At 56.6% G+C, this 224392-nt stretch carries 217 protein-coding genes, 3 tRNA genes, 1 other RNA gene, 2 pseudogenes and 1 riboswitch; of the genes and pseudogenes, 128 read left to right on the top strand and 95 right to left on the bottom strand.

The window, feature by feature from the left end:
• Window positions 1-151: 151 nt before the first annotated feature.
• Window positions 152-1912: a 30S ribosomal protein S12 methylthiotransferase accessory factor YcaO gene (gene ycaO / locus ACHH0Z_RS04070; protein ID WP_023292885.1), complete on the bottom strand. Its 1761-nt coding sequence runs from the start codon at window positions 1910-1912 to the stop codon at window positions 152-154.
• Between the two features lie 127 nt (window positions 1913-2039).
• Between ycaO and ACHH0Z_RS04065 the strand changes: the two genes are divergently transcribed.
• The 13 genes from ACHH0Z_RS04065 to ACHH0Z_RS04005 all read left to right on the top strand — a co-directional run bounded on the left by ACHH0Z_RS04065 (window position 2040) and on the right by ACHH0Z_RS04005 (window position 16966).
• Complete coding sequence (locus tag ACHH0Z_RS04065; RefSeq protein WP_023343682.1) at window positions 2040-2732, top strand: DUF421 domain-containing protein; 693 nt, start codon at window positions 2040-2042, stop codon at window positions 2730-2732.
• A gap of 162 nt (window positions 2733-2894) precedes the next feature.
• Window positions 2895-3983, top strand: coding sequence for a 3-phosphoserine/phosphohydroxythreonine transaminase (serC, locus tag ACHH0Z_RS04060; protein WP_021240877.1), 1089 nt, complete (start codon window positions 2895-2897; stop codon window positions 3981-3983).
• Between the two features lie 69 nt (window positions 3984-4052).
• Complete coding sequence (gene aroA, locus ACHH0Z_RS04055) at window positions 4053-5336, top strand: 3-phosphoshikimate 1-carboxyvinyltransferase (protein ID WP_045406773.1); 1284 nt, start codon at window positions 4053-4055, stop codon at window positions 5334-5336.
• A gap of 184 nt (window positions 5337-5520) precedes the next feature.
• Entirely contained in the window at window positions 5521-6204 is a 684-nt protein-coding gene (gene cmk / locus ACHH0Z_RS04050; RefSeq protein WP_008499967.1) for a (d)CMP kinase, read from the top strand.
• Between the two features lie 111 nt (window positions 6205-6315).
• Window positions 6316-7989: a 30S ribosomal protein S1 gene (gene rpsA / locus ACHH0Z_RS04045; protein WP_008499966.1), complete on the top strand. Its 1674-nt coding sequence runs from the start codon at window positions 6316-6318 to the stop codon at window positions 7987-7989.
• A 170-nt stretch (window positions 7990-8159) separates the two neighbouring features.
• Window positions 8160-8447, top strand: a complete 288-nt coding sequence (ihfB, locus tag ACHH0Z_RS04040) for an integration host factor subunit beta (protein ID WP_008499965.1) — start codon at window positions 8160-8162, stop codon at window positions 8445-8447.
• Window positions 8448-8661: 214 nt separating this feature from the next.
• Entirely contained in the window at window positions 8662-10926 is a 2265-nt protein-coding gene (locus ACHH0Z_RS04035; RefSeq protein ID WP_045406771.1) for a ComEC family protein, read from the top strand.
• Window positions 10927-10961: 35 nt separating this feature from the next.
• Window positions 10962-12710, top strand: coding sequence for a lipid A ABC transporter ATP-binding protein/permease MsbA (gene msbA / locus ACHH0Z_RS04030; RefSeq protein WP_008499963.1), 1749 nt, complete (start codon window positions 10962-10964; stop codon window positions 12708-12710).
• A complete protein-coding gene (gene lpxK, locus ACHH0Z_RS04025) occupies window positions 12707-13684 on the top strand; it encodes a tetraacyldisaccharide 4'-kinase (protein ID WP_045406770.1) in 978 nt (325 codons plus the stop codon). Before msbA ends, lpxK begins: the two co-directional genes overlap by 4 nt.
• Window positions 13685-13728: 44 nt before the next feature.
• Window positions 13729-14958, top strand: a complete 1230-nt coding sequence (locus tag ACHH0Z_RS04020) for a winged helix-turn-helix domain-containing protein (protein WP_045406768.1) — start codon at window positions 13729-13731, stop codon at window positions 14956-14958.
• Window positions 14959-15003: 45 nt separating this feature from the next.
• A complete protein-coding gene (ycaR, locus tag ACHH0Z_RS04015; RefSeq protein WP_006174474.1) occupies window positions 15004-15186 on the top strand; it encodes a protein YcaR in 183 nt (60 codons plus the stop codon).
• Window positions 15183-15929, top strand: a complete 747-nt coding sequence (gene kdsB, locus ACHH0Z_RS04010; RefSeq protein ID WP_032656439.1) for a 3-deoxy-manno-octulosonate cytidylyltransferase — start codon at window positions 15183-15185, stop codon at window positions 15927-15929. Before ycaR ends, kdsB begins: the two co-directional genes overlap by 4 nt.
• Window positions 15930-16072: 143 nt before the next feature.
• Window positions 16073-16966, top strand: a complete 894-nt coding sequence (locus tag ACHH0Z_RS04005) for a YcbJ family phosphotransferase (protein WP_025912940.1) — start codon at window positions 16073-16075, stop codon at window positions 16964-16966.
• Here ACHH0Z_RS04005 and elyC read toward each other — a convergent pair.
• Window positions 16943-17722 carry an envelope biogenesis factor ElyC gene (elyC, locus tag ACHH0Z_RS04000; protein ID WP_045406766.1) on the bottom strand — a complete coding sequence of 260 codons (780 nt, stop codon included), beginning with the start codon at window positions 17720-17722 and terminating at the stop codon, window positions 16943-16945. The genes ACHH0Z_RS04005 and elyC overlap by 24 nt on opposite strands.
• A gap of 124 nt (window positions 17723-17846) precedes the next feature.
• On the opposite strand from elyC, the gene cmoM reads away from it, so the two are divergent.
• From cmoM to ACHH0Z_RS03965, 7 genes are all read left to right on the top strand, one after another.
• Complete coding sequence (gene cmoM / locus ACHH0Z_RS03995; RefSeq protein WP_008499956.1) at window positions 17847-18626, top strand: tRNA uridine 5-oxyacetic acid(34) methyltransferase CmoM; 780 nt, start codon at window positions 17847-17849, stop codon at window positions 18624-18626.
• Window positions 18627-18629: 3 nt separating this feature from the next.
• Window positions 18630-19952: a chromosome partition protein MukF gene (mukF, locus tag ACHH0Z_RS03990; RefSeq protein WP_008499955.1), complete on the top strand. Its 1323-nt coding sequence runs from the start codon at window positions 18630-18632 to the stop codon at window positions 19950-19952.
• Window positions 19933-20637, top strand: coding sequence for a chromosome partition protein MukE (gene mukE, locus ACHH0Z_RS03985; RefSeq protein ID WP_008499954.1), 705 nt, complete (start codon window positions 19933-19935; stop codon window positions 20635-20637). Before mukF ends, mukE begins: the two co-directional genes overlap by 20 nt.
• Window positions 20637-25088: a chromosome partition protein MukB gene (gene mukB / locus ACHH0Z_RS03980; RefSeq protein ID WP_045406764.1), complete on the top strand. Its 4452-nt coding sequence runs from the start codon at window positions 20637-20639 to the stop codon at window positions 25086-25088. The genes mukE and mukB overlap by 1 nt, the downstream gene beginning before the upstream one ends.
• Window positions 25089-25266: 178 nt before the next feature.
• Window positions 25267-27090, top strand: coding sequence for a L,D-transpeptidase (ldtD, locus tag ACHH0Z_RS03975; RefSeq protein WP_045406761.1), 1824 nt, complete (start codon window positions 25267-25269; stop codon window positions 27088-27090).
• A 174-nt stretch (window positions 27091-27264) separates the two neighbouring features.
• On the top strand, window positions 27265-27816 hold the full coding sequence (locus tag ACHH0Z_RS03970; protein WP_008499951.1) for a YcbK family protein: 552 nt from the start codon (window positions 27265-27267) through the stop codon (window positions 27814-27816).
• Window positions 27817-27836: 20 nt separating this feature from the next.
• Window positions 27837-28484 (top strand): MBL fold metallo-hydrolase, encoded by a 648-nt coding sequence (locus ACHH0Z_RS03965; protein ID WP_008499950.1) that lies wholly within the window; start codon window positions 27837-27839, stop codon window positions 28482-28484.
• A gap of 48 nt (window positions 28485-28532) precedes the next feature.
• On the opposite strand, the gene aspC is transcribed toward ACHH0Z_RS03965, so the two are convergent.
• From aspC to pncB, 4 genes and pseudogenes are all read right to left on the bottom strand, one after another.
• On the bottom strand, window positions 28533-29723 hold the full coding sequence (gene aspC / locus ACHH0Z_RS03960; protein WP_008499949.1) for an aspartate transaminase: 1191 nt from the start codon (window positions 29721-29723) through the stop codon (window positions 28533-28535).
• Between the two features lie 184 nt (window positions 29724-29907).
• Window positions 29908-30966, bottom strand: a pseudogene (gene ompF / locus ACHH0Z_RS03955) (porin OmpF).
• Between the two features lie 606 nt (window positions 30967-31572).
• Window positions 31573-32973, bottom strand: a complete 1401-nt coding sequence (asnS, locus tag ACHH0Z_RS03950) for an asparagine--tRNA ligase (protein ID WP_045406759.1) — start codon at window positions 32971-32973, stop codon at window positions 31573-31575.
• A gap of 166 nt (window positions 32974-33139) precedes the next feature.
• Entirely contained in the window at window positions 33140-34342 is a 1203-nt protein-coding gene (gene pncB / locus ACHH0Z_RS03945) for a nicotinate phosphoribosyltransferase (protein WP_021240866.1), read from the bottom strand.
• 254 nt (window positions 34343-34596) lie between these two features.
• On the opposite strand from pncB, the gene pepN reads away from it, so the two are divergent.
• Window positions 34597-37209 (top strand): aminopeptidase N, encoded by a 2613-nt coding sequence (gene pepN, locus ACHH0Z_RS03940; protein ID WP_045406757.1) that lies wholly within the window; start codon window positions 34597-34599, stop codon window positions 37207-37209.
• A 50-nt stretch (window positions 37210-37259) separates the two neighbouring features.
• On the opposite strand, the gene ssuB is transcribed toward pepN, so the two are convergent.
• From ssuB to ssuE, 5 genes are read right to left on the bottom strand one after another with little or no spacing between them, the layout of a single operon-like run.
• Complete coding sequence (gene ssuB / locus ACHH0Z_RS03935; protein ID WP_045406755.1) at window positions 37260-38030, bottom strand: aliphatic sulfonates ABC transporter ATP-binding protein; 771 nt, start codon at window positions 38028-38030, stop codon at window positions 37260-37262.
• Window positions 38027-38818 carry an aliphatic sulfonate ABC transporter permease SsuC gene (gene ssuC / locus ACHH0Z_RS03930; RefSeq protein WP_025912947.1) on the bottom strand — a complete coding sequence of 264 codons (792 nt, stop codon included), beginning with the start codon at window positions 38816-38818 and terminating at the stop codon, window positions 38027-38029. Before ssuC ends, ssuB begins: the two co-directional genes overlap by 4 nt.
• A 9-nt stretch (window positions 38819-38827) precedes the next feature.
• A complete protein-coding gene (gene ssuD, locus ACHH0Z_RS03925) occupies window positions 38828-39973 on the bottom strand; it encodes an FMNH2-dependent alkanesulfonate monooxygenase (RefSeq protein ID WP_045334777.1) in 1146 nt (381 codons plus the stop codon).
• A complete protein-coding gene (locus tag ACHH0Z_RS03920; protein WP_021240863.1) occupies window positions 39970-40932 on the bottom strand; it encodes a sulfonate ABC transporter substrate-binding protein in 963 nt (320 codons plus the stop codon). Before ACHH0Z_RS03920 ends, ssuD begins: the two co-directional genes overlap by 4 nt.
• Window positions 40925-41500 (bottom strand): NADPH-dependent FMN reductase, encoded by a 576-nt coding sequence (ssuE, locus tag ACHH0Z_RS03915; RefSeq protein WP_045406753.1) that lies wholly within the window; start codon window positions 41498-41500, stop codon window positions 40925-40927. Before ssuE ends, ACHH0Z_RS03920 begins: the two co-directional genes overlap by 8 nt.
• A 249-nt stretch (window positions 41501-41749) precedes the next feature.
• Between ssuE and pyrD the strand changes: the two genes are divergently transcribed.
• Both pyrD and zapC read left to right on the top strand, forming a co-directional pair.
• Window positions 41750-42760, top strand: a complete 1011-nt coding sequence (gene pyrD / locus ACHH0Z_RS03910) for a quinone-dependent dihydroorotate dehydrogenase (RefSeq protein ID WP_008499939.1) — start codon at window positions 41750-41752, stop codon at window positions 42758-42760.
• A gap of 166 nt (window positions 42761-42926) precedes the next feature.
• Complete coding sequence (zapC, locus tag ACHH0Z_RS03905) at window positions 42927-43469, top strand: cell division protein ZapC (RefSeq protein ID WP_021240861.1); 543 nt, start codon at window positions 42927-42929, stop codon at window positions 43467-43469.
• Here the strand turns inward: zapC and ACHH0Z_RS03900 are convergent.
• Window positions 43466-44575: a YcbX family protein gene (locus ACHH0Z_RS03900; RefSeq protein WP_045406751.1), complete on the bottom strand. Its 1110-nt coding sequence runs from the start codon at window positions 44573-44575 to the stop codon at window positions 43466-43468. The two genes, zapC and ACHH0Z_RS03900, sit on opposite strands and share 4 nt — an antisense overlap.
• A gap of 98 nt (window positions 44576-44673) precedes the next feature.
• Here ACHH0Z_RS03900 and rlmKL point away from each other — a divergent pair, with 98 nt between their 5' ends.
• The 6 genes from rlmKL to rmf all read left to right on the top strand — a co-directional run bounded on the left by rlmKL (window position 44674) and on the right by rmf (window position 52600).
• The gene (gene rlmKL / locus ACHH0Z_RS03895; protein WP_021240859.1) at window positions 44674-46782 is read left to right on the top strand and encodes a bifunctional 23S rRNA (guanine(2069)-N(7))-methyltransferase RlmK/23S rRNA (guanine(2445)-N(2))-methyltransferase RlmL; all 2109 of its coding nucleotides are present in this window, start codon (window positions 44674-44676) and stop codon (window positions 46780-46782) included.
• Window positions 46783-46794: 12 nt separating this feature from the next.
• The gene (locus ACHH0Z_RS03890) at window positions 46795-48702 is read left to right on the top strand and encodes an ABC transporter ATP-binding protein (protein ID WP_008499935.1); all 1908 of its coding nucleotides are present in this window, start codon (window positions 46795-46797) and stop codon (window positions 48700-48702) included.
• 13 nt (window positions 48703-48715) lie between these two features.
• On the top strand, window positions 48716-49969 hold the full coding sequence (pqiA, locus tag ACHH0Z_RS03885) for a membrane integrity-associated transporter subunit PqiA (RefSeq protein WP_008499934.1): 1254 nt from the start codon (window positions 48716-48718) through the stop codon (window positions 49967-49969).
• 4 nt (window positions 49970-49973) lie between these two features.
• The gene (gene pqiB, locus ACHH0Z_RS03880; protein ID WP_008499933.1) at window positions 49974-51614 is read left to right on the top strand and encodes an intermembrane transport protein PqiB; all 1641 of its coding nucleotides are present in this window, start codon (window positions 49974-49976) and stop codon (window positions 51612-51614) included.
• Window positions 51611-52177: a membrane integrity-associated transporter subunit PqiC gene (gene pqiC, locus ACHH0Z_RS03875; protein ID WP_008499932.1), complete on the top strand. Its 567-nt coding sequence runs from the start codon at window positions 51611-51613 to the stop codon at window positions 52175-52177. Before pqiB ends, pqiC begins: the two co-directional genes overlap by 4 nt.
• A gap of 255 nt (window positions 52178-52432) precedes the next feature.
• A complete protein-coding gene (gene rmf, locus ACHH0Z_RS03870; RefSeq protein ID WP_013097261.1) occupies window positions 52433-52600 on the top strand; it encodes a ribosome modulation factor in 168 nt (55 codons plus the stop codon).
• Between the two features lie 70 nt (window positions 52601-52670).
• Here the strand turns inward: rmf and fabA are convergent, their stop codons facing one another.
• Together fabA and ACHH0Z_RS03860 are read right to left on the bottom strand one after the other, a co-directional pair.
• Complete coding sequence (gene fabA, locus ACHH0Z_RS03865; RefSeq protein WP_008499931.1) at window positions 52671-53189, bottom strand: 3-hydroxyacyl-[acyl-carrier-protein] dehydratase FabA; 519 nt, start codon at window positions 53187-53189, stop codon at window positions 52671-52673.
• Window positions 53190-53257: 68 nt separating this feature from the next.
• The gene (locus ACHH0Z_RS03860; RefSeq protein WP_045406748.1) at window positions 53258-55018 is read right to left on the bottom strand and encodes a Lon protease family protein; all 1761 of its coding nucleotides are present in this window, start codon (window positions 55016-55018) and stop codon (window positions 53258-53260) included.
• Between the two features lie 186 nt (window positions 55019-55204).
• Between ACHH0Z_RS03860 and matP the strand changes: the two genes are divergently transcribed.
• On the top strand, window positions 55205-55657 hold the full coding sequence (gene matP / locus ACHH0Z_RS03855; RefSeq protein WP_045406745.1) for a macrodomain Ter protein MatP: 453 nt from the start codon (window positions 55205-55207) through the stop codon (window positions 55655-55657).
• A 64-nt stretch (window positions 55658-55721) separates the two neighbouring features.
• On the opposite strand, the gene ompA is transcribed toward matP, so the two are convergent.
• Both ompA and sulA read right to left on the bottom strand, forming a co-directional pair.
• Window positions 55722-56777 carry a porin OmpA gene (ompA, locus tag ACHH0Z_RS03850; RefSeq protein ID WP_008499928.1) on the bottom strand — a complete coding sequence of 352 codons (1056 nt, stop codon included), beginning with the start codon at window positions 56775-56777 and terminating at the stop codon, window positions 55722-55724.
• 354 nt (window positions 56778-57131) lie between these two features.
• Complete coding sequence (gene sulA / locus ACHH0Z_RS03845; protein WP_021240857.1) at window positions 57132-57641, bottom strand: SOS-induced cell division inhibitor SulA; 510 nt, start codon at window positions 57639-57641, stop codon at window positions 57132-57134.
• A 217-nt stretch (window positions 57642-57858) separates the two neighbouring features.
• Here sulA and ACHH0Z_RS03840 point away from each other — a divergent pair, with 217 nt between their 5' ends.
• Window positions 57859-58485, top strand: coding sequence for a TfoX/Sxy family DNA transformation protein (locus ACHH0Z_RS03840; protein ID WP_045406743.1), 627 nt, complete (start codon window positions 57859-57861; stop codon window positions 58483-58485).
• Here ACHH0Z_RS03840 and yccS read toward each other — a convergent pair.
• Both yccS and ACHH0Z_RS03830 read right to left on the bottom strand, forming a co-directional pair.
• Window positions 58442-60604 carry a YccS family putative transporter gene (gene yccS / locus ACHH0Z_RS03835; protein WP_032651202.1) on the bottom strand — a complete coding sequence of 721 codons (2163 nt, stop codon included), beginning with the start codon at window positions 60602-60604 and terminating at the stop codon, window positions 58442-58444. The two genes, ACHH0Z_RS03840 and yccS, sit on opposite strands and share 44 nt — an antisense overlap.
• A gap of 19 nt (window positions 60605-60623) precedes the next feature.
• Entirely contained in the window at window positions 60624-61070 is a 447-nt protein-coding gene (locus tag ACHH0Z_RS03830) for a YccF domain-containing protein (protein ID WP_008499924.1), read from the bottom strand.
• Window positions 61071-61193: 123 nt separating this feature from the next.
• On the opposite strand from ACHH0Z_RS03830, the gene helD reads away from it, so the two are divergent.
• Complete coding sequence (gene helD, locus ACHH0Z_RS03825) at window positions 61194-63248, top strand: DNA helicase IV (RefSeq protein WP_045406741.1); 2055 nt, start codon at window positions 61194-61196, stop codon at window positions 63246-63248.
• Window positions 63249-63307: 59 nt separating this feature from the next.
• Here helD and mgsA read toward each other — a convergent pair whose 3' ends face one another.
• Together mgsA and ACHH0Z_RS03815 are read right to left on the bottom strand one after the other, a co-directional pair.
• Window positions 63308-63766 carry a methylglyoxal synthase gene (mgsA, locus tag ACHH0Z_RS03820; RefSeq protein ID WP_008499922.1) on the bottom strand — a complete coding sequence of 153 codons (459 nt, stop codon included), beginning with the start codon at window positions 63764-63766 and terminating at the stop codon, window positions 63308-63310.
• An 80-nt stretch (window positions 63767-63846) separates the two neighbouring features.
• Window positions 63847-64509: a DUF2057 family protein gene (locus ACHH0Z_RS03815; RefSeq protein WP_008499921.1), complete on the bottom strand. Its 663-nt coding sequence runs from the start codon at window positions 64507-64509 to the stop codon at window positions 63847-63849.
• 173 nt (window positions 64510-64682) lie between these two features.
• Here ACHH0Z_RS03815 and ACHH0Z_RS03810 point away from each other — a divergent pair, with 173 nt between their 5' ends.
• Window positions 64683-65096 carry a CoA-binding protein gene (locus ACHH0Z_RS03810; protein WP_008499920.1) on the top strand — a complete coding sequence of 138 codons (414 nt, stop codon included), beginning with the start codon at window positions 64683-64685 and terminating at the stop codon, window positions 65094-65096.
• Window positions 65097-65133: 37 nt separating this feature from the next.
• Here ACHH0Z_RS03810 and hspQ read toward each other — a convergent pair whose 3' ends face one another.
• Both hspQ and rlmI read right to left on the bottom strand, forming a co-directional pair.
• The gene (gene hspQ / locus ACHH0Z_RS03805; RefSeq protein ID WP_008499919.1) at window positions 65134-65451 is read right to left on the bottom strand and encodes a heat shock protein HspQ; all 318 of its coding nucleotides are present in this window, start codon (window positions 65449-65451) and stop codon (window positions 65134-65136) included.
• A gap of 60 nt (window positions 65452-65511) precedes the next feature.
• On the bottom strand, window positions 65512-66702 hold the full coding sequence (gene rlmI / locus ACHH0Z_RS03800) for a 23S rRNA (cytosine(1962)-C(5))-methyltransferase RlmI (RefSeq protein ID WP_045406738.1): 1191 nt from the start codon (window positions 66700-66702) through the stop codon (window positions 65512-65514).
• A 174-nt stretch (window positions 66703-66876) separates the two neighbouring features.
• Here rlmI and ACHH0Z_RS03795 point away from each other — a divergent pair, with 174 nt between their 5' ends.
• From ACHH0Z_RS03795 to yccX, 3 genes are read left to right on the top strand one after another with little or no spacing between them, the layout of a single operon-like run.
• On the top strand, window positions 66877-67434 hold the full coding sequence (locus tag ACHH0Z_RS03795) for a kinase inhibitor (protein WP_045406735.1): 558 nt from the start codon (window positions 66877-66879) through the stop codon (window positions 67432-67434).
• 10 nt (window positions 67435-67444) lie between these two features.
• Window positions 67445-68233, top strand: a complete 789-nt coding sequence (locus tag ACHH0Z_RS03790; protein WP_008499915.1) for an AraC family transcriptional regulator — start codon at window positions 67445-67447, stop codon at window positions 68231-68233.
• An 11-nt stretch (window positions 68234-68244) separates the two neighbouring features.
• Entirely contained in the window at window positions 68245-68526 is a 282-nt protein-coding gene (yccX, locus tag ACHH0Z_RS03785; RefSeq protein ID WP_008499914.1) for an acylphosphatase, read from the top strand.
• Here yccX and tusE read toward each other — a convergent pair.
• The 6 genes from tusE to ACHH0Z_RS03755 all read right to left on the bottom strand — a co-directional run bounded on the left by tusE (window position 68523) and on the right by ACHH0Z_RS03755 (window position 74757).
• Window positions 68523-68852: a sulfurtransferase TusE gene (gene tusE / locus ACHH0Z_RS03780; protein WP_008499913.1), complete on the bottom strand. Its 330-nt coding sequence runs from the start codon at window positions 68850-68852 to the stop codon at window positions 68523-68525. The two genes, yccX and tusE, sit on opposite strands and share 4 nt — an antisense overlap.
• Before the next feature lie 68 nt (window positions 68853-68920).
• Window positions 68921-69472, bottom strand: a complete 552-nt coding sequence (locus ACHH0Z_RS03775; RefSeq protein ID WP_008499912.1) for a LuxR C-terminal-related transcriptional regulator — start codon at window positions 69470-69472, stop codon at window positions 68921-68923.
• Window positions 69473-69482: 10 nt separating this feature from the next.
• Window positions 69483-70640: a CfaE/CblD family pilus tip adhesin gene (locus tag ACHH0Z_RS03770; protein WP_052672904.1), complete on the bottom strand. Its 1158-nt coding sequence runs from the start codon at window positions 70638-70640 to the stop codon at window positions 69483-69485.
• Between the two features lies 1 nt (window position 70641).
• The gene (locus ACHH0Z_RS03765) at window positions 70642-73359 is read right to left on the bottom strand and encodes a TcfC E-set like domain-containing protein (protein ID WP_045406732.1); all 2718 of its coding nucleotides are present in this window, start codon (window positions 73357-73359) and stop codon (window positions 70642-70644) included.
• A gap of 72 nt (window positions 73360-73431) precedes the next feature.
• On the bottom strand, window positions 73432-73938 hold the full coding sequence (locus tag ACHH0Z_RS03760; protein WP_021240847.1) for a CS1 type fimbrial major subunit: 507 nt from the start codon (window positions 73936-73938) through the stop codon (window positions 73432-73434).
• Window positions 73939-74013: 75 nt separating this feature from the next.
• On the bottom strand, window positions 74014-74757 hold the full coding sequence (locus ACHH0Z_RS03755) for a fimbrial protein (protein ID WP_045334753.1): 744 nt from the start codon (window positions 74755-74757) through the stop codon (window positions 74014-74016).
• Between the two features lie 308 nt (window positions 74758-75065).
• Between ACHH0Z_RS03755 and ACHH0Z_RS03750 the strand changes: the two genes are divergently transcribed.
• Both ACHH0Z_RS03750 and ACHH0Z_RS03745 read left to right on the top strand, forming a co-directional pair.
• Window positions 75066-75818 carry a winged helix-turn-helix domain-containing protein gene (locus ACHH0Z_RS03750; RefSeq protein ID WP_045406730.1) on the top strand — a complete coding sequence of 251 codons (753 nt, stop codon included), beginning with the start codon at window positions 75066-75068 and terminating at the stop codon, window positions 75816-75818.
• A complete protein-coding gene (locus tag ACHH0Z_RS03745; protein WP_008499906.1) occupies window positions 75815-76291 on the top strand; it encodes a hypothetical protein in 477 nt (158 codons plus the stop codon). Before ACHH0Z_RS03750 ends, ACHH0Z_RS03745 begins: the two co-directional genes overlap by 4 nt.
• Window positions 76292-76347: 56 nt before the next feature.
• On the opposite strand, the gene yccA is transcribed toward ACHH0Z_RS03745, so the two are convergent.
• A complete protein-coding gene (gene yccA, locus ACHH0Z_RS03740; protein ID WP_021240844.1) occupies window positions 76348-77007 on the bottom strand; it encodes an FtsH protease modulator YccA in 660 nt (219 codons plus the stop codon).
• A gap of 270 nt (window positions 77008-77277) precedes the next feature.
• Here yccA and ACHH0Z_RS03735 point away from each other — a divergent pair, with 270 nt between their 5' ends.
• From ACHH0Z_RS03735 to ACHH0Z_RS03725, 3 genes are all read left to right on the top strand, one after another.
• Window positions 77278-78906 carry an ABC transporter substrate-binding protein gene (locus ACHH0Z_RS03735; protein WP_045406728.1) on the top strand — a complete coding sequence of 543 codons (1629 nt, stop codon included), beginning with the start codon at window positions 77278-77280 and terminating at the stop codon, window positions 78904-78906.
• Window positions 78907-79036: 130 nt separating this feature from the next.
• Window positions 79037-79124: transfer RNA gene (locus ACHH0Z_RS03730), tRNA-Ser, on the top strand.
• A gap of 290 nt (window positions 79125-79414) precedes the next feature.
• Window positions 79415-79672 (top strand): YjhX family toxin, encoded by a 258-nt coding sequence (locus ACHH0Z_RS03725; RefSeq protein ID WP_008499869.1) that lies wholly within the window; start codon window positions 79415-79417, stop codon window positions 79670-79672.
• A 101-nt stretch (window positions 79673-79773) separates the two neighbouring features.
• On the opposite strand, the gene ACHH0Z_RS03720 is transcribed toward ACHH0Z_RS03725, so the two are convergent.
• The 5 genes from ACHH0Z_RS03720 to ACHH0Z_RS03700 all read right to left on the bottom strand — a co-directional run bounded on the left by ACHH0Z_RS03720 (window position 79774) and on the right by ACHH0Z_RS03700 (window position 84815).
• The gene (locus tag ACHH0Z_RS03720) at window positions 79774-80610 is read right to left on the bottom strand and encodes an alpha/beta fold hydrolase (RefSeq protein WP_045406726.1); all 837 of its coding nucleotides are present in this window, start codon (window positions 80608-80610) and stop codon (window positions 79774-79776) included.
• Between the two features lie 155 nt (window positions 80611-80765).
• Window positions 80766-80984 (bottom strand): acyl carrier protein, encoded by a 219-nt coding sequence (locus ACHH0Z_RS03715; protein WP_021240839.1) that lies wholly within the window; start codon window positions 80982-80984, stop codon window positions 80766-80768.
• Window positions 80985-81001: 17 nt separating this feature from the next.
• Complete coding sequence (locus tag ACHH0Z_RS03710) at window positions 81002-82435, bottom strand: AMP-binding protein (protein WP_045406719.1); 1434 nt, start codon at window positions 82433-82435, stop codon at window positions 81002-81004.
• Window positions 82432-83550, bottom strand: a complete 1119-nt coding sequence (locus tag ACHH0Z_RS03705; protein WP_045406717.1) for an MBOAT family O-acyltransferase — start codon at window positions 83548-83550, stop codon at window positions 82432-82434. The genes ACHH0Z_RS03710 and ACHH0Z_RS03705 overlap by 4 nt, the downstream gene beginning before the upstream one ends.
• Window positions 83551-83678: 128 nt before the next feature.
• A complete protein-coding gene (locus ACHH0Z_RS03700) occupies window positions 83679-84815 on the bottom strand; it encodes a D-alanyl-lipoteichoic acid biosynthesis protein DltD (protein ID WP_045406825.1) in 1137 nt (378 codons plus the stop codon).
• A gap of 278 nt (window positions 84816-85093) precedes the next feature.
• Here ACHH0Z_RS03700 and ACHH0Z_RS03695 point away from each other — a divergent pair.
• Window positions 85094-85181: transfer RNA gene (locus ACHH0Z_RS03695), tRNA-Ser, on the top strand.
• A gap of 44 nt (window positions 85182-85225) precedes the next feature.
• Here the strand turns inward: ACHH0Z_RS03695 and ACHH0Z_RS03690 are convergent.
• The 3 genes from ACHH0Z_RS03690 to hpxO are packed head-to-tail and all read right to left on the bottom strand — an operon-like array spanning window position 85226 to window position 88379.
• A complete protein-coding gene (locus ACHH0Z_RS03690; protein WP_084832227.1) occupies window positions 85226-86161 on the bottom strand; it encodes a PDR/VanB family oxidoreductase in 936 nt (311 codons plus the stop codon).
• Between the two features lie 11 nt (window positions 86162-86172).
• Window positions 86173-87207 (bottom strand): molybdenum cofactor-independent xanthine hydroxylase subunit HpxD, encoded by a 1035-nt coding sequence (gene hpxD / locus ACHH0Z_RS03685; RefSeq protein WP_045406711.1) that lies wholly within the window; start codon window positions 87205-87207, stop codon window positions 86173-86175.
• Window positions 87208-87224: 17 nt separating this feature from the next.
• Entirely contained in the window at window positions 87225-88379 is a 1155-nt protein-coding gene (gene hpxO, locus ACHH0Z_RS03680) for an FAD-dependent urate hydroxylase HpxO (RefSeq protein WP_045406709.1), read from the bottom strand.
• A gap of 239 nt (window positions 88380-88618) precedes the next feature.
• Between hpxO and uraD the strand changes: the two genes are divergently transcribed.
• Window positions 88619-89119 carry a 2-oxo-4-hydroxy-4-carboxy-5-ureidoimidazoline decarboxylase gene (uraD, locus tag ACHH0Z_RS03675; protein ID WP_045406706.1) on the top strand — a complete coding sequence of 167 codons (501 nt, stop codon included), beginning with the start codon at window positions 88619-88621 and terminating at the stop codon, window positions 89117-89119.
• Complete coding sequence (gene uraH / locus ACHH0Z_RS03670) at window positions 89116-89439, top strand: hydroxyisourate hydrolase (protein ID WP_008499857.1); 324 nt, start codon at window positions 89116-89118, stop codon at window positions 89437-89439. The genes uraD and uraH overlap by 4 nt, the downstream gene beginning before the upstream one ends.
• Here the strand turns inward: uraH and guaD are convergent.
• Together guaD and ACHH0Z_RS03660 are read right to left on the bottom strand one after the other, a co-directional pair.
• A complete protein-coding gene (gene guaD, locus ACHH0Z_RS03665) occupies window positions 89419-90735 on the bottom strand; it encodes a guanine deaminase (protein ID WP_045406703.1) in 1317 nt (438 codons plus the stop codon). The genes uraH and guaD overlap by 21 nt on opposite strands.
• A gap of 102 nt (window positions 90736-90837) precedes the next feature.
• Window positions 90838-92334, bottom strand: a complete 1497-nt coding sequence (locus ACHH0Z_RS03660) for an NCS1 family nucleobase:cation symporter-1 (protein ID WP_008499855.1) — start codon at window positions 92332-92334, stop codon at window positions 90838-90840.
• Window positions 92335-92478: 144 nt separating this feature from the next.
• Between ACHH0Z_RS03660 and ACHH0Z_RS03655 the strand changes: the two genes are divergently transcribed.
• The 3 genes and pseudogenes from ACHH0Z_RS03655 (at window position 92479) to puuE (ending at window position 94885) form a co-directional block, all read left to right on the top strand.
• On the top strand, window positions 92479-93195 hold the full coding sequence (locus tag ACHH0Z_RS03655; protein WP_045406700.1) for a GntR family transcriptional regulator: 717 nt from the start codon (window positions 92479-92481) through the stop codon (window positions 93193-93195).
• Window positions 93195-94068, top strand: a pseudogene (hpxA, locus tag ACHH0Z_RS03650) (allantoin racemase). Before ACHH0Z_RS03655 ends, hpxA begins: the two are co-directional and overlap by 1 nt.
• A complete protein-coding gene (puuE, locus tag ACHH0Z_RS03645; RefSeq protein WP_239519670.1) occupies window positions 93986-94885 on the top strand; it encodes an allantoinase PuuE in 900 nt (299 codons plus the stop codon). Before hpxA ends, puuE begins: the two are co-directional and overlap by 83 nt.
• A gap of 106 nt (window positions 94886-94991) precedes the next feature.
• Here puuE and hpxZ read toward each other — a convergent pair whose 3' ends face one another.
• The 4 genes from hpxZ to hpxW are packed head-to-tail and all read right to left on the bottom strand — an operon-like array spanning window position 94992 to window position 98551.
• Window positions 94992-95378 carry an oxalurate catabolism protein HpxZ gene (hpxZ, locus tag ACHH0Z_RS03640; protein WP_045406694.1) on the bottom strand — a complete coding sequence of 129 codons (387 nt, stop codon included), beginning with the start codon at window positions 95376-95378 and terminating at the stop codon, window positions 94992-94994.
• Window positions 95375-96772: an AtzE family amidohydrolase gene (locus ACHH0Z_RS03635; RefSeq protein ID WP_045406692.1), complete on the bottom strand. Its 1398-nt coding sequence runs from the start codon at window positions 96770-96772 to the stop codon at window positions 95375-95377. Before ACHH0Z_RS03635 ends, hpxZ begins: the two co-directional genes overlap by 4 nt.
• On the bottom strand, window positions 96769-96957 hold the full coding sequence (gene hpxX / locus ACHH0Z_RS03630; protein WP_008499849.1) for an oxalurate catabolism protein HpxX: 189 nt from the start codon (window positions 96955-96957) through the stop codon (window positions 96769-96771). The genes ACHH0Z_RS03635 and hpxX overlap by 4 nt, the downstream gene beginning before the upstream one ends.
• Before the next feature lie 10 nt (window positions 96958-96967).
• Window positions 96968-98551: an oxamate amidohydrolase gene (hpxW, locus tag ACHH0Z_RS03625; RefSeq protein ID WP_045406690.1), complete on the bottom strand. Its 1584-nt coding sequence runs from the start codon at window positions 98549-98551 to the stop codon at window positions 96968-96970.
• Window positions 98552-98693: 142 nt separating this feature from the next.
• Here hpxW and hpxU point away from each other — a divergent pair, with 142 nt between their 5' ends.
• The 7 genes from hpxU (at window position 98694) to hpxK (ending at window position 105032) form a co-directional block, all read left to right on the top strand.
• Window positions 98694-99533: a MurR/RpiR family transcriptional regulator HpxU gene (hpxU, locus tag ACHH0Z_RS03620; RefSeq protein WP_032674501.1), complete on the top strand. Its 840-nt coding sequence runs from the start codon at window positions 98694-98696 to the stop codon at window positions 99531-99533.
• 191 nt (window positions 99534-99724) lie between these two features.
• The gene (locus ACHH0Z_RS03615; RefSeq protein ID WP_045406689.1) at window positions 99725-100507 is read left to right on the top strand and encodes a transporter substrate-binding domain-containing protein; all 783 of its coding nucleotides are present in this window, start codon (window positions 99725-99727) and stop codon (window positions 100505-100507) included.
• A gap of 4 nt (window positions 100508-100511) precedes the next feature.
• Complete coding sequence (locus ACHH0Z_RS03610; RefSeq protein WP_023292835.1) at window positions 100512-101177, top strand: amino acid ABC transporter permease; 666 nt, start codon at window positions 100512-100514, stop codon at window positions 101175-101177.
• The gene (locus ACHH0Z_RS03605; RefSeq protein ID WP_071882588.1) at window positions 101177-101833 is read left to right on the top strand and encodes an amino acid ABC transporter permease; all 657 of its coding nucleotides are present in this window, start codon (window positions 101177-101179) and stop codon (window positions 101831-101833) included. The genes ACHH0Z_RS03610 and ACHH0Z_RS03605 overlap by 1 nt, the downstream gene beginning before the upstream one ends.
• Window positions 101814-102551 (top strand): amino acid ABC transporter ATP-binding protein, encoded by a 738-nt coding sequence (locus tag ACHH0Z_RS03600; RefSeq protein WP_023327069.1) that lies wholly within the window; start codon window positions 101814-101816, stop codon window positions 102549-102551. The genes ACHH0Z_RS03605 and ACHH0Z_RS03600 overlap by 20 nt, the downstream gene beginning before the upstream one ends.
• A 13-nt stretch (window positions 102552-102564) precedes the next feature.
• Window positions 102565-103806, top strand: a complete 1242-nt coding sequence (locus ACHH0Z_RS03595) for an alanine--glyoxylate aminotransferase family protein (protein WP_032651243.1) — start codon at window positions 102565-102567, stop codon at window positions 103804-103806.
• Window positions 103803-105032, top strand: a complete 1230-nt coding sequence (gene hpxK, locus ACHH0Z_RS03590; protein ID WP_045406688.1) for an allantoate amidohydrolase — start codon at window positions 103803-103805, stop codon at window positions 105030-105032. The genes ACHH0Z_RS03595 and hpxK overlap by 4 nt, the downstream gene beginning before the upstream one ends.
• A gap of 85 nt (window positions 105033-105117) precedes the next feature.
• Here hpxK and ACHH0Z_RS03585 read toward each other — a convergent pair whose 3' ends face one another.
• Window positions 105118-106119: a magnesium transporter gene (locus ACHH0Z_RS03585; protein WP_021240818.1), complete on the bottom strand. Its 1002-nt coding sequence runs from the start codon at window positions 106117-106119 to the stop codon at window positions 105118-105120.
• A gap of 60 nt (window positions 106120-106179) precedes the next feature.
• A riboswitch (M-box (ykoK) riboswitch) is annotated at window positions 106180-106349 on the bottom strand.
• 159 nt (window positions 106350-106508) lie between these two features.
• Here ACHH0Z_RS03585 and ACHH0Z_RS03580 point away from each other — a divergent pair.
• Window positions 106509-107012 carry a DedA family protein gene (locus ACHH0Z_RS03580; protein ID WP_045406677.1) on the top strand — a complete coding sequence of 168 codons (504 nt, stop codon included), beginning with the start codon at window positions 106509-106511 and terminating at the stop codon, window positions 107010-107012.
• 1 nt (window position 107013) lies between these two features.
• Here ACHH0Z_RS03580 and ACHH0Z_RS03575 read toward each other — a convergent pair whose 3' ends face one another.
• Window positions 107014-107763: an SDR family oxidoreductase gene (locus ACHH0Z_RS03575; protein WP_008499837.1), complete on the bottom strand. Its 750-nt coding sequence runs from the start codon at window positions 107761-107763 to the stop codon at window positions 107014-107016.
• 100 nt (window positions 107764-107863) lie between these two features.
• Between ACHH0Z_RS03575 and ACHH0Z_RS03570 the strand changes: the two genes are divergently transcribed.
• Window positions 107864-108223, top strand: coding sequence for a helix-turn-helix domain-containing protein (locus ACHH0Z_RS03570; RefSeq protein ID WP_008499836.1), 360 nt, complete (start codon window positions 107864-107866; stop codon window positions 108221-108223).
• A 1-nt stretch (window position 108224) separates the two neighbouring features.
• Here the strand turns inward: ACHH0Z_RS03570 and ACHH0Z_RS03565 are convergent, their stop codons facing one another.
• Window positions 108225-109019 (bottom strand): SDR family NAD(P)-dependent oxidoreductase, encoded by a 795-nt coding sequence (locus ACHH0Z_RS03565; RefSeq protein ID WP_395149495.1) that lies wholly within the window; start codon window positions 109017-109019, stop codon window positions 108225-108227.
• Window positions 109020-109144: 125 nt separating this feature from the next.
• Window positions 109145-109588 (bottom strand): helix-turn-helix domain-containing protein, encoded by a 444-nt coding sequence (locus ACHH0Z_RS03560; RefSeq protein WP_008499834.1) that lies wholly within the window; start codon window positions 109586-109588, stop codon window positions 109145-109147.
• Window positions 109589-109740: 152 nt separating this feature from the next.
• Here ACHH0Z_RS03560 and agp point away from each other — a divergent pair, with 152 nt between their 5' ends.
• Entirely contained in the window at window positions 109741-110982 is a 1242-nt protein-coding gene (gene agp / locus ACHH0Z_RS03555; protein WP_008499833.1) for a bifunctional glucose-1-phosphatase/inositol phosphatase, read from the top strand.
• Between the two features lie 35 nt (window positions 110983-111017).
• Here agp and ACHH0Z_RS03550 read toward each other — a convergent pair whose 3' ends face one another.
• Together ACHH0Z_RS03550 and wrbA are read right to left on the bottom strand one after the other, a co-directional pair.
• Window positions 111018-111245 (bottom strand): YccJ family protein, encoded by a 228-nt coding sequence (locus tag ACHH0Z_RS03550; protein ID WP_008499832.1) that lies wholly within the window; start codon window positions 111243-111245, stop codon window positions 111018-111020.
• A gap of 18 nt (window positions 111246-111263) precedes the next feature.
• Window positions 111264-111860, bottom strand: a complete 597-nt coding sequence (wrbA, locus tag ACHH0Z_RS03545; protein ID WP_008499831.1) for an NAD(P)H:quinone oxidoreductase — start codon at window positions 111858-111860, stop codon at window positions 111264-111266.
• 391 nt (window positions 111861-112251) lie between these two features.
• Between wrbA and ACHH0Z_RS03540 the strand changes: the two genes are divergently transcribed.
• The 4 genes from ACHH0Z_RS03540 to ACHH0Z_RS03525 all read left to right on the top strand — a co-directional run bounded on the left by ACHH0Z_RS03540 (window position 112252) and on the right by ACHH0Z_RS03525 (window position 114317).
• Window positions 112252-112422: a general stress protein gene (locus ACHH0Z_RS03540; protein WP_013097201.1), complete on the top strand. Its 171-nt coding sequence runs from the start codon at window positions 112252-112254 to the stop codon at window positions 112420-112422.
• A 118-nt stretch (window positions 112423-112540) separates the two neighbouring features.
• Window positions 112541-113458, top strand: coding sequence for a DMT family transporter (locus ACHH0Z_RS03535; protein WP_045406675.1), 918 nt, complete (start codon window positions 112541-112543; stop codon window positions 113456-113458).
• Between the two features lie 61 nt (window positions 113459-113519).
• On the top strand, window positions 113520-113789 hold the full coding sequence (locus ACHH0Z_RS03530; RefSeq protein WP_008499829.1) for a DUF1778 domain-containing protein: 270 nt from the start codon (window positions 113520-113522) through the stop codon (window positions 113787-113789).
• Between the two features lie 6 nt (window positions 113790-113795).
• Complete coding sequence (locus tag ACHH0Z_RS03525) at window positions 113796-114317, top strand: GNAT family N-acetyltransferase (protein ID WP_045406674.1); 522 nt, start codon at window positions 113796-113798, stop codon at window positions 114315-114317.
• Between the two features lie 73 nt (window positions 114318-114390).
• On the opposite strand, the gene rutG is transcribed toward ACHH0Z_RS03525, so the two are convergent.
• Genes rutG through rutA form a run of 7 tightly spaced genes read right to left on the bottom strand, consistent with a single transcriptional unit; the run spans window position 114391 to window position 119825 of the window.
• Window positions 114391-115713 carry a pyrimidine utilization transport protein G gene (rutG, locus tag ACHH0Z_RS03520; protein WP_045352935.1) on the bottom strand — a complete coding sequence of 441 codons (1323 nt, stop codon included), beginning with the start codon at window positions 115711-115713 and terminating at the stop codon, window positions 114391-114393.
• Between the two features lie 21 nt (window positions 115714-115734).
• The gene (gene rutF, locus ACHH0Z_RS03515; RefSeq protein ID WP_023292823.1) at window positions 115735-116229 is read right to left on the bottom strand and encodes an NADH-dependent FMN reductase RutF; all 495 of its coding nucleotides are present in this window, start codon (window positions 116227-116229) and stop codon (window positions 115735-115737) included.
• A 9-nt stretch (window positions 116230-116238) separates the two neighbouring features.
• Window positions 116239-116829, bottom strand: coding sequence for a malonic semialdehyde reductase (locus ACHH0Z_RS03510; protein ID WP_023343734.1), 591 nt, complete (start codon window positions 116827-116829; stop codon window positions 116239-116241).
• A 9-nt stretch (window positions 116830-116838) separates the two neighbouring features.
• Window positions 116839-117639 (bottom strand): pyrimidine utilization protein D, encoded by an 801-nt coding sequence (rutD, locus tag ACHH0Z_RS03505; RefSeq protein ID WP_021240807.1) that lies wholly within the window; start codon window positions 117637-117639, stop codon window positions 116839-116841.
• A 7-nt stretch (window positions 117640-117646) separates the two neighbouring features.
• Window positions 117647-118033: a pyrimidine utilization protein C gene (rutC, locus tag ACHH0Z_RS03500; protein WP_008499822.1), complete on the bottom strand. Its 387-nt coding sequence runs from the start codon at window positions 118031-118033 to the stop codon at window positions 117647-117649.
• A gap of 11 nt (window positions 118034-118044) precedes the next feature.
• Complete coding sequence (gene rutB / locus ACHH0Z_RS03495) at window positions 118045-118734, bottom strand: pyrimidine utilization protein B (RefSeq protein ID WP_045406672.1); 690 nt, start codon at window positions 118732-118734, stop codon at window positions 118045-118047.
• Window positions 118734-119825, bottom strand: a complete 1092-nt coding sequence (gene rutA, locus ACHH0Z_RS03490; protein ID WP_045406670.1) for a pyrimidine utilization protein A — start codon at window positions 119823-119825, stop codon at window positions 118734-118736. The genes rutB and rutA overlap by 1 nt, the downstream gene beginning before the upstream one ends.
• Window positions 119826-120070: 245 nt before the next feature.
• Between rutA and rutR the strand changes: the two genes are divergently transcribed.
• Window positions 120071-120709: an HTH-type transcriptional regulator RutR gene (gene rutR, locus ACHH0Z_RS03485; protein ID WP_008499819.1), complete on the top strand. Its 639-nt coding sequence runs from the start codon at window positions 120071-120073 to the stop codon at window positions 120707-120709.
• A gap of 54 nt (window positions 120710-120763) precedes the next feature.
• Here the strand turns inward: rutR and ACHH0Z_RS03480 are convergent, their stop codons facing one another.
• Together ACHH0Z_RS03480 and putA are read right to left on the bottom strand one after the other, a co-directional pair.
• Window positions 120764-121156 (bottom strand): lysozyme inhibitor LprI family protein, encoded by a 393-nt coding sequence (locus ACHH0Z_RS03480; RefSeq protein WP_045406667.1) that lies wholly within the window; start codon window positions 121154-121156, stop codon window positions 120764-120766.
• A 101-nt stretch (window positions 121157-121257) separates the two neighbouring features.
• A complete protein-coding gene (putA, locus tag ACHH0Z_RS03475) occupies window positions 121258-125220 on the bottom strand; it encodes a trifunctional transcriptional regulator/proline dehydrogenase/L-glutamate gamma-semialdehyde dehydrogenase (RefSeq protein ID WP_045406665.1) in 3963 nt (1320 codons plus the stop codon).
• Between the two features lie 423 nt (window positions 125221-125643).
• On the opposite strand from putA, the gene putP reads away from it, so the two are divergent.
• Window positions 125644-127152 (top strand): sodium/proline symporter PutP, encoded by a 1509-nt coding sequence (gene putP / locus ACHH0Z_RS03470; protein ID WP_008499815.1) that lies wholly within the window; start codon window positions 125644-125646, stop codon window positions 127150-127152.
• Between the two features lie 116 nt (window positions 127153-127268).
• A complete protein-coding gene (locus ACHH0Z_RS03465) occupies window positions 127269-127688 on the top strand; it encodes a DUF3574 domain-containing protein (RefSeq protein WP_032651277.1) in 420 nt (139 codons plus the stop codon).
• A 70-nt stretch (window positions 127689-127758) separates the two neighbouring features.
• Here ACHH0Z_RS03465 and ACHH0Z_RS03460 read toward each other — a convergent pair whose 3' ends face one another.
• A complete protein-coding gene (locus ACHH0Z_RS03460; protein ID WP_021240801.1) occupies window positions 127759-128943 on the bottom strand; it encodes a NupC/NupG family nucleoside CNT transporter in 1185 nt (394 codons plus the stop codon).
• A 251-nt stretch (window positions 128944-129194) separates the two neighbouring features.
• Here ACHH0Z_RS03460 and efeU point away from each other — a divergent pair, with 251 nt between their 5' ends.
• From efeU to phoH, 4 genes are all read left to right on the top strand, one after another.
• Window positions 129195-130028: an iron uptake transporter permease EfeU gene (gene efeU, locus ACHH0Z_RS03455; protein WP_008503506.1), complete on the top strand. Its 834-nt coding sequence runs from the start codon at window positions 129195-129197 to the stop codon at window positions 130026-130028.
• A 40-nt stretch (window positions 130029-130068) separates the two neighbouring features.
• Window positions 130069-131196, top strand: a complete 1128-nt coding sequence (gene efeO, locus ACHH0Z_RS03450) for an iron uptake system protein EfeO (RefSeq protein WP_021240800.1) — start codon at window positions 130069-130071, stop codon at window positions 131194-131196.
• A 5-nt stretch (window positions 131197-131201) separates the two neighbouring features.
• Window positions 131202-132485 (top strand): iron uptake transporter deferrochelatase/peroxidase subunit, encoded by a 1284-nt coding sequence (efeB, locus tag ACHH0Z_RS03445; RefSeq protein WP_045406662.1) that lies wholly within the window; start codon window positions 131202-131204, stop codon window positions 132483-132485.
• Window positions 132486-132985: 500 nt separating this feature from the next.
• Window positions 132986-133774, top strand: a complete 789-nt coding sequence (phoH, locus tag ACHH0Z_RS03440) for a phosphate starvation-inducible protein PhoH (RefSeq protein WP_008503509.1) — start codon at window positions 132986-132988, stop codon at window positions 133772-133774.
• 149 nt (window positions 133775-133923) lie between these two features.
• Here the strand turns inward: phoH and ACHH0Z_RS03435 are convergent.
• From ACHH0Z_RS03435 to ACHH0Z_RS03425, 3 genes are all read right to left on the bottom strand, one after another.
• Window positions 133924-134011: transfer RNA gene (locus ACHH0Z_RS03435), tRNA-Ser, on the bottom strand.
• Between the two features lie 147 nt (window positions 134012-134158).
• Window positions 134159-134836 (bottom strand): isochorismatase family protein, encoded by a 678-nt coding sequence (locus ACHH0Z_RS03430; RefSeq protein WP_045406659.1) that lies wholly within the window; start codon window positions 134834-134836, stop codon window positions 134159-134161.
• A 20-nt stretch (window positions 134837-134856) separates the two neighbouring features.
• Window positions 134857-135717 carry a pirin family protein gene (locus ACHH0Z_RS03425; RefSeq protein WP_045406657.1) on the bottom strand — a complete coding sequence of 287 codons (861 nt, stop codon included), beginning with the start codon at window positions 135715-135717 and terminating at the stop codon, window positions 134857-134859.
• 109 nt (window positions 135718-135826) lie between these two features.
• On the opposite strand from ACHH0Z_RS03425, the gene ACHH0Z_RS03420 reads away from it, so the two are divergent.
• Complete coding sequence (locus tag ACHH0Z_RS03420) at window positions 135827-136732, top strand: LysR family transcriptional regulator (RefSeq protein ID WP_045406655.1); 906 nt, start codon at window positions 135827-135829, stop codon at window positions 136730-136732.
• 133 nt (window positions 136733-136865) lie between these two features.
• On the opposite strand, the gene ACHH0Z_RS03415 is transcribed toward ACHH0Z_RS03420, so the two are convergent.
• Window positions 136866-137002, bottom strand: a non-coding RNA gene (locus ACHH0Z_RS03415) — RtT sRNA.
• A 366-nt stretch (window positions 137003-137368) separates the two neighbouring features.
• Between ACHH0Z_RS03415 and ghrA the strand changes: the two genes are divergently transcribed.
• The 4 genes from ghrA to ACHH0Z_RS03395 all read left to right on the top strand — a co-directional run bounded on the left by ghrA (window position 137369) and on the right by ACHH0Z_RS03395 (window position 140284).
• Entirely contained in the window at window positions 137369-138307 is a 939-nt protein-coding gene (gene ghrA, locus ACHH0Z_RS03410; protein ID WP_045406653.1) for a glyoxylate/hydroxypyruvate reductase GhrA, read from the top strand.
• An 84-nt stretch (window positions 138308-138391) separates the two neighbouring features.
• Window positions 138392-139129, top strand: coding sequence for a phosphatase (locus tag ACHH0Z_RS03405; protein ID WP_008500850.1), 738 nt, complete (start codon window positions 138392-138394; stop codon window positions 139127-139129).
• A 21-nt stretch (window positions 139130-139150) separates the two neighbouring features.
• Window positions 139151-139705, top strand: coding sequence for a molecular chaperone (locus ACHH0Z_RS03400; RefSeq protein ID WP_021240794.1), 555 nt, complete (start codon window positions 139151-139153; stop codon window positions 139703-139705).
• Window positions 139706-139801: 96 nt separating this feature from the next.
• Window positions 139802-140284, top strand: coding sequence for a DUF1097 domain-containing protein (locus tag ACHH0Z_RS03395; RefSeq protein WP_074168345.1), 483 nt, complete (start codon window positions 139802-139804; stop codon window positions 140282-140284).
• Between the two features lie 43 nt (window positions 140285-140327).
• On the opposite strand, the gene csgG is transcribed toward ACHH0Z_RS03395, so the two are convergent.
• The 4 genes from csgG to csgD are packed head-to-tail and all read right to left on the bottom strand — an operon-like array spanning window position 140328 to window position 142669.
• Window positions 140328-141161, bottom strand: a complete 834-nt coding sequence (gene csgG, locus ACHH0Z_RS03390; RefSeq protein WP_008500847.1) for a curli production assembly/transport protein CsgG — start codon at window positions 141159-141161, stop codon at window positions 140328-140330.
• Between the two features lie 26 nt (window positions 141162-141187).
• Window positions 141188-141601, bottom strand: coding sequence for a curli production assembly/transport protein CsgF (gene csgF, locus ACHH0Z_RS03385; RefSeq protein WP_008500846.1), 414 nt, complete (start codon window positions 141599-141601; stop codon window positions 141188-141190).
• Between the two features lie 23 nt (window positions 141602-141624).
• Complete coding sequence (gene csgE, locus ACHH0Z_RS03380; RefSeq protein WP_021240791.1) at window positions 141625-142014, bottom strand: curli production assembly/transport protein CsgE; 390 nt, start codon at window positions 142012-142014, stop codon at window positions 141625-141627.
• 4 nt (window positions 142015-142018) lie between these two features.
• Complete coding sequence (csgD, locus tag ACHH0Z_RS03375; RefSeq protein WP_021240790.1) at window positions 142019-142669, bottom strand: biofilm master transcriptional regulator CsgD; 651 nt, start codon at window positions 142667-142669, stop codon at window positions 142019-142021.
• A gap of 763 nt (window positions 142670-143432) precedes the next feature.
• Between csgD and csgB the strand changes: the two genes are divergently transcribed.
• The 5 genes from csgB (at window position 143433) to ymdB (ending at window position 145905) form a co-directional block, all read left to right on the top strand.
• Window positions 143433-143888 carry a curli minor subunit CsgB gene (csgB, locus tag ACHH0Z_RS03370; protein WP_008500843.1) on the top strand — a complete coding sequence of 152 codons (456 nt, stop codon included), beginning with the start codon at window positions 143433-143435 and terminating at the stop codon, window positions 143886-143888.
• Between the two features lie 41 nt (window positions 143889-143929).
• A complete protein-coding gene (gene csgA, locus ACHH0Z_RS03365) occupies window positions 143930-144382 on the top strand; it encodes a curli major subunit CsgA (protein ID WP_008500842.1) in 453 nt (150 codons plus the stop codon).
• Between the two features lie 61 nt (window positions 144383-144443).
• Window positions 144444-144776 carry a curli assembly chaperone CsgC gene (gene csgC, locus ACHH0Z_RS03360; protein WP_023343744.1) on the top strand — a complete coding sequence of 111 codons (333 nt, stop codon included), beginning with the start codon at window positions 144444-144446 and terminating at the stop codon, window positions 144774-144776.
• Between the two features lie 160 nt (window positions 144777-144936).
• On the top strand, window positions 144937-145257 hold the full coding sequence (locus tag ACHH0Z_RS03355; protein ID WP_045406648.1) for a type 1 fimbrial protein: 321 nt from the start codon (window positions 144937-144939) through the stop codon (window positions 145255-145257).
• Between the two features lie 105 nt (window positions 145258-145362).
• Window positions 145363-145905, top strand: coding sequence for an O-acetyl-ADP-ribose deacetylase (gene ymdB, locus ACHH0Z_RS03350; RefSeq protein ID WP_008500839.1), 543 nt, complete (start codon window positions 145363-145365; stop codon window positions 145903-145905).
• A gap of 35 nt (window positions 145906-145940) precedes the next feature.
• Here ymdB and mdoC read toward each other — a convergent pair whose 3' ends face one another.
• Window positions 145941-147080 carry a glucans biosynthesis protein MdoC gene (gene mdoC / locus ACHH0Z_RS03345; protein WP_008500838.1) on the bottom strand — a complete coding sequence of 380 codons (1140 nt, stop codon included), beginning with the start codon at window positions 147078-147080 and terminating at the stop codon, window positions 145941-145943.
• Window positions 147081-147334: 254 nt separating this feature from the next.
• Here mdoC and mdoG point away from each other — a divergent pair, with 254 nt between their 5' ends.
• From mdoG to ACHH0Z_RS03330, 3 genes are all read left to right on the top strand, one after another.
• Window positions 147335-148888 (top strand): glucans biosynthesis protein MdoG, encoded by a 1554-nt coding sequence (gene mdoG, locus ACHH0Z_RS03340; RefSeq protein ID WP_021240787.1) that lies wholly within the window; start codon window positions 147335-147337, stop codon window positions 148886-148888.
• A complete protein-coding gene (gene mdoH, locus ACHH0Z_RS03335; protein ID WP_021240786.1) occupies window positions 148881-151409 on the top strand; it encodes a glucans biosynthesis glucosyltransferase MdoH in 2529 nt (842 codons plus the stop codon). The genes mdoG and mdoH overlap by 8 nt, the downstream gene beginning before the upstream one ends.
• Window positions 151410-151493: 84 nt before the next feature.
• On the top strand, window positions 151494-151721 hold the full coding sequence (locus tag ACHH0Z_RS03330; protein ID WP_008500835.1) for a YceK/YidQ family lipoprotein: 228 nt from the start codon (window positions 151494-151496) through the stop codon (window positions 151719-151721).
• 6 nt (window positions 151722-151727) lie between these two features.
• Here the strand turns inward: ACHH0Z_RS03330 and ACHH0Z_RS03325 are convergent, their stop codons facing one another.
• From ACHH0Z_RS03325 to ACHH0Z_RS03315, 3 genes are all read right to left on the bottom strand, one after another.
• Entirely contained in the window at window positions 151728-152102 is a 375-nt protein-coding gene (locus ACHH0Z_RS03325) for a MysB family protein (RefSeq protein WP_008500834.1), read from the bottom strand.
• A gap of 96 nt (window positions 152103-152198) precedes the next feature.
• Window positions 152199-153416, bottom strand: a complete 1218-nt coding sequence (gene mdtG / locus ACHH0Z_RS03320; protein WP_021240779.1) for a multidrug efflux MFS transporter MdtG — start codon at window positions 153414-153416, stop codon at window positions 152199-152201.
• 143 nt (window positions 153417-153559) lie between these two features.
• Entirely contained in the window at window positions 153560-154486 is a 927-nt protein-coding gene (locus ACHH0Z_RS03315) for a Kdo(2)-lipid IV(A) acyltransferase (RefSeq protein ID WP_008500832.1), read from the bottom strand.
• Window positions 154487-154707: 221 nt separating this feature from the next.
• Between ACHH0Z_RS03315 and ACHH0Z_RS03310 the strand changes: the two genes are divergently transcribed.
• Window positions 154708-155757, top strand: coding sequence for a rhodanese-related sulfurtransferase (locus ACHH0Z_RS03310; RefSeq protein ID WP_008500831.1), 1050 nt, complete (start codon window positions 154708-154710; stop codon window positions 155755-155757).
• Between the two features lie 41 nt (window positions 155758-155798).
• Here the strand turns inward: ACHH0Z_RS03310 and ACHH0Z_RS03305 are convergent, their stop codons facing one another.
• From ACHH0Z_RS03305 to mdtH, 9 genes are all read right to left on the bottom strand, one after another.
• Window positions 155799-156377: a YceI family protein gene (locus ACHH0Z_RS03305; protein ID WP_008500830.1), complete on the bottom strand. Its 579-nt coding sequence runs from the start codon at window positions 156375-156377 to the stop codon at window positions 155799-155801.
• A 1-nt stretch (window position 156378) separates the two neighbouring features.
• Window positions 156379-156945: a cytochrome b gene (locus ACHH0Z_RS03300; protein WP_045406647.1), complete on the bottom strand. Its 567-nt coding sequence runs from the start codon at window positions 156943-156945 to the stop codon at window positions 156379-156381.
• A gap of 208 nt (window positions 156946-157153) precedes the next feature.
• Window positions 157154-157267, bottom strand: coding sequence for a DUF2770 family protein (locus ACHH0Z_RS03295; protein WP_021240776.1), 114 nt, complete (start codon window positions 157265-157267; stop codon window positions 157154-157156).
• 59 nt (window positions 157268-157326) lie between these two features.
• On the bottom strand, window positions 157327-158445 hold the full coding sequence (solA, locus tag ACHH0Z_RS03290) for an N-methyl-L-tryptophan oxidase (protein WP_008500828.1): 1119 nt from the start codon (window positions 158443-158445) through the stop codon (window positions 157327-157329).
• Window positions 158446-158561: 116 nt separating this feature from the next.
• Window positions 158562-158816 carry a biofilm formation regulator BssS gene (bssS, locus tag ACHH0Z_RS03285; protein ID WP_008500827.1) on the bottom strand — a complete coding sequence of 85 codons (255 nt, stop codon included), beginning with the start codon at window positions 158814-158816 and terminating at the stop codon, window positions 158562-158564.
• 274 nt (window positions 158817-159090) lie between these two features.
• Window positions 159091-159336, bottom strand: coding sequence for a DNA damage-inducible protein I (gene dinI / locus ACHH0Z_RS03280; protein ID WP_045406646.1), 246 nt, complete (start codon window positions 159334-159336; stop codon window positions 159091-159093).
• Window positions 159337-159410: 74 nt separating this feature from the next.
• Entirely contained in the window at window positions 159411-160457 is a 1047-nt protein-coding gene (pyrC, locus tag ACHH0Z_RS03275; RefSeq protein ID WP_045406645.1) for a dihydroorotase, read from the bottom strand.
• A gap of 126 nt (window positions 160458-160583) precedes the next feature.
• Window positions 160584-161144 (bottom strand): lipoprotein, encoded by a 561-nt coding sequence (locus ACHH0Z_RS03270; protein ID WP_045406644.1) that lies wholly within the window; start codon window positions 161142-161144, stop codon window positions 160584-160586.
• A 123-nt stretch (window positions 161145-161267) separates the two neighbouring features.
• Window positions 161268-162476 (bottom strand): multidrug efflux MFS transporter MdtH, encoded by a 1209-nt coding sequence (gene mdtH / locus ACHH0Z_RS03265; RefSeq protein ID WP_045406643.1) that lies wholly within the window; start codon window positions 162474-162476, stop codon window positions 161268-161270.
• Window positions 162477-162712: 236 nt separating this feature from the next.
• On the opposite strand from mdtH, the gene rimJ reads away from it, so the two are divergent.
• The 4 genes from rimJ (at window position 162713) to murJ (ending at window position 166548) form a co-directional block, all read left to right on the top strand.
• A complete protein-coding gene (gene rimJ, locus ACHH0Z_RS03260) occupies window positions 162713-163297 on the top strand; it encodes a ribosomal protein S5-alanine N-acetyltransferase (RefSeq protein ID WP_045406641.1) in 585 nt (194 codons plus the stop codon).
• Window positions 163298-163306: 9 nt separating this feature from the next.
• A complete protein-coding gene (locus tag ACHH0Z_RS03255; RefSeq protein ID WP_021240772.1) occupies window positions 163307-163957 on the top strand; it encodes a YceH family protein in 651 nt (216 codons plus the stop codon).
• Window positions 163958-163959: 2 nt separating this feature from the next.
• Window positions 163960-164883, top strand: coding sequence for a Gfo/Idh/MocA family protein (locus tag ACHH0Z_RS03250; RefSeq protein WP_045406639.1), 924 nt, complete (start codon window positions 163960-163962; stop codon window positions 164881-164883).
• Window positions 164884-165012: 129 nt separating this feature from the next.
• Window positions 165013-166548, top strand: coding sequence for a murein biosynthesis integral membrane protein MurJ (gene murJ / locus ACHH0Z_RS03245; protein ID WP_021240770.1), 1536 nt, complete (start codon window positions 165013-165015; stop codon window positions 166546-166548).
• Between the two features lie 59 nt (window positions 166549-166607).
• On the opposite strand, the gene flgN is transcribed toward murJ, so the two are convergent.
• From flgN to flgA, 3 genes are all read right to left on the bottom strand, one after another.
• The gene (flgN, locus tag ACHH0Z_RS03240) at window positions 166608-167033 is read right to left on the bottom strand and encodes a flagella biosynthesis chaperone FlgN (RefSeq protein WP_008500818.1); all 426 of its coding nucleotides are present in this window, start codon (window positions 167031-167033) and stop codon (window positions 166608-166610) included.
• Between the two features lie 4 nt (window positions 167034-167037).
• Complete coding sequence (flgM, locus tag ACHH0Z_RS03235) at window positions 167038-167331, bottom strand: flagellar biosynthesis anti-sigma factor FlgM (RefSeq protein ID WP_008500817.1); 294 nt, start codon at window positions 167329-167331, stop codon at window positions 167038-167040.
• A gap of 93 nt (window positions 167332-167424) precedes the next feature.
• Window positions 167425-168084 carry a flagellar basal body P-ring formation chaperone FlgA gene (gene flgA, locus ACHH0Z_RS03230; protein ID WP_045406637.1) on the bottom strand — a complete coding sequence of 220 codons (660 nt, stop codon included), beginning with the start codon at window positions 168082-168084 and terminating at the stop codon, window positions 167425-167427.
• A gap of 157 nt (window positions 168085-168241) precedes the next feature.
• Here flgA and flgB point away from each other — a divergent pair, with 157 nt between their 5' ends.
• From flgB to flgL, 11 genes are all read left to right on the top strand, one after another.
• Window positions 168242-168658 carry a flagellar basal body rod protein FlgB gene (flgB, locus tag ACHH0Z_RS03225; protein WP_045406635.1) on the top strand — a complete coding sequence of 139 codons (417 nt, stop codon included), beginning with the start codon at window positions 168242-168244 and terminating at the stop codon, window positions 168656-168658.
• 3 nt (window positions 168659-168661) lie between these two features.
• Window positions 168662-169066 carry a flagellar basal body rod protein FlgC gene (gene flgC / locus ACHH0Z_RS03220; RefSeq protein ID WP_013097138.1) on the top strand — a complete coding sequence of 135 codons (405 nt, stop codon included), beginning with the start codon at window positions 168662-168664 and terminating at the stop codon, window positions 169064-169066.
• 11 nt (window positions 169067-169077) lie between these two features.
• Entirely contained in the window at window positions 169078-169788 is a 711-nt protein-coding gene (flgD, locus tag ACHH0Z_RS03215; protein WP_045406631.1) for a flagellar hook assembly protein FlgD, read from the top strand.
• Between the two features lie 26 nt (window positions 169789-169814).
• The gene (gene flgE / locus ACHH0Z_RS03210; RefSeq protein WP_008500812.1) at window positions 169815-171023 is read left to right on the top strand and encodes a flagellar hook protein FlgE; all 1209 of its coding nucleotides are present in this window, start codon (window positions 169815-169817) and stop codon (window positions 171021-171023) included.
• Window positions 171024-171043: 20 nt separating this feature from the next.
• Window positions 171044-171799 carry a flagellar basal body rod protein FlgF gene (locus ACHH0Z_RS03205; RefSeq protein ID WP_008500811.1) on the top strand — a complete coding sequence of 252 codons (756 nt, stop codon included), beginning with the start codon at window positions 171044-171046 and terminating at the stop codon, window positions 171797-171799.
• 11 nt (window positions 171800-171810) lie between these two features.
• Window positions 171811-172593 (top strand): flagellar basal-body rod protein FlgG, encoded by a 783-nt coding sequence (flgG, locus tag ACHH0Z_RS03200; RefSeq protein WP_395149493.1) that lies wholly within the window; start codon window positions 171811-171813, stop codon window positions 172591-172593.
• Window positions 172594-172650: 57 nt separating this feature from the next.
• Window positions 172651-173349 (top strand): flagellar basal body L-ring protein FlgH, encoded by a 699-nt coding sequence (gene flgH / locus ACHH0Z_RS03195; RefSeq protein WP_003857987.1) that lies wholly within the window; start codon window positions 172651-172653, stop codon window positions 173347-173349.
• Window positions 173350-173361: 12 nt separating this feature from the next.
• On the top strand, window positions 173362-174453 hold the full coding sequence (locus ACHH0Z_RS03190; RefSeq protein ID WP_045406630.1) for a flagellar basal body P-ring protein FlgI: 1092 nt from the start codon (window positions 173362-173364) through the stop codon (window positions 174451-174453).
• Complete coding sequence (gene flgJ, locus ACHH0Z_RS03185; RefSeq protein WP_045406628.1) at window positions 174453-175406, top strand: flagellar assembly peptidoglycan hydrolase FlgJ; 954 nt, start codon at window positions 174453-174455, stop codon at window positions 175404-175406. The genes ACHH0Z_RS03190 and flgJ overlap by 1 nt, the downstream gene beginning before the upstream one ends.
• A 75-nt stretch (window positions 175407-175481) precedes the next feature.
• On the top strand, window positions 175482-177122 hold the full coding sequence (gene flgK, locus ACHH0Z_RS03180) for a flagellar hook-associated protein FlgK (RefSeq protein WP_008500806.1): 1641 nt from the start codon (window positions 175482-175484) through the stop codon (window positions 177120-177122).
• 14 nt (window positions 177123-177136) lie between these two features.
• A complete protein-coding gene (gene flgL, locus ACHH0Z_RS03175; protein WP_008500805.1) occupies window positions 177137-178090 on the top strand; it encodes a flagellar hook-associated protein FlgL in 954 nt (317 codons plus the stop codon).
• A 75-nt stretch (window positions 178091-178165) separates the two neighbouring features.
• On the opposite strand, the gene ACHH0Z_RS03170 is transcribed toward flgL, so the two are convergent.
• Complete coding sequence (locus ACHH0Z_RS03170) at window positions 178166-179380, bottom strand: MFS transporter (protein ID WP_021240764.1); 1215 nt, start codon at window positions 179378-179380, stop codon at window positions 178166-178168.
• A gap of 145 nt (window positions 179381-179525) precedes the next feature.
• Between ACHH0Z_RS03170 and ACHH0Z_RS03165 the strand changes: the two genes are divergently transcribed.
• On the top strand, window positions 179526-180428 hold the full coding sequence (locus ACHH0Z_RS03165) for a LysR family transcriptional regulator (protein ID WP_391524571.1): 903 nt from the start codon (window positions 179526-179528) through the stop codon (window positions 180426-180428).
• A gap of 46 nt (window positions 180429-180474) precedes the next feature.
• Here ACHH0Z_RS03165 and rne read toward each other — a convergent pair whose 3' ends face one another.
• Window positions 180475-183594, bottom strand: coding sequence for a ribonuclease E (rne, locus tag ACHH0Z_RS03160; protein WP_045406623.1), 3120 nt, complete (start codon window positions 183592-183594; stop codon window positions 180475-180477).
• 572 nt (window positions 183595-184166) lie between these two features.
• On the opposite strand from rne, the gene rluC reads away from it, so the two are divergent.
• On the top strand, window positions 184167-185114 hold the full coding sequence (gene rluC / locus ACHH0Z_RS03155; RefSeq protein ID WP_021240761.1) for a 23S rRNA pseudouridine(955/2504/2580) synthase RluC: 948 nt from the start codon (window positions 184167-184169) through the stop codon (window positions 185112-185114).
• 76 nt (window positions 185115-185190) lie between these two features.
• On the opposite strand, the gene ACHH0Z_RS03150 is transcribed toward rluC, so the two are convergent.
• Window positions 185191-185775 (bottom strand): nucleoside triphosphate pyrophosphatase, encoded by a 585-nt coding sequence (locus ACHH0Z_RS03150; protein ID WP_045406621.1) that lies wholly within the window; start codon window positions 185773-185775, stop codon window positions 185191-185193.
• Between the two features lie 140 nt (window positions 185776-185915).
• Between ACHH0Z_RS03150 and yceD the strand changes: the two genes are divergently transcribed.
• The 22 genes from yceD (at window position 185916) to ACHH0Z_RS03040 (ending at window position 204576) form a co-directional block, all read left to right on the top strand.
• Window positions 185916-186437, top strand: a complete 522-nt coding sequence (gene yceD / locus ACHH0Z_RS03145) for a 23S rRNA accumulation protein YceD (RefSeq protein ID WP_021240759.1) — start codon at window positions 185916-185918, stop codon at window positions 186435-186437.
• 16 nt (window positions 186438-186453) lie between these two features.
• Window positions 186454-186627, top strand: coding sequence for a 50S ribosomal protein L32 (rpmF, locus tag ACHH0Z_RS03140; RefSeq protein WP_003857964.1), 174 nt, complete (start codon window positions 186454-186456; stop codon window positions 186625-186627).
• An 80-nt stretch (window positions 186628-186707) separates the two neighbouring features.
• Window positions 186708-187742 carry a phosphate acyltransferase PlsX gene (gene plsX / locus ACHH0Z_RS03135; protein ID WP_021240758.1) on the top strand — a complete coding sequence of 345 codons (1035 nt, stop codon included), beginning with the start codon at window positions 186708-186710 and terminating at the stop codon, window positions 187740-187742.
• 6 nt (window positions 187743-187748) lie between these two features.
• Entirely contained in the window at window positions 187749-188702 is a 954-nt protein-coding gene (locus tag ACHH0Z_RS03130) for a beta-ketoacyl-ACP synthase III (RefSeq protein WP_008500797.1), read from the top strand.
• A gap of 15 nt (window positions 188703-188717) precedes the next feature.
• Complete coding sequence (gene fabD, locus ACHH0Z_RS03125; RefSeq protein ID WP_008500796.1) at window positions 188718-189647, top strand: ACP S-malonyltransferase; 930 nt, start codon at window positions 188718-188720, stop codon at window positions 189645-189647.
• Between the two features lie 12 nt (window positions 189648-189659).
• A complete protein-coding gene (gene fabG / locus ACHH0Z_RS03120) occupies window positions 189660-190394 on the top strand; it encodes a 3-oxoacyl-ACP reductase FabG (RefSeq protein WP_008500795.1) in 735 nt (244 codons plus the stop codon).
• A 154-nt stretch (window positions 190395-190548) separates the two neighbouring features.
• Entirely contained in the window at window positions 190549-190785 is a 237-nt protein-coding gene (gene acpP / locus ACHH0Z_RS03115; RefSeq protein ID WP_003857954.1) for an acyl carrier protein, read from the top strand.
• Window positions 190786-190876: 91 nt separating this feature from the next.
• Window positions 190877-192118 (top strand): beta-ketoacyl-ACP synthase II, encoded by a 1242-nt coding sequence (gene fabF / locus ACHH0Z_RS03110; protein ID WP_008500794.1) that lies wholly within the window; start codon window positions 190877-190879, stop codon window positions 192116-192118.
• Between the two features lie 121 nt (window positions 192119-192239).
• A complete protein-coding gene (gene pabC, locus ACHH0Z_RS03105; protein WP_045406619.1) occupies window positions 192240-193049 on the top strand; it encodes an aminodeoxychorismate lyase in 810 nt (269 codons plus the stop codon).
• Window positions 193050-193051: 2 nt separating this feature from the next.
• Complete coding sequence (gene yceG, locus ACHH0Z_RS03100; protein ID WP_045406617.1) at window positions 193052-194074, top strand: cell division protein YceG; 1023 nt, start codon at window positions 193052-193054, stop codon at window positions 194072-194074.
• The gene (gene tmk / locus ACHH0Z_RS03095) at window positions 194064-194705 is read left to right on the top strand and encodes a dTMP kinase (protein ID WP_008500791.1); all 642 of its coding nucleotides are present in this window, start codon (window positions 194064-194066) and stop codon (window positions 194703-194705) included. The genes yceG and tmk overlap by 11 nt, the downstream gene beginning before the upstream one ends.
• Window positions 194702-195706 carry a DNA polymerase III subunit delta' gene (gene holB, locus ACHH0Z_RS03090; protein ID WP_008500790.1) on the top strand — a complete coding sequence of 335 codons (1005 nt, stop codon included), beginning with the start codon at window positions 194702-194704 and terminating at the stop codon, window positions 195704-195706. Before tmk ends, holB begins: the two co-directional genes overlap by 4 nt.
• Window positions 195707-195716: 10 nt before the next feature.
• A complete protein-coding gene (locus ACHH0Z_RS03085) occupies window positions 195717-196511 on the top strand; it encodes a metal-dependent hydrolase (RefSeq protein WP_008500789.1) in 795 nt (264 codons plus the stop codon).
• Window positions 196512-196808: 297 nt separating this feature from the next.
• Entirely contained in the window at window positions 196809-198242 is a 1434-nt protein-coding gene (gene ptsG / locus ACHH0Z_RS03080; RefSeq protein WP_008500788.1) for a PTS glucose transporter subunit IIBC, read from the top strand.
• A gap of 246 nt (window positions 198243-198488) precedes the next feature.
• Complete coding sequence (gene hinT / locus ACHH0Z_RS03075) at window positions 198489-198848, top strand: purine nucleoside phosphoramidase (protein ID WP_008500786.1); 360 nt, start codon at window positions 198489-198491, stop codon at window positions 198846-198848.
• Between the two features lies 1 nt (window position 198849).
• Complete coding sequence (locus tag ACHH0Z_RS03070; protein WP_008500785.1) at window positions 198850-199224, top strand: YcfL family protein; 375 nt, start codon at window positions 198850-198852, stop codon at window positions 199222-199224.
• Window positions 199225-199234: 10 nt separating this feature from the next.
• On the top strand, window positions 199235-199882 hold the full coding sequence (lpoB, locus tag ACHH0Z_RS03065; protein ID WP_045326975.1) for a penicillin-binding protein activator LpoB: 648 nt from the start codon (window positions 199235-199237) through the stop codon (window positions 199880-199882).
• The gene (gene thiK, locus ACHH0Z_RS03060) at window positions 199863-200675 is read left to right on the top strand and encodes a thiamine kinase (protein ID WP_045406615.1); all 813 of its coding nucleotides are present in this window, start codon (window positions 199863-199865) and stop codon (window positions 200673-200675) included. The genes lpoB and thiK overlap by 20 nt, the downstream gene beginning before the upstream one ends.
• Window positions 200676-200698: 23 nt before the next feature.
• Window positions 200699-201724, top strand: coding sequence for a beta-N-acetylhexosaminidase (gene nagZ, locus ACHH0Z_RS03055; protein ID WP_032655375.1), 1026 nt, complete (start codon window positions 200699-200701; stop codon window positions 201722-201724).
• A 34-nt stretch (window positions 201725-201758) separates the two neighbouring features.
• Entirely contained in the window at window positions 201759-202301 is a 543-nt protein-coding gene (gene ycfP, locus ACHH0Z_RS03050) for an alpha/beta hydrolase YcfP (protein WP_008500781.1), read from the top strand.
• 237 nt (window positions 202302-202538) lie between these two features.
• Window positions 202539-203843 carry an NAD(P)/FAD-dependent oxidoreductase gene (locus tag ACHH0Z_RS03045; RefSeq protein ID WP_008500780.1) on the top strand — a complete coding sequence of 435 codons (1305 nt, stop codon included), beginning with the start codon at window positions 202539-202541 and terminating at the stop codon, window positions 203841-203843.
• Between the two features lie 193 nt (window positions 203844-204036).
• Window positions 204037-204576, top strand: a complete 540-nt coding sequence (locus tag ACHH0Z_RS03040; protein ID WP_008500779.1) for a glycine zipper 2TM domain-containing protein — start codon at window positions 204037-204039, stop codon at window positions 204574-204576.
• Between the two features lie 60 nt (window positions 204577-204636).
• Here the strand turns inward: ACHH0Z_RS03040 and ACHH0Z_RS03035 are convergent, their stop codons facing one another.
• Window positions 204637-205272: a TetR/AcrR family transcriptional regulator gene (locus ACHH0Z_RS03035; protein ID WP_395149492.1), complete on the bottom strand. Its 636-nt coding sequence runs from the start codon at window positions 205270-205272 to the stop codon at window positions 204637-204639.
• A 244-nt stretch (window positions 205273-205516) separates the two neighbouring features.
• Here ACHH0Z_RS03035 and bhsA point away from each other — a divergent pair, with 244 nt between their 5' ends.
• Entirely contained in the window at window positions 205517-205774 is a 258-nt protein-coding gene (bhsA, locus tag ACHH0Z_RS03030; protein ID WP_045406614.1) for a multiple stress resistance protein BhsA, read from the top strand.
• 75 nt (window positions 205775-205849) lie between these two features.
• Here bhsA and ACHH0Z_RS03025 read toward each other — a convergent pair whose 3' ends face one another.
• The 3 genes from ACHH0Z_RS03025 to ACHH0Z_RS03015 form a co-directional block, all read right to left on the bottom strand.
• Complete coding sequence (locus ACHH0Z_RS03025) at window positions 205850-206815, bottom strand: L,D-transpeptidase family protein (protein WP_045406822.1); 966 nt, start codon at window positions 206813-206815, stop codon at window positions 205850-205852.
• A gap of 144 nt (window positions 206816-206959) precedes the next feature.
• Window positions 206960-210406, bottom strand: a complete 3447-nt coding sequence (gene mfd / locus ACHH0Z_RS03020; protein ID WP_045406612.1) for a transcription-repair coupling factor — start codon at window positions 210404-210406, stop codon at window positions 206960-206962.
• Between the two features lie 148 nt (window positions 210407-210554).
• The gene (locus ACHH0Z_RS03015; protein WP_045406606.1) at window positions 210555-211628 is read right to left on the bottom strand and encodes an acyltransferase family protein; all 1074 of its coding nucleotides are present in this window, start codon (window positions 211626-211628) and stop codon (window positions 210555-210557) included.
• A gap of 256 nt (window positions 211629-211884) precedes the next feature.
• On the opposite strand from ACHH0Z_RS03015, the gene lolC reads away from it, so the two are divergent.
• Genes lolC through cobB form a run of 5 tightly spaced genes read left to right on the top strand, consistent with a single transcriptional unit; the run spans window position 211885 to window position 216823 of the window.
• The gene (gene lolC / locus ACHH0Z_RS03010; RefSeq protein ID WP_025911790.1) at window positions 211885-213084 is read left to right on the top strand and encodes a lipoprotein-releasing ABC transporter permease subunit LolC; all 1200 of its coding nucleotides are present in this window, start codon (window positions 211885-211887) and stop codon (window positions 213082-213084) included.
• Window positions 213077-213778: a lipoprotein-releasing ABC transporter ATP-binding protein LolD gene (gene lolD / locus ACHH0Z_RS03005; RefSeq protein WP_008500772.1), complete on the top strand. Its 702-nt coding sequence runs from the start codon at window positions 213077-213079 to the stop codon at window positions 213776-213778. Before lolC ends, lolD begins: the two co-directional genes overlap by 8 nt.
• Complete coding sequence (lolE, locus tag ACHH0Z_RS03000) at window positions 213778-215022, top strand: lipoprotein-releasing ABC transporter permease subunit LolE (RefSeq protein ID WP_045352893.1); 1245 nt, start codon at window positions 213778-213780, stop codon at window positions 215020-215022. The genes lolD and lolE overlap by 1 nt, the downstream gene beginning before the upstream one ends.
• 53 nt (window positions 215023-215075) lie before the next feature.
• On the top strand, window positions 215076-215987 hold the full coding sequence (gene nagK, locus ACHH0Z_RS02995) for an N-acetylglucosamine kinase (RefSeq protein ID WP_021240740.1): 912 nt from the start codon (window positions 215076-215078) through the stop codon (window positions 215985-215987).
• Between the two features lie 14 nt (window positions 215988-216001).
• Window positions 216002-216823 carry a Sir2 family NAD+-dependent deacetylase gene (cobB, locus tag ACHH0Z_RS02990; protein WP_021240739.1) on the top strand — a complete coding sequence of 274 codons (822 nt, stop codon included), beginning with the start codon at window positions 216002-216004 and terminating at the stop codon, window positions 216821-216823.
• A 45-nt stretch (window positions 216824-216868) separates the two neighbouring features.
• On the opposite strand, the gene ACHH0Z_RS02985 is transcribed toward cobB, so the two are convergent.
• A complete protein-coding gene (locus ACHH0Z_RS02985; protein ID WP_039266142.1) occupies window positions 216869-218800 on the bottom strand; it encodes a methyl-accepting chemotaxis protein in 1932 nt (643 codons plus the stop codon).
• Window positions 218801-219036: 236 nt separating this feature from the next.
• Between ACHH0Z_RS02985 and ACHH0Z_RS02980 the strand changes: the two genes are divergently transcribed.
• Entirely contained in the window at window positions 219037-220266 is a 1230-nt protein-coding gene (locus ACHH0Z_RS02980) for an EAL and HDOD domain-containing protein (protein WP_039024702.1), read from the top strand.
• Window positions 220267-220313: 47 nt separating this feature from the next.
• On the opposite strand, the gene potD is transcribed toward ACHH0Z_RS02980, so the two are convergent.
• From potD to potA, 4 genes are read right to left on the bottom strand one after another with little or no spacing between them, the layout of a single operon-like run.
• The gene (gene potD / locus ACHH0Z_RS02975; protein ID WP_008500766.1) at window positions 220314-221348 is read right to left on the bottom strand and encodes a spermidine/putrescine ABC transporter substrate-binding protein PotD; all 1035 of its coding nucleotides are present in this window, start codon (window positions 221346-221348) and stop codon (window positions 220314-220316) included.
• Window positions 221345-222136 (bottom strand): spermidine/putrescine ABC transporter permease PotC, encoded by a 792-nt coding sequence (potC, locus tag ACHH0Z_RS02970; RefSeq protein ID WP_045406604.1) that lies wholly within the window; start codon window positions 222134-222136, stop codon window positions 221345-221347. The genes potD and potC overlap by 4 nt, the downstream gene beginning before the upstream one ends.
• Window positions 222133-222990: a spermidine/putrescine ABC transporter permease PotB gene (potB, locus tag ACHH0Z_RS02965; protein WP_023343772.1), complete on the bottom strand. Its 858-nt coding sequence runs from the start codon at window positions 222988-222990 to the stop codon at window positions 222133-222135. The genes potC and potB overlap by 4 nt, the downstream gene beginning before the upstream one ends.
• On the bottom strand, window positions 222974-224122 hold the full coding sequence (gene potA, locus ACHH0Z_RS02960; protein WP_186436501.1) for a spermidine/putrescine ABC transporter ATP-binding protein PotA: 1149 nt from the start codon (window positions 224120-224122) through the stop codon (window positions 222974-222976). Before potA ends, potB begins: the two co-directional genes overlap by 17 nt.
• Window positions 224123-224392: the final 270 nt, after the last annotated feature.

Below are 224392 nucleotides of genomic sequence, written 5' to 3'. Positions count from 1 at the left end.
CCAGATCAATATTATTATATTTACCCGTGTTTAACTTTATTATTACAATCAACAATCATTGCCGAAGGAAATAAAAAAAGGGGCAATGAAATTGCCCCGTAATATAGCCCAGACGATTGAATACGCCTACTGCTGGTAATGTTATGTGCGCTTATTTTGACCAGTAAGCGGCTTTTGCTTTCTGCAGCTTTTCGTAGGCCTTCAGCAGCGACTGATGCGCCGGGAAGGCTTTCAGATCGCTATCAACAGCCTGCAGGCCATAGAACGGCGCTTCGCCGCTCAGGGCTGCGCTGGCTGCTTCAACGGCCTCAGCGCCGTACATACGCACGAAAGCATTCAGATATTGCAGCGGTTCGCGATCCTCTTCCTGTGCAAGCAGCAGCAGGGTTTGCAGGCAGCGGTAATAGTTGGTGCGCTCGGCAGAGAAGACCGACTGGTTGAACTCCATGGTCCACTCGGTCCAGGCCAGGGCCTGATCCAGATCGCCGCCCGCCAGGGCCAGCATCGCTTTCAACTCACCGATGCGCAGGGTGTACCAGCCGTTGTCTTTACCGGTCGCCAGGCCCAGGAGTTCGCGTACGCGGGTGAAATCATCGTGGCCTTCTTCGTCCAGCTGGGCGATCAGGTTCAGATAATCCTCTTTCTCCCATTCGCTGCCCGGCAGAGCCAGCAGCGTTTCACGCAGATGCGCGCCCATGCTGTTGTTCGCCAGCCACAGATCTTCCGCCGGATAGATATCAGACATGCCAGGCACGATGATGCGGCACGCGTAAACGCCCAGGTGCTCGTAATCGGCAATGTACACTTCCTGGTCTTCCGCGTTGAAGATCGCCATCAGCGTCGCGAACTCTTCTTCCGTGGTACCGGCAAAGCTCCAGTCCACGAACGGATAGTCCGCGTCCTGCTTGAACATATCCCAGGAAATTAAGCCGCTGGAATCGATGAAGTGGGTTTCGAGGTTGGTATGCTCGGCCACTTCTTCATCGTCAAACGTTGGCGGCGTAAACACGTCGAGATCTTTCAGGCTACGGCCCTGAAGCAGCTCGGTAACGGTACGCTCCAGCGCCACGCCGAAGTCCGGGTGCGCGCCGAAGGAGGCGAAGCAGGTGCCGTTGGTCGGGTTAAACAGCACGACGCAGATCACTGGATACTTGCCGCCCAGCGAGCCGTCATACGCAAAGATTGGGAAACCTTCTGCTTCCAGCTTGGCGATGGATTCCACCACGCCCGGGTAGCGTGCCAGCACCTCTGCCGGAATTTCAGGCAGGCTGATGGATTCGGCAATAATGCGGTTTTTGATATGACGCTCGAAGACTTCAGACAGCCCCTGCACGCGCGCTTCATTGCGGGTGTTACCGGCGGACATGCCGTTAGACACATACAGGTTGCCGACGATGTTCATCGGAATATAGACGGTCTGCTCGTCAGACTGACGGGTAAACGGCAGGGCGCAAATACCGCGATCGTCGTTGCCAGACTGCAGATCGATCAGCATGCTGGCGGTCAGTTCGTTTTCCGGATCGTAGAAGGCACGCAGGCGCGCGTCGAGAATTCCTTCTGGCAGTTCATCGTCTTCGGTCAGCGGGAACCATTTTTCGTTCGGATAGTGAACGAACGGGCCGTTGGCGATGGTTTCGCCCAGCCAGAAGTCAGCAAAGAAATAGTTGGTGGACAGACGCTCAAAATACTCACCCAGCGCGGAGGCCAGTGCCGCTTTTTTTGTCGCGCCTTTACCGTTGGTAAAGCACAGGGCACAGTCTTTATCGCGAATATGCACAGACCAGACATGAGGCACCGGATTGAGCCAGGAGGCTTCTTCGATGTTAAAACCCAGGTCGGTCAGTTTCTGCTGGAAGCGAGCGATGGAATCTTCCAGAGCGGCGTCTTTGCCGGGGATAAACGTTTGAGTCATGGCGTTCACTTTTATCGTACGTAAAGCGCGCAATGATACGGGTTTTGCGTGACGGGTGCTATCTCCGGCGAAAATAAAAGACTGGGCTATGCTTACTGTCAGTAACTCACTGTTAAGGCATAGAAAAATGAAAGCATTCGATCTCCAGCGGATGGCGTTTGATAAAGTCCCTCCTGAATTTTTAGGCGAAGTGGCGCTGCGTAGTCTGTATACCTTCGTTCTGGTCTTCCTGTTTCTTAAAATCACCGGTCGTCGCGGTGTGCGGCAGATGTCGCTTTTTGAAGTATTGATCATCCTGACGCTGGGTTCCGCGGCGGGGGATGTCGCCTTCTATGATGATGTGCCGATGGTGCCGGTCTTCATTGTTTTTGTCACCCTGGCGCTGCTTTACCGCCTTGTCATGTGGCTGATGTCGAAAAGTGAAAAGCTGGAAGATCTGCTTGAAGGGAAGCCGGTCGTTATCGTCGAGGACGGTCAGCTGGCCTGGGAAAACGTTCAGAGCGCCAATATGACCGAGTTTGAGTTCTTTATGGAGCTACGCCTCAACAGCGTGGAACAGCTCGGGCAGGTGCGTCTGGCGATCATGGAGACCAACGGGCAGATCAGCGTCTATTACTATTCTGACGATGAGGTGAGGCCGGGACTGTGCATCCTGCCGGATATGCTGGTCGAGCGTTTCAGAACCGTACCTGAGTCAGGCGAGTATGCCTGCGTGAGATGTAGCCATGTCGTCGCGATGCAGCCGGGGGATCGTCAATTATGCCCCCGCTGTGCAAATCCGGAATGGACGAAGGTTAGCCGGGCTAAACGCATCACCTGACAGCCATTTTGTCGGTTTTGTCCTGGCGAGGCGGCAGATTGTTTTGTGTGACGTGGGGCACATTTCACGGGTCATAAGTTTTAGACATTGCGGCGCGTGTCACTGAATGATAAAACCGATATCCACAGTTATAACTTATGGCTTTTAGCGTGGTGAGGGGAAATGGCTCAAGTCTTTAATTTCAGTTCAGGTCCGGCAATGTTACCGGCAGACGTGCTTAAACAGGCTCAACAGGAACTTTGTGACTGGAACGGTCTGGGAACGTCGGTGATGGAAATCAGCCACCGGGGTAAAGAGTTTATTCAGGTGGCGGAAGAGGCAGAAAAGGATTTTCGCGATCTGCTGAATATTCCCTCGAACTACAAAGTATTGTTCTGTCACGGCGGCGGGCGCGGCCAGTTTGCAGGCGTACCGCTAAACATCCTGGGCGATAAAACGACGGCAGACTACGTTGACGCAGGCTACTGGGCGGCCAGTGCGGTGAAAGAAGCGCACAAATACTGCACGCCGAATGTGATTGACGCCAAAGTGACCGTTGACGGCCTGCGCGCGGTGAAGCCAATGAGCGAATGGCAGCTTTCTGATAACGCAGCGTATCTGCACTACTGCCCGAATGAAACCATTGACGGGATTGCCATCGACGAGACGCCGAACTTTGGTAAAGACGTCGTGGTTGCCGCTGACTTCTCCTCCACCATTCTTTCTGCACCAATTGACGTCAGCCGTTATGGCGTAATCTACGCGGGCGCGCAGAAAAATATCGGCCCTGCAGGCCTGACGATTGTTATCGTGCGTGAAGACCTGCTGGGTAAAGCGCATACATCGTGCCCGTCCATTCTTGATTACACCGTGCTGAACGACAACGATTCTATGTTCAACACCCCACCGACGTTTGCCTGGTACCTCTCCGGCCTGGTCTTCAAATGGCTGAAGCAAAACGGCGGCGTGGCGCAGATGGACAAAGTGAATCAACAGAAAGCCGAACTGCTGTATGGCGTGATCGACAAGAGCGATTTCTACCGCAACGACGTGGCGAAAGCTAACCGTTCCCGCATGAACGTGCCGTTCCAGCTGGCGGACAGCAACCTGGATAAAGTGTTCCTGGAAGAGTCCTTCGCGGCCGGCCTGCACGCGCTGAAAGGTCACCGTGTCGTGGGCGGCATGCGTGCCTCCATCTATAACGCGATGCCGCTGGAAGGCGTTAAAGCGCTGACCGATTTCATGATCGACTTCGAACGTCGCCACGGTTAATCGCGCTGTTTTCACCCCCGTAGCCCTGCTGCGGGGTTTTTATTATGTTGAGTTGAGAGTTAAGTTTTCATGGAATCCCTGACGTTACAACCTATCGCGCGGGTAGATGGCACCATTAATCTGCCTGGTTCAAAAAGTGTCTCGAACCGCGCTCTGCTGCTGGCAGCACTGGCAAACGGCACCACCGTCCTTACAAACCTGCTGGACAGCGATGACGTGCGCCATATGCTCAATGCGCTGAAAGCGTTGGGCGTTCATTACACTCTCTCCGACGATCGTACCCGCTGCGAAGTGACCGGCAACGGCGGCGCGCTGCAGACGGGGGAAGAGCTTGAGCTGTTTCTGGGCAACGCGGGTACCGCGATGCGTCCGCTGGCGGCGGCCCTGTGTCTGGGGCGCAACAACATTGTGCTGACCGGCGAGCCGCGCATGAAAGAGCGTCCGATTGGCCATCTGGTGGATGCCCTGCGTCAGGGCGGTGCGCAGATCGAGTATCTGGAGCAGGAAAATTATCCGCCACTGCGTCTGCGCGGGGGCTTTACCGGCGGTCACGTCGAGGTGGACGGCAGCGTCTCCAGCCAGTTCCTGACCGCACTGCTGATGACCGCGCCGCTGGCGCCGCAGGATACGGTTATCACGATTAAAGGTGAGCTGGTCTCCAAACCGTATATTGATATCACGCTGCACCTGATAAAAACCTTCGGCGTTGAGGTGGAAAACCAGTCTTATCAGCGTTTTGTCGTGCGTGGGGCGCAGCAGTACCAGTCTCCGGGCAGCTATCTTGTTGAAGGCGACGCCTCGTCGGCATCTTACTTCCTGGCTGCAGGCGCGATCAAAGGCGGTACCGTGAAGGTGACCGGTATTGGTCGCAACAGCGTGCAGGGTGACATTCGTTTTGCGGACGTGCTGGAAAAAATGGGCGCGATTGTGACCTGGGGTGATGACTTCATTTCCTGTACCCACGGCGAGCTGAAGGCCATCGACATGGACATGAACCATATTCCGGATGCGGCGATGACCATTGCCACGGCGGCGCTGTTTGCAAAAGGCACCACCACGCTGCGTAACATCTACAACTGGCGCGTAAAAGAGACTGACCGTCTGTTTGCGATGGCGACTGAGCTGCGTAAGGTCGGTGCTGAGGTGGAAGAGGGCGAAGACTACATTCGCGTCACGCCTCCTGCAAAACTGCAGGTTGCCGAGATCGGCACCTACAACGATCACCGTATGGCGATGTGCTTCTCGCTGGTGGCACTGTCCGACACGCCTGTGACCATTCTCGATCCGAAATGTACGGCGAAAACGTTCCCGGACTACTTTGAACAGCTGGCACGCATTAGCACGCTGGCCTGATGACTTTTGCCGCATCACCTGATGCGGCATTTCCTTACGCTTCCTGACGAACACTTCCGTTCATTTCTTCTACACTCTGCTTCAATCAATCCGTAATTTGCACGCAAAGGTAACAGTTGCGCACGTTGACGCGTATAATGCGCGGCGTTCATGTAAACGGTATGCCTTATTTAAGGAGAAAAAGATGACGGCAATTGCCCCGGTAATCACCATTGACGGGCCGAGTGGCGCAGGGAAAGGGACTCTGTGCAAAGCGATGGCGGAAGCATTGCAATGGCATCTTTTAGATTCGGGAGCAATCTATCGCGTGCTGGCCCTGGCTGCGCTGCATCATCATGTGGACGTGGCGTCAGAAGAAGCGCTGGTTCCGCTGGCTGCGCATCTTGATGTGCGTTTCGTGTCGACCAATGGCAACCTGGAAGTCATCCTTGAAGGGGAAGACGTGAGCGGGGAAATCCGTACTCAGGAAGTGGCAAATGCGGCCTCTCAGGTAGCGGCCTTCCCGCGCGTTCGTGAGGCGCTGTTACGTCGTCAGCGCGCGTTCCGTGAAGCACCGGGTTTGATCGCGGACGGACGCGATATGGGAACCGTGGTATTCCCTGATGCACCTGTGAAAATTTTCCTTGACGCCTCTTCGGAAGAACGCGCTCAACGCCGCATGCTTCAGTTGCAGGAAAAGGGGTTTAGTGTTAACTTTGATCGCCTTTTATCCGAGATAAAAGAGCGCGATGATCGCGATCGTAACCGCGCCGTCGCCCCACTTGTTCCAGCAGAAGATGCATTAGTTCTGGATTCAACCAGTTTAACTATTGAGCAAGTGATTGAAAAAGCGCTACAATATGCGCGCCAAAAACTGGCACTCGCGTAATCGCGACCGATTTAGCAGTACCCCCGCTGCAATGGATTGACGGCGGGTATGTGAAACAACCCCATCCGGCATGGAGCCAGGTGGACGTTAATATTAACCTGAAGATTAAACATGACTGAATCTTTTGCTCAACTGTTTGAAGAATCCTTAAAAGAAATCGAAACCCGCCCGGGTTCCATTGTTCGCGGTGTTGTTGTTGCTATCGACAAAGACGTAGTACTGGTTGACGCCGGTCTGAAATCTGAGTCCGCCATTCCGGCAGAGCAGTTCAAAAACGCCCAGGGCGAGCTGGAAATCCAGGTTGGCGACGAAGTTGACGTTGCTCTGGACGCAGTAGAAGACGGCTTCGGTGAAACCCTGCTTTCTCGTGAGAAAGCGAAACGTCACGAAGCATGGATCACGCTGGAAAAAGCTTACGAAGAAGCTGAAACTGTGGTCGGTGTTATCAACGGCAAAGTTAAAGGTGGCTTCACTGTTGAGCTGAATGGTATTCGTGCGTTCCTGCCAGGTTCTCTGGTAGACGTTCGTCCAGTTCGTGACACCCTGCACCTGGAAGGCAAAGAGCTTGAGTTCAAAGTAATCAAGCTGGACCAGAAGCGTAACAACGTTGTTGTTTCCCGTCGTGCCGTTATCGAATCCGAAAACAGCGCAGAACGCGATCAGCTGCTGGAAAACCTGCAGGAAGGCATGGAAGTCAAAGGTATCGTTAAGAACCTCACTGACTACGGCGCATTCGTTGACCTGGGCGGCGTTGATGGCCTGCTGCACATCACCGACATGGCGTGGAAACGCGTTAAGCACCCAAGCGAAATCGTGAACGTGGGCGACGAAATCACTGTTAAAGTGCTGAAGTTCGACCGCGAGCGTACTCGTGTATCCCTCGGCCTGAAACAGCTGGGCGAAGATCCATGGGTAGCTATCGCTAAGCGTTACCCAGAAGGGACTAAACTGACTGGTCGCGTAACCAACCTGACTGACTACGGCTGCTTCGTTGAAATCGAAGAAGGCGTTGAAGGTCTGGTGCACGTTTCCGAAATGGACTGGACCAACAAAAACATCCACCCATCCAAAGTTGTTAACGTTGGTGATGTAGTGGAAGTGATGGTTCTGGATATCGACGAAGAACGTCGTCGTATCTCCCTGGGCCTGAAGCAGTGCAAAAACAACCCATGGCAGCAGTTCGCGGAAACCCACAACAAGGGCGACCGTGTTGAAGGTAAAATCAAGTCTATCACTGACTTCGGTATCTTCATCGGCCTGGACGGCGGCATCGATGGCCTGGTTCACCTGTCTGACATCTCCTGGAACGTTGCAGGCGAAGAAGCAGTTCGTGAATACAAAAAAGGCGACGAAATCGCTGCAGTTGTTCTGCAGGTTGACGCAGAGCGTGAGCGTATCTCCCTGGGCGTTAAACAGCTCGCAGAAGATCCGTTCAACAACTGGGTTGCACTGAACAAGAAAGGCGCAATCGTAAACGGTAAAGTCACTGCAGTTGACGCGAAAGGCGCAACCGTAGAACTGGCTGACGGCGTTGAAGGTTACCTGCGCGCTTCTGAAGCTTCCCGTGACCGCGTTGAAGATGCCACTCTGGTTCTGAACGTAGGCGACGACGTTGAAGCTAAGTTCACCGGTGTTGACCGTAAGAACCGTGCAATCAGCCTGTCTGTTCGTGCTAAAGACGAAGCTGATGAGAAAGATGCAATCGCAACTGTTAACAAACAGGAAGATGCAAACTTCTCTAACAACGCAATGGCTGAAGCTTTCAAAGCAGCTAAAGGCGAGTAATATCAGGTTCTCAGCATCATTTGCGCTGTAACGCATTTACAGCGCGAAGGATGAGGAGCAAACTTGACAGATTACAGGATTCGTCCTGTAATCAATAACAAAGGGCGGCTACGGCCGCCCTTGTTTAATGAGCTGTTCAGCTAATTGGTTTGAAAGGAACCGGAGGAATCATGACCAAGTCAGAATTGATTGAAAGACTTGCCAGTCAGCAACCGCATATCCCTGCCAAGGCAGTGGAAGATGCCGTAAAAGAGATGCTGGAGCATATGGCCTCCACTCTTGCCCAGGGCGAGCGCATTGAAATCCGCGGTTTCGGCAGTTTTTCTCTGCACTATCGTGCTCCACGTACCGGGCGTAACCCGAAAACTGGTGATAAAGTTGAGCTGGAAGGTAAGTACGTTCCACACTTTAAGCCGGGTAAAGAACTGCGCGATCGCGCCAATATTTACGGCAACTGAGTTTAGCCAGCCGGTTAAACTGGGTTCGAAAGAAAGCACCTGCGGGTGCTTTTTTTGTACCCGTCGCTTTCTTTCTGAAGGTGCCCCGCATTTTCCGTTTCGTTTTCTGCAACCCGTTAAATACCTTGCTGCGCTTGCCGTAAATCGTATTCTTCACGCCTGACGACACGCTCAACCTGCCTGCATACTGCCAACCTGAAACAGGGAGGTGGCAATGGGAATTTCTGCGCTTAGCATCTGCGCCATTCTGGCGATAATTCCGTTACTCTGGTTACCTGAATTGCCGTCACCTTACGCCGTGTGGGTCATGGTGGCTGGCGGGCTAGCGCTTGCTGCATGGCAAAACAGTCGACTGAAGTATGCGGGTATGACGCTGTTATTGTGTGCCTGGGGCATTTTGGCCGCGCAGGAGAGCGTCTGGCCGATGCAGCATTTAACAACGGGGGCCGTGCAGGCTGAGGTAGAGCTCACCGCGACCGACGGCGCCACTCAGCATCAGGGAAGCATTCTAAGCGTCAATGGCAAGCGCTGGTGGGCCTCTACCGGCGTAACGCTGTATGGCAATTATCTGCCGCAGAACGCGTGTGCCGGTCAGCGCTGGACCATGACGCTCAGGCTCAGGCCTGCACACGGCGAACTCAACGACGGCGGTTATGATGCTCAGCGCAGCGCTTTTGCCCGACATCAAACGCTGAGCGGGCGCTTCACCCGTGCGGAGATCGTCGACGGGCGCTGCAGCCTGCGAGCGCAATATCTGATGTCGCTGCAAAACCGACTGTCGGCTTACCGATGGGGAGCGGTTATCCTGGGGCTTGGGATGGGAGAACGCCTGGAAGTACCCCGTGAAATAAAAGACCTGATGCGGGAAACCGGCACGCTGCATCTGATGGCGATTTCGGGTCTGCATATCGCGCTGGCAGCCTCTCTCGTCTGGTTACTTGCACGTGGATTCCAGTTTTTATTACCCAGCCACCGCGTCCACTGGCAAATGCCTCTCCTTGCCGGGTTGTTCTTTGCTGCTTTCTACGCCTGGCTTACCGGTTTGCAACCGCCTGCGCTGAGGACGATCATCGCCCTTGCGGTGCTTGCTCTGTTGCGGATTACTGGCCGTCAATGGTCTCCCTGGCAGGTTTGGAGCTGCTGCATCGCGGCGATACTGATTAACGATCCCCTGGCCGTACTTTCGCAGAGTCTGGCTCTGTCAGCCTTTGCCGTCGCCGCGCTGATTTTCTGGTTTCAGTGGCTGCCTCTTCCCGACTGGAATTGGACACGACGTATGCGGCCGCTACTGAACCTGATTTATCTGCAGGTCGGGATGTTGCTGCTGCTCATGCCGTTACAGGTTCTGATTTTCCATGGCTTCAGCTTCTCCTCCCTGGTCGCGAATCTCTTTGCCGTTCCCCTGGTAACGTTTGTCTCCGTCCCGCTGATCCTGCTCGGTATGCTACTCCATCTGCTGCCGCTGGCTGCGGTAGAAAATGCCATCTGGTTTGCCGCCGATAAGTCGCTTGCGGGACTCTTCTGGCTACTGATGCGCCTGCCAGATGGCTGGCAGAATGTCGATCAGCGCTGGCAAGCCCTGGCATTACTGCCGTGGTTGAGTATTATTGCCTGGCGTTTTCGTGCCTGGAAAACCGTTCCTGCCGTTTGTCTTGCAGGCAGTGTCCTGCTGACATTTCCCCTCTGGCGAGTGGAAAAAAGCGAGAGCTGGACGCTGCATATGCTGGACGTGGGGCAGGGGCTGTCCATGGTGATTGAAAGGCAGGGAAAAGCCATTCTTTATGATACCGGGCTCGCCTGGCCGGACGGAGACAGCGCGCAGCGGTTAATTATTCCCTGGCTTCGCTGGCATCACCTGCGGCCAGACGGGGTGATTCTCAGTCATGAACACCTCGACCATGCAGGAGGCCTCGCGTCGTTGCAAAAAGCATGGCCGGATATATGGGTAAGAAGCCCGTTACGCAGGACGGGACACCGCCCTTGTTTTCGTGGGCAGAAATGGGAATGGCAGGGATTAACCTTCACCGTCCACTGGCCTCCTGAAAATTACCCGGCCCAGGGGAATAACCATTCCTGTGTGGTAAAGGTGGACGATGGGGAGCAAAGCGTTCTGCTAACAGGGGACATTGAAGTGCAGGCGGAACAGGCTATGCTTAGCCATTACTGGCGTCATCTGAGGGCCACGCTCATACAGGTCCCCCATCATGGCAGCAATACCTCGTCTTCATTGCCGCTGGTACAGCGGGTGGAAGGACAAATCGCCCTGGATTCTGCGGCCCGCTATAACGCATGGCATTTCCCGTCGGCAAAAGTCGTTCGACGTTATCGAAAAGAGGGGTATATCTGGCACGATACCCCTCATTCAGGACAAATATCGGTGACATTCTCGCAACATCACTGGCAAATCCGGCGCTTGCGAGAGCAAATTTTACCACGTTGGTATCATCAGTGGTTTGGCGCGCCCGTCGATAACGGGTAGAATATGCGGCTATTTCAACAATGCTGGTTTTTTGAATGCATAACGACAAAGATCTCTCCACGTGGCAAACGTTCCGCCGACTCTGGCCGATGATTGCCCCTTTTAAAGCAGGCTTGATCGTGGCGGGTGTAGCGTTAATCCTCAACGCAGCCAGCGATACCTTTATGCTATCGCTTCTCAAACCGTTACTGGACGACGGTTTTGGTAAAACGGATCGCTCAGTGTTGCTATGGATGCCTCTGGTGGTTATCGGACTGATGATCTTACGCGGTATCACCAGCTATATCTCCAGCTACTGCATTTCCTGGGTATCCGGGAAAGTGGTGATGACCATGCGCCGTCGCCTGTTCAGTCACATGATGGGCATGCCGGTTGCGTTCTTTGACAAGCAGTCAACCGGGACGCTGCTGTCGCGGATCACCTACGACTCCGAGCAGGTTGCCTCTTCCTCTTCCAGCGCGCTGATTACCGTTGTGCGCGAGGGCGCGTCGATTATCGGCCTGTTCGTGATGATGTTCTACTACAGCTGGCAGCTGTCGCTCATCCTTATCGTTCTGGCACCGGTGGTTTCTATTGCTATCCGCGTCGTCTCAAAACGCTTCCGTAATATCAGCAAGAATATGCAGAATACGATGGGGCAGGTGACTACCAGCGCAGAGCAGATGCTGAAAGGGCATAAAGAAGTGCTGATTTTTGGTGGTCAGGACGTTGAAACCAAACGCTTTGATAAAGTGAGCAACAAAATGCGTCTGCAGGGGATGAAAATGGTCTCGGCCTCTTCTATCTCCGACCCGATTATTCAGCTGATTGCCTCACTGGCGCTGGCGTTCGTTCTGTATGCGGCAAGCTTCCCGAGCGTCATGGAGACGCTGACGGCGGGTACCATCACCGTGGTCTTCTCCTCAATGATCGCCCTGATGCGTCCGCTGAAATCACTGACAAACGTCAACGCCCAGTTCCAGCGTGGGATGGCGGCCTGTCAGACCCTGTTCAGCATTCTGGATTCCGAGCAGGAAAAAGATGAAGGCAAACGCGTCATTGAGCGCGCGAACGGCGACGTTGAGTTCCGCAATGTGACCTTTACCTATCCTGGCCGCGAAACACCGGCTCTGCGCAATATCAACCTGACCATTCCGGCGGGGAAAACCGTTGCGCTGGTAGGCCGTTCCGGCTCGGGTAAATCGACCATTGCCAGCCTGATCACCCGTTTCTACGACATTGACGAAGGTGAAATTCTGTTAGACGGTCACGATCTGCGGGAGTATACCCTGCAGTCGCTCCGTAACCAGGTGGCGCTGGTCTCCCAGAACGTGCACCTGTTCAACGATACCGTGGCAAACAATATTGCTTATGCACGCACTGAAGAGTACAGCCGCGAGCAGATTGAGAACGCCGCACGTATGGCCTACGCGATGGACTTTATCAACAAGATGGATAACGGTCTGGATACCATCATCGGCGAGAACGGTGTACTGCTCTCCGGTGGGCAGCGTCAGCGTATCGCCATTGCCCGAGCGCTGCTGCGCGACAGCCCGATACTGATCCTGGACGAAGCAACCTCTGCGCTGGATACGGAATCTGAACGCGCGATTCAGTCGGCGCTGGATGAGCTGCAAAAGAACCGCACCTCGCTGGTGATTGCGCACCGTCTGTCGACTATCGAGCAGGCTGATGAAATCGTCGTGGTTGAGGATGGGGTCATTGTTGAACGCGGAAGCCACGCTGATCTGCTGGAACACCGCGGCGTTTACGCTCAGCTTCATAAGATGCAGTTCGGCGAATGATTGCACGCATCTGGTCCGGTGAATCCCCGCTGTGGCTGCTGCTTTTGCCGCTCTCCTGGCTCTACGGCCTGGTGAGCGGCATTATCCGTCTGCTTTATCGTCTTGGGGTGAAGCGGGCCTGGCGCGCGCCGGTGCCCGTTGTGGTTGTCGGTAATCTTACGGCGGGCGGCAACGGCAAAACGCCGGTGGTGATCTGGCTGGTGGAGCAGTTGCAAAAGCGCGGTATACGCCCGGGCGTGGTATCGCGGGGATATGGTGGTAAAGCGGCGCATTACCCGCTGGTGCTGACGGCGGAAACCACGACGGCTGAAGCGGGTGATGAACCGGTATTGATTTTCCAGCGTACTGGCGTACCGGTCGCGGTCTCCCCGGTGCGCAGCGATGCCGTTCAGGCACTGCTTGCCGAACATGCGGTACAGATCATTATCACTGACGATGGTCTGCAGCATTATGCCCTGGCGCGAGATAAAGAGATTGTGGTCATCGACGGGGTTCGCCGTTTTGGGAACGGCTGGTGGTTACCTGCCGGACCCATGCGCGAACGCGCTTCGCGTCTGACGTCCGTGGATGCGGTGATCCTGAACGGTGGTGAGGCGAAAACGGGTGAAATCCCGATGCACCTGCAGCCGGGTCTGGCAATCAACCTGGTGACGGGTGAACGCCGGTCGGTTTCAGAGTTGCCTTCACTGGTAGCGATGGCGGGCATTGGTCATCCGCCGCGCTTCTTCGCGACGCTGGAACAGTGTGGTGCCCGGCTGGAAAAACGCGTTCCGCTGGCCGACCACCAGGCGCTGGTGGAAGGGCAGGTCGCTGCCCTGACCGTACCCGGGCAGTCGCTGATCATGACCGAAAAAGATGCGGTGAAATGCCGCGCCTTTGCGAAAGATAACTGGTGGTATCTGCCGGTTGACGCCGAACTCAGCGGTGAGCAGCCGGAACATTTGCTCAAGGAACTGATTGCGTTGGTGCACTAAAGGCTTACGCGGTTCTGGTGGCGCTTTGACTGACAGGAAAACGCATGTCTTTACCGCAACTCTCGCTCTCAGCCGCACGTAATCTCCACCTTGCCGCGCAGGGGCTGCTCAAAAAGCCCCGCCGTCGCGCGCAGCCTGCCGATATTCTCTCTACCGTACAGCGCATGTCGCTACTCCAGATCGACACCATTAATATTGTGGCACGTAGCCCTTACGTGGTGCTGTTCAGCCGCCTGGGGAGCTATCCTTCCCAGTGGCTGGATGAGGCGCTCAGCAAGGGGGAGTTGATGGAGTACTGGGCGCACGAAGCCTGCTTCCTTCCCCGCAGCGATTTTGCCCTTGTGCGTCACCGTATGCTTGCGCCGGAAAAGATGGGCTGGAAATACCGACAGGCGTGGATGCAGGAACATGCGGCTGAAATAGAGCAGCTCATCGCGCATATTCAGGAAAACGGCCCTGTACGCTCCGCCGATTTTGAACACCCGCGCAAAGGTACAAGCGGCTGGTGGGAGTGGAAGCCGCACAAGCGTCATCTCGAAGGGTTGTTCACGTCAGGCAAAGTCATGGTGATTGAGCGGCGTAATTTTCAACGCGTCTACGACCTCACGCATCGCGTGATGCCCCACTGGGACGACGAGCGCGACCTGCTTACTCAGGAGGCGGCCGAGGCCATTATGTTAGAAAACAGCGCCCGCAGCCTGGGGATTTTTCGCTCGCAATGGCTGGCAGATTATTATCGCCTGCGCCAGCCCGCGCTGAAACCGCTGCTGGACATGTGGCAACGCGAACAGCGCGTCATTCCCGTTACCGTGGAAACGCTGGGCGAAATGTGGCTACATGCGGATCTCCTCCCGCTATTGCCTCAGGCCCTGGAGGGGAAACTGCAGGCGACCCACAGCGCGGTATTGTCGCCTTTCGACCCGGTCGTCTGGGACAGAAAACGCGCCGAGCAGCTCTTTGATTTCAGCTACCGGCTGGAATGTTATACCCCGGCCCCAAAGCGCCAGTATGGCTACTTTGTTTTACCGCTCCTGCATAAGGGGCAGCTGGTCGGGCGCATGGATGCCAAAATGCACCGCAAGACCGGCACGCTTGAAATCATTGCGCTTTATTTGCAAGAGGGCGTCAGGGTGACGGCGAGCCTGGAAAAAGGGTTAACGTCCGCCATTAGCGAATTCGCGCGCTGGCAGGGGGCCGACGACGTGACGCTGGGCCGGGTACCTGATGGATTATTTACATCCTGTCGAAGTGGCTGGGAAACAGGCACGCCCTGAAAAAGGAATGTGTTAAGCTTTAGCGATTACCCATACGGAGGAACTATGGATCACCGTTTACTTGAAATTATTGCCTGCCCGGTATGCAACGGCAAACTCTACTACAGCCAGGACAAACAAGAGCTCATTTGCAAGCTGGACAGCCTGGCTTTCCCGCTGCGCGACGGTATTCCTGTATTGCTGGAAAACGAAGCCCGTTCCCTGGTGGCAGAAGAGAGCAAACCATGAGTTTTGTTGTCATTATTCCTGCGCGTTATGCCTCAACGCGTCTGCCGGGTAAGCCGCTGGTGGATATCAACGGCAAGCCGATGATTGTGCATGTCCTTGAGCGTGCGCGTGAATCCGGTGCTGACCGCGTGATTGTTGCCACCGATCATCCGGATGTCGCTCGTGCGGTTGAGGCGGCAGGCGGTGAGGTATGCATGACCCGCGCCGATCACCAGTCCGGCACCGAGCGTCTGGCAGAAGTGGTTGAGAAATGCGGTTTCAGTGATGATACGGTTATCGTAAACGTGCAGGGTGACGAGCCGATGATCCCCGCTGTCATTATCCGTCAGGTGGCCGAAAACCTGGCGCAGCGTCAGGTCGGAATGGCCACGCTGGCGGTACCCATTCATCATGCAGAAGAAGCTTTCAACCCGAATGCGGTGAAGGTCGTCATGGATGCGGAAGGCTATGCGCTCTATTTCTCCCGTGCCACGATCCCGTGGGATCGCGATCGCTTTACGCTTTCTAAAGAGACCATCGGTGATACCTTCCTGCGTCATATTGGGATCTACGGCTATCGCGCCGGCTTTATTCGCCGTTATGTGGCCTGGGCCCCGAGTCCGCTGGAGCATATCGAAATGCTGGAGCAGCTCCGCGTGCTCTGGTACGGCGAGAAAATTCACGTTGCCGTTGCTGAGGAAGTCCCCGGCACGGGCGTAGACACCCCTGAAGATCTTGAGCGCGTTCGCGCCGAATTGCGTTAATCTTACCGGCATCTCTTCGCAGGGAGAGATGCACTCTCCGGTTTATTTTTTTACTTTCTTTTTCCTGATTGATCTCTTCCGGGTGACATCTTCATTAAGGACGCTCATTATAAAAGCAGTAGTCTTAATGGGGGTAATCTCATATGGAACAGCTGCGTGCCGAACTTAGCCATCTGCTGGGTGAAAAGTTAAGCCGGGTCGAATGCGTGAGTGAAAAAATCGATACCGCGCTCTGGTCGTTGTACGACAGTGAGGGTAACCCAATGCCGCTGATGGCACGGAGTTTCACGTCACCCGGCGTTGCCAGGCAGCTTGCATGGAAAATGTCGATGCTGGCGCGGGAGGGAACCGTGCGTATGCCAACGGTGTACGGCGTGATGACCCATGAGGAACACCCCGGCCCGGACGTACTGCTGATTGAACGTTTACGTGGTGTACCCGTTGAAGCGCCCGCGCGAACGCCGGAACGCTGGGAACAGCTAAAAGACCAGATTGTCGAGGCGCTGCTGGCGTGGCACCGTCAGGATAGCCGCGGACTTGTTGGGCCGGTCGACAGCACTCAGGAAAATCTCTGGCCGCTGTGGTATCGCCAGCGGGTTGAAGTGCTGTGGGGAACGCTTAACCAGTTCAACAATACCGGTTTAACCATGCAGGACAAACGTATTCTCTTTCGCACCCGGGAGTGTTTACCGGCGCTGTTCGAAGGTTTTAACGATAACTGCGTGCTGATCCACGGTAACTTCACCCTGCGGAGTATGCTGAAAGACCCCCGCAGCGATCAGCTCCTGGCGATGGTGGGGCCGGGGATCATGCTCTGGGCTCCGCGCGAATATGAGCTGTTCAGGCTCAGCGACAGCGGGGCGGCGGAAGGTTTGCTGTGGCATTACCTTCAACGCGCCCCCGTTGCGGAAGCGTTTCTCTGGCGGCGCTGGCTCTACCTGCTCTGGGACGAAGTTGCGCAGCTGGTTAACACCGGACGCTTTAATCGCGCAAACTTCGATCTGGCGACTAAATCACTCTTGCCCTGGCTCGCCTGAGGAACCTTTCAGCCACTGCCAGAGGCGTCCGAGCGTCTCATAACCGACGCGATCGCTATGCATCAGCCACATAGGGGAGGGGATTACCCGCTCCCACGGATTAAGCGGCGCGTCGATGGCCATCTGGTTCGCCGGTGCGGGAAGCGGGTGCAGGCCCTGTTTTTCAAAGAAAATCATCGCGCGTGGCAGGTGCGAGGCGGAGGTCACCAGTAAGAACGGGGCTTCACCAATCGCCTGCTTGACTGCGGCGGCCTCTTCCTCGGTATCTTTCGGACTGTTCAGAGTGATAATGGAGGAGCGCGGTACGCCGAGTGATTCCGCGACCCGGGCGCCCGCTTCCGCCGTACTCACCGGGTTCGTTTTGGCCGCCGCGCCGGTAAAGATCATTTTTGATCCCGGATTCGCCAGCCAGAGGCGAATGCCTTCGTTTAGCCGCGGCAGGCTGTTGTTGATCAGGTTTGAGCTGGGGGCCCAGTCAGGATCCCAGGTATATCCGCCGCCCAGCACCACGATGTACGCCGCTTTCTGATTTCCCTGCCATGTCGGGTACCTGTTTTCGATGGGGCGTAACAGACCATCAGCCACCGGCTGCAGGCTCAGCAGCAGCAGGACCAACCAGCCGAACGTGATCAGCGTTTTGCCACTCTTCTGAAAGCGACTGAACCACACCAGCGCCAGCCCCAGCGCGATGATGATGAGCAGCAGCGGAAGGGGAAGCATCATCCCTCCAATGTATTTCTTAAGGGTAAAAAGCATCCTTTTTGGTTCCTTTTTTGACCATATAGCAGGTGATTGACGGTGATATTACACCAGAGAGGTTCATTCTCCGCGCGGGTGTGACAAAATAGCGGTTTTGCAGTTAGCGAGTGGAACTCTCCCAATGCGGGATCGCAATTTTGATGACATCGCGGAAAAGTTTTCGCGCAACATTTATGGCACCACGAAAGGGCAGCTCCGTCAGACGATCCTCTGGCAGGATCTGGACACCATTCTGGCTACCTTTGGTGGTCAAACGTTGCGCGTGCTGGATGCCGGGGGCGGTGAAGGGCAGACGGCCATAAAAATGGCGGAACGCGGTCATCACGTCACGCTTTGCGATCTTTCTGCTGAAATGGTCGCCCGCGCGACGCGTGCGGCAGAAGAGAAAGGTGTGAGCGACAACATGCATTTTATACAATGCGCCGCTCAGGACATCGCACAGCATTTGGAAACCCAGGTTGATCTGATATTGTTTCATGCGGTGCTGGAGTGGGTTGCCGATCCGCTAAGCGTGTTACAAACCCTGTGGTCGATGTTGCGCCCGGGCGGCACGCTGTCGTTGATGTTCTACAATGCTAACGGCTTCCTGATGCACAACATGGTTGCGGGAAACTTCGACTATGTTCAGGTCGGGATGCCCAAAAAGAAAAAACGCACGCTTTCCCCGGACTATCCGCGCGATCCACAGCAGGTCTATGGCTGGCTGGAAGCGATTGGCTGGCAGATTGTCGGGAAGACGGGCGTCAGGGTGTTTCATGATTATCTGCGTGAAAAACACAAACAGCGTGACTGTTTTGACACCTTAACAGAATTGGAAACGCGGTATTGCCGCCAGGAGCCTTTTGTCAGCCTTGGCCGCTATATTCACGTCACCGCGCACAAGCCGCAGATGCAAGGATAACCTATGAGTGAATTTTCCCAGACAGTCCCCGAACTGGTTGCCTGGGCCAGGAAAAACGATTTCTCCATCTCGCTGCCGGTAGACAGACTCTCTTTCCTGCTGGCGGTTGCCACGCTGAACGGCGAGCGGCTGGATGGGGAAATGAGCGAGGGTGAACTGGTGGACGCGTTCCGCCATGTCAGTGATGCGTTTGAGCAAACCAGCGAAACCATTAGCGTGCGTGCCAACAACGCAATTAACGATATGGTGCGTCAACGTCTGCTGAACCGCTTTACCAGCGAGCAGGCGGAAGGAAACGCCATCTATCGCCTGACGCCGCTGGGCATCGGCATCACCGATTACTACATTCGTCAGCGCGAATTTTCCACGCTGCGTCTGTCCATGCAGCTGTCGATCGTGGCCGGTGAGCTTAAGCGCGCCGCCGATGCGGCAGATGAAGACGGTGACGAATTCCACTGGCACCGAAACGTCTATGCACCGCTGAAATACTCGGTGGCGGAAATCTTCGACAGTATCGATCTGACCCAGCGTCTGATGGACGAACAGCAGCAGCAGGTCAAAGACGATATCGCACAGCTGCTGAATAAAGACTGGCGTGCAGCCATCTCAAGCTGTGAACTTCTGCTGTCAGAAACCTCCGGTACGCTGCGTGAGCTGCAGGATACGCTGGAAGCCGCAGGGGACAAGCTGCAGGCGAACCTGCTGCGCATCCAGGACGCGACGCTGGCACACGACGATCTGCACTTTATCGACCGTCTGGTGTTCGACCTGCAGAGTAAACTGGACCGCATCATCAGCTGGGGCCAGCAGTCGATCGACCTGTGGATCGGCTACGACCGACACGTGCATAAATTTATCCGTACCGCGATCGATATGGATAAAAACCGCGTCTTTGCCCAGCGTCTGCGCCAGTCGGTGCAGACCTATTTCGATGCGCCGTGGGCGCTGACCTACGCCAATGCCGATCGTCTGCTGGATATGCGCGACGAAGAGATGGCATTGCGTGATGAAGAGGTAACCGGTGAACTGCCGCCGGATCTGGAATACGAAGAATTTAACGAAATTCGCGAGCAGCTTGCGGCGATGATCGAAGAACAGCTTGCTGTCTACAAAACCAGACAAGCTCCGCTGGATCTGGGGCTCGTGGTGCGCGACTATCTGGCGCAATATCCTCGCGCGCGCCACTTCGACGTTGCCCGCATTGTGGTAGACCAGGCGGTTCGCCTGGGTATCGCGCAAGCCGATTTCACCGGACTGCCGCCGAAGTGGCAGCCAATTAACGATTACGGAGCCAAGGTACAGGCGCATGTCATTGACAAATATTGAACAAGTGATGCCGGTTAAGCTGGCACAGGCGCTGGCGAATCCGTTATTTCCGGCGCTGGACAGCCAGCTGCGTGCCGGTCGTCACATTGGCTTAGACGAGCTGGATAATCACGCCTTTTTGATGGACTTCCAGGAGTACCTGGAAGAGTTTTACGCCCGCTACAACGTGGAGCTTATCCGCGCGCCGGAAGGGTTTTTCTACCTGCGCCCGCGCTCCACGACGCTGATTCCGCGTTCCGTGCTCTCCGAGCTGGATATGATGGTCGGCAAAATTCTCTGCTACCTCTACCTCAGCCCGGAACGTCTGGCGAATGAAGGGATCTTCACCCAGCAGGAACTTTACGACGAGCTGTTGACGCTGGCAGATGAGAGCAAGCTGCTCAAGCTGGTGAACAACCGCTCCACGGGGTCGGATCTCGACCGTCAGAAACTACAGGAAAAAGTCCGCTCTTCCCTGAACCGTCTGCGTCGTCTGGGGATGGTCTGGTTTATGGGTCACGACAGCAGCAAATTCCGCATTACGGAATCTGTCTTCCGCTTCGGCGCCGACGTGCGTGCGGGCGATGACGCGCGTGAAGCGCAGCTTCGCATGATCCGCGACGGTGAAGCGATGCCGGTGGAAAACCATTTGCAGCTCAATGATGAGCATGAAGAGAATCTGCCGGATAGCGGGGAGGAAGAGTAATGATTGAACGCGGTAAATTTCGCTCACTGACGCTGATTAACTGGAACGGCTTCTTTGCCCGAACGTTCGATCTGGATGAGCTGGTGACGACGCTCTCCGGCGGTAACGGGGCGGGTAAATCCACCACCATGGCGGCCTTTGTCACGGCGCTGATCCCTGACCTGACGCTGCTTCACTTCCGTAACACCACCGAAGCGGGGGCCACAAGCGGTTCCCGTGATAAAGGCCTGCACGGGAAGCTGAAGGCCGGCGTCTGTTATTCGGTTCTGGACGTCATTAACTCCCGCCATCAGCGCGTGGTGGTGGGCGTGCGCCTGCAGCAGGTTGCCGGTCGCGACCGTAAAGTCGACATTAAACCGTTCGCCATCCAGGGGCTGCCAACGTCTGTGCAGCCGACGGCGCTGCTGACGGAAACCCTGAACGAGCGCCAGGCGCGCGTGCTGACGCTGCAGGAGCTGAAAGATAAGCTCGAAGCGATCGAAGGCGTGCAGTTCAAACAGTTCAACTCGATTACCGACTACCACTCGCTGATGTTCGATCTCGGCGTGGTGGCGCGTCGTCTGCGCACCGCATCAGACCGTAGCAAATACTACCGCCTGATCGAAGCGTCCCTGTACGGCGGTATCTCCAGCGCCATTACCCGCTCCCTGCGCGACTATCTGCTGCCGGAAAACAGCGGGGTGCGTAAGGCCTTCCAGGACATGGAGGCGGCGCTGCGTGAAAACCGCATGACGCTGGAAGCGATTCGCGTGACCCAGTCTGACCGCGATCTGTTTAAACACCTGATCAGCGAAGCCACTAACTACGTGGCGGCGGACTACATGCGCCACGCCAACGAGCGCCGCGTCCACCTCGATCAGGCATTAGAATACCGCCGCGAGCTGTTTACCTCCCGCAAACAGCTGGTGGCCGAGCAGTACAAGCACGTCGAAATGGCGCGCGAGCTCGGCGAGCACAACGGTGCCGAGGGCGACCTGGAAGCCGACTATCAGGCCGCCAGCGATCACCTGAACCTGGTGCAAACTGCGCTCCGTCAGCAGGAAAAAATCGAGCGCTATGAAGCGGACCTCGACGAGCTGCAGATCCGTCTCGAAGAGCAAAATGAAGTGGTGGCCGAAGCCGCCGAGATGCAGGAAGAGAACGAAGCCCGCGCCGAAGCGGCCGAGCTGGAAGTGGATGAGCTGAAAAGCCAGCTTGCCGATTACCAGCAGGCGCTGGACGTGCAGCAGACGCGCGCGATCCAGTACACCCAGGCACTGCAGGCATTACAGCGCGCGAAAGAGCTGTGCCATCTGCCTGACCTGACGCCGGAAAGCGCCGACGAGTGGCTGGATACCTTCCAGGCCAAAGAGCAGGAAGCCACTGAGAAACTGCTATCCCTCGAACAGAAAATGAGCGTTGCGCAAACGGCACACAGCCAGTTTGAGCAGGCCTATCAGCTGGTTGTGGCGATTAACGGCCCGCTGGCGCGTAACGAAGCCTGGGACGTTGCCCGTGAACTGCTGCGCGACGGTGTTAACCAGCGCCATCTGGCCGAGCAGGTTCAGCCGCTGCGTATGCGTCTGAACGAGCTGGAACAGCGCCTGCGCGAGCAGCAGGAAGCCGAGCGTCTGCTGGCGGAATTCTGCAAACGTCAGGGCAAAAATTACGATTTTGACGAGCTTGAGGCCCTGCATCAGGAACTCGAGGCGCGTATCGCTGCGCTTTCAGACACGGTCTCCAGCGCCAGCGAACAGCGTATGACCCTGCGTCAGGAGCTGGAACAGCTTCAGTCCCGTTCGCAAGCGCTTCTGCAGCGTGCCCCGGTCTGGCTGGCGGCCCAGAGCAGCCTTAACCAGCTCAGTGAGCAGTGCGGCGAGCAGTTCGAATCCAGCCAGGAAGTCACTGAATACCTGCAGCAGCTGCTGGAGCTCGAGCGCGAGGCGATTGTTGAGCGTGATGAAGTGGGCGCGCGCAAGCGTGACGTCGACGAAGAAATTGAGCGCTTAAGCCAGCCGGGTGGTGCGGAAGACCCGCGCCTCAATGCCCTGGCAGAGCGTTTTGGCGGCGTGCTGCTGTCTGAGATTTACGACGATGTCGGCCTGGACGATGCGCCTTACTTCTCGGCACTGTATGGCCCGTCGCGTAACGCGATCGTGGTGCCGGATCTGTCGCTGATTTCGGAGCAGCTTGCCGGTCTGGAAGATTGCCCGGAAGATCTCTACCTGATCGAAGGGGATCCGCAGTCGTTCGATGACAGCGTATTCAGCGTCGACGAGCTGGAAAAAGCGGTGGTGGTCAAAATCGCCGACCGTCAGTGGCGCTACTCCCGCTTCCCGGAACTGCCGCTGTTTGGCCGCGCCGCGCGCGAAAGCCGCATCGAAAGCCTGCACGCCGAGCGTGAGACGCTGTCTGAACGCTTTGCGACGCTGTCGTTTGACGTGCAGAAAACCCAGCGTCTGCATCAGGCGTTTAGCCGCTTTATCGGCAGCCATCTGGCCGTGGCCTTCGAAGCCGACCCGGAAGCGGAAATTCGCAAACTCAATACCCGCCGTGGCGAGCTGGAACGGGCGATTGCCAGTCATGAAAGCGACAACCAGCAGAGTCGCGTCCAGTTCGAGCAGGCGAAAGAGGGCGTTGCGGCCCTTAACCGTATTCTGCCGCGCCTGAATCTGCTGGCAGACGACACGCTGGCCGACCGCGTGGATGAGATCCAGGAGCGTCTGGATGAAGCGCAGGAAGCCGCGCGCTTCGTGCAGCAGCACGGCAATCAGCTGGCGAAGCTGGAGCCGGTTGTCTCTGTCCTGCAGAGCGACCCGGAACAGTTCGAGCAGTTAAAAGAAGATTATGCCTGGTCACAGCAGGTGCAGCGCGAAGCGCGTCAGCAGGCGTTTGCCCTGACGGAAGTGGTGCAGCGTCGCGCCCATTTCGGCTACTCCGATTCGGCGGAAATGCTGAGCGGTAACAGCGATCTGAATGAAAAGCTGCGTCAGCGCCTTGAGCAGGCGGAAGCGGAGCGTACCCGCGCCCGCGAAGCAATGCGCAGCCACTCCGCTCAGTTGAACCAGTACAACCAGGTGCTGGCCTCGCTGAAAAGCTCCTTCGATACCAAGAAAGAGCTGTTAAACGACCTGCAGAAAGAGCTTCAGGACATCGGCGTCCGTGCCGACAGCGGGGCGGAAGAGCGCGCGCGCATTCGTCGTGACGAGCTGCATGCTCAGCTCAGCAACAACCGCGCGCGTCGCAATCAGCTGGAAAAAGCGCTCACCTTCTGCGAAGCAGAAATGGATAACCTGACCCGTCGCCTGCGCAAGCTGGAGCGCGACTACCATGAAATGCGCGAGCAGGTCGTGACCGCCAAGGCGGGCTGGTGCGCGGTAATGCGCATGGTGAAAGACAATAACGTTGAGCGTCGTCTGCACCGTCGCGAGCTGGCGTATCTCTCTGCCGATGAGCTGCGTTCCATGTCGGATAAGGCGCTGGGTGCGCTGCGTCTGGCGGTGGCGGATAACGAACACCTGCGCGATGTCCTGCGTATGTCAGAAGATCCGAAACGCCCTGAACGTAAAATCCAGTTCTTCGTGGCGGTTTACCAGCACCTGCGCGAGCGTATTCGTCAGGACATTATCCGTACTGACGATCCGGTCGAGGCTATCGAGCAGATGGAAATCGAGCTGGGGCGCCTGACGGAAGAGCTGACCTCTCGCGAGCAGAAGCTGGCGATCAGCTCCCGCAGCGTGGCGAATATCATCCGCAAAACCATTCAGCGCGAGCAGAACCGCATTCGCCAGCTGAACCAGGGTCTGCAGAGCGTGTCGTTTGGCCAGGTGAACAGCGTGCGCCTCAACGTCAACGTGCGTGAAGCCCACGCGACGCTGCTGGAAGTGCTGTCTGAGCAGCACGAGCAGCACCAGGATCTGTTCAACAGCAACCGTCTGACCTTCTCCGAAGCGCTGGCGAAGCTGTATCAGCGCCTGAACCCGCAGATTGATATGGGACAGCGTACGCCGCAAACCATCGGGGAAGAGCTGCTGGATTACCGTAACTACCTGGAAATGGAGGTAGAGGTAAACCGTGGCTCCGACGGCTGGCTGCGTGCGGAATCCGGGGCGCTCTCTACCGGTGAAGCGATCGGTACCGGGATGTCAATTCTGGTGATGGTGGTACAGAGCTGGGAAGACGAAGCGCGCCGCCTGCGCGGCAAAGACATCTCCCCATGCCGACTGCTGTTCCTGGATGAGGCGGCGCGTCTTGATGCGCGCTCCATTGCCACGCTGTTTGAGCTTTGCGAACGTCTCGATATGCAGCTCATCATTGCGGCACCGGAGAACATCAGCCCTGAAAAAGGGACAACCTACAAGCTGGTGCGTAAAGTGTTCCAGAACAGCGAGCACGTTCACGTTGTCGGGCTGCGCGGCTTTGCGCCGCAGCCGCCGGAGTCACTGCCGGAAACCACGGCGGACGCTTCCTGAAGTGTCTTCTGACCCGAAGCGGCGCTCTGGCGCCGCTTTTTTTTTAAACTTAACTTGTGCTTAGGGCTGCGTTATCTTTAAACTTCTTTACATAAGGTAAGGCAACAGCTTAGCCGTCTACCTATAATGAAAGAAAGCCCCAACGTGATGGGCATGTCGTGAAAACAGGGGGCAAGGGATGTTGCTTAAGAAAGAATGTGGTCGTCAGCTGTCGGCGCTTAGTCTATGCCTGGCAGTGATGTTTGCTCCACTGTTAACCGCCCAGGCCGACGAGCCTGAAATTGTGCCGACTGACAGCTCGGCAACGACGGGCGCGCAGCCTACGTCGTTGTCCCAGCCGCTGGAGCAATCTCCGGCGACGGCGATCATGGCCGGTATTAAGCCGCTGCCGGAAGGCATCGACGCCGAATCGCTCAGCCAGCAGCTGCAGTCGGGGCTGCCGTCAGGCTACACGCCTGTCTATCTCAATCAGCTCACGCTGCTTTATGCCGCCCGCGATATGAAACCGATGTGGGAAAACCGCGATGCCGTGCGCGCCTTCCAGCAGCAGCTGGCGGAGGTCGCAATTGCAGGGTTTCAGCCGCAGTTTACAAAGTGGGTTGAGCTGTTAACCGATCCTGCCGTAACAGGGCAGGCGAGAGATGTGGTGCTTTCCGATGCCATGATGGGTTACCTGCAGTTCGTGGCGGGTATTCCGGTCAATGGCAACCGCTGGCTATACAGCGATAAGCCGTACAAGCTCGCGACGCCAGCGCTGTCGGTGATTAACCAGTGGCAGTTAGCCCTCGATAATGGCGAACTGCCGCGCTTTATTGCCAGTCTCGCACCGGCGCATCCACAATACGCCACGCTTCACCAGTCTCTCCTCGCGCTGGTGGGCGACTCGCGCCCATGGCCGCAGATGCGCGGCACCGCGACGCTGCGTCCGGGGCAGTGGAGCAGCGATGTGCCTGCTCTGCGCGAGATCCTGACGCGCTCGGGTCTTCTTGAAGGCGGGCCACATATCGCCCTGCCAGGCGACGATCCGCAAAACGCGGCGGTCAGCCCGTCAGCGCCCGTGAAAGAGAAAAAAGCGATTGCCGTCAGCAATAAACCCGCAGCATACGATCGCGAGCTGGTTGCGGCAGTGAAGCAATTCCAGGCCGCTCAGGGACTGGGAGCCGATGGCGTCATTGGCCAGACGACGCGAGACTGGCTTAACGTATCGCCTGCGCAGCGGGCAGGGGTGCTGGCGCTCAATATCCAGCGTTTGCGCCTGCTGCCGGGAACCCTTTCTACCGGCATTATGGTTAACATTCCGGCGTATTCCCTGGTCTATTACCAGGACGGTAGCGAAAAACTGGCGTCGCGCGTGATTGTCGGGCGTCCGGATCGCAAAACACCGATGATGAGCAGCGCGCTCAATAACGTAGTCGTTAACCCGCCGTGGAACGTGCCACCGACGCTGGCGCGGAAAGACATTCTGCCGAAGGTCTGGAACGATCCGGGTTATCTGGAACGTCATGGCTATACGGTGATGCGTGGATGGAACAGTAAAGAGGCTATCGATCCTTATATGGTCGACTGGTCGACAATCACGGCGTCAAACCTGCCGTTCCGTTTCCAGCAGGCACCGGGGGCGCATAACTCTTTAGGGCGTTACAAATTCAATATGCCGAGTTCTGACGCTATCTATCTGCACGATACGCCGAACCACAATCTGTTCCAGAAAGATACGCGCGCGTTGAGTTCTGGCTGCGTGCGTGTGAACAAAGCCTCGGAGCTGGCCAATATGCTGCTGCAGGATGCGGGCTGGAACGATACGCGCATTTCGGATGCCCTGAAACAAGGGGATACGCGTTACGTTAATATTCGGCACAATATTCCGGTCAATCTTTACTATCTGACGGCGTTTGTGGGCGAAGACGGGCGGACTCAGTACCGTACAGATATTTACAATTATGATCTCACCGCGCGATCCGGCGCACAAATTTTGCCAAAAGCGGAACAATTAATCAGGTAAATGAAGCAGTTCGGGAAAAATGATTGTCCTAAGTTAGGGTGAATAAGGGGCTATATCGCTGCAAGCCGCGTATTCACTGGGGTTGGGCGCCTTGACGTACCCGGTTTTGCCAGTTAAGGTGCCCTTCGTGCGCTATGCATATTACGATTTCTTTTACCTGTAGACCTGATTATCATGGACAAATTTGACGCTAATCGCCGCAAACTGCTGGCGTTAGGTGGTGTTGCGCTTGGCGCAGCGGCCATCTTGCCGACGCCAGCATTTGCCACCCTCTCGACACCTCGTCCGCGAGTTTTAACGCTCAACAATCTCCATACCGGTGAGTCGCTAAAAGCGGAGTTCTTCGATGGCAGAGGCTATATTCAGGATGAATTAGCAAGACTTAACCATTTTTTCCGTGATTTCCGCGCGAATAAAATTAAAGCCATCGACCCAGGACTGTTTGATCAGCTTTACCGCCTTCAGGGCCTGCTGGGCACCAGCAAGCCGGTGCAGCTTATTTCTGGTTATCGCTCAGTTGATACCAATAATGAACTGCGCGCCCACAGTCGCGGGGTAGCGAAAAAAAGCTATCACACGAAGGGACAGGCAATGGATTTCCATATTGAGGGCGTTTCGTTAGCCAATATTCGCAAAGCTGCGTTATCTATGCGCGCAGGTGGTGTAGGATATTACCCCAGCAGCAACTTTGTGCATATTGATACCGGTCCGGTTCGGCACTGGTAATAACGAAACACAGGAGCAGTATGAACTATCGTATTATTCCGGTTACCGCGTTCTCCCAGAATTGCTCACTCATCTGGTGCGAACAGACTAAACTGGCCGCGCTTGTCGATCCCGGCGGTGACGCTGAGAAGATCAAGCAGGAAGTCGCCGACAGCGGCGTGACGCTTATGCAGATTTTACTGACGCATGGTCACCTCGACCATGTGGGCGCAGCGGCTGAACTGGCTGAACACTACGGCGTGCCGATTGTCGGTCCGGAAAAAGAAGATGAGTTCTGGCTACAGGGGTTACCCGCCCAAAGCCGCATGTTTGGCCTGGATGAGTGTCAGCCCCTGACGCCCGATCGCTGGCTGAACGAAGGAGAGCGCGTTAGCATAGGGAATGTGACTTTACAGGTGTTGCATTGTCCTGGGCATACGCCAGGCCATATCGTCTTCTTTGATGACCAGTCCCGTCTGCTGATCTCCGGCGATGTGATTTTCAAAGGTGGCGTAGGACGCAGCGATTTTCCGCGCGGCGATCACGGACAGCTGATTCAGTCGATTAAACAGAAGTTATTGCCGCTGGGTGATGATGTGACGTTTATCCCTGGGCACGGTCCGATGTCGACGCTGGGCTATGAACGGCTCCATAATCCGTTCCTTCAGGATGAAATGCCTGTCTGGTAACCCGAATAAAAAAAGCCTGCATGATGCAGGCTTTTTTATGGGCGCAAATTACAGTACGGCGACAATCGCTTCGCACAGCGGCGCCATGTTGTCAGGCGTCATGCCTGCAACGTTCACGCGGCCAGACGCTACGGCGTACACGCCGAACTCTTCACGCAGGCGCAGAACCTGCTCTTTGGTCAGGCCGCTGAACGAGAACATGCCGTTCTGTTTGATGATAAAGCTGAAGTCGCGATCCGCGCCTTTCTCCGCCAGGGTGTTCACAAACAGCAGGCGCATGCGCTGAATACGCTGACGCATATCGTTCAGCTCTTGTTCCCAGATGGCGCGCAGCGCATCGTTGCTCAGGATAGTCGCAACAACAGAGGCACCGTGTGCCGGCGGGTTAGAGTAGTTAGCGCGGATAACGGATTTCATCTGGCTGAACGCGCGATCGACGGTCTCATCGTTAGCCGCAACCAGCGTACAGGCACCTACACGCTCATTGTACAGACCAAAGTTCTTGGAGTAGGAGCTTGCAACGATCAGCTCCTGATGCACTGCGGCGAACGCGCGCAGGCCTTCGGCATCTTCTTCCAGACCACGGGCGAAGCCCTGGTAGGCAAAGTCAAACAGCGGCAGCCAGCCTTTTTCTACGGACAGCTTCGCCAGATGTTCCCACTGCTCAAGCGTTGGATCGATACCGGTTGGGTTGTGGCAGCAGCCGTGGAACAGCACCACGTCACCCGCCTGCGCCTCACTCAGGCTCGCCAGCAGGCCGTCAAAGTCCAGAGAGTGGTTTGCTGCGTCGTAGTAGGCGTATTCACGCACTTCCAGACCCGCAGAGTTAAATACGCTCTTGTGGTTCGGCCAGCTTGGATTGCTTACCCAGACACGCTTCACAGAGGTGTTTTTCGCAAGGAAATCCGCCGCCACGCGCAGCGCGCCGGTACCGCCCGGGGTCTGTGCCGTACGGGCACGTTTGTCACTCACAATTGCACTGCCTTTACCGAACAGCAGCTCCTGGGTGCAGCGACCAAATTCAGGGATACCATCAATACCGAGGTAGTTTTTGGTGGTTTCGTTTTCCAGCAGATACTGCTCAGCTTTCTTAACGCTGGTCAGTACCGGAGTTTTGCCGGTTTCATCTTTATATACACCAATACCCAGGTTGATTTTGCCAGGGCGGTCGTCGGCACGAAACAGATCGGCCAGGCCCAGAATCGGGTCGGCAGGAGCGGCGGTAATGTTCTCAAACATGACGAAGTTCCATTGTGATTACAGAAGTGAAATCCGCTATCAGGTTAACGGTAGATTTACAAAATGCCAACCGTTTGCGACGAAAAGCGTGCGGCTTTTCAAAAGTCGCCATTATTTTCTGTCAGGCATAAAAAAACAGGGCCGAAGCCCTGTTCATTAAGCATATAACAAAGTGGTGTACTGATTAGAACTGGTAGACGAGACCCAGTGCTACAGTGTCATCGTTGTTGATGCCCAGTTTGTTGTCATCTTTCAGCTGGTTGATCTGGTAGTCAACATAGGTGGACATGTTTTTGTTGAAGTAGTAAGTCGCGCCAACTTCGATGTAGTTGATGAAATCTTCATCACCAATGCCTTCAACATCTTTCGCTTTAGATTTGTAGTAAGCGATGGATGGACGCAGACCGAAGTCGAACTGATACTGAGCGACAACAGAGAAGTCCTGAGATTTGTTAGCGAAACCGCTGCTGCTCAAACGCGCGGCGTTGTGCATTTCGCCGTACAGCGCTGCCAGGTAGATGTTGTTTGCGTCATACTTCAGGCCAGTTGCCCACTGCTCAGCTTTATCGCCTTTACCCCAGACCAGCTTTTGCTGGCTGTTGGTACGGTCAGCTGCGCCGTATGCACCCACAACGCCAAAGCCTTCGAAATCATAGCTAACTGAGGTTGCCCAGCCGTCACCGTTAGAACGTACTGCATCATCACGGTCATTTTTGCCCAGATACTGAACGCCAAAGTTCAGACCGTCAACCAGGCCGAAGAAGCCGCTGTTACGGTAAGTCGCCAGACCACCATTACGGCTGGAGAAGAAGTTATCGCTCTTGCCAGTGTCGCCACCCCATTCTGGCAGCATATCGGTGATGCCGATTGCATCATACACCAGGCCATAGTTACGACCGTAGTCGAAGGAGCCTGCATCACCGAATTTCAGACCTGCGAACGCCAGACGGGTTTTGTTACCGCTCTGAGCATCGGCGCCTTCGGAGTTGTTACCCTAGAAGTTGTATTCCCACTGGCCATAACCGGTCAGCTGGTCATTGATTTTCGTTTCGCCTTTGAAGCCCAGACGAGCGTAAGTCTGGTCGCCGTCGTTGCCAGCATAGTCAGAGAAGTAATGCAGACCAACCGCTTTCCCGTAAAGATCCAGTTTATTAGAGTCTTTGTTATAGATTTCTGCAGCGTTGGCTGCACCGGCTACCAGCAGGGCAGGGATTACCACTGCCAGAATATTGCGCTTCATCATTATTTATTACCCTCATTGGTTTTTTTATGACACTCGCCACTGCCGTCAATAAATTCTGTCAATAAATATTTCCGGAACTATTGATGAGAGTTTGGTGTCTTTATGTATCTGACAGGCATCTTTCCATTCGCCGAAGCGTTTCGCTAGCCTGAAAGTGCTACAATTCTCAAGATTGAGTAACCAAAAGAAAATATATGTAACTAAATGTGTATTTTTGGGAACTTTGTGAACCACCTCAAACTTCAGAACGCCCTGGTGAATTAAGCGACAGTATCTATCCTATATATATGAATTCCTTATGATTAATTTGGATAAAGGCAATTCATATAAACAGACGATAAACGACTCGTTTTTTCTTATGACGCCGAAAAGCCTTCTGGATGGCTGTAAAATTGGTTGAAATTTGTGCTATTGCTTGAGGATGTAATAAGCGCAATAAGAATGGGGTTTATTTTTTGTGGCTGGATATTTCGCGGAAACAAAACGTAACAGGTAGTGGTTGTGACGGGGTGAAGGCATGAAGATGCTGACTTCACGCTGACGAAAACTGACAATACAGGATAAAATAATGGCCAGCACAGGCTGGCCATTTTAGTCTTTTACCGATTAGAAGCTGGCGTTACGTGGCGTACGTGGGAACGGAATCACGTCACGAACGTTCTGCACACCGGTCACGTAGGCAATCAGACGCTCAAAGCCCAGACCAAAACCGGCGTGCGGTACGGTACCGTAACGACGCAGATCGCGGTACCAGCTGTAGTCCGCAGGGTTAAGACCCATCTCTTCCATACGCGCGTCCAGCACGTCCAGACGCTCTTCACGCTGAGAGCCACCGATGATTTCACCGATGCCCGGCGCCAGGACGTCCATCGCTGCCACGGTTTTACCGTCTTCGTTAAGGCGCATATAGAAGGCCTTGATGTCTTTCGGGTAGTTTTTAACGACAACCGGCGCTTTGAAATGCTTCTCGGCCAGATAGCGCTCGTGCTCAGACGCCAGGTCTACGCCCCAGTAAACCGGGTTCTCGAACTTCTCACCGCATTTCTCGAGGATCGCCACCGCGTCGGTGTAGTCCACCTGCGCAAAATCGGCAGAGACGAAGCGCTCCAGACGGGCTACCGCGTCGCTGTCTACGCGCTCGGCGAAGAATTTCATGTCGTCCGGACGCTCTTCCAGCACCGCTTTGAAGACATACTTCAGCATCGCTTCCGCCAGACCCGCGACATCGTCCAGGTTGGCGAACGCCACTTCAGGCTCCAGCATCCAGAATTCCGCCAGGTGACGGCTGGTGTTGGAGTTTTCGGCACGGAAGGTAGGGCCAAAGGTGTAGATTTTAGACAGCGCGCAGGCGTACGTTTCGCCGTTGAGCTGACCGGATACGGTCAGGAAGGCCTCTTTACCAAAGAAGTCTTTGTCATAGTCCACTTTACCTTCCGGGGTGCGCGGCAGGTTTTCGAGATCCAGCGTTGAGACGCGGAACATCTCACCGGCGCCTTCCGTATCGGACGCGGTGATCAGCGGGGTAGACACCCAGAAATAACCCTGCTCATCGAAGAAACGATGCAGCGCTTGCGCCAGCGTATGACGTACGCGAGCAACCGCACCAATCAGGTTGGTACGCGGACGCAGGTGAGCTACCTCACGCAGATACTCAATGCTGTGACGTTTTGCCGCCATCGGATAGGTATCCGGATCTTCAACCCAGCCGGTGACTTCAATCGCAGAAGCCTGAATTTCGAAACTCTGACCCTGGCCCGGGGATGCCACGACCACGCCGGTGACAATTACGGAACAGCCCGTCGTCAGGTGCAGAACGTCATCATTGTAATTGGGCAGAGAATTATTAATGACGGCCTGTACAGGATCAAAGCAGGAACCGTCATAGACGGCAAGGAAGGAGATGCCAGCTTTAGAATCTCGGCGGGTACGCACCCATCCGCGCACGGTGACTTTTGAGTCAACGGCGACACGGCCCTGGAGTACGTCGGCTACAGGCACAACGCTCATAATATTCTCTCTGTTAATAGTCGGAAAAAATAAACACTTGTCCACCCTTATGGGGGGATATCTATGTTACCTGCCATCCGCTATCAGACAAGTAAATTTCGCGGTCAAAAGGGAAGAATTGAGAAATAAATAAGAAGAGGGGAGCCATGAAGGCTCCCTTAAGCGCTTAACTGGCTTTTTTGATCTGGGGAAGATCGAAGGCTTTGCGCAACGCGCGGACAAACGCCTTGTCATGGCAGATGGTTTTGCCCGGGCTGTCGGAGAGTTTCGCCACCGGTTTGCCGTTACATTCCACCAGCTTTATCACGATATTCAGAGGTTTTACCTGAGGAATGTCGCAGGTTAACCGGGTACCGATCCCGAAGCTCAGGTTCACTCTGGCGTTGAAATGGCGATAGAGTTCGACGGCTTTCGCCAGATCGAGATTATCGGAGAAGACCAGCACCTTGCTCATCGGGTCAATGCCCAGTTTCTCGTAATGGGCAATCGCCTTCTCACCCCACTCAACCGGATCTCCGGAATCGTGGCGCAACCCCTGATAACGCTCCGCAAATTCAGGTCCAAAGTCGCGCAGGAAGGCATCCATCGTAATACAGTCCGTGAGGGCAATTCCGAGTTGATTCGGGTACTCCGCAAGCCATGCGGCCAGCGCTGCCCGCTGGCTGTTAGCCAGGTCAGGGCTAATTTGCTGATGCGCCTGGAACCACTCGTGCGCCTGGGTACCCATGGGCGTCAGATTGAGGCGACGGGCCAGATCGTAGTTACTGGTGCCCACGAACCACGGCTCCTGCTGCAGACGTTTAACGATGGCCTCCTGTACGTCGCGCGAAAAACGGCGGCGGGTGCCAAAGTCCATCAGGCGGAAGCGGGACATGTCCAGCCCTGCGGTCAGCGTGGAGAAGTCAGCGAGTTTCTTTTCCAGCGAGGCCACCGCCTGCGCTACGCCCGTTTCCGGGGAACGGTAGCGGTGAGCCAGTTCACTGATTACCGCCAGAAGCGGCACTTCCCACATGATCACTTCCCGCCACGGACCTGCAAGGCGAATATCCAGCTTGCCGTTATCGTTAACCACGGTGACCTGCTCCGGCTTATAGCGGAAGTCGCGCAGCCAGTTCAGGTAGTCGGCTTTGAAGAAAGGCAGGCCAGAAAGCCACTGATATTCCTCGTCCTGCAGCGTCAGATGCTGCATAGCATTGACCTGTTCACGAATGGCGTCTGCGTAGATACCGAGCAAGTCGTCGCCACGGCAGCGGAATTCCGCCGCGACATGAACGTCATAGTAATGGTGGAAAACGGCTTGCTGCATATGCAGTTTATACGCGTCGGTATCCAGCAACGTATGCAGAACTGGAGAAGCGAATTGAGTCATAGGTGCGCAGTAGCATCCTCTCACAGGAGCGTTTAGTACAATAAACAACTCCGGAGTATACCTTGTTTAGTGATTTATTGAACCCCGATCACAACATAAGCGCGTTTTATGGTCGAGGGCATTTTGTGCCCCGTGTTATACAAATGTAGCAAAAAAAGGTATTGACCCTGAAAAGATGAACATTCTGCATAGCGCGTTTTGCGCAACAGGAATATATTGAAACGTTACTCGACAAACGATGCATAAGGTTTTCTATGACACAACAGCCACAAGCCAAATACCGCCACGACTACCGTGCGCCGGATTATCTGATTAGCGAAATCGATCTGACTTTTGACCTGGATGCCACTAAAACCGTTGTCACGGCGGTGAGTCAGGTGACGCGCCACAGCGCAACTGCTGTGCCGCTGCGTCTGGATGGCGAAGACCTGACGCTGGTCTCCCTGCATATTAATGATGAAGCCTGGTCAGACTATAAAGAAGAAAACAACCAGCTGGTCATCGACAACCTGCCGGAACAGTTTACGCTGCGCATCGTGAATGAAATCAGCCCGGCCGCCAACACCGCGCTGGAAGGGCTTTACCAGTCAGGCGTGGCGCTGTGTACCCAGTGTGAAGCGGAAGGGTTCCGCCACATTACCTGGTATCTCGACCGCCCGGACGTCCTCGCGCGCTTCACCACCAAAATCATCGCCGATAAAACCCTGTATCCCTTCCTGCTCTCCAACGGCAACCGCGTAGGCGAAGGCGAGCTGGAGAATGGCCGTCACTGGGTTCAGTGGCAGGATCCGTTCCCGAAACCGTGCTACCTGTTTGCGCTGGTGGCAGGGGACTTCGACGTGCTGCGCGACACCTTCAAAACGCGCTCAGGCCGCGAAGTGGCGCTGGAGCTGTTTGTTGACCGTGGTAACCTGGACCGCGCGCCGTGGGCGATGACCTCGCTCATCAACTCCATGAAGTGGGACGAAGAGCGCTTTGGCCTCGAATATGACCTCGACATCTATATGATCGTTGCCGTTGATTTCTTCAACATGGGCGCAATGGAGAACAAAGGCCTGAACGTCTTTAACTCCAAATACGTGCTGGCGCGCACCGATACCGCCACCGATAAAGATTATCTCGATATCGAACGCGTCATCGGCCACGAATATTTCCACAACTGGACCGGTAACCGCGTCACCTGCCGCGACTGGTTCCAGCTGAGCCTGAAAGAGGGCCTGACCGTCTTCCGTGACCAGGAGTTCAGCTCCGATCTGGGTTCACGCGCGGTGAACCGCATCAATAACGTGCGTACCATGCGCGGCCTGCAGTTTGCGGAAGATGCCAGCCCAATGGCGCACCCGATCCGTCCGGATAAAGTCATCGAAATGAACAACTTCTACACCCTGACGGTGTATGAGAAAGGCGCTGAAATTATCCGCATGATCCATACTCTGCTGGGTGAAGAGAATTTCCAGAAAGGGATGCAGCTCTACTTCGAGCGTCATGACGGCAGCGCGGCCACCTGCGACGATTTTGTGCAGGCAATGGAAGATGCTTCTAATGTCGATCTTTCCCACTTCCGCCGCTGGTACAGCCAGGCCGGTACGCCAGTTGTTACCGTCAAAGACGACTACAATCCGGAAACCGAGCAGTACACGCTGACCATCAGCCAGCGCACGCCGCCGACGGCAGAGCAGGAAGAGAAATACCCGCTGCATATTCCGTTCAGCATTGAGCTGTACGATAACGAGGGCAAAGTCATTCCACTGCAGAAGGGCGGCCACCCGGTACACCACGTGCTGAACGTGACCCAGGCCGAGCAGACCTTTATCTTCGATAACGTCTACTTCCAGCCGGTGCCTGCGCTGCTGTGTGAATTCTCCGCGCCGGTGAAGCTGGAGTACAAGTGGAGCGATCAGCAGCTGACGTTCCTGATGCGTCACGCCCGCAACGACTTCTCCCGCTGGGATGCGGCGCAAAGCCTGCTGGCGACCTACATCAAGATCAACGTAAACCGTCACCAGCAGGGTCAGCCGCTGTCGCTGCCTGTTCACGTGGCTGACGCGTTCCGCGCGATCCTGCTGGATGAGAAGATTGACCCGGCGCTGGCCGCTGAAATTCTGACCCTGCCGTCAGCAACGGAAATCGCGGAGTTGTTCGAGATTATCGATCCGATCGCGATCGTGGCGGTGCGTGAAGCGCTGACCCGTACGCTGGCTGCTGAACTGGCGGACGAGTTCCTCGCCATTTATAACGCCAACAAGCTTGACGCTTATCGCGTTGAGCATGCGGACATTGGTAAACGTTCTCTGCGTAACACCTGCCTGCGCTATCTGGCGTTTGGTGAAACCGAGCTGGCGAACACCCTGGTGAGCAAGCAGTATCACGAGGCGGATAACATGACCGACGTGCTGGCCGCGCTGGGCGCAAGCGTTGCCGCCGAACTGCCGTGCCGCGATGCGCTGATGCAGGAGTATGACGACAAGTGGCATCAGGATGGTCTGGTAATGGATAAGTGGTTCATCCTGCAGGCGACCAGCCCGGCGGCCGATGCGCTCAGCAAGGTGCGCAGCCTGCTGAAGCATCGTTCCTTTACCCTGAGCAATCCAAACCGTGTGCGCTCGCTGATTGGCGCGTTTGCCAGCAGCAACCCGGCCGCATTCCACGCCGAAGACGGCAGCGGTTATCAGTTCATGGTGGAAATGCTGACCGAGCTGAACAGCCGTAACCCGCAGGTGGCGTCGCGTCTGATAGAGCCGCTGATCCGTCTGAAACGCTACGATGAGAAGCGTCAGGCGAAGATGCGTGCCGCGCTTGAGCAGCTGAAAGGGCTGGAAAACCTGTCTGGCGATCTGTACGAGAAGATTGCTAAAGCGTTAGCGTAATAAAAGTTTACCCTCCCTCTCCCTGTGGGAGAGGGCCGGGGGTGAGGGCATCAGGCATTAGCCTTAGCTCGCTGTAACTCCGTGCTCCCGCGTTTCATCACCCGATCCAGCACTTCTGCCTCCAGCTCCGCCAGGCTTGCCGAGCCCACGCGACGAGGCCGGGGAAGATCCACCGTCAAATCCAGACCGATTTTTCCTTCCTCTATTAACAGCACCCGGTCGGCCATTGCGACGGCTTCGCTCACGTCATGCGTCACCAGCAGTACCGTAAAGCCGTGCGTCTGCCAGAGGGAACCAGTCAAATCCTGCATTTCGATTCGCGTCAGGGCGTCGAGCGCGCCCAGTGGTTCATCGAGCAAGAGCAGGCCCGGACGGTGAATCAACGCCCGCGCCAGCGCCACGCGCTGCTTCTGCCCACCCGAAAGGGCAGCAGGCCATTCATCGGCGCGATTTTCCAGCCCAACGGCGGCCAGCGCCTGGCGGGCTTCATCCCGCCAGTTACCCTTAAGACCGAGCCCGACATTGTCGATAACCGATTTCCACGGCAGCAGGCGTGCATCCTGGAACATCATGCGGGTATCGCCCTGAATATTCGAAAGCGGCGTCGTTCCTGCCAGAATGTCGCCGCCGTTGGGGGCTTCCAGTCCGGCCAGCAGCCGTAGCAGCGTACTCTTGCCGCCGCCGCTGCGCCCGACTACGGCCACAAACTGTCCGGCGGGAATATGCAGATCCAGCCCGTTAAGAATGGTGTTATCGCCGTAGCGTTTGGTGACACCGTTCAGCAGTAACGGGGTCCCCTGATTCAGTCGTGCAGTATTCATGCTTTCGCCTCCTGAAGGGTATAGGCCGGATTCCAGCGCAGCCAGCTGCGCTCCAGCCACTGGGCGCTGACGTCGGCGAGTTTGCCGAGCAGGGCGTAAAGGATAATGGCTACTACCACCACGTCCGTTTGCAGGAATTCGCGGGCGTTCATCGCCAGATAACCAATCCCGGAGTTAGCTGAGATGGTTTCCGCCACAATCAGCGTCAGCCACATCAGGCCGAGCGCGAAACGCACCCCGACCATAATGGAGGGCAGGGCGCCCGGCAGAATCACGTGAACAAAGAGGGAAAAACCCGATAAGCCGTAGCTGCGCGCCATCTCCACCAGACCACGATCGATATTGCGGATGCCGTGCCAGGTGTTGATGTAAATCGGGAACAGCGTGCCCAGCGCCACGAGGAAGATCTTGGCGCTCTCATCAATCCCAAACCACAGAATGACCAGCGGGATCAGCGCCAGATGCGGCACGTTGCGCAGCATCTGGATGGAGGTATCCAGCAGCCGCTCGCCCCAGCGTGAAAGGCCGCTCACCAGACCCAGAACCAGCCCGATACTGCCGCCGATGGAAAACCCGATCGCGGCGCGCCAGGAGCTGATCGCCAGATGCTGCCACAGCTCTCCGCTGACGCTCAGCGACCAGAACGCTTCTACAACGCCCTCCGGAGATGGCAGAATGCGGCTCGACAGCCAGCCGGTGGACGATGCGAGCTGCCAGAACGCCACAATGCCGACGGGTAAAAACCACGGCGCGGCGCGCAGCAGCCATTTTTGTGAGGTGGCAGACATGGTCCCTCCTTAGCTCTGTGCGGCTTTGCGTGGAATAAATTCGTTTGCCACGGCTTCGCCCTGCAGCTGGAGCGGCTGCGGCTGCGGAACCTCCGGAATGGCGACATCAAGATGCGGGAACAACAGCTCGCCGACCTTGTACGCCTCTTCCAGGTGCGGATAACCGGAGAGAATAAAGCTGTCGATACCCAGTTCGGCGTATTCATTGATGCGCGCGGCCACGGTCGGGCCGTCGCCGACCAGCGCCGTACCCGCACCGCCGCGCACCAGACCGACGCCCGCCCACAGGTTCGGGCTGATCTCCAGATTCTCGCGCTTGCCGTTGTGCAGGGAGGCCATCCGGTGCTGCCCGACAGAGTCGGTTTTGGCAAACGCGGCCTGCGCCTTTGCGATGGTCTCGTCGTCCAGATGGGAAATCAGGCGGTCAGCGGCCTGCCAGGCTTCATTATTGGTTTCACGCACAATCACGTGCAGGCGGATACCGAAGCGCACCTTGCGGCCATGGGCGGCCGCTTTCGCGCGGACCTGAGCGATTTTTTCTTTCACCAGCTCAGGCGGTTCGCCCCAGGTCAGATAGAGGTCGACCTGCTCCGCCGCCAGATCCTGGGCTACATCCGACGACCCGCCAAAATAGAGCGGCGGGCGCGGCTGCTGCACCGGCGGGAAGTAGAGCTTCGCGTCGCGAACGTGAATATGCTTGCCTTCAAAGGTGACGGTTTCCCCTTCCAGCAGGCGTCGCCAGACGCGGGTGAATTCGGCGGAGGCCTCATAGCGTTCGGTATGGTCGAGGAACACGCCGTCGCCCGCCAGCTCCTGTGGATCGCTGCCCGTCACCAGGTTAAACAGGGCGCGGCCGTTGGACAGCCTGTCCAGCGTGGCCGCCTGACGTGCCGCCACGGTAGGGGAGACGACGCTCGGGCGTAACGCGACAAGGAACTTCAGGCGCTGGGTGACCGGGATCATCGACGCGGCGACCAGCCAGGCATCTTCACATGATCGTCCGGTCGGGATCAGCACCCCGGTGAAACCGATTCGGTCCGCCGCCTGTGCAATCTGCTGCAGGTAGCCATGGTCAACCGGGCGTGAACCCTCTTCTGTACCAAGATAGTGTCCATCACCGTGGGTGGGTAAAAACCAGAAAAGATTCAGACTCATGATTTAGCTCCTTCTTTGCCTGCGGGTTGCCAGATGCGTTCGCGAATAGTGACCTGTTTTGGAACCAGGCGGTTTTGATAGAAGAGGTCAGCCGTTTGTTGCTGAAGTGCGGCGACGTGTGCGTCCACCGGCGTAATGGTGGTCGGCGGACGGTGGTTGAGATAGCTCGCGATCACCGGCTCAGGTAAGCCCATGGTTTTCGCCAGCAGGGCAATGCTCTCCTGACGCTGGCTCTGAGTCAGGGCATCGGCCTGGGTAAAGGTATCCAGCACGCCCTGAATAAATGCGCCGTTCTTTTCCGCATAAGGGCGCGCGGCCAGATAGAACGAGCCGGTCTGCTTCAGCGTGGTACCGTCTTTCAGCACGCGAACGCCACCCTGCAGCAATGCGGCGGAGTAGTACGGGTCCCAGATGGCCCAGGCATCAACGTTCTTCTGCTGGAACGCGGCGCGCGCGTCGGCAGGTGTCAGGTAAACGGGCTGAATGTCGGTGAACTTAAGCCCGGCCTCTTGCAGAGCGCGTAGCAAAAGGTTGTGTGAGCTGGATCCCTTCTGGAAAGCGACCTTATGGCCTTTAAGATCGGCGACGCTTTTAATGTCGCTGTTTTCAGGCACCAGAATGACTTCGGCCTTAGGCTTTGGCGGCTCAACGCCAACGTAGAGGAGGTCCGCTCCCGCGGCCTGGGCGAATATAGGTGGGATATCGCCCGTGCTGCCGAGATCGATACTGCCCACGTTCAGGGCCTCCAGCATCTGCGGGCCGGCAGGGAACTCCACCCAGGAGAATTTGGTATCCGGGAAGCGTTTTTCCAGGAGCTGGTGGCTTTTTGCCAGCACCATACTGACGCTGCCTTTCTGATACCCGATGCGTAAACTTTCCGGAGCCGTTTCTGCGGCATGGGCCAGCGAGGTAAGCGCCATCAAACCGGCCAGTCCGATGCGGGTTAACGTTTTAAACATGTGCGACTCCTTGAGGCCGACTAAACGCCGGGGCCTGGATATCCCGGCGATGCAGGGCATGCCAGAACGTTTCCAGAGCGTTATCGAGGCGGGTTTGCAGGTTAGGCGTAAAGTGGGGTTTGTGCTGATAGTCGATGACCTGCGAGTCATCGGCGAAAACGCCGTGGAGGATCTCCTGCGCTTTCAACGCGTTCAGCACCGGCTTCAGGGCATAATCCACGGCCAGTAAATGGGCAACCGTACCGCCCGTTGCCAGCGGCAGCACCACCTTGCCGTCCAGCGCACGTTCCGGAAGCAGATCGAGCAGGGTTTTCAGCGCCCCGGAAAAGGAGGCCTTATAGATGGGCGTTGCGACGATCAGGCCGTCCGCGCCGTTAAGTTGCTCAATGAGGGTTTTCAGCGCAGGGCTGTCGAAACGGGCGTAGAGCAAATCTTCAGGTTCGAAGTTATGCAGGTTCCAGTGGCACACTTCCACATCCAGAGCATTCAGTTTTTCACGGGCATATTCCAGCAGGGCGCTGGAGCGCGAAGGGAATCGTGGACTTCCGGCCAGGGTAATGACGCGCATACTTCCTCCTTATAACTAATTGTTTGCTTTTATCTAACATTCATAACAATTTTAAGGAGTGTGACACCGCGCGTTTATTCCACTAAATGATTTATCTGCAATTAAAATGCAAAAAAGTGCATAACAAATGGACGGGGAGGTAAACGATTGCGTTTTACGCGGTTTTTTTTGCCGCAGGTCAATTCCCTTTCGCGATGGGATCGCCCATAATCCCCTCCCGGTTTGCACACCGGGAATCCAGGAGAGTTCATGTACTACCCCTTCGTTCGTAAAGCCCTTTTCCAGCTCGACCCTGAGCGCGCTCATGAATTTACATTCCAGCAATTACGTCGTATTACCGGCACGCCTCTGGCCGCGCTGGTGCGTCAGCATGTGCCGGTAAAACCTGTGCAGTGCATGGGGCTGACTTTTAAAAATCCGCTGGGTCTGGCGGCCGGTCTGGACAAAAATGGCGAGTGCATTGATGCCCTGGGCGCGATGGGCTTTGGCTCCATTGAAATCGGTACCGTCACCCCGCGCCCGCAGCCGGGAAATGACAAACCGCGCCTGTTCCGACTGGTGGAAGCCGAAGGGCTGATCAACCGCATGGGCTTCAACAACCACGGTGTTGATCACCTGGTCGAGAACGTAAAAAAAGCCCACTTTGACGGAATACTGGGCATCAATATCGGCAAAAATAAAGACACGCCGGTCGAGCAGGGTAAAGATGACTATCTGATTTGTATGGAAAAAGTCTACGCCTATGCCGGTTATATTGCGGTGAATATTTCCTCACCCAATACCCCGGGCCTGCGATCCTTACAATATGGTGAAGCGCTGGACGATCTTCTGAGTGCCATTAAAAATAAGCAAAATGAACTCCAGGCGATCCACCACAAATATGTTCCGGTCGCGGTTAAGATCGCCCCGGATCTTTCTGCCGAAGAATTGATCCAGGTTGCCGACAGTTTGGTTCGCCATAATATTGATGGTGTAATTGCGACCAATACCACGCTCGATCGTTCCCTCGTGCAGGGAATGAAAAACTGTGACGAAGCGGGTGGGTTAAGTGGCCGTCCGGTGCAATTAAAAAGCACCGAAATTATTCGCGCCCTGTCTGCGGAATTAAATGGCCGCCTGCCGATTATTGGCGTCGGCGGCATTGACTCCGTGATTGCTGCGCGTGAGAAGATGGCGGCGGGTGCGTCACTGGTGCAAATCTATTCCGGCTTTATTTTTAAAGGACCGCCGCTGATTAAAGAAATCGTTACGCATATCTAATCTTTTCTCGTAATCAGACAACCGGGGCTTTATTTCCAGCCCTGGTTGTTTTATATTCCGTCACTGTTGCTTATTTAGACATTATAGTCTTTTATTAATGGTGTTATAAACGAAGCGGCAAACAGGACATTTTTAGTACAGGACGTTTCGGGGACGGGAGAGAAGCATGCGAATTAAACCTGACGATAACTGGCGCTGGTATTTTTGCGACGAGCATGACCGAATGATGCTCGACTTAGCCAATGGCATGTTGTTTCGCTCTCGTTTTGCCCGCCGAATGTTAACCCCGGACGCTTTTTCCCCGTCAGGCTTTTGCGTTGACGACGCTGCGCTTTATTTCTCCTTTGAGGAAAAATGTCGCGATCTGATGCTCTCGAAAGAGCAGCGAGCCGAGCTGGTATTAAATGCGCTGGTGGCTATCCGTTTCCTGAAGCCGCAAATGCCAAAGAGCTGGCATTTCCTGCCGCACGGCATGAACTGGACCCCGGCAACGGGCGATGCGGCCAGCGTCAACCTGAGCGATACCGCAGAAGAGGTGAGCCTGCTGGTGGTGGAGCCAGGCGAAAATGCCGCGCTCTGCCTGCTGGCCCAGCCTGGCGTGACGATTGCCGGGCGGACGATGCAGCTCGGGGATGCCATTAAGGTCATGAACGACAGGCTGAAGCCCCAGCTTCGCGTGGATGCCTTCAGCCTCGAGCAGGCGGTTTAAGCTTCCAGCTGTACGGACGTTTTCGGTACGCAGCTACAGCACAGAATTGTGCCGTCATTTCCAATTGCCGACTTTTTCAACGCACTCACTTCGCCATCCACCAGTCTGATACGACAGCATCCGCAAATGCCCGCGCGGCAGGAATAGGGTATGCGGATCCCCGCTTGTTCCAGCTGCTCAAGCAGTACCTGCTGGTTGTTACCCCGGATGACGTTGCCCTGCCAGTGAATATCTACCGCAGAGGCGACGTTCGTCTCAACGTCGACAAGCTCCTCCTCCTGACCCGAGCCGTACACTCTTGCTGGTCCACGGGTAAGAATTTCGACCTCATCGCCGACGCGGATCGCGCCGCTGGAGCGTGGGATCAGGTTCTGGCCGAAATCGACATCGCCATTATCCTGCGCGGTGCGGAATGATTGCAGGGTTTTCAACGGTTCGCCGGAAGGATGCTTCTGGCCTTTCTCCGGGCTTACCGTGGTGAAAATGCAGCGGCTGCAGGGCTTCACCACGTCAAAAATGACGCTGCCAATGCGGATCACTTTCCAGGTATCTTCGTCCCAGGCCTCGGCACCCGTCACCACCAGGTTCGGACGGAACTGTTCCATCTGAACGCTGGCTTTGCAGCGGCCTTGTAAATCGCGCAGCGAGGCTTCGTTCGTCAGCAGGAACGGGAAGCCATCGGCGAAGGAGAGGGGAACGGCGTCGTGTCGCTTCACGCGACGCGTCAGTTCAGGTCCAACCCACCGCAGCTGCACGTCGCGGGAGAAGAAGCCGCTTAACCAGCGGTTAATTTCATCCGGGGCGATGCGCGCGGTAAAGTGGTTCCCCCACACTTCCGTTGGCGCATCGACGGGCGCAAAATCAGCAAAGCGAATCACCGCGCTGGAACCGTCCGGCGCGGTAAGATGCAAACCGTCGTGAAGCGGGGAAGGGGTAAAGCGAACCATCTGAGGGAACTGGCGTGCGGTAATAAACGTACCGTCAGGCTCGGTGACCATAAAAATGCGATCGAAGGCGAATCCGCTCATGTCGGCCAGCGCGTGAGAGACGCCGATGCCGCGCATGGATTTCACCGGATGAATAAAAAGCCTGGATAACGTCGCCACTGCACACTCCCTCGAATGAAAATAAGCCTTCAACTTTATGACATACACGCCATATTAGCTATAATGCGCGACAATTTTCTAAGAGTAAAAGTGACGATATGAATTCTCTGTTTGCCAGTACGGCCCGTGGGCTGGAAGAGCTGTTAAAAACTGAACTGGAAAGCCTGGGTGCACAAGAGTGTCAGGTGGTTCAGGGTGGTGTCCATTTTGAGGGCGACACGCGGCTTATTTACCAGAGCCTGATGTGGAGCCGCCTGGCGTCGCGCATCATGCTGCCGATGAAGGAGTGCAAGGTTTATAGCGACCTTGACCTCTACACCGGCGTACAGATGATCGACTGGACAGAGATCTTCACCCCGAATGCCACCTTTGCGGTCCATTTCAACGGCGTGAACGACGAGATCCGCAACAGCCAGTACGGTGCCCTGCGCGTAAAAGACGCCATTGTGGACTGCTTTACGCGTAAAAATAAGGAACGTCCGAACGTCGATCGTGAAAACCCGGATCTGCGTATTAACGTCTGGCTGAACGGCGACACGGCGAGTATCTCTCTCGATCTAAGCGGCGCGGGCCTGCACCTGCGCGGCTACCGCGATCGTACCGGCATGGCACCCATCAAAGAGACCCTGGCGGCCGCCATTGTGATGCGCTCCGGCTGGCAGCCGGGCACGCCGCTGCTCGACCCGATGTGCGGTTCCGGTACCCTGCTGATTGAAGCGGCCATGCTGGCCACCGACCGCGCCCCGGGACTCCATCGCGGCCAGTGGGGCTTCAAAGGCTGGGCGCAGCACGATGAAGCGCTCTGGAAAGAGGTCAAAGACGACGCGCAGACCCGCGCACGTAAGGGGCTGGCGGAATATACCTCTCATTTCTACGGCTCCGATAGCGACCCTCGCGTCATTGAGCGCGCGCGCAGCAACGCCCGCCGTGCCGGTATTGGCGAGCTGGTCACCTTCGAAGTAAAAGACGTGGCGAACCTGACCAACCCGCTGCCAAAAGGCCCGTACGGTACCGTGATCAGCAACCCGCCATACGGCGAACGTCTCGACAGCGAACCGGCGCTGATTGCCCTGCACAGCCTGCTGGGCCGCAACATGAAGGACCACTTCGGCGGCTGGAACCTGTCTCTGTTCAGCGCCTCGCCGGAACTGCTGAGCTGCCTGCAGCTGCGCGCCGACCGCCAGTTTAAGGCGAAAAACGGCCCGCTGGACTGCGTGCAGAAAAACTACCATCTGGCGGAGAAGGCGGCCGACAGCAAGCCGTCCGGCGTGGCGGAAGATTACGCTAACCGTCTGCGCAAGAACCTGAAGAAATTTGAGAAGTGGGCGAAGCAGGAGGGCATTGAATGCTACCGCCTGTATGATGCCGACCTGCCGGAGTACAACGTGGCGGTTGACCGCTACGCGGATTGGGTGGTGATTCAGGAATATGCGCCGCCGAAAACCATTGATGCGCAAAAAGCGCGTCAGCGCATGCTGGACGTTATTGCCGCCACCATCGCCGTGCTGGGTATTGCGCCAAACAAGCTGGTGCTGAAAACCCGCGAGCGTCAGAAAGGGAAAAATCAGTACCAGAAGATGGGCGAGAAGGGCGACTTTATCGAAGTGGGCGAATATAACGCCCGCCTGTGGGTCAACCTGACCGACTATCTGGATACCGGCCTGTTCCTCGACCACCGTATCGCCCGCCGCATGCTGGGCCAGATGAGCAAGGGCAAGGACTTCCTGAATCTCTTCTCCTATACCGGCAGCGCCAGCGTGCATGCGGGTCTGGGCGGCGCGCGCAGCACCACCACGGTGGACATGTCCCGTACCTATCTGGAGTGGGCGGAGCGCAACCTGCGTCTTAACGGCTTAACCGGACGTCAGCATCGTCTGATGCAGGCTGACGTGCTGGGCTGGCTGCGCGACACCGACGAGCAGTTTGACCTGATCTTTATCGATCCGCCGACCTTCTCCAACTCCAAGCGTATGGAAGATAGCTTTGACGTTCAACGCGATCACCTGCGCCTGATGACCGACCTGAAGCGCCTGCTGCGTAAAGGCGGCACCATTATGTTCTCGAACAACAAACGCGGCTTCCGTATGGATCATGACGGCTTAGCAGCCCTGGGACTGAAAGCACAAGAAATCAGCCAAAAAACGCTGTCTCAGGACTTTGCCCGTAACCGTCAAATCCATAACTGCTGGTTGATTACCGCGGTCTGAAAGGAAAAATAAATGTCTTTAATTAGTATGCACGGCGCGTGGCTCTCCTTCAGCGACTCACCGCTTCTCGACAATGCAGAGCTGCACATCGAAGATAACGAGCGCGTCTGTCTGGTGGGCCGTAACGGCGCGGGTAAATCCACGCTGATGAAAATCCTTAACCGCGAACAGGGCCTGGATGACGGGCGCATTGTTTACGAACAGGATCTGATTGTCTCCCGCCTGCAGCAGGATCCACCGCGTCACGTGACCGGCAGCGTGTACGATTTCGTGGCGGAAGGGATCTCCGAGCAGGCTGAATACCTGAAGCGCTATCACGAGATTTCGCATCTGGTGATGACCGATCCGAGCGACAAAAACCTCAACGAACTGGCAAAAGTGCAGGAGATGCTCGATCACCACGGTCTGTGGCAGCTTGAAAACCGCATTAATGAAGTGCTGGCGCAGCTCGGGCTGGAACCCGACATGGAGCTGTCGGCGCTCTCCGGCGGCTGGCTGCGTAAAGCGGCCCTGGGTCGTGCGCTGGTCAGCGGGCCGAAGGTGCTGCTGCTGGACGAACCGACGAACCACCTTGATATCGAGGCGATCGACTGGCTGGAAGGCTTCCTGAAAACCTTCAGCGGCACCATCATCTTTATCTCGCACGACCGTTCGTTTATTCGCAATATGGCGACGCGTATTGTCGATCTCGACCGCGGCAAGCTGGTGACCTATCCTGGCGATTACGACACCTATCTGCTGGAGAAAGAAGAAAATCTGCGCGTGGAAGAGCTGCAGAATGCGGAGTTTGACCGCAAGCTGGCGCAGGAAGAAGTCTGGATCCGCCAGGGCATCAAAGCCCGCCGTACCCGTAACGAAGGCCGCGTGCGCGCCCTGAAGGCGATGCGTCGCGAGCGCAGCGAACGCCGTGAAGTGATGGGCAGCGCCAAAATGCAGGTTGAAGAGGCGTCCCGTTCCGGCAAGATTGTCTTTGAAATGGAAAACGTTAACTATCAGGTTGACGGTAAAGTGCTGGTGAAAGACTTCTCGGCACAGGTTCAGCGCGGCGACAAAATCGCCCTGATTGGCCCGAACGGCTGCGGTAAAACCACGCTGCTGAAACTGATGCTCGGCCAGCTGCAGGCCGACAGCGGCCGCATTCACTGCGGGACCAAGCTGGAGGTCGCCTACTTCGACCAGCACCGCGCGGAGCTGGATCCGGACCGTACGGTGATGGACAACCTCGCCGAAGGCAAGCAGGAAGTGATGGTGAACGGCAAGCCGCGCCACGTGCTGGGCTACCTGCAGGACTTTCTGTTCCATCCGAAGCGCGCCATGACGCCGGTGCGCGCGCTGTCAGGCGGTGAGCGCAACCGTCTTCTGCTGGCGCGCCTGTTCCTGAAGCCAAGCAACCTGCTGATCCTCGATGAACCGACCAACGATCTGGATGTCGAAACGCTGGAACTGCTGGAAGAGCTGATTGACGGTTATCAGGGCACCGTGATGCTGGTCAGCCACGATCGTCAGTTCGTTGACAACACCGTGACCGAGTGCTGGATCTTCGAAGGTGAAGGGCGAATTGGTCAATATGTCGGCGGTTATCACGATGCAAAAGGGCAGCAGGCACAGTCGCTGGCGACGAAGCAGTCAAAGTCCAAAATAAGTTCTGAACCTGCTGTAACAAAAGCAGAAACTGTCAAGAAAACCTCGGCTAAACTAAGCTATAACCTGCAGCGCGAACTGGAGGGGCTACCGCAGCGTCTTGAAGAGCTGGAGGCTGCGCTTGAGGATCTGCAAAAACAGGTTGCTGATGCGTCATTCTTTACCCAATCGCATGACTATACTCAGAAAGTATTGGCTGAAATGTCCGCGGCTGAAAAAGCCCTGGAAGACGCCTTTGAGCGCTGGGAGTACCTTGAGTCTCTGAAAAACGGCGCATAAACAGGGATAACATATGTGTGACCAGCACCATGCCGACAGGCATATTTTATGCTCGCAATGCGATATGCTCGTGGCGTTGCCAGAGCTTGGTCACGGACATAAAGCCCTGTGTCCACGCTGTGGCGCGACGTTGACAACCGAGTGGGACGCGCCGCGGCAGCGTCCTACTGCTTACGCGCTGGCAGCACTGTTCATGCTGCTGCTCTCTAATCTCTTCCCCTTCATCTATATGAAGGTGGGGGGGATCACCAGTCAGGTGGATCTGCTTGAAATCCCGGGCGTGATGTTCTCGGAAGATTACGCCAGCCTGGGGACCTTCTTTCTCCTGTTTGTCCAGATAGTCCCGGCTTTTTGCCTGGTCGTCATCCTTTTGCTGGTGAACCGCGTCAGGATGCCGGCACCGCTGAAAATCCGACTTGCGCGTATTCTGTTTCAGCTCAAAAGCTGGGGGATGGCGGAGATCTTTCTGGCGGGGATCCTGGTCAGTTTCGTGAAGCTGATGGCGTACGGCGACGTGGGGATTGGCAGCAGCTTTATTCCCTGGTGTCTGTACTGCGTTCTGCAGCTGCGCGCTTTCCAGTGCGTGGACAGACGCTGGGCGTGGGATGATATCGCCCCGGCACCGACGCTTGCGCAGACGGTGAAGGTCGGCGTGCCCGGCATTCGTCAGGGGCTTCGCTCGTGCCCGTGCTGTACCGCCGTGCTGCCCGCCGATCTCGACGTTTGTCCGCGCTGCGAAACGAAAGGGCACGTGCGCCGTAAAAATAGCCTGCAGTGGACGATGGCGCTGCTGGTCACGTCCGTCATGCTGTATCTGCCAGCCAATATTCTGCCAATCATGATCACCGATTTGCTCGGCGACAAAATGCCCTCGACGATCCTGGCCGGGGTGATACTGCTCTGGGGCGAAGGTTCCTATCCGGTCGCTGGCGTCATCTTTATCGCCAGTATTATGGTGCCCACCTTAAAAATGATCGCCATCGCCTGGCTCTGTTGGGATGCGAAAGGTCATGGGAAACGCGACAGCGAACGCATGCACCTGATTTATGAAGTGGTCGAGTTTGTCGGACGCTGGTCAATGATTGACGTGTTTGTCATCGCCGTTCTCTCTGCGCTGGTGCGGATGGGCGGTTTGATGAGTATTTATCCTGCGATGGGGGCTTTAATGTTTGCACTGGTCGTGATCATGACCATGTTTGCGGCCATGACCTTCGACCCTCGTTTATCGTGGGATCGTGAGCCTGAATCAAGCCATGAGGAAGAGTAAGAGCATGGAAAATAAGAGTGGAGAGGCGAAAGTGCAGAAGGTCAAAAACTGGTCTCCGGTGTGGATTTTTCCCATCGTGACTGCGCTGATCGGTGCCTGGATCCTGTTTTATCATTACAGCCATCAGGGGCCGGAAGTGACGCTGATAACCACCAATGCCGAGGGGATTGAGGGCGGTAAAACGACCATCAAAAGCCGTAGCGTGGATGTGGGCGTGGTGGAAAGCGCAACCCTGACCGACGATTTAACCCATGTGGAGATTAAGGCGCGCCTGAATGCCGGCATGGAAAAACTGCTGCACGGCGATTCCGTTTTCTGGGTCGTTAAGCCGCAGGTGGGGCGTGAAGGGATCAGCGGCCTGGGGACGCTGCTCTCGGGTGCCTACATTGAGCTGCAGCCGGGTGCTAAGGGTAACCAGCCAGCCCAATACCAGCTTCTGGATTCACCGCCGCTTGCACCGCCTGATGCCAAGGGCATCCGCGTGATCCTCGACAGCAAAAAAGCAGGTCAGCTCACGGCGGGCGACCCGGTTCTGTTCCGCGGCTACCGCGTCGGGTCGGTTGAGAAAAGCACGTTTGATCCACAGAAACGCGCGATCAGCTATCAGCTCTTCATTAATGCGCCAAACGATCGCCTGGTTACCAGCAACGTCCGCTTCTGGAAAGACAGCGGGATCGCGGTGGATCTGACTTCGGCAGGCATGCGCGTTGAAATGGGTTCGCTGACCACGCTGTTTGGTGGCGGCGTGAGTTTTGACGTGCCGGAGGGCCTGGATTTAGGGCAGCCGGTCGCAGAGAACACCGCTTTCCGTCTCTTTGACGATCAAAAAAGCATTCAGGATGCGCTCTATACCGATCACGTTGACTTCCTGATGTTCTTTAAAGACTCCGTTCGCGGCCTGCAGCCGGGGGCGCCTGTTGAGTTCCGGGGCATTCGTCTCGGTACGGTTGGGCAAGTGCCGTTCTTCGTCCCGGGCCTTCAGCAGGTGCTGGATGATGATTACCGCATACCGGTACTGATCCGCATTGAACCGGAGCGTCTGCTTAATCAGATTGGTGAAAATCAGGATATCGCGACTCATATCACCCAGCTGATGGAACGCGGTCTGCGCGGGTCGCTGAAAACCGGCAACCTGGTAACCGGTGCGCTGTATGTGGATATGGACTTCTACCCGAAAGCACCGCCGATTACCGGTATCCGTGAATTCGGTGGCTACAAGATCATCCCAACGGTGAGCAGCGGTCTGGCGCAGATCCAGCAGCGTCTGATGGAGACGCTGGATAAGATCAACAATCTGCCACTGAATCCGATGATTGAAGCGGCAACAAACTCGCTGAGCGAAAGCCAGGCAACGATGCGCCGTCTGCAAACCACGCTGGATAACATCAACAAGATTACGGCGAGCCAGAGCATGCAGCAGCTGCCGCAGGACATGCAGAAAACGCTGCGTGAGCTGAACCGCAGTATGCAGGGCTTCCAGCCGGGATCAGCGGCCTATAACAAGATGGTGGCAGATATGCAGCGTCTTGATCAGGTCCTGCGTGAACTGCAGCCGGTGCTGAAAACGCTCAACGAGAAGAGCAATGCGCTGGTGTTCGAAGCGAAAGATAAAAAGGATCCTGAGCCGAAGAGGGCAAAAGAATGAAAAAATGGCTATTGATGGTTGGCGCTCTGCTGTTAACGGCGTGCAGTTCAGGGGGAGATAATAAAAGCTATTATCAGCTGCCTGTGGCAACCCACAGCGGTGGGCAAAGCACGGCCAGTCAGGGAAACCGCCAGCTGTGGGTTGAGCAAGTCGCCGTGCCGGATTATCTGGCAGGAAACGGCGTGGTCTATCAGACCAGCGACGTGAAATACGTGATTGCGACCAACAACCTGTGGGCCAGCCCGCTGGATCAGCAGCTGCGCAACACGCTGGTGGCTAACCTTGGCAGCCAGCTTCCGGGGTGGGTAGTCGCATCGCAGCCGCTGGGTAACGATCAGGATACGCTGAACGTCACCGTAACGGGCTTCCACGGCCGTTATGACGGTGCGGTGGTCATCAGCGGGGAGTGGTTGCTGAACCATCAGGGGCAGCTGATTAAGCGTCCTTTCCATCTGGAGCTGAAGCAGCAGAAAGATGGCTATGACGAAATGGTGAAAGTCCTGGCTCAGGGATGGGCGCAGGAGTCGGCCAGTATCGCGAGAGAGATTTCCCGACTGCCATAAGTAAAATTCATCATCAGAAACCGCAATCGGTCTGTCGCTGATTGCGGTTTTTTTTCGTTTTCAACTCAGGTTGTTACTTGTGCCACGTCACAATTTTTGTACAAATGAACTTCCAGCTAGCTCACAAATATGACACCCGTATGAATTTTGAACATTGACGATGCGACTAATTCGGGGTATTCGTTATCTGTGCCTGTGCAGATAGTGCAGACACTGTTTTCTTTCCACCAGACAAAAGAATGAGGGAAACGAGGCATGAAGAGACAGAAACGAGATCGCCTGGAACGGGCTCATCAACGTGGTTATCAGGCCGGCATCGCTGGACGTTCTAAAGAAATGTGTCCTTATCAGACGATAAATCAAAGGTCACAATGGCTTGGAGGCTGGCGAGAAGCCATCGGCGACAGGGCACTCATAGCCTGATAACGTCTCTTTCAAAAAAGAAACCTCCGCAATGCGGAGGTTTCGCCTTTCTGGAGGTGCGAAAGCACGATCAGAACGCGGACGTGTCCTGGAACAGGCCAACCTTCAGGTCGCTTGCGCTATAGATCAGACGACCATCGACCAGCACTTCGCCATCTGCCAGGCCCATAATCAGGCGGCGGTTAACGATGCGCTTGAAGTGAATACGATAGGTCACTTTCTTCGCTGTAGGCAGAACCTGGCCGGTGAATTTTACTTCGCCCACGCCCAGCGCGCGGCCTTTACCTTCACCACCCAGCCAGCCCAGATAGAAGCCAACCAGCTGCCACATCGCATCCAGACCCAGACAGCCAGGCATTACTGGATCGCCGATAAAGTGGCAACCGAAGAACCACAGGTCCGGGTTGATATCGAGTTCTGCTTCTACGTAACCCTTATCGAAGTTGCCGCCGGTTTCGGTCATTTTCACGACACGGTCCATCATCAGCATGTTCGGGGCCGGTAACTGTGGGCCTTTCGCGCCAAACAGTTCACCGCGACCAGAGGCAAGAAGATCTTCTTTTGTATAGGATTCGCGTTTATCTACCATGTTCTCAGTAAGCCTTATTTTAGTGAAGGACGCAGGATAGCTAACACGTGTACGCTGAACAAGTCCGATCAGTTCGAACTAAACCAGCCCAGCCAGCGTAACGGCCATGGATAACGGTGACGAGCATCCTGCTGTGTCGCCTGAGCAATGCGCTCCTGGATAGTCTGCATCAGGGTGGTTTGCCCTTCGCCATCCCATACCAGGTTTGTCAGTAAGGGTAGTGCATCCTCAATCCCTTCGATGGCCCAGATAGCGAACTGCTCTTGTTCAACCGCATCCAGGATCTCCTGACTGAGGCTTAAATGGCGTGCGTTGGGAGCCGGAATAATCACACCCTGCTTGCCGTTTAAACCGCGCTGCTGACAAATAGAGAAGAAGCCTTCAATTTTCTCGTTGAGGCCACCCACAGGCTGCGCACGACCAAATTGATCCACCGAACCGGTGATCGCGATGTTCTGATTGATGGGCACTTCCGCCAGGGCGCTGATTAAGGCGCACAGTTCAGCCATAGAGGCGCTATCGCCATCCACTTCGCTGTAGGACTGCTCAAACGTCAGCGAGGCGGAGAAGGGGATCTGTTGCTCAAGCTGCAGTTCAGACATCAAAAACGCCTGCATGATCATCATGCCTTTGGCGTGAATGTTTCCGCCCAGCTCGGCTTTGCGTTCGATATCGGTAAATTCACCATCGCCAATATGCACAACGCAGCTGATACGGGATGGCTCCCCGAACGCGCGCGGATGGCCAGGGAATTCAATCACCGACAGGGCGTTGATCTGTCCGACGCGTTCGCCTTCGGTTTCCACCAGAATTTGTTCCAGCAGAATTTCATCCTGCATACGGTCAGCAAGATAGCCTTCCCGCCACTCACGCTGAGCCAGCATCTGGGTGAGCTGCTCCCCGGTGAACGCACCGCTACCGCTCACCACGCCCACTTCACGCAGCTGTTTGCCGATCCAGAGCGGGCAGAGTGGCAGCGTTTCCTGGTCACCGGTATAACGCACCGCTTCGCGGATCAGGCCTGGCCATGCGTCAGCCGCAGGCGTTGGCAGCGCAAAACGTTCAGCAACGGCCATCACCCACTGGCACCACTGCGCCATATCGTCGGCATCGGCAATCTGGATATTGTCTTCGTATTCGCTATACACCGCCTGTTCAGCCAGTTCAGGCTCCATTTCCTGGAAGTCTGCCAGCGATTCACGGTCGCCCGTCAGCACGACGGTTAATGACAGCGGCATAGACGGAACCGAGACAGGCAGAGGACGAGACTCATCGTAGCCGACCCAGTCGAAACGCTGCTGATGCACGATGGTTTTCAGACGCATCCACAGCAGCGGCTGCGAGAGCAGGGTACGCAGCGAGATGATCAGGACACCGCCATTTGCGCGATGTACCAGCCCAGGCTGCAGCGAAAGCTCGCCGTTAAACTGGCGCAGACAACCAAAGAGTTGTTCAGCCTCGACCCAGTTCGCGGTAATCACCTCGCCCTTAGCGGCAAAAAGGCCGTCAGCCTGCGCCGCCGGTTCGAAAGTTACATCATGTCCAGCGATACGATACTGGCCGCCAAAAACGGCGTTCGCTTCCGGCGTTAGCTGACGCACGGCATCCCCGAACAACGTCAGGTATTCCGCTTCTTCCGGGGCTTTGAGCAGCATGAAAGGCGCAGTTGCCCAGGGGCTTAATACCTGCTCCAGCGCATAATGCAAACGGGGCTGCGTATCGCTAAGGATGAATTCGTGTTCTTTTGCGAGATCTGGCTGTGCAAACAGTTCCTGATAACTTTCGGTATCCGGAACAAGGTCACGCCATGCAAGTTTCGTAATGGTCAAAGTTGATGTTTTTTAGTCAGATGTAAAAGCGTGGAGTATACCGTAAGCGGGGGGCTGTACCCAAGCAGGATTGGGGATTTCGACAGGGTGATTGGCTGCATTCACTCACAGGATATGATTTCTTTTCAGCAGATTGCTAAAAAACTGATATTCTGAACAGAGTTACGTGGTAACACTGAGATCGCAATGAAATATCAACAACTGGAAAATCTCGAAAGCGGCTGGAAATGGAAGTACCTGGTCAAAAAGCACCGTGAAGGGGAGCTGATCACCTGCTACATCGAAGCCAGCGCTGCGCAAGAAGCCGTGGATATTTTGCTGACCCTCGAAAACGAACCGGTACAGGTCAACGGCTGGATTGAGAAACACATTAATCCTGAGTTGTTAAACCGGATGAAGCAAACTATCCGCGCGCGACGCAAACGGCATTTTAATGCTGAGCACCAGCACACTCGCAAAAAATCAATCGACCTGGAATTTGTTGTCTGGCAGCGCCTGGCCGGGCTGGCACAACGACGGGGTAAAACGCTGTCGGAAACCATCGTGCAGTTGATTGAGGATGCAGAACATAAAGAGAAGTACGCCAACCAGATGTCGACACTGAAGAATGACCTTCAGGCGCTGTTGGGTAAAAAGTAGTTTTTTACTTTTCTTCAGACAATAAAAAACCCCGCATTGCGGGGTTTTTTTATAAGACGATAACTTATGCCGCTGGCTGAGTTACAACGTCTTTGATGCCTTTAACTTCGATCTCTACGCGACGATCTGGAGCCAGGCAGTCGATCAGTGCAGCGCGAGCTTTCACGTTGTCACAGGTGTTGCCAGTAACTGGGTTAGATTCGCCCATACCACGTGGGGAGATCTTGTTAGCTGGGATACCTTTAGAGATCAGGTAATCAACAACAGACTGAGCACGTTTCTCAGACAGTTTCTGGTTGTAAGCGTCAGAACCGATGCGGTCGGTGAAGCCCAGAACCACTACAGAACCGTCTTTAGGATCCAGGTTGCTCAGCTGGGTGTACAGCTGATCCAGTGCCTGCTGGCCTTCTGGTTTCAGAGTCGCTTTGTTGAAGTTGAACAGAACGTCAGACTTCAGAGTGAAGTGCTTGGTCTGTACTTCTGGAGCTGGAGCCGGCGCTGGAGCAACAACTGGTGCTGCTTCTTCCTGCTGGCCGAAACGGTAGGAAACACCTACGCTCAGCATGCCGTTGTCTGGACGAACACCAACGGTGTTGCCGTCGCCGATGTTGTTAACCCACTGGTATTCCAGACGGGTAGCGATGTCACGGGTCATAGCCCACTCAACGCCACCAGCGAATACTGGGGAAACACCGGTGTCATGGTCGTCGCCAGCGATGCTGTTGCTGGAGTCAGCGCGCCATACCATGCCGCCCAGACGGGTGTACACGTCCAGATCGTCAGTTACTGGGTAACCCAGTTTAGCGGTCAGCTGAACGCCCTGTGCTTTGAAAGCGCCGTTTACGGTGTCGCCTTTGTATGGCATACGACCTAACCAGTCGTAACCCATTTCAAAACCAACATACGGGTTAACCTGATAGCCACCGAACGCACCTGCACCAAGCTGGCTCTCGTGAGTTGGGCCATCATTGTTCAGGCTGCTGTTGTACCAGCCGGTGTCGTGGAACTGAGACCAGCCCAGTTTACCACCTGCATACCAGGTATTATCTTTCGGAGCGGCCTGCGCTACGGTAGCGAAGCCAGCCAGTGCCACTGCAATCGCGATAGCTGTCTTTTTCATTTTTTGCGCCTCGTTATCATCCAAAATTCGCCATGAAAGTCTCAAGAGAGAATCACGGTTAAATCCTTCACCGGGGGGCGTGGTCAAATATAAATCTACCGATATCTTCGGCTTAGGCCGAGCACCCCTGGCGATGTAAAGTCTACAACGTAGCTGAAAACTTACAAGTGTGAAGTCCGTCAGGCATATGAAAAAAAAAGTTCCGTATACCGATTATTTAACATTTTTTGAACGAATTTTGTGCAATAAAATTAAGGAGAACCGCACCAGACAAGCCTTGCCGCAATTTTAAGGCTGGGAACTAAAATCCCATCTTGCGGTCAAAAAAAATTCCAGGAAAAATCTTAATTTCACTCAATGATACAAATTTGAGTGAATTTTTAGCCCTGAAAGTTGTCCTCTGCGGTAAGAATCCGATCGAACCGGACGCATAATGAACCCGATCGCATTCCCTTCTTCAGCGGCTTCAGTCAGTCGGAAATGTTCCTCTTCCGTCAATTCTTCCGGTAACCAGCCAATCACCACGCTGTAATTTCCTGTGCGTAACGCGCGGATCATCGACTCAACGGTATCGCAAGGCGGAAGTTGATTAATCTGCATGACCTTGGTCAGCGGAAGGCCTGCGGATTGAACCCACTCGCGACTCAGCTTTTGCTGAGGCGTGAGCCAAAGCTGCCAGCGCGATTGCTGACCGAGCTGTTGTAATAATGGCAGTAAAAGAAGTTGCGTTAACAAGGGCTGGTCTTCACGATAAACCACTTCACTGATAAGCCCTGTGGAAACACGCTCGACGGAATTCTGCGCGACATTGCCTGCGGCAGAAGAGAGAGAGGTTGCGCGATTTGCATAGCCTGAAGTGTGCATATTCATTCCAGCCCTGTAGTTACTGTATGGATATACAGTAACCCCTGTATGCCCAAAGATCAACCTCATTTTCGGAAAGCGACTCGCAAAATTCATTCAATCTTGATGCCCCTCGAAAAATCATCTTGCTCAACGACGATAAGTTGCCTATTTTCCTGCTAACGGATCCGCTAGTAAGAAATTTCGTTGTTAGCCTATGATTTTGAAGGGAAATATCATGAAAAAGATATCTTATGAACGGATTTATAAATCCCAGGAATACCTCTCTCCGTTGGGCGAGATTCATCATCGCGCGCTGTTTGGCGGTTACACCCTGGCAGTGGATGATGCGGTCTTTGCCATGGTGTCCGATGGCGAACTTTACCTTCGCGCGTGTGAAGAGAGTGCAAAATACTGTGTAAAAAATGCTTCCTCCTTCTTGACGTTGATGAAGCGAGGCCGCCCGGTGCTGCTCAACTATTATCGTGTGGATGACGGATTATGGCAGGACAGGGAGCGGTTGCTTCAGCTCTCCTCGTTTGCACTCAGTGCGGCAAGGAAAGAGCGCTATCAGCGTCATCAACGAAACCGTCTTAAGGATCTGCCGAACCTGACCTTTCAGCTTGAAGTCTTGCTCTTTGAAGCCGGTATCACCAATGAAGAAACGCTGCGGGCGCTGGGCGCCAGAGCGAGCTGGCTGAAGATGCGGGCAAAGAATAAGGCACTCAGTATAAAAGTGCTCTTTGCGCTGGAAGGGGCTATCGAAGGGCTGCATGAGGCGGCGCTCCCGGCAGTTATCCGCCGGGAGCTGACGGAGTGGTTTAATGCGCTGCCTGAGCCGCAGGAGAGTCGTTCCTCCAGGTAGCGATGTGCTGTTGCAGACGGCAAATTTCAGGCAGCAGAGCGATCAGCAGGCCTATCTGCTGAAGAACCAGCGGCGCTTTGCTGTCATTTCCCGGGTCAAGATGCGCAATGCGTTGAGCCAGTTCATCCAGAGCCTGTCGAACGCGCGGTTCATCGGCCGGGCGGTGATGAAGCGCATCATCGACATAGCAGACGGCGTCATCGAGGAGGTTGAGAACCGCCGGGTTAGTGAGCTTTTCGCGGTGGGCCCCCAGCGTCGAAATATAGCTGGTGAAGGTATGGTTCAGGCAGAGCAGGCGGAACGCTGTCTCACGAATCTCAGCCGTGGCGCGCGGCTCCGTTGACATGTTAGAGACAACGGAGGCCAGTTCAGCATCACTGTTATGCGCGTCGCGACGTGCTATCCGGTAAGCCAGACGGTTATCGCGGCCCTGGTGGTACTGCTCCAGAATAGCGTCAAGGTAACGACAGTTGGCATTCATCGCCCTGTCTACCACGCGCGGCAAATTGCGAAAACGCCAGTCCGGCCAGATAAAGCTGACCGCGGCCCAGGCAATCGCGCAGCCAATTAGCGTATCAATCACGCGGGGCAGGGCGACTTCAAACCCTTCACCCAGCAGATTAAAGCAGAGCAGCACCAGCAGCGTGATGAACATGGTGGCATGGGCGTACTGCACGTTGCGAAACGCGAAAAACAGCACGCCGGTGATCACGATCAGAATCAGCTGCCCTTCGACGGAAGGCACGAAATAAAGCACCGGCAGGCCGATTGCGACGCCGACCAGCGTGCCGATAATACGCAGCGCCAGGCGGTGTCGGGTGGCGTTATAGTTCGGCTGGCAGACGAACAGGCTGGTCAGCAGGATCCAGTAGCCATGATGCAGCCCGGTTATCTGGATAAAGGCATAACCCACGCACAGCACCAGCGACATTCTCACCGCGTGGCGGAAGAGAGCCGACTCCGGGGTAAAGTTGCGGCTCAGGCGTAGCCACATATCGCTAAAACTGTGCACGCTGTCATCAGCAAGCTGATTGTCGACCTCACTGCCCGGAAGCGCCATCGCCTGCTCGGACTCGATGGTCGCCAGCTGAGCATCAATTGCCCGCAGGTTATTCAGCAGAAAGCCCAGCGCTTTGATGTGTTCCGGTGACGTTCCGCTGGCCTGAACGCGGTCGAGTGCCGCATCAAGATGGCTAAATACGCGTTCAAAACGTGGATCATGCTGATAGGGCGTGCGCAGCAGAATGGAGCGCGAGAGCTGCTGGCACGCCTGGGACTGCATGGAGAGCAGGCGCTGGAAGCGGAACATCACGTCGCTGTAGCGGAACTTCTCGCGCAGGGCGGCATACTGGACGTGCGAGGAGCTGGCGCGTTCATGAATGTCCTGGGCGGCAAAATAGTAGTGTAAGGTTCTTCGCGTTCCGCGCTGACCGCGATCGCCGCGCAGACGGGTCAGCAGAGAGGCTTTTGTCTGGTTAAGGGTGGCGACCAGTTGACCATTTGCCAGCGCCAGATCGTAGAGCGGCGCCTGGCTTTCTTCCTCGATATCCGGGTCGAACAGCCGGGATTTCAGTTCCAGATAGTGGGCTAGCTGCTCAAAGCTGCGGGCAAGGTTGTCCTGCAGAGGACGAACAGGGAAGATCAGATGACCGGTTAAGGTCAGCAGGTTATACCAGATGGCACCGAGCAACAGCAGAACCGGCTGCTGGTACCACTGGTCGTAGAGGGATGCGCCCAGCATGGTGTAGATGGCGATCAGCAGGGCGCCAAACGCGATAGTGGCATAGCGCTGCCCGAGGCCGCCCAGCAAAATAAACCCGCTGGTTGAGAGCGTCAGACCCAGGGCAAACAGCCAGGGCCAGGGGAAAAGTAACTCAACGGACGCTGACGCAATAAAAAAGCAGACGAGCGTGATGACCAGGTTGCGTAAACGCCCGGCCAGACGATCGTCCAGGTCCGCCAGCGCCCCAGCCACGACGCCCAGCGTGAGCGGGATGGTGAGCTTGACGTCATTCAGCCACCAGGGCAGGGCAACCGTGCCGCAAAGTGCGATAAATATCCTGACGTTATAAAGCCAGGTGCTGTTCCAGGTATAACGGCGAAGCAGTGGGCTTAGCATAAACGCGGCCAGTCCTTAGTTACTGAAAACGACGACGCGCATTGGCTTCACGCGCCGCCTGGGCCACTTCGACCGGAACAACCCTGCGCCCGACGGGCCAAAGAGCGATAGCGGCGATCTTAAAGTTCGCGATCCCCACCGGAATACCAATAATCGTGATGCACTGCGCAATACCCGCAAAAATATGCATGATGCAGAGCCACCAGCCGAAGAAAATCAGCCACAGAATGTTAAGCAGGGTACCCCCCGTATTCATCAGGGCGTTTTTGCTCTCCGGATTCAGCTCGTCAACGTGGATGGCTTCATTTCCGTAGGGGACGAAGGAGAGTTTTGTGATTTCCCAGCAGGAGCGAGTCAGGGGGAGCGTGAAAATCAGGACGATGCTCACCAGCGTGGCAAAAAGCCAGGAAAGGGTGGTGGCAAAACCGCCCAGCACAAAATTCAACACATTCAGAACGGTACGCATAAACCCTCACTTCCTTTCGATAAAATTAACGCCCAATGATTGTAACGTTTTTTTAGGCTGGAGCACCTTAAAACTGGCAGTTACACTGTCAGGTAAATTATCTCTTCGTGGATTTGGCGGAACATGGAACTGAAAGCAACGTCGTTAGGCAAACGTCTGGCGCAACACCCTTACGACCGGGTGGTTCTCCTTAATGCCGGGGTAAAAGTCTCTGGAGAACGCCACGAATACCTTATTCCGTTTAATCAGCTTCTGGCTATCCACTGCAAACGCGGGCTGGTGTGGGGCGAACTCGAGTTCGTACTGCCTGACGATAAAGTCGTGCGTCTTCACGGCACCGAGTGGGCAGAAACCCAGCGTTTCCACCATCACCTGAACGCGCTCTGGCAGCAGTGGAGTCAGGATATGAGCGTGATTGCCGCCGGAGTGCTTCAAAAGGTGTTGGACGATATCGCGCAAAGCAACGCGCAGCATTCGTGGCTCACCCGTCAGCAGACCGCCGGGTTGCAGCAAAAGATCCGGCAGGCACTCTCGGCGCTGCCGTTATCCGTGGCGCGTCTTGAGGAGTTTGACAATTGTCGCGACGCCTGGCGCCAGTGCCAGGCCTGGCTGAATGATAAGGATAAAAGCCGACTCGCCCATAATCAGGCCTGGACGGACGCCATGCTCACCCAATACGCCGACTTTTTCAGTACGGTGGAGTCTTCTCCGCTTAATCCGGCTCAGGCGCGCGCGGTGGTCAACGGCGAGCAGTCGCTGCTGGTGCTGGCGGGGGCCGGTAGCGGTAAAACGTCGGTGCTGGTCGCGCGTGCCGGCTGGCTGCTGACGACCGGGGAAGCGGTCGCCGATCAAATTCTGCTTCTGGCCTTTGGCCGCAAGGCGGCCCAGGAGATGGACGAACGGATCCAGGAACGTCTGCATACCCGGGATATCACGGCCAGAACCTTCCATGCCCTTGCTCTGCATATTATTCAGCAGGGCAGTAAAAAAGTGCCTGCTATCAGTAAGCTGGAAAACGACGCGCAGGCGCGCCAGGCGCTGTTTATCAAAACGTGGCGCCAGCAGTGCAGTGAGAAAAAGGCGCAGGCGAAAGGGTGGCGTCAGTGGCTCGAGGAGGAACTCAACTGGGACGTGCCGGAGGGCAGCTTCTGGCAGGATGACAAACTGGCGCGTCGGCTGGGTTCACGGCTTGACCGCTGGGTAAGCCTGATGCGAATGCACGGTGGAACGCAGGCAGAGATGATTGAAAGCGCGCCGGAGGCTATCCGCGATCTGTTTTCGAAGCGGGTCAAGCTGATGGCGCCGCTGCTGAAAGCCTGGAAAACCGCGCTGAAAGCGGAAAATGCCGTCGATTTTTCCGGCCTAATCCACCAGGCCATCATCATTCTGGAGAAGGGGCGCTTTGTCAGCCCGTGGAAACATATTCTGGTGGATGAGTTCCAGGACATCTCTCCGCAGCGCGCAGCGCTGCTTTCGGCACTACGGGCGCAAAATAAGCATACCTCGCTGTTTGCGGTGGGTGACGACTGGCAGGCCATCTATCGCTTCAGCGGGGCGCAGCTTTCGCTGACGACCGCATTCCACCACTATTTTGGCGAAGGCGATCGCAGCGATCTGGACACCACCTACCGCTTCAATTCACGGATTGGTGAAATCGCCAACCGCTTTATCCAGCAGAACCCGCATCAGCTGGCAAAGCCGCTCAATAGCCTGCGGGCAGGGGATAAAAAAGCGGTCACCCTGCTGGCGGAAGACCAGCTGGAACCGCTGCTGGACAAGCTCAGCGGCTACGCGAAGCCTGATGAACGTATCCTGGTGCTGGCGCGATACCATCACCTCAAACCCGAGGCGCTGGAAAAGGCGGCCACCCGCTGGCCGAAGCTGCAGCTTGAATTTATGACGATTCACGCCAGCAAAGGGCAGCAGGCCGACTATGTGATTGTCATGGGGCTGAAAGAGGGGAGCGACGGTTTCCCGGCCCCGGCCCGCGAGTCGGTCATAGAGCAGGCCCTGCTGCCGGTGCCGGAAGACTTTCCGGATGCCGAAGAGCGGCGTTTGCTGTATGTGGCGATGACCCGCGCGCGCCATCGCGTGTGGCTGCTGTTCAATAAAGAAGAGCCATCCGTGTTTGTCGATATTTTGAAGAGCATTGATGTGCCAGTGGCGCGGAAGCCGTAACGCCGCCGGGCAAGGATGGGTAGGCCGGGTAAGGCGTAGCCGCCACCCGGCAAAAAAAGCTACTTCAGTCTCTCTGAAAGATAACGCTGATAGTCCGGAATAAGGATATCTACCGGCGAGTTAAACTGCGGCGATTCGATGATGAAATCCGCCGTCGAGAGGTTTGTCGCCACCGGAATATTCCACACCGTCGCCAGGCGCAGCAGGGCCTTGACGTCCGGGTCGTGCGGAACCGCGTTCAGTGGATCCCAGAAGAAGATCAGCACATCAATCTTTCCTTCGGAAATCTGTGCGCCGACCTGCTGATCGCCGCCCATCGGGCCGCTCAGCATGGCGTTTACCTCCAGACCCGTTTCGCGCTGGATCAGGTTACCGGTGGTGCCGGTCGCCGACAGGGCGTGCTTTTCCAGCAAAGACTGATGGCGGCGAACCCAGTTAAGCAGCATTTGTTTACAGTGATCGTGCGCTACCAGAGCAATGTGTTTGCGTTCCGGGAGCGTGCGTGTTGTCAGTTCCATAATCATATCCATCAGGTTAACTGCCTACACGATGACGGGAACCGTCTGACGCTGCAAGAGAAAGGCGTAAAAAATGTGGCTTATGATGAAGGTTGTTGTTTTGCCCATTGTAAAAACCGGGCCCGCGTGTCGGCATCGGCCTGCTGGAACCAGAATTTAAGGCGCTGTTCCGTCAGGGCCTGGGACTGGGGGGGAATGACGTCCAGTTCAGAGACGCCGGAAAGCAGCGTACTGTCGTCAGCCATCATGGTGGCAAACTGAGGAAGCGACGCGCGTTTACCGGCTTTGTTATAGGTCTGCGTCGCGGCCTCGTAGTCCGGACCTTTCGGTGAAGTCGTCAGCGCCAGAATATCCAGCTTCGCCGGAATCGGCATCGCATCCCCGTCCAGCAGTTCAATGCGGGGAGACGCGTCGAAGGCCGCTGATTCCTTCTCCGTTTCAAGGCGTGGCAGGGTAATATTCACCTGACTGATTTGTCGGGTATTAAAGCTGACGATCAGCGGCGGGGAGATGTACATCCGTTGCTCGTGATTGGCCAGACCGATCGATTTTTCTACGCGGAATACCAGCTGATGCGGTCCGTTATCCAGCTCGATACTGTCCGCACCGCGCAATAACGAACTGGAGACCTTTTTTCCGTCCAGTACCAGAAGATCAATATCGGTAGAGAGCCGGAGCGTGGTCGCAAAAACGCAGACCGGCATCACTAACGCAATCAGAGCAGTGGCAATACCGGTTTTCATAGAAGGCTCCCGTCAGAAATCCTGTCGCCGCATTAATGTATCTAAATTTTTCGATAATCACGTTTACTAACATATAGACATATTTGGCCGTTTTGCCCTCATGCATCGGTATGGGATGGATGGTTGAGATGTGCGGTTTGGCGTACACTTTTAAAAAAGCCAGGAGAAAAACCATGAAAGAGAACGATATTGCCGAGATTCTGACATCCACGCGTACCATTGCGCTGGTGGGCGCGAGCGATAAACCCGATCGTCCCAGCTATCGGGTGATGAAATACCTTCTCGATCAGGGCTATCACGTCATCCCGGTCTCGCCAAAAGTGGCGGGGAAAACCTTACTGGGCCAGCAGGGTTATGCCACGCTCGCTGACGTGCCGGAAAAAATTGATATGGTCGATGTCTTCCGTAATTCCGAGGCGGCGTGGGAAGTGGCGCAGGACGCTATCGCCGTCGGGGCGAAAACGCTGTGGATGCAGCTGGGCGTGATTAACGAGCAGGCTGCCGTGCTGGCGCGAGATGCGGGGCTGAATGTCGTCATGGATCGCTGTCCGGCGATCGACATCCCCCGTCTGGGGCTGGCGAAGTAATAAAAAAAAGCCCGTTCATCGGGCTTTTTTTACACGCTTAGTTCCGCAGGCGCGGAGCCTGTAACTGTTTGCGGATAGTCTGAGCAAGTTCATCCATAGTGGGTTGCTCCGGATGCTCTTCCTGCAGCTCGCTGCTTAGCTGCGCTTCGGCAAGGTAGGTGTGAACGGGTTGCCCGTCGTCACCTTCCATCACCACATGGTACCAGGGTGCAGCGCGAAGCTCTGCGTTCACCGCCAGCTCGTCTGCTGACGGCTCATCAAGGGAATACTCCGGGTCGATATCCACGACCACACCCAAATACCCGAGCAAAGTGTGGCGGACCTGCTGGCCGATACCGAATTTGCTGGCAATCATAGTCACCTCCCGGGAAATACGACTTACACGTTATGTGCGGGCAATATTTCTCTTTTCAAGTTACATGACGCGACAGGCAAACCCTTTCAGATACAGTCCTTCCGGGTAGGTAGCAATCACGGGGTGATCGGCTGCCTGACGGAACTGCTCTATAAATTGTACATCACGGCCAGCATCTATTGCGGCATCAGCGATGATTTTCTGAAATAAATCTGTGGTCATCAGGCCGGAGCAGGAGAAGGTGAGCAAAACCCCGCCCGGATTCAGCAGCTGGATAGCCAGCATGTTGATATCTTTATATCCGCGGCAGGCGCCCATCAGCTGGCTTTTGTTCTCCACAAACTTTGGCGGATCCATCACGATGACGTCGAACTTCTCGCCCTGATCGCGGTATTTACGCAGCAGCTTGAAGACGTCGTCGCGTATAAATTCGGCTTTGCTCAAGTCCAGCTTGTTCAGCTCGACGTTCTGTTTTGCCACGTCCAGCGCTTCCTGCGAGGTATCCACGCTGACCACCTGGACACAGCCGCCCATCAGCGCCGAAACGGCAAACCCACCGGTGTAGGAGAAGCAGTTGAGCACGCGTTTGTCGGCAACGTACTGACGCGTCGCGAGGCGGCTGTCGCGCTGGTCAAGGTAGTAACCCGTTTTGTGCCCGCCCTGAATATCCACCAGCAGCTTCATGCCGTGCTCTTCAATCGGCAGCAGGGCAGGCGGCAGTTCACCCGTGACCGGCCCCTGAGTCAGCTCCATGCCTTCTTTTTTGCGCACCGCCACATCGCTGCGGTCGTAAATGGCGCACTGCGGGAACAGCGTTTGCAGGGCGCTAATCAGCGCAGCGCGCTGGTATTCCGCCCCGGCGCTCAGGAGCTGCAGCACCAGGAAGTTACCGAAGCGATCGATGGTCACGCCCGGCAGGCCGTCAGACTCACCGGCAATCAGGCGGTAGCTGTCCAGCCCGTCGCGTTTAGCCAGCCAGTCGCGCCACTGCTGCGCCTGCTGCAGACGACGCACGAAGAAGTCGATGTCGATGGTTTCGTTTTTATCGAAGGTCCAGACGCGCGCGCGGATCTGGGAGGCTGGCGAGTAGGCGCCTCGCGCTAACCATTTCCCCTGGTGGTCCACGATATCAATGGTTTCACCGAGGCTGGCTTTGCCTTCCATACGGGCAACCGCGCCGGAAAAGACCCAGGGATGACGGCGCAGTAAGGATTTCTCGCGCCCTTTGGCTAACACTAAACGTACACTCATAATTTGCTGTTCTGTCGATTTCAGGGAAATGGCGCGTAGAGTAGCACACTCAGCAAGGCGCAATCATCTGCGGATGCCGTTGAGCGTTTCGGCACAAAATCAAATCGCTTAAGCACATTACGGCACTGCGGCGGGATATACAGTGGGATTCCAGTTCAGCAAAGGAACCCCCCCATGAAAAAGCGCAGTGTGATCGCAATAGCCGCTCTGGCGGCAATGAGTTTTCAGGTTTTAGCCGCAACGCCTTTCAGCATCACCAGTCAGGATATTTCCGGCGAGCGCCATTTAGCGCAGCCGCAGGTATTCGAGGGATTCGGCTGCCACGGTGGTAACCAGTCCCCGCAGCTGGCGTGGACAAATCCGCCCGCGGGTGCGAAAAGTTTTGCCATTACGGTCTATGACCCGGATGCGCCTACCGGCAGCGGCTGGTGGCACTGGACAGTAGCCAACATTCCCGTGAAGACAATGACGCTGCCCGCTGATGCCGGTAACCCAAATGGCGAAAAATTACCTGCTGGCGCTGTGCAGGGGCGTAATGATTTCGGTTATTCTGGATTCGGCGGCGCATGTCCCCCAGCCGGGGACAAGCCTCACCGCTATCAGATGACCGTCTGGGCGCTGGACGTGGATACCCTGCCCGTCGACAACAATGCGAGCGGCGCGCTGGTCGGCTTTATGCTCAATAGTCACGTTCTGGCAAAGGCTCAGTTAACCGCAACCTACAGCAGATAAGGATGGCGAGGTGCAGGAGTTCCATTTTCGACATAAACATCTCACGGCGGGTGAAGTGAGTGCCAGCAAAATGCATCGCCTGCACCAGGTTAAGCTCTTTTTCCCGGCGATTTGCCATATCACTCACGGCAGCAAGGTGATTGTGCAGGACGATAACCGCCTGGTGGCCACCCGGGATGAACTCATCATTATCCCTGCCAATACGGCAATGGAGATCATCAATCAGCCTGCAAACGGCCTGTTTCACTCGGACTTGCTGATGTTATCGCCGGAAATCGTTGCCGAGTTTAAAGCGCATTACCTGAAATCCTGGCCACGCACGACGCTGCATTCGCTCTGCGCTCCGCTGAGCGAGGGGCTGGCGTTTATGTGGGATAACCTGCTGCACGCCGTGCGTCAGGATTTACCGGAGGCGCTGCAAAAACATCAGGCCTTCGGTCTGTTGCTGGCATTGCTGCATGACGGCGTGGCAGGTCCGCTGCTTATCGAGCGAAGCAATAACCTGACCGAGCAGGTGCGACAGTTCATTATGTTGTCGCCCGCCAGAGCCTGGACCGCGCAGGACGTCGCCAGCCGTCTGGCCCTGAGCGTGCCGACGCTGCGAAGACGGTTACGCGAGGAGTCACAGAGTTTTCGCCAGATTGTCGAGGAGGTGAGGATGGCCGTGGCTTTGTCACAGCTACAGTCAACCCGATTACCGATTGGCGAAATCGCATTACAATGTGGGTATCTTTCCAGCTCTCGTTTCACCGCCCGTTTCCGGCAGCACTACGGTTGTTTGCCGAAAACGCTACGTTAAGGAGAAGAAGAATGTCTAAAGTCTGCACCATTGCCTGGGTTCACGGCGTCGTTCAGGGCGTGGGTTTCCGCTACAGTACCCAGCGCGAAGCGATTGAGCTTGGGCTAACGGGATACGCGCGCAACATGGATGACGGCAGCGTTGAGGTGGTCGCCTGCGGCGAAGCGGAGCAGGTCGACAAGCTGGTGGCGTGGCTGAAAGCGGGCGGGCCGCGCAGCGCGCGGGTTGATAAGGTCTTAACGGAACCCCATCAACCGGGGCGCGAATACGTCAACTTCGGTATTCGGTATTAAATACACTTCACCGGCTTAGGCAGGCCGGCAATTTTGGTGGCCTGTTTTGCCGGACCTTTCGGGAACAGGCGATAGAGATAGCGGCTGTTGCCTTTCTCTTCACCGAACTTATTGGCCATCGCCTTGACCAGCATGCGGATGGCCGGAGAGGTGTTGAACTCGAGATAAAACTCGCGCACAAAACGCACCACTTCCCAGTGTTCGGGGGAAAGAGTAATCCCTTCGTTTTCCGCAATTTTCTCCGCCAGCGGTTCGCTCCAGAGCGTTGTATCTTTCAGATAGCCTTCGCTATCGGTCTCAATTTCCTGGCCTGCAAAAATGAACATAATCTTCTGTCGTAGGTGAAAAATCGGCGACAGTGTAGCAAAAAAGCGGGCTCAGGATAAACCGTGACCTACAGGAGCAACTGAAGCAGGTTGTTGGCATTGAGCTTCTTCAGCGCGTTGCATTTATGGGTTGAAACCTGTTTCTCCGACATGTGCGTCACGATGGCAATGTGGCGGACCGGCAACCCGGTCAGCATCAGATCGAGCACGTTGAATTCCGGAACGGTCAGGCAGCAGTCCAGGCTTCGAACGCGGCGTGGCTCTTTTGCCAGCAAATACGCCGCATCGGCAACGGCGATCCGGTCGTCGATGATATAAAGCGTTAGCGTACTGAAACGCTTGCGTAAATGCGTCGCCAGCGCCCACCCCTTTTCGTTGCAGACCAGATAAAGGCTGCCTTTCCAGCGGGCGGCTTCCAGCCTGAGCAAAATGTTGATCAGCGCCTGATGCGTCGCCGCCACGGAAAAACGGCAGCGGACGACAATCACGCGGCGGGTAAGCAGCGTTGGCTGCCATTGTACAGTATCGCTCTGGACTTCTAACTGAACGCCCCGACGCAGCAGCGCATAGCGCAGTCCTTCGGCGTAAAATCGATTATTGTCGAGAATGGCGTAACTCACGGTGACCTCGTTATAACGTGCTGGGCGTATAGATGACGCGCAGCGTGCCGGTATAGTCGCCCGCGTTTTTACTGCTGGCGGCGAACGCGGGGGTTTTCAGGATAATTGGCGCAGGAATGCACAGTACGCTCTCGCGTCCGCCGGGCAGCACGACCTGACGCAGATACTGCGGATCGTTAGTGCCTTGCCAGACTACGGTTTTACCGTTCGCGACGGTTTCGGTTGCGCCTGTGACGGGATGGGTAACGGAGACCTGATAGTCGAGACGGTCCCGCGCATCCGTCTGGCTTCCACCGCGCCGCCGGATAGAAAACGCGCCTTCGGCACGTCCCGCTGAGGGAAGCCCGTCATCTTCAAAACGAAGATAGGCGCGGGTGCTGGTGCTGTTTTTGCCGTCGTACAGGCACATATCCAGCGTGTTTTCCCCCTTGATCTCGCTGCCCCCGGGGCGCCCCGGGAAGTTGGTCAGGTTGAGGTTAACGATGGGCGTGGAGTGCGGAAAGGCTGGCAGATAAATCTGCTGGTTTCCCGGGTCGACCACCTCAATGCGAATATTTGCCTGCCATTTGGCGATGGTGAGATAGCCAGGACAGCCGACATTCACGTCATTGAAGTTGCCGCCGCAGTCGGCGCTTCCCCACTGGCGCAGGTTCTGCTTCAGCGTGGCGGTCCAGATCCCCGGCAGGGCGAGCTTATCCAGTTCGCTTTTCACGATATAGAAATCGAAGTAGGGCTCTCTGTTCCAGTTAGCAATTTCCGTCGTCCCTCCCGTGACAAAGCTGGCAAAGGTGAACACTTTATTGTTGATAAACATGTAGTGATCGCCATACACCTTGATATTCACCGTCTTGCCGGTAAGAGAATGGGTAAACGCTAAATTGATGGCATAAGGCGCGGCCGGGTTCGCCGAGAACCAGACCGGTGAGTTCATGCAGGCGCCGTTCGTGGTATCGGTACGGGACTGACAGGTCAGGGTATTGCGCCCCCACTTTTGCGGATCGGCGGCGTCAAAGCCGCCCGATTCATGAAACCAGATGTCAAAACGGGCGGGCGGCGCGGTGCGATCGAAGCTGATCCCTACGCTGGTATTTCGTCCCGAGGGAGAGCCTGCCAGCGTCTGGCCGGCCCACAGGCTTAAGAACAGTAAAATAAAGAGGCACTTAATCACATCATTTCCCTTTAGTGAGGCTATCGGAGTTCATGGCAGTCGGTCCAGCAGGGACCGACCGTCCGGCCAGCATCAGCTGTGCCTGCTGCTGGACGGCATCCGGCAGGGCGGAGAAGGTTAACTCCTTACAGGGGATCGACCCGACGTAACGCACCACGTCGCGCATACTCTTCACGTTCAGCGCACACTGATAAAACTGCTGCTGACGCACCAGGTAGAGGTTATGCAGCAGGGCGTCGCTTTGGGCGCTAAACCCGCCGTTGCCAAGGTCGCTCCAGCCGTTCACGTTCAGCGGCACGCCGCCGATAAACGGCGAATGACGCTCGTCGGTTAACTGGCCGAGCCAGGTGTAGCTTGCGGTGGTTTGCACGTCCCGACGCAGCAGTTTGCCAGGCACCATAAACAGCGTTCTGCTGCCCGATCCTTGCGTGATTTCACTGCTGGCTCCTCGTGAGACATCCAGCGATTCGTTAACCGTCAACGTTGTCTGCTGATAGCCCGGCACCGCGAAGAGGGCGCGGCTATTGCCTGGAATATCGGCACTGCCGCCGTTATCCAGCGACACGGCGACGCGCGGATCCTGAGCATCTTCCGGCGTGGTCACGTTCACCGCGACGGCGGAAGCAGGGCGACCGTCGCTCCAGCGGCCCAGCCACAGGCCAGAGCGGGACAGCGCAAACGTCGAGCTGTAGTTGCCGCTGCTGCTCAGCGTATGGCGACGATCCTGACGATCCCAGGCGTCGCTGACGGTCAGACTCCCGTTGCCATATCGTCCGCCCTGGCGCGTATAGGCTGAGGTATTCAGCGAGTCGCTGTTAATGCCCGACGCGCTGAGGCCGTACTCATTTTCGCCGCGGGCATCGGCATACCAGTTATGCGCCACGTTGTAGCTCATCTGATTTTTTTCACGTTGCTGGTGCTGCCATGTCGCGCCCAGAGAGGTGTAGCTTGACGCATCGCCCTGGCGGTTATGCGCCATGGACAGGCTCACGCTCAGGTAGCCGCCTTTATCCCTGCCTTCGCGGGCGTCATCGTTACGCATGAACAGGTTAATGCTGCTGTTAATGTTCAGGCCATGGGTGCTGAAGGCATTGCTCAGGCCAGCCTGCCAGGCCCGCGTGCGCGAGCGGGTCATATAGACCGATTCCCACGGCAAACCCGCATCGTGGCGATCGTCACTGTCCGGCAGCTCCCGGCGTGAAACGTACCGGCCTTCGTTGCGGTTATCCGAATACCCCAGGCTCGCATACCAGGCGCCGACCGGGACGGAGAACATCACCGAGAGGGTGCGATAACAGCCGTTCACGGTGTCAAATCCCGCGTTTTGGGTGTTGCAGTTTTCAGCGGATAACGCGTTGCGATAGACGCTCAAAGAAAAACCGTCGTTGTAGCTGATTTGCTGGATATTGCCGCGCTGGCCTTCGCTGCCGTAGAGGTAGCTAAACCGGGTACTCAGCACGCCATCGATCGGGCCCGCGTTGAAGCCCCGGCTCCAGTCGAGCGCGTTCTCCAGGAAACGCTGGTTTTTCTTGAACGTTGCGCCGCTGGTCAGCGCCAGCGTCGGGGTGACGGGCAGACGAATGCCCGCCTGCGCAACCGCGCGGCGCTCTTCGTTTTGATCGCTATTATCGGTTTCGCCCGCCTGCAGGAACCACTCGACGCGGTCAAATGGCGTAATGCCGGTTCGGGTAAACGGCACCTGCTCGGTGCGCGTCAGCCGGTTATTTTCATTGATGGAGAGCGTCACGGTGTAGCTCCCGTCCGGGAACGATCGCGTGTCCAGGGTTTGCGCCCCGGCATTCAGATAGAAGCTCGCCAGCAGCTGATTGCCCCGGCGGGCGTCGATACGCGCGTCATGGGAAAGCAGCACGGTAACAGGGGTTCCCTTCGACTGCTGAACCGGGTTCATCCACGCCCGTGTTGAACCCGTGCGCAGGCCGCGAATTTTGCCCAGCGGCAGCTGGCTGAGGGTGATATTTCCGCCAGCGTTACTGAACAGATCGCGGGTATCCATCTCGCCTGCCTGGACGTAGTACTGACGCAGGATATCCTGGCGGAACCAGGCGTTGTTGACGGTGACCTCCTGCTGCTGCTGGTGCCGTGAACGCTGCCCCAGCCAGGTCCAGTCGAGATTCACATAGCCGTCCTGGGTGAGCGCCAGCGCGCCGTTGCCCTGCACGGTGGCCGACTGATAATCCCTGTCGGCAACGAAGTTAATGTTTTGTTGATGGATCAGCGCATTTTCGGTGCCGTGCGTGGGCTGATACCATGCGTTCTCTGCCGTCTGCTTAGGCAGAAATTTCTTGTCCAGGAACAGGTTAATGCGGGCGTTATTCTCGTCATAAATAATGGCCGCGCGATCGGTATTGATGTAATCGCAGCCCGCTGCGGAGCCGTTGCTGCTGCAGGCCAGGTTGCCGTTACGGGCAAGCGGAACGGCCAGCGCGGCAGAGACGGTGGCAACGAGGGATGGGGCGTCATTAAAACGGCGTTTGATGGCCGCTACTACGTTCTCAGGTGCGACAAAGCTCACCGTTTCAAGCGTGATATCCGTTTCAAAAAGGCCCAGCGATTCGCCGTAGAGGTTCACCTCGGTCCACAGGCGCTGCGTCTTTGCCAGATCTTCAAAACCTGGTGGGACGGCCAGCCCGGCGCAGGCGAGTTGGATGGAAGCGGGTAACAAAGCAACAAAGAGGAGAGTATTTCTGTGAAACGCCATGAACGAGCCTCGACATCATCCTGACGTCAGAGGGTGGGCACCCTCTGACGTTATTCCTTAGGTGCTGTGGTGTTACGCACCGCCTTCCGTGGTCGTCGCCTGCGTCAGCATCAGGCTGACAACGCCGCTGTACTGACCGGTTTTCAGAATGCCTTTGGTGGTCTGGGAAATGGTCAGCGGCAGTACCGCAGAACCGTTTTCAATGCTCCCCGGGAACAGTTCGGTACCGGTGTATTCAACATCTGCGGTAGAGAGGGTTTTATCGCCCAGCTTCACCGTCATAGGGATGGTTTCAGCACCGTCGGCATTCGCCAGCTTCGCGGCGCTCACCAGACGGACTTTCACGTTGCTGGTGGCGGAGTTAGACCACACCTTGGTATTCAGACGGTAGCTTTCCAGACCGCGGCCAGGCAGGTACTGCATATCGATGCTTGCCGGCAGCGGCGTGTTATCGGCCTGAGTCATATCCAGCTGTGAATCAACGCTGGCGTTGACGGTAATATCTTTTTGAATCGCCAGCGCGCTAACGGACGTGGTCATCGCGGCAACAATCATCAGAGGTTTAAAGTACTTACGCATTGATATCTCCATATTTACAAATGAGCACCCTGGCTCTTTAATCAAACCCTGTGGGGTTTTTACGGTGACGTCGTGTTATTGCACGACGGGTAAATCAGCTTCTTCAGCGCTTTTATTCAGCCAGTTGAAGTAGCGGAATTTATATTTCTGGCCTTGTACCTTCGTGAGCGTTTTTAATTTCCGTTCGGTGTCCGGATAAATCGTCGCGTCTTCTTTAATCCATCTACACGATGAATCCGCATCACAAACACCGATCTCCCTGAGCGGCACGCGCAACGTGCCGTTGTTTTTTAACGTTCCCCTGAGAGGGTCAATCGTCAGTGAAACCACGCTTTTTTCCGGTGCGAGATGGATCAGGGCGCCCCAGATTACATTGACGCCCAGTCTTGCCGTCGCCGCAGGGCTTTCTGCCTTGCCCGGAATAATGCTGTCAGGCTGCTTTACGCCTTCAAAATAGACGCGCCAGGTCGTCTCTTTTTCCGGTGGTGCAAGCGATACCAGGCGAACCACGCGCATTGCGCCTGCCGCAAGGGCGAATTTTTCCGGTGTGACAACAACGCCACCTTCTTTCCACGAGGCCACATCAATCTCTTTTTCCAGGGGCGTGCCGGGATTAAGAATTTTCTTTTGCCTCACCCGAATGAACTGAATATCATCCGTTTTTGACGCCACCTTAATTTGCGCCGCACCGGACTTATCCACGTTAAGTTCCATGGGATACACGCTCATATTGGCCAGAGCCATTTCTGAGAAAAATGGCAATGACAGCGCGGCGATATAAAAGGCAGTTGTCTTATTCACACTATTTTTCTGTTTCACTTTCTGTCCGCCTGCGTTGAGTTCATTCCCGGCGCATTCACAACGGGACACCCTCTGCTAACGTATTGCTTCAGGGCAGGGAAACTTTAACCAGAACAGCGGTTTGTGAAAATTTGTATTAATTAACTCGTTATATACAGTTTTTTATCCTGCTTTCCTGGCTTTAAGGTTGTATAGTTAAGCGAAAATACCGCGACCCGGGATGGGGAGAAAACTCCTTCTGATGAAAAAACAATCAGTTCAGGAGGCGGTTTTCTTGTCGTTGTATCAGGGATTAAAAAGCATGCGGTAACAGCCGAGAATAAAAGATGTTTTTTATATGCAATAATTCGTTGTTATTCGATCCTGAAGCACATGCAATAAGTATTGTTGGGCAACCCGAGTCTGTATTAACGCTTTCGGCTCCGGCCGTTCGTCTTTTACAGGAGTTTATTCGTCATAAAGGGCGCGACCTGAGCCGGGAGGAGTTGATCACTCGCGTGTGGGAGGAGTTCGGCTTTACGCCGTCGGGAAATAACCTCAATAAGGCGGTAAGTGAATTACGCAAAAGCTTCCACGCCCTGGGCGACAGCCACGACTATATCGTGACCGTGCCCCGGTTTGGATTCCGCTTTGACGCCGACGTTATTTTTAAGCCCGCAGAGAGCGTTACGCCCGAAGTATCTCAGCCGCCCGTTGAGCAGCCGTCAGGATATAAGCGTTTATCCAAAAAGTGGTGGCTGGTTTTAGCGGTATTAACGACGTCAGTCGTGGGGTTTAGCCTGTTTTTTAGCCGACAGCTTGAGATAACCGTACCCGCAACACTCAAACCCGTTAAGGAAAAAATAGCTGGCTGTCGGCTCTGGGTGATCAACGATCATGGCCGACCGCTGGTGTTATCAAAATTGGCCGAGCTGCTGAAGAAAAATAACGTCGCGTGCGAGCGCGAGGAGTACAACATTTATTATTTCAGCGCCCGCTTTTCGCTTGCCGCCGCCGATGAGGTTTTCATCGGCGCCTGCCCGGTGAGTGAAGCCAGCCTGTGTAAAACTATTCGCTATAAAAGCGGGGCGGAAGAATGAAAAACAGACTTCTGTTCGGACTGGGTGGCGCAGTCGTTGGCGGGGCGTTTGCGCTCTTTATCTACACCGGCGGAGCCTATAAGCGCGATGCGCTGGCCTGCAGCACCGAGTTTAATTTTACGCGCAATCAAGGAAAGGCAAATGAAGTGAAGGTCAATGCCGTTGCCCAGTTCTATTTTCATCGTAACGGCACCGGCCTGACCACCTACAAAGGCGCTGCAAAGGCTGAAGGTAAGAGCCTGATCGTTGACAGGGACGTGGATTTTACGTGGGAGCGACGGGACGATGATAAGGTAATTGTCCTGAGCTACACCAAGACCTGGCGTCGACACAATGACAACACCCCTGATGCCCAGTGGGGAAGCTTTGCCAGCCCGACCGCACGCTACTATCTCACGATCTCTGAACTCTCGCCTTCCGTATGGCTGATTCAGGACCGGCGTTACCCCACCTATATTTGCCGGGGTGATTAAGGCATAAAAAAAGGAGAATGCCGGGGGCATTCTCCTTTTTGTTTCAGCAGGTCAGCTTAATCGCGGCTGGCGAAGCCCAGGATGCTCAGCAGGCTGACGAAGATGTTGTACAGCGACACATACAGGCTCACGGTGGCGCGGATATAGTTCGTCTCACCGCCGCGAATGATGTTGCTGGTTTCAAACAGGATCGCGCCGGAAGAGATCAGAATAAATACGGCGCTGATCGCCAGGTGCAGAGCAGGCAGCTGCAGGAAAATGTTGGCCACCATACCCACCAGCACCACCACAACACCCGCCATCAGCATGCCGCCGAGGAAGGACATGTCCTTACGCGTGGTCAGCACGTAGGCCGAGCAGCAGAAGAACACCAGCGCGGTGCCGCCCAGCGCCATACCAATCACATCGCCCATTCCGGCGGACAGATACGCGTTCAGGATTGGCCCCAGGATGTAGCCCAGGAAGCCGGTGAAGGCAAACGCGGACAGAATACCGACCGGTTTGTCAGCGGTTTTGTAGGTCAGGAACATCAAACCATACATACCCACCAGGGTCAGAATCAGCCCCGGAGACGGCAGCATCAGCACGGTGCTGGCGGTGGCGGTGATCGCCGAAAACGCCAGCGTCAGGCTGAGCATGAAATAGGTATTGCGCAGCACCTTGTGGGTGCTGAGTAGCGATGTGCGGTCGCGTGAGGAAGTAATTATACGATCCATGAGTCACTCTCTTATGACAGATGTAATTAACGGAAAGAATAGGAAACGGCGCGTCACTCTCAAAGTGGTTTTACCCATCTTTACTCAGCAGGTTAGCGCGGGACCTGGTTGTTTCTTCTGCATAAATACGTTTCACCAGTATGAACAGCGGTTTGACGCGATTAATCAGATCAACCTCTTATAGGTTACTGAAAATTATTGCGTTATTACCATAAGGCCGCTAAGAGTTATTTCCGGATCGTCACAAAAACAGACAATAAGGCGAAGGACATGAAACCACAAACACGCACGCGCTTTACGCTCTCTTTACTTACCGCCGGGATCCTGTGCGCCAGCACGGCGACCTGGGCGGCTAACGTGCCGGCAGGAACCGCGCTGGCCGATAAACAGGAACTGGTCAGGAATAATGGCAGTGAACCGGCTTCGCTCGACCCGCATAAAGTCGAAAGCGACGTCGAATTCAATATTATCAGTGATTTATTCGAAGGTCTGGTGAGCGTTTCCCCGTCGGGTGACGTCCAGCCCCGGCTGGCGGAAAAATGGGAGAACAAGGACAACACCGTCTGGACGTTCCATCTGCGTCCGGGCATCACCTGGAGCGACGGCACGGCGATTACCGCAGAGGATGTGGTCTGGAGCTGGCAGCGCCTGATTGACCCGAAAACGGCGTCACCGTACGCGAGCTATCCGGGCAACATGCATATCGCCAACGCGGCCGATATCGCTCAGGGGAAAAAAGCGCCCGATACGCTGGGCGTGAAAGCCATTAACGACACCACCCTGGAAGTGACGCTCACCCAGCCAAATGCGGCGTTCCTCGCGATGCTGGCGCACCCGTCGCTGGTGCCGGTGGATAAAGTGCTGATTGGCCGCTTTGGCGACAAGTGGACCAAACCGGAGCACTTCGTCAGCAGCGGGGCGTATAAGCTGTCGCAGTGGGTGGTCAACGAACGCATCGTGGCGGAGCGTAACCCGCGCTACTGGGATAACGCGCACACCGTGATTAACAAGGTCACCTACCTGCCCATCACCTCCGAGGCCTCGGATGTGAACCGCTATAAAGCGGGCGAAATCGATATTGTCTACACGGTGCCGATTAACCAGTTTGCCCAGCTCAAGAATACCCTGGGCAGCCAGCTGGACGTGTCTCCGCAGCTGGCGACCTATTACTACGAATTCAATACCACCCGGCCGCCGTTCAACGACGCCCGCGTGCGCAAGGCGCTGAACATGGCGCTCGATAAAGACATCATTGCCGGAAAAGTATTAGGGCAGGGGCAGCGCCCGGCGTGGCTCATCAGCCAGCCGGACATCGGCGGCGTCAAGCTCCAGAACCCGGATTACGCCAGCTGGCCGCTGGACAAGCGCATTGCCGAGGCGAAAAAACTGCTGAACGAGGCCGGATATAACGAAAGCCATCCTCTGAGCTTCAACCTGCTCTATAACACTTCTGAATCGCACCAGCGCATCGCGATTGCCGCCAGCTCCATGTGGAAGAAAAACCTCGGCGTGGACGCGAAGCTGCAAAATCAGGAGTGGAAAACCATGCTGGATACCATGCACACCCACAACTTTGACGCGGTGCGTTACGCCTGGATTGCCGACTACGACGACGCGGCGACGTTCCTGAACAACTTCCGCACCGGCGACAGCGAAAACACCAGCCAGTACAGCAATCCGGAATATGACCAGGCGCTGGTGAATGCCGCAAAAGCCAAAACAACGGAAGAGCGGGGTAAGTTCTACCAGCAGGCGGAAGATCTGCTGGGACGCGATGTGCCCGCCATTCCGGTTTATCACTACGTCCGTACGCACCTGGTTAAACCGTGGGTGGGCGGCTTTACGCCGGATAAGCTGGGGTACTATTACACGAAAGACATGTACATCAAGAAACACTAAGCCTGTGCTGATAAAATCGTCGATGTGTTGTCAGTTCAACCGATTAAACACGTTTTGACTATTTTTACAGCGAACGATTGCTGGCACTCTTTACAGCACGCGGTGAGGTGTTTATAGTTCGCCTCACTCAGGAAGTGTGGCCGAGCGGTTGAAGGCACCGGTCTTGAAAACCGGCGACCCGAAAGGGTTCCAGAGTTCGAATCTCTGCGCTTCCGCCAGATATAAACCCCAGGTTACTTGTGAACCTGGGGTTTTTCTTTTGGATTAGCCGATCCGCCTCACATTATTAAGACCCGGTTATTTCCCTGTAAAACCCCGGCGTTATCATTCACCCCGTAAATACCTTTTCATCGCTTACCGAGGCTTTGATGCTGGAGAATGTTTTCATCAGATAATCAGCTTCCCGCCCATCTCAGGACGGACTGGTTATCGCTGCGCTTAAACCTTACGCACGCACCTGCGGGTGTGGGCTCGTTTTTACGCATGATGATTACACAGGTTTTCCAGTATGAATTTATCCCGTCAGGAACAACGTACCTTACACGTTCTCGCCAAAGGTGGACGTATTGTGCACGTCCGCGACAGTTCTGGCCGCGTCACGTCCGTTGAGTGCTATACCCGTGAAGGGCTGGTGCTGAGCGACTGCACGCTGAACGTCTTCAAAAAACTCCGCGCCAAAAAGCTGATCCGCTCCGTGAACGGGCAGCCTTACCGCATCAACACCACCGGGCTGAACAACGTTCGCGCCCAGCTGGATAATCGCTAAGCGGAATAAACAACGCCACCCTCGGGTGGCGTTCACGCATTGAGCGGGATATCGTGGCGTAGGCCGGGTAAGCGCAGCGCCACCCGGCAAGAAACGCGGCGTTATGAGCGAATAAAGGCCAGTATGTCCGCGTTGATAGTATCCGCATGGGTAGTATGCATCCCGTGCGGGAAGCCCGGATAAATTTTCAGCACGCTGTTCGCCAGCAGCTTGTCCTGGAGAAGGGCGGCATTTTTATACGGCACAACCTGATCGTCATCGCCCTGCAGCACCAGAACGGGAACGGTGATGGTTTTCAAATCTTCCGTCTGGTCGGTCTCTGAAAACGCCTTAATCCCCTCGTAGTGCGCCCTGGCGCTGCCGATCATCCCCTGACGCCACCAGTTCTGGATCGTACCCTGCGAAACGTCGGCACCATCGCGATTAAAACCGTAGAAAGGACCGCTGGCAACGTCGAGATAAAACTGGGCGCGGTTAGCCGCCAGCGCTTTGCGGAAGCCGTCGAAGACCTCGATCGGCGTTCCGCCGGGATTCGTCTCCGTTTTGACCATCAGAGGCGGGACGGCGCTGACGAGCACCGCTTTGGCGACGCGCCCCTGCGGCTGGCCGTACTTCGCAACATAGCGGGCGACCTGGCCGCCGCCGGTGGAGTGACCGACGTGCACGGCATTGTGCAGATCCAGGCTTTCAACCACGGCTGACGCATCGGCCGCATAATGATCCATATCGTGGCCTTCACTCACCTGGTCCGATCGTCCATGTCCGCGGCGATCGATAGCGATAACGCGATAGCCTTCTGCCAGGAAGAAGAGCATCTGGTTATCCCAGTCATCGGCACTCAACGGCCAGCCGTGGTGGAAGACAATGGGCTGAGCCTCTTTCGGACCCCAGTCTTTGTAGTAAATGTTGACGCCGTCTTTCGTGGTTACGAATGCCATACCGCAGACTCCTCTGTTAAGAACAACACGACCCCTAAAGTGTAGGAGAAATCCCAAAAGCGGTTGGTTTAATTCCGGTGAAGGATATTCATTTTGCGTCTGGGCTCTGGCGCGATGCGCCAGAGCCTTCAGGACAGGATTAACAGCAGGGGCGTTTAGCGGTTTTCTTCAATATAGCGGGCCAGGTCCGCCGGGGTTTTCAGCACCGTCGCCACGTCTGTCGGCGGGATCGTGCAGCCGTAAACGTCCTGCACTTCCAGAACCATATCGACCGCCAGGATGGAGTCGAGAATGTCGGATTCAATCAGCTCATCGTGAAAGCCCACCTTACGGGATAACACTTTTTCGAACAGTGCGAGAATTTCTTGTTCCATAATTTTTCCTGGAGTCATTAATTTGTGCGGGCGTAAGCGTCCAGCAGCTTGCGGTCAATTTTGCCGTTAGGATTCAGCGGCAAAGCGTCTTTTACGATAATTTGTGACGGCACCATATAGTGGGGGACTACCTTCGAGAGCGAGGTTTTGATGGTATCCGGCGCCAGTTCCGTCACGCAGAACGCGGCAATGCGCAGCACGCTGCCGCAGGGTTTCATCAGTGGCATCACCACCGCTTCGTTAATCCCGGACATCGCCAGCAGGCGGTTTTCAATTTCGTTGATTTCAATACGGTAGCCATTCAGTTTGACCTGGCTGTCGTTGCGTCCCTGGCAGTAGATAAGCCCCGCTTCATAGCCCAGATCGCCGGTCCGGTAGCCGCGAAACGCTTCATTTTCGCGATGCAGTAATTTCGCCGCGTTCTCCTGCGGCAGGCCGAGGTAGCCGCGCATGACGTTTTTACCCCAGATAATCAGCTCGCCCTCGGCGGAAATTTCCATTCTGCTCTCAGGCATCATGACCCCCACCGGCAGCACGGCGCTGTCGCTGTTCAGGATCGCATCCGTGATCTCGACCACGGTGGTCGCGATGGTCGCTTCCGTTGGGCCATAGGAGTTGATGATTTTGGCCTGCGGGAAGCGGCGGCGAAGCTGTTTAACCAGCGCTTTATTCAACACTTCACCAATGAAGATAAAGACGTTGAGTTCAGGTAAATACTCGCTGTTGAACTGCGGGGAAAGCAGCTGCTGGTAAGCAAAAGAGGGGGTGGAAACCCAGGCGGAGACGGCGTTGCTTTTCAGTCGCTCCAGCCAGTTCGCTTTCTGAATATCGTCTTTGGCGTTCAGCACGATGTGTCCACCCATCGCCAGATTTGCCAGTAAAGGGATCAGGGAGAGGTCAAAACTGAACACCGCGTGGTTCATCAGGACCGGTTTTTCCGGCAGCGAAAAGTCATTGCTGACCCATTTCATGAAGTGCCACACGCTTTCACGCCCAATCTGCACCCCTTTAGGCTTGCCGGTGCTGCCGGAGGTAAACATGATGTAGGCCAGATCCTGCTCCTCCAGCACCTTGCCCAGTTCACCCGTGGCGATGAACTGCCGGGTCGCGACGTCGTAATAGTAAGGGGCGCTGGCCAGATGGCAGATCTCCCGCAGGCGCTCCTGCGGGTAAATGCAGTCCACCGGAATGTACGGAATGTTGTGCAGCAGGCAGCTATAAATCGCCACGGCGAACTCGGCCTGCTGGTGTCCGTACAAGACGACCGGCGTACCGGCAACAGGCTGGCTACGCTGATAGCGCTGCGCCCAGTCCGTCACGGCAGCGGAAAGCTGCAGCCAGCTTAAGGCTTCGTCGCTGCCGCTGATGGCCATCTGCTGCGGGGAGGCGGGATCGCATAATGCCGCACGCAAGAAATCCTGCAGTTCCTGAAGATCGGAGAGATTTTTCATAGAGGTGACATTCCACTAAAGATGTAAAGGGCGCCCGCGGCGCTTCCCAGCGTCAGAATGCGCCCTAAAAACGCAACAGCCGGATACTGCAACCCGCGGTGTAACGCCGGGCTGCGTTTGGCTGACCACAGCAGCATGTTGTGCGCGACAGAAATGGCGCCAAACAGCGCGCCGCTGATGACGTAATGGCGTTCCAGGCCATTCCATGCCCCCATGCAAAACAGGGTGCAGAAAATACCGATATTTTGCGCCAGCGTTTTGTTCTGACGGAAAAAGTTAAACTTCATCAGGTTCATATAAACGGGCATAAAGACCACATCGCGCAGCCATTCAGACAGGCTGATGTGGAAGCGGCGCCAGAAATCCTGCGGGTTCTTTGCCAGAAGCGGCATATTGAAGTTTGCCGGGATGTTGAGCCCAAACAGGCGGCCCGCACCGATGGCCATATTGCTGTAGCCCGCAAAATCAAAGTAGAGGTAGGCGCTATAGGCAATCGACATCACCACGCCCACGGTCAGCGTAAACGGCTTATGGCTCCAGGGCTGTACGACCAGCGAATCAACCAGCATTGCAAACAGGAACTTCTGGATAATGCCGGTAATGATTTGCTCCAGCGCCACTAAAAACTGTTCGCGGTTAAGGGCAAAGACGGGCTTGCTGACGTCGTTCATCCATGTCCGCCAGCGGTACATTGGGCCTGCCAGAATAATAAAGGGCATAAACAGATAGCAGAAATAGTGCAGGAAATTCTGCCCTTCTTTTTTACTGCGATAGAGCAGCACGTCCACCGCGCGGAACGTCATAAAAGAGAGGCCGATCATGCCGAGATGATGATTAACGTGCAATTTCACCAAAAATAAAGGAAGCAGCGTTAACACAATAGCCTGCCAGGTTTTTAACCATCCTTTTTCTTTTAACATGGCGACAAGATAAAAACTGAAAAAAACGACCGCGGGAACACGGTAATCACCCTGAAAAATATAGCCCCAGCCTAATGCAGCCAGGACGGATAAGGCCGATAAATAAGTCAGACGATGACGTAATACGCGATTGACCAGCGCAAACACCAGGGCGGATGAAAACAAATAGACAAAAAACATTCCTGAGCTATACATCATTCGGCCTCAGAACTTTTGATATTCAAAATGCAGCTGCATACTCATGCTGTCATCGACAGCGGTCCACGCGACGATGGTGATCGCCAGCAGGAGATAAAGGAAAAAAAGACGGATCGCGATTTTCATTATTTAAAGCTCTGTGCAATAAAGCGAATCATAGGAACCCAGGCCAGTTCGGAAGGGTGCAAACGATCCCAGTTCCAGCCATTCTGATAAGGCATGGCATACATATCTAAATAAGGGATCTGGTTCTTTTCCAGAATGGTTTTAATTTGCTTATCAACCGGGCGGAAGGTGTCGGTATTGTAAAGCGCCCAGGGGTTTACCGGGTCGACGATCGCAATCACCTGCACGTGACGGTCTTTCAGCAGCTGGACGGTTTTTCTGAATGCGGCGATTTGCGCAGGTACGACCGGCGTGTCATCCCACTGCTGCCGTGTACCGTCCTCCTCGTAAATCGTTTTGTCCATCCACAGGGTGGCCGCGCTCTGCTGGCGTTTTTTATTTAACTCGCGGGCATTCGCCAGCTCTTTATCCCAGTCAGGGGCAATGTGGGTGGTTGGCTGCGGCGGCCACGGCTGTTCCGTCCGGGGCGTGACGTGAAGCAGCGCCAGCCAGTCGTTTTTTATCAGGGTGCAGACGTTGGCAAACTGGAAACTCACCTCGTCCCATATCAGATCGGGGTGCCAGCCAAAGACACGCATTTGGCCAAAGGTTAAATGGCTTATTTCTTTACTCTCAATATGTTTTAAATAATTAACCAATATTGGGCGTGCCTGCGGATCCTTCATCAAAGGAGTAAAAACAGAACCTGGGAAATTATCGGCATAGATAGCGGGAGGCAGGCCTTTTGAGTAAAAGCTGTCAGGTGCCAGCAGCAAAACAACTTTACTGTTTGCGTTAAGGCTATTTTTAAAACGTGAGAACAGTAAAAACTGCGTTTCGTCATCGACAAACGCATCGCCATACGCCACGACGGGTTTGTGCAATTGCTTATTAAAGTAATTATAGACAGCGTAATGTTCATCTTCTGACGTCGCCACCTCAGACGCACCAATGAAGAATATCGCATTCCCTTCTAAGGCATGAGAAATAGTGGCAATTTTTTCCGCCTGTTCTTTAGGCGTGCCCGCCATTGATTTAATCAGCGGCTGGAAGGTAAGCGGCGGATCGAAGCTCGCCACCAGCGGGTGAAGACAAAGAAACAAAATGGCCAGAAACGCCATCAGAAAATGTAAGCAAAGCGTATTTTTGATTTTCATCATCAACCAGTAACACTGCATGGCAGTAATGTCTTAAATCTGCGGAAATTCAGATTTATAACAATTACACAACAAATGGCCGTCTATTTTTGTGGCATTCTATACCAGAGCGATTTAAAACGATGAGCGTTGCTGTGTTACGGTATGTACAAGGTCGCGGAGAGTGATGTGAAGTCAGCGTTTGGGTGACTTTTTGCGCAGTCAAACGCCCGTGGGGAAAAATCGAAAAATTCCTGCTTTACAAGGCGCTAATAGATGTTTATAGTGCGCCTCACTTTGGAAGCGTGGCCGAGCGGTTGAAGGCACCGGTCTTGAAAACCGGCGACCCGAAAGGGTTCTAGAGTTCGAATCTCTACGCTTCCGCCAAATTCGAAAACCCTGCGATAGCAATATCGCAGGGTTTTTTCGTTTTACAGCCCAATCACCAGCTCCCCGGAATAGCTTCGCGAACAGCAGAGCGCCACCTGCTGGTCCGTTGCGCCTTTTTCCGCCTCCGACTGCACGCTATCCCGGTGATCCACCACGCCGTCAATCACCGGCGTCAGGCAGGCGCCGCAGATCCCCATCTCACAGGAAAGCGGGACCGCCACGCCATTTTCCTGCAGCACCTGGGCGATGGTTTTATCCGCAGGCACCGGCCAGCGCTCCCCGGTGGAGGCCAGTTTGACCGTGAAGATCTCCCCGGCTTCACCGCCTGCGTCGGGCGCTGCGGGCTGAAACGCCTCGCTGTGAAGATGGGCGTCATCCCATCCCTTTGCCGTGGCGACCTCACGCACTTTTTCCATAAAACCTGCCGGACCACAGACCCAGGCGTGAAGGCCCGATTCGGCCGCGAGGAGATGTTCCGCCAGCGCTGTGCGCGGGCTGGTGGTATGAATGAGGCACTCACCGAGCCGGGAGAGTTCGCGCTCAAACGCCGCGCTTTCCCGGTTTCTGACGTAATAATGCAGCGTGAACGGCGTTCCGGTCGCCTTCAGCTGCAGGGCCATCGCATACAGCGGCGTAATGCCAATCCCCGCCGCCAGCAGCAAAACCCGCTCTGCCTGCTGCAGCGGAAACAGGTTGCGCGGAGCCGATATCATCAGCTTCTGCCCGGGACGCAGCGTCTCGTGAACGTAGCGCGACCCGCCGCGCGAGGCGGTTTCCCGTCCCACGCAGATCAGGTAGCTCTCGTCCCCACATGCTCCGGTCAGGGAATACGGGCGCACCACGCCGCAGGGCAGGTGGACATCAACGTGCGCCCCGGGCTGCCACGCCGGCAGCGCGTCGCCGTTATCAGCCACCAGCCTGACGGCGAGGCTTTTGTCGCCCTCGCGCCACAGCCCGTCAACAATCACGCTCAGCATATTGGCCTCCGTCATACCAGGAAAAACTCGCCAAAGCCCATTTTCTTCAGCCCCCGACGGTAGGCAATCGAGCTTTTATCCGCGGGGATATGCGCTTCCAGCGTCAGGTCCAGCGGCAGGTTTTCCGGGCGCTGGGTTTCCACCATCAGGCGATCCTCTTCAAAAATCCGCAGGTTGAAGGCATGCACGTCCTCCACCGGAATATGCAGGTCAAAATTGCGGGCAATAGGGGCGAACATGCGGGTCACGCGCGATGATACCGGTGATGCGGCGTTCATAATGACCAGTCTCGATTCACCCGGAAAATGAATCGTCAGGGTGGCTGTGAACGGCAGGTGCATTTCAAAATGGCGCAGCCACTGGAACCCATCCGGAGCCTGCACGGGGGAACTGGCGGGATAGTTGCTCACGGCGCTCCAGTAATCCGCCACGAAGCCGAACGGCGTCTCCTGTGGCTGATAGGCAGGCACAAGCGGATTATTCGGGTCGGCAAAGGTTTCGGTGTGGATCCAGGCAAAGTGCGCCACGTCCAGAAAACCTTCAACCTGACGTCCGGCAAAGCCGTTCACCTCAAACGCCGGGCAGTTTATCTGCTGAAATCCGTTGTCATCCCAGTGCGGCATGGTGGGCAGCGGCGCGGGGTTTTCCGGATCATAGGCCAGGCAGGTCCAGATCAGTCCGAACCGCTCTTCGACCGCGTAGTTAATCAGGTTCAGCTTCGCCGGAACGGGCTGGTCGGGGCTGGAGGGAATACGGTTGCAGCGCCCGTCCTCCCCAAAGCGTAAGCCATGATAGGGGCAGATAATCCCGTGCTCGTCGTGAAAGCCGAGCGTCAGCGGCACGCCGCGGTGCGGGCACACGTCACGGGCAACCACGACCTGGTCGTTAATGCGGTAAATCACCAGCTGTTCATCCAGCAGCGTCGCTTTGACCGGCGCCGGACCGACGTCGCAGGCGCGCGCGACCGGATGCCAGCATTTCGCCAGACGCAGCCAGTCCTCTGGCTCAAACGTACAGTGGGCGGGTGGGGTCGGTTCTCTTTTCATCGTTGTCCCTCTTGCGTTCAGCCTAACGGGCCGCCCTGAATGGTCTCGCACAGACCGTTGATGATGCGCTCTCCGGTCTCCTCTTTGAGCTCCTGATACCAGGCCTGCGTCAACGCCATATCTTTGCCGTGGGTGACGTCGCAGCGCTTGCGCGCCTTCAGCACCAGGTCGCGTACGCGGTCGCAGCGCAGCGCCTCGTACTGCCGCAGCGCCAGCGTGATGTTGTGGTTTTCACGCAGGCATTCCCCCAGCACCACGGCATCTTCCATCGCTGCACAGCCGCCCTGGCCGATATCCGGCGTGGTGCTGTGCCCGGCATCGCCCAGCAGCGCGACGTTGCCGCGCACCAGGCTGTCGAACGGCTCAATGTCGTGGATTTCAATCCGATTGGTCGTTTCAGGATCCAGCGCCGCGATAAGCTTTTGCACCGGCGGCGCCCAGCCGCGGAAGTAGCCCGTGAGATCGGCGCGCAGGGTGGTGCGATCCTCCGCCAGGCCTGCGGGCAGCGGCACGTCAAAAAAGAAATAGAAGCGTCCGCCGGAGACGGGCATCAGCGACACGCGTTTGCCTTCGCCAACGAAGGTGGTCCACTGGTGCGCCGGGGCGATCTCTTCGTCAATCTTCACCAGCCCGTTCCAGTTCACATAGCCCGCGTAGCGGCGCTCCGGGGTGTATCCCAGCACGTACGGGCGAACCGCCGAGTGGCTGCCGTCGGCGGCAATCAGGAAATCCCCGGCGGCGGTGGTGCCATCGGTGAAGGTCACGCTCACGCCCGCGTCGTCTTCAAGGACGCCTTCGACGCGCTTGCCGAACTGCACCTTGTCGCGACCCCAGAAGTCCAGCATTTCGCGCTGAAGCTCAGCGCGCGAGACGGGGCAGGGGCGCCCGCCGGTACGCTCAACCAGCGGGGCAAGGCTAAAGCGGGTCAGGGTATCGCCGCGCCGGTAATCCTTGTAGGCCATAAAACGCATCGGCCCGCCCCAGGTCTCGATGATGTCGCCCATGCCGAGGTGCTGCATGCATTTCACGCCGTTAGGCCAGATGGAGATGGCCGCCCCGACGGGCCTGATCTCCTTTACGGCTTCAAACACGGTACAGTCGATGCCCGCTTTCTTCAGCGCGACGGCGGCGCTCAGGCCGCCAATACCCGCGCCAATAACGATTGCTTTCATGCTTCTCTCCTTTTGCAGGGTGTAAAGACAGTTAGCAATTTGCGTACCAGGCTGCAGCATGGCGAAAACGGCGTTGTAAGGGAGACGTTTGCACTGCTAAGGTGCGTAAACGCGGTGAGCGTGCCTTTTTATGAATCAAAAATTTCCTGGTCGACCTTGTGGAATCGACTGTTTCACGCCTGTGCTCAGGGTGGCGTGGTTTGTGCAATAGCCTAGAGAAGGACAATAAAGGAGACACTATGATCGCACTGCACGACTTCAATCATCTTCCCCATGAACAGGCGTTAGCGCTGATTCACCCCTGCGTGGCGCTTCCCCGCTGGGCCGATGCGCTGGTTCACGGGCGGCCTTACGCCAGCCGGGACGAATTGTTCAGTACGGCGAAATCGCTGATGCAAAACTGGGACGAAGCGGCGCTGGCGCAAGCCCTGAGCGCCCATCCGCGCATCGGGGAAAAACCAGCGGGTTCAGCGGCGGAGGCGGCGCTGTCGCGCCAGGAGCAGGGGGCGGTGAATGACCGCGATGCTGCTCTTGCCCGGGCGCTGCGTGAAGGCAACGCCCGCTACGAAGCCCGCTTTGGACGCGTCTTTCTGATCCGCGCGAAGGGTCGCAGCGGCGAGGAGATATTACAGGCCCTGCACGCGCGGCTGGAGAACAGCGACGCGCAGGAAATCCATGCCGCGCTGGAACAGCTGCGGGAAATTACGCTGCTGCGCCTGGAAGGAGTCATCCACGAATGAGCACACTCAGCACCCATATTCTCGATATTTCGACGGGCAAGCCCGCGGAGGGCGTGACGGTTCATCTGCAACAGGACGGGAAGACGCTGGCCACGGGCGTGACCAACGCCCAGGGGCGCATCGCCGCGTTCGTTCCCTCTCTGCCCGCGGGCCGCTATCGGCTGGTGGCGGAGATCGGGGCGTGGTTTAGCGATACCGGCCGGAAGACGATCTATCCCTGCGCGCACATTGAGTTTGTCACGGGAGAAACGGCAGACGAACACTTCCATCTGCCGTTTGTGATTGCCCCCGGCGGATGGTCAACCTACCGGGGCAGTTGACCACACCCGCTCGCCGTTGACCCAGGTCTCGCTGATGTTGCGCTCGTCGCCCAGGGTCATCAGCACGAAAAGCTGCTCGTAGATATCCTGACAGCGCCGATTGCGCAGGCGCTGCAGCGGCGTGACGTTGGGGTCGATAACCACAAAATCCGCCTCTTTGCCTGCCGCGAAGTTACCAATCTTGTCGTCCAGCCGGAGGGCGTGCGCGCCGCCCAGCGTGGCGTGATAAAACGCCTCGCTGGCGCGCAGGCGATAGCTCTGAAGCTGCCCGACCTTGTAGGCCTCTCCCAGGGTGCGCAGCATGCTGAAGGTGGTGCCCGCGCCGACGTCGGTGCCGATGCCCATCCGCACCCTGTGCTGCCAGCAGGCGGGCAGGCGAAACAGCCCGCTGCCGAGAAACAGGTTTGAGGTGGGGCAAAACGCCACCGCCGAACCGGTGTCGTGCAGGCACTGCCACTCGCTGTGGTGCAGATGGATCGCGTGGGCAAACACGCTGCGCTCGCCGGTCAGGCCGTAGTGGTGATACACGTCGAGATAGCGTTCATGCTCCGGCCAGAGATCGCTCACCCAGGCCACTTCGTTGGGGTTTTCGCTCAGGTGGGTCTGCAGCCAGGTGTCCGGGAACTCCTCTCTGAGCAGGCTGACCGCGGCAAGCAGCTCGGGTGATGAGGTCGGGGCAAAGCGCGGCGTAATGGCGTAGCCCAACCGCCCACGGTGATGCCAGCGCTGGATCAGCGCCCGCGTCTGCCGGTAGCTCTGCTTCGCGTCTTCGCTCAGGTAGTCCGGCGCGTGCCTGTCCATCATTACTTTTCCGGCGATAAGGCGCATGTTCAGGCGCAGGGCCTCGGTAAACAGCGCCTCGACCGATTCCGGATGCAGCGTGCAAAACACCAGCGCGGTGGTGGTGCCGTTGCTCACAAGCTGCTGAATGAAAAATTCGGCGATCTCTTTCGCGTAGGCCTCATCGGCAAACTGGCTCTCCACCGGGAAGGTGTAGGTGGTCAGCCACTCCAGCAGCTGTTCGCCAAAGGCGCCGATCATCTCCGTTTGCGGGTAATGGACGTGGGTGTCGACAAAACCGGGCAGCAGCAGCCTGCCGCGCAGGTCGGTATAGCCTTTGTGCGGGTCAAGATACTGCTCGCCCTCCTGCCACGGCATCTGCGCCAGAATTTTTCCGTTCTGGATAAACAGCAGGCCGTCCTCAAGGTAGCGCGCGTGCCGGGCAATGGCGTCTGCGCTGTCGCAGACCCGGGCAATATCAAAAAATGCACCGCGTATCGCAGTCTGGTATTCCATCATGGTTCCTGCCTTCGTGTGTGCGTAGCGGGGTGGGAAAACTCAGCAAGAACGGTGCCAGAATGAACGGGCCGCAGATACGCTGCGGCCAGAGGGGAGGGGTTACTCTTTTTGCGTCGCCACGCGGGAGCCAAACGACGTCGCGCCTGCCGTCTCGCGCTCTTCCCGCGCCAGCCAGCGGTAGGTGACGCCGCCGAGGAAGACGCCGATAAACCAGCTGAAGTTTGCCACCTCATGCAGGGCCGGGATAAAGCTAATGACCAGGCCCACGGCAACGGACGGGATCAGGGCACCAATGGCTTTCGGGTTAAAGCCGTTGCGGTACCAGTATTTGCCCTTTGGCGTGTCGTCGAACAGATCGTCAACCGACACCTTGCCGCGCTTAATCAGGTAGAAATCGGCAATCAGAATGCCGAACAGCGGGCCGATAAACGCCCCGAGCACGTCCAGGGTGTAGTGGATAAGCTCCGGCGAGTTGAACAGGTTCCACGGGGTGAGCAGGATCGAGCCGACGGCGGCAATCATGCCCCCGGTGCGGAAGCTGATTTTCTGCGGCGAGCAGTTAGAGAAATCAAACGCCGGGGAGACGAAGTTCGCGACGATGTTGATCCCGATGGTAGCGGTGATCATCGTCAGCAGGCCAATCGCCACGGCCAGATCGTTGCCCACGCGGCTGACGGTTTCGATCGGATCGGTGATCATGCGGCCAAACAGCGACTGGGTGCCGGAGACAATCACCACGGTGACGATGGAGAACAGCAGGAAGTTAAACGGCAGCCCCCAGCGGTTGCCGCGGCGGATCTCGCCCATGCTTTTGCCGTAGCGGGAGAAGTCGCCAAAGTTGAGCAGCGGGCCGGAGAAGTAGGAGACCACCAGCGCGGTCGCGGTGATCATCTGCCAGGTCTGTTCGCCCGCGCTCAGGGATTTGCTGGCGAGGGTAAAGGAGATCCCGTCAAAACCGGTCTTGTATACAATCCAGCCGGCAAGGGCCAGCATTACCACATAGACCGCCGGACCGGCGATATCAATAAAGCGCTTGATGGCACTCATGCCGTGCCAGAAGACCATCGCCTGCAGGACCCACATAATGGCAAAGCAGATCCAGCCCAGATGCGACAGGCCCAGGAATGCGCCGGTAGTGAGTGAAGAGAGCGATGGCCAGAACTTCAGCGCCACCAGCATCAGGGCGTTGGCGGCGAGATAGGTCTGAATCCCGTACCACGCAAAGGCAATCAGCCCGCGGATCACCGCCGGAATATTGGCCCCGAACACGCCGAACGCCTGACGGCTGATCACCGCATAGGGCACGCCCGCCATCTGGCTCGGTTTGGCCACCAGGTTGGCGCACAGCTGCACGATGCAAATCCCCACCAGCAGGCAGAGCAGCACCTGCCAGCTTGCCAGCCCGAGCGTAAAGAAGCTCGCGGCGACCACATAACCCCCCATGCTGTGAACGTCCGACATCCAGAACGAAAAGATGTTGTACCAGCTCCAGTTCTGGTCACGCGTCGGTGCCAGATCCTCATTGCAAAGACGTGGGCTGTAAACCGCACCGGAATCAGCGGCCGTACCCTGCTGCGCGTTTTGACTGTTTGGCATGAAACCTGCTCCTGTGAATGAAAACCCGTTGAGTGGGAGTGCAAACGGTGTTGCAGGATCCAGGCCAAAATAATAAATCTTGTATGCAATATTTTATTTTTATGTATACGATTCGATAACGGAAAGTAAAATTCGGAGTGGTGAATGAACAACATTAACGCCCTGCAGACCGCGCCAGACCTGCATGACAAAGACGAAACCATCTTCCAGGCGCTGATGACCGCGATTGTCGAACACCAGCTGCTGCCGGGGAGCAAATTGCCGGAAGAGGCGCTGGCCGAGGTGTTTGGCGTGAGCCGCACGGGCATCCGCAAGGTGCTTCAACGACTCGCCGCTGTGCAAATGGTCACCCTGACGCCCAAGCGTGGTGCACACGTCGCCAGCCCGACGGTGGAAGAGGCGCGGCACATCTTCCGCACCCGCGCACTGCTGGAGGTCGCTAACCTGCCGGACGTGCTGGCGCACTGCCAGTCGCCGCATCTTGCCGCGCTGGAGGCCATCATTCGCCAGGAGCAGCAGGCGCACGAGGCCTATGACGGCCCGGCGGCGATTCGCCACTCCGCCAATTTCCACATTCAGCTGCAGGCCATCTCCGGCAACCAGGTGCTCACGGAGATGGTGACCGGCCTGAGCCAGCGTTCTTCGCTGGTGATTGCCACCTGGGGCGCGCCGTGGCGTCAGGGCTGCCGCTGCAACGATCACGAACAGCTGGTGGATCTGCTGCGCCAGAAGGCGCTTGAGCCACTAAGCGATGCCCTCATGCACCATTTTGAACATATCATCGCCAGCCTCTGCTTCGAGCGGGCGGGCGAGTGCCTGCCTGATTTTGCCCGGCTGTTTGCCGGCCACAAGGAGTCGTAATGTCTGTCTGTATACAAGTGATCAACCCCAACACCAGCCTCGCCATGACGGAAACCATCGGCGCGGCGGCCCGCGCGGTGGCGGCGCCGGGGACGGAGATCCTCGCGGTCTGCCCGAGCGCGGGCGTGCCGTCCATAGAAGGCCACTTCGATGAGGCCATCGCCGCCGTGGGCGTTCTTGAACAGGTCAAGCTCGGAAGAGAGCAGGGCGTGCACGGTCACGTCATCGCCTGCTTTGGCGATCCGGGCCTGCTGGCGGCGCGTGAGCTGGCGCAGGGGCCGGTGGTGGGCATTGCGGAAGCCGCCATGCATATGGCGACGCTGGTCGCGACGCGCTTTTCGGTGGTCACCACGCTGCCGCGCACGCTGATCATTGCCCGTCATCTGCTGCACCAGTATGGCTTTCAGGACCATTGCGCGGCGCTGCACGCTATCGATCTCCCGGTGCTGGCGCTGGAAGACGGCAGCGGTCTGGCGCAGGAGAAAGTACGCGCGCGCTGTATACAGGCGCTGCAAGAGGATGGCTGCGGTGCCATCGTGCTGGGCTGCGGCGGCATGGCGACCCTGGCGCAGGAGCTGACCTGCGAGCTGCGCGCGCCGGTGATCGACGGCGTCAGCGCGGCGGTAAAGATGGTGGAATCGCTGGTGGCGCTGGGGCTATCGACCAGCAAGCACGGGGACCTGGCCTTCCCGGAGAAAAAAGCGTTAAGCGGACAGTTTCAGACATTGAATCCATTTTGAAGGTGAGGGGAGACGTAATGGCGCTTTTTGAACAGAATTATCCGCGGGATCTGCGCGGCTACGCGGGCAACCCGCCGCACGCGCGGTGGCCGAATCAGGCGCGCGTTGCCGTGCAGTTTGTGCTCAACTATGAAGAAGGGGCGGAAAACCACGTTCTGCACGGCGATGCCGGATCCGAGCAGTTCCTGTCGGACATCATCGGCGCGGCCAGCTACCCGGACAAACACATGTCGATGGACTCCCTCTACGAATACGGCAGCCGCGCCGGGTTCTGGCGGATCCACAATGAATTTCAGAAACGCGGCTTGCCGCTGACGGTCTTTGGCGTGGCGATGGCGCTGGCGCGTCACCCGGAGATTGTGGAGGCGATCAAAGCGGCGGATTACGACGTGGTCAGCCACGGCTGGCGCTGGATCCACTATCAGAATATGGACATCAGCCAGGAGCGCGAACATCTGCACAAGGCGGTGCACGTTCTGACCGACCTGTTCGGCAAGCCGCCAACGGGCTGGTACACCGGGCGCGACAGCCCCAACACGCGCCAGCTGGTGGTGGAGCATGGCGGCTTCGACTACGACAGCGACTACTACGGCGACGATTTGCCCTTCTGGACGGAGGTGGCCTGCAGCGACGGCTCCCGTAAACCGCACCTGATCGTGCCGTATACGCTGGATGCGAACGACATGCGCTTTGCGACCGCGCAGGGATTTAACACCGCCGAGCAGTTTTATACGTATCTGAAGGACAGTTTTGACGTGCTGTACGAAGAGGGGGAAAGCGCGCCGAAGATGATGTCCATCGGCATGCACTGCCGCCTGCTCGGGCGTCCGGGCCGTTTTCGCGCGCTGCAGCGGTTCCTGGATTATGTGCAGCAGCACGAGCGGGTGTGGGTCTGTACCCGCCAGCAGATTGCCGACCACTGGCGGGACGTGCATCCGTTTCAGCAGTAAGTGTGCGATGTTTTGCCGGGTGGCGGCTGCGCCTTACCCGGCCTACAGGGCCCACGGAACATCGTAGGCCCGGTAAGCGCAGCGCCACCGGGCAGGTTTTTCAGCGTTACACCATCAAACTCACCTGCGCCGCCACTATCCGCCAGCCGTAGGCAAACCGCACCCACGTCTGCTGCTGGCGGCCAATGCGTTCCGTGCTCTTGCGGGTAAACTCGGTGCTGCACACGGCATAATCCTCCCCGAAGGTGGTGATGACGGTGTGGCGCAACGTCCGCTGCAGCCCGGCGGCGGGGCGCGCCGCACGAAAGGCGCGGATTTCATCGATCCCGTAAAGGTTTTCACCGGCCCCCAGCCGCACCGTGTTTTTGTCGTGCCAGAACAGCTCGTCCAGCACCGCAACGTTGTTGCTCACCAGCGCGTCCTCATAGCGGTAAAACGCGGCCGTCACCTCGGCAACCACCCACGGGAGGTTAATGTCATCGTGATTCATCATGCTGCTATCTCCGCCGGGCGGGCATCGGTGATGCCGCTCTCTTCCAGAACCCGCGCGACGCGCAGGCAGGCCTGCTCGTTAAACGGAGCGGCAATCAGCTGCAGGCCAATGGGCGCGCCCTGCGCTATACGCAGCGGAACGGTGGTCACGGGCAGGCCTAAAAACGAAATCGGCTGGGTCAGCATCCCCATGCTGGCGCGGATGGGAAGCGGCTGACCGTTAATCTCCATGGTTTGCTCGCCGATCCGCGTGGCGTTGCGCGGCGTTGCCGGGGCAATCAGCACGTCGGCCCGTGCAAACAGCGCGTGAAACGCCTGCCGTGCCTGCGCGCGAAACCGCTGGGCCTGAATGTACCAGGCGGAAGGGATCATCGCCCCGGCCAGCAGGCGTTCGCGGGAGTGCGGCTCAAAACGCTCGGGCTCCCGGCGAAGCGCGGGCAGGTACTGATTTCCACCCTCGGAGGCGCTGATGATAAACGCCGCGGAGCGCGCCAGCTCGGCGTCAGGAAACAGAAGCTCATCCTGCACGTCGAGCGCCTTCGCCACTCGCGCCACGGCGCCTCTGGCGTCCGCGTCGCACCAGGTGGTGAAGTAGCCGCCGAGCACCGCGCAGCGCAGGCCGTCAAGCCCGCGGTCAAGCAGGGGGCGCGTCTGTTCCCGCGAGCTCTCTGCCTGAAAACCGTCGCTGGTGTCCCGGCCCTGCAGCGCGTCGTACACGGACGCCAGGTCGCATACGCGGCGCGCAAAGGGCCCGATATGATCCAGGCTCGCGACAAACGGATGGCTGCCGGATCGCGACAGGCGGCCAAAGGTGGGCTTCAGGCCGTAGATGCCGCACAGGGAGGCCGGAACGCGAATCGAGCCGTTGGTGTCGGTGCCGAGCGAAAAGTGCACCAGCCCGGCGGCCACCGCGGCGGCTGAACCGCCGGACGACCCGCCCGCAATGCGCGTCAGATCGTGCGGGTTACGCGTCGCGCCGTAGTGGCTGTTCTCGGTGGTAAAGCCGTAGGCGTAGGCGTCCATATTGACCATCCCGGTCAGCAGCCCGCCCGCGCTGCGCAGCTGGCGCACGGCGAAGCTGTCGGCGGCGGCAGCGGGGCGCTGGCTGAACAGCTCGGCCCCGGCGAGGGTGGTGTGACCGGCAACGTCGAACAGATTTTTTACCGCGTAGGGCACGCCCGCCAGCGGCGGCAGGGGGCGCTTTTCCCGTCGCAGGGTATCGATATTGTCGGCCTCGGCGAGCATGCGTGCTTCCGTCACGGCGGTCCAGGCGCCGATCTGCGGATTCACGCGCGCAATCGCCTCCAGCGTCTGGCGGGCAATCTCGCGAGCGCTCAGCTCGCCTGCGCTCAGCGCCTGCTGAATAGCGCTGATACTCATCTCGTGTAGCGTCATGCTTTATACACTCCTGCGATCTCCAGACGGTCGTCGAGCGGCAGCGCCATCAGCGGGGCGGCCATGCTGGCTATGCGGCTAAACTGCAGCTGCAGTTCGGCCCGGCGGGCGTCATCCAGCGTCACGCCGAGTACGGTTTCCATCTGCGCCAGGTACGCCTGCCAGTCGGGTTGGTGTGTCGTCATTGTTTTCTCCTCAGAATCCGGCGGCCGCGCCGTTGCTGCGCGGGTCAAATGCCCCTTCAAACAGCCCGTTGGGGTGGCGAACAATGGCGCCCGCGTGGCCCATGGCTTCACTAAAGTCAGGGAATAGCTCCACCTCGTGACCGAGTGCCCGCAGGCGCGCGACCGTCTCGGGTGAAAAACGCCCTTCAAGCTTTAAGGTGTCTGAGGTTTGCCCCCAGGTGCGCCCCAGCAGCCAGCGTGGGCGGGTGATGCTCTCCTGCAGAGGGACGCCCTGGACAACGTAGCGGGTAAAGAGCGCGGCCTGGGTTTGCGGCTGTCCGTCGCCGCCCATCGATCCGTACACCATCACGCGCCCGTCCTTCAGACGCGCCGCCGCCGGGTTCAGGGTGTGGAACGGCTGTTTGCCCGGCGCGAGGGCCAGAAGATGAGCGGGGTCGAGGCTGAACGACGCCCCCCGGTTCTGCCAGACGATGCCGGTATCGGGCAGCACCACGCCGCTGCCGAACTCGTGATAAAGGCTCTGGATAAACGACACGGCGAGCCCGCTGCTGTCCATCACCCCCATCCACACCGTATCGCCGGGGCCTTTTCCGGTTCCCCACGGCGCGGCGCGGCCGTCGTCAACCCTGTCGGCAAGCGCCTGCAGGGCGGCGGGATCCAGCAGTTTCTGAACATCGGTTTTCAGCGCGCGCGGGTCGGTGATGTGGGCATCGCGCAGGCCAAAGGCCAGCTTGGTGGCTTCCACGATGCGGTGCAGGGTATCGGCATCGTCGGCTTCCGCCATGTTCAGGCGGTCGGTGATGCCGAGTATCGCCAGCGAGACCAGCCCCTGCGTTGGCGGGGCGTGGTTAAAGATCTCTCCCTGCTGATGCTCCAGCTTCAGCGGCGTGGTGCGCCGGGCCGCGTGGGCGTTGAGATCGGCCAGCGTCACGGGGAGACCCAGCGTCTCCATGCCGTGCGCCAGTACGTTCGCCAGCGGGCCGCGATAAAAGCTGTCGAGACCCTCTTCCGCCAGACGCGTCAGGGTCGTGGCCATGGCGGGCTGGTAAAAGCGGCTCCCGACCTGCGGCGGCTTACCGTCCACCAGCCAGGTTTCCGCGAAGCCGGGGATGGCCTTCAGCTCGTCGAACTTGCTGGCCGTGGCGTGGGCCTGAGAGGCCGTGACCGGGGTGCCGTTCTGCGCATAGTCAATGGCGTCGGCCAGCAGGCGGGCCAGCGGCAGCGTTTTGCCGGTCATTTCGCGCGAGACCTTCAGCGCCTCGTCCCAACCGCTTACCGTGCCGGCGACGGTCAGCGCCGCCTGCGGTCCGCGATGGGGGATCTGCGTGAGCCCATCGTAGGCGGCCAGCGTCGCGCGCGATCCCGCCGCGCCGCTGGCATCAATGGCGATGGGGTCGCCTTCCGGCGGCACGATAAGCCAGAAGCCATCGCCGCCCAGCCCGTTCATATGCGGGTAAACCACGGCGATGGTGGCCGCTGCCGCGACCATCGCCTCTATCGCGTTGCCGCCTTCGCGCAGCACCGCCAGCGCGCTCTGGCTGGCAAGATGGTGGGGCGCAACGGCCATGCCGTGCGTGGAGACATTACTTTGCATGAAGCGTCCTCGTAACCCTGAAAGTCACAAGGTGCTGCAAAAGCTGTTCCAGTTCTGAAAGAAAAGTTTCAGTAAACTGGCACGTATAATGAATACATACAAAAAAGGTACAATGTAATGAAACAAAAGTTACAGAGGCGCTATGGAACAGTTAGATGAACGTCTGAAAGCACAATACCCGTCGCTGTCGCCGCAGGAGCAGCGGGTGGCGGACTTTATATTCGACCATTTTGACGATCTGATTAGCTACAACAGCGCCGAGCTTGCGCAACTGAGCGGGGTGTCGAAAGCCACGGTGAGCCGTCTGTTTAAGCGGCTGGGCTATGAGAAATATAAGGACATGCGCGACGAGCTGCGCACCCTGCGCCAGAGCGGAATGCCGCTCACCGATAACCGCGACGCGGTGCAGGGCAACACGCTGCTGGCGCGCCACTATAAGCAGGAGATGGCGAACCTGACCCAGTGGGTCAATGCCCTCGACGCGCAGCAGTTTGCCGACGCCATAGCCTGCATGGTGAAGGCGCGGCGCATCGTCATTATCGGCATGCGTAACGCTTATCCGGCGGCGCTTCATCTGCGCCAGCAGCTGCTGCAGGCGCGCGGTCAGGTGCTGGTCCTGCCGCAGCCGGGGCAGAGCCTGAGCGAGGAGCTGGTGGACTTAACGCCGGACGATCTGGTGGTGATGATGGCCTTTCGCCGTCGCCCGCGCATCATCCGCCCGCTGCTGCAGCAGCTTCAGAGCAGCGGTATTCCGGTGCTGCTGATGTGCGAGCCGCAGGCCCACAGCCTGTTCCCGCTGGCGAGCTGGCAGCTCTGCACCCCGCTGGACAGCGTCTCCGCCTATGACAGCTATTCGTCGGTCAACAGTCTGATCAACCTGCTGGCGAACGCCTTCCTGCATGACATTCTCGATAAGGGCCGCCCGCGCATTCACGAGATTGCCTCCCTCTACCAGCAGCTGGACGAACTCGAACAGCGATAATGGGGCGTCAGGCTGGTGCTTTGCATTAAAATGGTGCATATGGCGGGTCGGGAAAACGCAGGTTTTTTCGACCCGTCCGCGTTTTATCAGGCTTTGAAAGAATATTCCCCGCTTCGCCTTATCTGGCACATTAGTTGCAAAATCACCTTAAAAGAATCTTTTGTTTCATGTTAACGTTACGGGGAAGCACCATGAAAAAACTGTTAATTGCACTGGCCGGGGCCGCATGCCTCTTCACACAGCTGCCGGCAAGGGCTGACCAGCTTCAGGATATTGAGAAACGCGGCACCATCCGCATTGCCGTTCCGCAGGATTTCCCGCCGTTTGGCTCGGTGGGAACCGATCTGCAGCCGCAGGGCTACGACATCGACATGGCGCGCTATCTGGCCAAACAGATGAAGCTCAAGCTGCAGCTGGTGCCGGTGACCAGCGCTAACCGCGTGCCGTACCTGCAAACCGACAAGGTGGATCTGGTCATTTCCAGCCTCGGCAAAAACCCGGAGCGCGAGAAGGTGATCGACTTCAGCCGCGCCTACGCGCCGTTCTTCCTCGGCGTGTTTGGCCCGAAAGGGGCCGAGCTGAAGGACGCCGCCGCGCTGAGCGGAAAAACCATCGGCGTGACGCGCGGGGCGGTGGAGGACATGGTGCTGACCGGCCTGGCGCCGAAAGACGCGGACGTGAAGCGCTACGAAGACAACAACACCACGCTCTCCGCCTACCTCTCTGGCCAGGTGCAGTACGTGGCAACAGGCAACCTCGTGGTGGCGGCCATTTCGCGCCAGAACGCGGCGAAAGCCCCGGTCCCGAGCTTTATGCTGAAAGACTCGCCGTGCTTCATTGGCCTGAAGAAAAATGAACCGGCCCTGAAGGCAAAAGTGGACGCGCTGATTGAGCAGGGTATTAAAGACGGCACGCTGAATGGCCTGTCCGAGCAGTGGCTGAAGGCCCCGCTGCCGGCAAACCTTGGCGCCTGAGCCGATGACGGAGCAACTTGATTTTTCAGCCCTCTGGCCGCACTGGCCGGCGCTGCTGGCGGGATTGTGGGTCACCATTCAGCTGACGGTAATGGCCACCGTCGGCGGGCTGGCAACAGGGATTGTCGGGGCGGCGATCCGCAGCGGACGCACCACCTGGTTTAGCCGGATCTGGGGCGCGTACGTGGAAATCATCCGCAACACGCCGTTTGTGGTGCAGCTGTTTTTCATCGTCTTCGGTCTGCCGAATCTGGGTCTGAAGATGACGGCGGGGGAAGCGGCGCTATTGGCCATGGTGGTCAACCTGGGCGCCTACAGCACCGAAATTATCCGCGCGGGCATTCAGGTCACGCCGAAAGGGCAGTGGGAAGCCGGACGCGTGCTGGGGCTGACCCGCCTGCAGACCTTTATTCGCGTGGTGCTGCCGCCCGCGCTGCAGCGCATTTACCCGGCGCTGGTGAGCCAGTGCATCATCGTGATGCTCGGCTCGTCGGTGGTGTCGCAGGTCTCCTATGAAGAGCTGACCTTCGCCGCCAACCTGATCCAGTCCAGAACGTTTTTGAGCTTTGAGGTCTATCTGGTGACCACCGGGATTTATTTAGCGCTGTCGATTACCCTGCGCCAGCTGATGATGGCAGCAGGACGGAAATGGCTGGGGGTGCAGGCATGATGACCACCTTTACCGACTGGGACATTATTCGCAATCTGCTGCTGGCCGGACGCTGGACGGTGCTGCTGTCGCTGGTGGCGTTCGTCGGCGGGGCGGTGGTAACGCTGCCGCTCCTGCTGCTGCGCCTGACGGGCGGGCGCACGGTGAAGCGCATTATCCGCGGCTATATTGAGCTGTTTCAGGGCACGCCGCTGCTGATGCAGCTGTTCCTGGCCTTCTTCGGCGTGGCGCTGTTCGGCATCGACGTCTCGCCGTGGACCGCCGCCTCGCTGGCGCTGACGTTTTACACCAGCGCGTTTCTGCTCGATATCTGGTACGGCAGCATTCGCGCGCTGCCGAAGGGGCAGTGGGAAGCGTCGCGCTGTCTGGGGCTGACCTTTGGACAGACCCTGTTTCGCGTGGTCGCTCCGCAGGCGCTGCGCATCGGCATTGCGCCGACGGTCGGCTTTGCCGTGCAGGTGATCAAAGGCACCGCGCTGGCGTCGATCATCGGCTTTGTCGAGCTGACCAAGGCCGGGACCATGCTGACCAACGTGACCTATCAGCCGTTTAAGGTCTTTGCGCTGGTGGCGCTGGGCTACTTTATTCTGTGTTATCCGCTGTCGCGCTACAGCCGCTATCTGGAGACGAAATTCAATGCCTCTCATCACCATTAATCAGGTGCAGAAGTACTACGGCGATAACCACGTGCTCAAGGGCGTCGATCTGGATATCGACATGGGCCAGGTGATCTCCATCATCGGGCGCAGCGGATCGGGCAAAAGCACGCTCCTGCGCTGCATCAACGGCCTGGAAGGCTATCAGGACGGCAGCATCAAGCTGGGCGGCATGACCATTACCGACCGGGATTCTCAGGCGCGTGAAATCAGCCGCTCGGTCGGGATGGTGTTCCAGAGCTTCAACCTGTTCCCGCACATGACGGCGCTGGAGAACGTGATGCTCGCCCCGCGTCGGGTGCTGAAGAAAAGCGCCGCCGAATGCCGGGCGCTGGCGCAGCAGATGCTGGAGAAGGTTGGCCTCGGCGACCGTCTGGATTACTACCCGTCGAGCCTCTCCGGCGGCCAGCAGCAGCGCGTGGCCATTGCCCGGGCGCTGGCCATGTCGCCGAAAGTGTTACTCTGCGACGAGATCACCTCCGCGCTCGACCCGGAGCTGGTGGGCGAAGTGCTCAAGGTGCTGGAGCAGCTGGCGGCCGAGGGGATGACGCTCATACTGGTTACCCATGAAATGAATTTTGCCCGCGAAGTGGGCGACCGCGTGGTGTTTATGCACCAGGGGAAAGTCTGGGAGCAGGGCGACAGCAAAACGCTGTTCGCCAACCCGCAGACCACGGAACTGAAGCAGTTCATCTCCTCCGTGCGCGGTCTCAACTGATAAGGACTGAACAATGGATATCGCACACTTTCCGCAAATCAACCCGCCCCAGCGTCTGCTGATGGGGCCGGGCCCGATCAACGCCGACCCGCGCGTGCTGCGCGCCATGTCGAGCCAGCTGATCGGCCAGTACGATCCGGCCATGACCCACTACATGAACGAGGTGATGGCGCTCTATCGCGGCGTGTTCCGCACCGAAAACCGCTGGACGATGCTGGTGGACGGCACCTCCCGCGCGGGGATTGAAGCCATTCTGGTCTCCGCCATTCGCCCGGGCGATAAGGTGCTGGTGCCGGTCTTTGGCCGCTTTGGTCACCTGCTGTGCGAAATTGCCCGCCGCTGCCGCGCGGAGGTGCACACCATCGAAGTACCGTGGGGCGAGGTGTTTACCCCGGACCAGGTGGAGGATGCGATTAAGCGTATTCGTCCACGCCTGCTGCTGACCGTGCAGGGCGACACCTCCACCACCATGCTGCAGCCGCTCGCCGAGCTTGGCGCGATCTGCCGCCGCTACGACGTGCTGTTTTACACCGATGCCACCGCGTCGCTCGGCGGTAACGCGCTGGAGACCGACGCCTGGGGGCTGGATGCCGTCTCGGCCGGGATGCAGAAGTGCCTCGGCGGCCCGTCCGGCACGTCGCCGATCACCCTGAGCGCGCGGATGGAAGAGGCAATCCGTCGCCGCAAGTGCGTGGAGGAGGGCATTCGCACCGACGCCCACCGCGACGGCGACGAGGAGATGATCTACTCCAACTACTTCGATCTCGGCATGGTGATGGACTACTGGGGGCCGGAGCGGCTGAACCACCACACCGAAGCGACCACCGCGCTGTTTGGCGCTCGCGAATGCGCGCGGCTGATCCTGCAGGAGGGGCTGGATAACGGCATCGCCCGCCACAGGCTGCACGGCGATGCGCTGCTGAAGGGCATTCAGGCGATGGGGCTGGAGACCTTCGGCGACCTGAAGCACAAGATGAACAACGTGCTGGGCGTGGTCATCCCGCAGGGGATCAACGGCGACCAGGTGCGTAAGCTGATGCTGGAGGATTTCGGGATTGAGATCGGTACCTCGTTTGGCCCGCTGCACGGCAAAGTGTGGCGCATTGGCACCATGGGCTACAACGCGCGCAAGGACTGCGTGATGACTACCCTGAGCGCGCTGGAGTCGGTGCTGAACTACCTCAAATTCACCACCACGCAGGGGGCCGCCATGCAGGCCGCGTGGGACCACTATCGTCGCGAGACGCCGCAATGAGCCCGGCGGCAGAGCGGGTGATGGCGCGCGCCGACGCGCTGGCCGCCATCAGCGAAACCCCGGACGGCCTGACGCGGGTCTATCTCTCCACGCAGCATCTCCAGGCCAACCAGCTGGTTGGGGAGTGGATGCGCCAGGCGGGCATGACCGTCTGGCAGGACAGCGTGGGCAATATCTGTGGACGCTACGAGGGCGCGCAGGAGGGGGCGCAGGCGGTGCTGCTCGGCTCGCATCTGGACACCGTACGCAACGCCGGGCGCTACGACGGCATGCTCGGGGTGCTCACCGCCATCGAAGTGGTGGACAACCTGCACAAGCAGGGGCGGCATCTGGCGCAGGCCATCGAGATTGTCGGCTTTGGCGACGAAGAGGGCACCCGTTTTGGTATCACCCTGCTGGGCAGCCGTGGTCTGACGGGAACCTGGCCGCAGGGCTGGCTGGAGACGTGCGATGCCCAGGGCATCAGCGTGGCGCAGGCGATGGTGCAGGCGGGGCTCGATCCCACTCGCGTGGCGCTCGCGGCACGCCATCAGGAGGATTTCAGCGCCTGTCTGGAACTGCATATCGAACAGGGACCGTGTCTGGAGCAGGAAGGGCTGGCGCTGGGCGTGGTGGAAGCCATCAACGGCGCGCGCCGCCTCAACTGCCGCTTCACCGGCGAGGCCGGGCACGCCGGTACCGTGCCGATGAACCATCGTAAGGATGCTCTGGCCGCCGCCGCCGAGTGGATGGTGCTGATCGAAAACACCACCCGGCAGCAGGGCGGCAACCGGGTAGCGACGGTCGGGGAACTGCGCTGCCTGCCCGGCGCGGTGAACGTCATCCCCGGCGAGGTTGCGCTCTCGCTGGATATTCGCGGCCCGCAGGATGCCCCGCTGGACGCGCTGCTCGCTGAACTGCTGGCGCAGGCGCAGGCGATCGCCGCCCGTCGCGGGCTGAGCTTCAGCGCCGAGGAGTTTTACCGGATCGCCGCCACGCCGTGCGATGCGCGTTTGCAGCGCCTGCTGGGCGACGCGGTTGAATCGGTGCAGGGGCGCTCGTTATCCCTGCCCAGCGGTGCCGGGCACGACACCATCGCCCTGGCGGAACGCTGGCCGGTGGGGATGCTGTTTGTGCGCTGTAAGGGCGGGATAAGCCACCATCCGGCGGAATCGGTGATGGCTGAGGATGTTGCCCTGGCGATTGAGGCATTTGGGCAGGCGGTGAGAACGCTTGGTGCGATCTGATTGTTGCCCGGCGGCGCTGCGCTTGCACGGGCCTACGGGATGGGTAGGGCGGGTAAGCGGCAGCGCCACCCGGCAAGGAATCACATCACTCCAGCCCCAGCGTATATTGCGCGATCTTAAAGTAGATAATCAGCCCGGTACCGTCGATCAGCGTCGCGATAAACGGCGCGGAGACGACCGCCGGGTCAATGCCGCAGCGCTTGAGCACCATCGGAATGACGGACGACACGATCGCACTCCACAGCGTAATGCACACCAGCGTCAGGCTGACGATGAGCGTAATCTCCAGCCCGATCCCCATCATCCAGGCGCGAATGCACCCGGCAATGCCGAGCGTCACGGCAATCATCAGCGAGGTGGTCATCTCTTTGCGCAGCACGCGGCCCACGTCGCGCAGATGAACTTCACCCAGCGCCATGGCGCGCACCAGCGTGGAGGTGATCTGCGTCCCGCTGTTGCCGCCCGTGCCGATCAGCAGCGGAATAAAGAACGCCAGCGCGATGGCGGACTCCAGTGCCTCTTCAAAATGCTGAATGACCGAGCTGGTGTAGGCTTCGGCGACAAACAGCAGCAGCAGCCAGACGGAGCGTTTCTTCCACAGGCTGAAGGCGCTGGTTTCCAGATAGGGCTTCTCCAGCGGCAGCGTCGCCCCCTGAAGCTGGGCATCTTCGGTGACGTCATCTTCCAGCAGATGGGCAATTTCCCGCTCGGTCAGGCAGCCGACGAGTTTGCCGTGGGTCACCACGGGCACGACATCTGCGTCGCCGTGCGCCAGCAGTCCTGCAACATCGGCACGTTCATCCTCCGGTTTGACCTGCAAAAACTGCGAAATCATCAGGCTTTTAATTGGCTGTACGGTATCTGTGGTCTGTAGCAGCTTGCGCACGGCAACCATCCCCGCAAGGCGGCCATTGTCTTCAATAAAAATATGCGACGGAATATCATCGTCTTTTAATTTTTTGAAGAATTGCTCGCGCGCCAGCGCCACGCATAATGCAATATCGAGGACGATAAAATCGGTATTCATATATTGCGCGACCGCGCTGTCATTGAATGCCAGGTTTTGGTTGTGAATAGCGTAAGACATAGTGAATTCCCTTTGAATAATAACATCTCTCAGGGGCGAGCAAGACAGGGCATGTCGAAGAGGAGATCCCCACGTCCTGGGTTCAGCACTGTACACCGTATCCCGCAAGGGAAGTTATACTGACAAAGCCTTGATTCGACAGTGCCTGTTTTACCCTGTGCCGGTTCTCTCGAACCTACCAGAGCGATAACGTGTATTTGTACAGGAGCCTCGCCATAACGAGATCGTTGTAAAACGAGAGGGATAATACGCCTGTTTAAATTTAGCGCTCAGAAAATTAAATAATGTTTAAGAACGGTTTAGATAAATATTATTAATAAAATGTTGAGGGTTTATTTAAGGTTATTCATTTTAAATGGAGAATTAAATAATTAACGGGGGAGAGGAAAATGGCGTGGCTTGATAATCTGCTGAATCATTTTGCGCTGTATCCGGCACATCTGTTCGCGCTGTTATTCGTAATGGCGCTGAGCAAGTCCACGGTGCTGATCTCCTCCGTGCTGCCGCCCGCCTCGGTGATGCTGCTGGCGGGCATCGGCGTCAGCCAGGGGAGCATGCATCCTGCCCTGGCGTGGCTGGCGGTGGTGATGGGGGCGACGGCAGGTTCGATGCTGAATTACCATATCGGCCAGCTGATGGGGCACACCCGGCTGGTCGCGCGCTTTACGGCGAAGCATGCCGCTACGTTTTTACGGGTCCAGCATCAGCTACAAAAGAACGGCGTCATCGCCCTGTTTACGTCGCGCTTTCTGGCGGTGTTGCGTTATGTCGTGCCGCTGGCGGCGGGGATGCTCAGGCTGAACGCCGTCAAAGTCTACGCCGTCAGCCTGCTTTCCGCCTGCGCGTGGGCGGCGCTGTATGTCGGCGCGGTCACCGGCATCAGCGCCTTGTGAATTACAGACTTCCCATTCCGCCGTCCACCAGCAGCTCCGTTCCCACCGTGTAGCTCGACTCGTCGGAGGCCAGATAGAGCGCGGCTTTTGCCAGCTCCGTCGTCGAGCCCATTCTGCCGAGCGGCACCAGCTTGATGATTTCCGCCATCATCGCGTTAAGCGCCTCGTCGCTTAAGCCCGTTTTCGTAAACGCCGGGGTCTCCACCGGACCGGGGCTCAGGCCGTTGACGCGGATCCCGCGCGGCAGCAGCTCTGCCGACAGCGTGCGCGCCAGCGACAGCAGGGCGGCCTTGCTCGCGGCATACACGCTGCTGGTGGGCAGGCCGATGCGCGCGCTCACGGAGCCGCAGAGGATTATCGAGGACGGGTTATTCAGCATCGGCAGCAGCGCCTGGATTAAAAAGAACGGCCCCTTCAGGTTGATGTTCATCAGACGGTCCCAGGCCTCTTCCTGCCAGGCTTCCAGCGGCGCGTGCGTCACGTCGCCGGCGTTGAGAAACACCGCGTCCAGGCGCGGCCAGCGGGCGGCGAGGGTTTCCGCCAGCGCTTTTTGCGAGGTGATATCGCCCGCATCGGTCGGGATCACCCAGGCCTTATCGCCCAGAATGCGCTCAGCTTCGGCGAGGGTGTCCGGGTTGCGTCCGGTCACGGCGACGCGCGCTCCTTCGGCGATAAACGCCTGCGCGGTGGCGAGACCGATGCCGCTGGTGCCGCCGGTAATCAACGTATACTTATCGGTTAAACGACCCATGTTCTTCTCCTGAAATGTCACTGGAGAAAGCACTATAGAAACGTTAGTATCGAAAGGAAACCAGGTACCAAATGGATACTAATGAGGCAAGAGGTGTGCTATGGCAGAAATGCTGGGTGAGTGCTGTGAAAAAAAATCTGAGGCCTATACCTGCCCGATGACGCAGTTTGTCAACCTGATATCCGGCAAATGGGCAATCCCGATCCTTTATCGTCTTATTGTGATTAACACGCCTGTCCGCTTTGGCGATTTGCTGCGGGCGGCTGCACCCATCACCCAGAAAGAGCTGACGAAGCAGCTGCGCCTGTTTGAACAGCGCGGGCTGGTGACGCGGACGGTCTACCCGGAGATCCCGCCGCGCGTGGAGTATCAGATTACCGGGCTGGGGTTAACCCTGCAGGATGCACTCTCACCGCTGGCCGCCTGGATGAGCGAGTACGGCGACCAGCTGGAGCGTTAGGCTACTGCTTTACGTAGCGCGGAGCCGGGATGCCGGTGCGCGCGCTGTTAAACAGCTCGAGGCGTGCCGCTTCGTAGCGGTCCCACAGGCTGACGTCATGCATCGGCGGGATGGGGGTCGGTTCGCCCCGATCCAGACCCCCCCGGGACGCATCCACCCTATCCGCGGGGGGCATCACCCGTCCCTCCGGCAGATCGTCCACCGTGACGCCAGAATGGCTCCAGATCTCCGTCGCGGTCGCGGCGGGCAGCACGGCCTGAATGCGCACGTTGCTGTCGGCAAATTCTTCCTGCAGTCCGCGGGTAAAGCTCAGTACCCAGGCCTTGGTGGCGCTGTAGAGCGCGCTGCCCGCACGGACATGGAGCGATAACACCGAGGCGATATTGATCAGCGTGCCGCGATTGTTCCGCGCCAGTCGCGGGAGAATGGCGTAGGTCAGCCGCATCAGCGCCGTGGTGTTCAGGGTATTGATGGCCTGATGCTGCGCCACCTCGCCCGCGAGGAACGGCGCCATCTGCGCGGTGCCCGCGTTGTTAACCAGCGTATCAATGGCGGTATTGCTGCGCAGTTCCTCTTCCACCGCGCGGATCCCGGCTTCATCGGTGAGATCGGCCACCAGAATATCGACGGCCACGCCGTAGCGCGCGCGCAGGTCGGCGGCGAGGGTTTTCAGGCGATCCTCGCGGCGGGCGACCAGGACCAGGTTGGCACCGCGCGCGGCAAGGCGATCGGCATAGACGGCACCGATCCCGGAAGAGGCACCCGTGATCAGGGCGGTGGTGATTTGCGTAGTCATAATGCATTACCTCAGACAAAGTGGGTTATTTGGTTTCAATATGAAACTGAATTAACTCTCTGCCATTTGGTTTTATAATGCAACCACATTGGCGAGATTTTTTTGCTTTTGCCTGGCGGGTGGGCTCAGGAGGGGAGTTTGGCCACGATCTCTTCAGGCGTCAGTTCGCGCCCGTCGTCGGCGATAAGCATCAGTTTTCGCAGCGGTTTGCGCTGTTCGCTATCGACGAGAACGGTGCCGCATTCGTTTTCCGCGAACAAAAATTCATTGCCCCACTGGGACAAGGCAACCAGCACGGTTTGCAGGGCGCGTCCCTTGTCGGTCAGGACGTATTCCTGCCAGGCGCTGCCGTCGGAGGCGGGCTGAAGCCGGAGGATGCCTTCGTCCACCAGCAGCTTGAGCCGCGTGGTCAGCATGTTTTTCGCGATACCGAGGCTTTTCTGAAACTCGCCGAAGCGCTTAATACCGCGAAGCGCGTCTCGAACGATCAGCAGCGACCACCAGTCGCCGATGATATCCAGCGAACGGGCAACGGGGCAGGTGCTCTCTTCAAGGCGGGTACGTTTCACAGCGAATTCTCCGGTGGGGTGTGGTTTTATTATAAAACTAATTGGCACACTCCGTAAGCACGTTAATCATCAGTTTGAGAAATGCTTCCCGGAAAATTGTGACGAACCTGTCACACTGAACGCGACATTTTAAAACGAGTGAGGAATTAGGGATGAGAAAAGCACTACTCGCGCTGGCAGTCGCCGGTTCCATTTCAGCAACGTTTGGCGTACAGGCGCAAGAGACGCCGGAAGGGTATCAGCTGGAGCAAGTTTTAATCATGAGCCGTCACAACCTGCGCGCGCCGCTGGCCAATAACGGCAGCGTGCTGGAGCAGTCCACGCCGAAGCAGTGGCCGGAGTGGGAAGTGCCGGGCGGCCAGCTCACCACCAAAGGTGGCGTGCTGGAGGTGTATATGGGGCACTACATGCGCGAGTGGCTCGCGCAGCAGGGGATGGTGAAGACGGGAGAATGTCCACCGGCGGATAGCGTTTATGCTTACGCCAACAGCCTGCAGCGCACCGTCGCCACCGCGCAGTTCTTTATCACCGGCGCGTTCCCGGGCTGCGATGTGCCCGTGCACCATCAGGAAAAAATGGGCACCATGGACCCGACATTCAATCCGGTGATTACCGATAACTCGCCGGAATTCCGCGAAAAAGCGCTCAAGGCGATGGAGTCCGAACGGCAGAAAATGCAGCTTGGTGAAAGCTACAAGCTGCTGGAGCAGATGACCAACTACGCCGACTCGCCGTCCTGCAAAGAGAAAAAGGTCTGCTCGCTGGCGGACGCGAAAGATACCTTCAGCGCCGACTATGAAAAAGAGCCCGGCGTTTCCGGGCCGCTGAAGGTGGGCAACTCGCTGGTGGACGCTTTCACGCTGCAGTATTACGAAGGCTTCCCGGCCGACCAGGTCGCCTGGGGCGAAATCAAAACCGACCAGCAGTGGCGCGTGCTGTCGAAGCTGAAAAACGGCTATCAGGACTCGCTGTTTACCTCTACCGAGGTGGCGCAAAACGTGGCGAAACCGCTGGTGAAGTATATCGATAAAACGCTGGTCACCGAGCAGGCGAAAGCGCCTAAGATCACCCTGCTGGTGGGGCATGATTCGAACATTGCTTCCCTGCTCACCGCCCTCGATTTCAAACCGTACCAGCTGCACGACCAGCAGGAGCGCACCCCGATTGGCGGCAAGATTGTCTTCCAGCGCTGGCATGACAAAAATGCCAACCAGGAGCTGATGAAAATTGAGTATGTCTATCAGAGCTCAGAGCAGCTGCGCAACGCCAGCGTGCTGTCGCTGCAGTCTCCGGCGCAGCGCGTGACGCTGGAGCTGAAGGGCTGCCCGGTGGATGCGAACGGCTTCTGTCCTGTCGATAAATTCAATGCGGTGATGAATAACGCGGCGAAGTAAGAGAGACCCCCCCGCGTGATGGCGGGGGGAAACGCTTAAACGTTTTTACGTTCGATGGTTTGCTCACCCCAGAAGAGCGAGTCTTTGTCCGTTTTTTCGAAGGCGCGCACCAGCACTTCATCGTTGCCTTCTTCCCAAATCTGCTCGGCCAGCTTTTCATCGTATTTCGCGACTTCAAAGATAGCTTCGGCAATCTCCGGAGAGGTGTTGCGTAAACTTGCCCATTCGCCCACGTGGTGAGCTTTGGATTCTTGAGTTGGCATGCTTGTCCTCCTGTTGGGTTAGCCGTTGAGTTTTTTGGCCAGACCCGCGACGTATTCACCCTGATAGCGGGCGATAGACAGTTCTTCATTGCTTGGCTGGCGTGAACCATCCCCACCGGCAATGGTGGTTGCACCGTACGGCGTACCGCCGCGCACCTGGGAAATATCAAACAGCTCCTGCGCGCCGTAGCCAATTGGCACAATCACCATCCCGTGATGAGCAAGGGTAGTCCAGGTTGAGGTAATCGTCTGCTCCTGACCGCCGCCGGTCCCGGTAGAGCTGAATACGCTGGCGAGTTTGCCGTAGAGCGCCCCGGATGCCCAAAGTCCGCCGGTTTGATCGAGGAAGGTGCGCATCTGGCCTGACATATTGCCGAAGCGGGTTGGGGTGCCGAAGATAATGGCATCATAATCCGCCAGCTCCTGCGGGGTGGCGACCGGGGCGTTTTGTGTTTTTCCCCCGGCTTTCGCGAAGGCTTCTGCCTGCATGGTTTCCGGTACGCGTTTCACCACAACCTCAACGCCGTCAACCCTGTTTGCACCTTCTGCTACCGCGTGAGCCATGGTTTCAATGTGTCCATACATGGAATAATAGAGCACCAGAACTTTTGCCATTTTGCTTCACTCCTCGTTGGTTTCTCTGACAGCGGATCGCTGCGCTCTTTTAAAGATATGTCATCACAGCCAGACTGCAAAAATGAACGCCATTTATTTGATTTATAACAACATGAGGAGAAAAATGGCTTTGTAGCAAAATGATACAACTTTCCCGGTGCGGATTTTTAAAATGATAAGAAAGGCTTATGAATTACCGCCGCGTCATCTCACCCGAAAGACTGAGATCATGTTGCAGGATATTACCTTCGGCTTGCCGGATAACCTCATTCCACTAAGCTTAGTTTCACGCGGCACAGATAAAGGCGTTGTCCTTGAGCCGCGAGGTGAAAGAATCCTCTTTTACTGAATGCAATATGATGTCTAATGTTTCACACTCTGGAGGTTAGAGATGGCAAACCATCGTGGTGGTTCAGGTAATTTCGCAGAAGACCGTGAAAGAGCATCAGAAGCAGGCCGTAAAGGTGGCCAGCATAGCGGGGGGAATTTTAAAAATGACCCTCAGCGCGCATCTGAGGCTGGCAAGAAAGGGGGGAAAAACAGCCATGGCGGTAATAAGTAATTCGCCGGGTTGACTCCCTGCCGCCGGGTTTCCCCCGGCGGTTTTTTTATTTCTGCAACATTGAACTGTAACCAAAGGCAACGCACACTACAGAATTGTTCTCATTTGCTGGTGCCGCATGTCTGTCTCACGCTTTAAGTTCTCCGTAAAACCACAGGAAGCCATCCTCATTCTCATCACCATGTTTTGGGGCGGGACGTTTCTGGCCGTTCAGTACGCGGTGACCCTCAGCGATCCGTTCTTCTTTGTCGGCCTTCGCTTTGCGACGGCGGCGTTAGCCGTGGGGCTAATATCCCTTAAAACGCTGCGGGGTCTGACGCTGAAAGAGCTTAAGGCGGGCGTGGCGATTGGGGTGGCGATAGCCATGGGCTACAGCCTGCAGACGTGGGGATTGCAGACCATCTCCAGCAGCAAATCCGCGTTTATCACTGCCATGTATGTGCCGTTGGTGCCGCTACTGCAATGGCTGTGCCTGGGGCGGCTGCCGGGTCTGATGTCCTGTATTGGCATCGTGCTGGCGTTTATCGGCCTGATCTTACTGGCTGGGCCGGAAAACAATCTTCTGGCGCTGGGACAGGGGGAAATCATCACCCTGATTGGGGCGATTGCCATTGCGGCGGAAATTATTCTGATCAGCGCCTGGGCGGGCAAAGTCGACGTCAAACGGGTGACGGTGGTGCAGCTCGCGACCGCGTCGCTGGTGGCCTTTGCGACGATGGTTCCGGCAGGTGAGTCCGTGCCGCCGATGTCCACCGGCCTGATTGTGGTGGCGCTGGGGTTGGGGATTTTCAGCGCCATTATCCAGGTCACCATGAACTGGGCGCAGCGCAGCGTATCGCCAACGCGGGCAACGGTCATCTACACCGGCGAGCCGGTCTGGGCGGGCATTTTCGGGCGACTGGCCGGGGAACGTCTGCCGCTGCTGGCCCTGGTGGGCGCGGCGTTTATTGTCGCCGGGGTGCTGGTGAGCGAGTTGAAGCTCAGAAAGCGTCGGAACCCGGTGAGCGACATGACTGCTGAAGAAGGTTTAGATTGAAAAAACAGACGGGTTTATCTACGATGTGTACGGATAAATACCGTACACGGTGAAGTAAACCATGCCAGCACTGAAAAAACAGCGTATCGATCTTCGTTTAACGGACGAAGACAAAACAATGATTGAAGAAGCGGCAGCGATGACGAATCAAACGATCACCCAGTTTATGGTGAACAGTGCGTCAGAGCGGGCAGCGGAAGTCATCGAGCAGCACCGCCGTCTCGTATTAAACGAAGCATCCTGGAATGCGGTGATGGATGCCATCGACAATCCACCAGAGCCAAATGAACGCCTGAAGCGAGCGGCGAAACGTCTTCGAAACATGGAGTGAAGCGTCGTGGACAATCTCACGATCGAAATGTTTTCAGAGGGAAAAGACTATGATTTCAGTGACTTCGATTGTGGTGAACCCTCGCTAAATGTCTTCCTCACAGAACATCTGGTGCGTCAGCACAATGGGCGTATTTTACGAGGCTATTTGCTTAAAGATCGCGATGGTCCGCGAGTCCTGGGCTATTACACGTTGTCTGGTAGTTGCTTTGAAAAAGCGATGCTGCCTTCTAAGACTCAGCAGCGTCGGATCCCTTATAGCAACGTACCGAGCGTAACGCTGGGACGTCTGGCGATACATAAAGACTTACAGGGGCTGGAGTGGGGAACGACGCTCGTCACGCATGCAATGCGGGTTGCCTATCTGGCATCGCAGGCGGTGGGCGTACACGGAATATTTGTTGATGCACTCAACGACCAGGCAAAACAATTTTATCTGAAGCAGGGCTTTATTCCGCTGACGGATGAAAACAGCCATTCTCTTTTCTTTCCTACAAAATCTATCGAACGACTGTTTGAGCAGGCGTGATTGCCTGACATAAAGGTGTTCTTAGCGAACATAAAGGTCGGGTAAGGCATCGCCGTCACCCGACATTGAGATTTCACGACTCCTGACGCACCACCTCGCCCTGCGGCGCAGCGGCCATCCGGCGGCTCAGCAGGGCGTTAAGCAGGATCGCGCCGAAGGTCGCCGTGCCAATCCCGCCGATCGTAAACCCGCCCAGCGTCAGGGCAAAATCGCCCGCGCCCAGCACCAGCGTGACCGCCACCATAATCAGGTTGCCATTCTGACTAAGGTCGACGCGATGCTGCACCCAGATACGCGCCCCGGCCACGGCGATCAGCCCAAACACCACGATTGAGGCCCCGCCGATGACCGGTGACGGAATGGTGTGGATCAGCGCGCCGAATTTCGGCGAGAAGCCGAGCAGCATCGCCATCACCGCCGCCGCCACGAAGACCAGCGTCGAATAGACTTTGGTCACCGCCATCACGCCGATATTCTCGGCATAGGTGGTAACGCCGCTGCCGCCCACGGAACCGGAGAGCATGGTCGCCAGCCCGTCGCCGACGAATGCGCGGCCCATATACGGGTCCATGCTGCGTCCGGTCATCCCCGCGACCGCCTTCAGGTGGCCCAGGTTTTCCGCCACCAGGATAACGGCGACAGGGGCGATGAGCATCATCGCCTGGGTGTTAAAGGTGGGGGAGGTGATCTGCGGCAGGCCGAACCAGGCGGCCTGATGCAGCAGCGTAAAATCAACCGGCTTGCCGAGACCAAAAACGTTTGCCAGCAGGGCATATACCAGACAGGCGACAATCAACCCGACCAGGATCAGCAGCCGCTGGATCATGCCCCGCGTAAAGACCGCCACCAGACCGATGCACAGCACGGTCACGACGGCCATCCAGCTTTCAAAGGGCGAGCCGGAGACGCTTTTCACCGCAATCGGCGCAAGGTTCAGACCGATCGCCATTACTACCGCGCCGGTGACGACGGGGGGCATCATGCGTTCGATCCAGCGCGTGCCGATCTTCATCACCACCAGACCAATCAGGGTATACACCAGACCGCAGGCGATGATGCCGCCGAGGGCCACGCTCAGGTTGGGGTTGATTCCCTGGCCGTTAAACCCGGTGGTGGCGATCACCACGCCGACAAAGGCGGCGCTGGATCCCAGATAGCTGGGCACGCGCCCGCCGGTGACAAAAAAGAACAGCAGGGTGCCGATACCGGACATCAGAATCGAGAGGTTGGGATCGAGTCCCATCAGCATCGGCATTAGCACCGTGGCGCCAAACATGGCGACCGCGTGCTGGACGCCCATCACCATCGTCTGCCCGAGCGGGAGGCGTTCATCCGGCGCGACCACGCCAGCGTCTGTGGAGGTCGATTTCAACTGCCAGTGGGGAAATCCGAACATGGTCTGTCTCCTTAGAGCGCCTTAACAGGCGGGTCGCATTAGCGCGTGGTAGCCGCGGTCAAACCACACCAGCCCTTGCGGCGCCGGGTGGCGAATAATCGAAACGATGTCGCAGAACAAAATGTCATGGGTGCCGACGCTCACCACCTGGCTGATGCGGCAGTCAAACGAGGCCAGCGCATCCTCCAGACGCGGACATCCGGTGTCGCCCGTCTGCCAGCGGGCGGCGGCGAAGCGTTCTTCCATTGGCGTTTTGCCGCCAAACAGGTTTGAGAGCGGCTCCTGTCCGGCGCTGAGGGTATTCACGCAAAGGGTGCGGTTTTCGCTGAACGTCGGCCAGACGGACGCGCCGCGGTTCAGGCACACCAGCAGGGTGGGCGGTGAATCCGTAACGCTGCACACCGCGCTGGCGGTGAAGCCTGCCAGCCCCGCCGGGCCGTCGGTAGTGATGATGTTCACCGCCGCGCCAACGCAGGCCATGGCGTCGCGAAAGGTTTGCTTATCCGGTGTCGTCATGATCGCTCCTTACGCCAGCCCGCAGGCATCGTCGAAGGACAGGCGCGGCAGGCGCCCGTAAAGTTTGCCCGGGTCGCCGTAGCCAATGTTGATAAGAAGATTGCTTTTAAGCGTCGTGCCGGTGAAAAAGGCCTCGTCGACCTTTTGGCGGTCAAAGCCCGACATCGGGCCGGTGTCCAGCCCCAGCGCGCGACAGGCGAAAATCATGTAGGCGGCCTGCAGCGAGCTGTTGCGAAAAGCCGTCTCTTCCGCCAGCGCGGGGCTTGCGGTAAACCAGCTTCTGGCATCGCCGTGCGGGAACAGTTCAGGCAGGCGCTCGTAGAATTCACTGTCCCAGGCCACGATCGCCGTAACCGGGGCGGTGAGCGTTTTCTCCAGGTTGCCGCTGGAGAGCGCCGGGCGCAGCTTCTCTTTTCCCTCCGCGCTTCGCACAAACACAATCCGTGCAGGGGAGCAGTTGGCCGAGGTTGGCCCCCATTTCATCAGGTCGTAGATTTCGCGCAGCGTCTCGTCGCTGACGGCAATATCCTGCCAGCCGTTATGGGTGCGGGCGCCGGTGAACAGCGTTTCCAGCGCGGTGGGATTAATGGCTTCGCTCATTACATCTCCTTATAAAGCGTGTTCATGACTGTGCAGCAGGCTGGCCAGCCCGTTCAGCAGCAGGGTGTTGAAGGTGTCCGGCTCGGTGACGTTGCAGGCATGGCCGCCCTGACGCATCACCGCGCTGTGGCTGTGCGGGATGGCCGCCTGCAGCTCAGACGAGCAGACAGAGGGCACCAGCATGTCGTCGGCGGAACAAATGATCTGGACCGGGCAGCGGATGCGCGCGGCGTGGCGGCTGAAGTCGGCCTTTTTCAGGGCGCTGAGCCGGTGCAGCAGGTTGGCTTTTCCCTGAAAGTGGGCCAGCGCCAGCGCTTCTTCGGCCTCCAGACGGGGGGCGCGAGCGGCCATCCAGTCTGCCGGGTAGAGAAACAGCGGCTGCGCCTCAACCCACGCCTGTGGGCCGCCGTAATGCAGCAGGCGCTCGCGGATCTGAAAGCAGCGGCGGGTATGCGCGCTGAGGGTCAACCAGCCGTTGACGCACACCAGCGCGGTGAGGGCGTCGGGGCGGTCGAGGGCCAGCTGCAGGCCGACCAGTGCCCCCAGCGCATGGCCGACGACGCTGTAGCGGGCAATCCCGGCCTCAGCCAGCGCCTGGGCCAGTTCGTCCGCCATCTGTGCCAGGCTGTATCCTTCCGGCAGGGCGTCGGGGTTATTGCCCGTTCCGCGCTGGTCATAACACACCACCTGATACTCGGGTTCCAGCGCGGCCAGCTGGGGCAGCCAGTAGCTGCCGCTGCCGCCGAGACCGGCAATAAGGACCACCACGGGCGCACCCTCATACGGGGGCGGTGAGACGGAGAGTTTCATGGCCGCCTCACTTCGCGATGTGCGCAACGGTGGCGATCTCAACCAGCGCGTCCGGCTTCACCAGCCCGCACTGAATGCAGAACCGGGCCGGCTTATCGCCGGGGAAGAACTCCGCGTAGATTTCATTAATCGCGGCGTAGTTTTTCCAGTCGGTGATAAAGATGCTGTTGAAGGTCACATCCTCCATCGTGCCACCCGCCGTTTCGATCACGGTTTTGATCGTCTCCAGCACGTGGCGGGTTTGCGCCTTTGGGTCGTTGATAAACACCACGTTGTTGTCTTTATCAAACGGCAGCGTGCCGGAGACATACACCACGCCGTCGGCGAGCGTGCCGGGGACAAACGGGGCGATGGGCGTGCTGGTGCCCGGCGGGATGATTACGGATTTCGGCATCGTGCGTCTCCTCAGGCGATACGGGCGAGCGGGGGATTCAGGGCGTCGCAGAAATCCGCAACGTTACTGACCCAGCCAAAAAAGGTTTCGATATTGAACAGAGCTGCCTTCTGGGCGAAATCCGGCCCGGCCTGATGGGTCGCGTCTTCCAGCACCACGCCGAAATACTCGAGGAAAAAGCCGTCGCGCAGGGTCGACTCCACGCAGACGTTGGTGGCAATGCCGGTGAAGACCAGGTGGCGAATGCCCCGGCTACGCAGCAGGCTGTCGAGCGGGGTGTTGAAAAAGCCGCTGTAGCGCGGTTTCGGCAGGACGATATCGTCCGCCTGCGGGACCAGCTCATCCACCAGCTGATAGTCCCAGCCGCCTTTCGCCAGCAGCTTGCCCTGCAGTTCGGGCCGTTTACGCATGGTTTTCAGGGCGTTCGACTTGTGGAAGTTGGGCGAGCCGGGGCCACCGGCCTCAACGTACTGGTCATCCCAGCCGTTCTGGAACCATACGATAAGCATGCCCGCGGCGCGCGCGGCGGCGACGGCGGTTTTGATGTTCGCGATCACCGGCTGGGTGGTGGAGACGTCGAACCCCGCCAGATCCAGATAACCGCCCTGGCTGGCGTAGGCGTTTTGCATGTCCACCACGATCAGCGCGCTCTGCTGCGGCGCAAAGGTGATGGCTTCCGGGCGTGCGTTAAGGGTTGTCATTACGCTACCTCCTTCGTGACGGCAGGGATGTGGGCGCGGCACTGCATCAGCGGCTGGATGCGCTCGCCGAAGGTTTCCACGCCGGTGAGGAAGTCGTCGAAGGTCAGCAGGACGCCTTCCGCCCCGGGAACGGCTGCCACTTCGTCCAGCATCCTGGCGACGCTGGCGTACGAGCCGACCAGCGTGCCCATGTTGATATTGACCGCGGAGGTCGGGTCGGCCATCTGGCGAACATTGGTATCCGCCCCGGAGCGGGTGTCCTTCTGGCTCTGCTCGGTGAGCCAGCTCAGGGCCTCCTCGTCGGCGCCGTCCTTATAGCGCTGCCATTTGGCGCGTGCGGCCTCGTCGGTTTCGTCGGCAATGACCATAAACAGCACGTAGGAGCCCACGTCGCGCCCGGTTTTGTCGGCGGCCTCTTTCATGCGCGCGGCGGTCGGGGCGAAGGCGGCAGGCGTGTTAACCCCTTTACCGAAGCAGAAGTTGAAGTCGGCGTATTTCGCCGAGAATTCCATCCCGGCGTCGCTCTGCCCGGCGCAAATCACCTTCATCGGCACCGACGGCTGCGGGCTGACGCGGCAGTCGTTCATGGTGAAGAAGTCACCCTTGAAATCGCTTTTGCCGGTACCCCATAGGTCGCGGAGGACCTGCACGTACTCGGTCAGGTAGTCGTAGCGGCGAGAGAAGTAATCGTCGCCCGGCCAGAGACCCATCTGCTCGTACTCCGATTTTTGCCAGCCGGTCACCAGGTTGACGCCAAAGCGTCCGCCGGAGATGGAGTCGATGGTGGAGGCCATGCGTGCCACGATCGCCGGGGGCAGGGTGAGGGTGGCTGCGGTGGCGTAGATCTGGATCCGCGAGGTGACCGCGGCCAGCCCGGCCATCAGGGTGAAGGACTCCAGGTTGTGATCCCAGAATTCGGTTTTGCCGCCGAAGCCGCGCAGCTTGATCATCGAAAGCGCAAAGTCGAAATGGTAGTGCTCCGCTTTCTGCACGATGGCTTTATTCAGCTCAAAGGTCGGCATGTATTGCGGTGCAGTGGTCGAGATAAGCCAGCCGTTGTTGCCGATGGGTACAAATACGCCAATTTTCATCACGAACCTCTCTTCATTACGTCGCAGGTGTAACGATGTTTTTGCAAAGGCAGTGCCAGTTTTGAAAATGGCAGTGTTATTAATGTGTTAATCAGAGGTTGGTGGTTTGATACGATCAAATGTGGACTAACTGGTCAAAAACATTGCACAGAAAACAGGCATTCATGCGCGATCGGGGTGCAGGATGTCGTGGCGAGACGGGGGTTTTGCTATGCTGAGGGCAACGCAGAATAAGGAGAGCGGGAATGACACAAGGCGCAGTGAAAACACCAGGTAAACGTTCGCAGGCGGTGAGCGCCAAGAAGCAGGCGATCCTCAGCGCGGCGCTGGAGACCTTTTCGCAGTTTGGCATTCACGGCACGCGCCTGGAGCAGGTGGCGGAGCAGTCCGGGGTATCCAAAACCAATCTGCTCTACTATTACCCGTCGAAAGAGGCGCTCTATGTCGCGGTGATGCAGCAGATCCTCGATATCTGGCTGGCGCCGCTGAAAGCGTTCCGCGAGGAGCTGGCCCCGCTGGTGGCGATCAAAGAGTACATACGCCTGAAGCTGGAGGTGTCGCGCGATTACCCGCAGGCATCAAGGCTGTTCTGCCTCGAGATGCTGCAGGGCGCGCCGCTGTTGCAGGCGGAGCTGACCGGAGATTTAAAGCAGCTGGTGGACGATAAGTCGGCCATTATTGCCGGATGGGTGGCCAGCGGAAAGCTGGCTCCGGTCGATCCGCATCATCTGATCTTTATGATTTGGGCCTCCACCCAGCATTACGCTGACTTTGCGGCCCAGGTCGAGGCGGTGACCGGTAAAACGCTCCAGGACGAAGCGTTTTTCCACAGCACCCTGGAGAACGTGCAGCGGATGATTATCGAAGGGATCCGCTTGCGCTAGTTTCCCCTCACCCTAACCCTCTCCCAAGGGGAGAGGGAATAGTTCCGTGCCTCGTCAGCCCGGCGGGAGAGGACAGCTTAAGTCGCCCTCTTCACACTGCATCAGCGAGGCCAGAAACGCTTCGCGCTCGACCGTTTTCTCCGCCAGGCACTGGTTAACAATCATTGGCTGGACGCTTCCGCCTTCCGTACCCGAGCCGATAAACGCGCAGTCCGCATCGCGCAGGGTAATCCACGCCTGCTGCGCTTTTTTCAGCAGGTCGCGCTGGGGGGCTGCCGCGCGCTTGATGGCGGCCTGATAGGTCTGGTTGAGCTTTTTATCGGCAGCCTGGTACTGCTGCGCGCTACAGGTGTTCAGTTCAAGCTGGGTGGTCGCCTTGTCGCACTCGTCGGCCAGCGCGCTGGCGCTCAGCAGCAGCGCTGCGCCTGCGAAAAATACTCTTTTCATCATCCCCTCCGTGTAAAAAAGCCGGATGCGCTGCGCTTATCCGGCCTACGGTTGTTTTGTAGCCCCGGTAAGCGTAGCGCCATCGGGGAGAGTTTACACGATTAACCGATGGTCATCAGGCTGGCGTTACCGCCCGCTGCCGCGGTGTTGACGCTGAGCGAGCGCTCCACGTACAGGCGTTCCAGCAGCAGGTTGGTTTCGCCGCGCGCGAAGCCCTGCACCGAAACAATCGCCCCGCTGCGGGCCGCAACCTGCTCGCACAGCTCGCGCAACTGGTCAGAATCACCGTGATAAATCACGGCATCAAACGGCTGCGTCAGCAGCGCATCGGCTTTCGCGAAGTGAATGCGGGCCGAGACCGCTTTCGGCAGCTGTTTGGTGAGATCGCGATGCAGCGCATCGTCCGGCCACAGCACTTCACACCCGGTGGCCATCGCGGCGGCCAGCTGTACCAGCGCGTCCTGCTCGTTATCGGCCACGCACAGAACGCGCTCGCGCGGCATCAGCGTCCAGGTATTGCGCTCGCCGGTCGGCCCCGGCAGCAGACGCTGCGTACCGGCCTGTGCCAGCTCGCCGTACTGCTGCGCAATCGCACGCAGCTCTGGACGATTATCAGCCCACTTTATCAGCGCGTCCAGCGGCTGGGTCAGCACGGTTTTCAGCTGCGCATCCACCGGATACTCCGCATCCTGACGCGCCAGGGTGACGCCCAGCGCGTTCTCAGGACGGTTCGCCAGCAGACGGTACAGGTAGAGCGGACCGCCCGCTTTCGGGCCGGTGCCGGAGAGGCCTTCACCGCCGAACGGCTGCACGCCCACGACCGCGCCAACCATGTTGCGGTTAACGTACAGGTTGCCTACTTTGGCGCTGCCGGTCACCTGCGCGATGGTCTCGTCGATACGGGTATGCACGCCGAGCGTCAGGCCATAGCCGGAGGCGTTGATCTGCTCAACCAGCTCGTTGAGGTTGTTACGGTTGTAGCGCACCACGTGCAGCACCGGACCGAAGACCTCTTTTTTCAGCTCGTCGAAGCTTGCCAGCTCGATAAGCGTAGGCGGCACAAAGGTGCCGGAACGCCACTCGCGGGCGTCTTCGCTGTTGTCTCGCACCGCCTGGAACACCGGACGGCCTTTCGCGCGCATGGCCTGAATGTGGTTTTCAATATTGGCCTTCGCTTCCGCGTCGATCACCGGCCCGATGTCGGTGGTGAGACGGCCCGGGTTGCCCATGCGGCATTCGGCCATCGCGCCGCGCAGCATCTTCAGCGTGTGGTCCGCCACGTCATCCTGCAGGCACAGCACGCGCAGGGCGGAGCAGCGCTGACCGGCGCTGTCGAAGGCGGAGGCCAGAACGTCAACTACCACCTGCTCGGTGAGGGCAGAGGAGTCGACGATCATGGCGTTCATGCCGCCGGTTTCCGCAATGAGCGGCGTAGGACGACCCTGCGCATCCAGACGGGTGGCAATATTGCGCTGCAGCAGCGAGGCCACTTCGGTCGAACCGGTAAACATCACGCCGCGCACGCGGTTATCGGAGGTCAGTTTGGCGCCCACGGTTTCACCGCGGCCCGGCAGCAGCTGGACCACGCCCGCCGGTACGCCTGCCTCCAGAAGAATGTTGATGCCCTGTGCGGCAATCAGCGGGGTCTGCTCTGCCGGTTTTGCCAGCACGCTGTTGCCTGCGGCCAGGGCGGCGGCAATCTGGCCGGTGAAGATCGCCAGCGGGAAGTTCCACGGGCTGATACAGACGACCGGGCCGAGCGGACGGTGGGTTTCATTGTCGAAATCATCGCGCACCTGACCGGCGTAGTAGTGCAGGAAGTCGACCGCCTCGCGCACTTCGGCGATGGCGTTGCTGAAGGTTTTACCCGCTTCGCGCACCAGAATGCCGATGAGCGACTGCATCTGGTCTTCCATCAACACCGCCGCGCGCTCCAGGATCGCGGCACGCTCCTGCGGCGGGGTGGCGAACCAGATAGGGGCGTTATTCACCGCGCTGTCCAGCGCCTGATCCACCTCCGCATCGGTGGCTTCACGCACGTAGCCGACGATGTCTTTTGGCTCCGCCGGGTTAATGACCGGCTGCATGTCGCCGTCAGCAACGGGCTGCTCCAGCATCGGTTTCGCCTGCCATTTTTGCAATGCGCTGTTGAGCAGGGCAGAGGAGAGGGACGCCAGACGGTGTTCGTTGGCGAGATCCAGCCCCGCCGAGTTGACGCGACCCTTGCCGTACAGCTCGCGCGGCAGGGCAATCTTCGGATGCGGCAGGCCAATCTGGCCTTCCTGCGCCGCCATCTTCTCAACGGCCTGCACCGGATCGGCGACCAGCTCGTCGAGTGGCAGCGTGGTGTCGGCGATGCGGTTAACGAAGGAGGTGTTCGCGCCGTTTTCCAGCAGGCGACGCACCAGATATGCCAGCAGGGTTTCGTGGGTACCTACCGGGGCGTAAATGCGGCACGGGCGGTTAAGCTTGCCGTCCGCCACTTTACCGGTCACCTGCTCGTACAGCGGTTCACCCATGCCGTGCAGGCACTGGAATTCGTACTGGCCCGGGTAGTAGTTCTGCCCGGCCAGGCTGTAAATGGCCGCCAGGGTGTGGGCGTTGTGGGTGGCGAACTGCGGATAAATCAGGTTCGGCACGCCGAGCAGCTTTTTCGCGCAGGCGAGGTAAGAGACGTCGGTATAGACCTTGCGGGTGTAGACCGGATAGCCTTCCAGCCCTTCCATCTGGGCGCGTTTGATTTCGCTGTCCCAGTAGGCCCCTTTCACCAGGCGGATCATCAGGCGGCGGCGGCTGCGGCTGGCCAGGTCAATCAGGTAATCAATGACGAACGGGCAGCGCTTCTGGTAGGCCTGGATCACGAAGCCAATGCCGTTCCAGCCCGCCAGCTCCGGTTCGAAGCACAGTTTTTCCAGCAGATCGAGGGAGATCTCCAGACGGTCGGCCTCTTCGGCGTCGATGTTGATGCCGATATCATACTGGCGCGCCAGCAGGGTCAGGGACTTCAGGCGCGGGTAGAGCTCTTCCATTACCCGATCGTACTGCGCGCGGCTGTAGCGCGGGTGCAGGGCGGAGAGCTTAATGGAGATGCCCGGGCCTTCATAAATACCGCGACCGTTGGACGCTTTACCGATGGCGTGGATCGCCTGCTGGTAAGAAACCATGTAGGCCTGCGCGTCGGCGGCGGTCAGCGCCGCTTCGCCCAGCATGTCGTAGGAGTAGCGGAAACCTTTATCTTCCAGCTTGCGGGCGTTCGCCAGCGCTTCGGCAATGGTTTCCCCGGTGACGAACTGCTCGCCCATCAGACGCATCGCCATGTCCACGCCCTTGCGGATCAGCGGCTCGCCGCTCTTGCCGATGATGCGGTTCAGGGAGCGGGACAGGTTGGCTTCGTTATGGGTCGAGACCAGTTTGCCGGTGAACAGCAGGCCCCAGGTCGCGGCGTTGACGAACAGCGACGGGCTGCGGCCAATGTGCGAATGCCAGTTGCCGTTGCTGATCTTGTCGCGGATCAGCGCGTCGCGGGTGGCTTTATCCGGAATACGCAGCAGCGCTTCCGCCAGGCACATCAGCGCCACGCCTTCCTGTGAGGAGAGGGAAAACTCCTGCAACAGACCCTGAACCATTCCGGCGCGGCCGGTGGCGGTTTTCTGGTTACGCAGTTTGTCAGCCAGCTGGTACGCCAGGCTGTGCGCCTGTGCGGCAATAGCTTCCGGCAGACGGGCCTGTTCCAGCAGCATCGGTACGGCGTCGGTTTCGGCGCGACGGTACGCACCGGTGATGGCGGCGCGGCTGACGGACTGCGGCAGGATCTGCTCGGCGAATTCCAGGAACGGCTGATGGCTCTCGTCGCCAGCGGCAGGCGCTTCCTCGCTTTCATTGGCGGCACCGGCGAGCAGGGCAGGCAGCTCCGGCAGGCCCTCGTCGCTCTCGAGTCTTTCGAGATAGTTAAAAATCGCCTGCTTAATTAACCAGTGCGGCGTGCGATCAATGCGGGTTGCTGCGGTCTTAATCCGTTCGCGGGTCGCGTCATCCAGCTTAACCCCCATGGTGGTCATACCCATGCCAAAGCTCCTGTTGTGCTTTCATCGTGTTTGGTCGTTAGCGTGAAATATCCACCATGTTGCAACTTTGTGCAACCGTGTTAAATGTGACCTGGTTTGCAACCCAGAAAATGAATGGATTGTTAACGAATGGTTAGCTGGGAAAACGTGCTGGCTTTGTCGCGGAAAGCCTGGTTTTATGCGGGAGTTAACACTTTTCAAAGGTGCAACCCGTAAAAGCGTGAGCGAGTGCAACCTATAGGAAACTCGTATCAAACCGGGGATGAAATTGATGTAAATGCAGTGTTAAATCGTTTGTCAGCGGAGGGCGCATACGGCAGGATAGCGCGCCCAACCGAAACACAAGATACCGTCACCTCGTTCCGGTGATCATATAACAAGGCAACCCGGATGGTTGTCGCTCGACACTTTTGGAGAATTTGAATGGCAATTAGCACACCGATGCTGGTGACATTTCTCGTTTATATTTTTGGCATGATCCTGATAGGGTTTTTGGCGTGGCGTTCCACGAAAAACTTTGACGACTACATTCTGGGCGGACGCAGTTTAGGCCCGATGGTGACCGCACTCTCCGCGGGCGCATCGGACATGAGCGGATGGCTGTTGATGGGTCTGCCGGGTGCGATTTTTATCTCCGGTATCTCGGAAAGCTGGATCGCCATCGGTCTGACCGTGGGCGCGTGGATCAACTGGAAGCTGGTGGCGGGCCGTCTGCGCGTGCATACCGAGGCTAACAATAATGCCCTGACGCTGCCGGACTACTTCACCGGACGCTTTGAAGATAACAGCCGCATTCTGCGCATTATCTCTGCCGTGGTTATCCTCCTGTTCTTTACCATCTACTGTGCCTCCGGCATCGTGGCGGGCGCGCGCCTGTTCGAAAGCACCTTCGGCATGAGCTATGAAACCGCCCTGTGGGCCGGTGCGGCGGCGACCATCCTCTATACCTTCGTGGGCGGGTTCCTGGCGGTAAGCTGGACCGACACCGTGCAGGCGAGTCTGATGATCTTTGCCCTGATCCTGACCCCGGTGATTGTGATTTTCACCGTTGGCGGCTTTGGCGAATCGCTGGAAGTGATCAAGCAGAAGAGCATTGAAAACGTCGACATGCTGAAAGGGCTGAACTTTGTCGCCATCGTCTCCCTGATGGGCTGGGGTCTGGGCTACTTCGGTCAGCCGCACATTCTGGCGCGCTTTATGGCGGCGGATTCTCATCACACCATCGTTCATGCGCGTCGCATCAGCATGACGTGGATGATTCTGTGTCTGGCGGGCGCGTGTGCGGTCGGCTTCTTCGGTATCGCCTACTTTAATAACAACCCGGCGCAGGCGGGCGCGGTGAACCAGAACGCCGAGCGCGTGTTCATCGAACTGGCGCAGATTCTGTTTAACCCGTGGATTGCCGGTATTCTGCTCTCTGCGATCCTGGCGGCGGTGATGTCCACCCTGAGCTGTCAGCTGCTGGTCTGCTCCAGTGCAATCACTGAAGATCTCTATAAGGCCTTCCTGCGTAAAAACGCGAGCCAGAAAGAGCTGGTGTGGGTAGGGCGCTTTATGGTGCTGCTGGTGGCGCTGGTGGCGATTGCGCTGGCGGCCAACCCGGAAAACCGCGTGCTGGGTCTCGTGAGCTACGCGTGGGCGGGCTTCGGTGCGGCGTTTGGTCCGGTCGTCCTGTTCTCCGTCATGTGGTCCCGTATGACCCGTAACGGCGCGCTGGCGGGGATGATTATCGGTGCGGTGACCGTTATCGTCTGGAAACAGTTCGCCTGGCTGGGCCTGTACGAAATCATTCCTGGCTTCATCTTCGGCAGCATCGGTATCGTGGTCTTCAGCCTGCTGGGTAAAGCACCGTCTGCCTCCATGCAGAAACGCTTTGCGGAAGCCGACGCGCATTACCACTCCGCGCCGCCGTCTAAGCTGCAGCCGGAATAATTTTTCCCACGGAAAACCGTAGGCCGGGTAAGCGCAAGCGCACCCGGCTTTTTTCTTGCCAAAATCTGTCTTTTCCTGTGATATCCATGTGCTTATAACAATGAGGATAGCGAAGCATGACAATCAAAACAGGGTTAATGGCGGCGGCATTATTGATGCTGGCGGGCTGCAGCGCGCCATCGCAACACGCGGCGGTGGAGACCTGCAAAGCGGATAGCCAGATGCAGCAAACCACGCTCTATTTCGGCTTAAACCGTCCTGCCGGGGCGCAGATTACCAGCAACGAGTGGCAGCAGTTTGTTGACCAGGACGTGACGCCGCGCTTTCGCGATGGCTTAACGGTGTTTGATGCCCGCGGGCAGTGGCTGGGGAACGACGGAAAAGTGGCGCGCGAGCCGAGCAAGGCGCTGATGCTGATCCACGGTAAAGATGCGCAGAGCGAGAAGAACATCGAAGCGTTACGCGGGATTTATAAGTCCCGCTTCGCGCAGGAGTCGGTGATGCGTGTCGATCAGCCGGTGTGCGTGCAGTTTTAATGAAAACGGCGGGAATTCCCGCCGTTGTTGTTTTGTAGGCCGGGATCGCTGCGCGCCACCCGGCATTGCATCAGAGCACCAACCCCGCAAAGCTCGCCGACAGCAAACTCACCAGCGTCGCGCCGTACACCAGACGCAGCCCGAAACGCGATACCACGTTACCCTGCTGCTCGTTCAGGCCCTTAATCGCCCCGGCCACGATGCCGATGGAGGCAAAGTTCGCGAACGAGACGAGGAAGACGGATAAAATCCCCAGCCCGCGCGGGGACATCTGGTGCGCTATTTTTTGCAGCTCAATCATCGCCACAAATTCATTCGCCACCAGCTTGGTCGCCATTATGCTGCCCGCGTTTAAGGCATCGCTCAGCGGAATCCCTACCAGCCACGCCAGGGGATAAAATACATAGCCCAGGATCTGCTGGAAGCTCATGCCAAATACGCTGGAGAAGAGGGCATTAACGGCGCTAATAAGCGCGATAAAGCCAATCAGCATCGCCAGAATAATCATCGCTACTTTAAAACCGGCCAGAATATACTCGCCGAGCATCTCGAAGAAGCTCTGGGATTCATGCAGTTTTTCGAGCTTAACATCCGGTTCCGCTTCCGGGCGCGCCGGGTTGATGACTGAGAGGATAATAAAGGTGCTGAACATGTTGAGAATCAGCGCCGCGACGACATATTTGGCGTCGAGCATGGTCATATACGCCCCGACAATCGACAGGGAGACTGTCGACATGGCCGTGGCCGCCATGGTGAACAGACGACGCGAGGAGAGATCGCCCAGCACGCCTTTGTAGGCAATGAAGTTTTCCGACTGGCCGAGGATCAGCGAGCTCACCGCGTTAAAGGATTCCAGCTTGCCCATACCGTTCAGTTTTGACAGCAGCGTACCGATTACCCGAATAAAAATTGGCAGGATCCGCCAGTGCTGAAGAATACCGATCAGTGCGGAAATAAAAATAATCGGACACAGCACGCCGAGGAAAATGAACGCCAGCCCTTTTTCACCCATACCGCCAAAGACGAAATTGGTGCCTTCGCCAGCAAATTTGAGCAGTGACTCAAAAAATCCTGAGACGTATTTAATCAGGAATAACCCGCTTTCGGCGTGCAGGAAAAAGAACGCCAGCGCAATTTCAATAACAATCAGCTGTAAAACAAAACGAACCCGAATTTTCCGGCGGTCAAAACTCGTAAGCCAGGCGAGCGCAAGAATAATCACCAGCGCCAGCAGGAAATGGACAATTTTAAACATGGTTTATTTTCAGTTAGGTTGTGAGGCGGATATTTAGCCACAGCCCTGAATCAGCGTAAATGGGCATTTTCGTTATAACTTATAAACCTGAACGTTACGTACGTCACTATTATCAGGCTTTGCTTTTACAACTCGTCATCAAAACACCGCACATTTCGCTTGTTTTTCTTTCCGTCGTAATGATAATCACTATCACAAGAATTTACCTTTCTTTGCATCAGTTGACCGCGATAAACATTTAAGGTGTAGGCATGTTTGTTCCATTTCTCATTATGTTACGTGAAGGGCTCGAAGCCGCCCTTATCGTGAGCCTCATCGCCAGTTATCTGAAGCGAACCCAGCGCGGGCGCTGGATTGGCGTCATGTGGGTCGGGGTATTCCTTGCCGCGGCGCTCTGCCTGGGCCTGGGCATTCTCATTAACGAAACCACCGGCGAGTTCCCGCAGAAAGAGCAGGAGCTGTTTGAAGGTATCGTGGCCGTGATTGCGGTGGTGATCCTCACCTGGATGGTGTTCTGGATGCGTAAAGTCTCGCGTAACGTGAAGGTGCAGCTGGAGCAGGCGGTGGATAACGCGCTGCAGAAGGGGAACAACCACGGCTGGGCGCTCATTATGATGGTCTTTTTCGCCGTCGCGCGTGAAGGGCTGGAGTCTGTTTTCTTCCTGCTGGCGGCGTTTCAGCAGGATGTGGGGATCTGGCCGCCGCTGGGGGCCGTGCTGGGCCTCGCCACGGCCGTGGTGCTCGGTTTCCTGCTGTACTGGGGCGGTATCCGCCTGAACCTGGGCGCCTTCTTCAAGTGGACCAGCCTGTTTATTCTGCTGGTGGCGGCGGGTCTGGCGGCTGGGGCGATTCGCGCCTTCCATGAAGCGGGCCTGTGGAACCATTTCCAGGACGTGGCGTTTGACCTCAGCAACGTTCTCTCCACGCACTCTCTGACCGGAACCCTGCTCGAAGGTATCTTCGGCTATCAGGAAACGCCGAGCGTCAGCGAGGTGGCGATGTACTTCATTTATCTGGTTCCGGCGCTGGTGCTGTTCGCAATGCCGCCGCGTACCGGCACGCAGGCGTCGCGCGTTGCGCCGTAATTTTTGATTTAGTGACAACATACTTTTAAAGGGAAGAGTCATGGCAATTCAGTTCCGTCGTAGTGCGTTATGCGCAGGCATTGCCGCGCTGTTCGCTTCTGCTTTCTCCGCCTGGGGCGCGGATGTTCCACAGGTTAAGGTCACCGTCAACGACAAGCAGTGTGAGCCGATGACCCTCACGGTGAACAGCGGTAAAACCCAGTTTATTATTCAGAACCACAGCCAGAAGGCGCTGGAGTGGGAGATCCTGAAAGGGGTTCTGGTGGTGGAAGAGCGTGAAAATATCGCCCCTGGCTTTAGCCAGAAGATGACCGCCAACCTGCAGCCGGGCGAGTATGAGATGACCTGCGGCCTGCTGACCAACCCGAAAGGGAAGCTCATCGTCAAAGGTGAAGCGACGGCCGATGCGGCGAAAGGCGCTGCGGTGCTGAGCCTGGGCGATGCAATTACCGCGTATAAGGCGTACGTCACGAAAGAGACGGCGGAGCTGGCGACGGCAACCAAAGCCTTTACCGATGCGGTGAAGGCCGGGGATATCGAAAAAGCGAAATCCCTCTATGCGCCAACCCGTCAGCACTACGAGCGCATCGAGCCGATCGCCGAGCTGTTCTCTGACCTTGATGGCAGCATCGATGCCCGTGAAGATGATTTCGAGCAGAAGGCCGCCGATCCGAAATTCACCGGTTTCCACCGTCTGGAGAAAGCCCTGTTTGGCGACAACACCACCAAAGGGATGGAGAAATACGCTGAGCAGCTGAACAGCGACGTGCTGGAGCTGCAAAAGCGCATCAGCGAGCTGGCCTTCCCGCCGTCTAAAGTGGTGGGCGGCGCGGCCGGTCTGATTGAAGAAGTGGCCGCGAGCAAAATCAGCGGCGAAGAAGATCGCTACAGCCATACCGACCTGTGGGACTTCCAGGCTAACGTCGACGGCGCGCAGAAAATTGTTAACCTGCTGCGTCCTCAGCTGCAGAAAGAGAACGGCGAGCTGCTGGCCAAGGTGGACGCCAACTTCAAAAAGGTCGACACCATTCTGGCGAAGTACCGTACCAAAGACGGCTTTGAAACCTACGACAAGCTGACCGATGCCGACCGTAACGCGCTGAAAGGCCCGATTACCGCCCTGGCGGAAGATCTCTCCCTGCTGCGTGGCGTACTGGGTCTGGACTAAGCACGATGGATAAGCACAACGAGAGCGACGTGGCAGAGCCCTCACGTCGTCGGCTGTTAAAAGGGGTAGGGGCGCTCGGGGGCGCGCTTGCTCTGGCTGGCGGGTGTCCGGTGGCGCACGCGGCGAAACCGCAAAGCGCGCCCGGCACGCTGTCACCCAACGCCCGCATGGAGACGCAGCCGTTTTATGGCGAGCATCAGGCGGGCATTCTGACGCCGCAGCAGGCGTCGATGATGCTGGTGGCATTTGATTCGCTGGCCAGCGATAAAGCCGATCTGGAACGCCTGTTCCGCCTGCTGACGACGCGCATCGCGTTTCTGACCGCCGGTGGACCGGCGCCCGATACGCCGAACCCGCGTCTGCCGCCAATGGACTCCGGCATTCTGGGGCCATTCATTGCCCCGGATAACCTGACCATAACCGTTTCGCTGGGAGAATCGCTGTTTGACGCGCGCTACGGGCTGGCAAAACAGAAGCCGAAAGCGCTGCAAAAAATGACGCGCTTCCCGAATGATTCCCTGGATGCCGCCCTTTGTCACGGCGACCTGCTCCTGCAGATCTGCGCCAACACCCAGGACACGGTGATCCACGCCCTGCGCGACATCATCAAGCACACGCCGGATCTGCTGAGCGTGCGCTGGAAGCGGGAAGGGTTTATCTCTGATCACGCCGCCCGCAGTAAGGGTAAAGAGACCCCGGTGAACCTGCTGGGCTTTAAGGACGGCACGGCCAACCCGGACAGCCACGATAGCGCGCTCATGAAGGAGGTGGTGTGGGTCACTGCCGACCAGAATGAACCGGCATGGGCGGTGGGCGGCAGCTATCAGGCGGTGCGCATTATTCAGTTCCACGTGGAGTTCTGGGACCGCACGCCGCTCAAAGAGCAGCAGACGATCTTCGGTCGCGATAAGCAAAGCGGGGCACCGCTCGGCATGAAGAACGAGCATGATGTGCCTGACTACGCCCGCGATCCGAATGGCGACGTGATTGCGCTGGACAGCCATATTCGTCTGGCCAATCCGCGTACCAAAGAGACGCAGTCCAGTCTGATGATGCGTCGGGGATACAGCTATTCGCTCGGCGTGACCAATTCCGGTCAGCTCGATATGGGGCTGCTGTTCGTCTGCTATCAGCACGATCTCGAGAAGGGGTTCCTGACGGTACAGAAGCGCTTAAACGGCGAAGCGCTGGAAGAGTACATTAAACCTATCGGCGGCGGCTATTTCTTTGCCCTGCCAGGCGTGCGCGACAGCAACGCGTATCTCGCGCAGGGTCTTATTGAAGCCTGATAATTGTCCCCGCAACCGTTCGCGGGGACATTATTTTTTCATATGACTATCCTGCTGTTATATTTCTGTAATATTTCTATATGAGACTGATTTCAACTGTAGGGACAGTCCTAAAAGTTGCATTCAGGTAAAATAAATGTTGCATTTATGATAACTCCTGATGTACTTAAGATAAGACAGCGGTAGTTCCCGGCAGTGATGCTGAATCACTATGGAGATCGCGAATGGTTGCGTCCTGTACTGGACAAGGTAAACATAACAACCGCAGCACCCGGCGCGGAGGCTCAGACTCCGGCAGCGATTTCCTCACCACTAAATTTTCCCCCCTCCCTCAAGAATCTGATTCGACCGACGTGCAGAACGGTGCGCGTAGCTGTTCCGTATCGTCATCCGATAGTGCAAGCAATGGCTTACAAGGAAGCCAACCCTCTGATGTTCGTGCGCATAATCGTGCCGACGCTGGCGCGTGTGATGAATACCAACAACTCAAGGTGCTATCCATGGGAAGACAAAAAGCAGTGATCAAAGCTCGTCGCGAAGCAAAACGTGTGCTGAGACGGGATTCACGTAGCCATAAACAGCGTGAAGAAGAATCGGTCACCTCGCTTGTGCAGATGAGTGGCGTAGAAGCAATTGGCATGGCCCGTGACAGCCGTGATAATTCTCCAATTGTGGCGCGCAATGAGGCTCAGGCGCACTACCTGAATGCTATCGAGAGTAAACAGCTCATCTTTGCAACCGGTGAAGCCGGATGCGGGAAAACCTGGATCAGTGCAGCCAAAGCGGCGGAAGCGCTGATCCATAAGGACGTGGAAAGAATCATTGTTACCCGTCCGGTACTGCAGGCTGATGAAGATCTCGGCTTCTTGCCCGGTGACATTTCGGAGAAGTTTGCCCCGTACTTCAGGCCCGTCTATGACGTGCTGGTGAAGCGGCTGGGTGCATCCTTCATGCAGTACTGCCTGCGGCCAGAGATTGGCAAGGTGGAAATCGCGCCGTTCGCCTATATGCGCGGACGTACATTTGAAAATGCGGTCGTCATTCTTGACGAGGCTCAGAACGTGACCGCTGCGCAAATGAAGATGTTTTTAACGCGCCTCGGGGAGAACGTGACGGTTATCGTTAACGGCGATATTACCCAGTGTGACCTGCCGTCCGGCGTGAAATCCGGACTGAGCGACGCCATGTCACGTTTTGAGGAAGATGAGATGATTGGGGTGGTACGCTTCACCAAAGATGACTGCGTGCGCTCGGCGCTCTGCCAGCGCACGCTGCAAGCGTATTACTGAGTGTGCAGTTGCGTTCAAGGCCCGGGAAACCGGGCTTTGTTTTATGTGCAGGCATAAAGAGCGCAGGGAGTTTCAAGGTTCGAATCCCCCCTTTCGGAGAATATAAAAGAAAAAAGCCCGTACTTTCGTACGAGCTCTCATCTCGAATATGGCGGTGAGGGGGGGATTCGAACCCCCGATACGTTGCCGTATACACACTTTCCAGGCGTGCTCCTTCAGCCACTCGGACACCTCACCATATTGTTTTGCTGCCTGACCGCGTGGGGGGCAACGGGGCGCTACTATAGGGAGTTGCGCTGACACGGTCAAGCAGATTTTCAGCTTTAGTGCCTGTTCGGTTAAGCAATAATCAGCTCCACGGTTTTTACGCCGCGGAGCAGGGGATTAACGCTGTGAATCGAGCACTTCGCTGTTTTTAACCACTTCCTGTGCTTTGCTGTAGCTTTCGATCAGCAGCTGATAAGCCGGGAAGATGTGGGTATACACCTCTGCCCACTCCGCCGCATCTTCACGGTTCCAGGTACGCTGGATCTCAGAGGCCACCGCCGCCGTATCCATCGGGACCACACCGGCCTGTACAACGCGCGCCAGCGTGATCTCCTGCGCCATTTTGCTGTAGGTGCCGGAGGCATCAATCACCGCAAACACCTTATACCCGTCCGCAACCGCGCTGATCGACGGGAAGGCCATGCAGACGCTGGTAATGGTACCCGCAATGATCAACGTCTTACGCCCGGTGGCTTTTACCGCCGCCACGAATTCCGGGTTATCCCAGGCGTTGATCTCGCCTTTACGGGCAACATATTGCGCATGCGGCGCGTTGGCGTGGATCTCCGGGATAAGCGGTCCGTTCGGCCCTTGCGGGACGGATGCGGTGGTGATCACCGGGATCTTCGCCAGGGTAGCGATTTTTGCCAGCGCTGCCGCACGGGCACGCAGTTCCGGCATTGGCATATCACCAACGGTCTGGAACAGACCGCTCTGGTGATCGATAAGGAGCATCACAGCATCGTTCACATCGATGACCGGACGGGTTCCATCAAAATTCGCAGGTGTAGACATGTTCTTCTCCTTTATTACGTTCAGAGCTGGCCGAAGCGGCCGGAATTGAAATCACGAATGGCTTCGTTGATTTCGGCTTTACTGTTCATCACAAACGGGCCGTAGCCCACGATCGGTTCATTCAGCGGCTCGCCGGCCATCAGCAGCACTTTTGCGTCGCTGTTCGCTTCCAGGTGCAGTTTGTCGCCTTCCTGACTTAACACGACCAGCTGGGCTTCACCCGCCTGAGCGGTACCGTTTACCGTGATGCTGCCTTCAAGCACGACCAGCGCCGTGCTCCAGCCTTCCGGCTGAGCGAGCGTCAGATGGCTTCCCTGGTTCAGCGCGATGTCCCAGACGTTGAGCGGCGAGAAGGTGTGCGCCGGGCCGGTCACCGTGTCGTAGCGACCGGCAATAACCCGCAGCGTTCCACCATTGTCAGGCAGCGTCACCACCGGGATGTCGGCTTTCGTGATGCTCTGGTAGCCCGGTGCGGCCATCTTGTCTTTCGCCGGCAGGTTGACCCAAAGCTGCATCATTTTGAGTTCTCCGCCTTTTTGCGAGAACGCGCTGGAGTGGAACTCCTCGTGCAAAATGCCTGCGCCGGCGGTCATCCACTGCACGTCCCCGGGGCCAATGACGCCGCCTTTCCCCGTGGAGTCGCGATGCTCCACTTCACCGGAATAGACGAGAGTGACCGTTTCAAAACCCCGGTGAGGGTGTTGGCCTACGCCGCGTTTCGCACCGTCTGCCGGAAAGGTGTACGGGCCCGCGTAGTCCAGCAGCAGGAACGGGCTGAGCGGCTCGCCGTGCGTCTGATAGGAGAACATTGAACGGACCGGGAAACCGTCGCCCACCCAGTGCTGACGAGGAGCGGTATAAACGCCAGTGATGTTTTTCATGATTAACTCCTGATGTTCTGTTGATGTAATTAGCTTATATTCAGGGCTAATATCCCGGTAGATAGTTAAAATGGCATTCACTGTTCTGAAAATAGAACGATGAGGATTTATGCAGGATCTCAATGACTTCGTCTGGTTTGTGAAGGTAGTGGAGTACGGGGGGTTTGCGGCGGCGGGAAGGGCGCTTGACCAACCCAAGTCCAAACTGAGCCGCAGGATCGCGCAGCTGGAGGAGCGGCTTGGCGTACGGTTGATACAGCGCACGACGCGGCAGTTTACGGTGACGGAAGTGGGGCACACTTTCTATCAGCACTGTAGGGCAATGCTGATAGAAGCAGAAGCGGCAGAGGAGGCCGTTGCTGCGCTGCAGGCTGAGCCGCGCGGCGTCGTCAGGATCACCTGTCCCGTCACGTTACTGCACGTCCACGTGGGACCGATGCTCGCGCGGTTTATGGCGCGCTACCCCGGGATTAATCTCCAGCTTGAGGCCACCAATCGTCGGGTCGATCTTGTTGGCGAAGGTATTGATGTGGCTATCCGCGTGCGTCCGCGTCCGTTTGATGACAGCGATCTGGTGTTAAGGGTGCTGGCTGACAGGGGGCATTGCCTGGTGGCAAGTCCGCAGTTGATTGAACGTATGGGTAAACCGCGAATGCCTTCCGAGCTCAGTGAATGGCCTGGATTAAGTATGGGGGCCGGTAAACAGGTGCATAAATGGGAGCTCAGTGGTCCAGAAGGGGCGAAAGCGGAGATCCACTACGCACCGCGCTTTATTACCACCGACATGCTGGCACTGCGGGAAGCAGCGATGGCGGGCGTGGGCGTTGTACAGTTGCCGATATTGATGGTGAAGGATCAGCTTGCGTCAGGGGAACTGGTACGGGTGCTGGACGCGTGGGAACCCCGACGGGAAGTGATTCACGCGGTTTATCCTTCGCGGCGCGGCATGCTGCCGTCGGTCAGGACGCTGGTGGATTTTCTGACTGAAGAGTATGCGAAGATGGTGGAGGAGTAGCTTTTTGTAGGTCGGGTAAGCGCAGCGCCACCCGACATAAAGAGCGCAGGGAGTTTCAAGGTTCGAATTCCCCCCTTTCGGAGAATATAAAAGAAAAAAGCCCGTACTTTCGTACGAGCTCTCATCTCAAATATGGCGGTGAGGGGGGGATTGACTCGCTTCGCTCGCCCTGCGGGCAGCCTGTTCGCGACGCTCACAGTCTGTCCAACTGGCTGTCGCCAGTTGTCGAACCCCGGTCGGGGATTCTCATCCCCCCAGCATGCGTGCAATATGCGAAAAAAAAGCCCGCATTTTCATGCGAGCTCTTCTTTAAATATGGCGGTGAGGGGGGGGGTGGAACCCCCCCAACGTTGGCGTATACACCCCTTTCACGCGGGGCCGCTCCCCCCCCCCGCCCCCCCACCCAACATTCCATCCGTTGTTGACGGGACGGGCGCTAATGTAAGGAAAAGCCGAACTGCCGTCAACTCACTTTTTCAGTAAATTAGCGCGTTTAGACAAACTTCAGGCAACATGATTCTTAATTGTGCTGAAAGCGTCTTTTTTATCAGCAACACAGCCGCGCAATAAATTTGTTATGCTGACAACCTCGTTAAAAAGCAAAATAAATCAGCGCAATAAAAGGCAGGAATGACTATGGATATACTTTTCTATCACCCCACGTTTGATACGGCCTACTGGATCGAGGCGCTCACGGCAGCTTTACCCGGCGCACGCGTTCGCGAGTGGAAGCGTGGAGATAACGAACATGCTGACTATGCGCTGGTCTGGCATCCGCCGGTAGAAATGCTCCAGGGCCGTAAGCTGAAGGCCGTTTTTGCCCTGGGGGCGGGCGTGGATTCCATTCTGAGCAAGCTGAAGGCGCACCCTGACATGCTGCCGGAAGCGATTCCCCTGTTCCGCCTGGAAGATACCGGCATGGGCCAGCAGATGCAGGAATATGCCGTCAGCCAGGTGCTGCACTGGTTCCGCCGCTTTGATGACTATCAGGCCTTTAAACAGCAGGCCCACTGGGAGCCGCTGCCGGATTACCGTCGCGAAGACTTTACCATCGGCATCCTCGGTGCGGGCGTGCTGGGCTCAAAAGTGGCTGAAGCTCTCGCTCCGTGGGGCTTCCCGCTGCGCTGCTGGAGCCGCAGCCGTAAGGACTATCCGGGCGTAGAGAGCTTTGCCGGAACGGATGAGCTTCCGGCCTTTCTGAACGGCACGCGCGTGCTGATCAACCTGCTGCCCCACACGGCGGAAACGGTAGGGATCATCAATGAAACCTTGCTCAACCAGTTAGCCGATCAGAGCTACCTGATGAACCTGGCGCGCGGGGTGCATCTGGTCGAGACCGATCTGCTGAAGGCGCTGGACAGCGGAAAGCTAAAAGGCGCCATGCTGGATGTCTACAGCCGTGAGCCGCTGCCGGTGGAAAGCCCGCTGTGGGCACATCCGCGCGTGGCGATGACCCCGCACGTGGCCGCCGTGACGCGTCCGGCAGAAGCGGTGGCGTACATATCCCATACCATCAGCGAAATGGAGAAGGGTAACGCGGTCACCGGCCAGGTTGACAGACAGCGCGGCTACTGAGAGAAACCCGGCGTTCGCCGGGTTTTTGCTAATATTCGCCGCTGATAACTGCTATCCTTTGGAAAAACCGCAGAGGAGAGAGAGATGTATCCCGTTGACCTGCATATGCACACCGTCGCCAGTACCCACGCGTATAGCAACCTCCATGATTATATCGCCCAGGCGAAGCTGAAAGGCATTAAGCTGTTCGCGATCACCGATCATGGTCCGGACATGGCGGATGCGCCGCACTACTGGCATTTTGTGAATATGCGGATCTGGCCACGTCTGGTGGACGGCATTGGGATTCTGCGCGGCATAGAGGCGAATATCAAAAATACCGACGGTGAGATCGACTGCACCGGGCCGATGCTGACGTCTCTGGATCTTATCCTCGCAGGTTTCCACGAGCCGGTTTTTGCACCTCAGGATAAAGAGACCAACACCGCGGCGATGATTGCCACCATTGCCAGCGGCAATGTGCACATTATCAGCCACCCCGGCAACCCGAAGTACCCGATTGATATTCAGGCTGTCGCGCAGGCGGCAGCGAAGCACCGCGTGGCGCTGGAGATTAATAACTCCTCCTTTGTTCACTCGCGCAAGGGCAGTGAAGCCAACTGCCGCGAAGTGGCCGCCGCCGTACGCGATGCGGGCGGCATGGTGGCGTTGGGTTCGGATTCCCATACCGCCTTTACGCTGGGTGATTTCAGCGAGTGCCTGAAAGTGCTCAATGACGTTAACTTCCCGGAAGCGCAAATCCTGAACGTGACTCCGCGCCGCATGCTCGATTTCCTCGAATCGCGCGGCATGGAGCCGATTGCCGAATTTGCCGATCTTTAATTGTGTAATGGAATAATAAAAATGAACGAGTTTTCCATCCTTTGCCGCGTGCTGGGTACGCTCTATTATCGCCAGCCGCAAGACCCGCTGTTGGTTCCGCTCTTTACGTTGATTCGTGAAGGTAAGCTGGCGGAGAACTGGCCGCTGGAACAGGATGATTTACTGGCGCGTCTGCAAAAAAGCTGCGACATGCAGCAGATTGCGACCGATTACAATGCGCTGTTCGTCGGCGATGAGTGCCGCGTTTCGCCATACCGTTCTGCCTGGCAGGAAGGGGCGACGGAAGCGGAAGTCCGTGCTTTCCTCTCCACGCGCGGTATGCCGCTAAGCGATACGCCTGCGGATCATATCGGTACGCTGCTGCTGGCCGCTTCCTGGATTGAAGATAACGCCGGGGATGATGAGAACGAAGCCATCGAAACGCTTTTCGAAACGTACCTGCTGCCGTGGGTCGGAACATTCCTTGGGAAAGTCGAAGCCCACGCCGCCTCGCCATTCTGGAGAACGCTGGCACCGCTGACCCGCGACGCAATTGCGGCGATGTGGGATGAGCTGGAAGAAGAGAACGAAGAGTGATTTGGATCACGTAAATCCTGCAACGCCGCATTTCAATTTGCACATAATGTGCTTCTGATCGCATTTCTATGGTGCGCTTCTGCTAAGATGCGCGCCATGAACATATTACTTTGTATCGCAATAACAACGGGCATTCTCTCCGGGCTCTGGGGATGGGTGGCCGTATCTCTCGGATTGCTCAGCTGGGCTGGATTCCTTGGCTGTACGGCCTATTTCGCCTGCCCGCAGGGGGGCGTCAAAGGGTTCTTTATCTCAGGCTGCACGCTAATGAGCGGGGTTATCTGGGCGCTGGTGATCATGAAAGGCAGCGCGCTGGCGCCGCATCTGGAGATGCTGGGGTACATCATGACGGGCGTTGTTGCCTTCCTGATGTGTATTCAGGCTAAGCATCTCCTGCTTTCGTTTGTGCCGGGCACCTTTATCGGGGCGTGCGCGACCTTTGCAGGGCAGGGTGACTGGAAGCTGGTCGTTCCTTCCCTGGCGCTGGGGTTGCTGTTTGGCTATGCCATGAAAAACAGCGGTCTTTGGCTGGCGTCGCGGCGGGAAAAAGCGCAAGACATCACGGCGGTGAGCGAATAAAAAAAGGCGAGATAATCATCTCGCCTTTTTTATGCGCTTCCTGTCAGGATTCCGGAGGGACTGACATATCGCGGTATTTCACCAGTATCGGGTTCTGCACGTCTGCTTTGTTTTGCAGATCCCACAGCCCGCGGTCAATACCGTCGTTGATTAAGAAGATCACGCCGGTTTCAATGGCCGACATCAGACACATCATGACCGGCTCGTTAGAGGTGTAGCCAATTTCACCCTCCAGCAAACGCTGGTAATCGATGAAGCGGAATACCCCTGCCTGAACTTCATAAGACAGGATGGTTTTGCTGGTGTTCACAGAAGAGAGCACTTCGCCTGTACTGACGTTGACCACACGCAGGTTAACGGCGATTTGGTCGAGCTGGTACTGGGTATCCGCACCGATACCGAAGTACCGCGCGCCCGCACCACCCGATTTAACGTTACTTTCGTAACCAATAATCGATCCTTCAATCATCACGTTCGCTGCCGCCAGAGATTCCAGAGGCGTGCGGTTATTGGCCGCGACGGTACCATTCTCCTGTGCGGCACGAATGATTTTCCGTTCATTCAACAGGTTCTGAAGACCCTGACGTTCCAGCGGAATAAACCAGCGCGAATCCTTGAGCGCGGTAACCAGCATCGCGGTGGCACTTTGCGGCACGGCCGTGGAGAAGTTACTTGCCGGGTAAGGTTTGAATTGCCCGGTTTCATCCTGAATGTTGTATACGGAGACAAATATTTTCCCCGTTGGAGCAGGTAAATGCGTTAAATCACGATAACTCTGGGCCCGAGGCATTAATGTTGGTTTTGCAGCTTCTTTAGGTGGAGCAGTTAAACAACCGCTCAATAAGCACACTGCAACAAATATCAGGAAGCGCTGCATGATCGTTGTCCTTATTTAGCTATTGTTTAAAAGTCAGTTGAATTACTTTGTAGACCGGAAACCTGAATAGTGGAGATCCTTCCGGTTTTACGATCGGTCACGTTCAGCTGAAGCTGTCCATCGGTGTTGGCGATATCAACGATAAAATCGTTGGTCACCATTCTGCCGGGTTTGCCGGTATTAATGTTGGTCAGTAACCCGCCTAAAATCTGCGACTGGATAGCCTGAGTGAAGTTGTCCAGTGCGGATGGGGTATCAACGCTAAAATCCTTTAAGCTTGGGTCCTTATAGGAGTTTTGCGCCTGCGCTTCATTCAGCAGAAAGGCACCGTTGTTAGGGTTACCGCCAAAGTTAGGGTTACGGAACTGAAACGTCATATTTCCGGCCCAGCTTATAGGTGTTATTAGCATTATCGAAACAACTGCATATGCAATACGCATGACAGCCTCCGCATATCGGTTCGCTAGAACTCGTCTTTAGCTAAATCGCTGGTGCTTAATAGGGCTTTATCTATTTGCAGGCGATTAATAGCGTCTTCTGATTGGGCCAGTGCCAGGGCTACGTTTTTATCGAAGTCCATTTTAGTGGGGAATAAAAACGTTTGATAAATAACGTACTGATTGGTCGTTATTGTTATCCAACTTCCCCATCGTGCACTGGGCCGCTCGTTGATTGTTATATTTCCGGTATAAGTACTGTCCCATTTGTCACTGAAGGCTCGATAAAAACTGTGCCCGACCGATGAGACAGTGTGGTCTGTTAACAATCCGGGAACTTCGACCTCGACGGCCTTCAGATTCCCGGCAGCGAGCAGGAAACTCGCTGCGGCGATCCAACTCAACGTGCGCTTCATGTGATTAACGCCTGAGGTTATCGTTTGCCCACGAAACCGCCTGAGTTCGGTTTTTTACAGCTATCTTCTTGAAAAGATTATAAAGGTGCGTCTTTACCGTATTTTCGCTGATAAATAACGAACGGGCGATTTCAATATTTGAAGCACCAATGCGTAACTTATTCAGGATCTCTTTCTCACGGTGCGTGAGCAGTGCTGACTCTGAGCTGTTATAGCGATAATTTCCGGAGTGCGTGATGAGGTAGCTGGCCAGCTTTTGCGAAAAATAACACTCTCCGCGCAATATGCCTTGCAGACCCTCAACTACCCGGTCTTCTTCTTCCGTGACGTAGAACACGCCATTGATATGCGGCCAGCTTTCAATATCCCTGAAAGGATATTCATCAGGCGTATTCAATAATAGCACGCGGATATTATTGTTTTTCCTGCTTAAAATATCTTGCCAGTAGTGGATGAGCTTTTTATCAGCTTCCATCATATCGAACAGAATGATGCTGCCAGGTGCAATATCATCAAAAGAACGTTGAATATTATGCAATTTCCCGTTCAGTGATAAAGATTGCTTTAAATGTTGTAATAACGCTGTCGCTTGCAAAGAAGGTTTTGTGATCAACAGTAATGTATGACCATGTAAACTATGGACTTCATTATACATGATGAAACCCCACTTTTTTTTGGCACCTGGCAGCTGTCCTCCTGTTTAATAGAGGACACCAGAAGTACTGACAGATGTTGCACTGCTGTGTGTAGAATCAGACCATAACCTCCACGGGGAGGTAAATATAAAACCAATTTCGTACATCTAATTTCAATCTAGCTTTTACGAAGTTTAAAGCAAGTGTTAAACATGTAACCGAATGTAAAAATCAATATTAATTTGTGAAAATCACTTGTGATGAATGGCGAGAAATGATGAGAAAGTTGTACATCTAAATAGAGATGCACAGTTTTTAAAAATCATACAAATATTTATATTTCATTGATTATTAGGTATATTTATTATTTTATGCGAACGATAAAACAGTATGAGGTACAGATTATTTCTAAGCCCATAAATGCGCGGTTGTCTGGCTTAAGAAAACGGGCTTCGTGTCACGACTGTGAAAAAGTGTCCTTCTGCCGTTACGTTTAAACAACGCGAGAAGACGCGTGGACAGCCTTCGCCTCGTTGTACAACCTGATTGTTGGACAGGGGAAATAAAAAATATAAGCTGGCCTGAGTAAAGTGATTTTTGTCGTAAATTACGACTTTGTGGTGATCCGAAAAATAAAAATAAGCCGCGCGGGTGAGATATTTAAAATGTTTCAGCGGACATACTCTTCACCGTAACGACGCGTTAACACAATACGCATCGTTTTTACAAGTAACACGGTTATAGGTTATGGCGTGATTAAATAACCAGGTCCAGGGTGACAACATGAAATACACATCGTTATTTATGGTGTTTACATTACTGGGTGCGCCTGGATTTGTAACCGCAGCGAATTCAGATTTAGCCAATGCTGAATATAACTTTGCGGTTAACGAATTAAGTCTTTCATCACTCAATCAGGCAGCCATTATTGGTCAACAGGGTGTTTTTAATGACGCTCAGGTTCGCCAGGAAGGTTCAAAACTCTTGTCCATTGTTTCACAGGATGGGGCGGGCAACAGAGCAAGAGTTGATCAATCAGGGAGTTACAATATAGCCTGGATCGATCAGAGCGGTACCGCGAATGATGCAGGTATTACGCAAGAGGGATACGGTAATAGCGCGAAAATTATCCAGAAAGGGTCGGGTAATAGAGCAAATATTACGCAGTACGGTACGCAGAAAACCGCAGTTGTAGTGCAGAAACAGTCGCAAATGGCGATTAACGTTATTCAACATTAGCGCATTCGCGACGATTTTAATCAATCCGATGGGGGTTTACCATGAAATTTCTCAAAGTGGCAGCGCTTGCAGCAATCGTAGTTTCTGGTAGTGCTATGGCGGGTTCTATTAATCAGGGCGGCTGGGGTCATGGGCATGGTCATGGCGGATACAGTGGCCCAAATTCAACCCTGAATATTTATCAGGACGGTGGCGGTAACTCCGCGGTTGCTCTGCAGACAGACGCCAGAAATTCCGTGCTGAATATTACCCAGAAAGGTGGCGGTAACGGCGCTGACGTTGGTCAGGGTTCTGATGACAGTAAAATCAACCTGACCCAGAAAGGATTTGGCAACAGTGCAACACTGGATCAGTGGAACAGCAAAAAATCTGTTATGAACGTTAGCCAGTCCGGCGGCTTTAACGGCGCCCTCGTCGACCAGACTGCCTCTAACTCTACTGTCAACGTTACCCAGATTGGCTTTGGTAACCACGCGACAGCTCATCAGTACTGATACTGAAATCTGTGCTACAAAAAAACAGGGCTGATGCCCTGTTTTTTTTCGGGAGTTCATCATGAATACCTTAATTCTTCTTGCCGCGCTTTCCAGCCAGATAACTTTCAAAACGTCGCAGCAGGAAAATATGACCACCATTATTCCTCAGGTCACCCTGGCGCAGCCGTGTGATTGTCAGGTTCAGATTGTTTCCGTTCGGGAAGGGCAGGGGGGACAAAGTTCGTCCCGACAGCAAAATACCCTTTTTATACCCGCTAATCAGACGATTGATTTAATGCGCCTGAGTTTAAATATTAATGCGGGAGACACGGTAAAAATCGTTGTCACCGTTTCAGACGGTAAATCGCTTCATTTATCACAGCAGTGGTCGCCAGCGGAACGTTCGCTTTAATCATTCATGAAATCAATGTGTTGCGAATGTGGCGGGTCTGTGCCGTTGAGCTATGCTGATATCAGGGATCAGGTCATTATGTTCCTTAACGTGAGACTTCGTTTGTCATAATGAAGTGCGTTTACCCCTCAAGGACGATTTTCATTGAGGAGTACCGATAATGAACCACTCTTTCGCTCGACTCGTGACGGGTCTGGGCCTGATTGTTTCTGTTTTTAGCCTCCCGGTTTATTCGGCTACCATTGTGAACGGTGGCGTTATTCATTTTCGCGGTGCCATTGTTGCAGACCCCTGTGAAGTTACGCCGCAGCAGAGACAGTTTGCTATGTCCTGTCCGGATAATAATCGTATGCAAACGCGCATGGTCAGTTATGAAGAGGCGCTTAATGGCAAAGTGTCCGATTCAGATCTGATGTCGCTCCGCATGAAATACCTTAACCCTGAAAAAACGCTCGCGGTTGTCGAAATCCAGTATCGATAGCGTTCTCTCTTCCGCTTTGTGCGGAAGAGGATTTTTTCTGATAGTTTTTTCTCCCGGGCAGCCCTGCGATACACTTAATAAAAAGGCGGGTTGCAGAGGGGCTTTATGAAACCGCAAATTGAAGTTATTCATGGTGATATTACGACCATGCACGTCGACGTCATCGTCAATGCGGCCAATCCCTCCCTGATGGGGGGAGGCGGTGTGGACGGGGCTATCCACCGGGCTGCAGGACCGCAGCTGCTGGAAGCCTGCAAAACCGTACGGCAACAGCAGGGCGAATGTCCTCCCGGCCATGCGGTCATTACGCTTGCGGGCGATCTGCCTGCCAAAGCGGTGATCCACGCCGTAGGGCCTGTCTGGCACGGTGGCGATCGGCACGAGGCGAGTATTCTGGAAGAGGCTTACCGAAACTGTCTGCGGCTGGCTGCCGACAACGGCTATAAAACAATGGCGTTCCCGGCCATCAGTACGGGGGTGTATGGCTATCCTAAGGCGGCTGCCGCTACGATCGCCGTCGATACCGTTTACCGCTATCTGTCGCTAAAACCGATGCCTGAGAAAGTTATCTTTGTCTGTTTCGATGAAGAAACCACCCACCTTTATCAACGGTTGCTGACCCAGCGCGGGCAGGAACTGGACACCTGAAGCAAAACGCGGCGCACTGAGTGCGCCGCGGTTGTTTATGAGGCTTTTACCTGAGGTTTTCCTGAGAAGAGGAAACGGAGAAGCGGGATCCGCAGGTGGATTTCATAGAGCACGATCGCAATCCCCACGACAAACACCAGACCGGTAAAGAAACCCAGCGTGTTAGAGGCGATATGCGGGGTGATGTAAGCCCCGAAGAAGAGCGTGAGCGGGTGATGCACCAGATAAATAAACAGCGACGCATTCACGAAGTAGGTCACGCGGCTGGATTTAAAGTTCAGCAGGCGGTGGCCGAGCGCGAATACTACGTTCACCATCCATAAACCCAGCAGCATGGTGATCACGCTTTCCGTTTCGTACATCCAGGCGTCACCGCTCCCGTAGCGCTGGTTCAGCAGATAGGCCGCGAACGCGATGGCCGCACCAACAGCACACCACGGTGACGGGGTAGTAAACAGCGCTTTCAGCTTCGGGTAAATAAACGCCAGCGCGCCAATTAAAAAGAACGGAATGTAGAAAAGGGACTGCATCACCACAAAATTAAACAGGCCGTCGCTCAGTATCGGTGGATAGACGATAAACAGGATGCGTCTCACCGCGGCGTAAGCGATACCCAACAGCAAGAAGAGCACCGACAGTTTGCCCAGCGTAACGGTGGCGAAAAAGGCGTCAGCTCTCGAACTCAGGTGGTGACGCAGGCGGCTGAAAATGAACAGGCTCACCGTGGTAAGCACCACCAGGACCAGCAGGAACCACAGGTGAGACACCAGCTCCCAGACCAGCGTGTTGTACTTTTCATACAGTGACAGATTCGGCCAGTTTTCCGCTTTGCCTTTGACGTACTGCAGCATAATGAACTGAGGCAGCGTCAGTAGCGGAATTGCGGTCAGCATGGGGATCCCCACGCGCTCGACGCGCACCTTCCACCAGCGTTTAAGCGGGTATCGCAGAAACAGCATGTAAGAGAAATAGCCGGAGATGACAAAAAACACCTGCATACGGAAGGCGTGAATAAAGTCATTAAACAGCGTCAGCCACCATGAGGGCATCTGGCTATTCACATGCCAGGTGTGGCTGGAGTAAATCAGTGATATGTGAAAAGGGATCCCCAATAGCATCAGCCATGCCCGGATCGAGTCGAGGAAATATTCACGTTCTGTTGGTGTTGTGCTCATATAACGTTGTGCATTCTCAGACTTTTCGTCTTATCCCTAAGACTCATAATGGTTACATTCGAAAGCAACCCTACACCAAGACCGACACCCTGTCTCCAGGATAAGCACGCAAAGTGAATAATGGGTTCTTTCATTTGCTTAATCCATGAGCCAGCAGCTGAACAAAGCAGTGATAATGTTGTCGGATTGCCTGAGTTTCCATTAAAATGGATCGGATCGATATAAGCACACAAAGGGGGAAGTGCTTACTTATTATGAAACATAAACCACAGATGATGAAAATGCGTTGGTTAGGTGCTGCAGTGGTGTTATCACTGTATACCTCATCGGCACTGGCCTTTAACATCGACGATGTCGCAAAACAGGCAAAATCGATGGCTGGCAAGAGCTACGAAGCGCCGAAAAGTAACTTGCCCTCCGTTTTCCGCGATATGAAATATGCGGACTATCAGCAGATCCAGTTCAATCACGACAAAGCCTACTGGAGCAACATCAAGACCCCGTTCAAGCTTGAGTTTTATCATCAGGGTATGTATTTCGACACGCCTGTTGCCATCAATGAAGTGACGGCCACAGCGGTACGTAAGATTAAATACAGCCCGGATTACTTCAATTTTGGCAATGTGCAACACGACAAAGATACGGTGAAAGACCTGGGCTTCGCTGGCTTTAAGGTGCTTTACCCGATCAACAGCAAAGATAAAAACGACGAAATCGTCAGCATGCTTGGTGCCAGCTATTTCCGCGTGATTGGCGCGGGGCAGGTATACGGGCTTTCTGCGCGCGGACTGGCTATTGATACCGCGCTGCCATCAGGTGAAGAATTCCCACGTTTCCGTGAGTTCTGGATTGAACGTCCAAAACCAACGGACAAACGTCTGACTATATATGCGCTGCTGGATTCTCCGCGTGCGACCGGTGCCTATCGCTTTGTGATCATGCCGGGTCGTGACACGGTGGTTGACGTGCAGTCTAAGGTTTACCTGCGTGATAAAGTGGGCAAGCTGGGCGTTGCGCCGCTGACCAGTATGTTCCTGTTTGGGCCGAACCAGCCGTCTCCGGCCACTAACTTCCGCCCGGAACTGCACGACTCCAACGGTCTGTCTATTCATGCCGGTAACGGAGAGTGGATCTGGCGTCCGCTTAACAACCCGAAACATCTGGCGGTGAGCAGCTTCGCGATGGAAAACCCGCAAGGTTTTGGCCTGCTGCAGCGTGGCCGTCAGTTCTCCCGCTTTGAAGATTTGGACGACCGCTATGACCAGCGTCCAAGCGCCTGGGTCACGCCAAACGGTGACTGGGGTAAAGGTAAGGTTGAGCTGGTTGAGATTCCAACCAACGACGAAACCAACGATAACATCGTGGCTTACTGGACGCCGGATCAGCTGCCGGAAGCCGGTAAAGAGATGAACTTCAAGTACACCATCACCTTCAGCCGCGACGAAGATAAGCTGCATGCGCCGGATAACGCGTATGTGATGCAGACTCGCCGTTCAACGGGTGATGTGAAGCAGTCTAATCTTATCCGTCAGCCTGACGGTACCGTGGCCTTTGTCGTGGACTTTACAGGCCAGGATATGAAGAAACTGTCACCGGACACCGCCGTTGCCGCTCAGGCCAGCATCGGTGATAACGGTGAAATCGTTGAGAATACCGTGCGTTACAACCCGGTAACCAAAGGCTGGCGTCTGACCCTGCGCGTGAAAGTGAAAGATCCGAAACAGACCACTGAAATGCGTGCTGCGCTGGTCAGTAACGATCAGCCGCTGAGTGAAACCTGGAGCTATCAGCTACCTGCCAATGAATAATACATCTGAATATATTGATGCCATGCCGCTGACGGATATCGAAAAAGCGGCACTGCCTAAGAGCGACATCCGCGCGGTTCACACCGCGCTGGATGGTGAACATCGTCAGTTTTCCCGTGATGATGATACGCCGCTGGGGTCAGTAAAGGCACGTCTGGAGCAGGCCTGGCCGGACTCGCTGGCAGAAGGGCAGTTGATTAAAGACGACGAAGGACGCGATCAGCTTCAGGCGATGCCGAAGGCCACGCGTTCCTCAATGTTCCCCGATCCGTGGCGCACCAACCCGGTGGGCCGCTTCTGGGATCGCCTGCGCGGGCGTGATGTGACGCCGCGCTATCTGTCACGCCTGACGAAAGAAGAGCAGGCTTCCGAACAGAAATGGCGTACCGTGGGGACCATCCGTCGCTACATCCTGCTGCTGCTGACGCTGGCGCAGACGGTCGTCGCGACCTGGTATATGAAAACCATCCTGCCGTATCAGGGCTGGGCGTTCATCAACCCGATGGACATGATGGGCCAGGATCTCTGGGTCTCCTTCATGCAGCTGCTGCCGTATATCCTGCAGAGCGGCATCCTTCTGCTGTTCGCGGTTCTCTTCTGCTGGGTCTCGGCCGGTTTCTGGACCGCGCTGATGGGCTTCCTGCAGCTGCTGATGGGGCGTGACAAATACAGCATTTCGGCGTCAACGGTCGGGGATGAACCCCTCAATCCTGAGCACCGTACCGCGCTGATTATGCCTATCTGTAACGAAGACGTTGACCGCGTGTTTGCGGGCCTGCGTGCCACCTGGGAGTCCGTGAAGGCGACCGGCAACGCGGAGCATTTTGACGTTTACATCCTGAGCGACAGTTACAACCCGGATATCTGCGTGGCAGAACAAAAAGCGTGGATGGAGCTGATTGCAGAAGTGCAGGGCGAAGGGCAGATCTTCTACCGTCGCCGCCGCCGTCGTGTGAAGCGTAAAAGCGGTAACATCGATGACTTCTGCCGCCGCTGGGGTAACCAGTACAGCTACATGGTGGTGCTGGATGCTGACTCCGTCATGAGCGGTGACTGCCTGAGCGGTCTGGTGCGTCTGATGGAAGCCAACCCGAACGCGGGTATCATTCAGTCTTCGCCAAAAGCGTCGGGAATGGACACGCTCTATGCGCGCTGTCAGCAGTTCGCCACCCGTGTTTACGGGCCGCTGTTTACGGCGGGTCTGCACTTCTGGCAGCTGGGTGAATCGCACTACTGGGGTCACAACGCCATTATCCGCGTGAAGCCGTTCATTGAACACTGTGCGCTGGCGCCGCTGCCGGGCGAGGGTTCGTTTGCCGGTTCTATTCTGTCGCATGACTTCGTGGAAGCGGCGCTGATGCGTCGTGCTGGCTGGGGCGTCTGGATTGCCTACGACCTGCCGGGATCGTACGAAGAGCTGCCGCCGAACCTGCTGGACGAACTCAAGCGTGACCGCCGCTGGTGTCACGGTAACCTGATGAACTTCCGCCTGTTCCTGGTGAAAGGGATGCACCCGGTTCACCGTGCAGTGTTCCTGACGGGCGTGATGTCTTATCTCTCCGCACCGCTGTGGTTTATGTTCCTTGCGCTCTCTACTGCGCTGCAGGTCGTGCATGCCCTGACGGAGCCGCAATACTTCCTGCAGCCGCGCCAGCTGTTCCCGGTGTGGCCGCAGTGGCGTCCGGAACTGGCGATTGCGCTGTTTGCCTCCACCATGGTGCTGCTGTTCCTGCCTAAGCTGCTCAGCATCATCCTGATCTGGTGCAAAGGCTCAAAAGAGTACGGCGGTTTCTTCCGCGTGACCCTTTCACTGCTGCTGGAAGTGCTGTTCTCCGTGCTGCTGGCACCGGTGCGTATGCTGTTCCACACCGTGTTCGTGGTCAGTGCGTTCCTGGGCTGGGAAGTGGTCTGGAACTCACCGCAGCGTGATGACGACTCCACGCCGTGGAGCGAGGCCTTTATGCGCCATGGTTCTCAGCTGCTGCTGGGGCTGGTGTGGGCGGCAGGGATGGCGTGGCTGGATCTGCGCTTCCTGTTCTGGCTGGCGCCGATTGTCTTCTCGCTGATCCTGTCGCCGTTTGTCTCCGTCATCTCCAGCCGTTCGACGGTGGGGCTGCGGACCAAACGCTGGAAGCTGTTCCTGATCCCGGAAGAGTATTCCCCGCCGCAGGTGCTGGTAGACACCGATCGTTATCTCGAGCAGAACCGCAATCGCACGCTGGATGACGGCTTTATGCACGCCGTGTTTAACCCGTCATTCAACGCCCTGGCGACGGCAATGGCGACGGCGCGTCACCGTGCCAGCCAGGTGCTGGAGATTGCCCGCGATCGTCACGTTGAGCAGGCGCTGAACGAGACCCCGGAAAAACTCAACCGTGACCGTCGTCTGGTCCTGTTGAGCGACCCGGTTACGATGGCGCGTCTTCACTACCGCGTATGGTCCGCTCCGGAGAGATACTCTTCGTGGGTAAACTACTATAAAGAACTGAAGCTGAACCCGCTGGCGTTGAAGGCGAAGTAAGTGGTTAAGTAGAGCGGGTAAGCGAAGCGCCTCCCGCCAACTAAAATACCGGCATAATCGCCGGTATTTTTTTAGAGGTTACTCATGAGAATCATCATCGTCGTTCTGATGGCATGCCTGCTCAGCGGCTGCGGCAGCATCATCAGCCGCACCATTCCAGGGCAGGGCCACGGGAATCAGTATTACCCGGGCGTGAAATGGGATCTCCGTGACTCCGCATGGCGCTACCTCACCGTGCTGGATCTGCCATTCTCGCTAATTTTCGACACGCTGCTGCTGCCGATCGATGCCAGCCACGGCCCTTACGAGTAGCGTAAATTAACGCTCGTCCCACTCATCGGCTGCGGTTTGACCTTCTTCCGTATCCAGCGGTGGCTCGAGCTGAAATTCGCCCTCATCCCACTCGTGCAATGTGTTCTCTTCCAGCCATTCCTGCCGCAGTTCGATTTCATCATAGTCGCCATCAAAGACGGCCTGCGCACCTTCACCGCTCAGGACCGGCAGGCATTCCCCTTCTTCACCTTCATCGGCAAAGAATTCGGCCTGCCACATAATATCCCCATCCTGCAGAACGTATTTCTGGATATTAAGTTGTTGCACGTCAGCATCTTCTTCTTCAACGCCAGGGTTGTCGGCGAGGAACTCTTCACGAGCGGCATCAATAGCTTCTTCCAGCGTGGCGTACATAGTCATTGGTGTCTCCCTGTTTTCCAGAAGGTTTCAGGGAAAGAATAGCTGAATATCTGATTCTGCAAGTATGAATGCGAAAATAAGCGTCAGGCGTTCGTCTTATTCCGCCACTGGCCGTAACGCGCGGGATAAACTGAACCACGAATAAATTGCATTAAACAGTACCACGCCCGCCGTCACGATAAAGACGGCGCGAAAACCGAAGCTGGCGGAGATGCTCGCCCCGAGAAGCGGTCCGGTGACGTTACCGATGTCGCGAAATGACTGGTTATAGCTGAAGATCCGCCCGGCAATCTGGTTCGTGGAGTTGTAAACCAGCAGGGTCTGTACGGCGGGCAGCAACGCCCCGTCGGCGGCACCAAGCAAAAAGCGAAGTAAGCCCAGCTGCCACGGAGAGTGCACCATCGACATGGGGATCAGCAGCAGGACGGAGATCACCAGCGCACAGATCAGAATTTTTTCCGGACCGACGCGGTCCCCCAGTTTCCCCAGCCTCGGCGCGCTAAGCAGCGCCGCCACCCCGGGCACGGACGCAATCAGCCCGCTGATAAACGCGATATTGCTGACGTTCCCCGCCAGATCGCGAACGTACAGCGTGAGGATAGGGGCAATCGATCCGGTTGCGACCTGAATAATCAGGGTCGTCACGAACAGGCTCAGCACCAGTCTGGGATTTTTAAGCGAGGTCAGCACCTCCCTGGCGTGTAGCATCTCTTTCTTCGCAACGGGGGTGAAGTTTTCCCGAATACAGAGCAGGGTGACAACAAAGCACAGGAACAGCACGCAGGCGGTGATAAAGAACACCGGACGCAGGCCATAGCTATCGGCCATGAGTCCGCCGGCCAGTGGCCCCAACAGGGCACCGCTTACGCCGCCGGTTGAGAGTGTGCCCAGCGCCCAGCCGCTCTTATGGCGAGGAATTTGCGTGGCAATCAGGGCATTGGCATTGGGAATAAATCCTCCCAGCAAACCCAGCAACGCGCGCAAAATCAGGAACTGCCAGACGTTCTGCGCCACGCCCATCAGCGCCATGATAATGGCCATCCCCAGCGCCGAGCGCAGCAGCATGATTTTACGCCCCTTGCGGTCGGCAAGGCCGCCCCAGAAGGGCGAGGCTATCGCGGAGAACAGGAACGTGATGCTGAATACCAGGCCGGACCACATATTGAGCGCGCTATGGCCCGTCACGCCCAGCTGTTCAACATAGAGCGGCAGAAAAGGCATGACCAGGCTAAACGCCGCGCCGGTGAGAAAACAGCCAAGCCACGCAACCGTGAGGTTACGCTTCCAGTTTATGGGGGCATCTGAAGGTGACATAACAATCCGCATAATGAGGTGCTGAGCACCTGAAGCAAGAAGTAATAAGCCTGCTAATTATGCGCCTGGGTTATGATTGCCGCAATGAGGGGGAGCTTTTAAAGCTAAAACAGGATGCGACCCTGAGGATCGCATCCTGAAAATCAATAGCGGGACGGCGTGCCTTTTGGCCGCGTTTTAAAGCGGCGGTGCAACCACATGTACTGCTCGGGTGCGAGCATGATGCATTTCTCTACGATACCGTTCATCCAGCGCGCGGTGGTTTCTGCATCGTCAAGCGGCGGCGCGAGTTCCGGTTCTAGCATCATCAACTCGTAGCCCGAACCGTCAGGCTTGCGGCGGGGAACAAAGGGTACGATGGCGGCTTTGGACATCCGCGCCAGCATCCAGGTACCGGTGGTTGTGGCGGCCTCTTCAACGGCGAAGAAGGGGACAAAAACGCTGGCCTGTGGGCCATAGTCGTGGTCGGGGGCATACCAGACCACTTCGCCGGATTTCAGCGCACGGATCATTCCCTTCAGATCTTTACGGTCGATCATGCTTTTGTTGGAACGCATGCGGCCGTTGGTCTGGATTAAATCGATGACCGGGTTATCGTTAGGGCGATAAACGCCAATGCCGGGCGCCTGCATGCCGAACATACGCGCCCCGATTTCCAGCGTCAGAAAATGGACGCCGATCAGCAGAACGCCCGTCTGGTTGGCCTGAAGCGTATGTACAGGATCCATGCCGGTTCCCGTTACCTCGCTCCAGCGGGCCATGCGTTTGTCCGGCCAGAACCACGCCATGCCGGTTTCCATAAGGCCCATCCCAACGGATTCGAAGTTCTTCGCGACCATATTGTGACGTTCTGAGTCGCTCATCTGCGGAAAACACAGCTCAAGGTTGCGGTACGCGATTCTGGCGCGACGCTTCATAAACAGTTGTGCGAAACGGCCCAGAAATTTACCCAACCGAAAAATAACAGGGTAGGGAAGCTGTACCAGAAGCCATAAAAAGCCGATGCCAAGCCAGGTCAACCAATAGCGGGGATGCAAAAGGGCGGCAGTAAATTTTGGTAACTGGGTCATGTCTTTCCTGTGTTCAAACGTCCTGTTTCGCTAGTGTCTCATTTTTTGAGGCGTAGCCAAAATATCTGCTTTCGAAGCGTGCACGAATACAGCAATTGTTAATCCTGATTAATCAGGGTGTGTGAAATGTAGCGTAAATTGTGTGGATGTAAATTGGTTTTGTTTGCTATATGATGCCGACCGATTTTTCATTCTCTCTAACGACTCCAGGACTGTACACCATGCCAGTGTTACACAACCGCGTTTCGAACGAGATGTTAAAAGCGCGTATGTTGGCTGAAACCGAACCGCGCACAACCATCTCATTCTATAAATACTTCACGATCGACGATCCGCAGGCGACCCGAGATGCGCTTTATCAGGCGTTCACGGCGCTGAACGTCTTCGGCCGCGTCTACCTTGCCCGTGAAGGCATCAACGCGCAGATTAGCGTACCGGAAAGCAAAGTCAGCGCCTTCCGCGACGTACTTTATCAATTTGACCCGGCCCTTAACGGCTTACGCTTGAACATTGCCCTGGATGATGACGGGAAATCCTTCTGGGTGCTGCGCATGAAGGTGCGTGAACGCATCGTGGCGGACGGTATCGACGATCCGGAGTTTAACCCGGCGGACGTCGGTGAATACCTGAAGGCGGCGGAAGTGAATGCGATGCTGGACGATCCGGATGCCGTGTTCATCGATATGCGTAACCACTATGAGTATGAAGTGGGGCATTTCGAGAATGCGATGGAGATTCCGGCGGATACCTTCCGCGAGCAGTTGCCGAAAGCGGTTGAGATGATGCAGGAGCACAAAGATAAAAAGATCGTTATGTACTGCACCGGCGGTATCCGCTGTGAGAAAGCCAGCGCGTGGATGAAGCACAACGGCTTCAATAAAGTCTGGCACATTGAAGGCGGCATTATTGAGTACGCTCGCCGCGCCCGTGAACAGGGGCTGCCGGTACGCTTTATCGGGAAAAACTTTGTCTTTGACGAGCGTATGGGTGAACGTATTTCGGATGACGTCATCGCCCAGTGCCACCAGTGCGGCGCGCCGTGCGATACCCACACCAACTGCAAAAACGACGGTTGTCATCTGCTGTTCATTCAGTGCCCGGCCTGTGCCGAGAAGTTTAACGGTTGCTGCAGCGAGCTGTGCAGTGAAGAGAGCATCCTGCCGGAAGAAGAGCAGCGTCGCCGTCGCGCAGGACGTGAAAACGGCAACAAGATTTTCAATAAATCTCGCGGTCGTCTGAATACCAAACTGGGTATCCCTGACCCGGAATGATAATAACGCCCGGCACGGCAAAAGCCTGCCGGGCGACGTTATTATGATTTCTGCTGTACACCTTCAACGGAAATAATCAGCTCCACGTCCTGAGACGCCGGGCCTAAATCCGTTGTGATGTTAAAATCTTTCAGGTGAATTTTCCCTGCCGCTTCGAAGCCTGCGCGTTTACCGCCCCACGGATCGTCACCCTGGCCCAGTAATTTCGCATCAAGCGTGACCGGTTTGGTTACGCCGTTAAGCGTCAGGTTGCCGGTAATATTCAGCTTATCACCCTCTTTCTTCACCTCAGTAGAAGTGAAGGTCGCCTGCGGGAATTTCGCGACGTTGAGGAATTCCCCACTGCGCAGGTGTTTATCGCGTTCTGCGTGGTTCGTGTCGACGCTGTTTGTATTAATGGTCACATTGACTTTATCGGCTGCGGGATTTTTTTCGTCAAAGGTGAATGTGCCGTCAAAATCCTTAAAGGTGCCGTACAGCCAGCTATATCCCAGGTGCTGAATACGGAAATTGACGAAAGCGTGCTGGCCCTCTTTATCAATTTTATAATCCGCCGCCACGGCGGAGCCGGCGGTGAATAACAGAGAACCCAGTGCGATACCCAGCAGGTGTTTTTTCATTTTATGCTCCAGAGTCAACTGACGAGCGGCCAAGCATGCGCTTTAGCGTATCGTCTTTATCAATAAAATGGTGTTTGAGGGCGGCAAGCCCGTGCAGCACGGACAGAATCACCACGCTCCAGGCGAGCCAGAGGTGAACAACCCCCGCCGTGTCGGCCTGAGCGCCGGCATCGCTAAGGGTTGCCGGAACCTCGAACAGGCCAAAAACGTTAATCGGCTTACCGTCAGCCGTCGAAATAAGATAGCCGCTAATCAGGATGGCAAACAGCAGCGCATAAAGGGCAATATGCGCGGCGACTGCACTGATGCGGGTAAATTTGCTGTGAGTCTTTTGCGCGGCGGGCGGTGGGGAAATGTGCCGCCAGATCACGCGGAAAACCAACCCCAGCATCAGCAGGACACCAATACTTTTATGCAATTCCGGCGCCTGGTGATACCAGCCATCGTAATAGCTGAGCGTGACCATCCAGAGACCAAGTCCAAACATACCGTAGACGGCAAGAGCAAATATCCAGTGCAAACCTATGGATATTATTCCGTAGCGCCGGGAGGAGTTACGCCATTGCATCAGAATGTCCATTTTCAAATTAACCGAAGGGTAAAAATGAACGGGAAGGCGGGATATTGCAACTGAAATAATTGGCTATTGATTTTTATTTTATTTATTTCAGCAATTTTGAAAAGGATCGCTAGCGCTAATTCAATCTCTTCGTGCAAGATGAAATTATAAGTTTCAATAAAGATAAAGTAATGTCAATTATTGTCAGTCTGGGTTTTCAGTAAAATACAATGTAAACAAAATCAATAATGGCCAGCAGCGCCCACAATAAGAGATAGAGCATAAAATGCTCGCGAATATTATTCATCAGAAAGCTAACGATCTTGCGCATAACGCCCCAACATGCGGTGTGAATGAAGCGGGCCCCGTGACCTCCGGAGCCCGTGCGGATTATCCGTTAAAACGCGAGAGGGAGAAGGGCGTCAGATCAAACTGCGGCGCAATGCCCTGGGCAAACTGCGCGGCGATTTCACCCAGCACGGAAGCAAACTTAAAGCCGTGGCCGCTCAGTCCGGTGATGAGCAGGGTGTTGTCATGCCCCGGCAGTGTATCAATGATAAAGTCTTCATCCGGCGTATTGTCGTAGGTACAGGCCGCGCCATACAGCAAGCCGCCAATGCCCGGAAGAATAGTGCGCAGGAACGAGAAGGCCTCTGAACCATCCTGTGGGAAGGCGCCGAAAGGTTTACGCTCTTCAGGGGAGGAGATCGCCTGGCCGCCGTTGTGTTTACCGATTTTCAGCGCGTCTTTTTCTGACGGGAAGCCGTAGAACTGGTCGCCGTTGGGTAATTCGCCGGTGAAGGCCGGGAATTTATTCTGGGCGCTGTAACGACCATCCGACTGGAACCAGGAGAAGACCTTGCGCACCGGCTGGATCGGCAGATCGGGCAGCAGGCGGGTAACCCAGGTACCTGCGCTGACCAGCAGGCGGGACGCTGAATAATCGCCGTCAATAGTGGTGACCGTGACGCCATTATCATCATGGGTGATGGCCTCTACCGGACAGTTGAACAGCTGCGCGCAGCCTGCCTTCGCAGCAAGCTCGATCCAGGTTTTGATCGCCGTTTCGCAATGGAGCACCCCGGAGTGGGCTTCAAAGAGGCCAATATAATCGTCCGGGACGGTAATTTCGGGCCAGCGTGCGGTAATGCCCGTCGCATCCAGCTTCTCAACGTCCAGATTAAACGCTTTCGCGCTGCGTTCGACGCCAGCGAGAAACGCAGAATGTGCCGGACCCAGGTTGATGACGCCCGTACGCTCGAAAATACGATCTTCGGTCTGTTTCGCCAGTTCATCCCACAGCGTCTGGGCGCGAAGCACCAGCGGAACGTAGCGTTCACCTTCACCGTACGCATGGCGGATGAGGCGGGTATCGCCATGATGGCTGCCTTCCGCATGAGGAGGCAGATGGCTATCGATCATCAGAACCTTCAGACCTGCCTGTGTTGCGTAATAGCCTGCGGCAGATCCTACGGAGCCGCTGCCAATAATGATTAAGTCGTATCTCATATGCATCTCATAAACTGATGTTTTGTTAGCAGAGTAATTAACAACGCGGGGTTAGACAAGGGAGAAATAAATAAGGCACCGCGAGGGTGCCTGTAGAGAGAAAAGTGGGCATAAGCTTAGTGCCGTTTATACTCATTTTCCTGGTAGTCGCCAGATTCTATTTTTGCAATACCTGCTTCTAAAATAGAAATAAACTGACGGGCGACGTCTGTTGTTAGCCACAGCGTCTGTCCAACTTCCGCTTCTTCACGGTTGAGTTGATTTGGGGTCTGGTAGTGCAAACGCAGCATCAGCGCATCGTAGCTATCTACGGTACTGATATCCCAGCCAACAAGTGGGTGGGTCTGGATGACTTCACTATTCTTTTCCATTATAACCCCCTTAATGCGTGTTAGAAGACAACGGCTTTGAGGTTCAATGCATGTTTTTCTGAAAGCAACTTCAGTATACCAAGTAATAAGGGTTCCGAAGGGAAAAATAAACAGGTGGCAACACATTTTTCTGCTTTTTAGGATTGTTCGAACAATAAAACACCATCTCGTTCACGATTTTTAAAGAAGATGCCGAATTATTTTGAACTTACAGGATTATGAGGCAAAAAAAAGCCGGGGCGACCCGGCAAAAAAACACAATGAGGGAGCAGTGTTAATCCGTGATGAACCAGTCGTCAGCGCTTTCCCACGTTTCCTGGAGGATTTCGCTGATGCGATCTTTATCTTCTTTTGCGGCGCCAATGACGGAGAGGTTGTTCGCCGCGGCGTGACGCACCGTGACGGCACCCGCGTTGTCGGGAAAGGTGTTGTTAATACGACGGGATAATTCGCCTGCCAGTGCATCAAGCGCGCCGGCAGGCAGAACGGTAGTTTTGGCTATGGTGACTTCAATACGCATAAATGCCCCCTGTGTAATATACTGTTTATTTATACAGGTATATTATCAGTTTGACAACAAGGGGCACTGATTTTTTAACGTTTTACCGTCCAGCTTACGGTTTCACCCGCCAGGAAGGGGATCAGCGTGTCGTCCGTCAGGGCAATGGACTCCTCAACGTGGCTCGCTTTACGCTCCAGTTCGATGAAGGTGTCGTTGACCGGCAGGCCGTAGAAGCGCGGGCCGTTAAGGGAGCAGAACGCTTCAAAATGTTCCAGCGCGTTCATCTCTTCAAACACGGTTGCGTAGCTGGCCAGCGCCGTTGGGGCGTTGAAGCAGCCCGCGCAGCCGCAGCTTGCCTCTTTACGATGGCGGGCGTGAGGCGCGGAATCGGTACCGAGGAACGCGCGGGAGAACCCGCTGGCGACCAGCTCGCGCAGCGCCTGCTGGTGGATGTTGCGCTTGAGGATAGGCAGACAGTAGAGGTGAGGGCGCACCCCGCCCACCAGCATGTGGTTACGGTTAAACATCAGGTGTTGTGGCGTAATGGTGGCGGCGATGAGATTGTTGCCGTCACGTACGTACTCTGCCGCGTCTTTGGTGGTGATATGTTCAAAGACCACCTTCAGCGCGGGCAGGCGCTGGCGCAAAGGCTCCATCACGGTCTCGATAAAACGGGCTTCGCGGTCGAAGATATCAATCTCGGCATGCGTTACTTCGCCGTGAACCAGCAGCGGCATACCCAGTTTCTGCATGCGTTCCAGCACCGGCATAATGGCATCAATGCTGGTGACGCCGTGGCTGGAGTTGGTGGTGGCATTCGCCGGGTAGAGTTTCGCTGCCGTAAAGACGCCTTCGTTAAACCCGCGCTCCACTTCGTTCGGATCCAGTGAATCGGTCAGATAGCAGGTCATCAACGGGGTAAAATCGTGTCCCGCAGGAACGGCGTCGAGAATGCGCTGGCGATAGGCTATCGCGGCATCGACGGTGGTGACTGGTGGCACCAGGTTAGGCATGACAATCGCGCGGCCATAAATTTCGCTGGTATAAGGCACGACGGTTTTCAGCATATCGCCATCACGCAGATGGATATGCCAGTCGTCAGGGCGGCGGATTTTAAGAACCTGGGGTTGTGCAGTCATGGAAGCTCCGGCTTGTCAGGAATCAGTCATAAGGATGGCTGTTTTTGCCGGACACAAATCATAAGCGGAAACGTTTTCGTTTGCACACTTTTCCGTGAAAAAAAGGGCGCCGCAGCGCCCTTCAGGTTAATCGGTGAAAGGAATGATAATTTCGCCCGGTTTCACCTCTATGCCTTTTGCATATTTTTTCGCCAGAGCTTCACCCTTGCTTTTGTCTTCACTTAAGACGTACGCGGGCTGCTGGTTAAAGTAATTCCGCAGCGACTGATTCAGATAGGGCATCAGGGTTTGCAGAACTGGCGCCATCTTGTCCGGAGACACCTTCGCGTCGACCACTTCCATCTCCTGCAGGAAAATCGCCCCTTTCTCTATGTTGAAAACAGGGAGTGCCTTCAGCTTGAGCTTGATGTTGGCTTTCTGATTGCCAAAGAGGGAGGACATATCGAGGTCCGCATCACCGGCCAGGGTGACTTTGTTTGGCTCTTCACGTCCGATTTGACTGGTGAGGTTTGTGAGCACGATATGCGCATCGGCAAGACCCGGTACGCCAATGTCTTTCGAGAAATTGTTATGTTTTTCCAGCGCCTGATTAATTTCCTGTTCACTGACGGTGTATTGCGTGAGCTGGTTACAGCCAACCAGCAGGCCGCTGACAATCAATGCCGCGGCTAAGACAATTTTCTTCATAGTGTTCCTCAACGAAAAATCGGCGCTTCTGTCCTGTTACGCCAGTATGTCAGCGTGAATGGGCAGAAACCAGCAGAAAAAACTGAGAAGTGGGGCGGGAAGGGCTCCCGCCCGAGGGAAAGGCTACGCGCCAGGCTCGAGCATGCTGCTCGCGCTGCGTTTCTGGCTGAACTGCCACCACAGGGCGAGTAGCGTCATAAAGCCCACCACGCCCAGCATCATCCACGGAAGTTCAGGTTGATTTAACGCTTTGCCAGCATCAAACAACCAGCCGCCGCCGGCGTAACCTAATGCCCCGCCAAGCGCCAGCCCCAGTCGGCTGAACCCCATATAGCTGCCGCGTGCACGCGCATCCGCAAGCGAGGCGCTTAGCGTTTCGCGGGCAGGCTCGGCGATGATCGAGCCAATATAGAACGTGCAAATCAGCGTAAACAGCTGCTGGAGCGTGTTCACCAGGCCGATCGGCATCATGCTCAGCGTCATCAGGAACAGTCCGGCCATCAGGCGATGCTCCAGGCGAAAACGCCGCTCGCTCCAGCGGGCAATCGGATAGAGGAGCGTTAACGACAGGCAGGCTTCGATGGCGTACATCCATTTCACCGCCGCAGGGGTACCTGCAATGTCGTTAACCATGATCGGCAGCATCAGCATGACCTGCACGGCCAGCATGTAATATCCCGTCAGGGTCAACACATAGGTGACAAAACGTTTGTCGCGCAGAACGCGGCCCAGCCCTTCCCGAACCGGCGCTTTCACCGTCGACAGTTTCCACGCCGGCAGGAACAGGCCATTAAACAGCGCGCACAGCATAAAGAGCACCGCCCCAGCCGCGCAGACCAGACGGAAATCATACTGCAGCAGCCAGCTTCCCAGCAGGGCGCCGATAACCGCCCCGGCGCTGTCCTGCATCATCAGAATCGAGAAGAAACGGCCGCGGTGCTGCGGGCGAATCAGCTTTACCACCAGCGCGGTGCGGGGCGGATCGAACAGCGTGCCCCCGATACCGGAGAGGAAACAGGAGAACCAGAGCAGCCAGGGCTCCTGGGCGACCGCCATCGTGGCAAACCCTGCCGCGCGCAGCAGCATACCGGTGACGATCATCGGTTTCGCGCCAAAACGGTCGGCAATGGCCCCGCCAAAGACGCCCAGGCCCTGCTGGACAAACTGGCGTAGCCCCAGGGCAATGCCGACCATTAATGCCGCCCAGCCCATCTGATCGACAAAGCGGATCGAAATAAGCGGAAAAACGACAAAAAAGCCGAGCACGACCAGCATGTTATCGACGAGCAGGAAATATTTACCCAGGCTCCTGGCCTGTGATACGCGGGACATTTTCCCTCCAGGGAAAATAAGATGGTGAGCACGCTAACATTCTGCGGTGTCGCCGCGTTTTTTCCCACCCCTGCACGTGACAATATTTTTTTATCAAAAGGGTGCTTTGATAGAGAGTTCTCATCGAAAAATGTGAAAAGAGGTGAAAATGGTATGTCACTGTTTTCACAGACGGCGCAGGCGCAGGTATAGTAAAGCTAATGGGCAAGCTGAAGTGACGGGAAGGAGTGGTATCGATGTTTGGCTATCGCAGTAATGTGCCAAAAGTGCGTCTGACAACGGACAGGCTGGCCGTTCGTCTGGTGCATGAGCGTGATGCCTGGCGTCTGGCGGATTATTACGCCGAGAATCGCCAGTTTTTAAAACCCTGGGAACCCGTTCGGGATGAGAGCCATTGTTACCCTTCCGGCTGGCAGGCGCGCCTCAGCATGATTACGGAATTTCACAAGCAGGGCAGCGCGTTTTATTTCGCGCTGCTGGATCCTGAAGAGAAAGAGATTATCGGGATCGCCAATTTTTCAAACGTGGTGCGGGGATCGTTTCACGCCTGCTACCTGGGCTACTCCATCGGCCAGAAGTGGCAGGGGCAGGGGCTGATGTACGAGGCGCTGACGCTAGCGATCCGCTATATGCAACGCACCCAGCACATTCATCGCATTATGGCGAACTATATGCCGCATAATCAGCGCAGCGGAAATCTGCTGGCGCGTTTAGGGTTCGAGAAAGAGGGTTACGCCAAAGACTATCTGCTGATAGACGGAGAGTGGCGCGACCACGTTCTGACGGCATTAACCACCCGGGACTGGACTGCAGGTCGTTAAGGAGAAAAGATGAAGTATCAGCTAAACGGTACAGAAGCGCGCGTGATTGGGTGCTTACTCGAAAAACAGGTCACCACGCCGGAGCAGTATCCGCTGTCCGTCAACGCCGTGACCATGGCCTGCAACCAGAAAACCAACCGCGAGCCGGTGATGAACCTCAGCGAGCATGAGGTTCAGGACGTGCTGGATGCGCTGGTCAAACGCCACTATCTGCGCACCGTCAGCGGCTTCGGCAACCGCGTGACCAAATACGAACAGCGCTTCTGTAACTCCGAATTCGGTGACCTGAAGCTGAGCAGTGCGGAAGTGGCGGTCATCACCACGCTGTTGCTGCGCGGGGCGCAAACGCCGGGAGAACTGCGCACGCGCGCTTCCCGCATGCATGAGTTCAGCGATATGCAGGAGGTCGAGCAGACCCTCGAAGGGCTGGCCGCGCGTGAAGACGGTCCTTACGTGGTGCGTCTGGCGCGCGAGCCGGGCAAGCGTGAAAGCCGCTATATGCACCTGTTCAGCGGTGACGTTGATAGTTCAGTTAAATCCAGCGCAACCGACATAACGGCCGTAGATGATGATTTGGTTGCCCGCGTAGCGGCGCTGGAAGACGAGGTCGCCGGGCTGAAACAGCGTCTGGATGCCCTGCTGGCACATTTGGGAGACTGACGGTGAAAAAATTACGCATTGGCGTAGTAGGGCTGGGCGGTATTGCACAAAAAGCCTGGCTGCCGGTTCTGGGGGCAGCGACGGACTGGACGCTGCAAGGGGCATGGTCACCCACGCGCGAGAAGGCCGAGCGGATCTGCGAAACCTGGCGTATGCCGTATGCGGCGTCGCTTCAGGATCTGGCCCGCGAGTGCGATGCGGTCTTTGTGCATACCACAACGTCTACCCACTATCAGGTCGTGAGCGAGCTGCTCAATGCGGGCGTTCACGTTTGCGTGGATAAACCGCTGGCGGAAAATGTTCCGGACGCGGAACGCCTGATTGAGCTGGCGGCGCGTAAAAAACTGACGCTGATGGTCGGCTTCAACCGCCGCTTCGCGCCCCTTTACCAGCAGCTTAAGGCACAGTCGGGCACGTTTGCCTCGCTGCGGATGGATAAGCACCGCACGGACAGCATTGGGCCGAACGATTTGCGCTTCACGCTGCTGGATGATTATCTCCACGTTGTGGATACGGCGCTGTGGCTCGCCGGCAGCAACGCGCAGCTGCAAAGTGGCACGCTGCTCACGAACGAGCAGGGTGAAATGGTCTACGCAGAACACCATTTCGCGATTGACCATCTGCAGATCACGACCAGCATGCATCGTCGTGCCGGCAGCCAGCGAGAATGCGTCCAGGCCGTCACCGACGGGGCGTTGTACGACATTACCGACATGCGTGAATGGCGGGAAGAGAAGGGCAGCGGCGTGGTGACGCTCCCCGCGCCTGGCTGGCAGAGCACGCTTGAACAGCGCGGTTTTGCCGGTTGCGCCCGCCACTTCATCACCTGCGTGCAAAATCAGACGGTTCCTGAAACGTCCGGCGAGCAGGCCATCATGGCGCAGCGCATTGTGGAAAGGCTCTGGCGCGAGGCCATGAGTGAATAACTCGCTGTAACATCTGCGGATAGTAATTCGTTGAAATCCGGGTAGACTAAGCGCCGCTTGTAGGCTTTGCCGGGTGGCGCTTACGCTTGCCCGTCCTGGAAATCCGTATGGTTCTGGAAATTCACGTTAATGAACTTATTAAAATCGCTGGCGGCCGTCAGCTCGATGACCATGTTTTCCCGCGTGCTGGGTTTTGCGCGCGACGCCATTGTGGCAAGGGTATTTGGTGCAGGGATGGCCACGGACGCCTTTTTCGTCGCGTTCAAATTACCGAACCTGCTGCGCCGTATTTTTGCGGAAGGGGCGTTTTCCCAGGCATTCGTCCCGATCCTGGCAGAATATAAAAGCAAGCAGGGCGAGGACGCCACGCGCGTCTTTGTGTCTTATGTCTCCGGCCTGCTGACGCTGGCGCTGGCGGTGGTGACCGTCCTCGGGATGCTGGCCGCGCCCTGGGTGATTATGGTGACCGCGCCCGGCTTTGCCGATACGGCCGACAAGTTTGCCCTGACCTCGCAGCTGTTGCGCATTACTTTTCCCTATATTCTGCTGATCTCGCTGGCCTCGCTGGTGGGGGCGATCCTCAATACCTGGAACCGCTTCTCTGTACCGGCGTTTGCGCCGACGTTTCTTAACGTCAGCATGATCGGCTTTGCCCTGTTCGCCGCCCCGCACTTCAACCCGCCGGTGCTGGCGCTGGCCTGGGCGGTCACCGTCGGCGGCGTGCTGCAGCTGGCGTATCAGCTGCCGCACCTGAAAAAAATCGGCATGCTGGTGCTGCCGCGCATCAACCTCAAAGATGCCGGGGCGATGCGCGTCATCAAGCAGATGGGGCCCGCCATTCTCGGCGTCTCCGTCAGCCAGATCTCGCTGATTATCAACACCATCTTTGCCTCGTTCCTGGTGTCCGGCTCGGTTTCCTGGATGTACTACGCCGACCGCCTGATGGAGTTTCCGTCCGGGGTGCTGGGCGTGGCGCTGGGGACCATCCTGCTGCCGTCGCTGTCGAAAAGTTTTGCCAGCGGCAATCATGATGAGTATTGCCGCCTGATGGACTGGGGCCTGCGTCTCTGCTTCCTGCTGGCCCTGCCAAGCGCGGTGGCGCTGGGTATTCTGGCCAAACCGCTGACGGTGTCGCTCTTCCAGTACGGGAAATTCACTGCCTTCGATGCCGCCATGACCCAGCGCGCGCTGATTGCCTACTCGGTGGGACTGATGGGGCTGATCGTGGTGAAAGTGCTGGCGCCGGGCTTTTACTCGCGTCAGGACATTAAAACGCCGGTAAAAATTGCCATCGTGACGCTGATTATGACGCAGCTGATGAACCTGGCGTTTATTGGTCCGCTGAAACATGCCGGCCTGTCATTATCGATTGGTCTCGCGGCCTGTCTGAATGCCGGCCTGCTGTACTGGCAGCTGCGCAAGCAGGATATTTTCACGCCGCAGCCGGGTTGGGGCAGTTTCCTGGTGCGTCTGATCGTTGCGGTACTGGTGATGTCTGCCGCGCTGCTTGGCATGATGCACGTGATGCCGGAGTGGTCCCTGGGCACGATGCCTTATCGCCTGATGCGCCTGATGGCCGTGGTGTGCGTTGGTGTGGTGGCGTACTTTGCCACGCTCGCGGTGCTGGGTTTCAAAGTCAAAGAGTTTGCCCGCCGGACGGCATAAACGCCAAAAGGGGAGTTCACCTCATGGTGCTCCCCACTGCATGATTAGTCGCTTATGCGTCAAATCGAAATCTTTTTCACACCTGCAATACGCGCCGTCGCCGTCTGACCATCCGCACCGTACAGACCGGTTTCTTTATGCGGTTTCAACACCTCAAGCGCCTGCTGATTACGCTCAATCTGCCCTTCCAGTAGCCAGCCGTTATGCTGGTTAAGATCGCGCAGGTGCTGAGTTTTTTCGGTAATGGTCTGCCAGCGCTCAATAATATCGTCATTGGCGCTGCGCTTAGGATCTTGCTCAGCGCGTCGCTGTTGTTCCAGATAATCCAGCGTTGCCAGAAGCGAACTTTTGTCTTCAGTAATACGCTGCAGCGCGCTGCCGTTGATGTGACCGGAAGAGAGATGCTGCTGTTCAGCGTCCATTACCGTTTTCAGGTCGTTCAGGACAACCGTCATTTGATCCAGTATTTCTGACAGTCGACTCATACGGTTAGTTACTCTGTAAGAAACTCTGTGCTTCCTGAATCAGGGCGTCAGCGATTTTGCTGGTGTCCATTTTCAGCTCACCGTTACGAATAGCCGTTTTCAGCGCTTCAACACGTTCCATATTGATATCGTTGCTGCCCGGCTGCATCAGTTTTGCCTGCGCGTCGCTCAGGGTCACGCTGGTGCTGTTGGACGTTGACGGTTTCTCCAGACGCGTTTTCTGCGCCGTTGCGTCATTCGTTTCGCGAGGTTGTACAGCGCTTACCGGCTTCAGGGCTGATGTACGATCAATGCTCATAGTGTTGTCCTCATCGAGGGTTCGCGGCGTTTGCGCCTGACATCATCATTAGTGGAATATTTATCGGCACGCGCCGCGGAATCTTTAAAAAGATTATAGGTTAATCAGAATATTCCCATCAGCATCGACGGTTCCGCTAACCACCTGGCCCGAGGACATTCTGACACGGGCGTTTTGCGCCACCGCAGCATTGTTTAACGCTTTCCCTTCACTGTTGATGCTAAAGCCATCTCCGTTGGCGACCACCATCACCTGCTGTCCTGCTTTAACACGCCACGCCTGGCGAAGCATGGAGAGCTGAATCGGCTGGCCCGGGGCCACGTCGCGCAGGCTGACGGCGTCCTGTGCCTGATTCATTTCCAGCATTGTCCGTGGCGGAAGCTGGTCCAGACGCCCGCGCTTCAGCGTCACGCTGTTTGCCTGGAGTGTGCTGCCACGCGCAATGGGGACGGCGGCGACAACATAATTGCCCGTCGCCTGAACTGCAACCTGTAAATAGCGTTTTTCGTTGGCGCAGCGTGCCAGCACGTTCACATTGCCCCATAGCTTCGTGGTCCCCGTCACGCTGAATGACGGTTGCTCGCAGGTCGGATACAGATTCGGCGGCGTACGGATGGTCACGTTAACTTCGTCGCTAAAGCCCGCCAGCTTCTGGGCAAAAAAATTCGTCAGCGCATTCTGTAAATCCCCGGCCTGCACCAGAGGGCTAAACAGCAAGACGGTTGCCATCAGGCCACGTTTTAACGTTTGCATCGCAAGTTCCACCGTTTCCAGAGTTGGGTGAATTCTACCTGCAGTGGTTTTGCATCAACGGAATAAATAGCGACGCATTTTGCGCTTATTCCGTCGATAGGGGAGACCGGGTGAGATTTAAGCTGTGAACTGAAATTTTGCCATCAGCGGAGGAGACATGCTCGATAAACTCGACGCCGCGTTACGTTTTGAGCAGGAAGCGCTCAATTTACGCGCCCAGCGGCAGGAGATTTTAGCCGCCAACATCGCTAACGCCGATACGCCCGGGTATCAGGCGCGCGATATTGATTTTTCCAGTGAACTCAAAAAGGTGATGGAGCGTGGACGTGCCGAAGGAACGGGTGTTGCACTCGCCATGACATCCTCTCGCCATATTCCTGCTCAGGCGATGACCGCGCCATCGACCGATTTACTTTATCGCATCCCCGACCAGCCTTCACTCGACGGTAACACCGTGGATATGGACCGGGAGCGTACGCAGTTTGCCGATAACAGCCTGAAATACCAGACGGGCCTGACCGTACTCGGCGGACAAATCAAAGGCATGATGAACGTCCTGCAGGGGGGCAACTGATAAATGGCCTTGCTGAATATTTTTGATATCGCCGGCTCGGCGTTAACCGCTCAGTCAAAACGGCTGAACGTGGCAGCCAGTAACCTGGCGAACGCCGACAGCGTGACCGGACCTGACGGTCAGCCTTATCGTGCTAAACAGGTTGTGTTTCAGGTCGACGCTGCGCCAGGTGCGGCAACAGGCGGCGTGAAGGTGTCTGACGTGGTAGAGAGCCAGGCGCCGGACAAGCTGGTGTACGAGCCTGGTAATCCGCTCGCGGACGCTAACGGATACGTGAAGATGCCTAACGTGGACGTGGTGGGCGAGATGGTGAACTCCATGTCGGCGTCCCGTAGCTACCAGGCGAACGTCGAAGTGCTTAATACCGTGAAGAGCATGATGCTCAAAACACTGACTCTCGGCCAGTAAAGGAGACATGCATGTCCATCGCCGTAAATGTGAATGATCCTACGAACACGGGTGTTAACAACACCAAAAGTTCGACAAGCTCCAGCTCCCTGACGGGAAGCAATGCCTCCGATTTGCAGAGCAGCTTCCTGACGCTGCTGGTGGCGCAGCTTAAGAACCAGGATCCGACTAACCCAATGCAGAACAACGAACTGACCACGCAGCTTGCGCAGATCAGCACCGTGAGCGGCATTGAGAAACTGAACACCACCCTGGGTTCCGTCTCCGGTCAGATTAACAGCGCCCAGTCCCTGCAGGCTGCAAGCCTGATCGGTCACGGCGTGATGATCCCGGGTACCACTATTCTTGCGGGTACCAGCACCACCGAGGGTACATCGACCACCACCACTACGCCGTTCGGCGTGGAATTGCAGCAGGCGGCTGACAAAGTGACCGCGACGATCACCGACTCAACCGGCGCCGTGGTTCGTACCATCGATATCGGCGAGCTGAAGGCGGGCGTTCACACCTTTACCTGGGACGGCAGCCTGACCGACGGCACGAAAGCACCAAATGGCTCCTACAAAGTCGCGATTAGCGCCAGCAACGGGACAACCCAGCTGGTGGCGCAGCCGCTGCAGTTCGCGCTGGTTCAGGGCGTGATTAAAGGGGGCGACGGCAACAAACTGGATTTGGGTACCTCCGGTACCACCACACTCGACGAAGTTCGGCAGATTATCTAAGCCTTAACACTTATCAGGAGTAAGTCATGGCCTTTTCTCAAGCGGTCAGCGGCCTGAATGCTGCGGCCACCAACCTGGACGTCATTGGCAACAACATCGCCAACTCCGCGACCTATGGTTTTAAATCCGGTTCTGCTTCCTTTGCAGACATGTTTGCCGGTTCCAAAGTCGGCCTGGGCGTGAAAGTTGCGGGCATCACTCAGGACTTTAGCGACGGCACCACCACCAACACCGGTCGTGGTCTGGACGTCGCCATCAGCCAGAACGGTTTCTTCCGTATGGTCGACTCCAACGGCTCTGTGTTCTACAGCCGTAACGGCCAGTTCAAGCTGGATGAAAACCGTAATCTGGTGAACATGCAGGGGATGCAGTTAACGGGGTATCCGGTTGCCGGGACGCCATCAACGGTTCAGACCGGGGCGAACCCACAGGTCATTAATATCCCAACCACGTTGATGGCCGCGAAGTCCACCACCACGGCTTCCCAGCAGATTAACCTGAATTCCACCGATACCGCGCCGACCACCGCCTTTGATCCGGCTAACCCGGACACGTACAACAAAAAAGGTACGGTGACCGTCTTTGATAGCCAGGGTAATGCGCACAACATGAACCTGTTTTATGTCAAAGATGCGACCCCGGCTAACTCCTGGAAAGTGTATGCCCAGGACGGTAGCGTCGCAGGCAGCACGGCGGCACTCGCCACCACGCTGACCTTTGATAATAACGGTACGCTGACCGGTGGTGGAAATATCAACATCACTACCGCGACCATCCCAGGTGCGACGCCAGCGACCTTCGCCATGAGTTTTGCTAACTCCATGCAGCAGAACACCGGTGCGAACAATATCGTCGCGACCAGCCAGAATGGTTTTAAACCAGGCGACCTGGTGAGCTACCAAATCAATGACGACGGCACTGTGGTCGGTAACTATTCCAACGAACAGACCCAGGTTCTGGGCCAGATCGTGCTGGCAAACTTCGCCAACAACGAAGGTCTGAAATCGGAAGGCGACAACGTCTGGTCTGCCACCCAGTCCTCCGGCGTGGCGCTGCTGGGTACTGCCGGAAGCGGTAACTTCGGCACGCTGACCAACGGTGCGCTGGAAGCCTCTAACGTCGATCTGAGTAAAGAGCTGGTGAACATGATCGTCGCGCAGCGTAACTATCAGTCGAACGCGCAGACCATCAAAACCCAGGACCAGATCCTCAACACGCTGGTTAACCTGCGTTAAGCGGCTAACAGGAAAGCGCAATGGATCACGCAATATATACCGCGATGGGCGCGGCAAGTCAGACGCTCAATCAGCAGGCCGTTACCGCCAGCAACCTGGCAAACGCCTCAACGCCGGGCTTTCGCGCGCAGCTTAATGCGCTGCGCGCGGTGCCGGTAGAAGGGCTTTCCCTGCCGACCCGTACGCTGGTGACGGCATCAACCCCTGGTGCCGATATGACGCCAGGGCAGATGGATTACACCTCACGCCCGCTGGACGTGGCTCTGCAGCAGGACGGCTGGCTGGCGGTGCAAACGGCGGACGGTAGCGAAGGCTATACCCGTAACGGGAACATCCAGGTGAGCGCGACGGGCCAGCTGACGATTCAGGGGCATCCGGTGATGGGGGAAGCGGGTCCGCTGACCGTACCGGAAGGTTCTGAGCTGACTATCGCTGCGGACGGCACCATTTCGGCGCTCAACCCGGGCGACCCGGCCAATACCGTTGCGCCCGTCGGTCGTCTGAAGCTGGTCAAGGCGGAAGGCAAAGAGGTGCAGCGTGGCGACGACGGCATGTTCCGTCTGACCCAGGCGGCGCAGGCGACGCGGGGTGCCACCTTACAGGCCGATCCGAGCATCCGCGTGATGTCTGGTGTTCTGGAAGGCAGTAACGTCAAGCCGGTCGAAGCCATGACCGACATGATCGCCAGCGCCCGTCGTTTTGAAATGCAGATGAAGATCATCAGCAGCGTCGATGAAAACGCGGGCAAGGCTAACCAACTTCTGGCTATGAGCTAACAGGATTCCTTATGATCAGTTCTTTATGGATCGCGAAAACTGGCCTGGACGCCCAGCAAACCAGTATGGACGTGATTGCCAACAACCTGGCAAACGTGAGCACCAATGGTTTCAAGCGTCAACGCGCCGTTTTCGAAGATTTGCTTTATCAAACCATCCGCCAGCCGGGCGCGCAGTCTTCTGAACAGACGACGCTGCCATCGGGCCTGCAGATCGGTACCGGTGTTCGTCCGGTGGCGACCGAGCGTCTGCACAGCCAGGGCAACCTGTCTCAGACCAACAACAGCAAAGACGTGGCGATCAAAGGCCAGGGCTTCTTCCAGGTGCAGCTGCCTGACGGGACTTCTGCCTACACCCGCGACGGCTCGTTCCAGGTCGATCAGAACGGCCAGCTGGTGACGGCGGGCGGTTTCCAGGTTCAGCCTGCGATTACCATCCCGGCGAACGCCCTGAGCATTACCATCGGACGTGACGGTGTGGTCAGCGTAACCCAGCAGGGGCAGGCTGCGCCGGTTCAGGTTGGGCAGCTCAACCTGACCACCTTCATGAACGATACCGGTCTGGAAAGCATTGGTGAGAACCTCTACACCGAGACGCAATCCTCCGGTACGCCAAATGAGAGCACCCCGGGCCTGAACGGCGCGGGCCTGCTGTATCAGGGCTATGTTGAAACCTCCAACGTGAACGTGGCGGAAGAGCTGGTAAATATGATCCAGGTTCAGCGCGCGTATGAAATTAACAGTAAAGCAGTGTCGACGACCGACCAGATGCTGCAGAAACTGACGCAACTCTAAGGTGTAGCCCGGTGCGGTAAACGCCGCGCCGGCTCCCTGTTTTCGAAGATGAAGGCAATGCAAAAAAACGCGGCGTTTCGTTATCCGATTCTGACTGTTCTGGCCGTCACCCTCAGCGGGTGTGCCTGGATCCCGTCTAAACCTTTGGTCCAGGGTGCGACGACTGCCCAACCCGTTCCTGGCCCTGCGCCAGTAGTCAACGGCTCCATTTTCCAGACCGCGCAGCCGATTAATTACGGCTATCAGCCGCTGTTTGAAGATCGCCGCCCGCGTAACGTTGGCGATACATTGACCATTGTGCTGCAGGAAAACGTCAGCGCGAGCAAGAGCTCGTCGGCGAACGCCAGCCGCGATGGCAAAACCAATTTTGGCTTCGACACCGTTCCACGCTATCTGCAGGGCCTGTTCGGCAATGCCCGTGCGGATGTTGAGGCTTCCGGCGGCAACACCTTTAACGGTAAAGGTGGCGCAAACGCCAGCAACACCTTCAGCGGTACGCTGACGGTTACGGTTGACCAGGTGCTGGTTAACGGCAATTTACACGTCGTGGGTGAAAAACAGATCGCCATTAACCAGGGCACTGAATTCATTCGCTTCTCGGGCGTGGTGAATCCACGCACCATCAGCGGCACCAACACCGTTCCGTCCACCCAGGTGGCGGATGCGCGCATTGAGTACGTCGGTAACGGCTACATTAATGAAGCGCAGAATATGGGTTGGCTGCAGCGCTTCTTCCTTAATTTATCGCCGATGTAAGCGAGGTGACCCATGTTTAAATCGATCTTCGCCGTGGCGCTGGTTCTTGTAGCAACGTTTGCCCAGGCTGACCGCATCCGCGATCTCACCAGCGTTCAGGGCGTCCGCCAGAACTCGCTGATTGGCTATGGCCTGGTGGTGGGGCTGGACGGTACCGGTGACCAGACGACCCAGACGCCTTTTACCACCCAAAGCTTGAACAACATGCTTTCCCAGCTCGGTATTACCGTGCCGGCGGGAACCAACATGCAGCTGAAAAACGTGGCCGCGGTAATGGTCACTGCCTCTTACCCGGCGTTTGCGCGCCAGGGGCAGACCATTGACGTGGTGGTCTCCTCAATGGGTAACGCCAAAAGCCTGCGCGGCGGTACGCTGCTGATGACCCCGCTGAAAGGCGTCGACAGCCAGGTCTATGCTCTGGCGCAGGGTAACATTCTGGTTGGCGGTGCGGGTGCATCGGCAGGCGGAAGCAGCGTGCAGGTGAACCAGTTGAACGGCGGACGTATTACCAACGGCGCGATCATCGAGCGTGAGCTGCCGACCCAGTTTGGCGCAGGCAACACCATCAACCTGCAGCTGAATAATGAAGACTTCACGATGGCGCAGCAGATTGCCGACACCATCAACCGCAGCTATGGCAATGCCACGGCGCTGGATGCGCGTACCGTGCAGATCCGCACCTCTACCGGCAGCAGCAACCAGGTGCGCATGCTGGCGGATATCCAGAATCTGGAAGTGAACGTGCCGGTGCAGGATGCCAAAGTGATCATCAACTCCCGTACGGGCTCCGTGGTGATGAACCGGGAAGTGTCGCTGGATAGCTGCGCCGTGGCGCAGGGTAACCTGTCGGTGACGGTTAACCGTTCTGCCAACGTCAGCCAGCCGGATACACCATTTGGTGGCGGCCAGACGGTGGTGACGCCGCAAACGCAGATTGATTTACGCCAGAGCGGCGGCTCTCTGCAGAGCGTGCGCTCCAGCGCCAACCTGAACAGCGTGGTGCGTGCCCTGAACGCGCTGGGCGCGACGCCGATGGATCTGATGTCCATTCTGCAATCCATGCAAAGCGCGGGCTGCCTGCGCGCCAAACTGGAAATCATCTGATGCTGACCGATAGCAAACTGTTGACCAGTGCCGCCTGGGACGCCCAGTCGCTCAACGAACTGAAAACCAAAGCAGGTAAAGACCCGGCGGCGAATATCCGCCCGGTCGCCCGCCAGGTTGAGGGGATGTTTGTCCAGATGATGCTGAAAAGCATGCGCGAAACCCTGCCGAAAGACGGGATGTTCAGCAGCGATTCAACGCGTCTTTACACCAGCATGTATGACCAGCAGATTGCGCAGCAGATGACCGCCGGTAAAGGCCTCGGTCTGGCTGACATGATTGTCAAACAGACCGCCGCCGCACAGGGTGTTCAGCCAGAAGAGCAGCCGCAGCAGGTGCCGATGAAGTTCGATCTGGAAACGGTGACCAGTTATCAGAACCAGGCGCTGACGCAGATGGTGCGTAAAGCGATACCGAAGGCAACGGGCAGCGGCGACGAGGCGCTCTCCGGTGACAGCAAAGACTTCCTGGCGCAGCTATCTCTGCCTGCGCGACTGGCCAGTGAACAGAGCGGCGTGCCTCACCATCTTATTCTCGCCCAGGCCGCGCTGGAGTCGGGCTGGGGCCAGCGCCAGATCCGCAAGGAAAACGGCGACCCGAGCTTTAACATCTTCGGCGTGAAGGCCACCTCCAGCTGGAAAGGGCCGACCACGGAGATCACCACCACCGAATACGAGAACGGTGCGGCGGTGAAGGTGAAAGCGAAATTCCGCGTCTACAGCTCTTATCTGGAAGCACTGTCCGATTATGTCGGGCTGCTGAGTCGAAATCCGCGTTACACCGCCGTTACGCAGGCGGCGACGGCGGAGCAGGGCGCTCAGGCCCTGCAAAACGCGGGCTACGCGACCGACCCGAACTACGCGCGCAAGCTTACCAGCATGATCCAGCAGCTGAAATCCATGGGCGAGAAGGTCAGCAAAGCCTATAGCGCAGATATTGAAAATCTGTTCTGAAAGTTCTCAAGTCCCGGTGGAGGTTGCCGATAACCTTCATCAGGACTCGTGTCTGAACGTATAAAAGGAACCCCCATGTCCAGTTTGATTAACAGCGCCATGAGTGGCCTCAGTGCCGCGCAGTCGGCACTCAATACCGTCAGTAATAATATTTCAAGCTACAACGTGGCAGGTTACACCCGCCAGACGACGGTGCTGGGTGCATCTAACAGCACGCTGACCGGCGGTGGCTGGGTGGGTAACGGGGTGTATGTCTCCGGTGTCCAGCGTGAGTATGACGCCTTCATCACCAATCAGCTGCGCGCCGCGCAGACGCAGAGCAGCGGCCTGACGACGCGCTATCAGCAGATGTCAAAAATCGACGATGTGCTCTCCGATACCACCAACTCGCTTTCCACCACGCTGCAAGACTTCTTCAAAAGTCTGCAAACCCTGGTGAGCAACGCGGAAGATCCGGCGGCGCGTCAGACGGTGCTGGGTAAAGCGGGCGGTCTGGTCAATCAGTTCAAAACCAACGATCAGTATCTTCGTGACCAGGATACGCAGGTGAATACCGCGATTTCAACCAGCGTGTCGCAGATCAACAACTACGCCAAACAGATTGCCAATCTGAACGATCAGATTTCCCGTCTGACCGGCGTCGGTGCGGGCGCATCGCCTAACGATCTGCTTGACCAGCGCGATCAGCTCGTCAACGAGCTGAACAAAATCGTCGGCGTGGAAGTGTCTGTGCAGGATAGCGGCACGTATAACATCTCTTTCGGCAACGGTTACAGCCTGGTGCAGGGCAGCAAAGCTAACCAGCTGGCTGCCGTGAAGTCGAGTGCCGATCCGGCTCGTACCACCGTGGCCTATGTCGATGACGTGGCCGGGAACGTAGAGATCCCGGAAAAGATGATCACCACCGGTTCTTTGGGCGGTTTACTGACCTTCCGCACGGAAGATCTGGATAAAGCTCGTAACACCCTGAACCAGATGGCGCTGGCCTTTGCCGATTCGATGAACACGCAGCATGAGGCTGGCTTTGACGCTAACGGTGATGCGGGCGGTAAGCTGTTCAACTTTGGTTCTCCGGCGGTGCTGTCCAACAGCAAGAACGGCGGATCGGCGGTTGTTACGGCCTCTGTGACGGACAGCAAGCAGGTCCAGGCGACAGACTATAAGCTGCAGTTCAACGGCACTGACTGGACGATCACCCGTACATCAGACAAAACCAGCTTTACGATGAGCCCGGATGCCAGCGGCAACCTGTCGTTTGATGGTCTTAACGTCAACGTGAGCGGCACGGCAAATACCAAAGACAGCTTTACCGTGAAGCCGGTTTCCGACGTCATCATGAACATGGATCTGGCGATCAGCGACGAGTCCAAACTGGCGATGGCGTCAGTGCAGAACGGCGGCGAAAGTGATAACCGTAATGGCCAGAAACTGCTTGATCTTCAAAACGCGAAAGTTGTGGGTGGGAATAAAACCTTTAACGATGCGTATGCCTCTCTCGTCAGTACAGTCGGTAGCTCAACGGCGTCACTGAAGGTGAGCAGCCAGACGAAAGCGAATGTGGAAACGCAGTTAATCAAGCAGCAGCAGACCATCTCTGGGGTAAACCTCGACGAAGAGTATGGCAATTTGCAGCGTTATCAGCAGTATTACCTGGCAAACGCCCAGGTTCTCCAGACTGCCAGTACGCTCTTCGATGCAATTATCAACATTCGTTAAGGTTGAGGTGAATAATGCGTATTAGCACCCAGATGATGTATGAGCAGAACATGCGCGGGATCACCGATTCCCAGAGCAGATGGCTGAGCTACGGTGAGCAGATGTCCACCGGTAAGCGCGTTAACCGTCCTTCGGACGATCCTATCGCCGCGTCGCAGGCCATCGTTCTGTCACAATCGCAGTCGCAAAACAGCCAGTTCGCGCTTGCACGTACCTTCGCCACGCAAAAAGTCTCGCTGGAAGATAACGTGTTAACGCAGGTGAACACCGCGCTCTCAAGCGTGCGCGAGAAGCTCGTTTATGCGTCGAACGGCACATTAAGCGATGACGACCGCCTTTCTCTGGCGACCGATATTCAGGGGATCCGCGATCAGCTTATGAACCTGGCCAACACGACGGATGGTAATGGTCGCTTTATCTTTGCGGGATACAAAACCGAGAGTGCACCGTTTGATGCGGCGACCGGGGATTATAACGGCGGCGCAGAGGCCATCACGCAGCAGGTTGATACGGCGCGAAATATGACCATTAGCCATACCGGGCAGCAGATTTTCGAAAGCATTACCAGTAATGCGGAAGAGCTGCCGGGCGGTGGATATGGCCAGACGAACATGTTCAAAATCCTGGATTCTGCCATCGCGTCGCTGAAGACGCCGATTGAGAACGATCCGGCTGCTGCAACGGCGCAAAGCCAGGTGATTGCCAATGCGCAAATCGGCATCAAAAACTCCCAGAACAATATCCTGACGGTCGTTGCGGATGTGGGCACCAAGATGAACGAGCTGGAAAAACTCGATACGCTGGGCGATGACCGCGCGCTGGGCCAGACGAAGCAGATGAGCGATCTGGTGGATGTCGACTGGAACGAAGCGATTTCTTCTTACACCATGCAGCAGGCGGCCTTGCAGGCGTCTTATAAAGCGTTTAGCGATATGCAGGGCATGTCTCTGTTCCAGCTGAACAAATAACATCTTGACCTCTTAGAACATGTCTTGAAACTGGGCATGTTTTGCTGCCCAATCCGTCTGGATTGGGCATTTTTTTTATGCGACTTCTGCCGTTACTGAGGCGACACGCGCGCTTTCTATCAGACGGATGACCAGCGCAATGACGCCACAGACGGTGGCCAGTGCGACCACACCCGTCCAGCCAGCCAGCGAGTAGATATTGCTGCCTAACGCGGACCCCAGCGCCATCCCGATAAAGACGACCGTAAAGAGCAGGGCGTTGAGACGACCACGCGCCTGCGGTTCAAGGCTGTACACCAGGTTCTGATGGGCGACCAGGCTGGACTGCAGGCCCAGGTCGAACCCGACGGCAGAGATGGCGATCAGCATCAGCTGTCCATGAACGCCCAGCGCGGGCATCAGGAACATCAGGGCGAAAGAGACGGTCACAAGAACGGCACCAAGCTGCGTGACTTTTCCTGCCCCCAGTTTGTCCGCCAGACCCCCCGCCAGTGGGGCAGCTAACGCACCCGCGGCACCGGCAATACCAAAACCACCTGCGACGGCACTACCCAGGTGATAGCGTTCCAGCAGCATGACCGCAAGCGTTGACCAGAAGGCGCTAAAGGCAATCGACAGGAAACCCTGAGCCAGCGCCGCGCGGCGCAGCGCCGGGTAGCGACCCCACAGGTGTTCCATCGAGCGCATCAGCGCGGGGTAGCTCAGCGTGGAGTGAATGGCAAAACGGGGAAGTACAAACCACATCATTACCCCGATGAACGCAATGCTCGCCGCTGCCAGCTGGTACATGACGCGCCAGCCAAACGCTTCGCCCACCACGCCGCTCACGGTTCTGGATAATAAGATACCCATCAGCAGCCCGGTCATTACCGTGCCCACGGTTTTCCCCTGTTTACCTTCCGGCGCAAGGATGGCCGCGGCAGGGACGATATCCTGTGCCATGGTGGCGGCCATGCCGATAAGCAGGCTTGCCAGCAGCAGGGAATGGATCTGCCCGGTCAGGCTACAGCCGAGAAGAAACAGCGCCAGCGCCGCGCTTTTGATCAAAATTAACGTCCTGCGGTCGTGGCGATCGCCCAGAGGAAGCAGGAACAGGATGCCAAGCGCGTAGCCTGCCTGCGTTAATGTTGGCACCAGGCCCATACCTTCAATACTCAAATGCAGGTCGGCACCCATCAGCGGCAGCAGGGGCTGCGCGTAATAGATTGATGCCACGCTGAAGCCAGCCCCCAGAGCCAGCATAAAGATCACCCAGCGGCTTACAGCATGGGGAGTCGTTGTTGTGTTCATAAGTTGTTCCTCATTCATCGTGTGAGGCTATTTTTTATCAGTACGCCTTGCGACGGTAGCGGGCCCGGTGGTAAAACGCTTATACGTTGAACGTATAAGTGAAAATGCGATGAAAAGAGCTGAGCGTATAGACAGGGTGGAGTTAATGCGGACGTTTGTCCGCATTGTCGAGGCGGGTTCGCTCTCAGCGGCGGCGCGGCAGCTGGCAACAACCCAGGCCACGGTAAGCCGACGGTTGCAGTCGCTTGAAACCATGCTGGGCGTGCGCCTGTTGTTGCGCACCACCCACACGACGCGGCTAACGGATGACGGCGAGTGCTGCTATCAGCACGCCCGTCGGGTGATTGACAGCTGGCTGGCGCTGGAGGATGAGGTAGGGCAGACGGAAGATGAGCCGGTAGGCGTGCTGCGGGTGCGGGCACCGCACGCGTTTGGTCAGGATCAGCTTCTGAAACCCGTAACCGAATTTTTGCAACGCTATCCGCAGCTTTCGATTGAGTGGATGCTCAACGATCGGTCGGCCGATTTCCTCGGCGACAACCTTGACTGTGCTATTCGGGTGGGCGTGGAGGTCGATCCGGCTACCGTATCCGTACTGCTGGCGGAGGTGCCGCGCTCGGTGGTGGCTTCTCCGGCTCTGCTGGCCCGCTTCCCGGCGGTGAATACGCCGGAGGATTTGCAGCAGTTTCCCTGGATAGCCATCAGCTCTTTCTACCAGCGCCACGTGGAGCTTTTTCACGATGCTTCGTCCTCCACCGCGCGGATTGCTATTACGCCACGGCTCAGCACCGACAGCCTGTATGTCGCACGCAATACGGCACTTACCGGCCTTGGCGTGGCCGTGGTATCCAGCTGGACGGTACAGGACGATATTCGGGAAGGGCGGCTGGTGCATTTGCTGCCGGAGTGGCAGCCCGCAGCGCTACCGGTGCATCTGGTCTATCCCTGGTCCCGTTATTATCCGGCACGCTTGCGGCGTTTTCTTGAGCTGATGCGGCAGGTCATGCCGGAGGTGACCGGGATGAGAAAGCCTGTTCAGCAGCCATAAAAAAGCCGACCCAAGGGTCGGCTTTTTACTTCAGTGTCGTTTGTCGTTATTCGACAGACTGTGGACGCGTTGCCGGTGCAGTCGCCTGATGCGTTGCACTATGACCACCGGCTGCGCCTTTACCTTCGAAGCTGAAGGCCGGGCGAACCCAGTCGCTGTGACGCGGCGCTTCAGGCACGTAATCCGGCGCCGGAGCGCGGGTCATTGGTGCTGTCGCCACGTGGGCAGCGGCTGGCGCAGAGACAACCGGCTCAGGTTTCACTTCAGGCGCTTTCGGCTCTTCAACAACCGGTTCAACCTGAATCTCAACGTCCTCAACGACCTCTTCAGCGGTGGTTTCGACGAGGGTTTCAGCGGCTTCTTCTACCGCGGCTACAGGTTCAGCCTCTTCAGCGATTTCCTCAGCCACCACGACATCTTCTTCAGCAATAAGCTGCGGTGCGGCATCAACCGGCGCGGCAATCACTTCCGGATGCGTGGTTTCGACGTCCGCGGCCTGAGGTGCTTCAGTTTCAACAACCTGAGGTTCAACCACGGTTGCCGTTTCAGTCACGACCTCTTCTACCGCTGCTACAGGTGCAATGACCTCTTCCGTTACCGGCTGTTCTTCAACAACCTGCTCCGGGCGAGCAACAGGGTAGCGGATCCAGACTTTGCCGGAAGCCATTTCTGGTGAAGCACAGGCAACGGTCAGCGGCATTGGAGACTGAGTCGGGTACCGCTCGTCACGATAGCGACGACGGCGCTGACCGCTGACGCGCAGATGACGTGGGGAACGACGTGAACGGCGCGGCATGCCGGCGTTATCACGGTTTTCACCGTTTTCATCCTGCTCAATGTTGTTATCAACGATCGCTGGCAGGTCAACTTTTGCCAGCTGCGTACCGGTTGCGCTCTCGCGAGTTTCAACCGCAACGTTTGCTGTCTCTTCGGTTGCTTCAGAGGCGAAGCGGACTTTCTGAGCAAGCTGGCGCTGCTTACGGCGCGGCATGACCTGAGTACGTTCTTCCTGCTCGCCGTCCTGCTGCTCTACAGGCTCTTCGCGGTTCAGGTTTTTGACTTCCTGCTGTGCCTGACGCTTCTCGTCGTTACGACGACGGTTGCGTTCACGGCGCGGCTGCTGGTCGTCACGCTGTTTGATCTTCTCAGACTCATCGCCCGCCTGCTGGCGAATTTCACGATCTTCAACATTCTGCTGCTGTTTCTCGCGACGGTTGCGACGGTTGTCTTCGCGTTGCTCACGGCCTTCGTTATTGTCAGAGCGGTTGTCACGGTTGTCACGACGCTCGTTGCGCTCATTACGATCGCTACGGTCATTACGGTCGCGGCGGTTGTTCTGACGCTTACGGCGGTCCTGCTGACGTTCAGGCTTGGCCGCTTTTGGCTCTTCTTTCGGCTGCTCTGGCTGAACTTCCTCACCGGCAAACATCTTCTTCAGCGCGCCGAAGAAGCGGCTCAGCAGACCCGGCTGCGCAGGCTGGGCTTTCGCGGCCGTCGCTTCTGGTTTCTGCGCCGCAGGTTTGGCCGCTGGTTTTTCCAGGGCGGCTTCCGGTGGGGCTTCTGGCATGATGAAGGTCGCTAACGCAGGCTGCTCTGGCAGCTTACGCTCTGCTGGCTCGTCATCAGATGGCAGGGCCATCTCTTCTTCGTGCAGCTTCGGCAGCAGGTAGCTGAGCGTTGACGTCTCTTCGCCTTTACGGACACGCAGCACGTGGTAGTGCGGGGTTTCCATCTGATCGTTTGGCACGATGATGCAGCGAACACCACCCTGACGTGCTTCAATGGCACTGACCGCAGCACGTTTTTCGTTCAACAGGTAGGACGCAATTGGCACAGGCACAATCGCGTGAACCTCTTTGGTATTCTCTTTCAGCGCTTCTTCTTCAATCAGACGCAGGATAGAGAGGGACAGCGACTCGTTATCACGCACGGTACCGGTGCCGGAGCAGCGTGGGCAGACGTGATGGCTGGACTCACCCAGCGATGGGCTCAGACGCTGACGGGACATCTCCAGCAGGCCAAAGCGTGAGATATGGCTAATCTGAATACGCGCACGATCCTGACGCACCGCTTCGCGCAGACGGTTTTCTACCGCACGCTGGTGACGTACAGGGGTCATGTCGATGAAGTCGATAACAATCAGACCACCCAGGTCGCGCAGGCGGAGCTGGCGGGCGATTTCATCAGCGGCTTCAAGGTTAGTGTTGAAGGCGGTCTCTTCGATGTCGCCACCGCGGGTTGCACGCGCGGAGTTGATGTCGATAGCGGTCAGCGCTTCAGTGGTATCGATAACGATAGAACCGCCGGATGGCAGACGCACTTCACGCTGGAAGGCGGACTCAATCTGGGATTCGATCTGATAGTGGCTGAACAGCGGGATTTCACCGGTGTACAGTTTAATTTTGCTGGTGAAATCCGGACGGCCCAGCGCGGCGATGTGCTGGCGCGCCAGCTCAAGCACTTTCGGGTTATCGATCAGAATCTCACCGATGTCCTGACGCAGGTAGTCACGGAAGGCACGCACGATCACGTTGCTTTCCTGGTGGATCAGGAACGGAGCAGGGCGGCTTTCCGCTGCTTTCTGGATGGCTTCCCAGTGCTTCAGACGGAAGCTGAGGTCCCACTGCAGCGCTTCGGCGGATTTCCCGACGCCTGCGGTACGCACGATAAGCCCCATGCCGTCAGGCAGTTCAAGGCTTGCCAGCGCTTCTTTCAGCTCGGTACGGTCATCACCTTCGATACGGCGAGAGATACCACCCGCACGCGGGTTGTTTGGCATCAGCACCAGATAGCTCCCCGCCAGGCTGATAAAGGTTGTCAGTGCGGCACCTTTGTTGCCACGCTCTTCTTTATCAATCTGAACGATAACTTCCTGACCTTCACGCAGAACATCTTTGATGTTTGGGCGGCCATGGGCGTTGTAGTTTGCAGGGAAATATTCGCGGGCGATTTCTTTCAGAGGGAGGAAACCATGACGCTCAGCACCGTAATCGACAAATGCAGCTTCAAGGCTTGGTTCAATGCGGGTGATTTTGCCTTTGTAAATGTTCGCTTTTTTCTGTTCGTGTCCAGGACTTTCGATATCCAGATCGTACAGGCGCTGCCCATCCACAAGGGCGACACGCAACTCTTCTTGCTGAGTTGCGTTGATTAACATTCTTTTCATCGTAACTTACTCGTTATTCTTACATTGACGACAAAGCTGCGGGCAAGGTGACGCTTTCCGGGGTATGAACCGATGGCCTCGTGTCTGTTCACGTCGCCAACCTCACGGTTGTCGCTCGCTTAAGAGGCGCAGAGTGTCGGTTGCCTGTGTTTCATACGGAAACACAGCGCAATTATCAGGGGAATTGCCTGGGTAGAACTCTCCAGAGAACAATCCTTATACCGGGAAGTACTGCAACCCGCAGCCCGCTAACTGCCTGAAAGATCAATACGTCTTACGCCATTGCTGCGTGGATGATCGGTCAGACAAAATTGGTCATTCCGTCGACATCCTTACAAAACCCGGATTTAACGCGGAAAACGACCTCATTATTCCACTGCTCGCCGGGTTATAGCAAGATGACTTTTACCAATTATCACCCGGTTACTCACAGTTTCTTCACCTCAAGGTGGTGATTGGTTTAATAACCACCAAATCGATTGCGTGAAACGGGGCGCAGGCCGGATAAAAGTAAATATAAGCATAGAAAAATGAGTGGCGCTAATGGCTGACGATATTTAGAATCGCCAACCATGAAAACAGAGACTCCAGCCGTAAAAATGGTTGCCATCGCCGAAGATGAAGCGGGGCAACGTATCGATAACTTCTTGCGCACCCAATTGAAAGGGGTGCCAAAGAGCATGATTTACCGCATCCTGCGTAAGGGCGAAGTGCGGGTGAACAAAAAACGCGTGAAGCCCGAGTACAAACTCGAGGCGGGCGATGAAGTGCGCATTCCGCCGGTGCGCGTGGCAGAGCGTGAAGAAGAGACCGTTTCACCGAAGCTACAGAAAGTGGCGGCCCTGAGCGATGTCATCCTTTACGAAGATGACCACATTCTGGTGCTGAATAAACCGTCAGGAACGGCAGTCCATGGCGGTAGCGGCCTGAGCTTCGGTGTGATTGAAGGGCTCCGCGCCCTGCGCCCGGAAGCGCGTTTCCTTGAGCTGGTGCACCGTCTTGACCGTGATACCTCTGGCGTGCTGCTGGTAGCGAAAAAACGTTCTGCGCTGCGTTCCCTGCATGAACAGCTGCGTGAAAAAGGGATGCAGAAAGACTACCTGGCGCTGGTGCGCGGTCAGTGGCAGTCCCATGTAAAAGTGGTGCAGGCGCCGCTGCTGAAGAACATTCTGCAAAGCGGCGAGCGTATTGTCCGCGTGAGCCAGGAAGGGAAACCGTCTGAGACGCGCTTTAAGGTTGAAGAGCGCTATGAGTTTGCCACGCTGGTGCGCTGCAGTCCGGTGACCGGTCGTACCCACCAGATCCGCGTGCATACGCAGTTTGCAGGGCACCCCATCGCGTTTGATGACCGCTATGGCGACCGCGAGTTTGATAAGCAGCTGGCGGGAACGGGGCTATCGCGTCTGTTCCTGCATGCGGCAGCGCTGAAGTTTACCCACCCAAATACCGGTGAAGTCATCCGTATTGAAGCGCCGCTGGATGAGCAGTTGAAACGCTGCCTGAAGGTTCTGCGCGGCTGATTTTGCCCGGCGGCGCTGCGCTTGCACGGGCCTACGGTTTTGTAGGCCGGGTAAGCGCAGCGCCACCCGGCGAAGGTCACATCGACAGCGGATTACACTCTTCTCGCCGTAACATCTGACACAAGGCAATCAGCGGTAACCCCACCAGGGTGTTCGGATCCCGACCGTCCAGCTTGTCGAACAGCGCAATCCCCAGCCCCTCACTTTTAAAGCTCCCCGCGCAGTTCAGCGGTCGCTCACGACGCACATAATCCATAATCTCTTGCTCGCTGAGATGACGGAAGTGTACGTCGAACGGCTCGCACTCGGTTTGCAGATGGCCTGACGCGGCGTTATAGAGGGCGAGGCCCGTATAGAAGGTCACGATAGTACCGCGCGCGCGCAGAAGCTGCTGGCAGGCATTTTCCTCTGTATGCGGCTTGCCGGTGATTTCGCCGTCCAGTACGCAAACCTGATCCGAGCCTATAATCAAATGCGAAGGATAGCGTGCGGCCAGCGACTGCGCCTTCTCCTTAGCAAGACGCGTCACCAGATGGCGCGGTGACTCGCCCGGCAGTGGCGTCTCATCCACGTCTGGTGCAGCGCATTCAAACGGGATCCCAAGCTTTTCCAGCAGCATTCGGCGGTAGGGAGACGTGGATGCAAGGACGAGATTTGGCATATTTTTATCACCAGATATAGCGTATCGATGCCAGCCATTTTAAACTACAGGCCGCAATGTGTGCGAATAATTGGCAAAAGGCAGCTCTGGTTGCCTTTTTCTTTGACTCTATGACGTTACAAAGTTAATATGCGCGCCCTATGCAAAAGGTAAAATTACCCCTGACTCTTGATCCGGTACGTACGGCTCAAAAACGCCTCGATTACGAAGGTATCTATACTTCCGATCAGGCTGAGCGTATTGCCGAATCCGTAGTCAGTGTGGACAGTGATGTAGAATGCTCCATGTCGTTCGCTATCGACAACCAGCGCCTCGCCGTTTTAACCGGTGATGCAAAGGTGACGGTAACGCTCGAGTGTCAGCGTTGCGGGAAACCGTTTGTACAGCATGTTCACACAACGTATTGTTTCAGTCCGGTTCGTTCTGACGAACAGGCTGAAGCACTCCCGGAAGCGTATGAGCCGATTGAGGTTAACGAATTCGGTGAAATCGATCTTCTGGCTCTGGTTGAAGATGAAATCATCCTCTCCTTGCCAGTCGTTCCGGTGCATGATTCTGAACACTGTGAAGTGTCCGAGGCGGACATGGTCTTTGGGGAACTGCCTGATGAAGCGCAAAAACCAAACCCATTTGCCGTATTAGCCAGCTTAAAGCGTAAGTAATTGAGGAGTAAGGTCCATGGCCGTACAACAGAATAAACCAACCCGTTCCAAACGTGGCATGCGTCGTTCCCATGACGCGCTGACTGCAGTTACCAGCCTGTCTGTAGACAAGACTTCTGGTGAGAAACACCTGCGTCACCACATCACCGCTGACGGTTTCTACCGCGGCCGCAAGGTTATCACTAAGTAATCACGCGTCAGCGTGATTAGGCTTAGTGAGGAGCTCCCCGTGCAAACGGGGAACTTACCGAACCAGGCTGCGACGATACCTTGACACGTCTAACCCTGGCGTTAGATGTCATGGGGGGAGATTTTGGCCCTTCCGTGACAGTGCCTGCAGCATTGCAGGCACTGAATTCTAATTCGCAACTCACTCTTCTTTTAGTCGGCAATCCCGACGCAATCACGCCATTACTTGCAAAAGCTGACTTTGAACAACGTTCACGTCTGCAGATTATTCCTGCGCAGTCAGTTATTGCCAGTGATGCCCGACCCTCGCAGGCGATTCGCAACAGCCGCGGCAGCTCAATGCGGATAGCGCTGGAGCTGGTGAAAGAAGGACGAGCCCAGGCTTGCGTCAGCGCGGGTAATACCGGCGCGCTGATGGGACTGGCGAAATTGTTGCTCAAACCGATTGACGGTATTGAGCGCCCGGCGCTGGTGACGGTGTTGCCGCATCAGCAGAAGGGCAAGACGGTGGTGCTTGATTTGGGCGCGAACGTCGATTGTGATAGTACAATGCTGGCTCAGTTTGCCGTAATGGGATCGGTGCTGGCAGAAGAAGTGGTCGGGATCAACACTCCCCGTGTTGCGTTACTGAACATTGGTGAAGAAGAGACCAAAGGCCTGGACAGCATTCGCGAAGCAGCTGAATTGCTCAAACAGGTTCCCTCCATCAACTATATTGGTTATCTCGAAGCCAATGAGTTGTTGACGGGTAAAACGGATGTTCTGGTCTGCGATGGCTTCACCGGAAACGTAACGTTGAAGACCATGGAAGGGGTCGTGCGGATGTTTCTTTCTCTGCTGAAATCACAGGGAGAGGGCAAAAAAAGCGCCTGGTGGCTGATTTTATTGAAGCGTTGGTTACAAAAGAGCCTGACGCGGCGATTCAGTCACCTCAACCCCGACCAGTATAATGGCGCCTGTCTGTTAGGATTGCGCGGCATCGTGATTAAGAGTCATGGCGCCGCCAATCAGCGAGCATTTTCTGTCGCCATTGAACAGGCAGTGCAGGCGGTGCAGCGACAAGTCCCTCAGCGGATTGCCGCTCGCCTGGAATCTGTATTAGCTAAAAGTGACTGAGCGTACATGTATACGAAGATTTTAGGTACCGGCAGCTACCTGCCAAAACAAGTGCGTACCAACGCCGATCTGGAAAAAATGGTAGATACGTCTGACGAGTGGATTGTCACGCGCACAGGTATCCGTGAACGTCGTATCGCCGCGCCAGACGAAACCGTGTCCACCATGGGTTACGAAGCCGCACAGCGTGCTATCGAGATGGCGGGCATTGATAAAGAACAGATCGGTTTGATCGTGGTGGCCACGACGTCTGCTACACATGCTTTCCCAAGCGCGGCATGCCAGGTGCAGAATATGCTCGGCATTAAAGGTTGCCCGGCGTTTGACGTTGCCGCTGCGTGTGCAGGTTTTACCTATGCGCTGAGCGTTGCCGATCAGTACGTGAAGTCCGGAGCCGTCAAATATGCGCTGGTGATCGGTGCTGACGTGCTGGCGCGTACCTGCGATCCAACCGATCGCGGAACGATCATTATTTTTGGTGATGGTGCGGGCGCGGTGCTGCTGGGGCAGTCCGAAGAGCCGGGTATCATCTCTACGCATCTGCATGCTGATGGCAGCTACGGTGAGCTTTTGACCCTGCCTAACGCCGATCGCGTTAATCCGGACAACTCGATTTACCTGACCATGGCAGGGAACGAGGTGTTCAAGGTGGCGGTGACTGAGCTTGCGCACATTGTTGATGAAACGCTGGAAGCGAATAACCTTGAGCGCTCCGCGCTCGACTGGCTGGTGCCGCATCAGGCGAACCTGCGTATCATCAGCGCGACCGCGAAAAAGCTGGGCATGTCGATGGATAACGTTGTGGTGACGCTGGATCGTCACGGCAACACCTCTGCGGCGTCAGTACCGTGCGCATTTGATGAAGCGGTACGCGACGGGCGAATCAAACGGGGCCAGCTGGTCTTGCTTGAAGCCTTCGGTGGCGGGTTCACCTGGGGTTCCGCGCTGGTTCGTTTCTAGAATAAGGGTTAAAAAATGACGCAATTTGCTTTTGTGTTCCCGGGTCAGGGCTCTCAAACCGTTGGGATGTTGTCTGAAATGGCAGCACACTATCCGGTCATTGAAGAGACTTTCCGTGAAGCTTCTGATGCACTGGGTTATGATTTATGGGCGCTGACCCAGCAGGGCCCGGCCGAAGAACTGAACAAAACCTGGCAGACACAGCCAGCGCTGCTGACAGCGTCTGTTGCGCTGTGGCGTGTCTGGCAGCAGCAGGGCGGTAAAGCGCCTGCGCTGCTCGCGGGCCATAGTCTGGGTGAATACTCAGCGCTGGTCTGTGCCGGTGTGATCGCGTTTGCTGACGCCGTACGTCTGGTGGAACTGCGCGGTAAATTCATGCAGGAAGCGGTGCCAGAAGGCACAGGTGGCATGTCTGCTATCATCGGTCTGGATGATGCTGCGATTGCAAAAGCGTGTGAAGAATCTGCTGAAGGGCAGGTGGTTTCACCGGTTAACTTCAACTCGCCGGGCCAGGTGGTTATCGCTGGTCATAAAGAAGCGGTTGAGCGTGCCGGTGCTGCCTGTAAAGCTGCTGGCGCGAAACGCGCGCTGCCGCTGCCGGTCAGCGTGCCGTCCCACTGTGCGTTAATGAAGCCAGCCGCCGAGAAACTGGCGGTTGAGCTGGAAAAAATTACGTTTAACGCACCGACGATTGCCGTTGTGAACAACGTCGATGTGAAATGCGAAACCGCGCCGGAAGCTATCCGCGACGCACTGGTTCGCCAGCTCTACAGCCCGGTACAGTGGACCAAAACCGTTGAGTTTATGGCCGCTCAGGGCGTTGAGCATCTGTATGAAGTCGGCCCAGGGAAAGTCCTCACCGGTCTGACGAAACGTATTGTTGACACCCTGACAGCCTCGGCGATTAACGAGCCGGAAGCGATGTCAGCGGCACTCTCGCAATAAAAGAGGAATACCATGAGTTTTGAAGGAAAAATCGCCCTGGTGACTGGCGCAAGCCGCGGTATCGGGCGTGCAATTGCTGAAACACTGGTTGCGCGCGGCGCGAAGGTGATTGGTACAGCAACCAGCGAGAATGGCGCGCAGGCCATCAGCGAGTATCTGGGTGCGAACGGTAAAGGTCTGGTACTGAATGTGACCGAACCAGCATCTATCGAATCTGTTCTGGAAAATATTCGCGCAGAGTTTGGTGAAGTGGATATTCTGGTCAATAATGCCGGGATCACTCGCGACAACCTTCTGATGCGAATGAAAGATGACGAGTGGAACGATATTATCGAAACCAACCTGTCATCTGTATTCCGTCTGTCAAAAGCGGTAATGCGCGCTATGATGAAAAAGCGTCATGGTCGTATTATCACTGTTGGTTCTGTGGTTGGTACCATGGGAAATGCTGGTCAGGCTAACTACGCTGCGGCGAAAGCAGGTCTGATCGGTTTCAGTAAATCGCTGGCGCGTGAAGTCGCGTCCCGCGGGATTACTGTAAACGTTGTTGCTCCGGGCTTTATTGAAACGGACATGACGCGTGCGCTGACCGATGAGCAGCGTGCGGGTACACTGGCGGCAGTTCCGGCGGGTCGTCTTGGCGATCCTAAAGAAATCGCCAGTGCGGTTGCATTTTTAGCCTCTGACGAAGCGGGTTACATCACTGGTGAGACCCTCCACGTCAACGGCGGGATGTACATGGTTTAATCACGATCGAAAATATTTGCGTTATTAGGGCAAATGGCCTCAAAATAACGTAAAATCGTGGTAAGACCTGCCGGGATTTAGTTGCAAATTTTTCAACATTTTATACACTACGAAAACCATCGCGAAAGCGAGTTTTGATAGGAAATTTAAGAGTATGAGCACTATCGAAGAACGCGTTAAGAAAATTATCGGCGAACAGCTGGGCGTTAAGCAGGAAGAAGTTGTGAACTCCGCTTCCTTCGTTGAAGACCTGGGCGCAGATTCTCTTGACACCGTTGAGCTGGTAATGGCTCTGGAAGAAGAGTTTGATACTGAGATTCCGGACGAAGAAGCTGAGAAAATCACCACCGTTCAGGCTGCCATTGATTACATCAACGGCCACCAGGCGTAAGTGAACATCTCCAGGCGGTCATTCGACCGCCTGAGTTTTATCTTTTTTAGTCCCACGAATCTCTTTTTTTATCCCTCCCTGGAGGACAAACGTGTCTAAGCGTCGTGTAGTTGTGACCGGACTTGGCATGTTGTCTCCTGTCGGCAATACCGTAGAGTCCACCTGGAAAGCTCTCCTTGCCGGTCAGAGCGGCATCAGCCTAATCGACCATTTCGATACTAGCGCCTATGCAACGAAATTTGCTGGCTTAGTAAAGGATTTTAACTGTGAAGAGATCATCTCGCGCAAAGAACAGCGCAAGATGGATGCCTTCATTCAATATGGAATTGTCGCTGGCGTTCAGGCCATGCAGGATTCTGGCCTTGAGATTACGGAAGAGAACGCAACCCGTATCGGCGCTGCTATCGGCTCCGGGATTGGCGGTCTTGGCCTGATCGAGGAAAACCATACATCGCTGATGAATGGCGGACCGCGTAAGATCAGCCCGTTCTTCGTTCCGTCCACGATTGTTAACATGGTGGCAGGTCACCTGACCATTATGTTCGGCCTGCGTGGGCCAAGCATTTCTATCGCTACCGCGTGTACGTCTGGCGTGCATAACATCGGCCAGGCCGCGCGTATCATTGCGTACGGCGATGCAGATGCTATGGTTGCGGGCGGTGCTGAAAAAGCCAGTACCCCATTGGGTGTCGGTGGCTTTGGTGCAGCGCGTGCTCTTTCTACCCGTAACGATAATCCTCAGGCGGCGAGCCGTCCGTGGGATAAAGACCGCGATGGTTTCGTGTTGGGTGACGGCGCAGGTATGCTCGTGCTGGAAGAGTACGAACATGCGAAAAAACGCGGTGCGAAAATTTATGCTGAAGTCGTTGGCTTTGGTATGAGCAGCGATGCTTATCACATGACCTCTCCTCCGGAGAACGGTGCGGGTGCTGCGCTGGCGATGGAAAACGCGATCCGTGATGCGGGTATTACCCCAGCGCAGATTGGCTACGTTAACGCTCACGGTACCTCTACGCCAGCGGGCGACAAAGCTGAAGCGCAGGCTGTGAAGTCTATCTTCGGCGAGTCTGCCAGCCGCGTACTGGTTAGCTCCACGAAATCTATGACCGGTCACCTGCTGGGTGCTGCGGGTGCAGTAGAGTCCATCTACTCTATCCTTGCGCTGCGCGATCAGGCTGTTCCGCCAACCATCAACCTGGATAACCCGGATGAAGGTTGCGATCTGGACTTCGTTCCTCATGAAGCGCGCCAGGTTAGCGGTATGGAGTACACCCTGTGTAACTCCTTCGGCTTTGGCGGCACGAATGGTTCTCTGATCTTCAAAAAGGTCTGAGCCTGACGGCCCGAAAGCTATAAAAAAAGGTCCGCTTGCCGGGCCTTTTTTATTAAGCCTAATCTTCTTGTCGGTTGCATGGCATCCTGCCAGACTAAACGCCCACGCATAAGGAGCCACCATGTTTTTAATTAATGGCCTTGAGCAAGACACGCTGCCGGCAAGCGACAGGGCGACGCAGTTTGGCGATGGCTGCTTTACGACTGCGCGTATTCTGGAAGGTGACGTGTGCTTGCTTGATGCACACCTCCGCCGTTTACAAGACGCCTGCCAGACGTTACTGATCCCTTTTACGCAGTGGGAAATTCTTGAACATGAGATGCGTCAGCTGGCGTCAGGTAAAACCAGCGGTGTCTTAAAGGTTATCATTAGCCGAGGCAGCGGTGGGCGGGGGTACAGCGGTGCCGCCTGTCAGCATCCAACACGTATTCTCTCTGTTTCAGCTTATCCTGCTCACTATGCGCGCTGGCGTGAAGAGGGCGTGACGTTGACGCTGAGCCCGGTGCGGCTGGGGCGAAACCCGATGCTTGCCGGACTAAAACATCTTAACCGCCTTGAACAGGTGCTTATTCGTACTCATCTTGAACAGACGGACGCCGATGAGGCGCTAGTCCTTGACAGCGAAGGGTTCATTACGGAATGCTGTGCGGCTAATTTACTCTGGCGGAAGGGCCGTGAGGTCTTCACCCCTTCGCTGGCGCAGGCTGGCGTTAACGGCATCATGCGCCAGTTTTGTTTGCAACAGCTGGCACATGCAGGCTTTCGCGTTGTCGAAGTAAACGCGAAGGAAGAGGCGCTGCTGTCCGCCGATGAAGTTGTGATCTGCAATGCGTTGATGCCTGTTTTCGCCGTCCGTGCGTATGACCAACAGCGCTGGTCTTCGCGCGAGCTGTTCCAGTTTTTAGCCCCGATATGTGAGCAAACCAGATAGTCATGAAGAAAATGTTGCGTTTTGTCCTTCTCCTTATTATTGCGCTGGGCATTGCTGGCGGAGCGGGAGTATGGAAAGTCCGCCAGCTGGCGAACAGTAAAATCTTGATTAAAGACGAGACGATTTTTACCCTGAAAGCCGGTACCGGGCGGATGGCGCTGGGCGAGCAGCTTTACGGGGATAAAATCATTAACCGTCCTCGTGTGTTCCAGTGGTTATTGCGTATTGAGTCTGACCTATCTCACTTCAAGGCTGGTACCTACCGCTTTACGCCCGGCATGACAGTCAGAGAGATGCTGCAACTCCTGGAAAGCGGTAAAGAAGCCCAGTTCCCGCTGCGTTTTGTCGAAGGTATGCGCCTGAGCGATTACCTCAAACAGCTGCGCGATGCGCCGTATATCAAACATACCCTGAAGGACGACAGCTACCAGACGGTGGCCGACGTGCTCAAGTTTGAGCATCCCGAGTGGGTAGAGGGCTGGTTCTGGCCGGATACCTGGATGTACACCGCAGGCACGACCGATGTGGCGATCCTGAAGCGGGCACACAAAAAAATGGTCGCCGCCGTGGACGCCGCCTGGGAAGGGCGAATGGATGGTTTACCTTATAAAGATCAAAATCAGTTTGTTACCATGGCCTCGATTATCGAGAAAGAGACCGCCGTTGCTGCTGAACGCGATCGGGTGGCGTCAGTATTTATCAATCGTCTGCGCATTGGTATGCGCCTGCAAACCGACCCTACCGTCATCTACGGCATGGGAGAGAACTATACGGGCAAGATTTCCAGAAAAGATCTGGAAACGCCAACGGCGTATAATACCTACGTGATTAGCGGTTTACCGCCTGGCCCGATTGCCACGCCGAGCGAGGCTTCTCTCAAAGCCGCCGCGCACCCGGCGAAAACACCGTATCTCTATTTTGTGGCTGATGGAAAAGGGGGGCATACCTTTAACACCAACCTTGCCAGCCACAATCGCTCTGTTCAGGACTATCTGAAGGCACTTAAGGAAAAAAATGCGCAGTAAATACATTGTCATTGAGGGACTCGAAGGAGCGGGTAAAACCACTGCCCGCAACGTAGTGGTGGACACGCTGAAATCGCTTGGCGTCGCCGACATGGTCTTCACCCGCGAGCCGGGCGGTACGCAACTTGCGGAGAAACTGCGCAGCCTGGTGCTGGATATTAAATCCGTTGGCGACGAAGTTATCACTGACAAAGCCGAAGTGTTGATGTTCTACGCGGCGCGCGTACAGCTGGTTGAGACGGTGATCAAACCCGCGTTGGCCGAGGGTAAATGGGTGATCGGCGATCGCCACGATCTGTCGACTCAGGCCTACCAGGGCGGGGGACGCGGTATTGACCAGACGATGCTGGCAACGCTGCGCGATGCCGTACTGGGTGATTTTCGCCCCGACCTGACGCTCTATCTGGATGTTACGCCGGAAGTGGGCCTCAAACGCGCCCGCGCGCGCGGCGAGCTGGACCGCATTGAACAAGAGTCCTTTGATTTCTTTAACCGCACCCGTGCGCGCTATCTTGAGCTGGCGGCACAGGATAGCGCTATTCGTACCATCGATGCGACGCAGTCGCTGGATGACGTCACGCACAACATCCAGCAGACCGTTACGCAGTGGGTACAGGAGCAGCAGGCATGAAATGGTATCCATGGTTGCGTCCGCACTTTGAGCAGCTGATCGGCAGCTATCAGGCGGGGCGGGGGCATCATGCGTTACTGATTCAGGCATTGCCAGGGATGGGGGATGAGGCGCTAATTTATGCCCTCACCCGTTTTCTGATGTGCCAGCAGCCGGAAGGGCACAAAAGCTGTGGTAAGTGCCGCGGCTGCCAGCTGATGCAGGCGGGCACACATCCTGACTACTACACCCTTGAGCCTGAGAAGGGCAAGAGCGCGCTGGGTATTGATGCCGTGCGTGAAGTTAGTGAAAAATTGTACGAACATGCGCGTCTGGGTGGCGCTAAGGTCGTCTTGCTCAAAGACGCCACCCTGCTGACCGAGGCGGCGGCTAACGCCCTGCTTAAGACTCTTGAAGAGCCGCCGGAAAAAACGTGGTTTTTCCTCTCGTGCCGCGATCCGGGACGATTGCTGGCGACGTTGCGCAGCCGCTGCCGTCTTCATCACCTTGCGGTGCCTCAGGAATCATGGGCGCTGAGCTGGCTGGAGCGAGAGGTGACAACGTCACCTGAAAGTGCGCTGTCCGCCTTGCGCCTGAGTAGCGGCGCGCCCGCGGCGGCGCTGGCCTTGCTGCAACCTGACGTCTGGTCACAGCGAGAAGCGCTCTGCCGGGCCGTTGAAGCGGCGCTGAATAACAACGACTGGCTAAGCTTACTCCCGACACTTAACAGCGATAGTGCCGTTGAGCGTCTGCACTGGCTGGCCGCGTTGCTGCTGGATGCCCTTAAAATTCAGCAAGGGGCAACGCTGCTGACTAACCCTGACGCGTGGCCACTGGTGAGTACGCTGGCGAACCGCCTCTCCGGCGCGATTCTTCATGCGATGCTTCATGAAGTTTGCCAGAGCCGCGAACAGCTTTTAACCGTGACGGGACTTAATCGCGAGCTTTTACTGACCGACCAGTTACTGCGCATTGAACATTACCTGCAACCCGGCGTCACACCGCCAGTTTCCCATCTCTGAGAGAGACATTATGTTTTTAGTCGACTCACACTGCCATCTTGATGGCCTGGATTATCAATCCCTGCATAAAAACGTGGATGACGTGCTGGAAAAAGCCGCTGCCCGCGATGTGAAATTCTGCCTTGCGGTGGCGACGACGCTGCCGGGTTATCGCACCATGCGTGAGCTGGTGGGCGTTCGCGACAACGTGGTGTTCTCCTGCGGCGTGCATCCGCTGAATCAGGACGAGGCGTATGACGTTGAGGAACTGCGCCGACTGGCAGCAGAAGAGGGCGTGGTGGCGATGGGGGAGACCGGCCTGGACTATTTTTACACGCCGGAAACGAAACCGCGGCAGCAGGAGTCCTTCCGCCATCATATCCGCATTGGCCGCGAACTGAACAAGCCGGTCATTGTGCATACCCGTGATGCGCGTGCCGATACCCTGGCGATCCTTCGGGAAGAAAACGTGACGGATTGCGGTGGCGTACTACACTGTTTCACAGAAGACAGAGAAACGGCGGGTAAACTGCTTGATTTAGGGTTTTATATTTCGTTTTCCGGGATCGTGACGTTCCGTAACGCTGAGCAGCTCCGGGATGCCGCGCGTTATGTTCCGCTCGATCGCATTCTGGTGGAGACAGACTCTCCGTATCTGGCCCCGGTTCCGCATCGCGGTAAAGAGAACCAACCGGCGATGACGCGAGACGTGGCTGAGTACATGGCCGTACTGAAGGGCGTCAGCATCGAAGAGCTGGCCCGCGTGACCACGGAAAACTTCTCAACGCTGTTCCATATTGACCCCGCCCGCCTGCAATCTGTCTGATACACCTGTTTTTTTTAGGCTCGTAATTAATAAATAAAACGAGTAAAGTTCACCGCCTCATTTGGGGCGGTGAGGGTGTTTTTAGACACATCCGGACATGCTTTTTGTAAATAACTGAAAGTTTTTCGACCGCCTTAAGCTGAAACGTGATAGCCGTCAAACAAACTCAGAGGGAATTATTTTACTCTGTGTAATAAATAAAGGGCGCTTAGATGTCCTGTCCACGGCACGGTACTCCCCCCGGGCCAATGCGTGAAAGCGTAAAAAAAGCACAAATACTCAGGAGCACTCTCAATTATGTTTAAGAATGCATTTGCTAACCTGCAAAAGGTCGGTAAATCGCTGATGCTGCCAGTATCCGTACTGCCTATCGCAGGTATCCTGCTGGGTGTCGGTTCTGCTAACTTCAGCTGGCTGCCAGCCGTAGTGTCCCATGTGATGGCCGAAGCAGGCGGTTCTGTCTTTGCTAACATGCCACTGATCTTCGCGATCGGTGTGGCTCTGGGCTTCACCAATAACGACGGCGTATCTGCGCTGGCTGCAGTGGTTGCTTACGGCATCATGGTGAAAACCATGGCTGTGGTTGCGCCGCTGGTTCTGCATTTACCGGCAGAAGAGATCGCCGCGAAACACCTGGCGGACACCGGTGTTCTGGGCGGTATCATTTCCGGTGCGATTGCAGCGTACATGTTCAACCGCTTCTATCGCATCAAGCTGCCTGAGTACCTGGGCTTCTTCGCGGGCAAGCGTTTCGTTCCGATCATCTCTGGTCTGGCAGCGATTTTCACTGGCGTGATCCTGTCCTTCATCTGGCCACCAATCGGCTCCGCTATCCAGACCTTCTCTCAGTGGGCTGCTTACCAGAACCCGGTTGTGGCGTTTGGTATCTACGGCTTCATCGAGCGTTGCCTGGTGCCATTCGGTCTGCACCACATCTGGAACGTTCCATTCCAGATGCAGATTGGTGAATTCACCAACGCAGCAGGCCAGGTATTCCACGGCGATATCCCACGTTACATGGCGGGTGACCCAACTGCAGGTAAACTGTCTGGTGGCTTCCTGTTCAAAATGTACGGTCTGCCAGCAGCGGCGATTGCTATCTGGCACTCTGCTAAGCCAGAGAACCGTGCAAAAGTGGGCGGTATCATGATCTCCGCAGCGCTGACCTCGTTCCTGACCGGTATCACCGAGCCGATCGAGTTCTCCTTCATGTTCGTTGCGCCGATCCTGTACGTTATCCACGCGATTCTGGCGGGCCTGGCGTTCCCAATCTGTATTCTGCTGGGTATGCGTGACGGTACGTCCTTCTCTCATGGTCTGATCGACTTCATCGTTCTGTCCGGTAACAGCAGCAAACTGTGGCTGTTCCCAATCGTGGGTGCGTGCTACGCCGTTGTTTACTACACCATCTTCCGCGTGCTGATTAAAGCACTGGACCTGAAAACCCCAGGCCGTGAAGATGCGACAGAAGACAGCAAAGCTGGCGCGACCAGCGAAATGGCTCCGGCACTGGTTGCCGCGTTCGGCGGTAAAGAGAACATCACTAACCTGGACGCGTGTATCACTCGTCTGCGTGTGAGCGTTGCCGACGTCGCGAAAGTAGACCAGCCGGGTCTGAAAAAACTGGGCGCAGCGGGCGTGGTTGTTGCAGGTTCTGGTGTACAGGCAATTTTCGGTACGAAATCCGATAACCTGAAAACCGAAATGGATGAATACATCCGCAACAACTAAGCTGTGACCTGGGGAGACTAAGGCAGCCGAATGGCTGCCTTTTTTATTTCTGTCTTAAAAAAATGCAGCAGCACGCTTTAACGGTCACTCTTCGTTCAGCTGATGAACATTCAGGAAAGAAATCGAGGGAGGAGGTTGAAAGGACAGGAGAAACTCGCTCATACTCTTGAATTGTGTCACGCACTCAACCAGAGCGTGTGTTAACAGCAATTGCTCGCGCCAGATTAAACAAAAAAGGAAAAGGTCATGGCTGAAGAAACGATTTTCAGTAAAATTATCCGTCGCGAAATCCCGTCGGATATCGTCTATCAGGATGAACTGGTAACGGCTTTCCGGGATATTTCCCCTCAGGCCCCGACGCACGTCCTTATCATTCCCAATATTCTGATTCCGACCGTAAACGACGTAAAAACCGAGCATGAAGTGGCGTTAGGTCGTATGCTGACGGTGGCCGCGAAAATCGCTGAACAAGAAGGCATTGCAGAAGACGGTTACCGTCTGATCATGAACTGCAACCGTCATGGTGGTCAGGAAGTTTATCATATTCACATGCATCTGCTGGGTGGACGTCCTCTGGGGCCGATGCTGGCACATAAAGGTCTTTGATATGCGTAAAGGGCGTATTGCAGCGCTGGTATTGACGATGATGATTGTGGGGTGCAGCTCGCGCCCGGCGATCCCCGTGAACGATGAACAGACGCTGGTGATGGAATCCTCCGTGCTTGCCGCGGGCATCACGGCGCAACAACCCGTGCTGACCATCAGTGAAATCAATTCCTCTGCCTCCTCTACGCTCTTTAATGAAAGACATGAACCCGTGACGGTCCACTACCGTTTTTTCTGGTATGACGTAAGAGGTCTTGAAATGCATCCGCTGGAGGCGCCGCGCAGCGTCACCATTCCGGCCAGATCGTCGGTAACGCTCTATGGCAGCGCCAACTATCTGGGTGCGCATAAGGTGAGACTTTATCTTTATCTCTAAGGGGTGAACCTTGATTAAAAACTTGAGCCGCTATGCGCTCGTGACAGCTTTCGCGCTGTTCCTGGCGGGGTGTGTGACCCGAACTGAACAGCCAGCGCCTGTGGAAGAGGCGAAACCGGGCACTGAACAGCCGACACAGCCAACGCAGCCGCAGCCAACCGTGCCGTCTGTGCCGTCTATACCGGCACAGCCAGGCCCGATCGAGCATCCGGACCAGACGTCGCAGCCCACGCCGCGCGTGCGCCATTACGACTGGAACGGCGCAATGCAGCCCATGGTCGGCAAAATGCTGCAGGCACAGGGCGTGACGGCAGGTAGCGTGTTGCTGGTTGATAGCGTAAACAACCGTACCAACGGTTCGCTGAACGCGGGCGAAGCGACAGAAACCCTGCGCAATGCGCTGGCAAACAACGGTAAGTTTACGCTGGTCTCCGCCCAGCAGCTCGCGGTAGCCAAACAGCAGCTTGGCCTGTCGCCACAGGATAGCCTCGGCACACGCAGCAAGGCGATCGGCATTGCCCGTAACGTTGGCGCACAGTATGTGCTGTACTCTAACGCCACCGGTAACGTGAATACACCGGCCCTGCAGATGCAGCTGATGCTGGTTCAGACAGGCGAAATTATCTGGTCAGGTAAAGGTGCGGTTACGCAACAATGACAGCACGCGTGAAGAGATTCTGACGCGCTATTTTCCTCAGTACCGCCTTATCGCGCCGCAGGCCCACTCCGGGCTTGGCGGCGCGAGTTGCATTATAGCGCAGGGGGAACGACGCCTGGTCTTGCGGCAACATCACGACCCCTATGCGCCTGCCTCCCATTTCCGTCGTCAGTTTCGCGCCCTGAGGCGTCTTCCGTCAGATCTCGTGCCTGCACCCCGTTTTTTCAGAGAGAGCTGGATGGCCGTCGACTATCTGGACGGTGACGTGAAAAGCGCGCTGCCGGACACGCCGGCGCTCGCGGCAATGCTGTATCATCTGCACCGGCAGCCACGTCTGGGATGGCGAATCACGCTATACCCGCTGCTTGAACGCTACTGGCAGCAGGCCGCGCCAGACAGACGCACTCCAGTGTGGCTGGCACATCTCAAGCGGTTGCGTAAAGCAGGCGAGCCGCAGCCGATTCGGCTATCGCCGCTGCACATGGATGTTCATGCCGGAAATATTGTGCATACGGCAGAGGGCATCAGGCTCATCGACTGGGAATACGCCGGAGATGGCGATGTGGCGCTGGAGCTGGCGGCAGTCTGGACGGAGAGTGACGACGCGCGGCAGACGCTTATCAGGAACTACGCCGAGGTGGCGCACATTGACGCCGACGCGCTCAGGCGTCAGGTCAAACGCTGGCGGCCATGGGTCGTCATGTTAATGGCTGGCTGGTTTGAAATGCGCTATCAGCAGTCAAGAGACAAACATTTTATTGCGCTGGCAGACGATGCCTGGCGTCAGTTATAAACGAAAGGATAAGAGAGGTGGATGTGGGTCCAGTCATGTTGGATGTAGAAGGGTTTGAACTGGATGCGGAGGAGCGTGAAATTCTGGCGCATCCGCTGGTGGGGGGCCTGATCCTGTTTACCCGCAACTATCACGATCCGGCGCAGCTGCGCGAGCTGGTGCGCCAGATCCGCGCCGCGTCGCGCAATCATCTGGTGGTCGCCGTCGATCAGGAAGGCGGACGCGTGCAGCGTTTTCGCGAAGGGTTTACCCGCCTGCCGGCGGCCCAGTCTTTTGCCGCGCTGCTCGGCACGGAAGAGGGCGGGAAACTGGCGCAGGAGGCCGGCTGGCTGATGGCCAGTGAAATGATTGCCATGGATATCGACATCAGTTTTGCCCCGGTTCTGGACGTGGGGCATATCAGCGCCGCCATTGGCGAGCGCTCGTACCATGACGATCCGCGCATTGCGCTGGCCATGGCGACCCGCTTCATTGACGGCATGCACGATGCCGGGATGAAAACCACCGGGAAACACTTCCCTGGCCACGGGGCGGTAACGGCGGACTCGCATAAAGAGACCCCGCGCGATCCGCGCCCGGAAGCGGAAATTCGCGCCAAAGATATGTCGGTGTTCAGGTCGCTTATCACCGACAACAAGCTGGATGCCATCATGCCTGCGCACGTGATTTACAGCGACGTTGACCCACGTCCTGCCAGCGGCTCTCCGCACTGGCTGAAAACCGTTCTGCGTCAGGAGCTGGGCTTCAATGGCGTGATTTTCTCTGACGATCTATCGATGGAAGGGGCGGCGATTATGGGCAGCTACGCTGAACGCGGTCAGGCGTCGCTGGATGCAGGTTGCGATATGATCCTGGTCTGCAATAATCGTAAAGGTGCCGTTAGCGTGCTGGATAACCTGTCGCCGATCAATGCAGAGCGTGTTACACAATTGTATCATAAAGGTTCATTTAGCCGTCAGGAGCTGATGGATTCGGCGCGCTGGAAGACGGTCAACGCCCGGCTTGAAGACCTGAATGAGCGCTGGCAGGCACATAAAGCCAGCCTGTAAACCCTCCCGGAAGGCGTAGCGTGGTGAGAAGACGATGATCATCTATTTACACGGTTTTGACTCAAATAGCCCTGGTAATCATGAGAAGGTGCTGCAGCTGCAGTTTATCGATCCGGATGTCCGGTTGATCAGCTACAGCACGCGCCATCCGAAGCATGATATGCAGCACCTGCTCAAAGAGGTGGACAAGATGTTGCAGCTCAACGTCGACGATCGGCCGTTGATTTGCGGCGTGGGGCTGGGCGGCTACTGGGCAGAGCGGATTGGCTTCCTGTGCGACATCCGCCAGGTCGTATTCAATCCCAACCTTTTCCCGAACGAAAACATGGAAGGCAAAATCGACCGCCCGGAAGAGTATGTCGATATTGCGACCAAGTGCGTCAGCAATTTTCGGGAGAAAAACCGTGACCGCTGCCTGGTGATCCTGTCGCGTAACGATGAGGCGCTCAACAGCCACCGGGCTGCAGAACTGCTGCATCATTACTATGAAATTGTCTGGGACGAAGAACAGACCCACAAGTTTAAGAATATCTCCCCGCATCTGCAGCGCATCAAAGCCTTTAAAACGCTGGGCTAAACTACAGCCTGCCACTTCAGAAACCCGGTCGCAAACGCGCACCGGGTTTCTTTTTGTCCAGAATTGTCTACTTTTAAGCCATCAAAACTTGATGCATATCAATTTTGGTATGACCAATGCGCCTGACGTGGTATTCTCAATGCACCTGAATGGTTTCAGTGCTGTAACCTGTTGTTAATTAAGGGTTATTTTTATAACTTTTAATTAACAATTGGTTAATAATTTGAGGGGGTCACGTTGACTACGCCATTGAAAAAGATAGTGATTGTAGGCGGTGGTGCTGGCGGGCTGGAGCTGGCGACACAGTTGGGTAAGAAGCTGGGGCGCGGTAAAAAAGCCAAAATCACGCTGGTGGATCGTAACCACAGCCACCTGTGGAAACCGCTGCTGCACGAAGTGGCGACCGGCTCTCTGGATGAGGGCGTGGACGCGCTCAGCTATCTGGCACACGCGCGCAACCATCATTTCCAGTTCCAGCTGGGCTCGGTGGTGGACATCAACCGTGAAAGCAAAACCATCACTCTGGCAGAACTGCGTGATGAAAAAGGGGAGCTGTTGGTTCCTGAGCGCAAGCTGCCGTACGACACCCTGGTCATGGCGCTGGGCAGTACCTCCAACGACTTCAACACGCCGGGCGTGAAAGAGCACTGTATCTTCCTCGATAACCCGCACCAGGCGCGTCGTTTCCATCAGGAAATGCTGAACCTGTTCCTGAAGTACACCAGCAATATGGGTGCGAACGGTAAGGTCAATATCGCCATTGTCGGCGGCGGTGCGACGGGCGTTGAGCTGTCCGCTGAGCTGCACAATGCGGTGAAGCAGCTGCACAGCTACGGTTACAAAGGGTTAACGAACGAAGCGCTGAACGTCACGCTGGTCGAAGCCGGTGAACGCATTCTGCCTGCGCTGCCTCCGCGTATTTCCGGTGCGGCGCACAATGAACTCACCAAGCTGGGCGTGCGGGTGCTGACGCAGACCATGGTGACCAGCGCCGACGAAGGCGGCCTGCACACCAAAGACGGCGAGTATATCAAAGCGGATCTGATGGTCTGGGCGGCAGGTATCAAAGCGCCTGACTTTATGAAAGATATCGGCGGCCTGGAAACCAACCGCATTAATCAGCTGGTCACGGAGCCAACGCTGCAAACCACGCGTGACCCTGAAATCTTTGCTATCGGTGACTGCGCCTCCTGCGCCCGTCCTGAAGGTGGATTCGTGCCGCCGCGCGCCCAGGCTGCACACCAGATGGCAAGCCTGGTCCTGCACAACATTCTGGCGCAGTACAAAGGCAAGCCAATGAAGGCCTATGTTTACAAAGACCACGGTTCTCTGGTGTCTCTGTCAAACTTCTCAACCGTCGGCAGCCTGATGGGCAACCTGATGCGCGGCTCGATGATGGTAGAAGGGCGCATTGCCCGCTTCGTGTACATCTCCCTGTACCGTATGCACCAGATTGCGCTGCACGGCTACTTCAAAACCGGGCTGATGATGCTGGTGGGCAGAATCAACCGCGTGATCCGTCCGCGTCTGAAGCTGCACTAATCTTTCACTCCCTCCGGGCTCTCCGGAGGGAGTTTTTAGCATTTCATGCTGTAGATCACAGTTTGACTGCTTAAGAGTTCTCCTAAATAGAATATATCTCCTCGCTATGCCCCTTTTTTGATCCTTTATCTGATTGGCGAAGCCGTGCCTCCATTGCAAAATTGTTACCAATAGCAACAAAGGAGGAAGTCCCGTGAATAAATCAATGTTGGCGGGTATAGGGATTGGCGTCGCGGCTGCGTTAGGTGTGGCTGCCGTTGCCAGTCTCAACGTATTAGACCGCGGCCCGCAGTATGCGCAGGTGGTTTCTGCTACACCGATTAAAGAAACGGTAAAAACGCCTCGTCAGGAGTGCCGTAACGTCTCCGTGACGCATCGTCGTCCGGTGCAGGATGAAAACCGTATCGCCGGTTCTGTTCTGGGTGCGGTAGCGGGTGGCGTGATTGGTCACCAGTTTGGCGGCGGCCGGGGTAAAGATGTAGCGACCGTGGTCGGCGCGCTGGGTGGCGGCTATGCCGGTAACCAGGTGCAGGGCGCGATGCAGGATAACGATACCTACACCACGACTCAGCAACGCTGCAAAACCGTCTACGACAAGTCGGAAAAAATGCTGGGTTATGACGTGACGTACAAAATTGGCGATCAGCAGGGCAAAATCCGCATGGATAAAGATCCGGGCACGCAAATTCCACTCGATGGAAATGGCCAGCTGGTTCTGAATAACAAAGTGTAAAAAAGATGTTCTCTGAATTTAGCTCCTCATGCGCTCAGGCTGAGGAGCTTTTTTTTTGCTTCAGATTTTGAGGAGCTCAGGCCACAGCCGCAGCGTGGTGTCGCTAATATTCTGCAGTTTTTCCAGCGTTGCCCCTTCACGGGCGCTGATCGACATCCCCTGCAAAATACAGCTCAGGTATTGCGCCAGCAGCTGAGGGTTGCACTGTGCAGGGATTTCACCGCGCTGCTGCCGCTGAGCCAGAAAGGCGCTCAGCGTCTCCTCCTGCATGGCATGACGCGATTTCACCGTATTGGCAATCTCTTTCGAGGACGCCGCCAGGGTGGCAGAGGTGTTAATCATAAAACAGCCCGCAGGCGTGTCCTTACTGGTAAAGCAGGTCGCGACGGCGGTGAAGTAATCCCGAAGCGCCTGTTCGACGCTTTTCTCTTCACAAAACAGCTGGGCTTCGTGTTTCGCCGCAAAGCGCGAAATGTATCTGTCCAGCACTGCCCTGAACAGCCCCTCTTTATTGGTAAATTCGGCATAGAGCGTCGGCGCTTTGGCGCCGGTGGCTTCTACCAGAACGGAAAGCGAGGTTGCTTCATACCCATGTTGCCAGAAGAGAGTCATGGCCTTATCAAGCGCTGCATCCCTGTCAAACACTTTTGGTCGGCCACGGCTTTTCTTTGCACAACTCGTGACGTCGGTTGTCATGTGCCGTTGGTCCTCTGTTGGTTTGTTGAATGACCATTATAAAAATAAACGCAAGTCACCACCAGCGCTGAATGCTTAAAAATAAATTAATCATATGAGTATGAAAAATAACGACTTTAAAATTAAGTTAACGACCATTATAAAATTATGTTGACGTGTGAGATGGATCACATTTATGATTTACCTATCGATCGTTAACTAAATAGCTAACGACCTCCAAATTCATCTGCTAAAGGTAAACATCATGAAAAACGTAAAAACCCTCATCGCTGCTACTGTCCTGAGTTCACTCTCTTTCGCAAGCTTTGCGGCTGTACAGGTACAGTCCACCCCGGCCGATCAGCATAAAGTCGGGACGATCTCTGCCTCTGCCGGGACTAACCTGGGTTCACTGGAAGATCAGCTGGCGCAAAAAGCGCAAGAGATGGGTGCAAAATCTTACCGCATCACCTCTGTGACCGGTCCTAACACCCTGCACGGCACCGCCGTCATCTACAAATAAGCCGGGCATAAACCCTCATTTATGCCACTGCAATAAAAAACGCCCTGCTTAGCAGGGCGTTTTTTTATTTATGATTTACATCGATTGCTGGATGACATCGTGATGCCGGGTGACGTCGGTCGGCATGCCTGAGCGGGCCTCCATTGCGCGCTCCATCACCTCGCTGTTGGTATTCGCATTCGTTTTAAAGCTTACCATCGCGGCATTCAGGTTAATGGGCAGCGTCTGCGGGTCATCGCCAATGTTTTTCGATAGCGGCTGATGAATTTCAACCAGCCGCACGCCGCCCGGCTCCTCAGAAACCTTGATCGGCGTATTGATAATATTGACTTTCGTACCCGGCGTAACGACGTTAAACAGCGTTTTGATATCGTCATCGCGCAGACGAATGCAGCCGGAGCTGACGCGCATGCCGATGCCAAAGTCCGCATTCGTGCCGTGCAGCAGGTAAACGCCGCCGTAGGCCGCCAGACGGATCGCGTGGTGACCCATCGGGTTATCCGGGCCTGCTGGCACCACGGCTGGAAGATCGATGCCCTGAGCTTTATACCGGGCACGAATATTGGCCGTTGGTGTCCAGGTTGGATTCGCGCGTTTATCCGAGACGGTGGTGACCATCGTCGGCGTCAGGGTGTCGCCGCCCAGCTGACCAATACCAATCGGGTAGACGGTCACCTCATTTTTACCCGGCGGGTAATAGTACAGACGCAGCTCCGCCAGATTTATGACGATCCCCACACGCGGAGCGTCCGGCAGGATAGTCTGTAACGGGATAGTCAATACGCTGCCCGCGCGCGGGACGTAGGGGTCGACGCCAGGGTTCGCCTGCAGCAGGGCCAGAAAACCAACGTTATATTTTTTGGCAATGGCTTCCAGCGAACCGCCATTATTTTCAACCACATGAAAGCGGTTTTCCCCCACCACCTTGCTGCCGGACGGAGGAAGGGGCCAGGTATTTGCGCGAGCGGGAAGCGCAACCGCAACGGTGGCTGCCAGCGCAAACAGGGTTAACCAGCGAGTCATACGCGAAGAGATCATCACCATAGTCCATATAAATGATAAGGTTATTGTTTTATAAGGCGTTAACGATAATTATGGCGAATGGGTGTGTCGGGAAGATCGGGTGAAGTGCAAAGAGTTTGTAAATTGTCCCCCGTTAGCGCTGGGCTAACGGGGAAAGGGAGGTCAGGCGATCGCGTTCTCTTCCAGCTGGCGCATAAAGCTACGCACCCAGTCCATGCGGGTTTTGCGCTCCGTCAGCTCCTGGGTAAATTTCAGACGCGTTGGGCCATCCAGACGGAAATGCTGCGGCTGTTTTTGCAGCAGACCGATGAGCCACATCGGGTTGACGTGGTTCTTCTCGGCGAACTCAATCACGCCGCCTTTTTCGTTGCCTTCAAGCTTGCGAATGCCCAGCTTCTGCGCCTGCTGGCGCAGGCGCGCGATATCCAGCAGATTTCGCGCCGCATCGGGCAATAGACCAAAGCGGTCGATCAGCTCAACCTTAATCTCTTCCAGCTCGCTTTCCGTCTTCGCGCTGGCGATGCGCTTGTAGAACGACAGGCGGGTATTCACGTCCGGAATGAAATCGTCCGGCAGCAGGGAAGGCATACGCAACTCGACCTCGGTCTGCTGACTGGTGAGATCTTCCAGCGACGGCTCGCGCCCGGCCTTCAGGGCATCAACCGCGTTTTCCAGCAGTTCCATATAGAGCGAGAAGCCGATGGTCTCCATCGAGCCGCTCTGGTCCTCACCCAGCAGTTCACCGGCACCGCGGATCTCAAGGTCGTGCGTGGCCAGCGCGAAGCCTGCGCCGAGGTCTTCCAGCGAGGCGATGGCTTCCAGACGCTTTTGCGCGTCGGTGGTCATCGCTTTTGGATGCGGCGTCAGCAGCCAGGCGTAGGCCTGATGGTGCGAACGCCCGACGCGGCCACGCAGCTGGTGAAGCTGCGCCAGGCCAAAGTGATCCGCACGTTCAATAATGATGGTGTTCGCCGTCGGAATGTCGATCCCGGTTTCGATGATGGTGGTACACACCAGCACGTTAAAGCGCTGATGGTGGAAGTCGTTCATCACCCGTTCCAGCTCGCGCTCGCGCATCTGCCCGTGACCGATAGCAATGCGCGCTTCCGGCACCAGCTCCGCCAGCCTGTCGGCGGCTTTCTGGATGTTTTCCACGTCGTTGTACAGGTAATAGACCTGACCCCCGCGCAGCACTTCACGCAGAATGGCCTCACGCACCACCAGATTATCGTATTCGCGGACGAAGGTTTTTACCGCCAGACGGCGCGCCGGCGGCGTGGCAATAATCGACAGATCGCGCATGCCGCTCATTGCCATGTTCAGGGTTCGCGGGATCGGCGTCGCGGTCAGGGTCAGGATATCGACGTCGGCGCGCATCGCTTTGATGCGTTCCTTATGACGCACCCCGAAGCGGTGCTCTTCGTCGACGATCAGCAGCCCCAGATCTTTCCACTTCACGTCGCTTTGCAGCAGCTTATGGGTGCCGATCAGAATATCAATCTTGCCTTCGCTGGCCTGCTCCAGGATCTGCGTCTGCTCTTTGGTGCTGCGAAAACGCGACAGCATCTCGATGCGTACCGGCCAGTTGGCGAAGCGGTCGCGGAAGTTGTCGAAGTGCTGCTGAGCGAGCAGGGTGGTTGGCACCAGCACCGCCACCTGCTTGTTGTTTTCCACCGCAAGGAAGGCGGCGCGCATCGCCACTTCGGTTTTGCCGAAGCCGACGTCGCCGCACACTAAACGGTCCATCGCCAGCGGCTGGCACATGTCGCTCAGCACGGCGTTAATAGCCTGAGCCTGATCCGGCGTGGTTTCAAACGGGAAGCTGTCGCAGAACAGCTGATACTGTTCCTTATCATGCTTAAAGGCGAAGCCCTCTTTGGCCGCGCGCTGGGCGTAGATATCCAGCAGCTCGGCGGCCACGTCGCGCACTTTTTCCGCGGCCTTCTGGCGCGCGCGCGCCCAGGCGTCGCCGCCCAGCTTGTGCAGAGGCGCGTTCTCTTCGGCCCCGCCCGCGTAGCGGCTGATCAGATGCAGGGACGACACCGGGACATACAGTTTGGCGTCGTTCGCGTAGGTCAGCATCAGGTATTCACCTTTAATGCCGCCCGCCTCGAGCGTGGTCATGCCCTGATAGCGCCCAACGCCATGCTCCAGGTGCACAATCGGCTGGCCCGGATGCAGCTCGGCCAGGTTGCGGATCAGCGTGTCCGGGTTGATGGTTCGACGGCTGTCCTGACGACGGCGCGCGACGCGCTCGCCCAGCAGGTCGCTTTCGCAAATCAGCGCCAGGTTGTTGAGCGTGTCGATGAACCCATGCTCGGCGGCGCCAATCATCAGGTAACGGCCGTTTCCGGTCGCTTCGCTCAGGCGCAGGATGCGCTTCGGCGCCACCTTAATGCGTCCCAGCAGCTCACCTAACGCTTCGCGACGGCCTTCACTCTCAACGGAGAACACCACCGGGCCGGTAAACGACTCCAGAAACTTGCGCAGATTATCCAGCGGGGATTTCTGCTGCGCCTGGACGGCCAGGTCCGGCAGCGTCCGGAAGGCGAGGTTGGTGTTAGCGGCCTTATCGGCAAGCGAATCGGTTTTCAGCTGCATCCGCGGCCAGCGCTTCAGCTCGGCGTTGAGCTCGTCGGTACGCAGCCACAGCGCTTCCGGCGGCAGCAGCGGACGCATCGGGTCAACGCCCCGGTTTTCGAAGCGAGCGCGGGTTTCGCTTTCAAAGCGGCTGGCGCTGGCGTCGATATCCCCGGTGTTAACAATCAGGGTATTCGCCGGGAAGTAGCTGAACAGGGCAGGGAGCGGCTCGCTGAAGAACAGCGGCTGCCAGTATTCGATCCCGGCAGGCAGCGTGCCTTTGCTGACCTGCTGATAAATATGTTCCGCGTCGCGCTTCACCTCGAACTTATCGCGCCACTGGCTGCGGAATAGTTCGATAGCAGTTTTGTCCGTCGGGAACTCATGTGCGGGCAGTAAATTGATGGACTCGACCTCCTCCAGCGTGCGCTGGGTGTCGGCGTCGAAGACGCGCAGGCTGTCGATTTCATCATCGAAAAAGTCCAGACGATACGGCTGGTCGCTGCCCATCGGGTAAAGGTCGAGCAGCGCGCCGCGGGTCGCATATTCCCCGTGCTCCATCACCTGATCCACGTGGCGATACCCGGCGCCGTCAAGCTGCGCCCGCAGGGCATCACGGGACAGGCGCTGACCTTTTTTCATTACCAGCGCGTGACCGTGCAGGTAGCTGTGCGGGCAGACGCGCTGCATCAGGGTGTTTACCGGCACAATCAGCACGCCGCGCTGCATGGTCGGGAGTTGATAGAGCGTCGACAGGCGCGAGGAGATGATCTCCTGGTGCGGAGAGAAGCTGTCATAGGGCAGCGTTTCCCAGTCGGCCAGGCTGAACACCAGATTATCGGTGAACTGGCGAATTTCATCGTGCAGGCGCAGGGCGTTTTGCATATCCGGGGCAACCAGGATCACCGGGCCAGGATGACGCTCAGCAATTTCCGCCACCAGCGTGGCGCACGCTGCGCCCGTGAGTTCACCCAGCTGGCGCTGGTCGCCCGCTTTGACAGGCAAGGAATAACGATAGTGTTCAGGCATGGCTATGTCAGAGTCTCTTATGGATATACCAACAGTATTGGGGCATATCACTGATACGCAATGTCTTTATTATCCTCGATCGTTTTACATAAGCAAATCGTAACCGCACGGCGGGGTTATACGCCCCCGAAAGGGGGCGGAGAGGGCATTAACGGGTGGTCGGCGAGAGCGTAAGCGTCGAAGGCGGAGAAAAGAAAATGTCCCCGAACAGCGCGGTGGAGAGTTTACGCACCCCCAGCCCGGCCAGGGTACAGATAAGCAGGCTGGCAAACGGGTAGACCAGAATTAAGGTGAGTTCAGCCCAGAGCGGCCAGTACGCGGCATTCATCTCGCCAATCAGGAACAGGCTAAAGGCCTCAATGAGGATGCGGTGGGTGGTATAAATCGCAATGGTATTGGAGCCAATCACGTTCAGCAGGTTGTCAGGGTGAACGGCATAGCGCTGCTCAACGCTGTAGAACAGCTTCATGATCAGCACAATCGACAGCAAGGAGAGCAGCAGCGGAACGTTAGCAAACCACATCACCACGGAGACGGCGGCGAAAGCGCCCGTTGCCAGCCAGGTGCGGCGCAGGTTTAGATTTTTCATCCATGCCATCAGCTCAGCGCCATACCACGCCCCGAGGCTGTAGTAGATCATGTTGCGGACCACGCTGTTCATTCCCCACCACGGCAGCGGCAGGAAGTTGATCGCGATGCTTGCCAGCGCCAGCAGTCCCAGCATCGGTAGCTTCCAGCGGCTCAGCAGTTTACACAACGTGAAGTAGACCACCAGGGCATACAGATACCACAGACTGGTGCTGGCGGTGAGCATCCCTTGCACAAATCCCAGGAGCGAATCGGCGTAGGCCGCGTTTGATGAGGTGGCAACCTCGCGATCGGGCGCCAGCCAGGCGTTCAGGTGGGTCAGCGCCTGCCATTGCAGAATCCCCCACAGCGCCAGAACCCAGACAATGCTCCAGATTCGCTTGTCGAGGCTGGTTCGCCAGTCCACCTCGTCAATATAACGACGGATCAGATAGCCGGAGATAAAGAAAAAGACCGGCATACGGAAGGGGGCGAGATAGAGATTAAAATAGATCCAGCATTTGGCGAGAAGGCCAGAGAGCGGGTGTTGCAGCCCGATCAGGTGCGGATAAAACGTGATAACTGAATGGTAGATAACCACCAGGCAGATACACAGCCCTTTTATCTGGTTAATCCATAATGCTTTTTGCTTCATTGTTCGCAACTACCTTATTGCCATAGACGAACGAGCAATTGTTGTTAAACGAAACCGGGCTGTAATGGGTAACAGTCTGTATCAGGAGGTTTTTCGGAAAAGGTGGAGGTTACGAGGTGCGGTTTCAGATATTAGTACCCTGATTTATCTGAATTTTTCGGAAAAATGATTACCAAAGCTTACGGTTTCAGTCATTTACGCTTAACGGATTCGCTTATATACTCGTGGGTCTGCTATCAGCAAACAGACGGACTTCATGTATCAACCTGTCGCACTCTTCATAGGCTTACGCTACATGCGTGGGCGCGCCGCGGACCGCTTCGGTCGCTTTGTCTCCTGGCTTTCGACTATTGGCATTACGCTTGGCGTGATGGCACTGGTGACGGTGCTTTCCGTCATGAATGGCTTCGAGCGCGAGCTGCAAAACAACATCCTGGGGCTGATGCCGCAGGCCGTACTCTCATCCACTAACGGTTCGGTTAACCCACAGCAGCTGCCGGAAAGCGCGGCGAAGTTACAGGGCGTCACGCGCGTTGCGCCACTGACCACCGGCGACGTGGTGCTGCAAAGCGCCCGCAGCGTGGCGGTCGGCGTGATGCTGGGTATTGACCCGGCACAAAAAGATCCGCTCACGCCGTATCTCGTTAACGTGAAGCAGACCGATCTGGAAGCCGGAAAATACAATGTGATTCTGGGTGAGCAGCTTGCCGGCCAGCTTGGCGTTAACCGCGGCGACCAGCTCCGCGTGATGGTGCCTTCAGCCAGCCAGTTTACGCCGATGGGGCGCCTGCCAAGCCAGCGCCTGTTCACCGTGATTGGGACCTTTGCCGCCAACAGCGAAGTCGATGGCTACCAGATGCTGGTTAACATTCAGGACGCGTCACGCCTGATGCGCTACCCGGCCGGCAATATCACCGGCTGGCGCCTGTGGCTCGACGCGCCGCTGAAGGTCGATACCCTCAGCCAGCAAAAACTGCCGGACGGCACCAAATGGCAGGACTGGCGCGAGCGTAAAGGCGAGCTGTTCCAGGCCGTGCGGATGGAGAAAAACATGATGGGGCTGCTGCTGAGCCTGATCGTCGCCGTGGCTGCTTTTAACATCATCACCTCGCTAGGGCTGATGGTGATGGAGAAGCAGGGCGAGGTCGCTATCCTGCAAACCCAGGGGCTGACGCCGCGGCAGATCATGGCCGTGTTTATGGTGCAGGGGGCCAGCGCCGGTATCATCGGCGCGCTGCTCGGGGCGGTGCTGGGTGCGCTGCTTGCCAGCCAGCTCAACAATTTAATGCCGATCATCGGCGCGCTGCTTGACGGCGCGGCGCTGCCGGTGGCCATCGAGCCGCTGCAGGTGGTCGGTATTGCGCTGGCCGCGATGGCCATTGCGCTGCTTTCTACGCTTTATCCTTCCTGGCGCGCTGCCGCCACTCAACCCGCTGAGGCTTTACGTTATGAATAAGATCCTGTTGCAATGCGACAACCTGTCCAAACGCTATCAGGAAGGCACTGTGCAAACCGACGTGCTGCACAATGTGAGCTTTAGCGTGGGCGAAGGCGAGATGATGGCGATTGTCGGCAGCTCCGGCTCCGGTAAAAGTACCTTATTACATCTGCTGGGCGGGCTGGATACCCCAACCAACGGCGACGTGATTTTCTCCGGCCAGCCGATGAGCAAAATGTCCTCAGCAGCGAAGGCCGAGCTGCGTAACCGCGAGCTGGGCTTTATCTACCAGTTCCACCACCTGCTGCCGGACTTCACGGCGCTGGAAAACGTGGCGATGCCGCTGCTGATTGGCAAAAAGAAACCGGCAGAAATTAACGCCCGCGCCAGCGACATGCTGAAAGCGGTAGGGCTGGGCCATCGCGGAAACCACCGTCCGTCGGAGCTGTCCGGCGGCGAGCGTCAGCGCGTGGCGATTGCCCGTGCGCTGGTCAACAACCCGCGTCTGGTGCTGGCGGATGAGCCTACCGGTAACCTGGACGCGCGCAACGCGGACAGTATTTTCCAGCTTCTGGGCGAGCTGAACGCCTCGCAGGGCACCGCGTTTCTGGTGGTGACCCACGATCTGCAGCTGGCAAAACGCATGGGGCGCCAGCTTGAGATGCGCGACGGCCATCTGAACGCGGAACTGACCCTGATGGGAGCAGAGTAATGGCGTCACCGTTATCGTTACTCATCGGTTTACGTTTTAGCCGCGGCCGCCGTCGCGGCGGCATGGTGTCGCTGATCTCCGTTATCTCGACCATCGGTATTGCGCTGGGTGTGGCGGTGCTGATCGTGGGCTTAAGCGCCATGAACGGTTTCGAGCGCGAGCTGAATAACCGCATTCTGGCGGTGGTGCCGCACGGGGAGATCGAACCGGTTAACCAGCCGTGGACGAACTGGAGCGATGCGCTCACCAAAGTTGAAAAAGTGCCGGGCATCGCTGCGGCCGCGCCCTACATTAACTTTACCGGGCTGGTGGAGAGCGGGGTAAACCTGCGCGCCATTCAGGTGAAAGGGGTGAACCCGGCGCAGGAAGCGCGCCTCAGCGCGCTGCCGAACTACGTGCAGAACGGCGCGTGGGCCAACTTCAGGGCGGGCGAGCAGCAGATCATCATGGGTAAAGGCGTTGCTGATGCCCTGAAGGTGAAGCAGGGCGACTGGGTGTCAATCATGATCCCGAATGCCAGCGCCGATCACAAACTGCAGCAGCCAAAGCGCGTGCGCCTGCACGTTACCGGTATTCTTCAGCTGAGCGGTCAGCTTGACCACAGCTTTGCGATGGTGCCGATGGAGGATGCACGCCAGTATCTCGACATGGGCGACAGCGTGACGGGCATTGCCATTAAGGTGAACGACGTCTTTAACGCTAACAAACTGGTGCGCGACGCGGGCAGCGTGACCAATAACTATGTCTACATCAAAAGCTGGATCGGCACTTACGGCTATATGTACCGTGATATCCAGATGATCCGCGCCATTATGTATCTGGCGATGGTGCTGGTGATCGGTGTCGCGTGCTTTAATATCGTCTCGACGCTGGTGATGGCGGTCAAAGACAAGAGCGGCGACATCGCCGTGCTGCGTACCCTTGGGGCAAAAGACGGTCTTATTCGCGCCATTTTCGTCTGGTACGGTTTGCTGGCAGGACTGTTCGGCAGCCTGTGCGGCGTGGTGATTGGCGTGGTGGTTTCCCTGCAGCTAACGCCGATTATCAACGGGATTGAAAAGCTTATTGGTCACCAGTTCCTGTCGGGTGATATCTATTTTATTGACTTCCTGCCGTCTGAACTGCACTGGCTGGATGTTTTTTATGTGCTGCTTACAGCACTTTTACTGAGTCTGCTGGCAAGCTGGTATCCGGCGCGTCGCGCAAGCCGAATTGATCCGGCGAGGGTATTAAGTGGCCAGTAATTACGTCACGATCTAGCGGCTTTCGGGTCGCCAGATCGAAAGAGGAATGCGTTATGTATTATGGATTTGATATTGGCGGCACCAAGATTGCGCTCGGCGTGTTTGATAAAGACCTCAAACTGCAGTGGGAAACCCGCGTTCCCACGCCGCGCGACAGCTACGATGAATTTTTAACCGCCATTGCCGCGCTGGTGGCGCAGGCCGATGAACGCTTTGGCGTGAAAGGCAGCGTCGGCATTGGTATTCCGGGCATGCCCGAAACCGACGACGGTACGCTTTACGCGGCCAACGTGCCTGCCGCCAGCGGTAAACCGCTGCGCGCCGATCTCTCTGCGCTCCTTGAACGCGACGTGCGTTTAGATAACGACGCCAACTGCTTTGCGCTCTCCGAAGCCTGGGATGATGAGTTCCGTCAATATCCGCTGGTGATGGGGCTGATCCTCGGTACCGGCGTCGGCGGAGGAATCGTCATCAACGGTAAGCCCATCACCGGCCGCAGCTACATCACCGGCGAGTTTGGTCATATCCGCCTGCCGGTGGATGCGCTGGAGGTCGTTGGCCGTGATTTCCCGCTGACCCGCTGCGGCTGCGGGCAGCACGGCTGTATTGAGAACTACCTGTCAGGCCGCGGGTTTGCATGGCTTTACGAACACTTCTATCATCAGAAACTTGAGGCCCCTCAAATCATTACCCTGTGGGAGCAAGGGGATGCGCAGGCGCGTGAGCACGTCGAGCGCTATCTGGATCTGCTGGCGGTGTGTCTGGGCAATATTCTCACTATCGTCGACCCGGATCTGCTGGTGATTGGGGGAGGGCTCTCAAACTTTACCGCGATTACGGAACGGTTGTCCGGGCGTTTGCCCCGACATTTATTGCCGGTTGCCCGCGTGCCGCGTATTGAACGCGCGCGACACGGGGACGCAGGAGGCATGCGCGGAGCCGCATTCCTTCATCTCACCGATTAGTTTACGAGGTTTCTATGCTGTCGCGTCGCCAGGGTCGACTCAGCCGTTTTCGCAAAAACAAACGCCGCTTGCGTGAGCGTCTGCGCCAGCGGATCTTTTTCAGAGACAGAATGATGCCAGAAGCGATGGATAAACCCAGAGTGGTGGTGCTGACCGGGGCGGGGATCTCCGCCGAGTCAGGAATTCGAACCTTCCGCGCGGCGGACGGGCTGTGGGAAGAGCACCGCGTGGAGGATGTCGCCACGCCGGAAGGCTTTGCCCGCGACCCGGATCTCGTGCAGGCGTTTTACAACGCCCGCCGTCGTCAGCTTCAGCAGCCTGACGTCGCGCCGAATGCCGCGCATCTGGCGCTGGCGAAGCTGGAAGAGGCGCTGGGCGATCGTTTTCTGCTGGTGACGCAGAATATCGACAACCTTCACGAGCGGGCCGGCAACAAGAACATCATCCATATGCACGGCGAGCTGCTCAAGGTTCGCTGCGCCTGGAGCGGTCAGGTGCTGGACTGGAAAGAGGACGTGCTGCCGGAGGATAAGTGCCACTGCTGCCAGTTCCCGTCGCGCCTGCGTCCGCACGTGGTCTGGTTCGGCGAAATGCCGCTGGGAATGGATGAGATCTACAGCGCGCTGGCGATGGCCGACGTGTTTATCGCCATCGGCACATCCGGCCATGTTTATCCGGCGGCGGGGTTTGTCCACGAAGCGCGACTGCACGGCGCGCATACCGTTGAACTCAATCTTGAGCCAAGCCAGGTGGGCAGCGAGTTTGAAGAGAAACACTACGGTCTGGCAAGCACGGTTGTTCCTGAGTTTGTCGACAAGCTGCTGAAAGGTCTGTAACGCGAATCGCGTGAAAAGGCACCCGCTGGACGGGTGCCTTTTTATTTAAGAATGAAAGAACGCCAGCGTCTTCTCCAGCGATTTAGCCTGCTCGTCCAGCGAGAGCGCCGCCGCAGAGATCTGCTGAACCAGAGAGGCGTTCTGCTGGGTGGTGCTGTCCATCTGGTTAACGGCGGTACTGACCTGGCTAATCCCCCGATTCTGCTCGTCCAGCGCCTGGACAATGTCGTTGATGACCAGATGCACGTGCGACACCGCCTCAATCACCTGTTTCATCATTACGCCGGTTTCATTGACCAGCTCGACGCCTTTGCTGACGCGGCCTGAGGACTCGGCAATCAGCTGAGAGATCTCTTTGGCCGCGTTGGCGCTTCGCTGCGCAAGGTTGCGTACTTCACCTGCGACTACCGCGAAACCGCGTCCCTGTTCACCCGCGCGCGCCGCTTCAACGGCAGCATTCAGCGCCAGGATATTGGTCTGGAAGGCGATGCCATCGACGATACTGTTAATCTCACCGATCTTGCGCGCGCTCTCATCAATCTCGCCGATCACCACGACCACGTCGTTCACCAGCGTTTCGCCATGCCCGGCAAGGCTCGCGGCGCGATCGGTCAGGGTGGTCGCCTTGTGGGCGTTGTCGGCATTGTTCTTCACCGTAACCGAAATCTCTTCCATGCTGGCAGCGGTTTCAACAATCGCCGCCGCCTGTTCCTCGGTACGCGAGGCGAGGTCAAGGTTGCCCGCCGAAATTTCGCTGGTCCCGCCGTGCACGGAGTGGCTGGCTTCGCTGATGTTGTCGACGATGCGCTTGAGCTGCGTCTGCATGGTGTGCAGGGCATAAAAAATGCTGTGGGTATCCCCGGATCGCACCGGGATGGTGTTGTTCAGATCCCCGCGGGCGACGGCCAGGGCGATCCCGGCGGCCTCGGAAGGTTCTCCCCCCACCGGACGATCAACCTTGCGGGTAAAAATCTGGGCCATCACCAGGCTAACCGCAACGATGCTTAACACCATCATGACGATGGCCTTCAGTAAAAATGCGCGCGCTTCGGCCATCACTTCGCTGACCGGGGTGATGATGGCGAGTTTCCACGGCGTCTGGCTATTACCGACGGCGATCGCCTGCCAGGTGATAAATACCTCTTCTTTCAGCAGCGGATCGTTTACCCGGGTGACGTCATGTCCTGCAATTTGACCCGCGTAAGGCTTGCCTGCCGCACCTTTGTCCGGGCTGGACACCACGTTATTGCCCGCAGACAGGAGCAGGGCGTAGCCTGTGCCGTTCCACGGTTTAATGGCGCCAATCATGGACTGCAGCGTGGCGAGCGAGAAGTCAGAGGTGACTGAGCCCAGAAACTGACCGTCACGCATGATGGGGGCGGCAATTGAGGTGAGCATCACGTCCACGCCGTTGTAGGGGTAAATATAGGGTTCGATGATCACATCTTTATGCCGCTGTTTCGGCAACAGATAGTAATCACCGCTGCCGGGCGTTTCGATGTCCGTCAGCAGGTGCAATGTCGGTTTGCCGGTGGCATCGCGGTCGACGTAGCGGGCGTAGCGCCCGGCAGGATCTTCGCCGCTCTGACCGGCAAAGACGGCATCTTTATCGTCAAACGCGTTGGGCTCAAAGGCCATCGACATGGAGAGAAACGACGGGTGAGCCGAGAGGAAGTGGACGAGCAGCTGGTTCAGGCTCTGGCGGTCGGAAATGCCCGCTTCGCGTAGCGCGAGGGCGCTGTTGCCCATATCCCGGGCGGCAGTCAGGGCAGAATCCAGCTGTTTGCTGACCTGTAAAGCGTGTACCTCGGCTATCTGGCGGATATGGTTTTTGGCCAGCACCTCTTGCTGCGCCATCCATTGCCACATCATAAACCCGATCGTTGCCGTAAAGCCCACCGTCACGGTGAGGAAAATGGACAATAGCATCAACGTCTTGACTCTTATTTTTTGTCTTCGGACCATGGCGTCTTTCATTCTCATCTCCCGTAATGTCGTGCATGTCGGGCAGGCACAAAGTACTTATCGGATATTTCATCCCCTTTCTGTAGAGCGAAGGATATATTTAATTTAAATCCAGACGGTTAATTCCTGTTAATTAGTGTGGATGCTTTTATTTTGTGCATTCAATCAAAATAGTGCTCGATAAAACTCGTTATCGTCGTGTAGAAAGAGGATGCTAATAAATATAAAGTGGTAGAGGAGGATGGGATATGTACGGATTTATCGCGCGACAACCCATTTTTAACCCTGAAATGAATACCGTAGCCTATGAGCTGCTTTTCAGAGACGGGATGACAAATCGTTTTCCGGATGTGTCGGCAGAATATGCCACGTCCAGGATGATATCAGATCAGTTCTTATGTGTGCCGTCCCAGCGCATTGCCGGGGCACATACGTCGTTTATTAATTTCCCTTCAAGGATGGTTATTGACCGCAGTGGAGAAGCGCTTGATAAAGAGAGCGTGGTGATTGAAATCCTTGAAGATGCTGTGCCGGGGGCCGAACTGCTGCAGGCCGTCAGGGAGATGAATGCGCACGGCTATCAGTTTGCGCTTGATGATTTCACCCTTGCGCCAGAATGGGATGTTTTTTTACCCTATATTTCAATCCTGAAATTCGACGTCAGAAATTATACCTTAGCGCAAATTAAAGCGTATCTGAAAGTACGTAAACATCTGACCGGTCATATTAAATATCTTGCTGAAAAAATTGAGACTAAAGAGGAATTCAACCAATACAGAGACGAGGGGTTTTCCCTTTTTCAGGGCTATTTTTTCTGCCGTCCAGAGGTCATTAAATATAAACGGCTGTCGCAAAATCAGCTGGCGATTTTTCGGCTGCAAATGGAGGTCGGACGCAATAAACCTGATTTTCGAATCATCGAGTCGTTGATAAAAACCGATCTCACGCTCTCTTATAAAATCATGCGCTATATGAAGCATACGGCGTTTAAACATGTCGGCGCCTGTAATTTCAGTAAGTTAACCCTGAGCGAGGTGCTCAGGTATCTTGGCGAAAACCAGCTCCGACGGTTTGTTGCCGTCGTGGTCCTCGCCAGTGCGGGCAATGACACCGTCAGCGAGCTTTACCCGCTGAGCATGATGCGCGGCAAATTTTGCGAACTGCTGGCTGAGACGATGAACGAACCTACTCTGGCTGAAAATGCGTTCATGTGCGGCCTGTTTTCTCTGCTCGATACCCTCCTGGAGCTTCCGATGGCAGAGCTGATGAAGCAAATTGCGGTACCGCAGAGCGTGAGCAACGCGCTGTGCCACCAGGAGGGACGGTTAGCCGACATGATTAACCTCTGCCGTTACTATGAACAGCAGCGGTGGGACGAGGCGACCCGGGTTCGTCAGGCGCTGGGCCTGTCAGATGAAGAGGTGGTTGAGGCGATGCGAAAGGCGACGCTCTGGGCTGGAGAGAATACGGTCAGTTAATCCTTCCTCACGCCGCGCAGGCGGCGTGAGGAAGAGCGCGATACCGGTTAGCGGCCCGCTTTTAACTTCTGGTAATACTCTTCATAGAGGCGGCTGGCGTCGCCGACATCGTTCTGCCACTCACCTTTGCTGATGGTTTCCGCATCCGGGTAGAGCGACTTATCGTTAGCCACTTCAGGCTTCAGCAGCTTGCGTGCGGCCAGGTTTGGCGTCGGGTATCCAATCGTCTCGGCAACCTGTTTCGCCACGTCCGGGCGCAGCAGGAAGTTAATCAGCTTCAGCGCCCCATCCACATTTTTCGCGTTAGCCGGAATGGAGAGGCTGTCCATCCAGAAGATCCCGCCTTCTTTTGGCCAGACTACCTCAAGCGGCGTACCGGCCTGGCGGGCCACATACGCGGAGCCGTTCCACACCATCCCCAGGTTTACTTCGCCTTCCATATACGGGTTTGCCGGGTTATCAGAGTTGAATGCCGCCACGTTAGGCATCAGCTTTTTCAGCTCGGCATATGCCGCTTCAATCTCTTTAGGATCCGTCGTGTTGCCAGAGTAGCCAAGCTTGCGCAGCGCCACCTGGAAGACTTCGCGCGCGTCGTCGGTCAACAGCAGGCTGCCTTTGTATTGCGGTTTCCACAGATCGGCCCAGCTTGTCACCGATTTCGGATCGACGGCCTCGCTGTTAACGCCAATCGCGGTTGCCCCCCAGATATACGGAATGGAGTAGTCGTTATTTGGGTCAAACGGCTTGTTGAGCATCTCAGGATCGAGGTTTGAAAAATGGGTTAGCTTCGTTTTGTCGATCTTCTGGATCATGCCCTCTTTGCGCATTTTGTCGACAAAATAGGTGGACGGAACCACCAGATCGTACGCGCCATCTTTGTAGGTTTTGAGCTTGGCGTACATGGTTTCATTCGACTCGTAGGTCGAGTAGATCACCTTGATGCCCGTCTCCTTGGTGAACTGCTCCAGCAGGCCCGGCGGCACGTACTCGGTCCAGTTGTAGAAGTAGAGCGTTTTGCTGTCATCAGCGTGTGCGGCACCCATACCAAGCACCAGCGCCGCAGCGGCGAGCATTTTTTTCATTTCATTGTCCCCTGAGATTTTGTTTTATCACGAGCAATAACCTGGCTGGCGATCATCAGAACCAGCGAAAACACCAGCAGAATGGTCGCCAGCGCGTTCACCTCAGGTGAAACGCCGACTTTCACCATCGAATAAATTTTCAACGGCAGAATTTCATAGCTCGGCCCGGTCACGAAGGAGGAGACCACCACGTCATCCATCGACAGGGTAAAGCTCAGCAGCCATCCGGCCGCCACGGCGGGCATCGCCAGCGGCAGGATGATTTTGCGCAGGATGGTCATCTCGCTGGCGCCCAGATCCTTCGCCGCCTCCAGCATACGCACGTCGAACCCTTTCAGGCGTGCAAATACCGTCACCACCACAAACGGCAGGCAGAAGGTGATATGGGAAAACAGCAGTGACCAGAAGCCAAGCTGAACGCCCAGCAGCATAAACAGCACCAGCAGCGAAATCGCCATCACGATGTCCGGGGACATCATCACCACAAACAGCATACCGCTGACGAACGGTTTTCCGCGGAATCGGTAGCGATACAACGCCACGGCGGTGAGCGAACCAATCAGCGTGGCGAAGGTGGCGGAGAAGATCGCCATCGTCAGTGAGTGCTGTGCGGCCTGCAGCAGGCTGTCGTTGTTCATCAGCAGGCTGTACCAGTCGGTGGTAAAGCCCTGCCAGTTAATCCCAAAGCGCGAGCTGTTAAACGAGTTCACGATCAAAATAATGATCGGGATATACAGGTAAGCGTAAATGGCGGTCATAAAACCGCCGCGAAGCAGTCGACCGATCATTCGAGTTCCACCTTCTTGTTCAGCAGCCGTGAGGCGCGCCAGTAAACCAGCAGCATCAGACCCATCACCACCGTCAATGTAATGCTGGTGGCGGAGCCGAACGGCCAGTCGCGAATGTTGAGGAACTGACTCTTGATCACATTCCCAATCAGCAGGTTTTTCGCGCCACCCATCAGGTCCGAAACGTAGAACAGACCCATGGCCGGAAGCATGACCAGCAGACAGCCCGCGATAATGCCGGGCATGGTCAGCGGAATGATAATGCGGATAAAGGTCTGGAACTTGCTGGCACCCAGATCTTTTGCCGCTTCCAGCAGCGGTTTATCCAGCTTCTCAATGCTGGAGTAGAGCGGCATCACCATAAACGGCAGCAGGATATAGACCAGACCCACAATTACCGCGCTCGGGGTAAACATGATGCGGATCGGCGTATCAATCACCCCCAGCCACAGCAGAAATTCATTGAGGTAGCCTTTGGTGCTGAGGAAGATTTTCAGCCCGTAGATGCGAATCAGCGAGTTGGTCCAGAACGGCACAATCAGCAGAAACAACAGCAGCGGACGCACCTTTTGCGGCAGACCCGCGAGGAACCATGCGAACGGATAACCCAGCACCAGGCAGGCAATGGTGGCAATCAGCGCCATATTGAGCGAATGCAGCAGCACGTCAAAATAGAGCGGATCGAGCAGGCGCGCGTAGTTGTCCAGCGTAAAAACCAGCGAAACGAAGTTTGTGTCGTCACGGGTCAGGAAGCTGGTGGCGATGATCATCAGGTTGGGTAAAAAGACAAACAACACAAGCCAACCGACGATCGTGGCAATCACCACATTCTGGAACTTACTTGTGTTCTTCATCAGCCAGTACAACCTCCCAGCTTTCTACCCAGTTGATAACCATTTTCTGGTCGAGAGAGTGGTCGAAGTCCGGGTCGTCCTCGTTAAAGAACTCGCTGACCATCACCATTTTGCCGTTCTCCAGCTCGACGACAGACTCCAGCGTCATCCCTTTGTAGTTGCGCTCGCGGATATAGCCGATTAACCCTTCGGCCTCGGCATTGCCGTGGATTTCATCGACGCGCAGATCTTCCGGGCGCAGCAGAACGTTGAGCTTTTGTCCCTTTTCGACGGGGAAATGCACCGTGATGGCGCACTCGCGTCCTTCGACGCACGCGCGAACGCGCTGGTCATCCAGACGCTCAATCACCGTGGCGTCGAAGATATTGATCTCACCAATGAAGCTGGCGACAAACAGATTTTTCGGCTCTTCGTAGATTTCACGCGGCGTGCCGTCCTGCTCGATTTTGCCGTCGCGCATCACCACGATGCGGTCGGACATGGTCAGGGCTTCTTCCTGGTCGTGGGTGACGAAGACAAAGGTAATGCCGAGCTTGCGCTGCAGGGCTTTAAGCTCGTTCTGCATCTGCTTGCGCAGCTTGTAATCCAGCGCGGAGAGGGATTCATCCAGCAGGAGCAGACGCGGCTTGTTGACCACGGCGCGGGCGATGGCCACGCGCTGCTGCTGGCCGCCGGAAAGCTGATGCGGTTTTCGCTGGGCAAACGTCTCGAGCTGCACCATGCGCAGGGCTTCGGTGACGCGCGGTTCGATCTCACTCGCCGGGGTTTTTTGCATCCGCAGGCCAAACGCCACGTTTTCAAACACGGTCATGTGCGGGAAGAGGGCATAGCTCTGAAAGACAGTGTTGACGTGGCGGTCTTCGGCGGGAACCTGGGTGATGTCCTGACTTTCAAGATGGATATGGCCGTTATCGACGCTTTCCAGCCCGGCGATAAGGCGCAGTACGGTGGTTTTGCCGCAGCCGGAGGGGCCAAGCAGCGTCAGAAACTCACCGTCATTGATGGTGAGAGTGAGGTCGGAAATGACGTCTTTGCCATCAAAACTTTTACGAATTCGTTCCAGTTGCACCAGCGGTGAACGTGAACGGGATTGTGTATTCAATTTTTGCGCTGTCCCATATAGACGCCTCAGGCAGCAGACTGAAGCGGGGTTTGTGTGTAACCACCTTGGTGACTCGTAATGAGGGCGGACATTCTACGGCAATCCCCCGCAATCGCCAATCCTTGTCACTGATTCATAAGCTACATTTACTAACGCATAACGATATAAACGGAATCTATGGTCACTCCCGTTTTTGCAACACCGATTTTGACGACAAGTTGGCTTGCTTGAATCTATCCGGCGTCTGAATGGGATTTTATTCCCGCGCCTTGATGAGTTCCGCGCCTGATGAACCTCCAG

Origin of the sequence: Enterobacter cloacae complex sp. 2024EL-00227, from assembly GCF_043945315.1 — a bacterium.
GTDB lineage: Bacteria > Pseudomonadota > Gammaproteobacteria > Enterobacterales > Enterobacteriaceae > Enterobacter > Enterobacter roggenkampii.
The sequence above is the reverse complement of the archived record's forward strand: the minus strand, read 5'-3'. Positions and strand labels throughout refer to the sequence as shown.

What these genes read in the sequence shown, in the direction of transcription:
- ycaO (WP_023292885.1), bottom strand. Translation starts at nt 1,912, where the DNA reads ATGACTCAAACGTTTATCCCCGGCAAAGACGCCGCTCTGGAAGATTCC.
- ACHH0Z_RS04065 (WP_023343682.1), top strand. Translation starts at nt 2,040, where the DNA reads ATGAAAGCATTCGATCTCCAGCGGATGGCGTTTGATAAAGTCCCTCCT.
- serC (WP_021240877.1), top strand. Translation starts at nt 2,895, where the DNA reads ATGGCTCAAGTCTTTAATTTCAGTTCAGGTCCGGCAATGTTACCGGCA.
- aroA (WP_045406773.1), top strand. Translation starts at nt 4,053, where the DNA reads ATGGAATCCCTGACGTTACAACCTATCGCGCGGGTAGATGGCACCATT.
- cmk (WP_008499967.1), top strand. Translation starts at nt 5,521, where the DNA reads ATGACGGCAATTGCCCCGGTAATCACCATTGACGGGCCGAGTGGCGCA.
- rpsA (WP_008499966.1), top strand. Translation starts at nt 6,316, where the DNA reads ATGACTGAATCTTTTGCTCAACTGTTTGAAGAATCCTTAAAAGAAATC.
- ihfB (WP_008499965.1), top strand. Translation starts at nt 8,160, where the DNA reads ATGACCAAGTCAGAATTGATTGAAAGACTTGCCAGTCAGCAACCGCAT.
- ACHH0Z_RS04035 (WP_045406771.1), top strand. Translation starts at nt 8,662, where the DNA reads ATGGGAATTTCTGCGCTTAGCATCTGCGCCATTCTGGCGATAATTCCG.
- msbA (WP_008499963.1), top strand. Translation starts at nt 10,962, where the DNA reads ATGCATAACGACAAAGATCTCTCCACGTGGCAAACGTTCCGCCGACTC.
- lpxK (WP_045406770.1), top strand. Translation starts at nt 12,707, where the DNA reads ATGATTGCACGCATCTGGTCCGGTGAATCCCCGCTGTGGCTGCTGCTT.
- ACHH0Z_RS04020 (WP_045406768.1), top strand. Translation starts at nt 13,729, where the DNA reads ATGTCTTTACCGCAACTCTCGCTCTCAGCCGCACGTAATCTCCACCTT.
- ycaR (WP_006174474.1), top strand. Translation starts at nt 15,004, where the DNA reads ATGGATCACCGTTTACTTGAAATTATTGCCTGCCCGGTATGCAACGGC.
- kdsB (WP_032656439.1), top strand. Translation starts at nt 15,183, where the DNA reads ATGAGTTTTGTTGTCATTATTCCTGCGCGTTATGCCTCAACGCGTCTG.
- ACHH0Z_RS04005 (WP_025912940.1), top strand. Translation starts at nt 16,073, where the DNA reads ATGGAACAGCTGCGTGCCGAACTTAGCCATCTGCTGGGTGAAAAGTTA.
- elyC (WP_045406766.1), bottom strand. Translation starts at nt 17,722, where the DNA reads ATGCTTTTTACCCTTAAGAAATACATTGGAGGGATGATGCTTCCCCTT.
- cmoM (WP_008499956.1), top strand. Translation starts at nt 17,847, where the DNA reads ATGCGGGATCGCAATTTTGATGACATCGCGGAAAAGTTTTCGCGCAAC.
- mukF (WP_008499955.1), top strand. Translation starts at nt 18,630, where the DNA reads ATGAGTGAATTTTCCCAGACAGTCCCCGAACTGGTTGCCTGGGCCAGG.
- mukE (WP_008499954.1), top strand. Translation starts at nt 19,933, where the DNA reads ATGTCATTGACAAATATTGAACAAGTGATGCCGGTTAAGCTGGCACAG.
- mukB (WP_045406764.1), top strand. Translation starts at nt 20,637, where the DNA reads ATGATTGAACGCGGTAAATTTCGCTCACTGACGCTGATTAACTGGAAC.
- ldtD (WP_045406761.1), top strand. Translation starts at nt 25,267, where the DNA reads ATGTTGCTTAAGAAAGAATGTGGTCGTCAGCTGTCGGCGCTTAGTCTA.
- ACHH0Z_RS03970 (WP_008499951.1), top strand. Translation starts at nt 27,265, where the DNA reads ATGGACAAATTTGACGCTAATCGCCGCAAACTGCTGGCGTTAGGTGGT.
- ACHH0Z_RS03965 (WP_008499950.1), top strand. Translation starts at nt 27,837, where the DNA reads ATGAACTATCGTATTATTCCGGTTACCGCGTTCTCCCAGAATTGCTCA.
- aspC (WP_008499949.1), bottom strand. Translation starts at nt 29,723, where the DNA reads ATGTTTGAGAACATTACCGCCGCTCCTGCCGACCCGATTCTGGGCCTG.
- asnS (WP_045406759.1), bottom strand. Translation starts at nt 32,973, where the DNA reads ATGAGCGTTGTGCCTGTAGCCGACGTACTCCAGGGCCGTGTCGCCGTT.
- pncB (WP_021240866.1), bottom strand. Translation starts at nt 34,342, where the DNA reads ATGACTCAATTCGCTTCTCCAGTTCTGCATACGTTGCTGGATACCGAC.
- pepN (WP_045406757.1), top strand. Translation starts at nt 34,597, where the DNA reads ATGACACAACAGCCACAAGCCAAATACCGCCACGACTACCGTGCGCCG.
- ssuB (WP_045406755.1), bottom strand. Translation starts at nt 38,030, where the DNA reads ATGAATACTGCACGACTGAATCAGGGGACCCCGTTACTGCTGAACGGT.
- ssuC (WP_025912947.1), bottom strand. Translation starts at nt 38,818, where the DNA reads ATGTCTGCCACCTCACAAAAATGGCTGCTGCGCGCCGCGCCGTGGTTT.
- ssuD (WP_045334777.1), bottom strand. Translation starts at nt 39,973, where the DNA reads ATGAGTCTGAATCTTTTCTGGTTTTTACCCACCCACGGTGATGGACAC.
- ACHH0Z_RS03920 (WP_021240863.1), bottom strand. Translation starts at nt 40,932, where the DNA reads ATGTTTAAAACGTTAACCCGCATCGGACTGGCCGGTTTGATGGCGCTT.
- ssuE (WP_045406753.1), bottom strand. Translation starts at nt 41,500, where the DNA reads ATGCGCGTCATTACCCTGGCCGGAAGTCCACGATTCCCTTCGCGCTCC.
- pyrD (WP_008499939.1), top strand. Translation starts at nt 41,750, where the DNA reads ATGTACTACCCCTTCGTTCGTAAAGCCCTTTTCCAGCTCGACCCTGAG.
- zapC (WP_021240861.1), top strand. Translation starts at nt 42,927, where the DNA reads ATGCGAATTAAACCTGACGATAACTGGCGCTGGTATTTTTGCGACGAG.
- rlmKL (WP_021240859.1), top strand. Translation starts at nt 44,674, where the DNA reads ATGAATTCTCTGTTTGCCAGTACGGCCCGTGGGCTGGAAGAGCTGTTA.
- ACHH0Z_RS03890 (WP_008499935.1), top strand. Translation starts at nt 46,795, where the DNA reads ATGTCTTTAATTAGTATGCACGGCGCGTGGCTCTCCTTCAGCGACTCA.
- pqiA (WP_008499934.1), top strand. Translation starts at nt 48,716, where the DNA reads ATGTGTGACCAGCACCATGCCGACAGGCATATTTTATGCTCGCAATGC.
- pqiB (WP_008499933.1), top strand. Translation starts at nt 49,974, where the DNA reads ATGGAAAATAAGAGTGGAGAGGCGAAAGTGCAGAAGGTCAAAAACTGG.
- pqiC (WP_008499932.1), top strand. Translation starts at nt 51,611, where the DNA reads ATGAAAAAATGGCTATTGATGGTTGGCGCTCTGCTGTTAACGGCGTGC.
- rmf (WP_013097261.1), top strand. Translation starts at nt 52,433, where the DNA reads ATGAAGAGACAGAAACGAGATCGCCTGGAACGGGCTCATCAACGTGGT.
- fabA (WP_008499931.1), bottom strand. Translation starts at nt 53,189, where the DNA reads ATGGTAGATAAACGCGAATCCTATACAAAAGAAGATCTTCTTGCCTCT.
- matP (WP_045406745.1), top strand. Translation starts at nt 55,205, where the DNA reads ATGAAATATCAACAACTGGAAAATCTCGAAAGCGGCTGGAAATGGAAG.
- ompA (WP_008499928.1), bottom strand. Translation starts at nt 56,777, where the DNA reads ATGAAAAAGACAGCTATCGCGATTGCAGTGGCACTGGCTGGCTTCGCT.
- sulA (WP_021240857.1), bottom strand. Translation starts at nt 57,641, where the DNA reads ATGCACACTTCAGGCTATGCAAATCGCGCAACCTCTCTCTCTTCTGCC.
- ACHH0Z_RS03840 (WP_045406743.1), top strand. Translation starts at nt 57,859, where the DNA reads ATGAAAAAGATATCTTATGAACGGATTTATAAATCCCAGGAATACCTC.
- yccS (WP_032651202.1), bottom strand. Translation starts at nt 60,604, where the DNA reads ATGCTAAGCCCACTGCTTCGCCGTTATACCTGGAACAGCACCTGGCTT.
- ACHH0Z_RS03830 (WP_008499924.1), bottom strand. Translation starts at nt 61,070, where the DNA reads ATGCGTACCGTTCTGAATGTGTTGAATTTTGTGCTGGGCGGTTTTGCC.
- helD (WP_045406741.1), top strand. Translation starts at nt 61,194, where the DNA reads ATGGAACTGAAAGCAACGTCGTTAGGCAAACGTCTGGCGCAACACCCT.
- mgsA (WP_008499922.1), bottom strand. Translation starts at nt 63,766, where the DNA reads ATGGAACTGACAACACGCACGCTCCCGGAACGCAAACACATTGCTCTG.
- ACHH0Z_RS03815 (WP_008499921.1), bottom strand. Translation starts at nt 64,509, where the DNA reads ATGAAAACCGGTATTGCCACTGCTCTGATTGCGTTAGTGATGCCGGTC.
- ACHH0Z_RS03810 (WP_008499920.1), top strand. Translation starts at nt 64,683, where the DNA reads ATGAAAGAGAACGATATTGCCGAGATTCTGACATCCACGCGTACCATT.
- hspQ (WP_008499919.1), bottom strand. Translation starts at nt 65,451, where the DNA reads ATGATTGCCAGCAAATTCGGTATCGGCCAGCAGGTCCGCCACACTTTG.
- rlmI (WP_045406738.1), bottom strand. Translation starts at nt 66,702, where the DNA reads ATGAGTGTACGTTTAGTGTTAGCCAAAGGGCGCGAGAAATCCTTACTG.
- ACHH0Z_RS03795 (WP_045406735.1), top strand. Translation starts at nt 66,877, where the DNA reads ATGAAAAAGCGCAGTGTGATCGCAATAGCCGCTCTGGCGGCAATGAGT.
- yccX (WP_008499914.1), top strand. Translation starts at nt 68,245, where the DNA reads ATGTCTAAAGTCTGCACCATTGCCTGGGTTCACGGCGTCGTTCAGGGC.
- tusE (WP_008499913.1), bottom strand. Translation starts at nt 68,852, where the DNA reads ATGTTCATTTTTGCAGGCCAGGAAATTGAGACCGATAGCGAAGGCTAT.
- ACHH0Z_RS03765 (WP_045406732.1), bottom strand. Translation starts at nt 73,359, where the DNA reads ATGGCGTTTCACAGAAATACTCTCCTCTTTGTTGCTTTGTTACCCGCT.
- ACHH0Z_RS03760 (WP_021240847.1), bottom strand. Translation starts at nt 73,938, where the DNA reads ATGCGTAAGTACTTTAAACCTCTGATGATTGTTGCCGCGATGACCACG.
- ACHH0Z_RS03750 (WP_045406730.1), top strand. Translation starts at nt 75,066, where the DNA reads ATGTTTTTTATATGCAATAATTCGTTGTTATTCGATCCTGAAGCACAT.
- ACHH0Z_RS03745 (WP_008499906.1), top strand. Translation starts at nt 75,815, where the DNA reads ATGAAAAACAGACTTCTGTTCGGACTGGGTGGCGCAGTCGTTGGCGGG.
- yccA (WP_021240844.1), bottom strand. Translation starts at nt 77,007, where the DNA reads ATGGATCGTATAATTACTTCCTCACGCGACCGCACATCGCTACTCAGC.
- ACHH0Z_RS03735 (WP_045406728.1), top strand. Translation starts at nt 77,278, where the DNA reads ATGAAACCACAAACACGCACGCGCTTTACGCTCTCTTTACTTACCGCC.
- ACHH0Z_RS03725 (WP_008499869.1), top strand. Translation starts at nt 79,415, where the DNA reads ATGAATTTATCCCGTCAGGAACAACGTACCTTACACGTTCTCGCCAAA.
- ACHH0Z_RS03720 (WP_045406726.1), bottom strand. Translation starts at nt 80,610, where the DNA reads ATGGCATTCGTAACCACGAAAGACGGCGTCAACATTTACTACAAAGAC.
- ACHH0Z_RS03715 (WP_021240839.1), bottom strand. Translation starts at nt 80,984, where the DNA reads ATGGAACAAGAAATTCTCGCACTGTTCGAAAAAGTGTTATCCCGTAAG.
- ACHH0Z_RS03710 (WP_045406719.1), bottom strand. Translation starts at nt 82,435, where the DNA reads ATGAAAAATCTCTCCGATCTTCAGGAACTGCAGGATTTCTTGCGTGCG.
- ACHH0Z_RS03705 (WP_045406717.1), bottom strand. Translation starts at nt 83,550, where the DNA reads ATGTATAGCTCAGGAATGTTTTTTGTCTATTTGTTTTCATCCGCCCTG.
- ACHH0Z_RS03700 (WP_045406825.1), bottom strand. Translation starts at nt 84,815, where the DNA reads ATGAAAATCAAAAATACGCTTTGCTTACATTTTCTGATGGCGTTTCTG.
- ACHH0Z_RS03690 (WP_084832227.1), bottom strand. Translation starts at nt 86,161, where the DNA reads ATGCTGAGCGTGATTGTTGACGGGCTGTGGCGCGAGGGCGACAAAAGC.
- hpxD (WP_045406711.1), bottom strand. Translation starts at nt 87,207, where the DNA reads ATGAAAAGAGAACCGACCCCACCCGCCCACTGTACGTTTGAGCCAGAG.
- hpxO (WP_045406709.1), bottom strand. Translation starts at nt 88,379, where the DNA reads ATGAAAGCAATCGTTATTGGCGCGGGTATTGGCGGCCTGAGCGCCGCC.
- uraD (WP_045406706.1), top strand. Translation starts at nt 88,619, where the DNA reads ATGATCGCACTGCACGACTTCAATCATCTTCCCCATGAACAGGCGTTA.
- uraH (WP_008499857.1), top strand. Translation starts at nt 89,116, where the DNA reads ATGAGCACACTCAGCACCCATATTCTCGATATTTCGACGGGCAAGCCC.
- guaD (WP_045406703.1), bottom strand. Translation starts at nt 90,735, where the DNA reads ATGGAATACCAGACTGCGATACGCGGTGCATTTTTTGATATTGCCCGG.
- ACHH0Z_RS03660 (WP_008499855.1), bottom strand. Translation starts at nt 92,334, where the DNA reads ATGCCAAACAGTCAAAACGCGCAGCAGGGTACGGCCGCTGATTCCGGT.
- ACHH0Z_RS03655 (WP_045406700.1), top strand. Translation starts at nt 92,479, where the DNA reads ATGAACAACATTAACGCCCTGCAGACCGCGCCAGACCTGCATGACAAA.
- hpxZ (WP_045406694.1), bottom strand. Translation starts at nt 95,378, where the DNA reads ATGATGAATCACGATGACATTAACCTCCCGTGGGTGGTTGCCGAGGTG.
- ACHH0Z_RS03635 (WP_045406692.1), bottom strand. Translation starts at nt 96,772, where the DNA reads ATGACGCTACACGAGATGAGTATCAGCGCTATTCAGCAGGCGCTGAGC.
- hpxX (WP_008499849.1), bottom strand. Translation starts at nt 96,957, where the DNA reads ATGACGACACACCAACCCGACTGGCAGGCGTACCTGGCGCAGATGGAA.
- hpxW (WP_045406690.1), bottom strand. Translation starts at nt 98,551, where the DNA reads ATGCAAAGTAATGTCTCCACGCACGGCATGGCCGTTGCGCCCCACCAT.
- hpxU (WP_032674501.1), top strand. Translation starts at nt 98,694, where the DNA reads ATGGAACAGTTAGATGAACGTCTGAAAGCACAATACCCGTCGCTGTCG.
- ACHH0Z_RS03615 (WP_045406689.1), top strand. Translation starts at nt 99,725, where the DNA reads ATGAAAAAACTGTTAATTGCACTGGCCGGGGCCGCATGCCTCTTCACA.
- ACHH0Z_RS03610 (WP_023292835.1), top strand. Translation starts at nt 100,512, where the DNA reads ATGACGGAGCAACTTGATTTTTCAGCCCTCTGGCCGCACTGGCCGGCG.
- ACHH0Z_RS03605 (WP_071882588.1), top strand. Translation starts at nt 101,177, where the DNA reads ATGACCACCTTTACCGACTGGGACATTATTCGCAATCTGCTGCTGGCC.
- ACHH0Z_RS03600 (WP_023327069.1), top strand. Translation starts at nt 101,814, where the DNA reads ATGCCTCTCATCACCATTAATCAGGTGCAGAAGTACTACGGCGATAAC.
- ACHH0Z_RS03595 (WP_032651243.1), top strand. Translation starts at nt 102,565, where the DNA reads ATGGATATCGCACACTTTCCGCAAATCAACCCGCCCCAGCGTCTGCTG.
- hpxK (WP_045406688.1), top strand. Translation starts at nt 103,803, where the DNA reads ATGAGCCCGGCGGCAGAGCGGGTGATGGCGCGCGCCGACGCGCTGGCC.
- ACHH0Z_RS03585 (WP_021240818.1), bottom strand. Translation starts at nt 106,119, where the DNA reads ATGTCTTACGCTATTCACAACCAAAACCTGGCATTCAATGACAGCGCG.
- ACHH0Z_RS03580 (WP_045406677.1), top strand. Translation starts at nt 106,509, where the DNA reads ATGGCGTGGCTTGATAATCTGCTGAATCATTTTGCGCTGTATCCGGCA.
- ACHH0Z_RS03575 (WP_008499837.1), bottom strand. Translation starts at nt 107,763, where the DNA reads ATGGGTCGTTTAACCGATAAGTATACGTTGATTACCGGCGGCACCAGC.
- ACHH0Z_RS03570 (WP_008499836.1), top strand. Translation starts at nt 107,864, where the DNA reads ATGGCAGAAATGCTGGGTGAGTGCTGTGAAAAAAAATCTGAGGCCTAT.
- ACHH0Z_RS03565 (WP_395149495.1), bottom strand. Translation starts at nt 109,019, where the DNA reads ATGACTACGCAAATCACCACCGCCCTGATCACGGGTGCCTCTTCCGGG.
- agp (WP_008499833.1), top strand. Translation starts at nt 109,741, where the DNA reads ATGAGAAAAGCACTACTCGCGCTGGCAGTCGCCGGTTCCATTTCAGCA.
- ACHH0Z_RS03550 (WP_008499832.1), bottom strand. Translation starts at nt 111,245, where the DNA reads ATGCCAACTCAAGAATCCAAAGCTCACCACGTGGGCGAATGGGCAAGT.
- wrbA (WP_008499831.1), bottom strand. Translation starts at nt 111,860, where the DNA reads ATGGCAAAAGTTCTGGTGCTCTATTATTCCATGTATGGACACATTGAA.
- ACHH0Z_RS03540 (WP_013097201.1), top strand. Translation starts at nt 112,252, where the DNA reads ATGGCAAACCATCGTGGTGGTTCAGGTAATTTCGCAGAAGACCGTGAA.
- ACHH0Z_RS03535 (WP_045406675.1), top strand. Translation starts at nt 112,541, where the DNA reads ATGTCTGTCTCACGCTTTAAGTTCTCCGTAAAACCACAGGAAGCCATC.
- ACHH0Z_RS03530 (WP_008499829.1), top strand. Translation starts at nt 113,520, where the DNA reads ATGCCAGCACTGAAAAAACAGCGTATCGATCTTCGTTTAACGGACGAA.
- rutG (WP_045352935.1), bottom strand. Translation starts at nt 115,713, where the DNA reads ATGTTCGGATTTCCCCACTGGCAGTTGAAATCGACCTCCACAGACGCT.
- rutF (WP_023292823.1), bottom strand. Translation starts at nt 116,229, where the DNA reads ATGACGACACCGGATAAGCAAACCTTTCGCGACGCCATGGCCTGCGTT.
- ACHH0Z_RS03510 (WP_023343734.1), bottom strand. Translation starts at nt 116,829, where the DNA reads ATGAGCGAAGCCATTAATCCCACCGCGCTGGAAACGCTGTTCACCGGC.
- rutD (WP_021240807.1), bottom strand. Translation starts at nt 117,639, where the DNA reads ATGAAACTCTCCGTCTCACCGCCCCCGTATGAGGGTGCGCCCGTGGTG.
- rutC (WP_008499822.1), bottom strand. Translation starts at nt 118,033, where the DNA reads ATGCCGAAATCCGTAATCATCCCGCCGGGCACCAGCACGCCCATCGCC.
- rutB (WP_045406672.1), bottom strand. Translation starts at nt 118,734, where the DNA reads ATGACAACCCTTAACGCACGCCCGGAAGCCATCACCTTTGCGCCGCAG.
- rutA (WP_045406670.1), bottom strand. Translation starts at nt 119,825, where the DNA reads ATGAAAATTGGCGTATTTGTACCCATCGGCAACAACGGCTGGCTTATC.
- rutR (WP_008499819.1), top strand. Translation starts at nt 120,071, where the DNA reads ATGACACAAGGCGCAGTGAAAACACCAGGTAAACGTTCGCAGGCGGTG.
- ACHH0Z_RS03480 (WP_045406667.1), bottom strand. Translation starts at nt 121,156, where the DNA reads ATGAAAAGAGTATTTTTCGCAGGCGCAGCGCTGCTGCTGAGCGCCAGC.
- putA (WP_045406665.1), bottom strand. Translation starts at nt 125,220, where the DNA reads ATGGGTATGACCACCATGGGGGTTAAGCTGGATGACGCGACCCGCGAA.
- putP (WP_008499815.1), top strand. Translation starts at nt 125,644, where the DNA reads ATGGCAATTAGCACACCGATGCTGGTGACATTTCTCGTTTATATTTTT.
- ACHH0Z_RS03465 (WP_032651277.1), top strand. Translation starts at nt 127,269, where the DNA reads ATGACAATCAAAACAGGGTTAATGGCGGCGGCATTATTGATGCTGGCG.
- ACHH0Z_RS03460 (WP_021240801.1), bottom strand. Translation starts at nt 128,943, where the DNA reads ATGTTTAAAATTGTCCATTTCCTGCTGGCGCTGGTGATTATTCTTGCG.
- efeU (WP_008503506.1), top strand. Translation starts at nt 129,195, where the DNA reads ATGTTTGTTCCATTTCTCATTATGTTACGTGAAGGGCTCGAAGCCGCC.
- efeO (WP_021240800.1), top strand. Translation starts at nt 130,069, where the DNA reads ATGGCAATTCAGTTCCGTCGTAGTGCGTTATGCGCAGGCATTGCCGCG.
- efeB (WP_045406662.1), top strand. Translation starts at nt 131,202, where the DNA reads ATGGATAAGCACAACGAGAGCGACGTGGCAGAGCCCTCACGTCGTCGG.
- phoH (WP_008503509.1), top strand. Translation starts at nt 132,986, where the DNA reads ATGGGAAGACAAAAAGCAGTGATCAAAGCTCGTCGCGAAGCAAAACGT.
- ACHH0Z_RS03430 (WP_045406659.1), bottom strand. Translation starts at nt 134,836, where the DNA reads ATGTCTACACCTGCGAATTTTGATGGAACCCGTCCGGTCATCGATGTG.
- ACHH0Z_RS03425 (WP_045406657.1), bottom strand. Translation starts at nt 135,717, where the DNA reads ATGAAAAACATCACTGGCGTTTATACCGCTCCTCGTCAGCACTGGGTG.
- ACHH0Z_RS03420 (WP_045406655.1), top strand. Translation starts at nt 135,827, where the DNA reads ATGCAGGATCTCAATGACTTCGTCTGGTTTGTGAAGGTAGTGGAGTAC.
- ghrA (WP_045406653.1), top strand. Translation starts at nt 137,369, where the DNA reads ATGGATATACTTTTCTATCACCCCACGTTTGATACGGCCTACTGGATC.
- ACHH0Z_RS03405 (WP_008500850.1), top strand. Translation starts at nt 138,392, where the DNA reads ATGTATCCCGTTGACCTGCATATGCACACCGTCGCCAGTACCCACGCG.
- ACHH0Z_RS03400 (WP_021240794.1), top strand. Translation starts at nt 139,151, where the DNA reads ATGAACGAGTTTTCCATCCTTTGCCGCGTGCTGGGTACGCTCTATTAT.
- ACHH0Z_RS03395 (WP_074168345.1), top strand. Translation starts at nt 139,802, where the DNA reads ATGAACATATTACTTTGTATCGCAATAACAACGGGCATTCTCTCCGGG.
- csgG (WP_008500847.1), bottom strand. Translation starts at nt 141,161, where the DNA reads ATGCAGCGCTTCCTGATATTTGTTGCAGTGTGCTTATTGAGCGGTTGT.
- csgF (WP_008500846.1), bottom strand. Translation starts at nt 141,601, where the DNA reads ATGCGTATTGCATATGCAGTTGTTTCGATAATGCTAATAACACCTATA.
- csgE (WP_021240791.1), bottom strand. Translation starts at nt 142,014, where the DNA reads ATGAAGCGCACGTTGAGTTGGATCGCCGCAGCGAGTTTCCTGCTCGCT.
- csgD (WP_021240790.1), bottom strand. Translation starts at nt 142,669, where the DNA reads ATGTATAATGAAGTCCATAGTTTACATGGTCATACATTACTGTTGATC.
- csgB (WP_008500843.1), top strand. Translation starts at nt 143,433, where the DNA reads ATGAAATACACATCGTTATTTATGGTGTTTACATTACTGGGTGCGCCT.
- csgA (WP_008500842.1), top strand. Translation starts at nt 143,930, where the DNA reads ATGAAATTTCTCAAAGTGGCAGCGCTTGCAGCAATCGTAGTTTCTGGT.
- csgC (WP_023343744.1), top strand. Translation starts at nt 144,444, where the DNA reads ATGAATACCTTAATTCTTCTTGCCGCGCTTTCCAGCCAGATAACTTTC.
- ACHH0Z_RS03355 (WP_045406648.1), top strand. Translation starts at nt 144,937, where the DNA reads ATGAACCACTCTTTCGCTCGACTCGTGACGGGTCTGGGCCTGATTGTT.
- ymdB (WP_008500839.1), top strand. Translation starts at nt 145,363, where the DNA reads ATGAAACCGCAAATTGAAGTTATTCATGGTGATATTACGACCATGCAC.
- mdoC (WP_008500838.1), bottom strand. Translation starts at nt 147,080, where the DNA reads ATGAGCACAACACCAACAGAACGTGAATATTTCCTCGACTCGATCCGG.
- mdoG (WP_021240787.1), top strand. Translation starts at nt 147,335, where the DNA reads ATGAAACATAAACCACAGATGATGAAAATGCGTTGGTTAGGTGCTGCA.
- mdoH (WP_021240786.1), top strand. Translation starts at nt 148,881, where the DNA reads ATGAATAATACATCTGAATATATTGATGCCATGCCGCTGACGGATATC.
- ACHH0Z_RS03330 (WP_008500835.1), top strand. Translation starts at nt 151,494, where the DNA reads ATGAGAATCATCATCGTCGTTCTGATGGCATGCCTGCTCAGCGGCTGC.
- ACHH0Z_RS03325 (WP_008500834.1), bottom strand. Translation starts at nt 152,102, where the DNA reads ATGACTATGTACGCCACGCTGGAAGAAGCTATTGATGCCGCTCGTGAA.
- mdtG (WP_021240779.1), bottom strand. Translation starts at nt 153,416, where the DNA reads ATGTCACCTTCAGATGCCCCCATAAACTGGAAGCGTAACCTCACGGTT.
- ACHH0Z_RS03315 (WP_008500832.1), bottom strand. Translation starts at nt 154,486, where the DNA reads ATGACCCAGTTACCAAAATTTACTGCCGCCCTTTTGCATCCCCGCTAT.
- ACHH0Z_RS03310 (WP_008500831.1), top strand. Translation starts at nt 154,708, where the DNA reads ATGCCAGTGTTACACAACCGCGTTTCGAACGAGATGTTAAAAGCGCGT.
- ACHH0Z_RS03305 (WP_008500830.1), bottom strand. Translation starts at nt 156,377, where the DNA reads ATGAAAAAACACCTGCTGGGTATCGCACTGGGTTCTCTGTTATTCACC.
- ACHH0Z_RS03300 (WP_045406647.1), bottom strand. Translation starts at nt 156,945, where the DNA reads ATGCAATGGCGTAACTCCTCCCGGCGCTACGGAATAATATCCATAGGT.
- ACHH0Z_RS03295 (WP_021240776.1), bottom strand. Translation starts at nt 157,267, where the DNA reads ATGCGCAAGATCGTTAGCTTTCTGATGAATAATATTCGCGAGCATTTT.
- solA (WP_008500828.1), bottom strand. Translation starts at nt 158,445, where the DNA reads ATGAGATACGACTTAATCATTATTGGCAGCGGCTCCGTAGGATCTGCC.
- bssS (WP_008500827.1), bottom strand. Translation starts at nt 158,816, where the DNA reads ATGGAAAAGAATAGTGAAGTCATCCAGACCCACCCACTTGTTGGCTGG.
- dinI (WP_045406646.1), bottom strand. Translation starts at nt 159,336, where the DNA reads ATGCGTATTGAAGTCACCATAGCCAAAACTACCGTTCTGCCTGCCGGC.
- pyrC (WP_045406645.1), bottom strand. Translation starts at nt 160,457, where the DNA reads ATGACTGCACAACCCCAGGTTCTTAAAATCCGCCGCCCTGACGACTGG.
- ACHH0Z_RS03270 (WP_045406644.1), bottom strand. Translation starts at nt 161,144, where the DNA reads ATGAAGAAAATTGTCTTAGCCGCGGCATTGATTGTCAGCGGCCTGCTG.
- mdtH (WP_045406643.1), bottom strand. Translation starts at nt 162,476, where the DNA reads ATGTCCCGCGTATCACAGGCCAGGAGCCTGGGTAAATATTTCCTGCTC.
- rimJ (WP_045406641.1), top strand. Translation starts at nt 162,713, where the DNA reads ATGTTTGGCTATCGCAGTAATGTGCCAAAAGTGCGTCTGACAACGGAC.
- ACHH0Z_RS03255 (WP_021240772.1), top strand. Translation starts at nt 163,307, where the DNA reads ATGAAGTATCAGCTAAACGGTACAGAAGCGCGCGTGATTGGGTGCTTA.
- murJ (WP_021240770.1), top strand. Translation starts at nt 165,013, where the DNA reads ATGAACTTATTAAAATCGCTGGCGGCCGTCAGCTCGATGACCATGTTT.
- flgN (WP_008500818.1), bottom strand. Translation starts at nt 167,033, where the DNA reads ATGAGTCGACTGTCAGAAATACTGGATCAAATGACGGTTGTCCTGAAC.
- flgM (WP_008500817.1), bottom strand. Translation starts at nt 167,331, where the DNA reads ATGAGCATTGATCGTACATCAGCCCTGAAGCCGGTAAGCGCTGTACAA.
- flgA (WP_045406637.1), bottom strand. Translation starts at nt 168,084, where the DNA reads ATGCAAACGTTAAAACGTGGCCTGATGGCAACCGTCTTGCTGTTTAGC.
- flgB (WP_045406635.1), top strand. Translation starts at nt 168,242, where the DNA reads ATGCTCGATAAACTCGACGCCGCGTTACGTTTTGAGCAGGAAGCGCTC.
- flgC (WP_013097138.1), top strand. Translation starts at nt 168,662, where the DNA reads ATGGCCTTGCTGAATATTTTTGATATCGCCGGCTCGGCGTTAACCGCT.
- flgD (WP_045406631.1), top strand. Translation starts at nt 169,078, where the DNA reads ATGTCCATCGCCGTAAATGTGAATGATCCTACGAACACGGGTGTTAAC.
- flgE (WP_008500812.1), top strand. Translation starts at nt 169,815, where the DNA reads ATGGCCTTTTCTCAAGCGGTCAGCGGCCTGAATGCTGCGGCCACCAAC.
- ACHH0Z_RS03205 (WP_008500811.1), top strand. Translation starts at nt 171,044, where the DNA reads ATGGATCACGCAATATATACCGCGATGGGCGCGGCAAGTCAGACGCTC.
- flgG (WP_395149493.1), top strand. Translation starts at nt 171,811, where the DNA reads ATGATCAGTTCTTTATGGATCGCGAAAACTGGCCTGGACGCCCAGCAA.
- flgH (WP_003857987.1), top strand. Translation starts at nt 172,651, where the DNA reads ATGCAAAAAAACGCGGCGTTTCGTTATCCGATTCTGACTGTTCTGGCC.
- ACHH0Z_RS03190 (WP_045406630.1), top strand. Translation starts at nt 173,362, where the DNA reads ATGTTTAAATCGATCTTCGCCGTGGCGCTGGTTCTTGTAGCAACGTTT.
- flgJ (WP_045406628.1), top strand. Translation starts at nt 174,453, where the DNA reads ATGCTGACCGATAGCAAACTGTTGACCAGTGCCGCCTGGGACGCCCAG.
- flgK (WP_008500806.1), top strand. Translation starts at nt 175,482, where the DNA reads ATGTCCAGTTTGATTAACAGCGCCATGAGTGGCCTCAGTGCCGCGCAG.
- flgL (WP_008500805.1), top strand. Translation starts at nt 177,137, where the DNA reads ATGCGTATTAGCACCCAGATGATGTATGAGCAGAACATGCGCGGGATC.
- ACHH0Z_RS03170 (WP_021240764.1), bottom strand. Translation starts at nt 179,380, where the DNA reads ATGAACACAACAACGACTCCCCATGCTGTAAGCCGCTGGGTGATCTTT.
- ACHH0Z_RS03165 (WP_391524571.1), top strand. Translation starts at nt 179,526, where the DNA reads ATGCGGACGTTTGTCCGCATTGTCGAGGCGGGTTCGCTCTCAGCGGCG.
- rne (WP_045406623.1), bottom strand. Translation starts at nt 183,594, where the DNA reads ATGAAAAGAATGTTAATCAACGCAACTCAGCAAGAAGAGTTGCGTGTC.
- rluC (WP_021240761.1), top strand. Translation starts at nt 184,167, where the DNA reads ATGAAAACAGAGACTCCAGCCGTAAAAATGGTTGCCATCGCCGAAGAT.
- ACHH0Z_RS03150 (WP_045406621.1), bottom strand. Translation starts at nt 185,775, where the DNA reads ATGCCAAATCTCGTCCTTGCATCCACGTCTCCCTACCGCCGAATGCTG.
- yceD (WP_021240759.1), top strand. Translation starts at nt 185,916, where the DNA reads ATGCAAAAGGTAAAATTACCCCTGACTCTTGATCCGGTACGTACGGCT.
- rpmF (WP_003857964.1), top strand. Translation starts at nt 186,454, where the DNA reads ATGGCCGTACAACAGAATAAACCAACCCGTTCCAAACGTGGCATGCGT.
- ACHH0Z_RS03130 (WP_008500797.1), top strand. Translation starts at nt 187,749, where the DNA reads ATGTATACGAAGATTTTAGGTACCGGCAGCTACCTGCCAAAACAAGTG.
- fabD (WP_008500796.1), top strand. Translation starts at nt 188,718, where the DNA reads ATGACGCAATTTGCTTTTGTGTTCCCGGGTCAGGGCTCTCAAACCGTT.
- fabG (WP_008500795.1), top strand. Translation starts at nt 189,660, where the DNA reads ATGAGTTTTGAAGGAAAAATCGCCCTGGTGACTGGCGCAAGCCGCGGT.
- acpP (WP_003857954.1), top strand. Translation starts at nt 190,549, where the DNA reads ATGAGCACTATCGAAGAACGCGTTAAGAAAATTATCGGCGAACAGCTG.
- pabC (WP_045406619.1), top strand. Translation starts at nt 192,240, where the DNA reads ATGTTTTTAATTAATGGCCTTGAGCAAGACACGCTGCCGGCAAGCGAC.
- yceG (WP_045406617.1), top strand. Translation starts at nt 193,052, where the DNA reads ATGAAGAAAATGTTGCGTTTTGTCCTTCTCCTTATTATTGCGCTGGGC.
- tmk (WP_008500791.1), top strand. Translation starts at nt 194,064, where the DNA reads ATGCGCAGTAAATACATTGTCATTGAGGGACTCGAAGGAGCGGGTAAA.
- holB (WP_008500790.1), top strand. Translation starts at nt 194,702, where the DNA reads ATGAAATGGTATCCATGGTTGCGTCCGCACTTTGAGCAGCTGATCGGC.
- ACHH0Z_RS03085 (WP_008500789.1), top strand. Translation starts at nt 195,717, where the DNA reads ATGTTTTTAGTCGACTCACACTGCCATCTTGATGGCCTGGATTATCAA.
- ptsG (WP_008500788.1), top strand. Translation starts at nt 196,809, where the DNA reads ATGTTTAAGAATGCATTTGCTAACCTGCAAAAGGTCGGTAAATCGCTG.
- hinT (WP_008500786.1), top strand. Translation starts at nt 198,489, where the DNA reads ATGGCTGAAGAAACGATTTTCAGTAAAATTATCCGTCGCGAAATCCCG.
- ACHH0Z_RS03070 (WP_008500785.1), top strand. Translation starts at nt 198,850, where the DNA reads ATGCGTAAAGGGCGTATTGCAGCGCTGGTATTGACGATGATGATTGTG.
- ycfP (WP_008500781.1), top strand. Translation starts at nt 201,759, where the DNA reads ATGATCATCTATTTACACGGTTTTGACTCAAATAGCCCTGGTAATCAT.
- ACHH0Z_RS03035 (WP_395149492.1), bottom strand. Translation starts at nt 205,272, where the DNA reads ATGACAACCGACGTCACGAGTTGTGCAAAGAAAAGCCGTGGCCGACCA.
- bhsA (WP_045406614.1), top strand. Translation starts at nt 205,517, where the DNA reads ATGAAAAACGTAAAAACCCTCATCGCTGCTACTGTCCTGAGTTCACTC.
- mfd (WP_045406612.1), bottom strand. Translation starts at nt 210,406, where the DNA reads ATGCCTGAACACTATCGTTATTCCTTGCCTGTCAAAGCGGGCGACCAG.
- ACHH0Z_RS03015 (WP_045406606.1), bottom strand. Translation starts at nt 211,628, where the DNA reads ATGAAGCAAAAAGCATTATGGATTAACCAGATAAAAGGGCTGTGTATC.
- lolC (WP_025911790.1), top strand. Translation starts at nt 211,885, where the DNA reads ATGTATCAACCTGTCGCACTCTTCATAGGCTTACGCTACATGCGTGGG.
- lolD (WP_008500772.1), top strand. Translation starts at nt 213,077, where the DNA reads ATGAATAAGATCCTGTTGCAATGCGACAACCTGTCCAAACGCTATCAG.
- lolE (WP_045352893.1), top strand. Translation starts at nt 213,778, where the DNA reads ATGGCGTCACCGTTATCGTTACTCATCGGTTTACGTTTTAGCCGCGGC.
- nagK (WP_021240740.1), top strand. Translation starts at nt 215,076, where the DNA reads ATGTATTATGGATTTGATATTGGCGGCACCAAGATTGCGCTCGGCGTG.
- cobB (WP_021240739.1), top strand. Translation starts at nt 216,002, where the DNA reads ATGCTGTCGCGTCGCCAGGGTCGACTCAGCCGTTTTCGCAAAAACAAA.
- ACHH0Z_RS02985 (WP_039266142.1), bottom strand. Translation starts at nt 218,800, where the DNA reads ATGAAAGACGCCATGGTCCGAAGACAAAAAATAAGAGTCAAGACGTTG.
- ACHH0Z_RS02980 (WP_039024702.1), top strand. Translation starts at nt 219,037, where the DNA reads ATGTACGGATTTATCGCGCGACAACCCATTTTTAACCCTGAAATGAAT.
- potD (WP_008500766.1), bottom strand. Translation starts at nt 221,348, where the DNA reads ATGAAAAAAATGCTCGCCGCTGCGGCGCTGGTGCTTGGTATGGGTGCC.
- potC (WP_045406604.1), bottom strand. Translation starts at nt 222,136, where the DNA reads ATGATCGGTCGACTGCTTCGCGGCGGTTTTATGACCGCCATTTACGCT.
- potB (WP_023343772.1), bottom strand. Translation starts at nt 222,990, where the DNA reads ATGAAGAACACAAGTAAGTTCCAGAATGTGGTGATTGCCACGATCGTC.